General features: G+C 65.6%; 217 protein-coding genes and 1 riboswitch (1 of these 218 only partly in view). Of the genes, 145 read left to right on the forward strand and 72 right to left on the reverse strand.

Annotated elements, in window-relative coordinates; translation table 11 throughout:
* Positions 1 to 187 precede the first annotated feature (187 nt).
* Together QMG72_RS02085 and QMG72_RS02090 are read right to left on the reverse strand one after the other, a co-directional pair.
* Positions 188 to 694: a DUF2004 domain-containing protein gene (locus QMG72_RS02085; RefSeq protein WP_226774557.1), complete on the reverse strand. Its 507-nt coding sequence runs from the start codon at positions 692 to 694 to the stop codon at positions 188 to 190.
* A 63-nt stretch (positions 695 to 757) separates the two neighbouring features.
* Positions 758 to 2,653, reverse strand: coding sequence for a BCCT family transporter (locus tag QMG72_RS02090; RefSeq protein WP_226774556.1), 1,896 nt, complete (start codon positions 2,651 to 2,653; stop codon positions 758 to 760).
* 101 nt (positions 2,654 to 2,754) lie between these two features.
* Here QMG72_RS02090 and QMG72_RS02095 point away from each other — a divergent pair, with 101 nt between their 5' ends.
* Both QMG72_RS02095 and QMG72_RS02100 read left to right on the forward strand, forming a co-directional pair.
* Positions 2,755 to 3,060, forward strand: coding sequence for a hypothetical protein (locus QMG72_RS02095; RefSeq protein ID WP_283479502.1), 306 nt, complete (start codon positions 2,755 to 2,757; stop codon positions 3,058 to 3,060).
* Positions 3,018 to 4,151 (forward strand): aldehyde dehydrogenase family protein, encoded by a 1,134-nt coding sequence (locus QMG72_RS02100; RefSeq protein ID WP_283479504.1) that lies wholly within the window; start codon positions 3,018 to 3,020, stop codon positions 4,149 to 4,151. The genes QMG72_RS02095 and QMG72_RS02100 overlap by 43 nt, the downstream gene beginning before the upstream one ends.
* 1 nt (position 4,152) lies before the next feature.
* Here QMG72_RS02100 and QMG72_RS02105 read toward each other — a convergent pair whose 3' ends face one another.
* Positions 4,153 to 5,085 (reverse strand): LysR family transcriptional regulator, encoded by a 933-nt coding sequence (locus tag QMG72_RS02105; RefSeq protein ID WP_283479505.1) that lies wholly within the window; start codon positions 5,083 to 5,085, stop codon positions 4,153 to 4,155.
* A 183-nt stretch (positions 5,086 to 5,268) separates the two neighbouring features.
* Here QMG72_RS02105 and QMG72_RS02110 point away from each other — a divergent pair, with 183 nt between their 5' ends.
* The 11 genes from QMG72_RS02110 (at position 5,269) to QMG72_RS02160 (ending at position 15,882) form a co-directional block, all read left to right on the forward strand.
* Positions 5,269 to 6,663 carry an NAD(P)/FAD-dependent oxidoreductase gene (locus tag QMG72_RS02110; protein ID WP_283479506.1) on the forward strand — a complete coding sequence of 465 codons (1,395 nt, stop codon included), beginning with the start codon at positions 5,269 to 5,271 and terminating at the stop codon, positions 6,661 to 6,663.
* Positions 6,660 to 7,391 (forward strand): DUF1365 domain-containing protein, encoded by a 732-nt coding sequence (locus tag QMG72_RS02115; protein WP_283479507.1) that lies wholly within the window; start codon positions 6,660 to 6,662, stop codon positions 7,389 to 7,391. Before QMG72_RS02110 ends, QMG72_RS02115 begins: the two co-directional genes overlap by 4 nt.
* A 2-nt stretch (positions 7,392 to 7,393) precedes the next feature.
* On the forward strand, positions 7,394 to 8,761 hold the full coding sequence (locus QMG72_RS02120; protein ID WP_256446784.1) for a class I SAM-dependent methyltransferase: 1,368 nt from the start codon (positions 7,394 to 7,396) through the stop codon (positions 8,759 to 8,761).
* Positions 8,758 to 10,014: an SAM-dependent methyltransferase gene (locus tag QMG72_RS02125; RefSeq protein WP_283479508.1), complete on the forward strand. Its 1,257-nt coding sequence runs from the start codon at positions 8,758 to 8,760 to the stop codon at positions 10,012 to 10,014. Before QMG72_RS02120 ends, QMG72_RS02125 begins: the two co-directional genes overlap by 4 nt.
* A 512-nt stretch (positions 10,015 to 10,526) precedes the next feature.
* Positions 10,527 to 10,772: a glutaredoxin-like protein NrdH gene (nrdH, locus tag QMG72_RS02130; RefSeq protein ID WP_253032606.1), complete on the forward strand. Its 246-nt coding sequence runs from the start codon at positions 10,527 to 10,529 to the stop codon at positions 10,770 to 10,772.
* A gap of 39 nt (positions 10,773 to 10,811) precedes the next feature.
* Positions 10,812 to 11,306: a class Ib ribonucleoside-diphosphate reductase assembly flavoprotein NrdI gene (gene nrdI / locus QMG72_RS02135; RefSeq protein WP_253032607.1), complete on the forward strand. Its 495-nt coding sequence runs from the start codon at positions 10,812 to 10,814 to the stop codon at positions 11,304 to 11,306.
* A gap of 80 nt (positions 11,307 to 11,386) precedes the next feature.
* Positions 11,387 to 13,507: a class 1b ribonucleoside-diphosphate reductase subunit alpha gene (nrdE, locus tag QMG72_RS02140; RefSeq protein WP_283479731.1), complete on the forward strand. Its 2,121-nt coding sequence runs from the start codon at positions 11,387 to 11,389 to the stop codon at positions 13,505 to 13,507.
* Between the two features lie 35 nt (positions 13,508 to 13,542).
* Complete coding sequence (locus tag QMG72_RS02145; protein WP_283479510.1) at positions 13,543 to 14,337, forward strand: NUMOD3 domain-containing DNA-binding protein; 795 nt, start codon at positions 13,543 to 13,545, stop codon at positions 14,335 to 14,337.
* Complete coding sequence (gene nrdF, locus QMG72_RS02150; protein ID WP_226774546.1) at positions 14,334 to 15,308, forward strand: class 1b ribonucleoside-diphosphate reductase subunit beta; 975 nt, start codon at positions 14,334 to 14,336, stop codon at positions 15,306 to 15,308. The genes QMG72_RS02145 and nrdF overlap by 4 nt, the downstream gene beginning before the upstream one ends.
* A 68-nt stretch (positions 15,309 to 15,376) precedes the next feature.
* The gene (locus QMG72_RS02155; RefSeq protein ID WP_142037365.1) at positions 15,377 to 15,625 is read left to right on the forward strand and encodes a type II toxin-antitoxin system Phd/YefM family antitoxin; all 249 of its coding nucleotides are present in this window, start codon (positions 15,377 to 15,379) and stop codon (positions 15,623 to 15,625) included.
* Positions 15,622 to 15,882 carry a type II toxin-antitoxin system RelE family toxin gene (locus QMG72_RS02160; protein ID WP_226774545.1) on the forward strand — a complete coding sequence of 87 codons (261 nt, stop codon included), beginning with the start codon at positions 15,622 to 15,624 and terminating at the stop codon, positions 15,880 to 15,882. The genes QMG72_RS02155 and QMG72_RS02160 overlap by 4 nt, the downstream gene beginning before the upstream one ends.
* A gap of 27 nt (positions 15,883 to 15,909) precedes the next feature.
* On the opposite strand, the gene QMG72_RS02165 is transcribed toward QMG72_RS02160, so the two are convergent.
* The 5 genes from QMG72_RS02165 to QMG72_RS02185 form a co-directional block, all read right to left on the reverse strand.
* On the reverse strand, positions 15,910 to 16,383 hold the full coding sequence (locus QMG72_RS02165) for a hypothetical protein (protein WP_283479515.1): 474 nt from the start codon (positions 16,381 to 16,383) through the stop codon (positions 15,910 to 15,912).
* A 58-nt stretch (positions 16,384 to 16,441) separates the two neighbouring features.
* A complete protein-coding gene (locus QMG72_RS02170) occupies positions 16,442 to 19,648 on the reverse strand; it encodes a type I restriction endonuclease subunit R (RefSeq protein ID WP_283479517.1) in 3,207 nt (1,068 codons plus the stop codon).
* A 279-nt stretch (positions 19,649 to 19,927) separates the two neighbouring features.
* Positions 19,928 to 21,070, reverse strand: coding sequence for a restriction endonuclease subunit S domain-containing protein (locus QMG72_RS02175; RefSeq protein WP_283479518.1), 1,143 nt, complete (start codon positions 21,068 to 21,070; stop codon positions 19,928 to 19,930).
* Positions 21,067 to 22,695 carry a class I SAM-dependent DNA methyltransferase gene (locus QMG72_RS02180; RefSeq protein WP_283479519.1) on the reverse strand — a complete coding sequence of 543 codons (1,629 nt, stop codon included), beginning with the start codon at positions 22,693 to 22,695 and terminating at the stop codon, positions 21,067 to 21,069. The genes QMG72_RS02175 and QMG72_RS02180 overlap by 4 nt, the downstream gene beginning before the upstream one ends.
* A complete protein-coding gene (locus tag QMG72_RS02185; RefSeq protein WP_283479520.1) occupies positions 22,695 to 24,758 on the reverse strand; it encodes a hypothetical protein in 2,064 nt (687 codons plus the stop codon). The genes QMG72_RS02180 and QMG72_RS02185 overlap by 1 nt, the downstream gene beginning before the upstream one ends.
* 235 nt (positions 24,759 to 24,993) lie before the next feature.
* On the opposite strand from QMG72_RS02185, the gene QMG72_RS02190 reads away from it, so the two are divergent.
* From QMG72_RS02190 to QMG72_RS02205, 4 genes are all read left to right on the forward strand, one after another.
* Positions 24,994 to 25,626: an Rv1352/Rv1906c domain-containing protein gene (locus QMG72_RS02190; protein WP_283479521.1), complete on the forward strand. Its 633-nt coding sequence runs from the start codon at positions 24,994 to 24,996 to the stop codon at positions 25,624 to 25,626.
* 45 nt (positions 25,627 to 25,671) lie between these two features.
* Positions 25,672 to 26,337 (forward strand): DUF4352 domain-containing protein, encoded by a 666-nt coding sequence (locus tag QMG72_RS02195; protein ID WP_283479522.1) that lies wholly within the window; start codon positions 25,672 to 25,674, stop codon positions 26,335 to 26,337.
* 131 nt (positions 26,338 to 26,468) lie between these two features.
* Positions 26,469 to 26,828, forward strand: a complete 360-nt coding sequence (locus QMG72_RS02200; RefSeq protein ID WP_282360241.1) for a DUF898 family protein — start codon at positions 26,469 to 26,471, stop codon at positions 26,826 to 26,828.
* 210 nt (positions 26,829 to 27,038) lie between these two features.
* Complete coding sequence (locus QMG72_RS02205; RefSeq protein WP_282360240.1) at positions 27,039 to 27,599, forward strand: hypothetical protein; 561 nt, start codon at positions 27,039 to 27,041, stop codon at positions 27,597 to 27,599.
* 17 nt (positions 27,600 to 27,616) lie between these two features.
* Here the strand turns inward: QMG72_RS02205 and QMG72_RS02210 are convergent, their stop codons facing one another.
* Both QMG72_RS02210 and QMG72_RS02215 read right to left on the reverse strand, forming a co-directional pair.
* Positions 27,617 to 28,051 carry a PDDEXK nuclease domain-containing protein gene (locus tag QMG72_RS02210; protein ID WP_226774534.1) on the reverse strand — a complete coding sequence of 145 codons (435 nt, stop codon included), beginning with the start codon at positions 28,049 to 28,051 and terminating at the stop codon, positions 27,617 to 27,619.
* The gene (locus QMG72_RS02215; RefSeq protein WP_283479524.1) at positions 28,027 to 28,362 is read right to left on the reverse strand and encodes a DUF1016 N-terminal domain-containing protein; all 336 of its coding nucleotides are present in this window, start codon (positions 28,360 to 28,362) and stop codon (positions 28,027 to 28,029) included. The genes QMG72_RS02210 and QMG72_RS02215 overlap by 25 nt, the downstream gene beginning before the upstream one ends.
* A 32-nt stretch (positions 28,363 to 28,394) precedes the next feature.
* Here QMG72_RS02215 and QMG72_RS02220 point away from each other — a divergent pair, with 32 nt between their 5' ends.
* Together QMG72_RS02220 and arr are read left to right on the forward strand one after the other, a co-directional pair.
* Positions 28,395 to 28,613, forward strand: coding sequence for a hypothetical protein (locus QMG72_RS02220; protein ID WP_283479525.1), 219 nt, complete (start codon positions 28,395 to 28,397; stop codon positions 28,611 to 28,613).
* A 320-nt stretch (positions 28,614 to 28,933) separates the two neighbouring features.
* Positions 28,934 to 29,377, forward strand: a complete 444-nt coding sequence (gene arr, locus QMG72_RS02225; RefSeq protein ID WP_502934641.1) for an NAD(+)--rifampin ADP-ribosyltransferase — start codon at positions 28,934 to 28,936, stop codon at positions 29,375 to 29,377.
* 517 nt (positions 29,378 to 29,894) lie between these two features.
* On the opposite strand, the gene QMG72_RS02230 is transcribed toward arr, so the two are convergent.
* Positions 29,895 to 30,722: a putative hydro-lyase gene (locus QMG72_RS02230; RefSeq protein WP_226774531.1), complete on the reverse strand. Its 828-nt coding sequence runs from the start codon at positions 30,720 to 30,722 to the stop codon at positions 29,895 to 29,897.
* Positions 30,719 to 31,945, reverse strand: coding sequence for an NRAMP family divalent metal transporter (locus QMG72_RS02235; protein WP_283479527.1), 1,227 nt, complete (start codon positions 31,943 to 31,945; stop codon positions 30,719 to 30,721). Before QMG72_RS02235 ends, QMG72_RS02230 begins: the two co-directional genes overlap by 4 nt.
* 373 nt (positions 31,946 to 32,318) lie before the next feature.
* Between QMG72_RS02235 and QMG72_RS02240 the strand changes: the two genes are divergently transcribed.
* The 11 genes from QMG72_RS02240 (at position 32,319) to QMG72_RS02290 (ending at position 41,771) form a co-directional block, all read left to right on the forward strand.
* The gene (locus tag QMG72_RS02240) at positions 32,319 to 33,536 is read left to right on the forward strand and encodes a low temperature requirement protein A (protein ID WP_282360234.1); all 1,218 of its coding nucleotides are present in this window, start codon (positions 32,319 to 32,321) and stop codon (positions 33,534 to 33,536) included.
* A gap of 102 nt (positions 33,537 to 33,638) precedes the next feature.
* Positions 33,639 to 34,073: a hypothetical protein gene (locus QMG72_RS02245; protein ID WP_282360233.1), complete on the forward strand. Its 435-nt coding sequence runs from the start codon at positions 33,639 to 33,641 to the stop codon at positions 34,071 to 34,073.
* Positions 34,074 to 34,111: 38 nt separating this feature from the next.
* Positions 34,112 to 34,996, forward strand: a complete 885-nt coding sequence (locus QMG72_RS02250) for a hypothetical protein (protein ID WP_282360232.1) — start codon at positions 34,112 to 34,114, stop codon at positions 34,994 to 34,996.
* Positions 34,983 to 36,308, forward strand: coding sequence for a V-type ATPase 116kDa subunit family protein (locus QMG72_RS02255; protein ID WP_226774527.1), 1,326 nt, complete (start codon positions 34,983 to 34,985; stop codon positions 36,306 to 36,308). Before QMG72_RS02250 ends, QMG72_RS02255 begins: the two co-directional genes overlap by 14 nt.
* The gene (locus QMG72_RS02260) at positions 36,305 to 36,748 is read left to right on the forward strand and encodes an ATP synthase subunit C (RefSeq protein ID WP_253032620.1); all 444 of its coding nucleotides are present in this window, start codon (positions 36,305 to 36,307) and stop codon (positions 36,746 to 36,748) included. Before QMG72_RS02255 ends, QMG72_RS02260 begins: the two co-directional genes overlap by 4 nt.
* 15 nt (positions 36,749 to 36,763) lie before the next feature.
* Positions 36,764 to 36,988, forward strand: coding sequence for a V-type ATP synthase subunit F (locus QMG72_RS02265; RefSeq protein ID WP_226774525.1), 225 nt, complete (start codon positions 36,764 to 36,766; stop codon positions 36,986 to 36,988).
* Complete coding sequence (locus QMG72_RS02270) at positions 36,985 to 37,506, forward strand: F0F1 ATP synthase subunit B family protein (protein ID WP_253032621.1); 522 nt, start codon at positions 36,985 to 36,987, stop codon at positions 37,504 to 37,506. Before QMG72_RS02265 ends, QMG72_RS02270 begins: the two co-directional genes overlap by 4 nt.
* Complete coding sequence (locus tag QMG72_RS02275) at positions 37,494 to 39,242, forward strand: V-type ATP synthase subunit A (protein ID WP_283479529.1); 1,749 nt, start codon at positions 37,494 to 37,496, stop codon at positions 39,240 to 39,242. Before QMG72_RS02270 ends, QMG72_RS02275 begins: the two co-directional genes overlap by 13 nt.
* Positions 39,239 to 40,699 carry a V-type ATP synthase subunit B gene (locus tag QMG72_RS02280; protein ID WP_282360226.1) on the forward strand — a complete coding sequence of 487 codons (1,461 nt, stop codon included), beginning with the start codon at positions 39,239 to 39,241 and terminating at the stop codon, positions 40,697 to 40,699. The genes QMG72_RS02275 and QMG72_RS02280 overlap by 4 nt, the downstream gene beginning before the upstream one ends.
* 5 nt (positions 40,700 to 40,704) lie before the next feature.
* On the forward strand, positions 40,705 to 41,334 hold the full coding sequence (locus QMG72_RS02285) for a V-type ATP synthase subunit D (RefSeq protein ID WP_283479732.1): 630 nt from the start codon (positions 40,705 to 40,707) through the stop codon (positions 41,332 to 41,334).
* Positions 41,331 to 41,771, forward strand: coding sequence for a universal stress protein (locus tag QMG72_RS02290; RefSeq protein ID WP_283479531.1), 441 nt, complete (start codon positions 41,331 to 41,333; stop codon positions 41,769 to 41,771). Before QMG72_RS02285 ends, QMG72_RS02290 begins: the two co-directional genes overlap by 4 nt.
* Positions 41,772 to 41,783: 12 nt before the next feature.
* On the opposite strand, the gene QMG72_RS02295 is transcribed toward QMG72_RS02290, so the two are convergent.
* Positions 41,784 to 43,016, reverse strand: coding sequence for a cation:proton antiporter domain-containing protein (locus QMG72_RS02295; RefSeq protein WP_283479532.1), 1,233 nt, complete (start codon positions 43,014 to 43,016; stop codon positions 41,784 to 41,786).
* A 57-nt stretch (positions 43,017 to 43,073) separates the two neighbouring features.
* Between QMG72_RS02295 and QMG72_RS02300 the strand changes: the two genes are divergently transcribed.
* Positions 43,074 to 44,495, forward strand: coding sequence for a DUF2254 domain-containing protein (locus tag QMG72_RS02300; RefSeq protein WP_283479534.1), 1,422 nt, complete (start codon positions 43,074 to 43,076; stop codon positions 44,493 to 44,495).
* A 38-nt stretch (positions 44,496 to 44,533) separates the two neighbouring features.
* Here QMG72_RS02300 and QMG72_RS02305 read toward each other — a convergent pair whose 3' ends face one another.
* The 4 genes from QMG72_RS02305 to trxA form a co-directional block, all read right to left on the reverse strand.
* Positions 44,534 to 47,176, reverse strand: a complete 2,643-nt coding sequence (locus QMG72_RS02305; RefSeq protein ID WP_283479536.1) for a cation-translocating P-type ATPase — start codon at positions 47,174 to 47,176, stop codon at positions 44,534 to 44,536.
* A gap of 36 nt (positions 47,177 to 47,212) precedes the next feature.
* Entirely contained in the window at positions 47,213 to 48,259 is a 1,047-nt protein-coding gene (locus tag QMG72_RS02310) for a Gfo/Idh/MocA family protein (protein ID WP_283479538.1), read from the reverse strand.
* Between the two features lie 166 nt (positions 48,260 to 48,425).
* The gene (locus QMG72_RS17810; protein WP_502913746.1) at positions 48,426 to 48,542 is read right to left on the reverse strand and encodes a DUF8730 family Cys-rich protein; all 117 of its coding nucleotides are present in this window, start codon (positions 48,540 to 48,542) and stop codon (positions 48,426 to 48,428) included.
* Positions 48,543 to 48,614: 72 nt separating this feature from the next.
* Positions 48,615 to 48,980: a thioredoxin gene (gene trxA / locus QMG72_RS02315; protein ID WP_283479539.1), complete on the reverse strand. Its 366-nt coding sequence runs from the start codon at positions 48,978 to 48,980 to the stop codon at positions 48,615 to 48,617.
* A 189-nt stretch (positions 48,981 to 49,169) separates the two neighbouring features.
* Here trxA and QMG72_RS02320 point away from each other — a divergent pair, with 189 nt between their 5' ends.
* The 8 genes from QMG72_RS02320 to QMG72_RS02355 all read left to right on the forward strand — a co-directional run bounded on the left by QMG72_RS02320 (position 49,170) and on the right by QMG72_RS02355 (position 53,671).
* Positions 49,170 to 49,499: a rhodanese-like domain-containing protein gene (locus QMG72_RS02320; RefSeq protein WP_282360220.1), complete on the forward strand. Its 330-nt coding sequence runs from the start codon at positions 49,170 to 49,172 to the stop codon at positions 49,497 to 49,499.
* Positions 49,500 to 49,501: 2 nt separating this feature from the next.
* Positions 49,502 to 49,828: a metal-sensitive transcriptional regulator gene (locus QMG72_RS02325; RefSeq protein WP_226774514.1), complete on the forward strand. Its 327-nt coding sequence runs from the start codon at positions 49,502 to 49,504 to the stop codon at positions 49,826 to 49,828.
* Positions 49,829 to 49,973: 145 nt separating this feature from the next.
* Positions 49,974 to 50,276: a rhodanese-like domain-containing protein gene (locus QMG72_RS02330; protein ID WP_226774513.1), complete on the forward strand. Its 303-nt coding sequence runs from the start codon at positions 49,974 to 49,976 to the stop codon at positions 50,274 to 50,276.
* Positions 50,277 to 50,382: 106 nt separating this feature from the next.
* Positions 50,383 to 50,991 (forward strand): rhodanese-like domain-containing protein, encoded by a 609-nt coding sequence (locus tag QMG72_RS02335; RefSeq protein WP_283479542.1) that lies wholly within the window; start codon positions 50,383 to 50,385, stop codon positions 50,989 to 50,991.
* Entirely contained in the window at positions 50,991 to 51,752 is a 762-nt protein-coding gene (locus tag QMG72_RS02340; RefSeq protein ID WP_396021264.1) for a sulfite exporter TauE/SafE family protein, read from the forward strand. The genes QMG72_RS02335 and QMG72_RS02340 overlap by 1 nt, the downstream gene beginning before the upstream one ends.
* A 143-nt stretch (positions 51,753 to 51,895) precedes the next feature.
* On the forward strand, positions 51,896 to 52,408 hold the full coding sequence (locus QMG72_RS02345; RefSeq protein ID WP_253032632.1) for a mycothiol transferase: 513 nt from the start codon (positions 51,896 to 51,898) through the stop codon (positions 52,406 to 52,408).
* A 77-nt stretch (positions 52,409 to 52,485) separates the two neighbouring features.
* Positions 52,486 to 52,944 carry a universal stress protein gene (locus QMG72_RS02350; protein ID WP_283479543.1) on the forward strand — a complete coding sequence of 153 codons (459 nt, stop codon included), beginning with the start codon at positions 52,486 to 52,488 and terminating at the stop codon, positions 52,942 to 52,944.
* A gap of 73 nt (positions 52,945 to 53,017) precedes the next feature.
* Positions 53,018 to 53,671 (forward strand): DNA alkylation repair protein, encoded by a 654-nt coding sequence (locus tag QMG72_RS02355; protein WP_253032633.1) that lies wholly within the window; start codon positions 53,018 to 53,020, stop codon positions 53,669 to 53,671.
* A 22-nt stretch (positions 53,672 to 53,693) separates the two neighbouring features.
* On the opposite strand, the gene QMG72_RS02360 is transcribed toward QMG72_RS02355, so the two are convergent.
* Complete coding sequence (locus QMG72_RS02360; protein ID WP_283479545.1) at positions 53,694 to 53,969, reverse strand: hypothetical protein; 276 nt, start codon at positions 53,967 to 53,969, stop codon at positions 53,694 to 53,696.
* Between the two features lie 203 nt (positions 53,970 to 54,172).
* A riboswitch (cyclic di-AMP (ydaO/yuaA leader) is annotated at positions 54,173 to 54,340 on the forward strand.
* Positions 54,341 to 54,344: 4 nt separating this feature from the next.
* On the opposite strand from QMG72_RS02360, the gene QMG72_RS02365 reads away from it, so the two are divergent.
* A complete protein-coding gene (locus QMG72_RS02365; protein WP_282360214.1) occupies positions 54,345 to 55,079 on the forward strand; it encodes an NlpC/P60 family protein in 735 nt (244 codons plus the stop codon).
* Between the two features lie 57 nt (positions 55,080 to 55,136).
* Here the strand turns inward: QMG72_RS02365 and QMG72_RS02370 are convergent, their stop codons facing one another.
* Together QMG72_RS02370 and QMG72_RS02375 are read right to left on the reverse strand one after the other, a co-directional pair.
* Positions 55,137 to 55,724, reverse strand: a complete 588-nt coding sequence (locus tag QMG72_RS02370; protein ID WP_283479547.1) for a dihydrofolate reductase family protein — start codon at positions 55,722 to 55,724, stop codon at positions 55,137 to 55,139.
* A gap of 88 nt (positions 55,725 to 55,812) precedes the next feature.
* Complete coding sequence (locus QMG72_RS02375; RefSeq protein ID WP_283479549.1) at positions 55,813 to 57,267, reverse strand: DUF5129 domain-containing protein; 1,455 nt, start codon at positions 57,265 to 57,267, stop codon at positions 55,813 to 55,815.
* A gap of 12 nt (positions 57,268 to 57,279) precedes the next feature.
* Here QMG72_RS02375 and QMG72_RS02380 point away from each other — a divergent pair, with 12 nt between their 5' ends.
* Together QMG72_RS02380 and QMG72_RS02385 are read left to right on the forward strand one after the other, a co-directional pair.
* Positions 57,280 to 57,933 (forward strand): DedA family protein, encoded by a 654-nt coding sequence (locus QMG72_RS02380; RefSeq protein ID WP_283479550.1) that lies wholly within the window; start codon positions 57,280 to 57,282, stop codon positions 57,931 to 57,933.
* Positions 57,934 to 58,014: 81 nt separating this feature from the next.
* Positions 58,015 to 58,548, forward strand: a complete 534-nt coding sequence (locus tag QMG72_RS02385; protein ID WP_283479552.1) for a hypothetical protein — start codon at positions 58,015 to 58,017, stop codon at positions 58,546 to 58,548.
* Positions 58,549 to 58,557: 9 nt separating this feature from the next.
* On the opposite strand, the gene QMG72_RS02390 is transcribed toward QMG72_RS02385, so the two are convergent.
* Together QMG72_RS02390 and QMG72_RS02395 are read right to left on the reverse strand one after the other, a co-directional pair.
* Positions 58,558 to 60,237, reverse strand: a complete 1,680-nt coding sequence (locus QMG72_RS02390) for a SulP family inorganic anion transporter (RefSeq protein ID WP_283479553.1) — start codon at positions 60,235 to 60,237, stop codon at positions 58,558 to 58,560.
* A 26-nt stretch (positions 60,238 to 60,263) separates the two neighbouring features.
* Entirely contained in the window at positions 60,264 to 60,968 is a 705-nt protein-coding gene (locus tag QMG72_RS02395; protein ID WP_226775183.1) for an endonuclease/exonuclease/phosphatase family protein, read from the reverse strand.
* Positions 60,969 to 61,167: 199 nt separating this feature from the next.
* On the opposite strand from QMG72_RS02395, the gene QMG72_RS02400 reads away from it, so the two are divergent.
* The gene (locus QMG72_RS02400; protein WP_226775069.1) at positions 61,168 to 61,452 is read left to right on the forward strand and encodes a DUF427 domain-containing protein; all 285 of its coding nucleotides are present in this window, start codon (positions 61,168 to 61,170) and stop codon (positions 61,450 to 61,452) included.
* 85 nt (positions 61,453 to 61,537) lie between these two features.
* Positions 61,538 to 62,341 (forward strand): thioesterase family protein, encoded by an 804-nt coding sequence (locus QMG72_RS02405; protein ID WP_226775070.1) that lies wholly within the window; start codon positions 61,538 to 61,540, stop codon positions 62,339 to 62,341.
* 52 nt (positions 62,342 to 62,393) lie between these two features.
* Here the strand turns inward: QMG72_RS02405 and QMG72_RS02410 are convergent, their stop codons facing one another.
* Complete coding sequence (locus tag QMG72_RS02410) at positions 62,394 to 62,777, reverse strand: DUF2177 family protein (RefSeq protein WP_226775071.1); 384 nt, start codon at positions 62,775 to 62,777, stop codon at positions 62,394 to 62,396.
* Between QMG72_RS02410 and QMG72_RS02415 the strand changes: the two genes are divergently transcribed.
* Entirely contained in the window at positions 62,770 to 63,543 is a 774-nt protein-coding gene (locus tag QMG72_RS02415; RefSeq protein WP_396021282.1) for a lipoate--protein ligase family protein, read from the forward strand. The genes QMG72_RS02410 and QMG72_RS02415 overlap by 8 nt on opposite strands.
* Positions 63,544 to 63,640: 97 nt before the next feature.
* Here the strand turns inward: QMG72_RS02415 and QMG72_RS02420 are convergent, their stop codons facing one another.
* Positions 63,641 to 66,052, reverse strand: coding sequence for an alpha/beta fold hydrolase (locus QMG72_RS02420; RefSeq protein ID WP_282360212.1), 2,412 nt, complete (start codon positions 66,050 to 66,052; stop codon positions 63,641 to 63,643).
* A gap of 70 nt (positions 66,053 to 66,122) precedes the next feature.
* On the opposite strand from QMG72_RS02420, the gene QMG72_RS02425 reads away from it, so the two are divergent.
* Positions 66,123 to 66,755 carry a TetR/AcrR family transcriptional regulator gene (locus QMG72_RS02425; RefSeq protein WP_282360211.1) on the forward strand — a complete coding sequence of 211 codons (633 nt, stop codon included), beginning with the start codon at positions 66,123 to 66,125 and terminating at the stop codon, positions 66,753 to 66,755.
* A gap of 26 nt (positions 66,756 to 66,781) precedes the next feature.
* Entirely contained in the window at positions 66,782 to 67,639 is an 858-nt protein-coding gene (locus tag QMG72_RS02430) for a 3-hydroxyacyl-CoA dehydrogenase (protein WP_226775074.1), read from the forward strand.
* 21 nt (positions 67,640 to 67,660) lie between these two features.
* On the opposite strand, the gene QMG72_RS02435 is transcribed toward QMG72_RS02430, so the two are convergent.
* The 7 genes from QMG72_RS02435 to QMG72_RS02465 all read right to left on the reverse strand — a co-directional run bounded on the left by QMG72_RS02435 (position 67,661) and on the right by QMG72_RS02465 (position 73,647).
* Positions 67,661 to 68,038 (reverse strand): VOC family protein, encoded by a 378-nt coding sequence (locus QMG72_RS02435; protein ID WP_282360210.1) that lies wholly within the window; start codon positions 68,036 to 68,038, stop codon positions 67,661 to 67,663.
* A gap of 49 nt (positions 68,039 to 68,087) precedes the next feature.
* Positions 68,088 to 68,525: a universal stress protein gene (locus QMG72_RS02440; protein WP_282360209.1), complete on the reverse strand. Its 438-nt coding sequence runs from the start codon at positions 68,523 to 68,525 to the stop codon at positions 68,088 to 68,090.
* Positions 68,526 to 68,685: 160 nt separating this feature from the next.
* Entirely contained in the window at positions 68,686 to 70,356 is a 1,671-nt protein-coding gene (locus QMG72_RS02445; protein WP_226775077.1) for a phosphodiester glycosidase family protein, read from the reverse strand.
* A 140-nt stretch (positions 70,357 to 70,496) separates the two neighbouring features.
* Entirely contained in the window at positions 70,497 to 71,345 is an 849-nt protein-coding gene (locus tag QMG72_RS02450; protein WP_226775078.1) for an SDR family NAD(P)-dependent oxidoreductase, read from the reverse strand.
* Positions 71,346 to 71,539: 194 nt separating this feature from the next.
* Positions 71,540 to 72,187 carry an MBL fold metallo-hydrolase gene (locus QMG72_RS02455; RefSeq protein WP_282360207.1) on the reverse strand — a complete coding sequence of 216 codons (648 nt, stop codon included), beginning with the start codon at positions 72,185 to 72,187 and terminating at the stop codon, positions 71,540 to 71,542.
* On the reverse strand, positions 72,184 to 73,269 hold the full coding sequence (locus QMG72_RS02460; RefSeq protein WP_226775080.1) for an S-(hydroxymethyl)mycothiol dehydrogenase: 1,086 nt from the start codon (positions 73,267 to 73,269) through the stop codon (positions 72,184 to 72,186). The genes QMG72_RS02455 and QMG72_RS02460 overlap by 4 nt, the downstream gene beginning before the upstream one ends.
* A 120-nt stretch (positions 73,270 to 73,389) precedes the next feature.
* The gene (locus QMG72_RS02465) at positions 73,390 to 73,647 is read right to left on the reverse strand and encodes a mycoredoxin (protein ID WP_024367105.1); all 258 of its coding nucleotides are present in this window, start codon (positions 73,645 to 73,647) and stop codon (positions 73,390 to 73,392) included.
* Between the two features lie 205 nt (positions 73,648 to 73,852).
* Between QMG72_RS02465 and QMG72_RS02470 the strand changes: the two genes are divergently transcribed.
* Together QMG72_RS02470 and QMG72_RS02475 are read left to right on the forward strand one after the other, a co-directional pair.
* Entirely contained in the window at positions 73,853 to 74,782 is a 930-nt protein-coding gene (locus QMG72_RS02470) for an NADP-dependent oxidoreductase (protein ID WP_226775081.1), read from the forward strand.
* Between the two features lie 90 nt (positions 74,783 to 74,872).
* Positions 74,873 to 75,619 (forward strand): SOS response-associated peptidase, encoded by a 747-nt coding sequence (locus tag QMG72_RS02475; RefSeq protein ID WP_226775082.1) that lies wholly within the window; start codon positions 74,873 to 74,875, stop codon positions 75,617 to 75,619.
* A 54-nt stretch (positions 75,620 to 75,673) separates the two neighbouring features.
* Here the strand turns inward: QMG72_RS02475 and QMG72_RS02480 are convergent, their stop codons facing one another.
* The gene (locus QMG72_RS02480) at positions 75,674 to 76,096 is read right to left on the reverse strand and encodes a VOC family protein (protein ID WP_282360201.1); all 423 of its coding nucleotides are present in this window, start codon (positions 76,094 to 76,096) and stop codon (positions 75,674 to 75,676) included.
* Between the two features lie 14 nt (positions 76,097 to 76,110).
* Here QMG72_RS02480 and QMG72_RS02485 point away from each other — a divergent pair, with 14 nt between their 5' ends.
* Positions 76,111 to 76,437 carry a chorismate mutase gene (locus tag QMG72_RS02485; protein WP_226775185.1) on the forward strand — a complete coding sequence of 109 codons (327 nt, stop codon included), beginning with the start codon at positions 76,111 to 76,113 and terminating at the stop codon, positions 76,435 to 76,437.
* Positions 76,438 to 76,445: 8 nt separating this feature from the next.
* Here QMG72_RS02485 and QMG72_RS02490 read toward each other — a convergent pair whose 3' ends face one another.
* Positions 76,446 to 76,832, reverse strand: coding sequence for a hypothetical protein (locus tag QMG72_RS02490; RefSeq protein WP_226775084.1), 387 nt, complete (start codon positions 76,830 to 76,832; stop codon positions 76,446 to 76,448).
* A gap of 157 nt (positions 76,833 to 76,989) precedes the next feature.
* Between QMG72_RS02490 and QMG72_RS02495 the strand changes: the two genes are divergently transcribed.
* From QMG72_RS02495 to pdxS, 6 genes are all read left to right on the forward strand, one after another.
* Positions 76,990 to 77,328 (forward strand): DUF6504 family protein, encoded by a 339-nt coding sequence (locus QMG72_RS02495; RefSeq protein ID WP_226775085.1) that lies wholly within the window; start codon positions 76,990 to 76,992, stop codon positions 77,326 to 77,328.
* Complete coding sequence (locus tag QMG72_RS02500) at positions 77,325 to 80,825, forward strand: DNA polymerase III subunit alpha (RefSeq protein ID WP_226775086.1); 3,501 nt, start codon at positions 77,325 to 77,327, stop codon at positions 80,823 to 80,825. The genes QMG72_RS02495 and QMG72_RS02500 overlap by 4 nt, the downstream gene beginning before the upstream one ends.
* A 106-nt stretch (positions 80,826 to 80,931) precedes the next feature.
* Positions 80,932 to 82,938, forward strand: a complete 2,007-nt coding sequence (gene thrS / locus QMG72_RS02505; protein ID WP_283479560.1) for a threonine--tRNA ligase — start codon at positions 80,932 to 80,934, stop codon at positions 82,936 to 82,938.
* Between the two features lie 16 nt (positions 82,939 to 82,954).
* Positions 82,955 to 83,578, forward strand: coding sequence for an HIT family protein (locus tag QMG72_RS02510; protein WP_226775088.1), 624 nt, complete (start codon positions 82,955 to 82,957; stop codon positions 83,576 to 83,578).
* The gene (pgsA, locus tag QMG72_RS02515; protein WP_226775089.1) at positions 83,568 to 84,206 is read left to right on the forward strand and encodes a phosphatidylinositol phosphate synthase; all 639 of its coding nucleotides are present in this window, start codon (positions 83,568 to 83,570) and stop codon (positions 84,204 to 84,206) included. The genes QMG72_RS02510 and pgsA overlap by 11 nt, the downstream gene beginning before the upstream one ends.
* 170 nt (positions 84,207 to 84,376) lie before the next feature.
* Positions 84,377 to 85,303 carry a pyridoxal 5'-phosphate synthase lyase subunit PdxS gene (gene pdxS / locus QMG72_RS02520; RefSeq protein WP_226775090.1) on the forward strand — a complete coding sequence of 309 codons (927 nt, stop codon included), beginning with the start codon at positions 84,377 to 84,379 and terminating at the stop codon, positions 85,301 to 85,303.
* 100 nt (positions 85,304 to 85,403) lie between these two features.
* Here pdxS and QMG72_RS02525 read toward each other — a convergent pair whose 3' ends face one another.
* Positions 85,404 to 87,416 carry a M3 family metallopeptidase gene (locus tag QMG72_RS02525; RefSeq protein WP_283479561.1) on the reverse strand — a complete coding sequence of 671 codons (2,013 nt, stop codon included), beginning with the start codon at positions 87,414 to 87,416 and terminating at the stop codon, positions 85,404 to 85,406.
* An 80-nt stretch (positions 87,417 to 87,496) separates the two neighbouring features.
* Between QMG72_RS02525 and QMG72_RS02530 the strand changes: the two genes are divergently transcribed.
* Together QMG72_RS02530 and QMG72_RS02535 are read left to right on the forward strand one after the other, a co-directional pair.
* Complete coding sequence (locus QMG72_RS02530) at positions 87,497 to 88,765, forward strand: CapA family protein (protein ID WP_283479563.1); 1,269 nt, start codon at positions 87,497 to 87,499, stop codon at positions 88,763 to 88,765.
* Positions 88,766 to 88,885: 120 nt separating this feature from the next.
* Positions 88,886 to 89,722 (forward strand): alpha/beta fold hydrolase, encoded by an 837-nt coding sequence (locus QMG72_RS02535; protein WP_283479564.1) that lies wholly within the window; start codon positions 88,886 to 88,888, stop codon positions 89,720 to 89,722.
* A gap of 51 nt (positions 89,723 to 89,773) precedes the next feature.
* Here the strand turns inward: QMG72_RS02535 and QMG72_RS02540 are convergent, their stop codons facing one another.
* The 4 genes from QMG72_RS02540 to QMG72_RS02555 form a co-directional block, all read right to left on the reverse strand.
* Entirely contained in the window at positions 89,774 to 90,619 is an 846-nt protein-coding gene (locus tag QMG72_RS02540; RefSeq protein WP_283479565.1) for a class I SAM-dependent methyltransferase, read from the reverse strand.
* Positions 90,616 to 91,716, reverse strand: a complete 1,101-nt coding sequence (locus QMG72_RS02545) for a glycosyltransferase family 4 protein (protein ID WP_283479566.1) — start codon at positions 91,714 to 91,716, stop codon at positions 90,616 to 90,618. The genes QMG72_RS02540 and QMG72_RS02545 overlap by 4 nt, the downstream gene beginning before the upstream one ends.
* A gap of 96 nt (positions 91,717 to 91,812) precedes the next feature.
* Positions 91,813 to 92,535, reverse strand: a complete 723-nt coding sequence (locus tag QMG72_RS02550) for a type 1 glutamine amidotransferase (RefSeq protein WP_283479568.1) — start codon at positions 92,533 to 92,535, stop codon at positions 91,813 to 91,815.
* Entirely contained in the window at positions 92,532 to 93,881 is a 1,350-nt protein-coding gene (locus tag QMG72_RS02555; RefSeq protein WP_282360586.1) for a Mur ligase family protein, read from the reverse strand. Before QMG72_RS02555 ends, QMG72_RS02550 begins: the two co-directional genes overlap by 4 nt.
* 81 nt (positions 93,882 to 93,962) lie before the next feature.
* On the opposite strand from QMG72_RS02555, the gene pdxT reads away from it, so the two are divergent.
* From pdxT to QMG72_RS02600, 9 genes are all read left to right on the forward strand, one after another.
* Positions 93,963 to 94,664, forward strand: coding sequence for a pyridoxal 5'-phosphate synthase glutaminase subunit PdxT (pdxT, locus tag QMG72_RS02560; RefSeq protein WP_253032661.1), 702 nt, complete (start codon positions 93,963 to 93,965; stop codon positions 94,662 to 94,664).
* A gap of 3 nt (positions 94,665 to 94,667) precedes the next feature.
* Entirely contained in the window at positions 94,668 to 95,423 is a 756-nt protein-coding gene (locus QMG72_RS02565; RefSeq protein ID WP_226775099.1) for a YebC/PmpR family DNA-binding transcriptional regulator, read from the forward strand.
* Positions 95,420 to 95,998, forward strand: coding sequence for a crossover junction endodeoxyribonuclease RuvC (ruvC, locus tag QMG72_RS02570; protein WP_282360589.1), 579 nt, complete (start codon positions 95,420 to 95,422; stop codon positions 95,996 to 95,998). Before QMG72_RS02565 ends, ruvC begins: the two co-directional genes overlap by 4 nt.
* A 92-nt stretch (positions 95,999 to 96,090) precedes the next feature.
* The gene (ruvA, locus tag QMG72_RS02575) at positions 96,091 to 96,738 is read left to right on the forward strand and encodes a Holliday junction branch migration protein RuvA (protein ID WP_226775101.1); all 648 of its coding nucleotides are present in this window, start codon (positions 96,091 to 96,093) and stop codon (positions 96,736 to 96,738) included.
* Complete coding sequence (gene ruvB / locus QMG72_RS02580) at positions 96,731 to 97,840, forward strand: Holliday junction branch migration DNA helicase RuvB (RefSeq protein WP_282360590.1); 1,110 nt, start codon at positions 96,731 to 96,733, stop codon at positions 97,838 to 97,840. Before ruvA ends, ruvB begins: the two co-directional genes overlap by 8 nt.
* 190 nt (positions 97,841 to 98,030) lie before the next feature.
* Positions 98,031 to 98,438 (forward strand): preprotein translocase subunit YajC, encoded by a 408-nt coding sequence (yajC, locus tag QMG72_RS02585; RefSeq protein ID WP_226775103.1) that lies wholly within the window; start codon positions 98,031 to 98,033, stop codon positions 98,436 to 98,438.
* A gap of 106 nt (positions 98,439 to 98,544) precedes the next feature.
* Positions 98,545 to 100,305, forward strand: a complete 1,761-nt coding sequence (gene secD, locus QMG72_RS02590) for a protein translocase subunit SecD (protein WP_282360591.1) — start codon at positions 98,545 to 98,547, stop codon at positions 100,303 to 100,305.
* Positions 100,306 to 101,328, forward strand: coding sequence for a protein translocase subunit SecF (gene secF, locus QMG72_RS02595; RefSeq protein ID WP_226775105.1), 1,023 nt, complete (start codon positions 100,306 to 100,308; stop codon positions 101,326 to 101,328).
* Between the two features lie 173 nt (positions 101,329 to 101,501).
* A complete protein-coding gene (locus QMG72_RS02600) occupies positions 101,502 to 103,895 on the forward strand; it encodes a RelA/SpoT family protein (protein WP_502934642.1) in 2,394 nt (797 codons plus the stop codon).
* Positions 103,896 to 103,941: 46 nt separating this feature from the next.
* Here QMG72_RS02600 and QMG72_RS02605 read toward each other — a convergent pair whose 3' ends face one another.
* The 3 genes from QMG72_RS02605 to QMG72_RS02615 all read right to left on the reverse strand — a co-directional run bounded on the left by QMG72_RS02605 (position 103,942) and on the right by QMG72_RS02615 (position 107,211).
* On the reverse strand, positions 103,942 to 104,454 hold the full coding sequence (locus tag QMG72_RS02605; RefSeq protein WP_226775107.1) for a type IV toxin-antitoxin system AbiEi family antitoxin: 513 nt from the start codon (positions 104,452 to 104,454) through the stop codon (positions 103,942 to 103,944).
* A gap of 269 nt (positions 104,455 to 104,723) precedes the next feature.
* Positions 104,724 to 106,349, reverse strand: coding sequence for a DUF349 domain-containing protein (locus tag QMG72_RS02610; RefSeq protein WP_283479575.1), 1,626 nt, complete (start codon positions 106,347 to 106,349; stop codon positions 104,724 to 104,726).
* Positions 106,350 to 106,410: 61 nt separating this feature from the next.
* Positions 106,411 to 107,211: a peptidylprolyl isomerase gene (locus tag QMG72_RS02615; RefSeq protein WP_226775109.1), complete on the reverse strand. Its 801-nt coding sequence runs from the start codon at positions 107,209 to 107,211 to the stop codon at positions 106,411 to 106,413.
* A 258-nt stretch (positions 107,212 to 107,469) separates the two neighbouring features.
* On the opposite strand from QMG72_RS02615, the gene hisS reads away from it, so the two are divergent.
* Positions 107,470 to 108,828, forward strand: coding sequence for a histidine--tRNA ligase (hisS, locus tag QMG72_RS02620; protein ID WP_282360640.1), 1,359 nt, complete (start codon positions 107,470 to 107,472; stop codon positions 108,826 to 108,828).
* Here the strand turns inward: hisS and QMG72_RS02625 are convergent.
* Entirely contained in the window at positions 108,825 to 110,123 is a 1,299-nt protein-coding gene (locus tag QMG72_RS02625; protein WP_226775110.1) for an APC family permease, read from the reverse strand. The two genes, hisS and QMG72_RS02625, sit on opposite strands and share 4 nt — an antisense overlap.
* A gap of 108 nt (positions 110,124 to 110,231) precedes the next feature.
* On the opposite strand from QMG72_RS02625, the gene aspS reads away from it, so the two are divergent.
* From aspS to mmuM, 3 genes are all read left to right on the forward strand, one after another.
* Complete coding sequence (gene aspS / locus QMG72_RS02630) at positions 110,232 to 112,013, forward strand: aspartate--tRNA ligase (protein ID WP_283479577.1); 1,782 nt, start codon at positions 110,232 to 110,234, stop codon at positions 112,011 to 112,013.
* A 40-nt stretch (positions 112,014 to 112,053) separates the two neighbouring features.
* The gene (locus tag QMG72_RS02635; protein ID WP_348774716.1) at positions 112,054 to 112,824 is read left to right on the forward strand and encodes a GNAT family N-acetyltransferase; all 771 of its coding nucleotides are present in this window, start codon (positions 112,054 to 112,056) and stop codon (positions 112,822 to 112,824) included.
* A gap of 115 nt (positions 112,825 to 112,939) precedes the next feature.
* A complete protein-coding gene (mmuM, locus tag QMG72_RS02640) occupies positions 112,940 to 113,923 on the forward strand; it encodes a homocysteine S-methyltransferase (RefSeq protein WP_282360595.1) in 984 nt (327 codons plus the stop codon).
* 294 nt (positions 113,924 to 114,217) lie between these two features.
* Here the strand turns inward: mmuM and QMG72_RS02645 are convergent, their stop codons facing one another.
* Genes QMG72_RS02645 through QMG72_RS02660 form a run of 4 tightly spaced genes read right to left on the reverse strand, consistent with a single transcriptional unit; the run spans position 114,218 to position 117,401 of the window.
* Complete coding sequence (locus QMG72_RS02645; protein WP_282360597.1) at positions 114,218 to 115,213, reverse strand: sensor histidine kinase; 996 nt, start codon at positions 115,211 to 115,213, stop codon at positions 114,218 to 114,220.
* Positions 115,210 to 115,884: a response regulator transcription factor gene (locus QMG72_RS02650; RefSeq protein WP_253032672.1), complete on the reverse strand. Its 675-nt coding sequence runs from the start codon at positions 115,882 to 115,884 to the stop codon at positions 115,210 to 115,212. Before QMG72_RS02650 ends, QMG72_RS02645 begins: the two co-directional genes overlap by 4 nt.
* A gap of 1 nt (position 115,885) precedes the next feature.
* Positions 115,886 to 116,626 (reverse strand): DedA family protein, encoded by a 741-nt coding sequence (locus QMG72_RS02655; RefSeq protein ID WP_226775114.1) that lies wholly within the window; start codon positions 116,624 to 116,626, stop codon positions 115,886 to 115,888.
* A 10-nt stretch (positions 116,627 to 116,636) separates the two neighbouring features.
* Positions 116,637 to 117,401 carry a phosphatase PAP2 family protein gene (locus tag QMG72_RS02660; RefSeq protein ID WP_282360598.1) on the reverse strand — a complete coding sequence of 255 codons (765 nt, stop codon included), beginning with the start codon at positions 117,399 to 117,401 and terminating at the stop codon, positions 116,637 to 116,639.
* A gap of 170 nt (positions 117,402 to 117,571) precedes the next feature.
* Here QMG72_RS02660 and QMG72_RS02665 point away from each other — a divergent pair, with 170 nt between their 5' ends.
* Both QMG72_RS02665 and QMG72_RS02670 read left to right on the forward strand, forming a co-directional pair.
* Positions 117,572 to 119,089, forward strand: coding sequence for a CYTH and CHAD domain-containing protein (locus QMG72_RS02665; protein ID WP_282360599.1), 1,518 nt, complete (start codon positions 117,572 to 117,574; stop codon positions 119,087 to 119,089).
* Between the two features lie 236 nt (positions 119,090 to 119,325).
* Positions 119,326 to 119,547: a hypothetical protein gene (locus tag QMG72_RS02670; RefSeq protein ID WP_226775118.1), complete on the forward strand. Its 222-nt coding sequence runs from the start codon at positions 119,326 to 119,328 to the stop codon at positions 119,545 to 119,547.
* A 129-nt stretch (positions 119,548 to 119,676) separates the two neighbouring features.
* Here QMG72_RS02670 and QMG72_RS02675 read toward each other — a convergent pair whose 3' ends face one another.
* Positions 119,677 to 119,898 carry a three-helix bundle dimerization domain-containing protein gene (locus QMG72_RS02675; RefSeq protein WP_282360600.1) on the reverse strand — a complete coding sequence of 74 codons (222 nt, stop codon included), beginning with the start codon at positions 119,896 to 119,898 and terminating at the stop codon, positions 119,677 to 119,679.
* Between the two features lie 193 nt (positions 119,899 to 120,091).
* Between QMG72_RS02675 and QMG72_RS02680 the strand changes: the two genes are divergently transcribed.
* The 4 genes from QMG72_RS02680 (at position 120,092) to QMG72_RS02695 (ending at position 124,470) form a co-directional block, all read left to right on the forward strand.
* The gene (locus QMG72_RS02680) at positions 120,092 to 122,803 is read left to right on the forward strand and encodes a PLAT/LH2 domain-containing protein (protein ID WP_283479733.1); all 2,712 of its coding nucleotides are present in this window, start codon (positions 120,092 to 120,094) and stop codon (positions 122,801 to 122,803) included.
* 130 nt (positions 122,804 to 122,933) lie between these two features.
* Complete coding sequence (locus tag QMG72_RS02685) at positions 122,934 to 123,296, forward strand: PadR family transcriptional regulator (RefSeq protein WP_226775120.1); 363 nt, start codon at positions 122,934 to 122,936, stop codon at positions 123,294 to 123,296.
* 2 nt (positions 123,297 to 123,298) lie between these two features.
* Entirely contained in the window at positions 123,299 to 123,679 is a 381-nt protein-coding gene (locus QMG72_RS02690; protein ID WP_226775121.1) for a DUF1048 domain-containing protein, read from the forward strand.
* A 203-nt stretch (positions 123,680 to 123,882) separates the two neighbouring features.
* Positions 123,883 to 124,470: a hypothetical protein gene (locus QMG72_RS02695; RefSeq protein ID WP_226775122.1), complete on the forward strand. Its 588-nt coding sequence runs from the start codon at positions 123,883 to 123,885 to the stop codon at positions 124,468 to 124,470.
* Positions 124,471 to 124,591: 121 nt separating this feature from the next.
* Here the strand turns inward: QMG72_RS02695 and QMG72_RS02700 are convergent, their stop codons facing one another.
* Positions 124,592 to 125,239 (reverse strand): acVLRF1 family peptidyl-tRNA hydrolase, encoded by a 648-nt coding sequence (locus QMG72_RS02700; RefSeq protein ID WP_282360601.1) that lies wholly within the window; start codon positions 125,237 to 125,239, stop codon positions 124,592 to 124,594.
* A 60-nt stretch (positions 125,240 to 125,299) separates the two neighbouring features.
* Between QMG72_RS02700 and QMG72_RS02705 the strand changes: the two genes are divergently transcribed.
* The 27 genes from QMG72_RS02705 (at position 125,300) to QMG72_RS02835 (ending at position 154,787) form a co-directional block, all read left to right on the forward strand.
* Entirely contained in the window at positions 125,300 to 126,742 is a 1,443-nt protein-coding gene (locus tag QMG72_RS02705) for a replication-associated recombination protein A (protein ID WP_226775124.1), read from the forward strand.
* Between the two features lie 191 nt (positions 126,743 to 126,933).
* A complete protein-coding gene (gene rpsD, locus QMG72_RS02710; protein ID WP_123254752.1) occupies positions 126,934 to 127,560 on the forward strand; it encodes a 30S ribosomal protein S4 in 627 nt (208 codons plus the stop codon).
* A gap of 145 nt (positions 127,561 to 127,705) precedes the next feature.
* Positions 127,706 to 128,080, forward strand: a complete 375-nt coding sequence (locus QMG72_RS02715; protein WP_226775188.1) for a DUF948 domain-containing protein — start codon at positions 127,706 to 127,708, stop codon at positions 128,078 to 128,080.
* 19 nt (positions 128,081 to 128,099) lie between these two features.
* Positions 128,100 to 128,366 (forward strand): DUF6167 family protein, encoded by a 267-nt coding sequence (locus tag QMG72_RS02720; protein ID WP_226775125.1) that lies wholly within the window; start codon positions 128,100 to 128,102, stop codon positions 128,364 to 128,366.
* Positions 128,367 to 128,516: 150 nt separating this feature from the next.
* Complete coding sequence (alaS, locus tag QMG72_RS02725) at positions 128,517 to 131,195, forward strand: alanine--tRNA ligase (RefSeq protein ID WP_282360606.1); 2,679 nt, start codon at positions 128,517 to 128,519, stop codon at positions 131,193 to 131,195.
* A gap of 10 nt (positions 131,196 to 131,205) precedes the next feature.
* A complete protein-coding gene (gene ruvX / locus QMG72_RS02730) occupies positions 131,206 to 131,820 on the forward strand; it encodes a Holliday junction resolvase RuvX (RefSeq protein WP_282360607.1) in 615 nt (204 codons plus the stop codon).
* Positions 131,801 to 133,492, forward strand: a complete 1,692-nt coding sequence (gene mltG / locus QMG72_RS02735) for an endolytic transglycosylase MltG (protein ID WP_282360608.1) — start codon at positions 131,801 to 131,803, stop codon at positions 133,490 to 133,492. The genes ruvX and mltG overlap by 20 nt, the downstream gene beginning before the upstream one ends.
* Entirely contained in the window at positions 133,489 to 134,403 is a 915-nt protein-coding gene (locus QMG72_RS02740) for a shikimate dehydrogenase family protein (protein ID WP_283479579.1), read from the forward strand. Before mltG ends, QMG72_RS02740 begins: the two co-directional genes overlap by 4 nt.
* A 26-nt stretch (positions 134,404 to 134,429) precedes the next feature.
* On the forward strand, positions 134,430 to 135,629 hold the full coding sequence (aroC, locus tag QMG72_RS02745; RefSeq protein ID WP_226775130.1) for a chorismate synthase: 1,200 nt from the start codon (positions 134,430 to 134,432) through the stop codon (positions 135,627 to 135,629).
* An 11-nt stretch (positions 135,630 to 135,640) separates the two neighbouring features.
* On the forward strand, positions 135,641 to 136,234 hold the full coding sequence (locus tag QMG72_RS02750) for a shikimate kinase (protein WP_283479581.1): 594 nt from the start codon (positions 135,641 to 135,643) through the stop codon (positions 136,232 to 136,234).
* Positions 136,231 to 137,322 (forward strand): 3-dehydroquinate synthase, encoded by a 1,092-nt coding sequence (gene aroB, locus QMG72_RS02755; RefSeq protein ID WP_226775132.1) that lies wholly within the window; start codon positions 136,231 to 136,233, stop codon positions 137,320 to 137,322. The genes QMG72_RS02750 and aroB overlap by 4 nt, the downstream gene beginning before the upstream one ends.
* Complete coding sequence (locus QMG72_RS02760) at positions 137,322 to 137,840, forward strand: tetratricopeptide repeat protein (protein ID WP_226775133.1); 519 nt, start codon at positions 137,322 to 137,324, stop codon at positions 137,838 to 137,840. The genes aroB and QMG72_RS02760 overlap by 1 nt, the downstream gene beginning before the upstream one ends.
* Before the next feature lie 180 nt (positions 137,841 to 138,020).
* A complete protein-coding gene (gene efp / locus QMG72_RS02765; RefSeq protein ID WP_226775134.1) occupies positions 138,021 to 138,584 on the forward strand; it encodes an elongation factor P in 564 nt (187 codons plus the stop codon).
* Positions 138,584 to 138,994, forward strand: coding sequence for a transcription antitermination factor NusB (nusB, locus tag QMG72_RS02770; RefSeq protein WP_024368581.1), 411 nt, complete (start codon positions 138,584 to 138,586; stop codon positions 138,992 to 138,994). Before efp ends, nusB begins: the two co-directional genes overlap by 1 nt.
* Before the next feature lie 429 nt (positions 138,995 to 139,423).
* Complete coding sequence (gene pyrR, locus QMG72_RS02775) at positions 139,424 to 140,023, forward strand: bifunctional pyr operon transcriptional regulator/uracil phosphoribosyltransferase PyrR (protein WP_226775135.1); 600 nt, start codon at positions 139,424 to 139,426, stop codon at positions 140,021 to 140,023.
* On the forward strand, positions 140,020 to 141,057 hold the full coding sequence (locus tag QMG72_RS02780) for an aspartate carbamoyltransferase catalytic subunit (RefSeq protein WP_226775136.1): 1,038 nt from the start codon (positions 140,020 to 140,022) through the stop codon (positions 141,055 to 141,057). Before pyrR ends, QMG72_RS02780 begins: the two co-directional genes overlap by 4 nt.
* Positions 141,057 to 142,424, forward strand: coding sequence for a dihydroorotase (locus QMG72_RS02785; RefSeq protein ID WP_226775137.1), 1,368 nt, complete (start codon positions 141,057 to 141,059; stop codon positions 142,422 to 142,424). Before QMG72_RS02780 ends, QMG72_RS02785 begins: the two co-directional genes overlap by 1 nt.
* Positions 142,424 to 142,942 carry a PH-like domain-containing protein gene (locus QMG72_RS02790; protein ID WP_283479735.1) on the forward strand — a complete coding sequence of 173 codons (519 nt, stop codon included), beginning with the start codon at positions 142,424 to 142,426 and terminating at the stop codon, positions 142,940 to 142,942. Before QMG72_RS02785 ends, QMG72_RS02790 begins: the two co-directional genes overlap by 1 nt.
* Positions 142,923 to 144,188 (forward strand): glutamine-hydrolyzing carbamoyl-phosphate synthase small subunit, encoded by a 1,266-nt coding sequence (gene carA / locus QMG72_RS02795; protein WP_283479583.1) that lies wholly within the window; start codon positions 142,923 to 142,925, stop codon positions 144,186 to 144,188. The genes QMG72_RS02790 and carA overlap by 20 nt, the downstream gene beginning before the upstream one ends.
* Entirely contained in the window at positions 144,188 to 147,514 is a 3,327-nt protein-coding gene (carB, locus tag QMG72_RS02800) for a carbamoyl-phosphate synthase large subunit (RefSeq protein ID WP_283479585.1), read from the forward strand. Before carA ends, carB begins: the two co-directional genes overlap by 1 nt.
* Positions 147,507 to 148,373, forward strand: a complete 867-nt coding sequence (gene pyrF, locus QMG72_RS02805) for an orotidine-5'-phosphate decarboxylase (RefSeq protein ID WP_283479586.1) — start codon at positions 147,507 to 147,509, stop codon at positions 148,371 to 148,373. Before carB ends, pyrF begins: the two co-directional genes overlap by 8 nt.
* A 248-nt stretch (positions 148,374 to 148,621) precedes the next feature.
* Positions 148,622 to 148,957 (forward strand): integration host factor, actinobacterial type, encoded by a 336-nt coding sequence (gene mihF / locus QMG72_RS02810; protein ID WP_283479588.1) that lies wholly within the window; start codon positions 148,622 to 148,624, stop codon positions 148,955 to 148,957.
* Between the two features lie 24 nt (positions 148,958 to 148,981).
* Positions 148,982 to 149,554 carry a guanylate kinase gene (gmk, locus tag QMG72_RS02815; RefSeq protein WP_283479589.1) on the forward strand — a complete coding sequence of 191 codons (573 nt, stop codon included), beginning with the start codon at positions 148,982 to 148,984 and terminating at the stop codon, positions 149,552 to 149,554.
* 39 nt (positions 149,555 to 149,593) lie between these two features.
* Positions 149,594 to 149,854, forward strand: coding sequence for a DNA-directed RNA polymerase subunit omega (gene rpoZ, locus QMG72_RS02820; RefSeq protein ID WP_011692102.1), 261 nt, complete (start codon positions 149,594 to 149,596; stop codon positions 149,852 to 149,854).
* Positions 149,855 to 149,873: 19 nt separating this feature from the next.
* Entirely contained in the window at positions 149,874 to 151,145 is a 1,272-nt protein-coding gene (gene coaBC / locus QMG72_RS02825) for a bifunctional phosphopantothenoylcysteine decarboxylase/phosphopantothenate--cysteine ligase CoaBC (protein WP_283479594.1), read from the forward strand.
* Positions 151,146 to 151,223: 78 nt separating this feature from the next.
* A complete protein-coding gene (gene metK, locus QMG72_RS02830) occupies positions 151,224 to 152,459 on the forward strand; it encodes a methionine adenosyltransferase (protein ID WP_226775144.1) in 1,236 nt (411 codons plus the stop codon).
* 171 nt (positions 152,460 to 152,630) lie between these two features.
* Positions 152,631 to 154,787: a primosomal protein N' gene (locus QMG72_RS02835; RefSeq protein ID WP_283479596.1), complete on the forward strand. Its 2,157-nt coding sequence runs from the start codon at positions 152,631 to 152,633 to the stop codon at positions 154,785 to 154,787.
* Positions 154,788 to 155,069: 282 nt separating this feature from the next.
* Here the strand turns inward: QMG72_RS02835 and QMG72_RS02840 are convergent, their stop codons facing one another.
* From QMG72_RS02840 to QMG72_RS02855, 4 genes are all read right to left on the reverse strand, one after another.
* Complete coding sequence (locus QMG72_RS02840) at positions 155,070 to 156,155, reverse strand: glycosyltransferase family 4 protein (RefSeq protein ID WP_226775146.1); 1,086 nt, start codon at positions 156,153 to 156,155, stop codon at positions 155,070 to 155,072.
* Complete coding sequence (locus tag QMG72_RS02845) at positions 156,152 to 157,072, reverse strand: alpha/beta fold hydrolase (RefSeq protein WP_226775147.1); 921 nt, start codon at positions 157,070 to 157,072, stop codon at positions 156,152 to 156,154. Before QMG72_RS02845 ends, QMG72_RS02840 begins: the two co-directional genes overlap by 4 nt.
* A 19-nt stretch (positions 157,073 to 157,091) precedes the next feature.
* Positions 157,092 to 157,970, reverse strand: coding sequence for an aldo/keto reductase (locus QMG72_RS02850; protein WP_226775148.1), 879 nt, complete (start codon positions 157,968 to 157,970; stop codon positions 157,092 to 157,094).
* Between the two features lie 84 nt (positions 157,971 to 158,054).
* Positions 158,055 to 159,017, reverse strand: a complete 963-nt coding sequence (locus QMG72_RS02855; RefSeq protein ID WP_226775149.1) for a sugar-binding transcriptional regulator — start codon at positions 159,015 to 159,017, stop codon at positions 158,055 to 158,057.
* Positions 159,018 to 159,142: 125 nt separating this feature from the next.
* Here QMG72_RS02855 and QMG72_RS02860 point away from each other — a divergent pair, with 125 nt between their 5' ends.
* From QMG72_RS02860 to holA, 8 genes are all read left to right on the forward strand, one after another.
* Positions 159,143 to 160,936, forward strand: coding sequence for a glycerol-3-phosphate dehydrogenase/oxidase (locus QMG72_RS02860; protein WP_283479600.1), 1,794 nt, complete (start codon positions 159,143 to 159,145; stop codon positions 160,934 to 160,936).
* Positions 160,937 to 161,090: 154 nt separating this feature from the next.
* Positions 161,091 to 161,840 (forward strand): MIP/aquaporin family protein, encoded by a 750-nt coding sequence (locus tag QMG72_RS02865; protein WP_226775151.1) that lies wholly within the window; start codon positions 161,091 to 161,093, stop codon positions 161,838 to 161,840.
* A 50-nt stretch (positions 161,841 to 161,890) separates the two neighbouring features.
* Positions 161,891 to 163,405 (forward strand): glycerol kinase GlpK, encoded by a 1,515-nt coding sequence (glpK, locus tag QMG72_RS02870; RefSeq protein ID WP_226775152.1) that lies wholly within the window; start codon positions 161,891 to 161,893, stop codon positions 163,403 to 163,405.
* 397 nt (positions 163,406 to 163,802) lie between these two features.
* The gene (gene leuS, locus QMG72_RS02875; RefSeq protein WP_226775153.1) at positions 163,803 to 166,328 is read left to right on the forward strand and encodes a leucine--tRNA ligase; all 2,526 of its coding nucleotides are present in this window, start codon (positions 163,803 to 163,805) and stop codon (positions 166,326 to 166,328) included.
* A gap of 96 nt (positions 166,329 to 166,424) precedes the next feature.
* Complete coding sequence (locus QMG72_RS02880; protein WP_226775154.1) at positions 166,425 to 167,432, forward strand: DegV family protein; 1,008 nt, start codon at positions 166,425 to 166,427, stop codon at positions 167,430 to 167,432.
* Between the two features lie 134 nt (positions 167,433 to 167,566).
* On the forward strand, positions 167,567 to 168,481 hold the full coding sequence (locus tag QMG72_RS02885; RefSeq protein ID WP_226775155.1) for a ComEA family DNA-binding protein: 915 nt from the start codon (positions 167,567 to 167,569) through the stop codon (positions 168,479 to 168,481).
* 9 nt (positions 168,482 to 168,490) lie between these two features.
* Positions 168,491 to 170,434: a ComEC/Rec2 family competence protein gene (locus QMG72_RS02890; protein ID WP_256446874.1), complete on the forward strand. Its 1,944-nt coding sequence runs from the start codon at positions 168,491 to 168,493 to the stop codon at positions 170,432 to 170,434.
* Positions 170,368 to 171,381 (forward strand): DNA polymerase III subunit delta, encoded by a 1,014-nt coding sequence (gene holA, locus QMG72_RS02895; RefSeq protein WP_226775156.1) that lies wholly within the window; start codon positions 170,368 to 170,370, stop codon positions 171,379 to 171,381. Before QMG72_RS02890 ends, holA begins: the two co-directional genes overlap by 67 nt.
* 122 nt (positions 171,382 to 171,503) lie before the next feature.
* On the opposite strand, the gene rpsT is transcribed toward holA, so the two are convergent.
* Positions 171,504 to 171,764: a 30S ribosomal protein S20 gene (gene rpsT, locus QMG72_RS02900; protein WP_226775157.1), complete on the reverse strand. Its 261-nt coding sequence runs from the start codon at positions 171,762 to 171,764 to the stop codon at positions 171,504 to 171,506.
* Between the two features lie 174 nt (positions 171,765 to 171,938).
* Complete coding sequence (locus QMG72_RS02905; RefSeq protein ID WP_283479608.1) at positions 171,939 to 172,478, reverse strand: type II toxin-antitoxin system PemK/MazF family toxin; 540 nt, start codon at positions 172,476 to 172,478, stop codon at positions 171,939 to 171,941.
* Positions 172,479 to 172,697: 219 nt separating this feature from the next.
* Here QMG72_RS02905 and lepA point away from each other — a divergent pair, with 219 nt between their 5' ends.
* Positions 172,698 to 174,551, forward strand: coding sequence for a translation elongation factor 4 (lepA, locus tag QMG72_RS02910; RefSeq protein ID WP_226775159.1), 1,854 nt, complete (start codon positions 172,698 to 172,700; stop codon positions 174,549 to 174,551).
* 42 nt (positions 174,552 to 174,593) lie between these two features.
* Complete coding sequence (gene hemW / locus QMG72_RS02915) at positions 174,594 to 175,832, forward strand: radical SAM family heme chaperone HemW (RefSeq protein ID WP_283479609.1); 1,239 nt, start codon at positions 174,594 to 174,596, stop codon at positions 175,830 to 175,832.
* An 18-nt stretch (positions 175,833 to 175,850) separates the two neighbouring features.
* Here hemW and QMG72_RS02920 read toward each other — a convergent pair whose 3' ends face one another.
* The gene (locus tag QMG72_RS02920; protein WP_226775161.1) at positions 175,851 to 176,270 is read right to left on the reverse strand and encodes a DUF4870 domain-containing protein; all 420 of its coding nucleotides are present in this window, start codon (positions 176,268 to 176,270) and stop codon (positions 175,851 to 175,853) included.
* Between the two features lie 143 nt (positions 176,271 to 176,413).
* Positions 176,414 to 177,262, reverse strand: coding sequence for a DUF3097 family protein (locus QMG72_RS02925; RefSeq protein WP_226775162.1), 849 nt, complete (start codon positions 177,260 to 177,262; stop codon positions 176,414 to 176,416).
* A 220-nt stretch (positions 177,263 to 177,482) separates the two neighbouring features.
* On the opposite strand from QMG72_RS02925, the gene hrcA reads away from it, so the two are divergent.
* From hrcA to QMG72_RS02940, 3 genes are all read left to right on the forward strand, one after another.
* Entirely contained in the window at positions 177,483 to 178,496 is a 1,014-nt protein-coding gene (gene hrcA, locus QMG72_RS02930) for a heat-inducible transcriptional repressor HrcA (RefSeq protein WP_226775163.1), read from the forward strand.
* 94 nt (positions 178,497 to 178,590) lie between these two features.
* Positions 178,591 to 179,718 carry a molecular chaperone DnaJ gene (gene dnaJ, locus QMG72_RS02935; protein WP_226775164.1) on the forward strand — a complete coding sequence of 376 codons (1,128 nt, stop codon included), beginning with the start codon at positions 178,591 to 178,593 and terminating at the stop codon, positions 179,716 to 179,718.
* Positions 179,719 to 179,720: 2 nt separating this feature from the next.
* Positions 179,721 to 180,500, forward strand: a complete 780-nt coding sequence (locus QMG72_RS02940; protein WP_283479611.1) for a 16S rRNA (uracil(1498)-N(3))-methyltransferase — start codon at positions 179,721 to 179,723, stop codon at positions 180,498 to 180,500.
* A 42-nt stretch (positions 180,501 to 180,542) separates the two neighbouring features.
* Here QMG72_RS02940 and QMG72_RS02945 read toward each other — a convergent pair whose 3' ends face one another.
* Positions 180,543 to 181,424 carry a GerMN domain-containing protein gene (locus tag QMG72_RS02945; protein WP_226775166.1) on the reverse strand — a complete coding sequence of 294 codons (882 nt, stop codon included), beginning with the start codon at positions 181,422 to 181,424 and terminating at the stop codon, positions 180,543 to 180,545.
* A 427-nt stretch (positions 181,425 to 181,851) separates the two neighbouring features.
* Between QMG72_RS02945 and QMG72_RS02950 the strand changes: the two genes are divergently transcribed.
* The 5 genes from QMG72_RS02950 to QMG72_RS02970 all read left to right on the forward strand — a co-directional run bounded on the left by QMG72_RS02950 (position 181,852) and on the right by QMG72_RS02970 (position 187,365).
* Positions 181,852 to 182,940 (forward strand): PhoH family protein, encoded by a 1,089-nt coding sequence (locus tag QMG72_RS02950; RefSeq protein ID WP_283479612.1) that lies wholly within the window; start codon positions 181,852 to 181,854, stop codon positions 182,938 to 182,940.
* Positions 182,937 to 183,410 carry an rRNA maturation RNase YbeY gene (gene ybeY / locus QMG72_RS02955; RefSeq protein ID WP_226775168.1) on the forward strand — a complete coding sequence of 158 codons (474 nt, stop codon included), beginning with the start codon at positions 182,937 to 182,939 and terminating at the stop codon, positions 183,408 to 183,410. Before QMG72_RS02950 ends, ybeY begins: the two co-directional genes overlap by 4 nt.
* Positions 183,411 to 183,430: 20 nt before the next feature.
* Positions 183,431 to 184,738 carry a hemolysin family protein gene (locus QMG72_RS02960; protein ID WP_256446875.1) on the forward strand — a complete coding sequence of 436 codons (1,308 nt, stop codon included), beginning with the start codon at positions 183,431 to 183,433 and terminating at the stop codon, positions 184,736 to 184,738.
* On the forward strand, positions 184,722 to 185,681 hold the full coding sequence (era, locus tag QMG72_RS02965) for a GTPase Era (RefSeq protein ID WP_226775170.1): 960 nt from the start codon (positions 184,722 to 184,724) through the stop codon (positions 185,679 to 185,681). The genes QMG72_RS02960 and era overlap by 17 nt, the downstream gene beginning before the upstream one ends.
* Before the next feature lie 103 nt (positions 185,682 to 185,784).
* Complete coding sequence (locus QMG72_RS02970) at positions 185,785 to 187,365, forward strand: LCP family protein (protein WP_282360627.1); 1,581 nt, start codon at positions 185,785 to 185,787, stop codon at positions 187,363 to 187,365.
* A gap of 27 nt (positions 187,366 to 187,392) precedes the next feature.
* Here the strand turns inward: QMG72_RS02970 and QMG72_RS02975 are convergent, their stop codons facing one another.
* Entirely contained in the window at positions 187,393 to 189,345 is a 1,953-nt protein-coding gene (locus tag QMG72_RS02975) for a M13 family metallopeptidase (RefSeq protein WP_226775172.1), read from the reverse strand.
* A gap of 251 nt (positions 189,346 to 189,596) precedes the next feature.
* Between QMG72_RS02975 and leuA the strand changes: the two genes are divergently transcribed.
* The 3 genes from leuA (at position 189,597) to QMG72_RS02990 (ending at position 193,036) form a co-directional block, all read left to right on the forward strand.
* Positions 189,597 to 191,336: a 2-isopropylmalate synthase gene (gene leuA, locus QMG72_RS02980; RefSeq protein ID WP_226775173.1), complete on the forward strand. Its 1,740-nt coding sequence runs from the start codon at positions 189,597 to 189,599 to the stop codon at positions 191,334 to 191,336.
* 93 nt (positions 191,337 to 191,429) lie between these two features.
* Positions 191,430 to 192,185 (forward strand): DNA repair protein RecO, encoded by a 756-nt coding sequence (gene recO / locus QMG72_RS02985; RefSeq protein WP_282360630.1) that lies wholly within the window; start codon positions 191,430 to 191,432, stop codon positions 192,183 to 192,185.
* A 71-nt stretch (positions 192,186 to 192,256) separates the two neighbouring features.
* Positions 192,257 to 193,036, forward strand: coding sequence for an isoprenyl transferase (locus QMG72_RS02990; RefSeq protein ID WP_502913745.1), 780 nt, complete (start codon positions 192,257 to 192,259; stop codon positions 193,034 to 193,036).
* A gap of 39 nt (positions 193,037 to 193,075) precedes the next feature.
* Here QMG72_RS02990 and QMG72_RS02995 read toward each other — a convergent pair whose 3' ends face one another.
* The 3 genes from QMG72_RS02995 to QMG72_RS03005 are packed head-to-tail and all read right to left on the reverse strand — an operon-like array spanning position 193,076 to position 196,812.
* Positions 193,076 to 194,113 carry an alpha/beta hydrolase gene (locus QMG72_RS02995; RefSeq protein WP_226775175.1) on the reverse strand — a complete coding sequence of 346 codons (1,038 nt, stop codon included), beginning with the start codon at positions 194,111 to 194,113 and terminating at the stop codon, positions 193,076 to 193,078.
* Positions 194,110 to 195,105 (reverse strand): alpha/beta hydrolase, encoded by a 996-nt coding sequence (locus QMG72_RS03000; protein WP_226775176.1) that lies wholly within the window; start codon positions 195,103 to 195,105, stop codon positions 194,110 to 194,112. The genes QMG72_RS02995 and QMG72_RS03000 overlap by 4 nt, the downstream gene beginning before the upstream one ends.
* 9 nt (positions 195,106 to 195,114) lie before the next feature.
* Positions 195,115 to 196,812 (reverse strand): FAD-binding dehydrogenase, encoded by a 1,698-nt coding sequence (locus QMG72_RS03005; RefSeq protein ID WP_283479614.1) that lies wholly within the window; start codon positions 196,810 to 196,812, stop codon positions 195,115 to 195,117.
* Between the two features lie 67 nt (positions 196,813 to 196,879).
* Here QMG72_RS03005 and QMG72_RS03010 point away from each other — a divergent pair, with 67 nt between their 5' ends.
* Positions 196,880 to 197,953, forward strand: coding sequence for a quinone-dependent dihydroorotate dehydrogenase (locus tag QMG72_RS03010; protein ID WP_283479615.1), 1,074 nt, complete (start codon positions 196,880 to 196,882; stop codon positions 197,951 to 197,953).
* Positions 197,954 to 198,040: 87 nt separating this feature from the next.
* On the opposite strand, the gene QMG72_RS03015 is transcribed toward QMG72_RS03010, so the two are convergent.
* On the reverse strand, positions 198,041 to 198,640 hold the full coding sequence (locus QMG72_RS03015; protein ID WP_226775179.1) for a DUF3043 domain-containing protein: 600 nt from the start codon (positions 198,638 to 198,640) through the stop codon (positions 198,041 to 198,043).
* Positions 198,641 to 198,745: 105 nt separating this feature from the next.
* On the opposite strand from QMG72_RS03015, the gene QMG72_RS03020 reads away from it, so the two are divergent.
* The 5 genes from QMG72_RS03020 to QMG72_RS03040 all read left to right on the forward strand — a co-directional run bounded on the left by QMG72_RS03020 (position 198,746) and on the right by QMG72_RS03040 (position 203,946).
* Entirely contained in the window at positions 198,746 to 200,176 is a 1,431-nt protein-coding gene (locus QMG72_RS03020) for a dipeptidase (protein WP_282360634.1), read from the forward strand.
* 171 nt (positions 200,177 to 200,347) lie between these two features.
* The gene (locus tag QMG72_RS03025) at positions 200,348 to 200,737 is read left to right on the forward strand and encodes a HesB/IscA family protein (protein ID WP_226775181.1); all 390 of its coding nucleotides are present in this window, start codon (positions 200,348 to 200,350) and stop codon (positions 200,735 to 200,737) included.
* A gap of 200 nt (positions 200,738 to 200,937) precedes the next feature.
* Positions 200,938 to 201,810, forward strand: coding sequence for an aa3-type cytochrome oxidase subunit II (gene ctaC, locus QMG72_RS03030; protein ID WP_253032724.1), 873 nt, complete (start codon positions 200,938 to 200,940; stop codon positions 201,808 to 201,810).
* Between the two features lie 10 nt (positions 201,811 to 201,820).
* Positions 201,821 to 203,548 carry an aa3-type cytochrome oxidase subunit I gene (gene ctaD, locus QMG72_RS03035; protein ID WP_253032725.1) on the forward strand — a complete coding sequence of 576 codons (1,728 nt, stop codon included), beginning with the start codon at positions 201,821 to 201,823 and terminating at the stop codon, positions 203,546 to 203,548.
* Complete coding sequence (locus QMG72_RS03040) at positions 203,545 to 203,946, forward strand: cytochrome c oxidase subunit 4 (protein ID WP_226772978.1); 402 nt, start codon at positions 203,545 to 203,547, stop codon at positions 203,944 to 203,946. The genes ctaD and QMG72_RS03040 overlap by 4 nt, the downstream gene beginning before the upstream one ends.
* Positions 203,947 to 204,064: 118 nt before the next feature.
* On the opposite strand, the gene QMG72_RS03045 is transcribed toward QMG72_RS03040, so the two are convergent.
* Complete coding sequence (locus tag QMG72_RS03045) at positions 204,065 to 204,358, reverse strand: HPr family phosphocarrier protein (RefSeq protein ID WP_283479618.1); 294 nt, start codon at positions 204,356 to 204,358, stop codon at positions 204,065 to 204,067.
* A gap of 164 nt (positions 204,359 to 204,522) precedes the next feature.
* Between QMG72_RS03045 and QMG72_RS03050 the strand changes: the two genes are divergently transcribed.
* Entirely contained in the window at positions 204,523 to 205,314 is a 792-nt protein-coding gene (locus QMG72_RS03050; protein WP_226772975.1) for a GntR family transcriptional regulator, read from the forward strand.
* A gap of 314 nt (positions 205,315 to 205,628) precedes the next feature.
* On the opposite strand, the gene qcrB is transcribed toward QMG72_RS03050, so the two are convergent.
* The 4 genes from qcrB to ctaE all read right to left on the reverse strand — a co-directional run bounded on the left by qcrB (position 205,629) and on the right by ctaE (position 209,968).
* On the reverse strand, positions 205,629 to 207,308 hold the full coding sequence (gene qcrB / locus QMG72_RS03055; protein ID WP_282359905.1) for a cytochrome bc1 complex cytochrome b subunit: 1,680 nt from the start codon (positions 207,306 to 207,308) through the stop codon (positions 205,629 to 205,631).
* Positions 207,286 to 208,356, reverse strand: coding sequence for a cytochrome bc1 complex Rieske iron-sulfur subunit (gene qcrA, locus QMG72_RS03060; protein WP_226772972.1), 1,071 nt, complete (start codon positions 208,354 to 208,356; stop codon positions 207,286 to 207,288). The genes qcrB and qcrA overlap by 23 nt, the downstream gene beginning before the upstream one ends.
* Before the next feature lie 101 nt (positions 208,357 to 208,457).
* On the reverse strand, positions 208,458 to 209,243 hold the full coding sequence (qcrC, locus tag QMG72_RS03065; RefSeq protein ID WP_226772971.1) for a cytochrome bc1 complex diheme cytochrome c subunit: 786 nt from the start codon (positions 209,241 to 209,243) through the stop codon (positions 208,458 to 208,460).
* Between the two features lie 86 nt (positions 209,244 to 209,329).
* The gene (ctaE, locus tag QMG72_RS03070; protein ID WP_446698744.1) at positions 209,330 to 209,968 is read right to left on the reverse strand and encodes an aa3-type cytochrome oxidase subunit III; all 639 of its coding nucleotides are present in this window, start codon (positions 209,966 to 209,968) and stop codon (positions 209,330 to 209,332) included.
* Between the two features lie 148 nt (positions 209,969 to 210,116).
* On the opposite strand from ctaE, the gene trpD reads away from it, so the two are divergent.
* Positions 210,117 to 211,175, forward strand: a complete 1,059-nt coding sequence (gene trpD, locus QMG72_RS03075) for an anthranilate phosphoribosyltransferase (RefSeq protein WP_226772969.1) — start codon at positions 210,117 to 210,119, stop codon at positions 211,173 to 211,175.
* A 56-nt stretch (positions 211,176 to 211,231) separates the two neighbouring features.
* On the opposite strand, the gene QMG72_RS03080 is transcribed toward trpD, so the two are convergent.
* Together QMG72_RS03080 and QMG72_RS03085 are read right to left on the reverse strand one after the other, a co-directional pair.
* On the reverse strand, positions 211,232 to 211,513 hold the full coding sequence (locus QMG72_RS03080) for an Lrp/AsnC family transcriptional regulator (protein WP_226772968.1): 282 nt from the start codon (positions 211,511 to 211,513) through the stop codon (positions 211,232 to 211,234).
* 99 nt (positions 211,514 to 211,612) lie between these two features.
* Entirely contained in the window at positions 211,613 to 212,053 is a 441-nt protein-coding gene (locus tag QMG72_RS03085; RefSeq protein WP_226772967.1) for a DUF3054 domain-containing protein, read from the reverse strand.
* A gap of 319 nt (positions 212,054 to 212,372) precedes the next feature.
* Between QMG72_RS03085 and QMG72_RS03090 the strand changes: the two genes are divergently transcribed.
* The 4 genes from QMG72_RS03090 to QMG72_RS03105 all read left to right on the forward strand — a co-directional run bounded on the left by QMG72_RS03090 (position 212,373) and on the right by QMG72_RS03105 (position 214,419).
* On the forward strand, positions 212,373 to 212,675 hold the full coding sequence (locus QMG72_RS03090; protein ID WP_226772966.1) for a DUF4193 domain-containing protein: 303 nt from the start codon (positions 212,373 to 212,375) through the stop codon (positions 212,673 to 212,675).
* Positions 212,676 to 212,871: 196 nt separating this feature from the next.
* Positions 212,872 to 213,108 (forward strand): hypothetical protein, encoded by a 237-nt coding sequence (locus QMG72_RS03095; protein ID WP_226772965.1) that lies wholly within the window; start codon positions 212,872 to 212,874, stop codon positions 213,106 to 213,108.
* A 220-nt stretch (positions 213,109 to 213,328) separates the two neighbouring features.
* Positions 213,329 to 213,505, forward strand: a complete 177-nt coding sequence (locus QMG72_RS03100; protein WP_226772963.1) for a hypothetical protein — start codon at positions 213,329 to 213,331, stop codon at positions 213,503 to 213,505.
* Positions 213,502 to 214,419 (forward strand): cation diffusion facilitator family transporter, encoded by a 918-nt coding sequence (locus QMG72_RS03105; RefSeq protein ID WP_226772961.1) that lies wholly within the window; start codon positions 213,502 to 213,504, stop codon positions 214,417 to 214,419. Before QMG72_RS03100 ends, QMG72_RS03105 begins: the two co-directional genes overlap by 4 nt.
* A 19-nt stretch (positions 214,420 to 214,438) precedes the next feature.
* Here QMG72_RS03105 and QMG72_RS03110 read toward each other — a convergent pair whose 3' ends face one another.
* Positions 214,439 to 216,832: an ATP-binding cassette domain-containing protein gene (locus QMG72_RS03110; RefSeq protein ID WP_226772960.1), complete on the reverse strand. Its 2,394-nt coding sequence runs from the start codon at positions 216,830 to 216,832 to the stop codon at positions 214,439 to 214,441.
* A gap of 131 nt (positions 216,833 to 216,963) precedes the next feature.
* Between QMG72_RS03110 and QMG72_RS03115 the strand changes: the two genes are divergently transcribed.
* Genes QMG72_RS03115 through QMG72_RS03125 form a run of 3 tightly spaced genes read left to right on the forward strand, consistent with a single transcriptional unit; the run spans position 216,964 to position 220,033 of the window.
* Complete coding sequence (locus QMG72_RS03115) at positions 216,964 to 218,199, forward strand: type III polyketide synthase (protein ID WP_226772958.1); 1,236 nt, start codon at positions 216,964 to 216,966, stop codon at positions 218,197 to 218,199.
* 6 nt (positions 218,200 to 218,205) lie between these two features.
* Positions 218,206 to 218,907: a class I SAM-dependent methyltransferase gene (locus tag QMG72_RS03120; protein ID WP_282359908.1), complete on the forward strand. Its 702-nt coding sequence runs from the start codon at positions 218,206 to 218,208 to the stop codon at positions 218,905 to 218,907.
* Positions 218,900 to 220,033, forward strand: coding sequence for an FAD-dependent monooxygenase (locus QMG72_RS03125; RefSeq protein ID WP_282359909.1), 1,134 nt, complete (start codon positions 218,900 to 218,902; stop codon positions 220,031 to 220,033). The genes QMG72_RS03120 and QMG72_RS03125 overlap by 8 nt, the downstream gene beginning before the upstream one ends.
* Positions 220,034 to 220,079: 46 nt before the next feature.
* On the opposite strand, the gene QMG72_RS03130 is transcribed toward QMG72_RS03125, so the two are convergent.
* Positions 220,080 to 220,484, reverse strand: coding sequence for a nuclear transport factor 2 family protein (locus QMG72_RS03130; RefSeq protein ID WP_226775830.1), 405 nt, complete (start codon positions 220,482 to 220,484; stop codon positions 220,080 to 220,082).
* A 71-nt stretch (positions 220,485 to 220,555) separates the two neighbouring features.
* On the opposite strand from QMG72_RS03130, the gene QMG72_RS03135 reads away from it, so the two are divergent.
* Both QMG72_RS03135 and QMG72_RS03140 read left to right on the forward strand, forming a co-directional pair.
* Entirely contained in the window at positions 220,556 to 221,515 is a 960-nt protein-coding gene (locus QMG72_RS03135; RefSeq protein ID WP_282359910.1) for a hypothetical protein, read from the forward strand.
* 9 nt (positions 221,516 to 221,524) lie between these two features.
* Positions 221,525 to 222,196, forward strand: a complete 672-nt coding sequence (locus QMG72_RS03140) for a peptide deformylase (RefSeq protein ID WP_226775832.1) — start codon at positions 221,525 to 221,527, stop codon at positions 222,194 to 222,196.
* Positions 222,197 to 222,246: 50 nt separating this feature from the next.
* On the opposite strand, the gene QMG72_RS03145 is transcribed toward QMG72_RS03140, so the two are convergent.
* Positions 222,247 to 224,340, reverse strand: coding sequence for a S9 family peptidase (locus QMG72_RS03145; protein WP_226775833.1), 2,094 nt, complete (start codon positions 224,338 to 224,340; stop codon positions 222,247 to 222,249).
* A 108-nt stretch (positions 224,341 to 224,448) separates the two neighbouring features.
* On the opposite strand from QMG72_RS03145, the gene QMG72_RS03150 reads away from it, so the two are divergent.
* The 3 genes from QMG72_RS03150 to QMG72_RS03160 all read left to right on the forward strand — a co-directional run.
* Positions 224,449 to 225,360: a methyltransferase domain-containing protein gene (locus QMG72_RS03150; protein WP_226775834.1), complete on the forward strand. Its 912-nt coding sequence runs from the start codon at positions 224,449 to 224,451 to the stop codon at positions 225,358 to 225,360.
* Between the two features lie 96 nt (positions 225,361 to 225,456).
* Positions 225,457 to 225,918 carry an NfeD family protein gene (locus tag QMG72_RS03155; protein WP_226775882.1) on the forward strand — a complete coding sequence of 154 codons (462 nt, stop codon included), beginning with the start codon at positions 225,457 to 225,459 and terminating at the stop codon, positions 225,916 to 225,918.
* Between the two features lie 97 nt (positions 225,919 to 226,015).
* On the forward strand, positions 226,016 to 226,189 hold the start of the coding sequence (locus QMG72_RS03160) for an SPFH domain-containing protein (RefSeq protein ID WP_226775835.1). 831 nt of this gene lie beyond the right edge of the window; only the first 174 of its 1,005 coding nucleotides appear in the window; it begins with the start codon at positions 226,016 to 226,018; the stop codon falls past the right edge of the window.

Below are 226,189 nucleotides of genomic sequence, written 5' to 3' on the forward strand. Positions count from 1 at the left end.
TGCGGCCTGAAAACCCGCGGCTACGCCGAAACCGAAGAATCCCTGCGCAACCTCGTCGCCGCCACCCGCACGGTGCGTGCCGGGCTGCTTGCGGCGGCCAACTAGCCCAGCGCCAGGTACGACGCCGGCCGGTCACCCCGCAAAGGTGACCGGCCGGCGTCGTACGTTTGAAGTTGTGCCCGTGAAGTCAGCTCTCCCAGAGGATCTCATCATCCACGACGCCGTCCTCGTCCGCCGAAGCGACCAGGACTTCGTCGGTGAAATGGTTTCCGAGGGTGAAATCCAGGACGAAGTAGCGCTCCGGCTGGCCGGGGAAAATCCCCACATGGCCCAGTTTCAGGGCCTTGAGGAATACCTCATTGGTCAGCTGGCTCTTGTCCGTGATGCCAAAGACCTTCTGCAGGTGTTCGGCCTTAATCGCGTTGCAGTGAAAATGGCGGTATTCCTGCGGGCTGGTTCCGTCTTCATCGAGTTCCTCGGCGATCATGTCGCGGACCTCGTCCACAAGCTCGGGCAGGAACCGGAGGCGGTAGTCGACCTTGCGCAGGGCCGCTTCATCGAAGTGGTCGTGCGCTTGGACATTTAAGTCAAGCTCCAGGGTTTGACCCGCCAGATCATGCTTGGCGGAGAAATTATGGTCTCTCCCGTGGTTGAGCTCGACTTCTCCGAAATGCTGGCTGGCTACCTTGCTCATACTTTCAACATAGCCCTGAATACCGCTCCGTTCCAGCGTTCGCCCTGCCTTTTTAGCGCAGGATCACCAGCGCGAGGGTTCCTGATCGCCCCGGTCCGGGATGTCCTTGGCATCCCGGGAAACAAACGGATCGTGTTCCACAACGTTGTCAACGTCGGAGATCAGGACGTCATGGGACTCGGCGTTTTCGATCGCCAGGGCCCGTTCCGAGGCGTGCCGTGGCTGCGGCGCCTCGGCCATCAGGGTGTCGACGGCCGCGGTGGATGGCTCGGGGCTTGGCAGGATTTCCGCCGGGACTGCCGTCCCGGCCGGGGCGCCGCGGCGGCGCAGCAGCTGCATCCAGCGCGGTGTATTGCCGAGGATCCCGTTCTCGGCGAGTTCTTCCACTTCCAGGCCGTAGAAGTCACCGATGTGGTCTACCAGTTGGGCGCGGCGGGCCCTGTCGTAGGCCCGGCGCTCACGGCTGAAGGCGATGAACGTGGACCAGCAAATCAGCAGCATCACCACGCTGAAAGGCAGCGCGATGATAATCGCCGCGGTCTGCAGGGCCACCAGCCCGCCGGAGATCAGCAGGGAGATGGCCAGGACCGCGGTGATCAGGACAAAGAAGGTCCTGATGCGTTTCTTCGGGTTGACCTGGCCGCCGGTGGCGATCATGCCCATCACCAGGGCCCCGGAGTCCGAGGAGGTGATAAAGAAAATGGCGATCAGCAGGATGACGCCCACAGTCAGGACCGGAGTGCCGGGGATGAAGTCGAGCATGCTGAACAGGGCGCTGGAGACATTGACACTGCCGTCGGACTCCAGGAGTGTGCCGTTGCCGCCGAGTTCGACAGCGAGGGCTGTGCCGCCAAGGACGCTGAACCAGAGGATGCCGATCAGGGTCGGGACCAGGATGACGCCGGCAACAAACTGGCGGACCGTGCGGCCCTTGGAAATCCGGGCAATGAAAATACCAACAAAGGGGGCCCAGGAAATCCACCAGCCCCAGTAGAACGAGGTCCAGGAGGCTTGCCATGCTTCGCCGGCAGCACCGGTGAAGGCATTGACGTTAAAGGAGAGCGAAACGAAGTTCTGGACGTAGGCGCCCATGGACTGGACAAATTCGCGCAGCAGGAAGGTCGACGGGCCAAAGACCAGCAGGTAGACCACCAGCAGGCCGGCGAGCACGAGGTTGATGCTGGAGAGCCATTTCATGCCCTTGGTCAGTCCGGAGAGGACGGAGAGCAGGACGAAGAAGGAAATGATGATGATAATAACGATTTCGGAGCCACGGCTGGCTTCCACCAGGTTGATGCTTTCCAGCCCGGCGCTGATCTGCAGCACACCCAGGCCCAAGGAGGTCGCCACGCCGAACAGGGTGCCCACCAAGGCGACAACGTCGATGGCGTTTCCCCACGAACCCTGCACCCGCTTGCCCAGCAGCGGTTCAAGGGCCCAGCGGATGGACACGGGCCGTTTGCGGCGGTGGATCGCGTAGGCGAGGGCAAGTCCGATCACCACGTAGATGGACCAGGCGTGGACCCCCCAATGCAGGTACGTCTGGCTGAGCGCTTGCTGGGCCAGTTCCGAGGGGGTACCGCTCACCCCGGGCCGGGGATTGGCGAAGTGGCTCAGCGGTTCGCTGACACCATAAAAAACCAGGCCGATGCCCATGCCGGCTGCGAACAGAAGCGCAAACCAGGCCAGCAGGGAAAACTCGGGTTCGTCGTCGTCGTGGCCGAGCTTGATGTCGCCAAAACGGCTGAAGCCAAGGAAGAGGCTAAAGGCAACAAAGAAGCTGGTAATCAGGACGTAGTACCAGTTGAAGGAGTTCACGATGTTTGACTGGATGGTGCTGAACATTGCTTCGGCGGTCTTGGGAGCCAGCAGTGCAAATGCCGCGAAAACGGTCACCAGCACTGCAGCGGGCCAGAAGACCCACCGTTCTACGATTCGGGGTCTAGTATTTTCGGCCATCCTTCTAGCCTAACTGCCTGAGAGCCGGCTGGGAGCAGGGATTCTTGGCAGCTAGGGTGCGGACACCGTTGCCGGCGGCAACGTCCGGGTACATTTATGACATGCAACCCGCAGCCGCCGCCGTCGCCCGCGCCCGTGAAACTTTTGACAGCGGAGCCACGCGTCCGTTGGCCTGGCGGCTTGAAAGGCTCGCCGGATTGCGCCGGATGCTGGCCGATCACAGCGACGATTTTGCCGAAGCGCTGGGCAGCGATCTGGGCAAACACGCGACCGAGTCGCTGCTGGCGGAGTCGGATTTGTCACAGCAGAAGCCGCGCATCTGGAAAAAAACCTCAAAGGATGGCTGCGGCCGCGTGCCGTCGCCGTGCCGCTTGCGGTCCGGCCCGCCAAAGCCTGGACCGAGCTGACCCCGCTCGGCGTGGTGCTGGTGATCGGGCCCTGGAACTACCCGCTGCAGTTGCTGCTGGCGCCGCTGGCAGGTGCGCTCGCCGCCGGCAACACAGCCGTGCTGAAACCCAGCGAGCACGCGCCAGCGACTTCGGCGGCCCTGGCCCGTTGGATCCCCGAATATTTGGCCGGGGCGGTGCAGGTGGTGGAAGGCGGAATCCCGGAAACCACTGCGCTGTTGGCTGCGCAGGTTGACCATATTTTCTTCACCGGCGGGGAAACGGCCGCCAAAGTGGTGCTGCGCGCGGCGGCGGAGAACCTGACACCGGTAACCCTGGAACTCGGCGGCAAGTCACCGGCCTATGTGGACGCCTCCACGGACCTGGCCGGGGCAGCCAAGCGGATCGCCTGGGGGAAGTTCATAAATGCCGGGCAGACCTGTGTGGCGCCCGACTATGTCCTGGCCACCAAGGACGTGCTGGTGCCGCTGGAGCGAGAGCTGGTTAAGGCAATCGGCGAGCTCTTCGGGCCGGATGCTTCCCGCAGCGACTCCTACGGCCGGATCGTCAACGATCAGCACTTCGCGCGCCTCGCGGCCCTCGCCGACGGCAGCACAGTCGTCCACGGCGGCCAACGGAACGCCGCGACCCGGTACTTCGCCCCGACCCTGCTTCGGCCCGCTCCCGGGGACGCCCTGATGGGGGAGGAGATCTTCGGTCCGCTGCTGCCGCTGGTTCCCGTCGCCGGGCGGGAGGAAGCCATCCGGAGAATCAACGACGGCGCCAAGCCGCTGGCGCTGTACGTGTTCAGCGGCGACGAGGGCACCCGCCGGGCATTCGCGGACCAGACATCGTCGGGAGCGCTGTGCTTCGACGTCCCCGCGGCGCACCTGATGGTTCCGGGGCTGCCGTTCGGCGGCGTCGGCGCCAGCGGGATGGGCGCGTATCACGGGGAGTATTCACTGCGGACCTTTTCACACGAGCGGGCAACCCTGGCCAAGCCGCTGCGGCCGGACACGCTGGAACTGATTTATCCGCCCTACAACAAAACCAAACGCTGGGTCGTCAGCACGCTGGTGGCACCCGTTGGCAAGCGGTTCCGCAAGAACTGACTCACCCGTTGCCGGTGACGGCACGCTGGACGGACGGTGAATTGAACGTTTCGCCCAATAGATCGACAAAAAGCTGCACCTGGGCTGTCTGCTTTTCATTGATCAGCAGGGCAAAAACGTTGCGGGCAAGCCGGATCTCCGGAACGTCCAGCACCACCACACCGGCCGGGCGGTGCAGCAGGGCCAGTTCGGGAACCAGCGCAGCCCCCAGCCCGGCCGCGGCCATCTCCAGGCTGGCATGGAAGTCATCGCTGTACGCCACCACCCGGGGGTGCAGGTTGCAGCTGGCGAAGAGGCGCTCGATCACTGTGGCGTCGGACGTGCCGGGATGATGCACGATCCAGGGCATGTCCGAGAGGTGGTCTGCCGCGATCTTCGAATCCGTGCCGATGCCCCAGGCGGCCGGCAGCACCACCCGGAAGTTGTCATCGCCGATCCACTGCCGGTTGACGGTGTGCGGCCAGGCGAGGCCCGACTGCCCCACCTGGTACACCAAGGCGACGTCGAGTTCGCCGCCGGTGCGCAGGCCCTGGATGGTCTGGGCCGGCTCAGCGACGGAGACCCGCAGGTCGATGCCAAGCTTCTTCCAGGCCGGGTTCGCCAGGATCCGGGGCAGCACATAGGTGGCCAGGCTGGGGAAGATGCCCAGCCGGAGTTCCTGCCGGGTGGTGTCACCGGTGCGGGAGGCCGCCGCCATCAGCGCCTCGATGTCGGTGAGCACCTTGGCCGCGTGCCGGGTCATAACCTGGGCGGCCTCGGTGGGGTGGATGCTGCGGGCCGAGCGCTGGAACAGTTCGACGCCGGTGTCACGCTCCAGGGCGGACATCTGCTGGGAAACGGCCGACGCCGTGTACCCGAGGCGCGTGGCGGCGGCCGCGAAGGACCCGAGCCGGGTCACTTCGACCAGGGTCCGCAGATGGACGGGGTTAATCAAGGGGTGCCCTTCTCGGATTCCGGTGAGGCGGGACCGCAATCCCGCTTCATTCTGGCACATTGGTTTCAAGCAGAAAGCTGGGGAACCGCACACATCCGCGGGCGCCTCGGCGACGAATTGCCCGTAAGAAGTTTAACCAGGACGATCCAGGCAATGGATAGAGCAGCCAACAGGAGCAAATCAGTGTCAGATGCAGCAGGGATTCCGCAAGGCCGGCGGATCGCCGTGATTGGCAGCGGCGTGGCGGGGCTGACCGCCGCGTACGTCCTGAACCGTGAGGACTCTGTCACCGTCTTCGAAGCCGATTCCCGGCTGGGCGGCCACGCCCATACCCACGACGTGCCGCAGGACGGTGGGCCGGTGCTGGGCATCGACACCGGCTTTATCGTTCACAACGAACGCACCTACCCCACGTTGCTCCGGCTTTTCGCGGAGCTGGGCGTTGAAACCCAGGACTCCGAAATGTCCATGTCCGTCCGCTGCGACGGCTGCGGTCTGGAATACGCCGGTGCCCGGGCCAAGGGCCGCGGGATCCTTCCAGGGCCTGCCACCTTGCTGCGCGGACGATACCTGCTGATGCTGCTGGAGGTGATGCGCTTCTACCGGAAGGCCCGCGCCCTGCTCGCCGAGACGGATCCGGCCGGTACCGACATCACGCTGGCGGAGTTCCTGGCCCGGGAGAAGTTCAGCCGCTACTTCATCTCGCACTTTATGACCCCGATCGTGAGCGCCGTCTGGTCCTGCGACCCGGCCACGGCGCTCGCGTACCCGGCCCGCTACCTCTTTACCTTCCTCGGCCACCACGGCCTGCTCGGAGTATCCGGTTCACCGCAGTGGCGCACCGTCACCGGCGGCTCACGCTCCTACGTGGACAAGCTTGCGGCCACGCTGGACGATATCCGGCTCGCCAGCCCGGTCACCGGCGTGCGCCGGCACGCGGACGGCGTGGAACTAACGACCGGAAACGCCGACGCCGGCTTCCGCACCGAAAACTTCGACGCCGTGGTGATCGCCACCCACCCGGCCCAGGCGCTGGGCATGCTCAACGACGCCTCGCCCGCGGAGCAGGCCGCGCTCGGCGGCATGCCGTACTCGGTAAACCACACCGTCTTCCACCGCGATGCCGCCGTGCTGCCCGCCAGTGACAATGCCAAGGCGTCCTGGAACTACCGGCTGCCCGCCTGTGACGCCCGCCCGGACAAGGTCCTGGTCAGCTACGACATGACCCGGCTGCAGCGGCTGGACACCGCCGACGGCGGACGCTACATCGTCAGCCTCGGCGAGTCCGAGCTGATTGCCGACCATACGGTGCTTGACCGGATGGTCTACGAGCACCCGCAGTACACGCCCGAATCGCTCCGGGCCCAGCAGCAGATCCTGGCCCTAGGCGGCGCCCGGCTGGCCTTCGCCGGCGCCTACCACGGCTGGGGATTCCACGAAGACGGCGCCCTTTCCGGGGTCCGGGCCGCGGAACGGCTCGGTCGCAGCTGGGACATCCCCGCCGTGGCCCTGAACGCGGAGTACCGCGCCGTCGCGATCGATCCGGACCTGCAAAGCGCCGCCGCGGAGGGCTCATGAGCGCCGCGGCGGCCATCTACCGCACCTCGATTGCGCATGTTCGGCGCACCCCGCTGAAGAACGCTTTCACGTACCGCAGCTACAGCTGGTATGTCGACGTCGACCGGCTGCCCAGGGTGCCCCGGCTGCTGCGTCCGCTGGCCGATTTTCGTGTCGCGGACCACCTGGGTGACCCGGAGGGCACGCTGCGCGGGAACGTGGAGGCGTTCCTGGCCACCCGCGGGGTCACCCTGGACGGCGGCCGGATCACGATGCTTGCCAGTGCCCGGGTATTCGGGCACGTGTTTAATCCGCTGAGCCTGTTCTGGTGCCACGACGCTGCCGGGGAACTGCGCTGCGTTGTGGCGGAGGTCCATAACACCTACGGTGAACGGCACTGCTACCTGCTGGAGACGGACGACGCCGGCCGGGCCAGCGTGCCGAAGGCCTTTTACGTTTCACCGTTCAACGACGTCGACGGCGAGTACCGGATGAAACTGCCGGAACCCGGCGCACGGCTCGCCGTCTCGATAGTGCTGGAACGCGAAGGGCACCGGCCTTTTATCGCCAGCATGGACGGTGAACGGCACGACGCCACGGTGCGGACTATCCTCGCCACGGCGCTCGCCGTCCCGCTTGCGCCGCTGCGCGTCTCGGCGCAGATCCGCTGGCAGGGAATCAAACTTTGGGCACGCCGGCTGCCCCTGATCAAACGACCGCACCACCCTTCCCAGGAGGCAGTACAGTGACAATGACCGAAGCGACCGGATCGGGCGCGGCGCGCCGCGAGAATGAGGCCGCAGCCCCTTACACCGTTCCGCAGCCTCCGGCGGTGGTTGACGCCGCCATCTGGCCCAGCATCGCCACAGTCCCCTCAAGCCTGAAGGCGCGGCTGGCCGGCCGCGCTGCTGACGCCATCTTCAAAGCCGCGGTCCGCCGGCTCCCGCTGGAGGTCCGCTACCCGGACGGGACCGTCCTGGGCAAGGCAGCCACGCCGGGCCACCGCTACCCGGTTATGACCATGAACCGTCCCCAGGCCTTTGCGGCCCGGCTCGGCGACGGCGGATTGATCGGCCTGGGCGAGTCCTTTATGGCCGGCGATTGGGACGCTGACAATCTGACAGCCGTGATGGAGGTTTTTGCCGCCCGCGTCGGGACCCTCGTGCCGGAGCCGCTGCAGAAACTGCGTGCGTTCTACCTGCCGCGCCAGCCGCGCAAGGAACGCAACACCGAGCAGAACACCCGCTCGAACATCTCCCGGCACTATGACCTTTCCAACGAACTGTTTTCCACGTTCCTGGACGAGACCATGACCTACTCCAGTGCGCTGTTCCCGGAGACCGGCGAGGCCCTCAAAAGCGTGGCCTGGGACGGTTTTGCCGCGGCGCAGCAGGCCAAGATCGACCGCCTGCTGGACAAGGCCGGCGTCGGGGCGGGCACCCGGGTGCTGGAAATCGGCACCGGCTGGGGCGAGCTCGCCCTCCGGGCAGCACAGCGCGGGGCCACCGTTTACTCCGTCACCCTCTCCAGCGAGCAGCAGGAACTTGCCCGCAAGCGGGTCGCCGACGCGGGGTACGCCGACGCCGTCACAATCGAACTGAAGGACTACCGCGCGGTTGAAGGCGAGTACGACGCCGTCGTCTCCGTGGAGATGATCGAAGCCGTGGGCTTCGAATACTGGGCTACGTATTTTCAGACGATCGAGCGTCTCCTGGCCCCGGGCGGAAAGGTCGCCATCCAGGCCATCACCATCGCCCACGACCGGCTGATGGCCACCCGCACCAGCTACACCTGGGTGCACAAGTACATCTTCCCCGGCGGCGTCATTCCCTCGGTGCGCGCCATCGAGGACACCACGGCCAAGCAGACGGGACTGCGCGTGCGCGAACGCCTGGCCATGGGGGAGCACTACGCCCAGTCGCTCAGGCTCTGGGAAGAGCGCTTTATGGCCCGCTCCGCCGAGGTCCGGGCGCTGGGCTTCGATGAGATCTTCCAGCGTATGTGGCTGTTCTACCTCTGCTACTCCCGGGCAGGCTTCGAAACCGGCTACCTCGACGTGCAGCAGATCGTGCTGGACCGTCGGACAGTGGGCGAGTCGAACAACGGATCCGCCGAATGACGGCGCCGCTGGCCACAATGGTCGAGGAGGTCCTGCGGCCGCTTGCCGGCGGGGAGCTCCCCGTCCGGCTCGTCGCCTGGGACGGCAGCGAGGCCGGTCCGGCCGGCGCCCCGGTGGTCCGGCTCAACTCCCCGGATGCCATCCGGCGCCTGCTCTGGGCGCCGGGGGAGCTGGGCGCCGCGCAGGCATATGTCACCGGTGAGCTGGATCTCGACGACGACCTGAACAGCACCCTCGAGCACCTCTGGAAGGTGGTACGGGACCGGGGCCTCGCCGGTATCCGCCCCACGCCGGCGGTGCTGGCCGGCGTCGCACGGATTGCCCGCGCCGCCGGGGCTCTCGGCGCGCCGCCGCCGCCGCCGGCCAGCCAGGCCAGGGTCAAGGGACGGCTGCACAGCCTCCTCCGGGACCGTGCCGCGATCAGCCACCACTACGACCTCAGCAACGATTTCTATGCGCTGATCCTGGACCCGCAGATGGCCTACTCCAGCGGCTACTGGACGGATCGGGCAGCGGACGGCAGTTCGTCCCCGAACTACGGGCTGGAAGACGCCCAGCGGGACAAGCTGGACCTGGTCTGCCGCAAGATCGGGCTCAAGGCGGGGATGCGGATGCTGGACGTCGGCTGCGGCTGGGGCTCGCTGAGCCTGCATGCGGCGCAGTACTACGGCGTCGACGTCGTCGGCGTCACCCTCTCCGTGCAGCAGAAGGCGTTCATCGACGCCCGGATCAAGGAACGCGGCCTTGAGGGGCGCGTTGAGATCCGGGTCCAGGATTACCGGGAAATCCCGGACGGACCGTTCGACGCCGTCGCCTCCCTGGAAATGGGCGAACACGTTGGCCAGCAGAATTACCCCGTCTACGCCGCCGCCCTGTTTAATAACCTCGCCCCTGGTGGCCGGGTGCTGGTCCAGCAAATGTCCCGGCGGGGCAAGCATCCCGGCGGGGGTCCCTTTATCGAGTCCTTTATTGCCCCGGACATGCACATGCGTCCGGTCGGGGACACGCTGGGCTTCCTGGAAGACGCTGGCCTGGAGGTCGAGGGCGTGCAGGGCATGCGCCGTGACTATGTCCGGACCCTCGAGGCCTGGTACGCGCGGTTCGAGGAGAACCACGCGGCCGCCGTCGAAATGATGGGGGCGGAAGTCGCCCGGGTCTGGCGGCTGTACCTGGTCGGCGCACTGCGCAGCTTTGCCGAACGCCGAATGGGCGTGGAGCAGATTCTCTGCAGCAGGCCGGAGACCGGCAAGTAACAGCAACTCTGAGTCGCCGCACGCCGGCGAAGGCGGGCACCCGGTGGGTGTCCGCCTTCTTCGTGTTTCCGGACACCAGGCCGGGTGCTTAACGCCACGCCGGGACCCGGTCGCCGGCTCCCGCGACACGCCGTCCACCCCACGACACGCAGGGAGTTAATTGTGCAAAGGTACTCCACAGCCTGTGGATTTCGTCCGTCAAAATGGCGGAATTCCGGACATTTTGAGCCACCCTGCCTGTGGACTGATGGTGCATTAAATGACATACTTGTAATACATCATCTTGGGGTCCACATCGGGCTCTTGCACAACATGTAGTATCGACATACAGTTCCAGCGGAGCAGCAGTGCTCGCCAGGCAAGACCAGTAACGGATCAGGATTCCTGTCCCGGACCGGCCAGCCCGGACCACTGGCACCAGAGCCTCAGCTCACCAGCAACAGCCTCTGCGCAGCACGCAGTTCGCCGTGGATTACGCAGTACCAAAGACTTCAACAAAGGGGACAGGGACCATGACCGTTACGGTTTACACGAAACCGGCCTGTGTTCAGTGCAACGCGACATACCGCGCGCTGGATAAGAAGGGCATCACCTACCAGAGCGTCGACATCTCCCAGGATGCGGATGCCCTCGAGCGCCTGAAAGGCCTCGGCTACATGCAGGCCCCGGTTGTCGTCACGGACCAGGACCACTGGTCCGGTTTCCGCCCCGACAAGATCGAGGAACTGGCGCAGGCGTACGCCGTCGCCGTCGCCTAAAACGCTTGACACGAAATCACGTTCGATGAGGTGACACCCATGGCACCAGTGGCAACGGCAACGGCCCACACTTCGCCGGCGGCAGACGACCGGAACCCGGCTACGGTCCGGAGCACTGCCAGTCACCTCATCTACTTCTCCTCCAGTTCGGAAAACACCGCACGCTTCGTCGGGAAGCTGGGCATCGACGCCGCCCGGATTCCGCTCCATGCGAGGGAACCGGCGCTGGTGGCCACCGAACCCTTTGTATTGGTGCTCCCGACTTACGGCGGCACCGGGGGAGAAGGTTCCGTTCCGAAGCAGGTCATCCGCTTCCTGAACGATCCGCGCAACCGGGAAGAAATCCGGGGCGTGATCGGGGCAGGCAATACGAACTTTGGGGACAACTACTGCATGGCCGGCGACATTATTGCCGCGAAATGCCAGGTCCCGCACTTATATCGATTTGAACTTATGGGGACGCCGGAAGACGTCAGCCGGGTTCACCAAGGATTGGAAGAATTTTGGACACGACTGTCGCAGACACCGAAGTGACCGGGCCGGGCTCCCTCGGCTCAGCCGATAAGACCAGCTCCGCCGTCGAGAAGCACACCGTTCCCGGCGAGAAGCCGGCCATGCCGGCCGCTTTCCAGGGCCTGGGCTACCACGAGCTCAACGCGATGCTGAACCTCTACGGCCCGAACGGGGAGATCCAGTTCGAGGCCGACCGCGAGGCCGCCCACCAGTACTTCCTGCAGCACGTGAACAACAACACCGTCTTCTTCCACGACCTTGAGGAAAAGCTCGACTACCTCGTGAAGAACGAGTACTACGAGCGCGAAACCCTCGACCAGTACACGATGAACTTCATCCGCGAGCTCTACAACCGCGCGTACAAAAAGAAGTTCCGCTTCGAGACCTTCCTCGGCGCGTTCAAGTTCTACACCTCCTACACGCTCAAGACGTTCGACGGAAAGCGTTTCCTGGAGCGCTACGAGGACCGCGTCTGCATGGTGGCCCTGCACCTGGCCCGGGGCGATGAGCAGCTCGCGCTGCAGATGGTCGACGAAATCATCGAAGGCCGCTTCCAGCCGGCCACCCCCACGTTCCTGAACGCCGGCAAGCGCCAGCGCGGCGAGCTGGTCTCCTGCTTCCTGCTCCGCATCGAAGACAACATGGAGTCGATCGGCCGTTCCATCAACTCCGCCCTGCAGCTGTCCAAGCGCGGCGGCGGCGTGGCGTTCGCGCTGACCAACATCCGCGAGGTCGGCGCGCCGATCAAGCAGATCGAGAACCAGTCCTCCGGCGTCATCCCCGTGATGAAGCTCCTCGAGGACAGCTTCTCCTACGCCAACCAGCTCGGTGCCCGCCAGGGTGCGGGAGCTGTGTACCTGCACGCGCACCACCCGGATATCTACCGTTTCCTGGACACCAAACGGGAGAATGCGGATGAGAAGATCCGCATCAAGACCCTCTCGCTCGGCGTCGTGATCCCGGACATCACCTTCGAGCTGGCCAAGAAGGACGAGGACATGTACTTGTTCTCGCCGTACGACGTCGAAAGGGTCTACGGCATGCCGTTCTCCGACGTCTCGGTCACCGAGAAGTACTACGAGATGGTTGACGATTCCCGGATCAAAAAGACCAAGATCAAGGCGCGCGAGTTCTTCCAGACCCTCGCCGAGATCCAGTTCGAATCCGGTTACCCGTACATCATGTTCGAGGACACCGTGAACCGGGAAAACCCGATTGACGGCAAGATCATCATGTCCAACCTGTGCTCGGAGATCCTCCAGGTCTCCCAGCCCACCACGTACAACGACGACCTGTCCTACGAGACCACCGGCAAGGACATTTCCTGCAACCTGGGTTCGCTGAACATCGCGAAGGCCATGGATTCGCCGGACTTCGGCCTGACCATCGAGACGGCCATCCGGTCCCTCTCGGCCGTCTCGGACATGTCCAACATCACCTCGGTGCCCTCGATCGCCCGCGGCAACGACCAGTCCCACGCAATTGGCCTGGGCCAGATGAACCTGCACGGCTACCTGGCCCGCGAGCGGGTCCACTACGGGTCCGAAGAGGGCATCGACTTCACTAACATCTACTTCTACTCGGTGGTGTTCCACGCGGTCCGCGCCTCCAACCTGCTGGCCATCCAGACCGGCCAGACGTTCGGCGGCTTCGAGAAGTCAAAGTACGCAACAGGTGAGTTCTTCGACAAGTACACGAACCAGGAATGGGTTCCGCAGACGGCGAAGGTGGCTGAGCTGTTCCAGAACATCCACATCCCCACCCAGGATGACTGGCGCGAGCTGAAGGCCTCCGTCATGGAGCACGGCATCTACAACCAGAACCTGCAGGCCGTTCCGCCCACCGGCTCGATCTCCTACATCAACAACTCCACCTCCTCGATCCACCCGGTGGCGTCCAAGATCGAGATCCGCAAGGAAGGCAAGCTGGGCCGCGTGTACTACCCGGCGCCGTACCTGACGAACGACAACCTGGAGTACTACCAGGACGCGTACGAGATCGGCTACGAGAAGGTCATCGACACCTACGCCGCTGCCACGCAGCACGTGGACCAGGGCCTGTCCCTGACGCTGTTCTTCAAGGACACCGCCACCACGCGCGACATCAACCGGGCCCAGATCTACGCCTGGAAGAAGGGCATCAAGACCATCTACTACATCCGTCTCCGCCAGCTCGCGCTGGAAGGGACTGAGGTGGAAAATTGTGTCTCGTGTATGTTGTAATCAACTGAAATAGGTTGATTTGCTTTAGGGATGAAATGATGGAACCGACGACGGCGACGGGCGACTTGGTCTACGGCATCCGGCTTAGGCGGGAGGTCAAGTACCGCTATGTCGGTATCACGACTAAGACGGCCAGTCGTCGTTTCCATCAGCACCTGCGCGTTGCCGCTGAAGGGCGAAAGACGCCCTTCTACGATTGGCTCCGAAAGCATGATCCGGCGGACGTCATCGCGGATGAGCTGGACTGGATTGAAGGTCTGCCCGAGTTGGGGCAGGCCGAGATCGATTGGATCAGCTACCTCCGAGGCGAAGGCGATCGACTGCTGAACCTTTCGGATGGCGGTCTTGGTCCTACGGGAGTTGTGTGGACGGAAGAGATGCGGGAAGCCGCAAGTATCCGTGGCACGGGTCGGAAGGGGCTGAGCCGGCCCGGGCCGGAGAACCCCTTCTACGGTGGCAGGCACAGCCTGGAGCAACGCGGGAAGTGGTCTCAGGACCGCAAGGGAACCTACTCCGGTGCGGACAATCCCAACTTTGGTAAGTTCGGAGCGGAGCACCCGGGCTTTGGCCATACGATGAGTGAGGAATCACGGAGGGCTCTTTCCGACGCCAGGAAGGGGCCGGGGAATCCTAACTTTGGCAAGAAGCTAAGCGCGGAAACCCGGGCGAAGCTGTCAGCCGCTCAAAAAGGCAAGCCCAAGCCTGCCAGCCAGCGCAGCGCACACACCAGACATCACACCAACAAAGGCATCGAGAACGCCGAGTGCAGCTATTGCATCGAGGACTCAGCCAAACCCAGTTTCTCTGCAGAAAGCGAGTCGGAGTCATGACAGCAAAAGTAAAGCTTCTCACCCATGTTGATGCGATCAACTGGAACCGCATCCAAGACGAGAAGGACGTTGACGTCTGGAACCGCCTGGTCAACAACTTCTGGCTTCCGGAGAAGATCCCGCTGTCTAACGACGTGCAGTCGTGGGCGACGCTGACGCCCGACGAGCAGCAGCTCACCATGCGCGTGTTCACCGGCCTGACCCTGCTGGACACCATCCAGGGCACCGTCGGCGCCGTCTCCCTCATCCCGGACGCGATCACCCCGCATGAAGAAGCCGTATACACGAACATCGCGTTCATGGAGTCCGTGCACGCCAAGAGCTACTCCTCCATCTTCTCCACGCTGGCCTCCACCAAAGAGATCGACGAGGCGTTCCGCTGGTCCACCGAAAACGTGAACCTGCAGAAAAAGGCGCAGATCGTTATGGACTACTACCAGGGCGACGATCCGCTGAAGCGCAAGGTGGCCTCCACGCTGCTGGAGAGCTTCCTGTTCTACTCCGGCTTCTACCTGCCGATGTACTGGTCCTCACGGGCCAAGCTGACGAACACGGCCGACCTGATCCGCCTGATCATCCGCGACGAGGCCGTGCACGGCTACTACATCGGCTACAAGTTCCAGAAGGGCCTCGAAGGCGCCTCCGAGGAGCGCAAGCAGGAGATCAAGGACTACACCTTTGAGCTGCTGTTCGAGCTGTACGAGAACGAGGTCCAGTACACGCACGACCTCTACGACTCCGTCGGCCTGGCCGAGGACGTCAAGAAGTTCCTGCACTACAACGCCAACAAGGCCCTGATGAACCTGGGCTACGAGGCCATGTTCCCGGCCTCGGTGACGGACGTGAACCCGGCCATCCTGTCGGCGCTGTCACCGAATGCTGACGAGAACCACGACTTCTTCTCGGGGTCGGGGTCTTCTTACGTCATTGGCAAGGCTGTTAATACTGAGGATGACGACTGGGACTTCTAGTCTTCTTCTCTCCTTCGGCGGGGATGCGGCAGATGTACATCTGATGCTCTCGGATGTACATTTGTTGCATGTCGACCATCAACATCACGGACGCGCGATCACACTTGCCGGAGCTCATCGAGAAGGCCGAGTCTGAGCCGGTATTTATCGAACGCCGCGGACATCGGGCGGCGGTTCTAGTATCGCCTGAGCGATATGAGCAGATGCTTGATGCTTTGGAAGAAGTCGAGGACATTGCGGCGTTTGATGCCGCAATGGCGGAAGAAGGCGAGAACATTCCCTGGGTACAAGTGAAGGCGGATCTGGGCTGGGCATGAGCCCCTACCGGATTGAGCTTAGACCTGCCGCCATCCGCGCACTGAGAAAAATTCATCCCGAGGATAAAGAACGCATTCAAGGTGCGATCGCGCTGCTAGGCCAAGACCCACGGCCGCCCAAAGCAATTGCTTTGAGCGGCCGTCCCGGGTATCGGGTCCGTGTCGGCGACTACCGGATCATCTACACCATCCAGGACGACGTGCTCTTGGTAGTGGTCGTAAACCTCGGGCACCGTCGGGACGTCTACCAGAAGTGACTTCCGGCGACGTGCAGGCGACCTTCGCTACGCGGTAGCTCGGCGGTTGATGCGTGCGCGCTCCGCACCACGGATGATCAGTTCGCCTGCCGCTCCAATCCCCAGCAGCATCAAAAGATTCCCATTCCTGGCGGAACTCGCCGCAATATACGTGTTCTGCGCGGCAGTGACAGCGGCGATGTCATTGGCGTACCAACCGTTGACAACAGTCTGCTGCGGTGCGCCCTTTGTCTCGCCGTTGTTCATGGTGTTCTTAAGATCGGCTGCGCTGAGCCCGGACTTCCAATCGGAAGGGCTGCTGCCACTCTGAAAGGCCGGGTTGTTGACGATCCATGTGATGATCATCAGCAGACCCAGCAGCGCCCCCAAAATGATCCGGGCGCCGTTGGCCGACCGGAGCTTCGCTAACTTCAGCCTCTTGGACTTTAGCTGCGGTTCGTGGTCCGGAGTCGGCGGTACCTCCGGCATCGCGTTTCCAGTGGATGTTTCGTAAGTAGTCATTTCCCCATTTTTTCGTGTTGTTTGTTGCGACCGCCTGACGGCGGAAACTCCGGTGCGGTTAGCCACGGGCCTCAGCGAACCGCGGGGCCATCGACTCCATCTGCTCCATGACCAGCTTGATGGCCTCGGGTTGCTTGTCCGGCGGGTAGCCGAAACGTACCAGAAGCCGCTTGATCGAGGACCGAAGCTTGGCCCGGACATCGTCGCGGACGGTCCAGTCGGTGCGCACATCCCGCCGCATGACCGAAACCAGCTCACGGGCGATGTCCGCCAGAATGCCTTCGCCCTGGACCTCCACCGCCGACTCATTTGAAGCCACGGCATCATAGAAGGCGAGCTCGTCCGAGTTGAGCGGGGGAGTGAAGTGCGCCCCGCGTTTGGCTTCGGCAGCCACTTCGCGGGCCAGTTCCACCAGTTCGGCAATGACCTCGGCTGAGGTCAACTGCTGGTTAGTGTATTTCTTCATGAGCTCGGTGATGCGCTCGGAGAAGGCCCGCTGGCGGATCACGTTGTTCCGGGTGGCCGTAACGGTCTCGTCAGAAATTAACTTGCGCAGCGCCTCGATGGCCAGCTGCGGGTTCCGCGCCTGCTGGGTTTTGGCGATGAACTCCGGTGTCAGGTCATCCAATGACGGCTTCGGCATGCCGGCGGCCTCGTAGATGTCGAGGACCTCGCCGGACGAAGTGGCCGAGGCAATCAGTTCGCCCAGCAGCCGCTGGATGTCCTCAGGCACCGGCTCGCCGGAGGCCTGCCGGTCGGCGGCGTCGTACTTCGCCATCCAGACCCGGATCTCCTCGTAAACCTGGATCTCCGGGCGCAGCTCCGCCAGTGTCTCCGACCCTGAGCACAGAGCCCAGGCCCTGGACAGCTGGCTGGAGAACCTGCGGTACCTGGCGGCGAGCGACTCCTCGCCATCGGCGGGTTGGTTACCGGGCGTGCCCGGGTTGCGCAGATAGCTCACCGCGCCGGTCACGGCATTCAGAAACGCCTTGTTGCCGCCCTTCATCAGCACGGCCTTCCAGTCATGGCCAGCGAGCAGGGCGCGCAGGGAATCCACGAGGGAAACCGTCAGGCCGACGGCCTCATCGACGATCTTGCCAACAGGCTTCTTGTCCTGGTCCGAGCGCGTGTACTCGCCTAGCGCCTTGGCCAGGTTCTCCGCCAGCGGCGCATACGCCACCAGCAGCCCGTCTTCCTTGCCGCGGAAGGTGCGGTTCACCCGGGCCAGGGTCTGCATCAGCAGCGCGCCCTTCAGCGGCCGGTCGAGGTACAGGGTGTGCAGGGGCGGGGAGTCGTAGCCGGTGAGCATCATGTCCTTGACGATCACCAGCTCCAGCTCGTCGTCCACGTCCTTGAGCCGCTCCTTGATCTGCGCGTTCAAGGAGTCGCGGCGCACATGGTCCGAGACCGGCGGCCCATCGGTCGCATTGCCCGAGTACACCACCTTGATCTTGCCCTTGCCCAGGTCATCCGAGTGCCAGTCCGGCCGCAGTTCCACGATCGCCGAGTACAGCTTCGCGCAGATTTCCCGTGTCCCTCCGACAATCATGGCCTTGCCGGGCGCCTCGATGAACTTGTGCATCCGGGCGCTGCGGTTCTCCCAGTGCGCCACCAGGTCCGCGGCCAGCGCGGCAATCCGCTGCGGCGCACCGTAGACGGCGTTCACGACGGCGACACTCGCCTCGATCCGGGCCCGTTCGGTGTCGTCCAGGCCCAGGGTCGCCTCGTCGGCGGCCCGGTCCAGGATTTCCTCCGTAACCTCAGAGGCCAAGCCCACCTTGATCAGCCGCGGCTCGAAGTAGACCGGCACGGTGGCGCCGTCCTCCACGGCGCGGGAGAGGTCGTAGACGTCGATGTAGTCGCCGAAGACGTCCTGGGTGTTGCGGTCATCGAACGAGATCGGGGTGCCGGTGAAGGCAATCAGTGTGGCGTGCGGCAGGGCGTCGCGCAGGTGCCGGGCGTAGCCGTCGAGGTCGTCGTAGTGGCTGCGGTGCGCCTCGTCCACCACCACGATGATGTTCCGCCGGTCGGACAGCAGGGGGTGGTCGGTGCCGGCGTCCTTCTCAGCCTTGCTGCGGCCGAACTTCTGCAAAGTGGTGAAGTAGATACCGCCGGTGGTGCGGTTGGAGAGTTCCTCGCGCAGTTCGGAACGCTTCTTGATCTGCTTAGGCGATTCGGCCAGTAGCAGGCTGCGGGCGAAGCCCTCGAACAGTTGCCCGTCGAGTTCGTTGCGGTCCGTGATGACGACGACGGTGGGGTTCTTCAGCCGGGGGTGCCGGGCCACCAAGTTGGTGTAGAGCTCCATCTCCATCGACTTGCCCGAGCCCTGCGTGTGCCAGACAACGCCGGCCTTGCCGTTGCTCTCCACGGCCTGGACGGTGCTGCCCACGGCCTTGGTGACGGCGAAGTACTGGTGCGGTTTGGCGATGCGTTTGGTGAGCCCGTCGGAGCCGCCGTCGAACGCGGTGAAGCTCTGCAGGAGCTGCAGGAAACGGTCCTGGTTATACAACCCGTGCAGGGCGGTTTCCAGCGCCGTGACGGCTTCGCCGTCTTCCATATAGCCCGGTGCCAGGGGGACGCCGTCGTCGTCGACGTTCCAGGGGGAGAAGTGGTTCAGGGGCGTGAACGGCGTGCCGTACTTGGCGTCGATGCCGTCCGAGGCGAGCGTGAAGACGCAGAAGCGGAACGCCAGGGGGAACTCGCGCAGGTAGGTCTGCAGCTGGGCGTGCGCGCCGGCGACGTCGGCGTGGGAGCTGCCGGCCTTCTTCAGCTCGATGATGCTCACCGGCATGCCGTTGCAGTAGAGCACGAGGTCGAAGCGGCGTTTGTAGTCGCCCTGGATGAGGGTGACCTGGTTGACGGCGAGCCAGTCGTTCTGGTCCGGGTCGGTGCTGAGCAGCCGGATGGTGGGGTTGGCCTCGGTGCCGTCGGAGTCGATGTAGCTGAGCCGGAAGCCGTCCACCAGGTAGCCGTGGATGCGGTGGTTCTCGGCGATGGCGTCGTTGGACTTGGGCGCGGCGATCTCCGCGAGGGCCTGCTGGAGGTACTGCACGGGGACTGCCGGGTTGAACCGCTGCAGGGCCGCGAGCAGCCGGGGCCTAATCAGCAGTTCGTCCCAGGAGTCACGTTCGTTGGTGCCGGGCGCGATGTCCTGGCCGGCTTTGGGCCGCCAGCCCAGCGGCTCAGCCAACCGGTCGAGTGCGACGCCCTCCCAGTCGGCCTCTGAAAAGCCAAGCGCGGGTATCTTCACAGGTGCGGTGCTCACGGTTGTTCCCCCAATGTCGTATTGCTGTTCAGTTTAGCCAAGCGTTTGGCGCCATCCGCCAAGGCCGCGGCTATCCGCAAAGTGTTGCAACAGCCGTTACAAACTTTGAGGACACGCCGTTCCGGCAAAGTTGCAAGGACCACTTGCCAGATTGAGAATCGCTCGTCCAAATTGTGCGACGCGTACCATTATTCCCGCGTCGTCTGGTGTCAGCTGTGGGAGCGGCACCTACACGGGCGGTATCGAGCTTCTTGGCTTGCAGTGCAACGCGTTGCACAATTAGACGCCAGCCTGCACCAACAGTTCCTCAACGTGTTTGACGTGGAGATTGCCGGACATAAGTTGCGGGAGGAGTGCGTCGCGGGTGGAGGTCAGAATCTCATTCTCCCTTTCGACTTGGGCTGACACCTCGAACAACTCCGTGGCCGTCTCTGTGAACTCGTAAAGCGCAGAATCGGGAGGCAGCATGAATTTGGTGGCGTGAGCTTCGTTTCTGTTCAGTCCAGGAACGGCCGAGTCGTTGTTCATCTCATCGAGCCGCAGCGTGCGCAGCAGGAAATAGCAGAATATCTGACTGACAGCTTCGCGCTTTGGAGTGACATAAAATGTGGTGTCGATTGGAAAAAACGACCGATGGGACCAATGAACTGCTCCGGCCGTGCCCTTACGGCCAACGATAACGCCCGGATGAGAGCACAATGCGGCAGCGTGGGTGCCCGTAATGCCGCCGCTCCCGTAGACATCAACGGGTCCAGGGATACGACTGGAGGTGGCAAGAGACTTGCCGTACTCGAGCGAGAGGACATCGCCCAAAGTTGTTGCGTGGGTGCCGTGGCCCATGCTCCTTCTGAAGTAGCTCTCGGCCAAGCTCGTCACGCTCCGGGCCAGCTTGGTGTTGGCGGCGATCTTGTCGTCTAGGGCCCCCAGCACCTCGGAAATGGCTCTTTGTTCTTCGAAAGTGTGTCGCGGCAATCGGAAGTCGATGATTTGGCGCCCACTAATATGCGGTATCGACGTACCCGTCTGCACCGTCACCACGTGTTGCGTGAACTCCTTACTTGCGACAACGCATGCAAGGTATCCCTGATCGTTGCAGTCTTTGGCGCGTAGCCTGGCAACTCGCTGCACAAGGTACGCCGGAAGATCTGGCTGGCGTATACGGGCAAACTTTAGACCGCCTTCGATCCATGGCCTATCCATTGCCAGTACGACATCCCCTTCCCGGAGAGAGTAACGGTCGTTGATGGGGTCGCTCGCGGGCCAGGCTTCTGTCCTGTCCCAGCGAGTGCGCCCCGGGGCGATGTTTTCTCCACGGAGTAAACGAATGCCGGAGGATTCCCTTGTGAACCCCCCGCTCTTGAATGCGAAACCGATTTCCAGGTCGGCGATGTCACCTAGACGGACGTAATCGACATCGTTCACGAGAGCCGCCTCAACTGTTCGCGTACAACAGCCGCCAGCCGCTCGGACTCGTCGAACTGCTCGAACAGTTCCTTCGACAGCCGGGCGATCTTCTCCTCGATCGGCTCGCCGTCGTCCTCGACATCCGCAGCTCCGACGTAGCGGCCGGGCGTCAGCGCGTAGTCTGCTGCCTTGATCTCCGCGAGGCTGGCCGAATAGCAGAAGCCGGGTTCGTCGTCGTACGTCAGGCCTGCCTCAACGGCGGAGGAAGTGCCGCGCCAGGCGTGGTAGGTGCCGGCGATTTTGGCGATGTCCTCTTCCGACAAAGCCCGCTCGGCGCGGTCCACCATGTAGCCCAGGTTGCGGGCGTCGATGAAGAGCACCTGGCCGGTGCGGTCCACGGAGCCCTTGGGGCCGGCCGTCTTGTCCTTGGCAAAAAACCAGGTGCACACCGGAATGCCGGTCGAACGGAACAGCTGGGTGGGCAGCGCCACCATGCAGGAGACGAGGTCCGCTTCCACGAGCTGCGCGCGGATCTCGCCCTCGCCGCCGGAGTTGGAGGACATGGAGCCGTTGGCCATCACCACGCCGGCGGACCCGCCGGGGGCGAGTTTGGAGATGATGTGCTGGATCCAGGCGTAGTTGGCGTTCCCGGCCGGCGGGATGCCGTACTTCCAGCGGGGGTCGGACTCGGAGCGGGCCCAGTCCTTGATATTGAAGGGCGGGTTGGCCATGATGAAGTCGGCGCCGTTGGTCCCGGTCAGCTCGGGGTGCTGGTCCCGGGCGAAGGTGTCGCCCCAGCGGGAGGCGAGGTTGGCGTTGAGGCCGTGGATGGCGAGGTTCATCTTGGCCATCCGCCAGGTGCGCTCGTTAAGCTCCTGGCCGTAGACCGAGATGTCCGAGCCCTCCTTCTGGTGGTGCTCCAGGAACTTCTCGGTCTGGACAAACATGCCGCCCGAGCCGCAGCAGGGATCATAGACCCGCCCGCGGTTGGGTTCCAGCACCTCCACGAGCACCCGGACCACGCCGGCCGGGGTGTAGAACTCGCCGCCGCGCTTGCCCTCGGCCCGGGCGAACTTCTCCAGGAAGTACTCGTAGACCTCGCCGAGCAGGTCGCGGGCCTTGCTGACGCCCTGGCCCGTGAAGCGGGCCGAGTTCAGCAGGTCCAGCAGCTCGCCGAGGCGGCGCTGGTCCACGTTGTCGCGGTTGAAGATGCGGGGAAGCGTGGCCGCCAGCGTGGGGTTGGCGGCCATGATGAGGTCCATGGCCTCGTCGATCAGCTGGCCGATGCTCTTCGGTGCCTCGCCCATCGCGGCGGCGAGGCCCTTGCCGTTCTCCGCGAGGTAGTCCCAGCGGGCACGGGCAGGGACCCAGAAGACGCCGCGGCCGGTGTACTCGTCCACGTCGTCGATCAGCTGGGCGATCTGGTCCTCATTGAGGCCGTCGGCTTCCAGCTCCGTGACGATCTGGGCGCGGCGCTCCTCGAAAGCGTCCGAGACGTATTTCAGGAACACCAGGCCAAGGATGACGTCCTTGTACTGGGAGGCGTCCATGGAACCGCGCAGCTTGTCCGCGGCCTTCCAGAGGGTGTCCTTGAGTTCCTTCATGGTGGACGGGGCGAGGTCCACCTTTAATTTCGGGGGCATTACTGGGTTCCTTCGGTCTGTGGTTCGGCGAGCTTAGTGCTGGGGTGTGTCAGGGTGAGGCTTCCGCCCGCTACGCCGTCCGTAATCAGGGTAGCGAGTTCCTCCAGCCGTTTGAGGCGTTCGCGGGCCAGATGCTGCCCGTGTTGCAGCCGGGCGAGCGTTTCGGCAAGCTTCTCCCGCTGGGCCTCCGGCAGGCGGCGCAGCTGCCAGTGCCGCCAGACCTTGTCCCTGCCGGACAGTGCGTTGATGTCCGCGGCGACGACGTCGGGCAGCAGCCCGCCGGGGTCCCCGGCGTCGATCCGCAGCACCCTCGCGGGGAACACGACGGCGGAGCCGCCGTCAGCGTCAACAGTGGCCGCCGGACGCGGGCTGGTGCAGAACACGACGTCGCCGGGCTCGGTGAGCCGGCCCCCGGGGTTGCTGGCGGCGAACTCCAGCAAGCTGATGTACCGGGCCGGGGCGGTGTGCGGGTGGAGCAGCTCGGCCGGCCCCAGGACCCGTGTGGTGCCGCCCGGCGCCAGGTCCGCATCGACAATCCGGTTCCCCTTGATGTATTTCAGGGTGCCGGCGGCCAGAAGTCCCTGGACTGCGGCGGGCTGGGCCTTCGTGGCTGGACCTCCCGGGAGAACGGCCATGTCAGCTGATGGCTTCGTTCCTCCGGCTCCGACCAGACGCACCAGTTCCTCGACGCGAAGGACAGCCCCCGCGCCGCCGGAACTCGGAGCCGGCCCGGGGTGATGAGCTGCCACGAGGGATGTCCGGGCGGCCAGCAGCAGACGGGTCTGGACCAGTCGGGCAAACCTGAAGGAGTGGGCGCGCACGGTGGCGCGGTTACCCATAGAGGCGACCATGTCGCTCACCAGGTCCTGCCTCACGTCGTCGGTGAGGGCACAGGCGCTGAGGTCCGCCGCCATGGTCCAGCGTTCCGCAATCGGTACTTTTGCGAACGACGGTCCCAGCACCCACAGCGCCTGCGCTTCGCGGGGCTTGGACCGCAGCAGGCCCTGGGGCAGCCGGACAATGGCACGTACCCGGCCGGTGCGCAGCAGCCCCGAACGCAAACCCGCGGCCCCGGCGGCCAGCGGAACATCGCAGAGAACACGTGCCGGGGCAATGATGACCGCCCGCTGCTGGTCGTCCATCTGGAGGACAAGGTGTTCCACCGCGGAGAGAATCTGGGTGGCGTCCATGCCTGGTTGGCCGGGAGATGGGTACTGCGCCACATGGACCACGGCTCCATGCATGGCGAATTCGCCGCTGGTCTCGACACGGATCTGTCCGGAGTCCACACCATGGACGCGCAGGCGGCGACGCACCAGCCGGCCGGCGCCGCCGTCGTCGTCCGCTGTCAGAAAGGTGACGGGCGCACCCTCGCCGGAAGCGTGCACGACGCCCATCAGGAGGTCGCTGCCGCCGCGGGTGGAGTCGGCAAAGACGGGACTCCCGCCCAGCACCGCGGACAGTTCGACCGCCGCGGCGGCGATTAGCTCCACGGCAGATTCCGTAAGGGCGGTATCCGAGTGCTCCCGCAGCCCCGCCCGGAACCGGGCGGCCAGAAGCTGTTCAAAGGCGGCAGGTGCGTTGTAGGCGCTGTCCACCAGCCGGTCCGCGAACGCTGCGGTAGCAGCGAGCGACGGGCCCTGGGCCTCCAGTTCCGAGTAAAGAAACCCGTCATCGGGGTCGCACTCGTCCGCGGCGTCCAGCAGTTCAGCTGTGGTCAGGGTTCCAATCCCGGCTCCTGTCATGGCCTTGAGAGTCAGGAGGGCGGTGAGGGCAGCCAGGGTGTTCCCTTCGACGCCGCCGGCCGCCGTTACGGGTATCCGGGCGAAAGCGGCGGCGTCGTTCACGGCATCAGGGTTGTTGCCGCGTCCGGTAGCGTCCAGCCAGCCGGCGACCTGATCGGCGTCGAACAGTTCACGGCCGCTATCCAGCGCGCTGGGCTCGGGAAACGGGTGAGCTGACCCGGCACTGCGTTTGCGCCAAATGGACACGACGGGCCGCTGGACCTGCGCCAGTGCGGCGACGTCGGAAAGGGTCATACGCAGGGCTTCTGCTTTGGTCATGTGCGCCTCCTTACGACGTCGCCCCAAGCCTAACGGGATGGGGTGACATTCCTGCTGGAGTGCTGATAAGGGGGGTTATCAGTGGTCTTTCGTCGTGCCGGTGCAGGGCCGCCGTAGCTTCGGTTCTGCAGCGCCGAGGGAATCCTCCGATGCTGCGACGGCGGCGGGGAACCACGCATTGGGGGACCGGTATCCCGCCGCCGCTCAGTAGCTACAGCAAAGAGAGGACGAGATCATGTTGAACTCCGTCACGGGCCACGGAACGGACGAGACGCCGTTCCTGGGGAAGTTGAAGCCGGCGCGCAAGAAGCGGGCCCTGCTGGCTGTCGCCGCCATCGCGCTCCTGGCCGGCGGAACGGTGCTCGGCACGACGCTGCCTGACCCGAGGTCCAGCGACGCCTACCTGGCGCTGGCGGGGGAGGAAGCCGCTGCGAAGTCTGAGCGCGACTCGGCTCAGACCGACTACCAGTCGATGAAGTCGAAGTACGACACCCTTCAGAACGGCAATGCCGCCCGCGAAGCGAAGCTCACGGCCAGGGAATTTGAGGTTGGCAAGGCAGATGCGGCCGTCAAAACCGCCGATGCGGCCGTCAAAATACGCGAAGATGCGGTGACCGGCGCCGAGAAGACCAAGGCGGCCAACACCATCGCCGACGGCACCTGGACGGTCGGCAAGGACCTTGAGGCCGGCACTTACCGGGCCACTGCCGACGTCGGCTCCTCCTGCTACTGGGGCATCTACGCGACCGGAAGCAACGGCAGCAACATTATCGACAACGATCTCCCCGGTGGCGGCCGGCCCTCAGTTGCGCTCGCCGGCGGGCAGGACTTCAAGTCCAGCCGCTGCGGCAAGTGGGAAAAGCAGTAACAGTCCCACGCTTCACATCATTCACTCACCTCAGAAAGGCACCACATGTCCCACGAAGTTTCGGAACAGCCCTTGACCGCTGCGATTGCAGCGCCTCAGCCGCGGCCGTTCTTCAAAAAGAAGCGCTTCCTCATCCCTGCAGGTGTCCTGGTGCTTGGTATCGCCCTGGGCTCCTGCTCCGGAGGCTCCAAGCAGGCCAGCGATGCCACCCCGGCGGCCGCGGCCTCGGCTCCAGCGCTGGCAGCAGCACCCGCTTCTTCGGCAGCTGCTGCACCGGCCGCATCGCCGGCTGCCCCCGCTGCTCCGCCGGCGGCGCCGGCCGGACCCGCCGTCGGCGCTCCCTTCAGCGTCAAGATGGGCAACGGCAACGTCGCGAAGATCACTATTGTCTCTGCCGTCCGCACAGACGCTGTCACCACCACGGCTTTTGCCACGGCACCAAAGAGTGGCAGTTACCTGCTCCTGGATGTCCTGTGGGAAACGGAGACGGGCAAAACCAGCTCCAACCCGTTCTACTTCTCGGCCAAGGACTCCAACGGGCGAAAAGCCGATCTGAACCTCTTCGCGGACAACCAGCTTGGTTCCGGCGACGTTCTGCCGGGTGACAAGACCCGGGGATTCATTGCCTTCGACACCGCGGCCGGTGCTTCGACCGTGATGATCTCCACCCCGCTGATGCAGGAAGCCGCACGGATCCAGATCCCGGGGTAGTGCAACTGTGGAGCCGTGTCCGGGGGTGCCCGGCTCCCTCTCGACCCTTACAGTTCAACTGTTCACTTTCGCGTTATCAATTGGGGGATTCCTTGAGCATCAACAAAGAGCACGTTTCGCCATCTGGGCAAATGCCCGCCGCAGACGCCGGAACCATAGTGGCCAGCGGCGCCGGGGCCGTCCCTGTGGCCCAGATCTATCAGTTCCGTGGCGGGGCCGCATCCTGGTTCGGCACCCAGATTCTCGGCGTGCTGATTACGATCTGCACCATTGGAATCTGCTACCCGTTCGCCCTTGTCCTCGTGGAGCGATGGCGGGCCAAGAACACCTATCTTCACGGCCGGCAGCTCCTCTTCGTCGGCACCGGGTGGGGCATCTTCGGACTGTGGATCAAATGGGCGCTCCTGAGCATCATCACGCTGGGCATCTACACCTTCTGGGTCTACCCGCGACTGATGCAGTGGAAGGTCGAAAAGACCGTCTTCGCTTAGTCAGTATGTGTTTCCCGGGGCGCGGCCCCTGCGTGGCTTGACGGTGAAACGGAAGTTGCACCACATTGAGACTGTCTTAGACAAGCTTTCTTGCATTTGTAGCGCAATGCGGAACACAATCGCATCATCAGGAGAAGACCTCCGCACGGCATCGCCGGCGGGGGTCTTCTCGCGTCTCAAGCCACTCCGAACCTATAAAAGGTCAAAACCATGAACATGTACGAAGAGAACCACCTGCACGTTGACGGCAGCTTCGCGATGGAACTCGTCGTCGCCGGAGTAGATGAGCACGGTCTGCCGATGCTGGAGCTGAGTATGTATCCGGTCGTCGTTGCGGGCGTCGATCAGGACGGGCTGACGTATACCGCGGACTGGCGGCACTGCGTTGGGCAGCTCTCCCTTCCTGTGGAGGATTCGGGTCTGAGCCCTTGTGAGGTCGAAGCCCTTCCTCTGAGTGACGGCTGGGCAACTCTGTCCGCGGGTGAGGGACCCGGCCTTGCCGCTGCAAGGATCGAGGCCGAGTTCGGAGCGCAGGCAGCCGTCCTGGTACTCCAGGTGTTGACGGAAGCACTACTCGCAGAATTCATCAATATGGACGTCCACGCGGCGCCGTACCGAAGCCTTGACCCCGGCAGCGACGACCTCCATATGGCGATTCAGGAAATGCATGCCGAACTTGCCCCTCGCGTCGCCGAGAATGTGGAGAATCGTCGTACGCGCGAGGCCTTCGAAACGATTATCGTCGGCGCATTCAGCGAATCGGGCGTCTGAATCACGACGACCAGATCTCAAAAGCAGTTCCATGGGCCGCACACCGGGCAGTTGTTCAAGGCAGGACAAAAAGATGAGCGGCTTGAGTTGAATCCGGTGGGTTTGTCCTCCGCATGGCCCAGCAGATCGTCCACCGCAGACATGTACATATTGATCTGGCCCACATACTCCGGCTTGAACGCCGTTGCCTTCAGTTCGACCACCACAAAGCACCTGAGCTTGAACTTGTAGAAGAGCAGATCGGCAAAGAATTCATCACCGCTGATTATCAATTGCAACTGGCGTCCCACAAAGGCGAAACCCTGGCCAACTTCCAGGAGGAACTTCTCCACGTGGCCAATCAGCTGATCCTCTAACCCACGCTCATTCTGCTGGCCTGTCAGCGACAGGAAGTCAAAGACGTAAGGGTCCTTGAATGCCTGCTGGGCTAGGTCCGACTCAGCTGGCGGCAAAGTCTGCGTAAAGTTGGTGACGGCATTACCCGTGCGCTCGTCGAGTCTGGTCTCAATGTGATGAGACAGAACATTCCGGGAGCACCTTTGTCGACGGCGGACCTTGCGTACCAGAGCCGGGTCTCAGCGTCGCCGAGCTTGTCCACAAGAATGACGTTGTGGCGCCAAGGCAATGTTGCAACAGGCTGATGCAACATTGGGAAGTCCGGCCACTCCTGAGCGAAGGACTTCATGAAGCGGGGGTTCCGTGGCGAGAAGCCCGAGGCGTAGGGAAACGATGCACGGACGTCAGCAGAAAGGCTTGTTACCACCCTGCTAACCGCACACTAAGCCGTTCTTCAAGATGAAGCGCTTCCTCATCCCCGCCGGCGTGCTGCTGCTCGGCAGTGCACTGGGGTCCTGCTCCGGTGGAACCAAGGAAGCCAGCGACGTGACCGCGGCGGAGGCGCCGTCGTTGGCTGCCCCCTCCGCCGCCGCAGTGGCGGTCGCACCTCGCCCCGTCAACATTCCGCTTCGCGTACCTGGAACCGGACGCCAAGGCAGCTCAAACCTGGCTGCATGATGAAGCCGAGGTCATCGACACCCCATGCCGCACGCCGGAACAAGCCACGCAACAGATCTCAGATTCGGTGCTTGTTCGCTGAGATCACCAAACGTCCGGGATCCTTGTGTCCGGTGAGCGATTCCTTACCGAGCGTCCTCGTGCGTGCGTGTCGCCGCGCGGCGCCGATACGGCGTCCTGACCTCGCGCTAAGCAAACCTCTTCTGCGGAGTCGTGCTACTCGCTGCAATGCAGGTTGTACCTCCACTACTCTCAGGATAAAGCGCGGAGGGGGACTTGCGGCAAGGGGCTGCTGACGTGGCATACTCGCGGAGTTGAGTATGCCAACAGAAGGAGTCCAGGTGTCCAGACCGCTCGAAGAGGGCCCTTTTTTCCATGGCACGGTCGCGGATTTGAAGGTGGGCGATTTGCTCACATCGGGCAACCGATCGAACTACCGCCCCGAGATTGTGATGAACCATATCTACTTCACAGCTCTTGCCGACGGAGCCGGCCTCGCAGCGGAAATCGCCGCGGAACTTGCAGAGGGCGCGACGACTCCACGGGTGTATGTGGTCGAGCCCACCGGAGCGTTCGAGGACGACCCCAACGTGACCGACAAGAAGTTCCCTGGTAACCCCACCCTGTCGTACCGGAGCAGAGACCCGTTGAGGATTTGCGGCGAGATCACCGAGTGGGCCAGACTGACACCCGAACAGCTGCAGACGTGGCGGGAACGGCTATCGGTGCTGCTCTCGAGCGAGCGGGGCGAAATCATCAACTGATGCTTCACACTGGCGAGATGCGCGTCATCGTAATCGATAGCACCTTGGATAAGCGCGCCACCTGCGAAGCGTTGCGCGCCCAAAGCGACGACGGTGCCCGCAAGAACCCAAGGCTCCCGGCACGGACACATCGTGGGTCGTGCAGACGAGTGTCGACATTGCGTGCAGACGGCTTCGGATGAACGAGGCGCGGCATCGCGGGCTTCGGCACGGCTCTTCGCCCAGACGTCTACTTCCCAGACGTCTACTTCCCAGACGTAACTTCCCAGGCCAAGGAAACAGGCCACAACCTCCGATCACTGCAAGTTCTGGCACTTCAAGTTCTGGACTAGCAGAACCCGGCGATGACATTGCGCTCGGCGAATCGTAGCTACGCGATCATCAGCGTGAATTGCGGCCAGGCGAGTTTGAACGCTGAGCCCAGCGGCCCTCGGGAGAATTGGGATTCCGGCGGACCGCCGTCAACAGTCCAGCTCGGAGCTCGGAGCTCGGAGCTCGTAGCTCGTAGTCCGCTGGCCTACGGGACCTGGTAGGACGTATCTCGTGCGTCCGTAATGAGCATGTGCCCCGGAGCATGTCCAATGGCCAGTGCAGGTTTTGATTCCATCACGGCTGCCTGCGGAGTTACCCCGCACGCCCAGAATACCGGCACCTGGCCGTCCGGGATGCGGACCGGGTCTCCGAAGTCCGGCCGGCCCAGATCAGCGATGCCAAGTTCTGCGGGGTTGCCGATATGGACCGGGGCGCCGTGCACGGCCGGATAGCGGGAGGTGATACGAACGGCGTCCGCCACCTGGGATGCCGGCATGGGGCGCATGGAGACCACCAACGGCCCGGCCATGGTGCCGGCCGGGTCGCAGCGAACGGACGTCCGGTACATGGGCACGTTCGTGCCCTGGTCGATATGCGCCACCCGGATGCCGTTGTCCTGCAGGGCAGATTCGAAGGTAAAGCTGCACCCCACAATGAACGTAACGAGGTCATCGCGCCAGTGATCCGTGATGTCGGTCGGCTCGTCGACCTTCACGCCGTCCTTGTACACCACGTACTTGGGCACATCGGTGCGGATATCGCCGCCGGCGAGCAGCGCTCCGGAGGTCGTCCCGGCGTCCAGGACGCCCAGGATAGGGCACGGCTTAGGGTTGCGTTGGGCAAACAGCAGCACGTCGAACGCCTGCGCCTTGGGAACAATTATCAGATTGGCCTGCGCGTAGCCGCTGCTCCAGCCGGAGGTGGGAGTCACGAGGCCGGCGCGGAACAGGGACCGTGCCGCCGCCGGGAGCAGGCCAGCCGGGTTTTCAGGAGGGACGACGGCGGACCGCGGATTGACCGGAGTAGAGATCATGGGTTCTCGCCCCACAGCTTCGCCAGGCTGGTCAGCGAGCTATAACCAAGGAACAGGGTCAGCAGCCAGGCCACCACTCCCATAATGAGCAGCCCCTTCGGGTAGACGTAGCCGTGGAGGAGGTCCCGACGCCGCCACGCCACCCACAACAGCACGCCGAAACCAACCGGGAGGATAAGGCCGTTGAAGGCGCCGGCGAAAATCAGGAGCTGCTGCGGGGCCTGGCCGATCAGCAGGTAGGCGACGCTGCAGAAAGCGATGAAGCCGACGGTGATCAGGTTCCGGGTCCGCGCCTTGGTGCTGGACTTCGTCACGAAGGAGACCGAGGTGTACGCCGCACCGATCACGGAGGTGATGGAAGCTGCCCACAGGATGACGCCGAAGACGCGCATGCCGATATCGCCGGCTGCTGCCTGGAATGCCGAAGCTGCCAGGTTGCTGCCGGTCAGCGCCACGCCGCCGGCGACGACGCCGAAGATCGCCAGGAACAGCAGGATGCGCATCACGCAGGTGACCAGGATTCCGACGATCGAGCTCTGCGTGATTTGTTTGACGTTTTCGACGCCGGTGATGCCTGTGTCAAGCATGCGGTGGGCACCCGCGTACGTGATGTAGCCGCCGATGGTGCCGCCGATGAGGGTGGTGATGACCAGGAAGTCGACCTTCTCCGGCATCACGGTGTTCTTGAGCGCCTCACCCAGAGGCGGGGCGGAAACCACCGCAACATACAGCGTCATCAGGATCATCAGGGCCCCGAGGATCACCACGATCCGGTCCAGGGCCACCCCGGCCCTTTTGCTGAGGAAGATCATAATGGCCACGACGGCGGACAGCGCCCCGCCGATTTTGGGATCCACACCCATCATCGCGTTGGTCCCGAGCCCTGTTCCCGCGATGTTGCCAATGTTGAAGACGATGCCACCCAAGAAGACCAGCGCGGCGAGGAACCATCCGACGCCGGGCAGAACCTTGTTGCCGAGCTCCTGGGCCCGCAGGCCCGAGACGCCAATGATCCGCCAGACGTTCGCCTGCACGGCGATGTCAACCAGGATGGAGACCAGGATCGCGAAGGCAAAGGCGGCGCCGAGCTGGACGGTAAAGGCCGTCGTCTGGGTGATGAAGCCCGGGCCGATGGCGCTGGTGGCCATCAGGAACATGGCGCCAAGCAGGGCCGAACGCCGGGCGGCTGGCTTGAGGCCGGCCTTGACGGAGGTGGTTTCCATGGGAGTTCCCAACGATTGGGTGACTGGCGTCACAATTATTGTCTTCCGCCACTCTACAGACTGTTGAACAATCTACGCAAGGAATTGTTGAACAAAAGATCGATTCTCCGACTGCCCGTGGTCAGCAGGGAGCGTCTCAGCGTTCGAGGGACCTGCTGGGACTCGCCGGGCAGTCTGTGTGCGCCGGTGGCGTGGGCAACTCAGCGTGGGAATCTGCCCGCTTGCGCACTTCCCTGCCGGCGTCGGACGGGCGAACCCCGGGGGGTGCGTGGCACACTGTACTCAGCGTTGCCGAGCGGATCCGGGGGTGACCCGCAGGCAGCAATTTCTTGTGCCGGTGTATTCATCCGGCCTGGCCAGGAAAGGCACCCCTGTGCAGCAACCGGACCACCACGCGCACGACGACGGACCCGCCACTGAGGCAGGCGTCGCGGCCGGCATGACGCGGCATCCTGACGACGCTGAGGTCCGTCCACTGGAACTCTTCTTCGACCTGGTCTACGTCTTTGCCCTTAACCAGATCTCCCACCACCTGCTCGAGCACCGTGACTGGGTGGGAGCCGGGCAGACGGCCATCCTATTCCTGGCCGTGTTCAGTGTGTGGTCTTTTACCGCCTGGCTGACGTCCTTGACCAACACGGAAAAGAACCCGGTCCGTTGGATGCTGCTGACCACCATGTTCCTGGGCTTTTTTATGAACAGCACCCTCGGTGAGGCCTTCGGTGAGAGCGGCTGGTTGTTTGTCGCCCTCTACCTGCCGCTGCAGATCGGCCGAAACATCTGGGCCCTCCGGCTGGGGCTTGAGAAGACCATGCACGATCATCACGGCCGCATGCTGGTCTGGATCCTCGGAACCACGTTCCTCTGGATTCCGGGCGCCATGGCCGACGGCGAGCTGCGGCTGGCACTTTGGGGCGCTGCGGCGCTGATCGACCTCCTGGGATTTGTCTCCGGGCACCCGCTGCCGGGACGGCGGACGGATACGCGGCATTTTCCCTTCGTTGGCGAGCATCTGTTCGAGCGGTGCCGGCTCTTCCTGCTGATCGCCTTCGGCGACACCATCCTGGTAACCGGATCAACCGTGGTCGGCGTCAAACTGGATGTACCTACAGGCCTCGTCACCGGCGTGGCGATCATCGGCACGATCGCGTTGTGGTGGAGCTACTTCCGCCGCTCCGAGGGAGTCACGATGGAAACGCTGAAGAATAGCCCGGACCCTGCCCGGCTGAGCCGCAAGGCCATCTACGCGCTGATGGGCATGGTGGCGGGCCTGATCCTTGCATCCGTCGGCGACGAGATCGCAATTGCGCACCCGCTGGAAACGACGGACGTTTTTACCAACCTGATGATTTTCGGCGGCCCGGCCCTGTTTGTCCTCGCCCAGGGGTGGTACCTGTGGCGGGTCGACGGGGACTTGCCGGCGTCCCGCCCCTTAGCGTTCGTGGCGCTTGCCCTCCTCGCCGCGGCGACCCTGCCGCTGCCGAAAGTCGGCGCGGCGGCCATAAGCGTGCTGGTGCTGGTCGCCATGGCCGTCGCCGACAGCATCAAGGCCCACCGCGAAGGCGACCGGGACGAAGTCGCCAACCACTAGGGGCCAACACCGGGCGGGCCGTTGTGCCCTTGTTGCCGTAGGCATCTGCGTGGATGCTGAAAAGATGCTCACGTGTGCCGCCAACGCCCCCGGTTACCGGATATGCCGCGGTTAAGTATCCTGGACCGTTTCCGGCCCGTCGGCGCCCCTGGCCCGGCGGGTCCGGCCGGTGTGCCTGCCGCGGACAACCAGGGTCCCGCCGCTGAACTGGCACCGGTATTCGCAGCACTTGCCGCTGATGTGCTGACGTGTGCGGCCCTGGTGGAGGACGCGCGGGCCGCCGCGGAAAGCGACGTTTCCCAAGCGCGGGTGCAGGCGTCGGCCATCGTCGCCCAGGCGCGGCTGGACGCCGCGGCCGAGCGGGCAAATGCAGCCACGCGGGTGGCCAAGGAAGCAGCGGACCGGGATTCGCAGGCGCTGGAGCAGGCACACCACGAGGCCGCAGCCCTGGAAGAGTCCGGTGCGGCCCGCATCCCCGCCGCCGTCGACAAGGTCATCAACGTGCTCCTGGCCCCGCAGCGCGCCGGGCAACAATGAAAGCGGACTGGGTTGCGGCATCCGTGCGGGCACGGTCCATGGCGCAGCGCCGTGTAGGTGCCGGCGCCAGCCGCACGACGGCGGCCCTGCCGAACCTGGACCGGGCGCTGTCCGCGCTGCAGGAGTCAAGCTACGCGGAACGTCTCGGTGCGGCCGCAGGACTCGCCGCTGCCCAGCGGGCCGTCCAGGAGACCGTCCTGTGGCAGTTGCGGGTGCTTGCCGGGTGGCTCCCGGCATCGGGCACAGCACTCGCCCGGGCGGCAGCGGGGGCTTTTGAGATCGAGAACATCACGGCTTTGGCCCACCAGCTCGGCGGTGGAGCAAAGGCGCCGGAGCCGTATCGGCTTGGTGCACTTGCGACCGCATGGCCCCGTGTGCGGTCCGCGGGATCACCGGAGGATCTCGCCATCACCCTGCGCGCGACGGCCTGGGGCGACGTCGGCGCTGCCGGCCAGGGCCCGCTCCGGGACGCCCTGACCGTCGCCTGGCTGCGGCGGCTGGCCGCTGCCGCACCGCCTGCGCAGCCGTGGTGCGGTGCGGCGTGCGTTCTCATCGCGGCCCGGATCCTCACCGTCGACGCCGAATCCCCGGCGCCGCCGGTGCTGCACCTGCTGCACCCCGTGCTCGGCCGCTCGTGGGAAACCGCCAGGACCATCGCCGAGCTTTCATCCGCGCTTCCGCCGTCGCTGCGGACGGTCCTCGGAGGTATTGCATCACCGAAAGAGCTGTGGCGTGCGGAGGCCCGGGCACGCGCGGGGGTGGAGAAGGACGGATTCCGGTTGTTGCGCGGTTCCATGCCGGGCCCGGATGTGGTGCTGGGCGCCATCGCTGTGCTGTCCGTGGATGCTTGGCGTGTCCGGGCGGCGCTGGCGGCCGCTGCCGCCGGTGCAGGATCAAGCGAGGTGCTCGATGAGGCAGCGTGAATCGCTGGCCCCGGTCCGGATGGAACGGGTGGCCCTGGTGGTGCCCGAGCAGAACCGGCGCCAAATGCTCGTGGACCTGGCGGCCAGTGCCGTCGTCGAGCTTGACCTCCCGTACACACCGGGCAACGACGCAGAAGAACTGGATAAGGCGGCGGCTGCCTTCATCGTCTCCGGGCCTTCGGCGGCGCTCGTAGGCTGGACGCCGCGGCGTGAGATTCCCGCACTGGAAGCCACGCTGGCGCCACTTGGGGCGGCCGTTGTCCCGCTGCCCCGGCCGAGGTGGACACAGCCACCCACGATGCTCGCCGGCGGGGACCGGAGCCGAGTGTCCCGGACCCTCGTGGACACTTACGGGACGGTTCCCTACGCAGATCTGGACCCTTCGCGCCTCGCCGGCATTGCCTACGTGCTTATGTTCGGGATGATGTTTGGCGATGTAGGACACGGGGCGGTCCTGCTCGCCGTCGGACTCCTGTTGCGAAGTGGCCGGATCAAGAAGCTGGCCAAGCTGCAAAGGACCTGGCTGTTCGTGACCGGCGCCGGCCTGGCCGCCATGGTTTTCGGGGCACTCTACGGGGAGGCGTTCGGTCCTACCGGATTGATACCCGTGCTGTGGCTGGAACCCCTAGCGAATCCGGTGCCGCTCCTGGTGGCCGGACTCGGGGTGGGGGCTTTCCTGCTTGCCGGCGCCTATGCCATCGGAACCATCAACCGGGTCAGGGAGGGTGGCTGGGGCTATGCCCTCTATTCCCGCTCCGGCATCGCGGGTTCCCTGTTGTTCGTTGCCGTCGGACTCCTCGTCTGGGGGGTCGGCACCGGCACCGGGATCCTGACGGCGGCCGCCGTCGTTGTCTCGCTCGCTGCGCTGGTCTTTATCTTCATCGGACTCTTCGTTGAGGCCGGGGGAGGAGCCACTGCCGGCTTCCAGGCCGTGATCGAACTGGTGGATACCGTCATCCGGCTCGGCTCGAACCTTGTCTCCTTCGCGCGTCTGGCAGCCTTCGGACTGACGCACGCTGCGCTGTTGATGGTGGTCTGGAACGGGACGACGGCGTTGTGGGCCCCGGACTGGCGTGCTGCGGCCGCCATTGTGCTGTTCATTGTGGGCAATGCGGTCACCTTTGCCCTTGAGGCCCTGGTGGCAGGCATCCAAGCCCTCCGCCTTGAATACTACGAACTGTTTTCACGCATCTTCCAATCCGAGGGGCGCCCCTTCACGCCGTGGTCCCCGGAACTCACCGCCGCTTCCGGTCCTGGCGACGATTCGTCAAGTGCTCCGTCCGGCATACCGGCTGAAAGGCAACTCCTGTGAATCTCTGGTTCGGAACCGTTCCTGTATTTCTCCTCGCGGCCACTGGGGCCATCCTGTGCGTAAGGCGCTGGCGAAAGTCCGCGTTCAAGATCCTCGCCGCACTCAATGTCGTGGTGATGGGAGGATCCCTGGCACTACTGGCCGGCGCGCTGAGCGCTGCGCCCGCAGCCGCGGCAGGCGCAGCGGTCCCGGCCCTCACCGCAGCAGCCGCCGACACCCCGGCAGGTGCCGGCGGATCAGCCCTGATCGCCGCCGCCATCGCCGTGGCCGGATCCTCGATCGGGGCGGCTTTTGCTGTCGCTTACACCGGATCCGCTGCCCTGGCTGCAATGAGTGAACGCCCGGAAATCTTCGGCCGGGCCATGGTTGTGGTGGGGCTGGCGGAAGGGATCGCCATTTACGGCCTCATCATCGCCATCATCCTTATCGGCAAGGCCTGAGGGGGAGCTGGAACCTTGACCGACATTATTGCCGCGATCGGCGAGCCGACGCTGCTGGACGGATTCCGGCTCGCGGGCGTGAGCGTTTTCTCCGCAGCCACTGCTCAGGAGATCCGTCACGCGTGGACGGAGCTGCCCGGGAACACGGCAATCGTTTTCCTCACGCCCCGTTCAGCGCAGGCGCTGCAGCTTCTACTGGCCGATCCCCATTCGCCCATGACAGTGGTGCTGCCCTCATGACCGGGCTCGCAACGGAATCACAGAAGGCGTTGGAACCCGTGCGCCGCGCACTCCGGGCGGCGGCCGAAAAGCAGGCAGCGGAGCTCCGGGACAGTGCCGGCAGGCAAGCAAACGAGCTGCTGGCCAACGCACGGGCCGAAGCCGCGGAAATTCTCGGCGCGGCGGCCAAGGAGGGCGGGGAGTCAGCCCGTTCCGAAGCCGTCCTGCGTTCGGCGAGGGTACGCCGCCAGGCTCATGAACTGGTCCTCGCCCAGCGCAATTCCCTGCGTCTGGAACTCCACCGCGGGCTGCGTGAGGCAGTCCGCGGCCTCACGTCCGACCCCCGGTACACCGGGCTGATGGATCGACTGACGGCCCGGTGCAGGGAGCTGCTGGGCCCGGACGTCGTCGTCTCCACCAGCCCCGACGGGGGCGTCGTTGCCGAAGCGGGCTCGCGCCGACTGGACCTTTCGCTTCCCCTTCTCGCCGAGATGACCCTCGACGCCATGCCTGAGGTGAGTGAGTTGTGGACCAGGTAGCAGCCCGGGCGGAGGGCACGGTGAAGCGTGTCAGCGGTCCGCTGGTGGAGATCGAGGGGGCCGAAGGCCTGTCCATGCTTGAGCTGATCGCCGTCGGGCCCCGGCGCATCAGCGCCGAGACGGTGGCGATAGCCGGGAGCCGGGCAACGCTGCAGGCCTACGAATACACTGGCGGACTCAAAGCCGGCGACGCCGCTGTCCCCACCGGCGGGGAGCTCTCAGGCCTGATGGGTCCGGGCCTGCTCGGCCAGGTGTTTGACGGGTTGATGCGCCCGCTGTCCTCCGCACCGATGTGGCTCACGCCCGAGCGCTCAGGATCCGCTGAAGACCCCACCGTCCTGGCCCGCGAGTGGACCTTCCGGCCGGAGGCGGCTGCCGGGTCGGAAGTCTCTGCCGGCGATGTCCTCGGTACCGTGCCGGAGTCCGGGTCGGTGGTGCACCGTGTGCTGGTTCCGGCCGGAGTCTCCGGGGAGCTCACCTGGCTGGCACCGGAAGGCCAGGTCCACGTGCTGGACAAAGTGGCAGTGATTTCCGGACGCGAGGTAACCCTGTCCGAGCGCTGCGCGGTGCGCCGGCCGCGGCCGTTCCGGTCCCGGCTCACGGCTGCGGTGCCGCTGCATACCGGCCAACGGGTCCTCGACCTGATGTTTCCGGTGGCACGCGGAGCCGCTGCGGCCGTTCCCGGGGGTTTCGGCACGGGCAAGACCATGATGTTGCAGCAGATCGCCAAATGGAGCGATGCCGACGTCATCGTCTACGTGGGCTGTGGGGAGCGCGGCAACGAAATGGCAGACGTCCTCGACGGGCTCTCGCAGCTTGAGGACGGGCGTACCGGGGGGAAACTGATCGACAGGACAGTCATCATTGCAAACACCTCCAATATGCCAATGATGGCGCGGGAGGCCAGTATCTTCACCGGGATCACCGTGGCGGAGTATTACCGCGACATGGGCTACGACGTTGTAGTGATCGCGGATTCGACCTCCCGGTGGGCAGAGGCGCTGCGTGAATTCGCGAACCGCAACGGTGACCTTCCTGCCGAGGAGGGTTACCCGGCCAATCTCGCATCTGAATTAGCGTCCTTCTACGAGCGCGCCGGCCGGGTGACGACACTCGGCGGGAACACGGCATCCGTGACGGTGATCGGCGCCGTTTCGCCGCCGGGCGGCGACATGACGGAACCGGTGACCACGGACTCGCAGCGGTTCGTCCGGTCGCTGTGGATGCTGGACCGTGATCTGGCCTATTCCCGGCACTATCCAGCCGTCAGCTGGACCGGCTCTTTTGCCCGCGACGCGGAAGCCCTCGGCCGCTGGCATGCTGCCAACGGGAGCCCGGGATGGGCCGCCCGCCGGGCCCGGGCTGCAGCGCTGCTGGCCGAGGCGGACCGACTGGCCGAGCTCGCGGAAATCATCGGTGCCTCATCGTTGCCTGGCCATGAACGGATGGTGCTGCTCGGTGGCCGCCTGCTGCGCGACGGCGTCCTGATGCAGAACGCGCTGAGCGCCAACGACGGCTTTTGTTCGGCGGAAAAAGGTGCCGCTTTGCTGGACCTTGTGCTCGTCGTCGTCGACGCCTGCCAGGCACTGGTGGAAAAAGGCGTCGCAGCCACCACCATTGAGGAGGCCGATCTGGGTCCGGTCCTGCGGGCGCGTGAAGAAACGGGGCCCTCGGACGCGGCGGCTGTCAAAGCCCGCAGCGTCGAGGTACTGCAAGCACTGGAGGCCCTGCAGTGACTGACCAGGACGGCCCGATGGCCAACCGCCGGACGGCCGAAGGTGCTGAACCTGTACCGCTCCCGCTATCTTTCGCCGCCCGGATCTCCCACGGGGACGTGCGGGAGCTCCGCGGGCCGCTGCTCGTTGCGGGCGGGATCGAGGGTGTGGGCTGGGACGAATTTGCTACCGTCGACATGGAAGGCGGCGAGCGCCGGCATGGCCTGGTCCTTGAAGTGGATCAGGACCTCGCCACCTTGCAGGTTCTTGAAAGCACCGACGGAATGGCACTGGACGGCATCCGGATCCGCTTTGAGGGCCGTCCGCTGCATATCCAGGTGGGAACGGACTGGCTCGGACGCGTCTGCAACGGACGCGGAGAGCCGCTCGACGGCGGCCCGCCGGTGACGGGCACCGCAACCCTTCCAGTCAGCGGGTGGCCGCTGAACCCGGTCTATCGTGAACCCCCGCAGGAACCGGTGTTGACGGGCATATCGGTCATCGATGGCCTCACGACGCTGGTCAGGGGCCAGAAACTCCCCATCTTCTCCGTCCCGGGCCTGCCACACCTAACGCTGGCGACCCAGATCGCGGCGCAGGCGACCTCCGGCGGGAAGTCGTTCCGGGTGGTGTTCGCCGCCATGGGGCTGACCCATGCGGACATCGCCTATGTCCGGGACCGCCTTGAAGAACGTTCGGCCGGGGGAGAGCTGGTGCTCTTGCTCAACGCCGCGGACGATCCGGTGATCGAACGCATCCTCACTCCGCGGATCGCGTTGACCGTTGCCGAACATCTCGCCTACACCGAGGGCCACGACGTCCTGGTGATCATGTCAGACATGACCAGTTACGCCGAAGCGGTCCGTGAAGTGTCTGCGGCCCGGCGGGAGATCCCGGCACGCCGGGGCTACCCCGGCTACCTCTACAGCGATCTCGCCACCCTGTATGAGCGTTGCGGCCGGGTCAAGGGCCACGACGGTTCGGTGACGATCGTGCCGGTACTGACCATGCCGGCCGGAGACATTACCCACCCCGTGCCGGACCTGACGGGCTATATCACGGAAGGGCAAATTGTCCTTGCCGCCGATATCGCTGCGCGCGGCATCTACCCGCCGGTCGATGTCCTGTCCTCCTTGTCGCGTCTGATGCGCAGCGGGGCGGGCAAGGACCGGACGCGCGAGGACCATCTCGACGTTGCGGCCCAGGTGCTCGCAGCCATGGCCCGGGCCCGGCAGGCCACCGAACTGGCTGAGCTGGTAGGCGCCGCGGCCCTGAGTGAAACCGACCGAAGCTACATCAAGTACCGCACGCTCGTGGAAGAGGGACTCTTCAACCAGGGGCGGGACGAAATCCGCTCCCTGGACGACACCCTCGGCCGGGCGTGGACGGCGCTCGCCGCGCTGCCCGAACAAGAGCTGACCATGGTCTCGACGACGTTCCTGGACCGCTACCTGCCCCGCGGAGACGAACAGCCGTGAGCGGGATGGGGAGGGCCGGCAAGGTCCGGATCGAGCGCCGGTTGGTGACTGCCCGGCACGGCGCGCGCCTGCTGGACCGCAAGCAGCACATCCTCTCCGACGAGCTGGAACGGCTCCAGCTCCGCGCGGAGCTGGCCCGCGGGGAATGGGAACAGCTGGCAACGGAAGCCGCGGCCTGGTTGCGCCGCGCCGCCGCCCTGGACGGAAGCCGTCAACTCGAGGCTGCTGTCCCGTCGGATCCCGCCGAAGTCCGGATGCGGTGGGGCAGTGCGATGGGTGTGATGTATCCGGAAGACCCCCAGTGTTCGCTCCCGGCGGTGGCCCGGTCCGGCGGCAGCTCGGCACTGTCCTACACCGCCGCCGTTCATCGCAGCGCCCTTGAAGCGGGCGTGCGCTACGCCGCGGTCCAACGGGCGGAACTGCTTCTTGCCGCTGAACTTGCCGGTACCCGGACCCGGCAGCGGGCGGTGGAGAACCGCTGGATTCCCCGACTGGAAAATGAGCTGCTGGAAATCCGGCGGCAGCTTGACGCACAGGAGCTGGAAGAAAGCCTCCGCCTGCGCTGGGCCGCTGACCGGGCCTCAAGGAACAGCGGCAGGGCACCGCAGGCTTCGGCCAGGGAGGAGGAACCATGAGCAATGTGATCCTGGTGGCAGTGAATGATTCCCGTGCTGCCTTCCGGGCGGCCGAAGTCGCCGTCGACTACGCGCGCCGGCTCGGCGCAGGCCTGAGCGTGGTCACCGTCCGGGAACCTGGGGCGCTGGACCGGCACCCCGGGAGCATTGATCCGGCGGCCCTGGCCAAACACGCTGACCTGGCAGCCGAAGCGGCGCTCAGCCACGTGGCCGCACTGGCCGCTGCGGCAGAGGTGGCGGTGGCCTTCAAGCAGCGCTCCGGCAAGGTAGCAGCGGAAATCCTGGCCGAGGCCCGGGAGATCGGCGCAGCCTTGATCGTCGTCGCCCTGGTGGACCGTCCCGGAAGCGCAGCCCCCTATATCGGCAGCCACACCCTTCGGCTTCTTGAGTTTTCCCGTGTCCCGGTGCTGGTGGTCCCGCTGCACCGGGGAACCTGATCTTCCGGGAACCTACCCTGGCGTGGGGGGAGCGTTCGGCGTGACCCGTTCGAATTGCTTGGCGACCAGGACGTCGGTCGAGGAATGCGCCAGGATGGACAGGACAATGACGAGCGCCACCAGATGGAATACCTCATCGGCGTATTCCCCGCCGGCTTCGAGGACCAGCAACCCGTACACCACCGAGGCGAAGCCCTTCGGGCCAAACCACATTGCCGAGAGCTGTTCCTTGGCCGGCAGCCCGGTGCCTAGGAACGAGACCAGCAGGGCAAGAGGACGCGCCACGACAATTGCCAGGACCGCGAACATCCACCCGGTCCAGGCGATTTCGCCGAACAGGAATGTTGGGGTGATCAGCGCACCGAAGACCAGGATGGCGGCGAGTTTCAGCAGCTCTGAGACGAGCTCGCCGAACTGCTCAAATTCTGCACGGAAGCCAGGTCCTGCGGTTGCCACGGTGATACCGGCGGAGAAGGCGGCCAGGAAGAGGTTGGCCCCGGACACCAGGCAGATGGCGAGTACGAGCAGTCCGATCGATACCGCTACCAGCGGCTGAAGACCCTTTGTCGCCTTGAGGAAGGGCAGCCGTTCCAGCCGGATGACAATCAGGGGCACCAGGACGCCGACCACCAGTCCCAGGACGATCTCCTCGGCCAGGAGTCCCAGCTCAAGGTCCCCGCCGCCGCCGAGCGCAACGAGCACCAGAACGATCGGCAGGGCCAGGCCGTCATTGAGGCCCGACTCGACATTGAGCAGGTGGCGCAAGCGGCCAGGGACTTCGGCGCGGCCCACAATGGCGGCCGCAAACACCGGATCGGTCGGTGCCAGCACCGCGCCCAGCAGGAAACTTTCCAGCCAGGGGATCCCGGCCACAAAATGGGCCAGCAGGGCCGTAATGAGGAGCGTCAGTGGAAGCCCCAGAAGCAGCGCCCGGCCCGGCAGACGCCACGCAGACCGCAGGTCCGAGAGCCCCACCTTCATGCCGTCGGTAAACAACACAGAAAACAGGGCAAGCTGGGCAAGGACCCCGACGACCGGATCCCCGGGCGCTACCGGAAGGACCCCGAGCATGCCCTCGCCCAAAGCGAACCCGCCCAAAAGAAACAACACCGCCGTGGAAAGAATCGTCCGGCTGGCCCGTTCCGAGATGAGAACCGCCAGGAGCAGGAGAACCGCAAAAACCAGCGTCAGCGTCGCAACCACGGCATTCCCTCCGGCGACGGCCACAGCTCGGCTTGATCGCATATTGTGCTGTCCTTGGGCTTTCATCCTAGGCGCGCGGACGGCCATTAGACTCGCATCATGATGGACACCACGGAGAAACGGCCCCGCAGAGCTGCCGTTTCAAGCGTTCGAGCGCGGATCTACACGATCCGCGCAGCCTTTCGTTCCCGGCTCTGGCCCCTGCCGGTCGTGGCGGTAGCGCTGGCCGTCACGCTGGGCGTCGGACTGCCGATACTCGATGACCTGGTGGATCAGCAGCTGCCCGAAGTGCTGCAGAGGTACCTCTTCAGCGGTGGGCCGGAAGCCGCCCGGGCAGTCCTGCAGTCGATTTCGGGCTCCCTCATCACGGTCACCTCCTTGACCTTTTCCCTCACGGTCGTGACGCTGCAGTTGGCTAGCAGCCAGTTTTCGCCCCGGCTGCTGCGCACGTTCACCAGTGACAGTTTTGTGCACGGGACCCTGGCGTTGTTCCTGGGAACGTTCTCGTATTCGCTGACGGTGCTGCGGACTGTCCGCAGCAGCACCTCCACCGGGAGCGAATTCGTCCCGGATATCGCCGTCACGGTGGCTTTCCTGCTGGCCATCGCGAGCGTTGTGGGTCTAGTGCTGTTCCTCGCGCATCTGACCCGTGAGATCCGCGTCGAGTCGATGATGCGCAATGTCCACACGGCAACCTCGGCCACCATTCGGCGCGTCATTCCGCAGTACCAGGCACCGGGAGCCACGGACGCACCGCCCAGCGTCGGCGCGGCCACCGCCGTTGGCGTAGCGGAAAACCCGCGGGGTCAACGGATTATGTCCTCGTCCTCGGGTTTTCTGTCCGCCGTCGACGCTGCAGGCCTGGCTGCGGCCGCCCGGAAGTCCGGGGCAGTCATCCGGCTCGATCAGCGGCCCGGGGCTTCCCTTATTGCCGGCGTTCCGTTCGCCACGGTCTGGGCTTCGGCCGGTAGGGCGTTTTCGTCCGCGGAGTTGGAGGAGCTCACGGCGAAGATCGGTGCCGAGGTGACGATCGGCTTTGAACGCACCGACGACCAGGATCCCGCCTTTGGTTTCCGCCAGCTGGCCGATGTCGCGGCCCGGGCACTGTCTCCCGGGACCAACGATCCGACGACGGCGGTCCACGTCATCGGACACTTGTCCAGCCTGTTGTGCGAACTGGTGGGGCGCGACCTTAGTGACGAGCGGATTAGAGACTCTGACGGCACGGTCCGGGTCATCCTGGCCCGGCCCCGGTTTTACGAATTTTTGTCCATTGCCGTATCGCAAATCCGCCACTACGGCCTTCAGGACGCTGCGGTTGGAAGCAGGCTCCTGGCACTGTTCGAAGAGGTCGCCTGGTGTGACCGGCGAGGGGCTGCGCTGGAGGCACTGCACAGCGGGCTGGGCGAGGTGCGCGAAAGTATGGAGTTGCACAGCTATACAAGCGCGGAAAAACGCATGCTGGTGGACAAGTATGAGCACGTCAGGACGGCCGTGTCCGGCGGAGACCCGTTGCGCTGATGACGGCCGGCATCGTGCCGCAGGATACCCGGCGGACGTTACGTGGCCGGGGCATCGTGGCGGTGGGCCCAGCGCCGGACCGCCTTTTCTGCTTCGACAATGATCAGCACTGTCGATCCGATGGCCGCGCAAAGGAGCCATTCCCCGGCGCTCAACGCAGTGAGCTCGAGCAGTCCGGCGGTGAGCGGCCAGCTCATGACGGCCCAGTGCAGGCCGAGTGCGGCCACGGAAGTAAAAAGGAGCGGCTTGTTGGCCAGCAGCCTGAGCTGGAAAAGCGACTTGTTCTCGGCCCGGGAACTGAAGACCTGGAAGAAACTGAGCATCACGAACACTGTCAGCGCCAGGGTCCTGGCATGGATTTCGGGGTAACCCGCATGCAGCTCCACGATGAAGCTCAAAAGCACTGCCAGCGCCATCCAGGCACCGGTGATTCCGGCCCGGAACCAGAGGGTGCGTGAAAGGATTCCGTCGGAGGGGGGCCGCGGAGGGCGGCTGAGTTCATCACCTTCCGCCGGTTCGAACGCCAGGGCAATGTCCTGGACCCCGTTGGTCACCACGTTCATCCACAGCATCTGCACGGGAAGGAACAGCAGGGGAGTGCCGGCGAAGACGCTCAACGTCACAGCTACCAACGCTGCGGCCCCGGTGGAGAGCAGGAAATACGTGGTTTTGCGGATGGCGGCGAAAGTGACCCGGCCTTCTTCTACCGCGTGCACAATGGTGACGAAGTTGTCATCGGTCAAAACGACGTCGGCTGCTTCCCGGGCCACGTCCGTGCCGGATTGGCCCATCGCGACGCCAATCGTTGCGGCCCGGAGCGCCGGGGCGTCATTGACGCCGTCGCCGGTGACGGCCACCACGTTGCCGGCGTTCTGGAGGGCGTGGACGATCCTGAGTTTCTCCACCGGGGAGACCCGGGCCGCGACGGAAGTCTGTTGCAGGCGGGCGGCGAGCATGTGATCGTCCAGCTCCGCCATTTCGGAACCGGTCAGGGCAGGTTTGTCCGTCGAGAGCCCGAGCCGCCCGGCGATGGCCGTCGCGGTGACCGGGTGGTCGCCGGTGATCATCATGACTTTGATTCCGGCCAGCCGGCACCGTGCGATCGCGTCAGCCACTCCGGCCCGGGGCGGGTCGGTCATTCCTTCCATGCCAAGGAACATAAGCCCGGACGGGGGCGGCAATACGGCAGGGATTTCCTCGCCGGCGGCCAGGCTGCGGGACCCGGTGGCGATAACGCGCAGGCCATCCCGGCCCATCTCCGCATTGGCCGCATGGATCAATGCCTTGTCCAGCGGGTCCTCGCCGGCCCGGCCCGCCATTGTGCCGGCTGCGTCCATGACCGCTTCCGGGGACCCTTTGACGTACAGCGTCCGCCCGCCTTGGGCGTCGGCGTGGATTGTCTGCGAGTACCGCAGATGCGGTTCATAGGGCTGGTGGCGCAGGGCCTGGGCGGTACGGTCCTGTTCACTGATGGTGCCCCGGGCCACGGCGGTTTTCGCCATGGCAGCATCAACGGCGTCGCCGGAGTACTCCAAGTCCTCGTCCTCGGAGGAGAGCGTTGCCTCGTTGGTCAAGGCACCGGCACGCAGAACAGCCCGGACAAGGGCCGTGTCCGCGCCGCCGTCGTGGTCTCCGGCCGAAATCTCCAGGGGGCCCGCAGTGGTCCAAAGCCTTTCCACCGTCAACCGGTTCTCGGTCAGGGTCCCTGTTTTGTCTGATCCGATGACTGTGGTGGAGCCCAGGGTCTCGACGGCGGGCAGGGTGCGGATGATGGCATTGCGCTTCGCCATCCTTGACACGCCGAGGCTGAGGGCCACGGTGAGCACGATGGGAAGGGACTCCGGGATGGTGGCTACCGCCAGTCCCACGGATATCCGGAACATGGTGGAGACGTCGTTTCCCAGCACCAGCCCGGCGATGAAGATGAAGACAAGTGCCGCAAGGATGATCAGGCCAATTCGTCGTTCCAGGTTCCGGGTGAGCAGCTGCAGCGGTGATTTGCCCGGTGGGCCCTGGACGAGGGCATTGATTTCACCCAGCGCAGTTCCGGCCCCGGTCGCAACAACAATTCCCTTGCCCCTCCCACTGCCCACGAACGTGCCGCTGTAGGCAATATTTGCCCGATCCGCGTCGGAAACATCGGCCGGCAGCTGTTCGGTGCGTTTGGTGGCGGCGAAGGGCTCGCCGGTGAGCATAGACTCGTCCAGCTGCAGGCCGGTGGTTTCGAAGAGCCGGAGATCGGCCGGGACACGTTCACCGCTTTCGAGCAGCACCACATCGCCGGGCACAATCTCAGGCCCGGCAACCACCTGTTCGGTGCCGTCCCGCAAGGCCCTGCATGAGGGCGTGGAGAGCGATTGCAACGCCCGGACGTCAGCCTCAGCCTTGCGCTCCTGGACATACCCGAGGGCGGCATTGATACACAGGATGAGGAAAATCGCGCCGGAATCCACCCAGTGCTGCTGAATGAGGGTGACCACGGCGGCGGTCAACAGGATCCCAATCAACGGGCTGACGAACTGCCGCACCAGCACCCGCCACCAGGGTGTGGCTGCTGCGACGGTCAGTTCGTTGGACCCGGCATCGCCCAGTCGACGGGACGCCTCCGCTGCGGTGAGTCCGGAGGGCCCGGACGTCAGCCTGGCAAAGACGGCTGCCGAGTCCAACGCATGCCACGGCACGGGCTTCGCGTCCTTAGCCGGTGGCACTGGCGGCCGCTACCGCTCGTCGCTGGCGTAAGAAAGCCCGATCTGGCTCCGGACCGCGTCCAGGGCCAGCATGACCTGCACACTCTCGCGGGGCGAAAGGATATCGTTTGCCGTTGCGCCGGCGGCAATGAGCCGCTCGATTTCCCACGCCTGGTACTGCATGCCGCGGCCGGTGACCGGTTCGTCGAACCGCTCGACGACGGTGCCGCCGTCGTCGTACCGGGTGAAGCCGGTGGGGGTGTACCAGACCGGATCGATTTCGATGCGGCCTTCGGTGCCGATGACGGCGGCCCGGTTGGGCCCCGCGGTGTCCAGCGCGCACTGCAGGACGGCCTGCTGTCCATCCGGATAGTCGAAGATCATCGAGCTCTGGCGGTCGACGCCGGTAGCTGTCATGCTGGCGGCTCCCTGGATCCTGGTGGGGTTCCCGAACACATCGAAGGCGAAGGACACCGGGTAAATACCCAGGTCAAGGAGGGCGCCACCGCCGAGGGCGGGATCGTTGAGCCGGTGCTCCGGGTTCTTGGGCAGGTTCTGGTTGTGGTCCGCAATCAGCGTCCGGACGTCGCCGAGGGCCCCTGAACGGATCAACTCACGAATACGGACCATGTGCGGCAGATAGCGCGTCCACATGGCCTCAAGGGCAACCAGTCCGCTCGACTCGGCCAGCTCCATCACGGCCCGGGCCTGCCACGCATTCATGGCAAACGGCTTTTCGACCAGCACGTGCTTTCCGGCGTTGAGGGCCAGCAACGCGTGCTCGTAGTGAAAGGGGTGCGGCGAAGCAATGTACACAACATCGACGTCGGGGTCGTTTACCAGCGCTGCATAGCTGCCATGGGAAGACTCCAGCTGAAATCCGGCGGCAAACTCCCTGGCTCTCGCCGGCTCGCGGGATCCGACCGCCTGAACACTGAAACCGTGCCCGACCAGATCCGAAGTCTGCAGCCCCGCGATGAATCCGGTGCCCAGGATTCCCCACCGGACAGGCTTGACGGAGCCGCCCGGGGAGCCGCTGGAACCTTCAGCGGAGCGGGTTGCGGCGGTGTCTGGCATAGCGGTGGATCCCCTCGGGCAGGCGGTCAAGAGGGCGTCGGGTGCGAAGTGGAGCGAAGCTACGCCGTCTGCTTATGCTAGCCCAGGGCGGTCCCCGGAGCGCTGCAAAGACGGGCCGGAAAGCCTTCCACCAGTTGGTGAAGAAGCTTCCCGGCCCGCCGTCGGATTACTTGCAGGTGCAGCGCTGTTCTGCGGCGACGTCGGCCATAACGGAATCGACATGCTCGCCGCAACCGGCCCAGGTGATCTTGCCACAGCTGTTGCAACGGACGGGACTACACATTGGTTTTCTCCTTGGTTGTGGTGGTGAAGCTGATTCGGCTGGGAGCCCTGTCTTGAGGGCGCTAGTGAGTGGTCAGGACGCGGCTGCGGTGGACATCTTGCTGCGGACGTCCGCCATGTCGAGCCCCTTCACGGCGGTGATGAGCTCCTCAAGGCCGGCGGCGTTCATGGCGCCGGGCTGGGAGAAGACCAGGATGCCCTCGCGGAACACCATCAGGGTGGGGATGGAGGTGATATTGGCGGCCGCGGAGAGGCCTTGTTCGGCTTCGGTGTCGACTTTGGCGAACACGACGTCGGCGTGCACCTCCGAAGCCTTGCTGAAGGTGGGTGCAAACATCCGGCACGGGCCACACCATGATGCCCAGAAGTCCACCAGCACAATGTCATTGCCGGAAATGGTGTCGTTGAAGGTCTTTTCGGAGATGTCGAGGGTTGCCATGCCTCAACTGTATACCCCCGGGGGTATAACTGCAACCGCTCCTTTGTTGGGTTCCGGATATTGTCCGCTCGGGTGGCAGTGCTTGCCTATATACCCCCGGGGGTATCACAATAGAAGAATCCCCAGGGGTATCACAATAGAAGAATTAGGCCCGTGCCCGGAGCCCCGGGAGGTTGGAAGGAAAGCGGTATGAAAAGCATTTCTGTTGATGATCTGGCAGCGCTCGCACCCGAGGTCCCCATTATCGATGTCCGGGAGGCTGAGGAGTATAACGAGGCCAATGTTCCGGGCACCAGGAACCTGCCGCTGTCGCGGCTGAGCCACTCTCTGGGCGACATTCCGATCGGGCGTGCGGTCTACGTTATGTGCGCCTCCGGCGGGCGCAGTGCGCGGGCCACAGCCCACCTGGTGGAGCAGGGCTACGACGCGGTAAACGTCCTGGGCGGCATTACTGAGTGGTACCGCAATGGTCACCCCGTCTCATATGGCCCTGTGTTATATCGCCGCGGAAGTGATTGAGCATGTCCTCGGTAGCCAGCGTTCCGGCGCCAACCCCGGGCAATAATGCCGGCCGGCGCCGGACTGTCAACCGGCTCAAGCGGGCCCACGGGCAGCTCGCAGCCCTGATTGCCGCCGTCGAGTCCGGGCCCGATTGCGGGAGTGTAGTCACCCAGCTCTCGGCTGTCCGCGGCGCCTTGGACAAGGCGGGTTTCGAGCTCATTTCGGCAGCGATGGGCGAGTGCCTCGCCGGGGCGCCGCCTGAACCTGAGGCAACAACTCCCGACGGCGCGGCGGGCCAGCAACTCACACTTGAGGAAATACGAGGATTGTTCCTGCGCCTGGCCTGAGGTGCCGGCGCCTCCCGGGGCGTCGATGCCGAGGGGATCGGCCCGGATCTGGGCCTGAAATTTGAAACCACATACCCCGAGGGGTATGTTGTATAGGGCCGGATTCGCCACGTAGCCGTACCAGCATCCCGAAAGGTGCAACCCCATGGACATGACCTCCCAGCAGCTTAGCGACCACCTCCAGAAGGACAGCGACATCCAGATTGTGGATGTTCGCGAGGCCGATGAAGTTGCATCCGGCATGATCGCCGGAGCCAAGCACATCCCACTGGGTGAATTGCCGGCCCGGCTGGGGGAGTTGGACAAATCCCGCCGTGTGGTTGCTGTCTGCCGCAGTGGCCGGCGTAGCGAAGCCGCCGCCGAGCAGTTGGCAGCGGCCGGCTTTACTTCCTTCACGATGACCGGCGGGATGCTGGACTGGACCGCGGCCGGACTCCCCACAGGCTGACCCCTTACGGGTGTGCCGGGGCATCGTTCCCAGTTTTGAGCTGCCAGGCCACCCTCCGCTTCCGCGCCCAACCGCCGGAACCGCCCAAGCCAGACCGAAAGAGATTATGACTATCACACCCAATACCGCCTCAGCCCGCCCCGCGCCGCAGACCATTGACGCGTCCACCCTGAAGGACTGGGAGGACAACCACGATGACCTGATGGTGATCGATGTTCGCAGCGGCGCCGAGTTTGATTCCTTGCATATCAAGGGCTCTTACCATGTTCCGCTGCCCATGCTCAGTGAACATACTGAGGAGTTTGCCGCCAAGATGGGCACCCGCGTGGTCCTGGTGTGCCAGTCCGGAAGCCGGGCCGAACAGGCCCGAAAGTACCTCGACGCCGTGGGCCTGGGCAGCGCCAGCGTGCTGGCCGGCGGGGTTCCTGCCTTCGCTGCCGCCGGCGGCAACGTAGTCAAGGGCAAAAGCACCTGGGCCATGGAACGCCAGGTCCGGATGACAGCCGGATCCCTGGTCTTGGCCAGTGTGGTGGGCAGCAGGTTCCTCTCGCCGAAACTGGGCCTGCTCGCCGGCGGCATTGGCGCCGGGCTGACGTTCTCGGCTGCGACCAACAGCTGCGCCATGGGCCAGATGCTTTCCAAGATGCCCTGGAACCGTTCGGTCAATGAGCCCACCGCACACCAGGCGCTGCAGAACCTGGGCATCAAGGCGTGATCATCACCGCGGCGGCGTTCGGACTGATCGTCGGCGGCCTGCTGGGCCTGGTTGGCGGCGGCGGGTCCATCCTGGCCGTCCCCGCCCTCGTCTACGGGGTGGGGCTGCCGCTGAGTGCGGCAATCCCGACGTCGCTGGTTGTGGTCGGAGCATCCTCCGCCGTCGCGGTGTTGCCCCGGCTGCGGGGCGGTGTGAACTGGCGGCTGGCTCTTATCATCGGCGCAGCCGGCACGGCTACCGCGTATCTTGGTGCTTTCGTGAACCGGCTCCTCGACCCGAAGGTTTTGCTGCTCGCCTTCGCCGCCATTATGGTCCTCGCCGGGATCCGGATGATGCTTCCGTCCAAGGCGTCCGGCGGTTCCTGCGCCTTGCCCGGCGGAGGCGTCAACTGGCGCAGCTGCCTGCCCAAGGCAATCGCCACCGGTGCCGTCGTGGGGTTCCTGACCGGTCTCCTCGGCGTGGGGGGCGGCTTCCTGATCGTCCCCGCCCTGACCCTTGTCCTGGGCCTGCCGATGGCTGTGACCGTTGGCACCTCACTGGTGATCATCGTGATCAACTCGGTGGCCGGCTTTGCTGCACACCTCGGGGACCTGCAGATCGACTGGGCTGTGACGTCCGCCTTCGCCGGCGCGGCCATGGTCACGTCCCTTCTTGCCGGCAGGCTCGGGACCAGGATCCCGGACAAAGTCCTGAAGCGCAGTTTCGGCGTCCTGGTTCTGCTGGTCGCAAGCTACGTGACGGTGCAGGCGCTGCTCTCCTGAATACGTTCGCACGGCGGCGGTGTGCTGAAGGCGGGACGCGGGATCGAAGATCAAGCTGGACATAGGATCGATTCGGCCCTATCCGGGGGAGTGGTCTCCGTGCAAGCATGGGGCGGAGCGACGCTACTCGATGAGGGGACTCGATGAAATCCAACGAACTGTTGCTGGACGCCTTCGGCCGGCTCCGTGAAACGGTGGCAGACACCCTTGACGGGAGTGACGGTACGGCCCTCCTCCGTCGGCCAGCGGGCACCGGAAACTCGATGGCTTGGCTGATCTGGCATCTCAGCCGGGTGGAGGACGCGCAACTCGCCGCTGCGGCAGGACTGGAACAGGTCTGGATTGCGGAGGGGTTTGCGGATCGTTTTGATCTGCCCCTGGCTGCCAAAGACACCGGATACCGCCATACTTCGGACCAGGTCGACGCGGTGAAAGCCTCCCCGGAGCTCCTGGCGGAATACTATGACGCGGTTCACCGGCAGACCGTGCAGTTCCTGGAATCCCTCGGCGACAAGGACTTCGACCGCATTGTCGATACCCGCTGGGACCCGCCCGTCACCCTTGGGGCGCGGCTGGTCAGCACCCTTGCCGATTGCCTCCAGCACGTGGGCCAGGCAGCTTTTGCGAAGGGGCTGAAACCCGCCGTCGACGTCTAGGCCGCTGGCACCGGTTTTCGCTCCCGCCACGACCGACTCGCCCACCTCGCCCACTGAATCTAGAGAATGGAAAAGACATGACCAGTACAGGCCCGTTTGTCATTGTGGTTGGTTTTGACGGCTCAGAGAATTCGGACAGTGCACTGAACTGGGCCGTGGATGAGGCAAAGCGCCGCAATGGCCGGATTCGCCTCATCACCGCCTGGAGCAAGCCCCCGCTCGCCTGGTACCCCGCACTGTTGGAAACGGCCGCCGGCGAAGTTGTGGCAGAGGACTCCCCCCGACGCGCAGCCGAGACGTTGCAGGCTGCTGCCCTGGAGACTGCTGAAAGCCAGGGCGTTGCAGCCAGTGGAGAGGTCGTTCACGGCGATTCGGCGGCGTCTGCATTGCTCGACGCCGCCAAGGCTGCCGACCTCGTTGTCGTGGGGGCGCGTGGTCACGGCGGATTCCCCGGGCTGCACCTGGGATCGGTGGCAACACAGATCATCAATCACGCGCCCTGCCCTGTGCTCGTTGTCCGGCCCAAGGAGTCCTGAGCAGCGGGGCCCGTTGGCTCGCCCCTTGCGGTCCGGATCATCAACAGCCCAGGGTCTGCGGGAGAATATCCCCATGAGCTATGCGGGTGATGCTATTGACGCGGCCCTCCAGCGCGAGTCCTCGTGGAGCCGAGCCGAGGACGCTGAGGCCAGGCACGGCAGCAATCACCGGTACTACGGTGCATCGGTCGGAGCCGTCCGCGGAGCCGTCCGTGACGCCCTCCGCCGCCATCCAGAACTGACGCATGATGACATCACCGCCCTGGGCTCCGAGCTGTGGGACGTGCCGGTCTTTGAACGCCGCCTCGCCGCCGTTGTGCTGCTGCAGTCAAAAGTGGGCGTGCTGACCAATACGGACCTGACCCGGATCGAGGGATTTGTGCGGAGTGCGCGGCTGGGCGCCTTGGTTGATCCGCTGGCCATCGACGTCGTTGGTCCCCTGATCGCCGGGCTCGACGTCGTCGGCAGGGTGCGCGCCGACAGTGTCCTGGACCGTTGGATTCGGGATCCCGACGGCTGGCTGCGCCGCGCGGCCCTGCTGTCCCCGCTGCGCGCACTCCGCACCGGCGCAGGGGACTGGCCCCGGTTCGTGCGTCACGCCCGATCGGCGCTGGCGTGCCCACCCCGAGCGGAGTCGGGGCAGGACGGCGAGAGTGCGGTCACCGACGTCGCGGTGGCCCTGATGCTCGCCGAGATGGAACGGCACCGGCCGGAGCTGGAGTTCTGACCCGGACGTCCCGGCCGGCAAGCTACCCTGAGTGGCCCGGTCGGCGCTCCACAACGGCGTAGGCCTTTTCGTCGAAGAACTCCCAATCCGTGATCACCATAAAGCCGAGGGTATCCACACGGTCATTCAGGACGCGGACATCGAAGCCGCCGTCGCGTGGCTCGGCGTCCCACGTCGAAACGTGGACTTCCCCGTTTTCCAGGACCAGCAGTTCGGTGTTGACACTGAAGTCCGCCAACGGCTGGTTACTGAGCTGGCAGATTGCCACAGCGGGCCGGGCGACGTGGGGAGTGGTCATTTTCGGGCCTCTGCTTCGGGGGACGGTGTTGGCAACATCCTATGCCTGTGACCGCGTGCGGGAAGGGCCAGCGGGCCCCCGCAGCCCGGTCCGCCGTTACCGCAACGTGACATGTTGTGATCATTCCGTTATCTTTGTTAGGTGCCTGTTGTCTCCGAGACGGGCTCTCCCCAGCCGATTGCCTAACTCTGCCGCGGCGCGGGGATAACTCGCAGCAACGTCCGGCAGAGACGGGGAAACCACTTTTGGCCCGCTGTTCTCCAGGGGTCTTGGGGTGAAGCCGCACGGCCCGACATGATCGGGTCCGCGTGCGGCCGGGTGCCTCCCATCCGAATCCGACAGCTCACCCCGCAGGCATTGGGAGAGGCTCAACTAATGACTTTCAGCAACACTCACGCGCCCAACCGCGACGATCTTCGCAGTACCCGCCGCACCATCGGCCGTCAGGCCGCAGTCTTCGCCGCCGCTTCCGGAATGGTCTTCAGCGGCGCGATGGCCGCCAATGCAGCGGACGTGCCAGCCCAGCGCGACTCCGCACCCGCGAGTTCCGTCGATGTCAAGGGCGTGGTCGCCGCCCCGGTTATGGCGGACTCCGCTGTACAGATCACCTTCGAACGCCCCGTCGTTGAGACTGCCCCGGCGCCCGTGGTCGAGGCACCCCAGCCCGTCGCGGCCCCCGCAGCACCGGCCCGTGCGGCCGCCCCTGCCGCCCCTGCCGCCGCGAAGGCTACTGTCAACGTCCAGGCTGCACCTGCGCCGGCAGCGGCTCCTGTTGCTGCCCCGGCTGCCGGCGGGGTCAATGCCACCCTTCTGGCCGTGGCGTACGGCCAGGTCGGCATCACGCAGGACTGCACCGCGATGGTCGAGAAGGCCCTGAACGCTGCCGGCATCCCGGTTGGTGACATTGGTCCGATGGGCTTTATGAACTACGGGAAGGTAGTCGGCGACCCCCAGCCCGGAGACATCATTGTCCAGTCCGGCCACGTTGCCATCTACGCCGGCAACGGCCAGGCCATCAGCGGCGGCATGAACGGTGTCAACGCCACCATGGCCCACCCGCTGTCCTGGCTGACCGCCACGGGGCCCGTAACGTTCGTCCGCGCCGGCTAGCACAACCGCAGGCACTGTACTGAAGGCCGGTCGATCGGTTGCCTTGGGGGCAGCGGATCACCGGCCTTCGGTCTGCCCGGAGGCAGGCTCCGGGGAATACCGCAGCAACACCACCCCGCTGCCGAAGGTACGGCTCTCCAGCAGCCGGAGCGCCGTGATGTCATCGGCCGCCTGAAACAAAGGCTTGCCCCGGCCAAGCAGGACCGGGTGCACATAGATCCGGTACTCATCGATCAGCCCCAGCCGCCTGAAGGCCGCCGCGAGCTCTGCACCGCCCAGCGCAAGGTCGCCATCCGAGTGTTCCCTGAGCCGCCTCACGTCCCCGGGAACGACCTCGCGCACCACCTGCGTATTCCAGCCGGCCTTCGACAGGGTCCTGGAGTAGACGACCTTGGGCATGTCCCGCCAGATCCCGGCGAACTCGATCTCCGGGGCCGTGCTGGACGGGTCCTGGTCGGCCGTGGGCCAGTACTCGGCCATCATCTGGTACGTCACGCGGCCGTCTAGAAACGCTCCCATGCCGCGGAGCTCTTCGTTAAAATGTTGGTGCAGTTCTTCATCGACCCGATGCCAGCTCAGGTCCTGCCCCGGCCCCTCGATGAATCCGTCCAGGGATACCTGAAACATCAGAATGACTTTGTGCATTGCATCACTCCTTCGCTGCCCGGCACCCCGGGAGTTCGAGCGTACGCCGCAGTTCGGCTCTCCGGTAGGGTCAATGCCGGCCGAACCGTTAGAAGCTGGATGAACTGCCGGACCCGGAGAAGCTTCCGCCGCTTGCGCCGTAGCCGGTGGTGCCGCCGCCGCCGCGGGCGCTTCCGACGCTGCTGACACCGGTGTTGAAACCGGAGTTGAAAGTGGGAACGGAGAAGAAGTAGTAGGCCGGGTATACGGTGCCCAGGATGCTGGGCTCGTAGGTACGCCCGTACTTGGCTTTGCTGCCGGCCTGGGCGCTTTCCATTTCCTTGCGCATCAGGTTGGCTTCCTTTTCGTTTTTGGCGTAGCCGGCGATGACGGTATCCGCGTGGTCCCTGAGCAGCTCGGAGAGCTGGGTGCGTGCGTCCCGCAGCCGGTCCAGGGCCGTCTCAGGGCTGATGGTTCCGTCCGCGAGTTCCGCCGTCCACCCTTCGATATCGCGGTGGCTTGTGTCCCGGAACGAACGCAGGGCCGCCGCGGTCGCCGTGTTGCCCCCGGCGTTGCGCTTGCTGAGCATCTGTTCAATTGCCGCGAGGTCGGCGCGGAACGGAGCGAGCTGCCGGTCCCAGGCAGGCGCCCACACGGAGCCACGATTGAGCAGGGCATTGGTGTCGGCGATAACGTCGTCGAGGGCATCCAATTCGGCGGCGGCGTCGGCGTAGCTGCGGATCAGTTTCAGGTTCGGCCGGCGGCTGAGGTCCCTCGCGGACAAGGAATGGACCTGGTTGGAGAGACCGGTGGCGGTGCGGTACTTCGCCATAAAGGTCCGGTGCTTTTCCAGCACTGTACTGCCGTAGCGGGACGCTTCCGGGATGGTGCCGGCGTTCAGTTCGGTGACCTGGAGGTCCATGCTGACGCTGGCGTAGCTCGCGTCGCCGCGAGCCTGTTCCTTGCGGCTGCTGAGCCGGGTCCGCCACCGCACGATCAGCCAGGTCGCGGCGCCGGCCACGGCGGCAGCCGCGGCACCCCAGGCCGCGACGAGGAAGGCTGTGGACCGGTACCAGGGCTGGTTGATCAGTTCGGCGCCGCGCTGGATGCCGGCGATGGTGCCGGTTGTCCACTGGGCATCGCGAAAGAGCTCCTTGGTAGCGTTCTGGATGTCCTCGCGCTGATCCAGCGAGACCTTCCGGTCCTCGCCCATGTACGTGCCAACATGCCGGCCCGCCGGGTCCAGGGCGAAGATATAGAGCCCGTTCGCCCATTTTTGCCCGTCCTCGCTGATCCATTCCGGATGTTCGGACCGGGCGAAGCGCAGGACTTCCTCGTTGAGGTTATCCGACGCCGCACCACTGTAGGTGTAGACGGCCACCTTGGTGGGCTGATAGAAATCAATCTGCCGGACTGCAGGCAGGAGGGTTTTTTGGTCAAGTACCCCCGCCTTGTCCTCCACAACGATGTCGGAAGCGGTAACGGCCTGTGCCGCCGGTCCGGTCCCCGCCAGCCCGATCAACACGAGAGCGAGGACAGCACGTATTTTCCGAACGATTCCCATTTCCCGAGCGTAGTGCCTGCTGTCGATGGCGTCGACGGGGTGGGTGGCCTGGCCGGTCTAGCCGCGCGCGCAGTTGACGCCCTTGGTGAATGGGGTGTGGGACTCTTTACCCTGGCGGAGACGGTCTTCCCGCCCATTCCCAGCGAGGTCATCCTTCCGCTGGCGGGGTTCCTCACGCGGCAGGGGAGCATGAACATGGCTCTCGTGCTGGGCACCAGTACCCTGGGTGCCTACCTTGGCTCCTTGCTGCTGTATTGGCTGGGGGCGCGGCTGGGGCTGGAGCGGTCCATCCGGTGGTTGTCGAGGGTCCCGCTAATGGACCGGGAAGACTGTGAAAAAGCCGCAGACTGGTTCAGCCGTCATGGAAAGTCCGCGGTCTTCTTCGGCAGGCTGCTGCCGGGCGTTCGAAGCCTGATCTCGTTGCCTGCCGGCGCCGGGCGGATGCACCTCGGCACGTTCAGCGCGTTCACGGTTGCGGGGAGCGGAATCTGGAACGCGCTGCTGATCGGGCTGGGGGCACTGCTCGGGGCGCAGTACCGGCTCATTGACGAGTACTCCCGCTTTTTCAACGTTGCCGTCTACGCTGCCGTGGCTGCCGTCGCCGGCTGCCTTATCCTCAAGGGAATCCGACGGCGAAACAGCAGGTCAGGGCGGGGTGGGGCCTAAAGGCGCCATAACGGCGGGCCCGGCCTGGTGGGAGGCCCGGTCTGGTGGTTCGTGTGGAAACCGCTTGACCGGGAATCCGTGGTGACATCCGGCGCCGCCGGGGATTCCGGGAGTTGGCTAAACGCCCGGTGGCTTTACCTGATGGTGGTGTTCGGGATCAGCGCCGTGGTAGCCGTCATCACCTTGCTGGTCATCGGGTTCCGGCTGTTCGAGTACTACTTGGGCGAGGTCACCGGCGGAAGCCTGGTGGACAGGATCCGGGCCCCGCTAGGCTTGCTCGCGGCCACCTGCCTTGCTGCCGGCTACCACTTCGCGGTGTGGCGCCGCGAGCGTGCCGTGCCCACGGCTGGGGGCCCCGCCCGCACCCACGCCATCGGGCAGGTCGTGCTGGTCACAGGCGGTGACCCCGCCCCGCTGCGCCGGCTGATTGAAGACATCACCGGGGCCGGCGTCACCGTTTGGCGGCGGGCCGGCGCCGGGGCAGCCGTTGCCGCTCCGGCGTCCGCTGCCGACGCGGCCCGGCTGGCCGGTGAACTCCAGGGCGTGAGCGGACGGCGTGTACTCGTGACGGTCAGGCCGGACGGCACGATCGACGTGATCCCGTTGCAGGACTGAGGCCCTGCCCTACTCCAGGCCGAAGGCTGCCTTGTAGCTTCGCACCGCGTTGGAGACGGTGGGGTAGAAGTGTTCCGGGCCAAACCGGCTGCTGGCCCCAAACCGGATCAGCCGGTCCTTGATGGGACCCTTCATCTCGGCGAAGACCAGGCTAATCCCGCCCCTCGCGAGCTCGTCGTCGAGCGCCACAAGGTCATCCAGTGCTGTGGTGTCCAGGCCTGTGATGGCCTCCGACGCGACAATCACCCAGTGCACGGGGTGGGTCGTGCCGGCGACGAGCATCCTGATGTGATCGGTGAAGACGACCCCATTGGCGAAGAACAGCGGCGCATCGAAGCGGACGATGACCAGGCCGGGGACCCGGTGGCCCTCGGGATGCCGGCTCAGGTCGTGGTAGCCGGGAACGTCCGGCACGCTGCCCAGTTCGGTTCGGTAGGGGTCCAGTGCGCGCAGGACAAAGGCGATCAGGGACAGGCCGATGGCGACAACAATCCCTTCCAGCACCCCCACAAAGGCGACGCCCAGGAACGTGGCAACCAGCAGTGCGGCCTCGGTCCGGCTCATCTTGAGCAACCGCAGCAGCGTTCGGACGTCGAAGATCGACGCCGCGGCGACCACAACCACACCTGCCAGCACGGGTGCGGGCAGGTACGATGTGACGCCGGGCGCCAGGACCATAAACAGCGCCACGAGAACGGCGGCAAAGACTCCGCCCAACGGACTCTTGGCGCCGGCTTCGAGGGCGATGGGCGTCCGCGAGGTGCTGCCGCTGATTGGGAATCCGCCGAAGAGGCCGCTGGCCAGATTCGCCATGCCGAGGGCACCCATTTCCTGGTTCCCGCTGACGTGCGCTCCGCTCCGGGCGGCCAGGCTTTTGGAGAGCACCGAGGTATCGGCAAAGGCAATCAGCGCGATGCCTGCCGCCGGGCCGACCAAGGCCAGCACGTCAGCGAAGCTGACTCCGCCGAGGGCCGGGAGCGGCAAGCCGCGGGGCAGGGCTCCGACGGTGGGGAGCGCCGGCGCCAGGTTCAGTGCCGCGGTCAGCAAGGTGGCCGCCACGACGGCGATCAGCACGCCGGGGAGCTTCCAGGGCAGAACACGGCACACCACGATGACGGCGATGGTGCCCGCGCCGAACAAAAACGCGAGGGGTTGAACGGCGCCTCGTGCCACTTCCGTGAAGGTGCCCGTTGCGATGCCAACAAGCGAGCCGCCGGGGGACGGGAAGCCGAGCAGTTTAGGCAACTGGCTGAGCATAATCGCCACGGCGATTCCGTTAAGGTAGCCAACGCGGATGGGTTTGGACAGCAGGTTGGTGACAAAACCGAGCCTGAGGATCCTGCCCGCCAGGAGCAGCCCGCCGATCATCAGCGCCAGGAGACCGGCCAGGGCTACGGCGTGGTCCGGATCCTCGCCGGCGAGCGGCAGGAGGGCTGCGGCGATCATCGGGGCCAGGCTGGAATCCGGTCCGATAATCAAGACCCTGGACGGTCCGAAGACGGCGTAGACGAGCAGCGGGATGATCGAGGCGTAGAGGCCTGTGACTGCCGGCAGCCCGGCGGCCTGGGCGTACGCCATTCCGGTGGGGATGAGGAAGGCACTGAGGGCCGCGCCGGCCATCAGATCCGATTTCAGCCAGATTCGCTTATAGTTGCGCACCGTCAGGAGCCCGGGCGGGGCTTTGGGCACCCAAGCTCCCCGCACGGTGCAACTGCCTACGCAGCTGGGGACGAGGAGGTGCCGGTGGCGTCCTGGCCGTACTCCGCCGAGATAAGGATGGGGAGGTGGTCTGAGGCGCCCCGGGGGAGGGTTTCCACGCTTTCGATATTGAGGCCCTGCGAGGTGGCGAAATCAAAGTGTCCCTTGAACACCTTGTAGCGCGTGTAGGTGCGCCGGTCGCTGAGGGTCAGGTCGTAGCCGGCATCCTTCATTTCCTCCGTGAGGTACTTCGTGAAAAACGGGTAGTTGAAGTCGCCCACCATCAGCGACATGAGGCCACCGCCCATGCTCAGCAATTCCGCATGGGCCGCATGGATCTGGTTCCGCCGCAGTGAGTTCGAAGCGGTCAAAGGAGCCGCGTGGAAGGAAGCGATAACGAGGTTGTGATCCGTTTCGTTGTCCACCACCCGGGTACCGATGAGCCGTTCGTGGGCGGGGGACAGGACCCGGTCATGCAGGGACTTCTTCAGCGCGAAAGTCTTCGTCTCATAGGCGCGGAACCGGTCCCTGCGGTAGTAGATCGCCAGGCCCAGCCGGTTGCCTTTGGTGGAGTCGGCAAGGTGCAGATCACCGATCGTGTCCGGGAGATCGTCAGTGTCGCATTCCTGCAGGCACAAGGCATCAATGCCAAAATTGTGCGCCAGATCAACCAGCTCGCCGCTGGCATGGTGCTTACGCAGGTTGTAGCTGATGACTCGAATCAGGGGGCACCTCTTCAGCGGATAGTCGCGGGAATTCACTTCCGAGTCTACCCAGTCGAGTGAATCGGCGGGGACTTAACGCCGCGGTTCCCGGCCGTTCCAGTGGAATCTTTGGGCGGCCCCCGTCGTTGAACCAATGGCGGGCAGCGGGGCGCGCCCGCCTGAACAGGCGTCCGATCCACCAACGGAAGAGAACATCATGGCAAAGGCAATCTGGAACGGCAAGGTCATCGCGGAGAGCGAAAATACTGTCATGGTGGAGGGAAACCACTACTTCCCGTTGTCCTCGGTGAACTCCGACTACCTTCAGGAGAGCAACTACAGCACCGTCTGCCCCTGGAAAGGCAAGGCCAGCTATTACAGCCTTGTGGTCGGCGGCCAGCGCAACGATGATTCCGCCTGGTATTACGCCGAGCCAAAGGCGGACGCCCGGCAGATCAAGGACCATGTTGCCTTCTGGCGCGGTGTCCGGGTAGAAGACTGAAACCTGCCCGGTTGAGGGCCGGCCTGCCGGCGCAGCGGAAGCGATAGTGTGTTCTGGGATTACCAGCCACGCGAAAGGGCAGACGTTGACTTTTGAACTACCGGTGCTTGCCGAGGGCAATTTCTACTACGAATCGCTGGGCGGCGGGCGTTTTCGCTCCACCATCCACGCCCAGGGAGCCTGGAATGTACACGAACAGCACATGGCACCCGCCTCGGGCATTATGGCCGACTGCCTTGCACGGCATAACCCGCGCAACGATATGCGGATGGCACGGCTGAGCTATGAGATCCTCGGGCTGATTCCGGGCGGCGAATTCGAGGTTGTCACCACGACCCTGCGGCCGGGCCGGACCATCGAACTGCTGCAGGCCGAACTGGTGGCCGGCGGCCGCACCGCGATCCGGGCCACGGCGTGGCGGATGATCACTTCCGACACTTCAGCCGTCGCGGCCTTTGAGGATCCGAAGATCCCCGCACCGGAGGACTGCGAACCGTACGACGCGGCCACCGTCTGGCCGGGCGGGTACATTGCCTCGCTGCAGATGCGGATCGCGGACGGACACCGGGCCGGTTCGGGCACCGTCTGGCTGCACACGGACCATCCGCTGACGGACACAGCGGACAGCAGTGACCTCGCCCGGCTGATCGGGCTGGTGGACACCGCCAACGGCATTGCCGCCCGCGTTCCGCCGGGCACCGGCAGCTACGCCTTTCCCAACCTGGACCTCCAGATCCACATGTACCGGCGCCCCGAAGGGGAGTGGCTGGGACTGGACAACGAAGTCTCGTTCGGTACGGACGGAATTGGCCTGACGTCCACCGTGCTGCACGACCTCAACGGCCCGTTCGGCCGCGCCGAGCAGATCCTGACGCTCCGGAAGTCCTAGCGCGCGGCCGGCCCGTCCGGCGCCATCCGCGCTGGCGCCGGTGGAGCGCCGCCTAGTGGAACACGAGCCAGCCGACGACGGTGGCAAGGCCGGTCAGCACAGCGCCCCAGGCAATGTCCGCCACCACGATGACCAGCGGCCAGTTCTTCAGGGTCGAAGCGTTCGTCAGGTCATAGGTGGCGTAGGCGAAGGTTCCCAGCGCGGCGCCGTAGCCGAGTGCGGTGAGCCAGCTGCCGCCGTCGAGCGCGGGCTGGAGCGCGAAGAAGACGATCCCCGCGATGTACAGCACGTAGAACACAACGGCGTACCCTAGATTGGGTTTGTCTGCCATAAGGTGCCCGAGATGGCTTCGATAGAACTTGCTCATCGACTTGAGCCAGATGGAATCGATGACGGCGAATGCGGCGGCCACGACGAGGAATTGCAAGATGAGCATAAGGGAGCATAACAAGATGCCGGAGGCCGCTGGCGCAGCACGGACGCTGACGATTTTCCGGCAGGAAGAATCGCTGGGGGCAGCCGCGGACCTGGACCTCGCCCTGGAGCTGCTCCGGAAGGTCAAAACCGGCGAAGCGGGGGCCATGCTCCGGCTCTACCGCCCGGCGCCCACGGTGGCCTTCGGGCAGCGGGACACCCACCTGCCGGGCTTCGATGCCGCGGCGCTGGCCTGCCGCGAGCTGGGGTTCGAGCCGCTGATCCGCAAGGCAGGCGGACGCGCCGCCGCCTATCACGAGGGCACGCTGGTGATCGATCACCTGGAACCGGCCACAGACGCGATCGCCGGAGCCAAAGGGCGTTTCTCCTTCTTTGGCGAACTGCTTGCGAGCGCCCTGCGGACCGCCGGCGTCGATGCGGCGGTGGGGGAGATTCCCGGTGAATACTGCCCGGGCGAGTTCAGTGTCCACGGGCAGGATCCGCAGGTGCCCCGGCGCCAGCTCAAACTCGTTGGTACCGCGCAGCGCGTGGTGGCCGGTGGCTGGCTGTTCAGCTCGGTTATCGTCGTGCAGAACTCGGTGCCGATCCGCGCCGTGCTGGAGGCAAGCTACGCGGCCCTGGGCCTGGACTGGGACCCTGCCACCGCGGGCGCCGTCAACGACCTTGTCCCGCACCTGGACGTGGATGCCGTCGAGGCGGCAGTGCTCGACACCTACGCCCGCTACGCAGCCCTGGCCTACGGCGACTTCGGCAGCCTGTTCAGCTGACGGGTGCCGGGAGTGAAGCTGCCGGCACCCGCCAGGGGCTGGTCTCCTTGCTGATGAAAGCGGCCAAAATCCGTCAGGACTGGCCCCGAAGGGCGGATCAGCGGCGTGCCGTCCGGCGGTCTGCGACGCGCCGTGCGAGGAAGTCCTCCACTACCGCTGCAAACTCGTCCGGTGTTTCGATCTGGGGCATGTGACCCGTCTTTGGGAAGACGTGGGACTCGGCGCGTGGCAATGCCGCGGTCGCCGCCTTGAGGTGGCTGAAGGGGAGGACGTGGTCGTGGTCGCCCCAGGCCACGAGCATCGGAATGTCCGACTGCGCCAGGGCCGCCATGAGGTCAGCCCGCCATTCTGCCCTGACGCCGGAGACGGTGCCGAGATCGCGGGCGACCTCGAGCAGGGTCCTGCGGTGCGTCGCCCGTCGCGACAGGGCGTAAGCCTGGCCGACCCGGGCATCGGTCACCAGCGCCTTGTTGTAGAAGATCGACTCCACAGTTCGGCGGGAAGCGGCCTCAGCAGGACGCGTGAGCAGAGCCGCGAGGGGCCTGACCGTGAGCAGGCGCAGGACCAGCGCGACCTCCTGGCCGAACCCGGCGCTGTTGGCAAGTACGAGGGCTGAGACGCGGTCCGGATGGTCCGCCGCCAGTTTCATGGCAACGGCGCCGCCAAGCGAGTTGCCGATCACGGGCAGCGGCTCGTGCACCCCGACGGCGTCGAGGAAGGCAGGCAGAGAGCCGGCAAGCTTGGCCAAAGTCGCGGGTCCGGAGAGACGGTCGGAGTAGGCGAAGCCGGGCAGGTCCACGCTGATGAGGGTGTGCCGCGCCGCGAGCCGTTCGTGCTGCTCGTTCCAGTCCTCCAGGCTCTGGCCGATGCCGTGCAGGAGCAGCATGGGATCCCCGCTGCCGGTCTTCCGGTAGCGAAACCGCGCACCGCCGACGTCGACGTGCCCGGTGCCGGGGAGGTCGAGCGGATCCGGGAGCGCCGCCGCCGTCGTCGTCCGTCCGGATCCGCGCACCTGCTGCCCGCGCCGGCCGAAACGAACGTGGTCCGTGACCCGGCCGGCCCTAAGCAGGGCGAAGTCGCGGAAGTAGTTCTGGTGCAGCCGCCAGGGCGACTCTGCCCCCTGCCGGGGGAGCTTGTCGGCGCCGCGCAGGATGTAGCCGGCCTTCAGGTCAATCAGGGACGTCAGCTCAGCGCCCGCGACCTCGGCGGGTGCTTTGGGTGCCACCCACTGCAGGTTCCGGCGGTCGAGGTGCTTGAGCAGCCTGCAGATGTATCCCGCGACCAGATCGGCTTTGAGCGTCCATGATGCGTTGGTGTAGCCGATAGTGAGCGCAAAGTTGGGCACGCCGTCGAGCATCATGCCTTTGTAGGTCAAAGTTCGGCCCACGTCCACCGGCTCGCCGTCGACGGTGAGGGTCATCCCGCCAATCACAAGCAGGTTCAGTCCTGTTGCCGTGACAATCACGTCCGCCGGGATTGACCTGCCCGAGGCCAGATCAATTCCGTCCGGAGTGATCCGCGAGATCTCGTCGGTCACGATGTCGGCGGTACCGGCGCTGATCGCCCGGTAAAGGTCCCCATTCGGGATGGCGCAGACCCGCTGGTCCCAGGGCTGATACGACGGGGCCAGATGCGTGTCGACGGCGAATCCGGCCGGCAGCTTGGCGACTGCCGATTTGCGTAGAATCGCCTTCATTGTTTCCGGCCGCCGCCGGCTCAACTGGTACGTGAACATCGAAAAGAGGATGTTCTTGGCCCGGACGACGTCGTAAGCCAGTTGAGCGGGCAGCTTTCCGCGGAGGCGGTCGGCCAGGTGGTCCCGGGACGGGACGGGCGCGATGTACGTGGGGGAGCGCTGCAGCATGGTGACCTTGGCGGCAGACTTCGCCATCGACGGCACGAGCGTCACTGCGGTAGCCCCGCTGCCGATGATCACCACCTGCTTGCCCTCGTAATCGAGGTCGGCCGGCCAGTGCTGCGGGTGCACCATCGATCCGGCGAAAGTGTCGGCACCCTCGATGTCCGGGGCGAAGCCTTCGTCATAACGGTAGTAGCCCGAGCAGACGGACAGGAAGGAGCAGGTGAACGTCACTTCCTCGGCGGTCGACGACGGATCGTCCTGTCGGTATTCGCTGCCGGTCGTGCGGGTGGCCGTGACCGTCCACAATGCGGTGTCGCTGGACCACTCGGCCGAGATGACCCGGTGGTTCAGGCGGATCTGCGATCCGAGGCCCTCATCCGAAACCGTCGCCTCGATGTACTCGCGGATCGAGTCGCCGTCGGCGATCGCCTTGGCACCTTCCCAGGGCCGGAACGAGTAGCCGAGGGTATACATGTCGCTGTCGGAGCGGATGCCCGGGTACCTGAAGAGATCCCAGGTGCCGCCCACGGCGCTGCGTGACTCCAGGATTGCGAAGGTCTTCCCGGGTGCCTCGCGTTTCAACCGGCTGGCGAAACCTATGCCGCTCAGCCCGGCTCCAACAATCAAAACATCCACGTGTTCACTCATGTCGCCAAGTTATCGACTTAGCGTTGACAGAGTCAACACCGCGTCGAAAAATTGGATTAGGATGGGCGGCATGGTTCAACGAGGACGACGTACCGCGAGGGTCTCGGGGGATGAACGCCAGGATGCAATCCTTGCTGCCGCCGAGGCGCTCCTCGGCGAGCGGGGCTTCGACGACATTTCAATTGAAGACCTTGCCCGTGGCGCCGGCATCTCCCGTCCCACCTTCTACTTCTACTACTCCTCCAAAGACGAGGTGCTGCTGGCGCTTCTGGACCGCGTGATCACCGAGGTGGAACACCGGGTCGGTGACTTGCCGCGGGATTTCGAAAGCGATCCCGCGGCAGCGTGGACCCGTTCCATCGGCATGTTCGTGGCGGTGTTCGCGTCCCACCGCGGCGTCGCCACGGCGGCGATCACGGCCCGTTCCCGCAACGATGAGGTCCGCAAGCTCTGGTCCAAGTCGATGCAGTCCTGGGCCGACTTCTCGACCGATGTGATCACCTCAGAGCAAGCCAGGGGGGCCGCGCCGCGGGGTATCGATGCCCACGACCTCGCCGTGAGCCTCAACCTGATGAACGAGCGGGTGATCACCGCGGTGCTCAACCAGGAGAGCCCCGCCATCGCCGAGTCACGCGCACTGGACGTGTTATCAACCATCTGGATCCGCAGTATCTACGGGTCCGTCAACCCCGGCCGCCCCTAGCGCCCGGCTCGAAAGGAAAAACTCGAATGCCCGACATCAAAACGCTGACCGTGCTCGGTACCGGAGTGCTCGGATCGCAGATCGCCTACCAGGCCGCCTTCCACGGATTCGAGGTCACGGCCTATGACATCGACGACGCGGCTCTCGAAAAGGCCCGGGCCCGCTTCGATCACCTCGCCGGTATCTACCGGGAACAAACGGTTGCCGGCGCCGTGGCGGGAAAGGCTGAGGCAGCTCTTGGCAACCTCCACCTCACCGCTGACCTCGGGGCCGCCGTCGCGAACGCTGACCTCGTGATTGAAGCGGTACCGGAAATGCTTGAGCTCAAGCGGAACCTTTACCGCAAGCTCGCGGATCTTGCTCCCGCCAAGACCATCTTCGCCACCAACTCCTCAACCCTGCTGCCCAGCGACCTCAAGGATTCCACCGGCCGCCCCGACCGCTTCCTTGCCATCCACTACGCCAACAACATCTGGACGCAGAACATTGCCGAGGTGATGGGCACCGCCGACACGGACCCGGCGGTGTTCGACGCCGTCGTTGGCTTCGCCCGAAACAGCGGACTGGAGCCGATCGAGATCAAGAAGGAGAAAGCGGGGTACGTCCTGAACTCGCTGCTGGTCCCGCTCCTGAATGCGGCCGCCGGCTTGCTGCTCCAGGGCGTCGCCAGCCCCGAAACGATTGACAAAACCTGGCGCATTGCTACCGGAGCACCGAGCGGCCCGTTCCAGATCTACGACGTTGTGGGCCTGGGAACCGCGTACAACATCGCCTCGTCCTCAGCCGACGCCGGGTCGCAGGCGTTCGCCCGGTACCTGAAGGAGAGCTACATCGACAAGGGCAAGCTTGGCGTCGCGACAGGCGAAGGCTTCTACAAATACTGAGTCCGCCGGCGGCTCAACCGCTTAGTCCGGGTCGACGTCCTGGACCGTTCGGGACAGCAAGCAGAACTCGTTGCCCTCGGGATCAGCCAGTACCACCCAACTGGCATTCGGGCCTTGGCCCACATTTGTGCGCTGCGCGCCGAGGGCGAGCAGGCGCTCCAGTTCCTCGGCAGTGGAGAAGCCGTCGGCCCGCAGGTCGAAGTGCAGCCGGTTCTTGATGGTCTTGCCTTCGGGCACCGCAATTACATCGATGGAGGGCCGGGTTTTATCCTGCGGCGCAATGCTGATGACGTCGCTGTCCGCTTCAACAACGTGCCAGCCCAGGACGGCGCACCAGAAATCGGCGACCACTTTTGGCCTGATCGCGTCGATGGCAACAGCAGCTAATTGACTGGGCATGGCCCCACGATAGCCCAAGAGAGATCCAGGGGCACCGCACCATCGGGACCTACTCCGTGCTGCGTTCGCGAAGTACAAGCACCGGGCAATGCGCATGATGAACCGTAGCTGCCGACACGGACCCGAGCATCATGCCGGTGAATCCTCCGTGTCCTCGTGAACCGACGACCACCAGGTCGGCCGCCCGGGAGGCTTCCACGAGCGCTGAGCCGGGATTAGCCTGCACTGCGCGTCCGGTGATGTTCACTCCCTGGTCCGTGACGCGGGCCAGCTCTGCCTTGAGGATGGCCTCGGCATCTGACTGGAAGACGTCGTAGTCCCAGACCTGGCCCAGGGCATCGCCGACATAGGGGAAGTTCCACGCCGCAAGCGCCAGCACCTGGCCGTTGCGGAGCTTGGCTTCTACGATTGCCCAGTCCATGGCGGCCTTGGACTGCGGCGAACCGTCCACCCCCACCACAATCCTGAAACTCCCGCTATCGTCCATGAGTCCTCCACTTCGCTTAGCAATGGGTCCTGGCTTTGTAGTGAGGCCATCTTGGCACTCCGGGAGATTCTCCGGGAGTGCCATTAGCCCCGCGCCGCGGCCCCGGTGGGCGGCCACCTTGACCATCCGTGTCCGCCCAACCGTTTCCGGGCCGGTGGCATCAATTCTTGCGGCGCGGAAGGACCAGCAGTGCGTCGCCCACCGGCCGCTGCCCGGCTGCGTCGGAGGGGGAGTTGACGACCTGGCCGGCTACGACCATGGTGGTGGAGCCACCGCCGTCGAGGTTGATGGCGTCCACCATTCCCAGGGACCGGGCGACGTCGGCGGCTTCTTTGATGCTCAGCCCGAGCGATGTGGTTTGGCGTCCGTCGGCCGTGACCAGGAGGGTGCGCCCTTGGGCGTCGACGCCCGCGATGGTCCTCGGGTTGCGCTTGTGGACCCAGCCGTAATAGAAACTGTTGTTGTCGTCGGCGTGAACCATACCGTCCTTTCGGGCGGTGATGTTCTCGACGCCGCCGGAGACGAGCATCGGCCCGCCGTTGACGACGGAGGTGGCCCCGCCGGTCTTCTCCACCTTGCCGGCTTCATTGCTCAGGTCCGATTCGACATCGAGGCGTTTGCCGAGGATGGCCACATCCTTGAGCTTGGCCACGTCCGCTCCGGTGGCTTGCACTGTGCTGCCGGCGGCCGGGACGGCTGCACCCCGGGCGTTGTTGACCGCTGTTACGGTGCCGTGTTGATCGAGGATTACTTCGAGTCCCGGACCGGACGGTGTGGAGGGACCAAACTCCCCGCTGAAGGCGACGGTCTCGTCGGGGTCCGTGCAAGTGGCGTCGTGCAGGGGCAGGTTGGTGGGAAGATCGCCGGTACCTCCGCAGTTGCGGATCAGCCCCGGTACCCGGTTCAGGCCGTCAAGGGCCAGCGGCGCGCCGTGGCCGGGGGACGAGATGCGACCGCTCCAGGTCAGCCGTTTGATTGATGATTCGTTCTTTTTGCCGTCGATGACCAGAGCCGGCCGGTCCGCGACGGGTTCGCTGAGCAGTTTGCCGCCGACCACTGCGGTTCCGGCCGGGTCGCCTGGTGCACCGGCCCTCGGGTCCAGGACGAAGTAGCCGCCGTTCACCCCGGCCAGGGCAGTTTCGGCTGTCGCGAGCTGGCTTGTGGTTTCCCGGTCCTGCAGGTCCGGGCCGAACCCGGAGGTGAGCTCACCCCGGAAAGTCTTCGGATCAAGAGTGAGGACTTCCAGCTTCCAGGGGCCCCGGGTTGTCCCTGCGGTCCCGGCATCACCGTCCCAGCCGGTGTACAAGGCGGAGGCGGCGTAGCCTGCTGCCTTGAGCTGGCTGATCGTTGCCGTGCCGGCGTCCTTCGATTCAAACGCGCCGGCGCGCACACGGTATCCCAGGTCTCCGCCGGCGTCGGCGAGCTGGGGTGACTGGACGTGCTCAACCCGCGCCTGGACTCCGGCGTCCCGGAGTTTGAGGGCCACCGCCTCGGCTGTCGCTGCATCCGACAATGCGGAAGCCGGAGCGTCGGGATCGGCAGATGTGGACGGGATGGCGACTTCGGCGGTCCAGAACAGCGCGGCGTCCGGAGCGCCGCGGGTGATGGAAGTCCGTGTCAGGCCAGGGGCCAAGGTGGTGACGGTTCGCGTCTCGGGAAGATCCGGGGCGCCGAGTTCGAGTTTGCCGCCGTCCTGCCGTCCGTGTACCTGGGATGCAGGCACCGCGGTGTCTGCGAAGGACACGCCTGTTGGAGCAATGAAGGCTGCAGGAAGTCCAAGGGCAACGGCGGCAATTGCGGCCGCACCTTTTCGCAAAGTGGGAGGTGTCATGGCTCGAAACTACCTTCCCCGCCACCGGCTCCGGCCACCCCCGGGCCCCAGTTCGGAAGGCCTTTGCCGACTGTTCACGCGCTGTTTCGCGGCGCGGACGGCAGCTCGACAACCGCCTCAGTGCGGCCGTAGCGGCGCAGTCAGTCCCGGCCGGCCCCGCCAAGGACTGTGACGTCCAGGGGCATGCGGTTGGCGCGCCGCAGGCGCCCGGCCAGCACGTTGCGCACCCCCCGGGTCACCATTGTTGTCCTGCTCAGATACCGGTACTCGGCGGCATCCGAGGTGACGAGTTCCACGATGGGGCGCGCTGCGTCGTCGGCGGTCTGCCCCCAGAGTCCGACGACGATCTGCAGCCCGCCCAGTCGGTGCCCGTACCCGGGCTGGGAGGTGATGTGCCCCAGCATGTCCGTCATCACCAGTCCGGGGTTCATGCCATGTACCCGCACGCCGCTGCTTTTGGTCTCCCGGCGCAGCGTCTCGGTGAACTGGCGGACCCAGCGCTTGCTCGAGGTATAGGCGTTCTGCAGCGCCACCGGACCCTGGTCGCCTTGGCCGTAGATGTTAACGAGGTCGCCGTGGCCCTGGGCGAGGAACACTGGCAACGCGACCCTGGAGCCGTGGAACGTGCCGAGGATATTCGTGCGCACCACCCGCGTGAAGTCGTCGACCGGGGTAGACGCCGTCGGCCCAAAGACGCCGGCGGCACCTGCGTTGTTTACCCAGATGTCGAGCATCCCGCGGCCGAGGGCCTCCTCGCGCAGGGCCTCGACGTCGGCCAGTTCTCCGGTGTCGCAGTGACGTCCGGACGCCGCTATCCCTTCCGTGCGCAGCCGCTCGACGGCGGCCGCGACGTCGACCTCCGACCTGGACGCCAGCACCACAGTGGCGCCCCTGTGCCCCAGGACCCTGGCCATGGCAAACCCCAAACCACGTGTCGAGCCAGTCACGACGGCCACGCGCCCGCGCAGGAGATCTTGTTGTGAACTCATGGTTCCCTCTTACGCGAACCTGCCGCGGAGGGCAAGAGCCACCGGCGGTGAGACGGTCCCGGATGCCGACCCGCAGTTCGCCCCCGCAGGATAGCTCACCCCGGTTTGGCCTCCGGCCCGCGTGAACGTTCGAACAAACAGGCCGGGCACCAGCGGTGCCCGGCCTGCTTGTTGCCGGTGGTGGTCCCTGGCCCCTAGTGGCCCCGGGCGATCCAGTCCTGCAGCTGCGGCGCTTCGGCACCGACAGTGGTCGGGTCACCGTGCCCGGTCCGGACCACGGTGTCCGCCGGCAGCGTCAGCAGCCGGCCCTTGATGGACTCGATGATGGTGGGGAAATCGCTGTAGGACCGGCCGGTGGCCCCCGGACCGCCCTGGAACAGGGTGTCGCCGCTGAAAACGGTTCCCTCCTCCGCCAGCAGGAAGCACATGGAACCCGGCGAATGTCCGGGCGTGTGCAGGGCCACGAGCCGGGCGCCGGCGACCTCGAAGCTGTCGCCGTCCTCGATCGCGTGGTCCGGTTCGGTTCCCGGGAAGACCCGCTCCCACAGCATCCAGTCGTCCCGGTTCAGATATACCGGCGCGCCGACGCGGCCGCGGAAATCGCCGACGGCGGCGATGTGGTCGTCGTGTCCGTGGGTCAACAGGATCGCCTTCACTCTCCGGCCCGCAACGGCTGCGGCCACGGCACCGGCGTTATGCGCCGGGTCGATCACAACGCACTCCGACTCGTCGCCCACGATCCAGACGTTGTTGTCAACATCCCAGGTGCCGCCGTCGAGCGAGAAGGTACCCGAGGTGACCAGACGGTCGATCCGGAGGCCCTGCGCGGAACCTCCGCTCACAGTTCAACCACCGATCGCAGCACGGAACCGCCGTGCATCTTCTCGAAGGCCTCCTCGATCTGGTCGATCGTGATCCGTTCCGTCACAAAGGCATCCAGGTCCAGCTTGCCCTGCTGGTAGAGGTCGATCAGCATGGGGAAGTCGCGCGAAGGCAGGCAGTCGCCGTACCAGGAGGACTTAAGCGAGCCGCCCCGGCCGAAGAGATCCAGCAGCGGCAATTCCAGGGTCATCTCGGGATTGGGCACACCCACCAGGACGACGGTCCCGGCCAGGTCCCGGGCGTAAAACGCCTGTTTGTAGGTCTCCGGACGTCCGACGGCGTCAATCACCACGTCGGCGCCGAAGCCGCCGGTCAGTGCACGGATTGCCTCCACCGGGTCCGCGGCGGAGGAGTCCACGGTGTGGGTTGCGCCGAGGTCCTTGGCGCGTTCGAGCTTTTTGGGATCAATATCAACGGCGATCACCGTGGTGGCACCGGCGAGCGCGGCACCGGCAACGGCTGCCACGCCGACACCGCCGCAACCGATGACGGCGACGGTATCGCCGCGCTTGACGTTTCCGGTGTTGATGGCCGCGCCGATGCCTGCCATCACTCCGCAGCCGAGCAAGCCGATCGCGGCCGGGTCAGCCTCGGGGTCGACCTTGGTGCACTGCCCGGCGGCGACGAGTGTCTTCTCGGCGAACGCGCCAATGCCCAGCGCCGCGGTGAGCTCGGTGCCGTCCTCGAGTGTCATCTTCTGGGTGGCGTTGTGGGTATTGAAGCAGTACTGCGGCTGGCCGCGCCGGCACGCCCGGCATTCGCCGCAGACGGCGCGCCAGTTCAGCACCACACGGTCGCCGGGGGCAACCTCGGTGACGTCGGGTCCAACGGCGCTGACAACGCCGGTGGCCTCGTGGCCGAGCAGGAATGGGAAGTCATCGTTGATGGCGCCCTGCTTGTAGTGCAGGTCGGTGTGGCAGACACCGCAGGTGAGGATGTCCACAAGGGCCTCCCCGGGTCCGGGATCCGGGACCAGGATGGTTTCCAGGGTGACGGGCGCGCCCTTGGAGCGGGCTATGACGCCTTTGACTTTATGGACCATGGGAATAGCTCCTCTGCTTGTATCGGGGTTTTTGCCGCACAACATTCTTTCGCATAACGAGCGACGGCACGGCCTCCGGGGAGACCCTGCCGTCGCTCGTTACCGGTTCAAGGGTGGGCTTTAAGCCGCAAGGCGGCTTTTGACCTCAGCCGCGGAGGGGTTGGTGGCTGCAGTGCCGTCCGGGAACAGCACAGTGGGGACCGTCCGGTTACCTCCGTTGAGCTTTTCCACGAGATCGGCGGTGCCTTCAACTTCTTCGATGTTGATCTCGGTGTAGCCGATGCCCTGGGCATCCAGCTGCTTCTTCAAGCGGTTGCAGTAGCCGCACCACGTGGTCGAAAACATGGTGATGGTGCCGGATTCGGGGGTAAAGTCCACGAAGTTCTCCTCAAAGCTGGGTGCCGGCGCTGGATGGCAGCGCCCATGCCGGCAAAAGTGGGATGTCACTGGAAATAACCGTAACCTGCGGCGCGCTATTCCCGGGCAATGCCCGCGCCGTGTGCGCTCAGCGCCCGGGAGGTGAGGCCCGACACCCTCCGGCAGGTTGTGGAATAGGGTCCCGGCGGCAGCCGTTGACGCTGGCATGAAGGCAATTACTTATAGCGAATATGGCAATCCGGACGTCCTTGAATTGGCAGAGCTCCCGCTGCCGAAGGTAGGGCCGGGCATGGTCCTGGTAAAGGTCAAGGCGGCGTCGGTGAACCCGGTCGACTGGAAAATAATGGCCGGCTACTTGGACGCGGCGATGGACGTGCAGTTCCCGGCGGTCCCCGGCTGGGATGTGGCCGGCGTTGTCGAGTCGGTGGGGATCGACGCGCCGCATTTCCGGCCCGGCGATGAAGTCATTTCCTATGGCCGCAAGGACTACGTCCACGGCGGTAGCTTTGCTGAGTACATCGCCCTGCCGGAGCGGCTCCTTGCGCGCAAGCCTGCATCCCTGGGGTGGAATGCCTCCGCAGGTCTTCCGCTGGCCGGTTTGACGTCTTATCAGGTACTCACCCGGCTGGGTCTCACGGCGGACGAGACGGTGCTGATCCACGGCGGCGCCGGCGGTGTGGGGTCCCTCGGAATCCAGATCGCCGTGGCGCTCGGCGCCCGTGTAATCGCCACCGCTTCCGAGAAGAACCACGACTTCCTGCGTTCCCTCGGCGCCGAGCCCGTCAGCTATGGCGAAGGACTCGCGGAGCGGGTTCGTGCCCTGCGTCCGGACGGCGTCGACGTTGTCGCAGACTTCGTGGGCGGGAATCTCGAAGCCACCCTCGCTGTCCTGGCCGACGGGGGCCGGCACGCCTCGATTGCCGACAGTGAAGTGGAGCAGCACGGCGGGACCTGGATGTGGGTCAACCCTGTAGGCGCCGAGCTGCAGGAACTTGCCGACCTGGTGGACGAGCACAAAATCCGGGTCGAAATTGCCCGGACTTTCCCGTTGCCGCAGGCGGCAGATGCCTTCCGGTTCAATATGGAAGGGCACACCCGCGGCAAGATAGTCCTCACCGTCGACGACGCGCCCTGATGCGAAGCGGCGGCCGGACGCCGGCCGCCGCGGGCCCGGGTTCGAAGACCGCCGGATGACACCGTTTGGGCGCAGTGGCATGCTGGTGCCATGTGTGGACGCTACGTGATGGCAAGGGCCGTCGGAGACCTGCTGGCCGAGTTCGACGCGGGACTCGAAGAGGAGACCGTGATTCCGCCGTCGTGGAACGTGGCCCCGACCGCGGAGGTGCCGATCCTGCTGGAACGGCTGGTGGACGGCACGCCGGTCCGGCAGTTGCATATCGCCCGCTGGGGCTTGGTGCCGTCCTGGGCCAAGGACCCGGGGATCGGCTCCAAGATGATTAACGCCCGCAGCGAGAGTGTGCTGGAGAAGCCGGCGTTCCGGAAGGCAACCCGGGCCCGGCGGTGTGCGGTTCCCGCTGACGGATACTACGAATGGAAGGGCCAGGGCCGCGGCAAGCAGCCCTACTACGTGCACCCGAAGGACGGCCATCCGATAGTTTTCGCCGGTCTCTACGAATGGTGGAAAGACCCCGCCAAGGCCGACGATGACCCGGAACGCTGGCTGCTCTCGACGTCGATCATGACTACCGACGCGCCGCCGGAGGGTTATGCCGGGGGGATGCTGGCCGAGCTCACGGCCCTGCACGACCGGGTTCCGCTGCCAATGGACCGGACGACGCTGCAGGCGTGGCTGGATCCGCAGGCCGACGATGCCGCAGGGCTGGTCGATCTGGTCCGGGCGGGCGCGCACGACGTTGCGGAGGGCTGGACGATCGACGCCGTGGGTACCGCGGTCGGGAATGTCAAAAATGATTCCCCGGAGCTGATCCGGCCGGTGGGAAGCCTGTTCTAGGGATGCGCACACAGCCGTGCTGCAGTGCTGCGGCGGGCACGCGGGGTGGCCGGTTCAGAGTGTCACCTTCCCGCCGCCGTCGACCGCCCAGCTGGGATTGAAGGCAACTTCCCAGCGGTAGCCGTCGGGGTCGGCGAAGTAGCCGGTATAGCCGCCCCAGGGCTGGGTCTTGGCCGCCGCGATAACGGCCGCTCCGGCGGATTCGGCTTCCGCCATCACCCAGTCCACTTCCGCGGCGCTGGCCAGGTTGTGGCTCAATGTGATGCAGGGAATGCCGGCGGGTGGATCGGTGCCGGCTTCTGCCTGCATCTGGCCGGCGTCCCAGAGCGAGAGGATGAGCCCGTGGTTGGCCTGGATGAACAGAACCTCGCCGCGGACTTCTCGGTGGACGGGCCAACCCAGGCCATCGACGTAGAAACTACGGGAGGCGCCAACGCTGCGGACACCCAGTGAAATTAAATCGACTCGTGGCTGCATCTTTCGATACTGTCATGGACATGTCCACAAATCACGAAAACGATAAAGCTGCCAAAGCCGACCGGGAACAGCTCGCGGCTGTCCGGGTGGCGGTTGACGAGGTGGACGAACAGATCGTGTCCCTGATCGGCCGCCGCGAGCGCCTGATCCGGATCGCCGGAACCCTCAAAGCGGACAGCGCCGAGGTGCGGGCCCCCGGACGCGTGGAGCGGGTGATCGAACACGTCCGCACCACGGCCCAGCAGAAGGACATCGACGTCGACCTCATCGAAAAAACCTACCGGGCCATGGTCGATGCTTTTATCACGCTCGAGCTGGAGGTTTACAAAGCCAGCTCCTGACGGGCGGCTTAGAGGGCTTCCTCTACCGCAACGTTTGACTGGTACTCCCGGCCGTCACAGTCGCTGAATGCCGTCATCAGGTGGCCCTTGGCCAGGCCCATGACAGTGCTGAGCGGGAAATGCCCGGTGATGGTGTTTCCGGAGTGGTCGACACCCTTAAGGTCAAAGTTCTCCTCCGTACCGTCATGGCTGAAGCAGTAGAAGGACACCGCCTCCCCGTTCATAAACTCGATCCCCATCCTTCGCTGGTGGGAATGATCCGGTGTTGCCGCGACGAGCCCCACCACATAAGCGCCCTGGCCGGGGATGTTTCCGTCTATATCGAACTTCGCCACCAGGGACGTGTCCTCGGCGGCGATGCTGACGTGTTTCAGAAGTGCGTTATGGGAGCTCATGGCTCAATCCTGCTACCTGCGCGTACGTCCGTCCACCCCTGACCTAGGTTTTGCCGAAGGACCGTCGTAGACTGGAGTTGTTCGAATATATGTTCGAATAGTTGCCGATCGTTTTTCTACCGGTCGTTTTTTCACATGGTGTGGTCCGGGAGGCGCAGTGGGTATGTTCAGCGAGACCGTGGACGTCGTCTGCACCCCTTCGGGCGAGCCTTTGACGCTCGGCTGGGCCGGCCGCCACTACATCCTTTGTGCGGAACCGGTCCGCTGGTACGAGCGGCGTCAATGGTGGGCTGAGGAACAGCGGGCACCGCTGGGGAGCGGTCCCGGGCTGGTGGATCACGAGATCTGGCGGGTGCAGGTGCGCCCGGCAGATTCCACCGACACCGACACCGACAGCCTCACCCTTGACCTCACCCGGCATGTGGGCAGCGGACGCTGGCGCCTGCTGCGGATCCACGACGCCCTGCGTCCGTTCCTTGCGCCCGAATCAGCATGAGCTTTACGCATCTCCATGTTTCCACCGCCTTCAGCGCCCACTACGGGGTCTCCTGGCCGGATGAGCTGGCCGCCGCCGCTGCCGCGGACGGCGCGACGGCGCTCGCCTGCACGGACCGTGACGGCCTCTATGGAACAGTCAAACACCTCAAGGCCTGCATGGCTGCGGGACTTGATCCGATTGCCGGCGTGGAACTTGCGGTCTTTGACGACGACGGCGACCTCCGCACCGAGGTAGCGGGACGTGTGGTTGTGCTGGCCCACGGGAACAACAGCGGTGCGGGCTACCGTGCGCTGTGCCGGCTGATCTCCGATGCGCATGCCCGCACCACGGGCAAGGCCGGGGGAGCGGTGCCGGTCGCGGTGACCAGGTCCGAGCTGGCCTCCCGGACCCTGCACCCGGAAACGCTCAAGCCGGTGTTGACCGTGCTGATCGGCCCGGACTCCGACGTGGGACGTGCCATGGGCGGGAGGCGCTACCTGCGCCCCCGCACCCTGTTCAAACGCTGGCTCGATGCCATGCCCCCGGGAACAATCGCCGCCGAGGTGGTCAGCCAGCTCAGTCCGCCCGGGGAACCGCTGAGCACCGCCCACGCTGTACGGATGCTCAAGCTTGCCGCTGAGCACGGGGTTCCCGCTGTATTGAGCAACGCCGTGCGTTACGTCGCCGAAGACGGGGCGGCCACCGCGGACGTGCTGGATTCCGCCCGCACGCTGAAATCGTTGCCCGAGCTTTCCGCTGCCCCGTTGCTTCAGCCCAACGGGCAGGGCTGGCTGAAATCCTCGGGCCAGATGCTGCAGTTGGGCAAGGAGATCATGCACGCCGCCGGATACGGCGCTGCCGACCTCAAAAGCCTGATGGCGCAGACCGAGGCGCTCGCGGACCGCTGCAGGATGGACCCGGTAACGGACATGGGCTGGAAACAGCCCGTGGTGCCGGAGGCCACAGTGATCGGAATCGCCGGGGATCCCCTCGCCGAACTCATCCTGCGCTGCGAGGCCGGCATCGGCAGGCGGTTCCCGGGGATCACCGGCAAAGCTGCCGGGGAGCTGCGTTCGCGGCTGGAGCATGAGCTGGGAATCATCGACAACCTGGGCTTCGCCGCGTACTTCCTGACCGTGGCCGAGGTGTCCCGGATGATCCTGGACATGGGGGTACGGGCAGCAGCCCGAGGCTCGGGGGCCTCCAGCCTGGTCAATTATCTGATCGACGTCAGCCAGGTAAACCCGCTCCAGCACGACCTGATCTTCGAACGCTTTCTCTCCCGGGACCGTGCCACCCTGCCGGATATCGACATCGACGTCGAAAGTGCTGAACGGCACAACGTGTACCGGAAGATCTTTGAGCGCTTCGGGTCCGAGCGCGTCACCCTGATGAGTATGCAAAACGGCTACCGCGCTCGCGGTGCCGTGCGCGACGCCGGCCTGGCACTGGGCATGGAGGAAGGCGAGATTGGGGACATCGCCAAGCAGTTGTGGCGATTTTCAGCCCGGAACTTCCGTGAAGCGCTCGTGGAGAAGCCTGAGCTGAAGGAATTCGCCGGCCGGGTGGGACAGCGCGACTTCAGCGGGAACCAGCAGCTGGATCTGCTGGTGGACCTCACCGAACGGCTGGACCGGCTGCCGCGCCATATCTCCATGCACCCTTGCGGGGTGATCCTGGGGGATGCGACCCTGCTGGACCGGACGCCTGTCCAGCCCAGCGGGCTGGGTCTGCCGATGAGCCAGTTCGACAAGCACGACATGGACCCGATGGGCATGCTCAAACTCGACGTCCTGGGTGTCCGGATGCAAAGCGCCATGGCCTTCGCCGTCCGCGAAGTGATCCGGCTCCATCCCTCCAAAGCCGAGGTGGTCGCCGCAGGCGCACATCCGGCAGGGCCTGACGGGACCGGGCCGGACTACATCGCCGAGGACGGCCAGATCGACCTCAACGCCGTGCCGCTCGACGACGAACCCACCTATGAACTGATCCGCAGTACCCATACCCTGGGCTGTTTCCAGATCGAGTCACCCGGTCAGCGGGAGCTGATCGGGAAGCTCGCGCCCAGGGAGTTCAATGACCTGATCATCGATATCTCCCTGTTCCGGCCTGGTCCGATGAAATCGGATATGGTCCGGCCTTTCCTGGAGTACCGGCATGGATTTGCACCCGAGGTCTACCCGCACCCGGACCTTAAACCCGTCCTCAAGGAGACTCACGGCGTCACGGTGTTCCATGAGCAGATCCTCAAGACCTTCGACGTGATGACCGGATGCGGGCTGGCGCGGGCCGACGAATTCCGCCGCGCCCTCGGCAACGATGTACTCGAAGGAAAGGTGGAGGAGTTCTTCCGGAAGGAAGCCCGCGCCCGGGGGTACAGCCCCGCAGTGGTGGACAAGGTCTGGGGAACGCTCAAGGCCTTCGGAAGCTTTGGGTTCTGCAAAGCCCACGGCGCTGCTTTTGCCGTACCCACCTACCAGTCGGCCTGGCTGAAGGCCCACCACCCGGAGGCGTTCCTCGCCGGACTGTGGGAGCACGATCCGGGCATGTATCCCAAGCGGCTCCTGGTGGCCGAGGCCCGGCGGCTGGGAATCCCGATCCTGCCCCTGGACATCAACCGGAGTCACGCCGAGTACCGGGTGGAACGTGTGGATACCGGTCAGGACCGCGGCAGACTGGGTATCCGGCTGAGCCTGAACGGCATCTATGGACTCTCCGGGTCCGAGCTGAAACGGATCGTGGCCGGACAGCCCTATGATTCGCTCGCGGACCTGCGGGCCAGGTCCCGGCTGAGCAGGCCCAGCATCCAGCGGCTGGCGCAGCTCGGTGCTTTCGATTCCCTGCACCGGGCCGCCGGCGGGGCCGCGAACCGGGCGGACTTGGTCCATCACCTGCAGGCCCTGCAAAGCCGGCCGCACCGCAAAGGCATCGACGTGATCGATGGTCAGCTGTCCCTGCCGCTGGGTGATGTCGAGTTGAAAAACCTCAAGGCCGGGCTGCCTGCGCCGACCCTGGTGGACACCGTCAGGGCCGAACTGGACCTGATGGCCGTGGATGTCAGCGACCACTTGATGGCAAGCCACCGGCCGATGCTGGACCGGCTCGGCGTCACCACCGCGGACAAGCTGCTGGGGTTGCGCAACGGCACCGAGGTGCTGGTCGCGGGGGTACGGGTCGCCACCCAGACCCCTCCCATGCGGGGAGGCCGGCGCGTGGTGTTCATCAGCATCGACGACGGCACGGGCTGTGTGGACTCGGTATTCTTCCATGAAGCCCAGGAGCTTACAGGCCCGCTGCTGTTCGGCACCCGGTTGTTGCTGATCAGGGGAACAACCCGGCGGACCGGACCGAGGGGGATCAGTATCAGCGCCAGCATGGCCTGGGACCTGAGCCGCACGCAGACCCTGCCATTCCCGGCCCCGGCGGCCGGGATCCCGGACTACCGGGAAGCTGAGCCGCCGGGCCCGCTGGAGGGCATCAGCCGCCACCTCGCCATTACCGGGCTGGGAGGCTGAGTGGCGCGTTGGTTGGCCTCTGCAGAAACCGATAGCATGGACGGGGCTGGCTGTGGCCCCCGTACGCCACAAGCTACGAAGCCTCAACTTTGAATAGGAGACACCCGTGTCAGATGCCCAGCAGATCACCCTTCTCGTCGATGGCGAAGAGACCAAGGTGGCTACCGGGACCACCGGCGCGGAACTCTTTTTTGAGCGCCGCGACGTCGTTGTGGCCCGCATTAACGGCGAGCTGAAGGACCTGGACCAGCCGCTGCCCGAGGGCGCGGCAGTTGAGGGCGTCACCATCGATTCCCCCGACGGCCTTAACGTCCTGCGGCACTCCGCCGCCCATGTGATGGCCCAGGCCGTCCAGCAGCTGCGCCCCGACGCCAAGCTGGGCATCGGCCCGTACATCACCGACGGCTTCTACTTCGACTTCGACGTTGAGGAGCCGTTCACACCGGAGGACCTGAAGACTCTGGAAAAGATGATGCAGAAGATCATCAACCAGAACCAGAAGTTCGTCCGCCGTGTGGTTACCGAGGACGAAGCGCGTGAGGCGATGAAGGACGAGCCCTACAAGCTTGAACTGATCGGCCTCAAGGGCGCAGGCTCCGACGCCGACGGCTCCAGTGTTGAAGTGGGCGGCGGCGAGCTGAGCATCTACGACAACGTCGAGCGCAAGGAAGGCACAGCCGTCTGGTGTGACCTGTGCCGCGGCCCGCACCTGCCCAACACCAAACTGATCTCCAACGCCTACGCGCTCACCCGCTCCTCAGCGGCGTACTGGCGCGGCAGCGAGAAGAACAAGCAGCTGCAGCGCATTTACGGCACCGCGTGGCCCACCAAGGAAGCACTCAAGGCTTACCAGGAGCGGATGGCCGAGGCCGAGCGTCGCGACCACCGCAAGCTCGGGGCTGAACTGGACCTGTTTTCCTTCCCCGACGAGCTGGGCTCCGGCCTGCCGGTGTTCCACCCCAAGGGCGGCATCATCCGCAAAGCGATGGAAGATTACTCCCGTCAGCGCCATGTCGAGGCCGGCTACGAGTTCGTCTACACCCCGCACATCACTAAAGGCCACCTCTACGAGGTGTCCGGCCACTTGGACTGGTACCGGGACGGCATGTTCCCCCCGATGCACATCGACGCGGAACTCAACGAGGACGGCACCGTCCGCAAGCCCGGCCAGGACTACTACCTGAAGCCGATGAACTGCCCGATGCACAACCTGATCTTCCGCTCCCGCGGCCGGTCCTACCGCGAACTGCCGTTGCGCCTGTTCGAATTCGGTTCCGTCTACCGCTACGAGAAGTCCGGCGTTGTGCATGGCCTCACCCGGGTCCGGGGCATGACCCAGGACGACGCCCACATCTACTGCACCCGCGAGCAGATGAAGGATGAGCTCACCAAGACCCTCAACTTCGTCCTTGCGCTGCTCAAGGACTACGGCCTGAACGACTTTTACCTGGAGCTCTCCACCAAGGACCCGGAGAAGTCCGTGGGTTCGGATGAGATCTGGGAGGAAGCCACCCGGACCCTCGCCGAGGTGGCCGAGGAATCCGGACTCGACCTGGTTCCCGATCCGGGGGGTGCAGCGTTTTACGGCCCCAAGATCTCCGTGCAGGCCCGCGACGCGATCGGCCGCACCTGGCAGATGTCCACCATCCAGCTGGACTTCAACCTGCCCGAGCGGTTCGAACTCGAGTTCCAGGCCGCCGACGGCACCCGCCAGCGCCCCGTGATGATCCACCGCGCGCTGTTCGGATCGATTGAACGCTTTATGGGGGTCCTGACCGAGCACTACGCCGGTGCCTTCCCGGCGTGGCTGGCTCCCGTCCAGGTGGTCGGCATTCCGGTGGCCGAGGCGTTCAACGATTACATGTTCGACGTTGTGGGCCGGCTCAAGGCCGCCGGCATCCGTGCGGAGGTGGACATTTCCTCGGACCGTTTTCCGAAGAAGATCCGCACCGCCAGCAAGGACAAGGTCCCGTTTGTGCTGATCGCCGGGGGCGACGACGCCGAAGCCGGAGCCGTATCCTTCCGCTTCCGTGACGGCAGCCAGGACAACGGTGTGCCGGTTGCTGAAGCCGTCCAGCGGATCGTCGACGCCGTCCGTAACCGGACCAGCTAGCGGACAGGGACCAGCGATGCGGGAATCCACAGGTGCCGCCCCGGACTATCCGGGGGATGCTGGCGTGACGGACGACTTTGCTTTGGCCGGGGTGCCGGACGCCTTCCAGCGTCTGTGGACTCCGCACCGCATGGCTTACATCAAGGGCGGCCAGAACCAGTTCAAGAACGTGGACGACTGCCCGTTCTGCGTGGCGCCGGACCGCGATGACGATGATTCGTTGATCGTCCACCGTGGTAGGACCAGCTATGTGGTGCTCAATCTCTTTCCGTACAACCCGGGCCACCTGCTGGTGTGCCCGTACCGGCACATTCCCGACTATACGGACCTAAACGTGGCGGAAACGGCGGAATTCGCCGAACTGACCCAGACGGCCATGCGTGTGCTGCGCAAGGTCGCCAATCCGACGGGATTCAACCTGGGCATGAACCAGGGGGTAACCGGCGGTGCCGGCATAGCCGGGCACCTGCACCAGCACGTGGTTCCGCGCTGGGGCGGGGACGGAAACTTCTTCCCGATCATCGCCCAGACCAAGGCCATCACGCAGACCCTGGGCGAGGTACGTCAGCAAGTGGCTGACGCGTGGCCGCAGGAGAACGGCGCGGGGCAGGCGACTGTCGGGGCCACGGATGCTCAATAGGCACGCGCGCGGATTCTTCACCGCGCTTTTCTCCCCGCTCGCCCGGTGGCTGTTGCGGATCGGCGTCTCCCCGGACGCCGTGACCATCGTCGGAACCCTAGGCGTGGTGGTCGGGGCGCTGGTTTTCTACCCGCTGGGCCAGCTTTGGTGGGGGACGCTTTTTATCACTGCGTTCATTTTTTCCGACGTCATCGACGGCATTATGGCCCGGATGCACAAGGGCGGGGGACGCTGGGGCAATTTCCTGGACTCCACCCTGGACCGGGTGGCCGACGGGGCACTGTTCGCCGGCGTCGCGGTCTGGTTCTTCACCGGCGGGGCGAACATCGCCATCGCCGTGGCCGCCATCCTCTGCCTGGTCCTGGGAATGGTGGTTTCTTACGCCCGGGCCAAGGCCGAGGCGCTGGGCTTCGAGGCAAACGTGGGCATTGCAGAGCGCGCCGAGCGGCTGGTGTCCGTGCTGGTGGTGACGGGCTTCACCGGCCTGGGCCTGCCGAGCGTGGTGCTTTTTGTGACCTTGATTCTGCTGGCCGCCGCGAGCCTCGTCACCATCGTCCAGCGGATCATCGCAGTGCACCGCCAGTGGATCGAATCAACCGAAGGCACCGCGTCCGAACAGGCGGCCTGAGCGTGCGCCTTCGACGGCGGCCCGGGGTGTAACGGAAATTCAGCGCCGCGCAACGGGGGACTAGTATTAGCTGTGCCGGCCAATGGATCCGGTAACCCGGTGCGTGCGAAGCGGTTCTTGTGCGCCGTCAGCGCTCCGGCGAGGTCAACTATCTACCCATAGGGGTTTTTGTGTCTACACCTGATGTAAGCAGCGAAGCCGGCGCGTCCGCACAGAGCGTTACGGGCAGCAGCCGCGTTAAGCGCGGTATGGCGGAGATGCTCAAGGGCGGCGTCATTATGGACGTCGTTAACGTCGAGCAGGCCCTCATCGCCGAGGATGCCGGAGCCGTGGCAGTGATGGCGCTGGAACGCGTTCCGGCCGACATCCGCGCCCAGGGCGGCGTGTCCCGCATGTCCGATCCGGACATGATTGAGGCGATCATCGCCGCCGTGTCCATTCCGGTCATGGCGAAGGTCCGGATCGGCCACTTCGTCGAAGCCCAGGTCATCCAGACCCTGGGCGTGGATTACATCGACGAGTCCGAGGTCCTGACCCCGGCGGACTACGCGAACCACATCGACAAGTGGAATTTCACGATTCCCTTCGTCTGCGGTGCCACCAACCTCGGTGAGGCGCTGCGCCGGATCAACGAGGGCGCGGCGATGATCCGGTCCAAGGGCGAGGCCGGCACCGGGGATGTCTCCAACGCCACCACGCACATGCGCTCGATCCGTGCGGAGATCAAGCGGCTCGCCGGGATGGCCGAGGACGAGCTCTACGTCGCGGCCAAGGAACTGCAGGCCCCGTATGAACTGGTGAAGGAAGTGGCCGCCACCGGCAAGCTCCCCGTGGTGCTGTTCACCGCCGGCGGCATCGCCACCCCGGCGGATGCGGCGATGATGATGCAGCTCGGCGCCGACGGTGTCTTCGTTGGCTCCGGTATCTTCAAGTCCGGCAACCCGGCCCAGCGGGCGGCCGCCGTCGTGAAGGCCACTACCTTCTTTGATGACCCGGACGAGATCGCCAAGGCCTCCCGCGGCCTGGGCGAGGCCATGGTCGGAATCAACGTCGACGAAATCCCGCAGCCGCACCGCCTCGCTGAGCGCGGCTGGTAACTGCACCAACGCCCAACTGACTCGCAGATATGGTCGTTTTGAGGGCTCAAAACGACCCCACCTGCGAGTCAGTTGGGCTGCGCCGGGTGGATTCCGTGGGCTACTCGAGGCCGCGGCGCTTGAGCAGCGGTTCGAGTCCGGCGTCTCGGCCTCGGACGGCGCGGAAGGAATCCAGCGGATCCCGGCTGTTGCCGCGGGAGAGCAGTTCAGCCCGGAAGAAGTCGCCATTTGCGCGGGTGAGGCCGCCGTTTTCCTTAAACCATTCCACCGTCTCGGCGTCCAGCACCTCGCTCCAAATGTAGGAGTAGTAGCCCGCGGCGTAGCCGGCACCGGCAAAAATGTGCTGGAAGTACCCCGTGCGGTAGCGCGGGGGGATCAGGTGGTGTGCCACGCCGGCCGCTGCCAATGCCCCGGCCTCGAACTCCAGAACGTCCTCGGGCACCTCTGTGCCGTCCAGGACATGCCAGGCCAGGTCAAGCAGGGCAGCGCCCAGGTACTCGGTCGTGCCAAAGCCCTCGCCCCACAGCTGTGCGGCATCGAGCTTGGCCACGATCTCCTGCGGGAGCTTCTCGTTGGTGGCATGGTGGCGTGCGTAGTTCGCCAGAACCTCGGGCCACATGATCCACATTTCGTTGACCTGCGAGGGGTACTCCACAAAGTCCCGCGGCACGGAGGTACCGGAAAAGCGCGGGTACGTGACGGAGGAGAACAGTCCGTGCAGGGCGTGGCCGAACTCGTGGAACGCGGTGCGGAGTTCGTCGAGGGCCAGGAGGGTGGGTTCGCCGGCCGGTGGCTTGGAGATGTTCAGGTTGTTGATCACCACGGGCCGGGCGTTGAGCAGGCCGGACTGTTCCACCAGAGAGTTCATCCATGCTCCGCCGCGCTTGGACTCGCGGGTGTAGTAGTCGCCCAAAAATAGCCCCAGCTCCGTGCCGTCCTGGTTCCGGACTTCCCAGACCCGCACGTCCGGGTGGTAGCCGGAGAGGTCTGCGCGTTCGTGGAAGGTGACACCGTACAGCGCGTTGGCGGCGAAGAACACGCCCTCGTGCAGGACGCGGTCCAGCTCGAAGTAAGGGCGCAGAGCCTGTTCGTCAACTGCATACCGTTCGCGTTTGACCTTGGCGGAGTAGTAGGCCCAGTCCCAGGCTTCGAGCGGGTGCCCGGCGATCTTGGCCAGCGCTTCTGCCTCCGCATTGGCGTTGCGGACGGCGGCCGGTGCGAGCCGGTTCATCATGGCCTGCACGGCGGCGAAGTCCGGGGCGGTCTGTTGATCCACGACCAGCTCGGCGTAGTTGTCGAAGCCCAGCAGCGCAGCCTTCTCGGCCCGGAGCCGGACTGTGTCCTTGACCAGATCCAAAACATCAAAGTTGCCGCCGGCGCTGCCGCGGCCAACGGACGCCTCGTACAGGCGCCGGCGGACGCCCCGGTGGTCCAGCGCGGCGAGGGCGGGCTGGTTGCTGGGCTGGATGAGGGTCAGCAGGTACTTGCCTTCGTGCCCGGCAGTGCGGGCAGCTTCCGCAGCGCTGGCAACATCGTCCGCGGGAAGTCCGGCAAGTTCGGTGGCGTCATCGAGCAGCAGAGCTGCGGACTTCATTGCTTCCTTGACCCGCTGGCCGAATTCCGTGCCCAACCGGGAGAGCTCGGCGTTGACGGCCTTGAGCCGATCCTGGCCCGCGCCGTCGAGCTGGATGCCGGACTGGCGGAATTCCTTGAGGTATTCGTCCACCAGGCGCGAAGACTCGGCGTCGAGCTGGTCGGTGTTAATCGCGGCGAACCGTTCGAACAGGCCACGGTTGAGGTAGACGGCGTCCTGATGGGCCGACAATCGCGGGGATAGGGCGGTCTCCAGCTCGCGGATGGCGTCCGAGGCGTCGGCCGAGACGAGCGTGAAGAAGGAAGCGGCGGCGCGCTGCAGGAGCTGTCCGGACCGCTCCATGGCGAGCGCCGTATTTTCAAACGAGGCGGGTTCCGCGGTGTCCACGATCGCCTTGATCTCCGTGAGATGTGCGGCAAGGCCGGCCTCGACCGCTTCGGAGTAGTGCTCATCGGTGATGTCCGCGAAGGGCGGCAGGCCGAAGGGCAGGTGGCTGGGGCTCATCAATGGGTTGATCATGAAATAACTCTTTCATGTAATGCAGGGAGTCTCAACGGCGGACCGGCGTTTTTTGCCCGGCGTCATCGTAGGATGGCGCCATGCGTACCCTTACCCCGACTCGGCGTGCTCGCCTGATCACCGTTGCCGCAGCCCTGTCCCTCGTAGCCTCTTTGGCTTCCTGCGGGTCCGGCGCCCAACCGGAAAACGGCGGCTCGCGTTCCGCGGCCGCCGGGAGCAGCGAGAGTGGTGCTGCATCGGCGGGGACCCCGGTACCGGGCCCGTCGACGTCACCGGCCCCGATCCCGACGCCGGGGAAGGGCCCGGCCTGCCGGGCCGTCCGTTGCGCCTCGGTGCTGGTGACCGGCGACATGCTGGTTCATGCCCAGCTGTGGGACCAGGCCCGTGCCGACGCCCTCGCCACCGGTGCGAAGGGCCTGGACTTCGGACCGCTGCTGGAAGGCCAGCGCCGATACATCGAGAAGAGTGACCTGGCGATCTGCCACCAGGAAACACCGGTAGCCGGCCCCACCGGCCCCTTCTCCGCCTACCCCTCGTTCAACGTCCCGCCGCAGATTATTACGGCTGCCCAGGGGGTGGGCTACCAGGCCTGTACGACGGCGAGTAACCACACCATCGACCAGGGCACGGCCGGCCTGGTCCGCACGCTGGACGCCATGGACGCCGCCGGACTCCAGCACACCGGCTCGTACCGGAGCGAAGCGGACTCGCAGGGAATTATGGTCCTGCAAACCGCTGCGGCCAAAATCGCCGTCATCGATGCCAGCTATGGGTTGAACGGGCAAGTTCCGGAGGCCGACTGGCAGGTGGACATGCTCGATCCCGGGGTGATGATCGCCAAGGCCAAGAAGGCCCGCGCGTTGGGAGCGGACATCGTCCTCGCTGCCATGCACGCCGGCGACGAGTACTCCAGTGAGCCCAACGCCGAGCAGCAAAGCGTCGCCCACGCTCTCGCGGACAGCGGCCAGTTCACCATGATCTACGGTCACCACACGCACTCGGTTCTCCCGATCGAGCAGTACAAGGGGACGTGGATTGTGTACGGACTGGGCAACGGGATCACCGAACTCTCACCGAGCTACGTGGTCAACAATGAAGGTCTCCTGGTGCGGGCACAGTTCAGCCAGGACGCCGCCGGCAAGTGGACCGCCTCCGATCTGGCCTGGGCGCCGTCGGTAATTGTCCGCAGCCCCTACCGCTGGTGTTCCGTTGCCTCCGACGCACCGCAGGGCCCCTGCGCCGGTGCCGCGGCCGACGCGGCCACCCACATGCGCACCCAGACCGTGGTCGAGTCGATGGGAGCCGCAGCCGCGGGCGCCCACGAACTGCTCATCACGAGGGAGCCGTAGCGCCGGGCGGAACGGCCGCGCCCACTCCGCGGGGTCTTGCCGTGCTTCCGACCGGCGCATACCGTGGTGGTGACGCGAGGGCTGGGGGCAGTTCCTTTCACCACCGGGCAGGAGGCTTTCGTGGGCAGAGTACCGATAGCGGACCGGGAAACCCGGAACGGGACCTTTCCCAACGGCATGGACTACCTGAGCCTGGGCAATGGCGGGAAAAAACTCCTTTTCATCCAGGGTGGCCCGGGGAGCACGGTTCCCCGGGGGCTGCTGCGCCAGATGCTTCGGCGGCAGTTCGCCCCACTTTTCCGGGCCGGGTACTCCGTCTGGATTGTCACCCGGCGCCGCGGAATGCCGCCGGAACACCGGGTAGCCGACATGGCGGACGACTATGCGCGGCTGATAGCCGAGGAATTCGGCGGCCGCGTGGACATTGTCGTGGCTGAATCGTTTGGCGGAATGATCGCCCAGTACCTGGCCGCGCGGCATCCCGAATCCTTCGACCACATGGCCATGGTGGTCACCGCCGCGGAGCTGAGTGACTGGGGCAAGGACGTCGACTCCCGGATGGCGCATGCCATTGCGGACGGGGACCCGGACGGCGCCGGTACGGTTTTCGCCGAGTATCTGATCCCGAACGAGCGGCTGCGGTGGCTTCGGCGGCTGCTCGGACCGGTAATCAGCCGCCTGGTCATCACCGGGGCCGGCTATCCGCTCGCGGACGTCTTGACCGAAGTCGAGGCGGAAGTGAGCTTTGATTCCAGGGCCGTGCTCCCGCACATCCGGCGGCCGGTGCTGCTGCTTTGCGGTGGCTCGGACCAGTTCTTCCCGCAGGACGTTGCGCGCGAGACGGCCGGTCTTATCCCGGACTGCACCCTCATCTGGTACGAGGGCATGGGTCACCTCCGGGCAGCCTCAAGCCGCCGCATAGCCCGGGACGTCCTCGCCTATGTAGGACCTGGCTAAGCGACGGCGCGTTCCGGGAACGCATCGGCACGGTGTACCGGAGGGTCCGGCTCAGTCCAGCCGGGGCGTGGCGAAAACATCGCTGTGGCCGATCGTCGCCTGGCCCGGATCCCGGCGGGCGGCCAGCCAGTCGGCGACTTCCCCCGGGGTGAGCTCCTGCGTCTCCAACGCGGCAGAGCCGATGCCGGTGGCGAGTTCGCGCCGGAGATCCGAATCCTCCGGTCCGAGCAGCCAGGGTGAGTCGGCGGTGTGCACGGCATAACCGTGCACCTTGAGCAGTCCCGCCAGCGCAGCCGTGGCCCGCGGACCGCTGGACGGACCGAAGCCCTTGTCCCACTGCTGATGGCTGTTGAACGCACGAAGCACACGCCCGTCCTGCGGGTGGGCCGGCTGCCATTCCTGCCGGCCGTCGTAGCTCAGGACCGTGTAGAGCGGCAGCCCGGCCGCGCTGAGGGCGGCCGTGAACAGCTCCAGCCAGGGCTCCGAAACCAGGTCAAACAGTGCTGCGGCCGTGACAAGGTCCGGAGCCGGCGTCAGCACCTGCGCCAGGTCACGGGTCAGGTCGGCCTCGGCGAAGCTGACGTCGATGTGTTTGTTCTCTTTGCGCAGCCGAAGGAGGGCGCCCTCGGACCGGCTCTCGTCAGCCCAATCGACCAGGCGGTGCCGGGCCAAGGTCAGCAGCTGCGCGTCATAGTCCGCCAGCCGCCAGGACTGGTGGTCCGGCAGCAACTTCGCGGTGCCCCGCAGATTGGACCCGGAACCGCAGCCCAGATCCACCACGCTGACGTGTGTGTGTGCAGCGAAATAAGCGGACAGCTGCTGGCCTAGCTCCGAATCCCGGGCCCGGTGGTCAGCCGGTTCGCGCAGGTCCAGCCACTCCGGGCTGAAGCCGCTCATGCCGCGCGCTCCGGGAGCAACCGGGCCACGGCCCGCACCGCGCCAGCGACCCGACCGGCAGTCTCAGACCAGGGCGGCAGCGTCCGTCCGGCGGTCCAGGAGCGCTCCCCGAGGTCGGCGAGGCGCTGCGGATTGGTCAAAAGTAGACGGAGGGCATTGCCGAGGGCGGGCGCGTCCCCGGGCGGGACCTTGACGGCAGCGCCGTCCGGCACCGTCTCGGCCGCGGCCCCGCCGGTGGTGCAGATAATCGGCAGGCCGTAGGACATGGCCTCCGCCAACGCCATGCCGTAGCCCTCATAGAGGGACGGCATCACAAAGAGGTCGCTGGAGCGGTAGGCGGCCGCCAGCTCATCCGCCGTCAGGACACCGGTGAAAGTAACCCGGCCGGCAAGGCCGTGGGCCTCGATGGCGGCGGCTACGCGGGCGTGCTCGCCCGGCACCCGGTGGGTTTCACCGGCGATGGTGACATGCCAGTCCAGGTCAGTCAACTGCGAAAGTGCCAGGGCAAGGACGCCATAGGCCTTGCGTGGGGAGACCGACCCGACGCAGAGCAGTTCCGCCCCGCGTGTGCCGTCTGAGCCTTCGGCCCGGTGTGCCGGCGGTGTCCCCGGACAGGCGATCGAGATTTTGCCGGCCGGGACGCCGTAGTCGCGGGTCAGAGTCCGGGCCGTCACCGCGCTGGTGGCAATCACGTGCGTGGCGCGTGCCAGGGCATGGCGCTCGGTTGCCGCGAGCAACCGGCGTTCGTCTTCCGCGATCCCGGCTTCCATTGCCAGTGGATGGTGTACGAGGGCCAGGAGCGGGTGGCCGGTCCCATCTCCCAACATCTCAAGCAGTGTGTCCGGGAACGCGCCGAACGCGAGTCCGTCCACCATAACCGGGGTCCCGCGCCGCAGCGAGGCGAGCACCCGCCTGGTTTGTTCAACGTCAGCGGCCGTCGGAGACGGCCACTGGCCCGGGAGTTGCAGGTGCTGGACCCGGATGCCGCAGCCGGGCAGGTGCGTCAGGAGGCTGCGGTCATAGGCGTAGCCGCCGGTGGGCGTTGAAAGGTCGCCCGGGATGGCGAACACCAGCCCGGGATCTGGATCTCCAACCATGGCGGACTCCATTTCGAGCGACGGTTGAGCGACGGGCCGCAGGTCACGGCACGCGAGACCCATGCTACCCGGATAGCCCGGACGGCGCCGTGGCTGTCAGCGCGGGCGGCGGGCGGCGTGGTCCCGGGCCAGGACGGCGTACGAGTCGTCCGGGGTACCCGGGGAGAAGCTGCCGTATTTGCGCTCGACGGCGGTCCGGATCAGGAAGTCTGCCAGGACCGGGTTCTTGGGCAATAGTGAGCCGTGCAGGTAGCTGGCCACAATGTTGCGGTAGCGGGCCCCTTCCTGGCCGGAACTGCTGTTGTTGCCCGTGCCCTTGGCGGTGGCTCCCAGCGGCGAGACGCCCGGGCCCAAGCTGGTCTGCCCGCTGTGGTTCTCATAACCCAGCACGGTGCCGAACTCGGGGGAGGTCACCGACACGTTGCCGATCAGCCGCTCATCGGTGCCGTGGGTTTCCACGTCCAGGATGCCAATTCCCGGGATGATTGAACCCGTCCGGGTTTTGAAGAACTTCCCGAACAGCTGGTAGAGGCCGCAAATCACCAGCATCGGGGTGCCGTTCTCGGCCAGTTCCTTGAGCGCGGATTCGCGCGAGAGCAGGTCGTCCTGGATTACAAGCTGTCCGCTGTCCTGTCCGCCGCCTCCGACTACCAGGTCGATGTCCGCCGGAAAGGCGTCGCCGACGTTGTACTCAAGCAATACCGGCGTGTAGCCGTGCCAGCGCAGCCGCTGTGCCAACACCAGGGCGTTGCCCCAGTCGCCGTAGATGTTCATGTCCTGCGGGTACAGCTGGAGGACCCGGATGGTTCCTTTGCTCATGAGACCACCTCCACAGTGGTGATTTTGGCCAGCTCGCGGCGGATGGCGAGCATCGCCGTGTAGGTGCAGAAGATTCGTTTGGGCTTGTTTTTGGCCCCGCGGATAAAGGCTGCCAGTGCGGGCGCAATCTCGGTATTCACGGCGCCGATAGAGACGTCGTTATACTGCAGCCGGAGTGCCATGTCGTAAGCGCGGGAGCCGCTCAACTGGTCCACGCCGCCCTCGCTCAGGGTGTCGAATTCCACATCCCAGAGCCAGGACATGTCCCGGCCGTCGGCATAGTTGTCATTGATTGCGATCATCGTGGCGTACCCCGCAGCAGGAAACGACTTCAGCCCGAGGCGGAAGCCGCTGGGGTTCTTCACCAGCACCAGGTCCAGCGGCAGGCCGTCGACGACGAGGCTTTCTCCGCGGCCAAAGGCCGGTGCCACCCGGGACAGGGCCGCCAGCAGGCTCTCGTTGTCCGCGACGGCCGTTTTTCCAGGGACAGGGTCCCCCACCGCAATTGCCCGCGCCAAGGTCAGCGCGGCCGCGGCGTTAAAGATGTTGTAGACACCGCGGAGCTTCATCGCCGTGGTGGCCGTGACGCCGTCGTACTCAAAGTCCGCGTCCGCGGCACCGACCCGGCGAAGCACAACGTCGGCATGCGGCTTGGCGGGAGCCGGCGGCACCGGGCTGCCGGGGGCGGTCCGCATCTCGTCGTCGTTTGGGAAGGTGCTCAGCAGGGAATCATCCAAGCCGAAGTAGAGGACGTCGGGGCCGCTGTGCGTGCCTGTTTTTCCCGTGCCCGTTACGTGCGGTTGCGCGGCGAGAGTTTCCGCGATCCGTGCGACGCGGGGGTCCTCGCGGTTCAGCACGACGGTTCCGGTGGTTTTGGCGGCGATGTGCTGCAGCAGCTGGGCGGTCTTGTCGATCTCGCCAAAACGGTCCAGCTGATCCCGCAGCACGTTGAGCAGGAGGCAGTAGCGCGGCGGCACCTGGTTCACGAAGTGCACCGCGTGCGCCTCGTCCAGTTCCAGCACGGCGACGTCCGCGTCGAGGCGTCCCAGCCAGTCCACCTCGCCGAGCAGCGCAGCGGCCACGCCGCGGGTGAAGTTGCTGCCGGTGCGGTTGGTGAAGACCTTCAGGCCCTGGCTCTCCAGGAGTTCGACCACCATCTTCGTGGTGGTGGTCTTGCCGTTGGTGCCGCTGACGACGGCGACGCCGTGCGGCAGCGTGGACAGCGTCCTGCGCATAAACCCGGGGTCGATTTTTTCGACGACCAGCCCCGGCAGGGCAGAGCCTCCGCCCCTGAGCCGGGACACCCGGCGGACGAGCTTGCCGAGCGGAACGCTGAAGTAAAACATGCTCTGTAATATATCCCAGCGTCGGCATGGAAGCCCGCCGGGCGGCGGCGGCGGGTTCGTTCAGGCCACTATGCTGTTCGGATGACCAACCCCTCTTCTGCCTCCTCTTCCCGCGCGGGTTCGGGCCTGCGGATCGGCGTCCTGGCCCTTCAGGGCGACTTCCGCGAACACCTGCGCGCGGTGGAAGAAGCCGGCGCCACGGGCATCGGCGTCCGCCGGGCGTCCGAACTCGACGGCCTCGATGGCCTCATCATTCCCGGGGGTGAATCGACAACCATCGACAAGCTGTCCCGGGCCTTCGGACTGCGTGATCCGCTGCGCACCCGCATCCGGGCCGGGCTGCCGGTCTACGGTTCCTGCGCCGGGATGATTCTCCTCGCCGAGGAAATCGCCGACCCCGCGAAGGACCTCGCCGGCAACCCCCAGCAGACCTTCGGGGGCCTTGACATCACGGTGCGCCGGAACGCCTTCGGCCGGCAGCGTGAGTCTTTCGAAACGGATCTCGATTTCAAGGGCTTGGGCTTCAGTGCCACCGGCGACGGCGTCGCCCCCGTGCACGCTGTTTTTATCCGCGGACCGTGGGTGGAACGCGTCGGCGACGGCGTGGAGGTCCTCGCCGTAGTGGAGCCGGCCGGCGCCTCCCACCCCGAGGCGCTGGCCGGGGCGGCTAGAATTGTTGCTGTGCGTTCCGGCAAGCTGCTGGCCACCTCCTTCCACCCGGAAGTGACGGGGGAGAAGCGTGTGCATAAATTGTTTATCCGAATGATCAGAGGAGAAGCGTAAAGCATGTCAGGCCACTCCAAATGGGCGACGACCAAGCACAAGAAGGCCATCCTCGACAGCCGCCGGGCAAAGTCGTTCGCCAAGCTGATCAAGAACATCGAAGTCGCCGCACGGATGGGCGGTCCGGACCTCGCCGGCAACCCGGGCCTGGAACTCGCCGTCACCAAGGCAAAAAAGACATCGGTCCCCGCTGACAACATCGACCGTGCCATCAAGCGCGGCGCCGGCCTCACCGGCGAAGTGGTTGACTACACCGAGATCATGTACGAATGCCGCGGGCCGCAGGGCTCGGCGCTGCTGATCGAGTGCCTGACCGACAACAAAAACCGTGCCGCCTCCGAAGTCCGGCTCGCCATTTCCCGCAACGGCGGAACCATCGCCGATCCCGGTTCGGTCAGCTACCTCTTCTCCCGCAAGGGTGTCGTTTCGCTGCCGAAGAACGGCCTCAGCGAGGACGATGTCCTGATGGCCGTCCTGGACGCCGGCGCCGAGGAAGTCAAGGACCACTCGGACAGCTTCGAGATCCATTCCGAGCCGACGGACCTGCAGGCCATCCGCGATGCCCTCAAGGACGCGGGGATCGAATACGATTCCGACGAGGCGGAGTTTGTCCCGTCCATGCAGGTTCCGCTGGACCTCGAAGCCGCCAAAAAGTTCATGAAGCTTGTCGATGCCCTCGAAGAACTCGATGACGTCCAGAACGTCTACAGCAACGCCGACCTCAGCGACGAAGTGCAGGCCGCACTGGAAGCGGAGTGACGCTGCGCGTCCTCGGCGTCGACCCGGGCCTCACCCGCTGCGGGATCGGCGTCGTGGACGTTGAGAAAAACCGCCGGGCCACGATGGTGGCGTTCGGCGTCGTCGGGACCTCGCCGGAGGAAAGCCTGGACCAGCGCCTCCTGGTCATCGCGACCTCCATCGACGAGTGGCTGGACAAGTACACACCGCACGTCCTGGCCGTTGAGCGCGTCTTTTCCCAGCTGAACGTCAGCACCGTGATGGGGGTGGCCCAGGCCTCGGGCGTGGTGATCGCCGCTGCCGCGCGCCGCGGCATCCCGGTAGCGCTGCACACACCGTCCGAGGTCAAAGCCGCCGTGACCGGCAGCGGCACGTCCAACAAGGATGCCGTGACCAAGCTGGTTACCAAGATCCTCCGCCTTGACGCCCCGCCGCGGCCGGCCGACGCAGCCGACGCCCTGGCGTTGGCCATCACCCACGCCTGGCGGGCCGGAAGCGGCGCGGCCGTCAGCACCACCGGGCCCGGCAGCGGCTCCTTGACTCCCGCGCAACGGGCTTGGGCAGACGCGGAAGCCAAAGCGCGCCGCACCCGCTGAATGTCCGGTGCGCTTGCTAGGGTATTCGTAGATATGTTCGGATAGCCGGGTCCTCCCGGTTCATGTATGGCTGAATTTTCAGGAGCCCGGCTTTGATCAGTTTTCTCCGCGGAACCGTAGCGCACGTTGGCCTGTCCTCCGCCGTGATCGACCTCAACGGCGCCGGCATGAGCGTGAACGCCACGCCGCAGACCCTCAGCAGGCTCCGTGCCGGCGAGGAAGGGAAGCTGTTCACCTCCCTGATCGTGCGGGAGGACTCCCTTACCCTGTTTGGATTCGCTTCCGACGACGAACGAGCTGTGTTCGACATCCTGCTCAGCGTCAGCGGCGTCGGGCCCCGGCTGGCTCTCGCAGTCCTGGCCGTGCATGAGCCGGAAACGATCCGCGTCGCCGCACACTCCGGAGACGGCAAGGCCTTCACCAAGGTGCCGGGGATTGGCCCCAAGGTCGCCGGGCGGATTGTGCTGGAACTGGCCGGCAAGCTGGTGCCGCACGGCACCGCGGCCGATGCACCTGCTCCCGCGGCAAGCTCCGAGTCGGTCTGGAAGCCCCAGGTGGTCGCGGCCATGACGAGCCTGGGCTGGTCCGAGAAGGATGCCACCTCCAGCATCGACAAGTCCCTGGCCGATTCACCCGAACTGGCCGACAGGGGCAACGTGGCCGAGATCCTGCGCGCCACCCTCCGCTGGCTGGGCCAGGACGGCGCCCGGGCCGGCAACAGGGCAGGCGCCCGTGGCTGAGCCATCCGTCGTCGCCGGGGGAGAGGAGCCGGAGGAGCGGGTCATCGAAGCCGCCCTCAGGCCCAAAAACCTGCATGACTTCGTGGGCCAGCACCGGGTCCGGAAACAACTGTCACTGGTCCTGGAAGCTTCCCGCATGCGGGGCCGCAGCGCTGACCATGTCCTGCTCTCCGGTCCTCCCGGCCTGGGTAAGACCACGCTGTCCATGATCATTGCGGCCGAGATGAACGCACCGCTGCGAATCAGCAGCGGCCCGGCGATCCAGCACGCAGGCGACCTGGCTGCCATCCTGTCCTCGCTCTCCGAAGGTGAAGTCCTTTTCCTTGATGAAATCCACCGGATGTCCCGGCCGGCCGAGGAAATGCTCTATATGGCCATGGAGGATTTCCGGGTCGACATCGTCGTCGGCAAGGGAGCCGGAGCTACCGCCATCCCGATTGAACTTCCGCCGTTCACCCTGGTGGGTGCGACCACCCGCGCGGGCCTGCTGCCCGGACCGCTCCGGGACCGGTTCGGCTTCACCGGACATCTCGAGTTTTACTCCGTGGCGGAATTGGAACTCGTCCTCCGGCGCTCTGCAGGCCTGCTGGACCTGAAGGTCAACTCCGCCGGGTTCAGCGAAATTGCCGGGCGGTCCCGCGGTACGCCCCGCATCGCAAACCGGCTCCTGCGCCGGGTCCGCGACTGGGCGCTGGTGCACGGGGTCGAGCAGATCGATGCCCGGACCGCGTCCGCGGCGCTGGACATGTACGAAGTCGACAAACGCGGACTTGACCGGCTGGACCGGGCCGTCCTGGAGGCTTTGATCACCAAGTTCGGCGGCGGACCCGTGGGCCTGTCCACCCTGGCTATCGCCGTCGGCGAGGAGACGGAAACGGTGGAAACCGTCGCCGAGCCGTACCTCGTCCGCGAGGGCCTGCTGGGCCGGACCCCCCGGGGCAGGATCGCGCTCGCCCCGGCCTGGACACATCTTGGCTACGCGGTGCCGCCCGGCGTTTTCGCGCAGGACCCGCTGGAACTCTTCCCGGCGGACGGTGACGCCGACTTCGAGGCCGGGCCGGGCCAGGATGCCGATCCGGAATGGATCCGTAACCGTCAATAGCAGCAGCGCGTAGCCTTTCCCTCTAGACTGGTATGACGCTCGGCACGTTCGGGTCTTTGTTTCCGTGCGCGGCCAGTTCCTGGCCGCCGTCGGCTCGGCATAATTTGCCTGCCAGCTATCCCGGAGCGAAACGGACGTTGCTGTACAACCAGCTACGCAAGTACAGAATGGAACTTTTCCCTTGGATCCAATGAACATCCTGCTTTTCGTTATGCTCGGACTCTTCGTCTTTATGATGTTCCGACGCAACAAGAAGACCAAGGAACAGGCAGCCACGCTGCAGTCACAGTTCGCCCCGGGTGTCGAGGTTATGACCAGTTTCGGCCTCTTCGGACGGATCGTCGAGATCGACGACGCAGAGAACAAGGTCCTGCTCGAACTCTCCCCGGGGAACACCGCCACAGTGCACCGCCAGGCAGTTACCAAGATCGTCGAGCCGGTCCTCGCCGCCGAGGAGCCTGCAGTGGTTCCCAACGATGCATCTTCGCTGACCATCGAGAAGTCCGAAAGCATCGCTCCTGTCAACGATGCACCGCGCGATGAGACGCCTGAGGAAACCCTGCGCCGCCTCAGCGACGAAGGCAAAAAAGACAGCTAGTCTGCCTGTTTGAGCTATCCCGCGAAACAACGGCTGCGGGCCACCGCCGGAGCGCGCCCGTGAGGGCCGCACGGCGGTTCCTCCGTAAACAATAGAAAGATCCACAATGGCACGAACTGGCCCCAAAAACACAGCCCTCAGGGTGCTGGTCTGGCTCGGCGTTATCCTCGCCGTCCTGACGGCCGTCCTGGCCGGCGGCACCATGGCCGGCCAGGCGAGCTGGGCACCCAAGCTCGCCCTGGACCTTGAAGGCGGCACCCAGATGATCCTGGCGCCCAAGGTTGAAGGCGGTTCAGGCATCAATGAAGAGCAGCTCAATCAGGCCGTGGCGATCATCCGCCAGCGTGTGGACGGCTCCGGTGTCGCGGAAGCCGAAATCAGCACGCAGTCCGGCCGGAACGTCGTCGTCAGCCTGCCGGGCACACCCGCCAAGGAAACCCGCGCCCTGATCCAGGCGTCCGCCGACATGAATTTCCGCCCCGTCCTCCAAGCCGGTCCGGGCGCAGCCGTCCCCACGGAGTCCTTGACTCCGGAAGACCAGCTGCCCAAGCCCACCGCCGAGCCCACCAACGGCAGCGACATTAACTGGGTTACCCCGGAGGTCTACAAGAAGTTCGAGTTGCTCAACTGCGACAACCCGTCGCAGGACAAGCAGGAACGCTCCGACCCGACCAAACCGCTGGTAACCTGCGAGCCGGCCTCCGCCAGCTCCCCGGCGATCAAGTACATCCTTGGCCCGGTTGAAGTCAAAGGCTCAAACATCGCCGGGTCCTCCTTCCAGCTGCAGCGCGGCGCCCAGGGTGCGGTGACCAACGAGTGGGCAGTCAACATCCAGTTCAACGACGAAGGCACCACCAAGTTCAAGGCAGTCACTGAGCGGCTGTATCAGTTCAACGTCGCCAGCCAGGCCCAGGGCGGCTCGGATCCGAAAGCGCAGTTTGCCATCGTGCTCGATGACCAGGTCATCTCCGCGCCGCGTGCGAATGCGGTCATCACCGATGGACGTCCGCAGATCACCGGCGGGTTCACCGAACAGTCCGCGAAGGCACTCTCGGACCAGCTCCGCTTTGGAGCCTTGCCGATCAGCTTCGAAATCCAGAGCGAACAGCAGATCTCAGCCACCCTGGGTGGTGAGCAGCTGCGGATGGGCATGCTGGCGGGCCTGATCGGCCTGTTGCTGGTGGTCGTCTACTCACTGTTCCAGTACCGGGCCTTGGGCCTGGTCACCGTGGCGTCCCTGGTGGTTGCCGGTGCCCTGACCTACCTGGCCATCGCGATCCTTGGCTGGACGGAAAACTACCGGCTCTCGCTTGCCGGTGTGGCCGGTCTGATTGTGGCAATCGGACAGACAGCTGACTCCTTCATCGTCTACTTCGAACGCATCCGTGACGAGCTCCGGGAAGGCCGAGGACTCGTTTCGGCAGTCCAGAACGGCTGGAAGCGCGCCAAACGCACAGTGCTCGCATCCAAGGCGGTCAACCTGCTGGCCGCACTGGTGCTGTACTTCGTGGCAGTGGGCAACGTCCGCGGCTTCGCGTTTACGCTTGGCCTGACTGCCATCGCGGACCTCATCGTTGTGTTTATGTTCACGCACCCGACGCTTCAGCTGCTCTCGGGCACCAAGTTCTTCGGCGAAGGCCACCGGTTCTCCGGCCTGGACCCGAAGCGGCTCGGGGCCATCCCGCTGTACCGCGGGGCGGGCCGGATCCGCACCCCGGATGATAAGCCCGCCGTTGCGCTTCGCGCCAAGAACACCGGCGCCGCGGCCGAGGCCGAACGCCGGATGACCATTGCGGAACGACGGCTCGCGGAACGCCAGGAACAGCTTGCCGGTTCCTCCAAGAACGCGTCCAAGGAGGGCAACTAAATGGCCACCAGCTTCGCCAATTTCGGCAATGAGCTCTACACGGGCAAGCGCTCGTACGACTTCGTCGATTCCAAGAAAATCTGGTTCCTGATTGCAGCCGTCCTGGTTGCGCTCTCGATCCTGCTGCCGGTCGCCAAGGGTGGCTTCAATCTCGGCATCGAGTTCCGGGGCGGCTCGGAATTCACCGTCTCAAATGTCAAGACCACGGACCCTGCCCTCGGCGAGAAAGCCGTGAAGGACGTTGTCTCTGGAAGCGTCCCGCGCGTCGCCAACGTTGCCGGCACCACGATGCGGATCCAAACGGACAAGCTCACCGACGACGAGACACTGCGGATCAAGGACGGACTCACCACGGCCTACGGCGTCACCGACAATGAGGTCACCTCGACCTTTGTCGGGCCGACGTGGGGTGCCGACGTTACAAAACAGGCCCTTTTGGGCCTGGCGATCTTCGTCGGTCTCGCCGCGGTGCTGATGGCGCTGTACTTCCGGACCTGGAAGATGTCGCTCTCGGCCCTCGTGGGCATGCTGGTGACGATGTTCATCACCGCCGGCGTCTATGCCCTCAGCGATTTCGAGGTCACGCCGTCGGCCATCATTGGGTTCCTCACCGTGCTGAGCTACTCGCTGTACGACACAGTGGTGGTCTTCGACAAGATCCGCGAGAACACCGCGGACCTGCAGGCGTCCACCCGCCGGACGTTCGGCGAGGAGGTCAACCTGGCCGTCAACCAGACCTTGGTGCGCTCCATCAACACCATGATGGTTGCCATCCTTCCTGTGGGTGCGATCCTATTCATCGGCGCTGGCCTGCTCGGCGCCGGAACCTTGCGGGACCTCTCACTGGCTCTTTTTGTCGGCATCCTGATCGGCACGGCGGCCACCATATTTATCGCCGCGCCCCTCTACGCCTGGCTGCGCCAGGGCGAACGGGAGTTGGTCAAGCAGGCCGCACGGGTGCAGCAGCGCCGGGCGCAGGCTGCCGCCAAGGCGGAAACCGCAGAAGCTCCCGCGACGGCCTAGCCGCAGCGGTCCTGCCGGACCCGGTCCGCCGGGGTATTTGCTTCCGCAGACCTTCGGGCCGGAGAACGCCATTCGTGGTGCTCTCCGGCCCGTCGCCGTATCGTCGACGGTTATCGAAGTATCCTGCTGCGGGAATAGACTGGAAGAATTAACGGGTTCGGAGAGGTGCTCCATTGGAAGAACGTTCGACGCCGGTGCCAACAGCGCAGGCGGATGAGGCTGCAGGCCAGGGTTCGCAGACTGGCGTGGTGGCTCCGGGACGCGCTGATCCGCCCGTCCCGGTCGACAGTTCGGGGGCCCGCCCGACCTTCCCCGGCCGCCGTGAGCGCACCCGCTCCCGGCTGGCGCGCCTGACCGGTCGCGGTGCACCTGCCTATTCGCCCATCCTGGAGCCGCTCCTGCGCACCGTGCGGGCCAACAACCCCAAAGAGGACTTTGAGCTGATTCAGCGTGCCTTTGTGGTGGCGGAGAGCTGCCACCGCGGGCAGAAGCGCAAGAGCGGCGACCCGTACATTACCCACCCCGTGGCGGTTGCCACCATCCTGGCCGAACTGGGGCTCAGCGGAACCACCCTGGCGGCGGCTCTCCTGCACGACACGGTCGAGGACACCTCGTACTCCCTGGAGGACCTGAAAGCCGAATTCGGGCCGGAAGTGGCCATGCTGGTCGACGGGGTCACCAAGCTGGACAAGGTCAGCTTCGGCGAGGCCGCCCAGTCTGAAACCGTGCGCAAAATGGTCGTCGCCATGGCCAAGGACATCCGGGTCCTGATGATCAAGCTGGCCGACCGGCTGCACAACGCCAGGACCTGGCGCTTCGTCTCGGCCGAGTCGTCGGCGCGCAAGGCCCGGGAAACACTGGAGATCTTCGCTCCGCTGGCACACCGGCTGGGCATGAATACCATCAAATGGGAACTTGAAGACCTCTCCTTTGCGGCGCTGTATCCGAAGGTCTACGAGGAAATCGTGCGTATGGTGGGGGACCGGACCCCCGAACGCGAAAAGAACCTCTCGGTGATCCGGAACCAGATCACCGAGGACCTGCGCGAAGCGAAAATTAAGGCCACTATCAGCGGCCGGCCCAAGCATTACTACTCGATTTACCAGAAGATGATTGTTCGGGACAAAGATTTCGACGACATCAACGACCTGATGGGCGTCCGGGTGCTGGTCGACTCGGTCCGGGACTGTTACGCGGCCCTCGGCGCCATGCACTCACGCTGGAACCCCCTCCCCGGGCGGTTCAAGGACTATATCGCGATGCCCAAGTTCAACATGTACCAGTCGCTGCACACCACCGTCATCGGCCCCGGCGGCAAACCCGTGGAGATCCAGATCCGCACGCACGAAATGCACCGCCGCGCTGAATACGGCGTTGCGGCACACTGGAAGTATAAGGATCAGCCGAACCGCACCGCTGCCGGGCCGGGAAGCCCCCGCGAGGGTGAGATGGGCTGGCTCCGCTCCCTCGTGGACTGGCAGCAGGAAACCTCCGATCCGGGCGAGTTCCTGGACTCGCTGCGTTTTGAAATCAACGCCCGGGAGGTTTTTGTTTTTACCCCCAAGGGCGAGGTTATGGCCCTACCCGCCGGTTCCACACCCGTGGACTTCGCCTACGCCGTCCACACCGAAGTGGGCCACCGGACCATCGGGGCCCGAGTCAACGGCAAACTGGTCCCGCTGAACAGTGAACTGAACCACGGCGACTGGGTGGAAATCTTCACGTCCAAGGCCGAGGGCGCCGGTCCCAGCCAGGACTGGCAGCATTTCGTCAAGAGCGCCCGGGCCCGCAACAAGATCCGTCAGTGGTTCAGCAAGGAACGCCGCGAAGAGTCGATCGACCGGGGCAAGGAAATGCTGACCAAGGCGATGCGCAAGCAAAACCTGCCGTTGCAGCGCCTGATGACCCATGACGCCCTCGCCGCGATCGCGGAGGACTTAAAGTATGTCGACATCTCCGGTCTGTACGCAGGGGTCGGCGACGGCCACACCTCGGCTCAGTCCGTTATGGAACGCCTCGTGGAAAGCGTCGGCGGCAACGACACTCCCGACGACGCCCTCACCGAGGTTTCCATCCCCTCGCAAGTCAGCAAGGGACGGTACTCCGATTCAGGCGTCGTAGTACGCGGCGTGGACGATGTCTGGGTCAAGCTCGCCCGCTGCTGCACACCTGTTCCGCCGGACCCGATCCTGGGCTTCGTCACCCGCGGTTCCGGCGTTTCAGTGCACCGGACGGACTGCACCAACGTCAGTGGGCTGCTGGAGCAGCCAGACCGGATAGTGGAGGTTGATTGGGCACCCACCCAGTCGAGCGTTTTCCTGGTCGAAATCCAGGTTGAAGCCCTTGACCGCAAGTCGCTGCTCTCGGACGTGACCCGCATCCTGTCGGAGAACCACGTCAACATCCTGGCCGCGAGCGTTCACACATCCACGGACAGGGTAGCCATCTCGAAATTCGCTTTCGAGATGGGCGACCCGAAATACCTCAGCCATGTGCTCAGTGCCGTCCGACGCATCGACGGGGTCTTTGACGTCTACCGGACCACCGGCAGCCGGCGGCGCGGCTGAATCTTGTTTGGCGAGACACCGTAACCGGGCGCCGGGAGGCGCCGGGTTATGGCGCCGGACGGGGCTGCAGCTGTTCGAGTTTCGCCAGCGCTTCCTTTTTGTGCGGCATCCGGGGCGATGCCTCCACGGCCCGCAGCAGCAGCCGGGTCTGCAAACCCAGATCTGGGTTTGCCAGCAGCGCCCGCAGCGCCGGAACGGCCCGCTCCGCGTCCACATGCAGGGCGATGTCCACAGCGGTCCGCAGCGGGCTGGAGACCAGCAGACCACCCAGGCTCACGACGTCGAACGGGCCCAGGCGCACCTCGTGGAGTGTGCACCCGCGGGCCGACCTGAGGCTGGATATCCGTCGCTTGGTGTCGACGAGCAGGGCAAGACGGTCAGGTTCGATGGCGCAGCCGTAAATCCAGGCGGCCGTCATCCGCCCCGCGACAACCCGGGTGCGGATGGCCGGGCTTATCAGGAGGGAGGCCGCACGGGCCCTGAGCCGCGGCGTGGGGCGGGTCCCCGGCGGCAGGTAGCCGCGCTGGTAGAGCTGCGTCAGCACGCCGTCCAACGCCATCGCTTGAAGTTCGGGCCAGGAGAAGAGCGCTCCGGGGGAATACAATTCAGCCGGCGGCGACAGTGCAGCCGTCAGCGGCGCTGACCCTGACCGCAACGTTGACAGTGACGGTAGAAGTGAGCCTGGGGTGGACGTGGCAGCGGGGCCGTGAACGATGACCATTCAGCCATCCTGACCCGTCCCGGAATCAGCGAACAGGCCCCGCACCGGTCATGTGGATAACCGGTGCGGGGCCCGCTTCGTAGGGCTTGGGGTCCGGCGCCTGCGGGCTAGGAGAGTTCGCTCGCTGATTTTTCGAGCTGTTCCAGCCAAGCCTCGCGGGCCTCGAGCGCTTCCTTGGCGGCCTTAATCTTGCGATCGTCGCCGGCCTTCTCCGCCTTGGCCAGGTCCTCCCGCAGCCCTGCAATGGCCGATTCAAGTTGCGTCAGCGCGCTGTTGGTGCGTGCTTTCGTCTCCGGGTTGGACCGCTTCCAGTTCTCGTCCTCGGCGTGGCGGACGCTATCTTCGATCTTCCGCAGCCCGGCTTCGACGCGTGCCATGTCGGCGCGGGGGACTTTGCCGGCCTCTTCCCAACGGTCACGGATGGACTGGAGCGCCTTTTTGGCCGCGGTGAGGTCCTTGATGGGGAGGAGCTCGTTGGCTTCCGTCAGCAGCGCCTCCTTGACCACGAGGTTTGCACCGTATTCCTGGTCGATCTCATCGTTGGCCGCCTGGCGGTGCGTAAAGAAGACGTCCTGGGCGGCACGGAACCGGGCCCACAGCGCGTCGTCGTCTTTGCGGCTGGCACGCGGCGATGCCTTCCAATCATCCATCAGGCGGCGGTATTCGCCGGCGGCAAAGCCCCAGTCGGTCGAGGAGGAGAGCGCTTCCGCCTCGGTGATCAGCTTCTCCTTAGCGGCCTTGGCTGCCGAGTTGGTGCTGTCCAGCTGGGAGAAATACGCACGGCGGTGCCGGTCAAAGACGGTACGGGCGGCGCGGAAGCGCTTCCAGAGGGTGTCCTCATTGCTGCGGCCGAGCCGGACGCCGCTCTTCTGCGCGGTCTTCCAGCCCTCGAACAGTTCGTTCATCCGGGCGCTGGATGTCTTCCACTGGATCTGGGCCGGGTCGTGGCCGGCAATCTCTTCAGCCTCGGCGACGATGGCTTCGCGGGCGGCCAACTCGGCAGCGCGGACGGCATCGTGTTCTGCCTTCTCGGACTTTTCGAGCTCGGAGATCTGCGTGGCCAGGGCGTCCAGACGGGACTCGGCGGAGCGAAGGTCGCCCACCATGTTGCGCCCGGCGAGTTGCTCGCGCAGGTGGGCCACGGTCTTGTGCATGTCCGTGGTGGGTGCCTTGGAGCTGACCCGCTGTTCCAGCAGGACAATCTGCGCGACGACGTCATCGTACTTGCGGGCGAAGTAACCCAGTGCCTCGTCGTCGCTGACGTCCGGGTACTGCCCGACAGGGTGCTCGGCACCGTCGAGGGTCAGGAACACGTGGCCGTCGCCTTCGACCCGGCCCCATCGTGCGGCCTCGGCCAGTGAAGCAGCGGAGGAAACGGTAGCCGGTGCTGCCGGTGCTGCCGGTGCGGGTTTCGCCTTCGGCCGTGCCGCAAACGCTGCCGGTGACGGCGCGGGGCGCGGGGCCGGGGGAGCCGCGGGCTCAAAGGCGGTATCCGCGGCTTCGGCGGCGGCGGGTGCGGCTTCGCCGGCGTGGGTGGAAGCGGGAGCCCCCGTTGCGGCGACAGCCGCGGCGGCCTGCGCCTCTGGTGCCGTCTCCGTCACCGTAGCCGGGGTTGTGGCATCTGCCTGCGCCGTGCCCGGGCCTGTGGCTGGTTCTGCGAACCCAGCTCCGGCCTGCGTTTCGTTGGCAGCTGCTGCTGACACTGTTTCGTCGGATTTCTGACTGTCTGTCACCGCTAGAAGTCTTTCGCTTGGAGGGAAATACCGGGGCCGGTGCCACGAGGGCGACGGCTGGTTACTTCAGAGAGAACGAGTCTATCGTGACTGGTTCCGCCGGGGCGCCGTCTGTGGGGCTGTCACCTGGTTTTAGTCCGGCGGCCGCGATTGTGGTCACAACATCCAGGCCCGAGGTCAGTTTCCCGACCACGGAGTATCCGCCCGCGGCATCGGCGGGAATGACGGTGTCCTTATACACGATGAAAAACTGCGTGCCGTTGCCGTAGGCGTTTCCACCGGTCCTTGCCACGGCAATGGTTCCGGCAGGGTAGGTGTTGTCCTGCGGCGTGTTTTCCAGCGGGCCCCACGTGTAGTTGGCGTCGCCGCTTCCGTCGCCGGCTTTGGACCCGCACTGCAGGACGCCGAACGTTTCGCCAGTGGTGAGCCGGTGGCAGCTCAGCCCGGAATAGAAGTTCTGGTCCGCGAGGGACTTGAAGACGGCGGCTGCCTGGGGCGCCTTGGTGCCGTCCAGCTCGATGCCGAGGGTGCCGCTGTTGAGCTTCAGTTCGCCGGTGAACGTCTGGCCGGCCGCTGTTTCAGGCTTGGGGATGTTGTCGGCATTACCGGCGGAGGCCGACGGCGTGGCGGACGGGGTGGTAAGTCCGGCCTGGGCTGCGGCGTATTCGTCCTCACTGGGATTGGCGGCGAAAACTGTCAGCTGCAGGACCAGTGCAACGACGAGCGCGGCGACTCCGGCGCCGACGGCAAGTACGTTGTCGCGCTTGCGCCGTTTGTCCTGCTCCTTGCGCAGCTCGCGCTTTGCCTCCATCTGCTGGACGCGCCGCTTCGCTTCGCGGGCGCTCCGTGAACTGGCCGCCAAAAGTCCTCCTGGGTTTAGGGCCGAACCTGCGCAGGCGCCGTGGCGCTGCGCGGGTTCAACGGTAAAACTGCAGGCAATCGCGCCGTATACCGCCGCATTAGAAGATGCGGGCGCGGAAAGCATAAACTGACTGCCGCACACAGTTTATGCATGACCGGCCTGTCTGCCGCCCATCTGATCCCCGTTTCGGACGCCCGTTTCAGCCCCACCGCGGCGCAGAACACCTCGGCCGGTTATTACCTGAGGAGAAAATCCACCATGGCACGCACCGCCTCCCTGTCCGGATTCCCCGAGTGGCTTCCCGAGGAGCGGATGGTGGAGCTGCATGTGTTGGACACCCTGCGCAGGGTTTTCGAACTGCATGGTTTTTCCTCCATTGAAACCCGGGCCGTGGAGACTGTGGGGCAGCTGCTGCGAAAGGGTGAGATCGACAAAGAGGTCTATGGGCTGAGCCGTTTGCAGGACGATGAGGGGGCTCCGGCGCCGGACGGTGCCACTTCACACCGAAGCGATCCGCACGCCCTGGCCCTGCACTTTGATCTCACGGTGCCGTTCGCCCGGTACGTCGTCGAAAACGCCGGCTACCTTGCGTTTCCGTTCCGCCGGTACCAGATCCAGAAGGTCTGGCGCGGCGAGCGACCGCAGGAAGGCCGAGCACGGGAATTTACCCAGGCGGATATCGACATCGTGGGCGACGGTAATTTGCCGTTCCGGTACGACGTCGAGATTGCGCTGGTGATCGCGGAGGCCCTCAGTGCCCTGCCGATCCCGGATTTCCTGCTCCGGATCAACAACCGCAAGCTGGCCGAGGGCTTCTACGACGGCATCGGCCTCACCGACACCGCAGGGGTGCTGCGCAGCATCGATAAGCTCGAGAAGATCGGCGCCGCCAAGGTCGCCGAGCTGCTCCGGTCCGAGCTGGGAGCCACCGTGGAGCAGGCCCAGTTAGCGCTCAAGCTGGCTTCGATCCGCACCGGGGACACGTCCTTCGTGGCGCAGGTCCGCGCTCTCGGAGTCAGCAATGAGCTCCTCGAAGAGGGCCTGGCCGAGCTGGAACAGGTCATCGCGGCCGCCGTCCAGCGCGCCCCCGGCAAGGTTGTCGCGGACCTCAGCATCGCCCGCGGCCTGGACTACTACACCGGCACCGTGGTGGAAACTGTCCTGGTGGGCCACGAACAGCTCGGCTCCATCTGCTCCGGCGGGCGCTACGACGCTCTCGCCAGCAAGGGCAACCGGACGTTCCCCGGCGTTGGACTCTCCATCGGCGTAACCCGGCTGGTGTCCCGAATCCTCAGCCAGGATCTCGCCAAAGCCACCCGGTCGGTGCCCACCGCCGTGCTGGTGGCGCTCAGCAGCGATGACAGCTGGGGGGCTGCGCAGGACGTTGCCGCGGAGCTGCGCGGCCGGGGAATCGCCACCGAAGTGGCGGTCAAGGCGGAGAAGTTCGGCAAGCAAATCAAATTTGCAGACCGCCGCGGTATCCCCTTCGTCTGGTTCACCGACGACGAGGGCAAACACCAGGTCAAGGACATCCGCTCCGGTGAGCAGGTCGACGCCGATCCGGCCAGCTGGGCTCCAGCAGCCGAGGACCTGCACGTCCGGATCCTGAAGGCCTAGGCAGCGGCTTTCCGGAGCCGCCGCCGCAGCGCCAGGACGCGCCCGGCAGCACCGGCGCCGAGCACCGCCGCCATCCCCAGCACCGAGGCCGGCGGGAGCGTCACGGCCAGCAGCAGGCAGCCGAGGAAGCCCACGGCATTGAGCCAGCGCGGGGCGTGCCCGGGGCGCTCGGCGAGGGTGAACGCTGCGGCATTCGTCACCGCGTAGTAGACCAGCACTCCGAAGCTCGAGTACCCCACCACCGTGAGCACGTTGGTGGTCAGCAGCAGCACAATGACGGCCGCGGCGACGGCCAGTTCGGCCAGGAACGGGACCGGGTGCGTGCCGCCCACCCGGGCGAGCGGAGCCGGCAGGTCACCTTCCCGGGCCATGGCCATGGTGGTCCGGCCCACCCCCGTGATCAGTGCCAGCAGCGCGCCGAGACAAGCTGCTGCGGCGCCCGCCTGGACGAGCGGGGCGCCGGCGCTGAGCCGGGAGCCGGCCACAGCGTCAAGCAAGGGCGCCGTGGAGCCGGCAAGTTGCCCGTCCGGCAGGTGCCGGGCCAGCAGCAGGGCCAGCCCAAGATAGATGATGAACGCAGCGGCCAGCGCCGCAAAAATGGCCCGCGGAATGGTGCGGGCCGGGTCTTTGACCTCCTCGCCCAGCGTCGCAATCCGGGCATAGCCGGCGAAGGCAAAGAACATCAGCCCGGCCGCCGGCAGCACGCCCCAGCCGCCGCCTGCCGTGGCAGCGCCGGCGGCAGGGTCCGCTGCCGGATGCGGGCCCAGGAGTGCGGCGGCGGCCACAAACGCCAGTGTGGTGAGCACCGCACCCAGCAGGATCCGGGTCAGTAGTGCCGTGCGGGTGATGCCCAGCAGGTTCACCCCCGTCAGGACCGCCACCGCGGCCACCGCCAGCGGCGTCGCGAACTCCGGCGCCGCATAGTGTCCGAACGTCAACGCCATCGCCGCGCAGGACGCCGTCTTGCCGGTCACAAACCCCCAGCCAGCGATGAAGCCCGGCCATTCGCCCAGCCGGTTCCGCCCGTAGACATAGCTTCCGCCGCTGGCCGGGTACACGGCGGCCAATTGCGCCGAGGCCACCGCGTTGCAGTAGGCGATCACACCGGCCAGCGCCACAGCGGCCGCCAGCAGTGGACCGGCCAGCGCAGCCGCCGGTGCAAAAACCACAAAGACGCCGGCGCCCAGCATCGAGCCGAGGCCGATCGCTGTCGAATCGAGCACGCCCAACCGGCGCTGTAGGGGCTGGGGCGTCTGCCGGTCCGGGGACGGCTTCATCTGGCGGCGGCTTGCCATGGCGGGAGGGGCCTTTCCAACGGGTAAACTCGTACGGGATCGTTCCTGTTAGCGATCCTAGTGAACATGATTTTTGATTTCCCTCTGTCTTCTTCAGAAAGGCGTGCTGTGCTGCGCACACATGACCTCGGATCCCTTCGCTCCGAGCACATTGGACAAACCGTAACCCTCGCCGGCTGGGTCGGCCGGCGTCGTGACCACGGTGGTGTTGCCTTCGTTGACCTGCGTGACGCTTCGGGCGTATCCCAGGTGGTTGTTCGTGAAGAGGAAGTCTTCCACGGCCTGCGCAACGAATACGTGCTGCAGGTTACCGGCACTGTCGCCCGGCGCCCCGAGGGCAACGAGAACTCCGCGCTGGCCACCGGCGAGATCGAGGTGATGGCCGAGAAGGTCACCATCCTCAACACTTCCGAGCCGCTGCCGTTCCAGATCGATGAGCATGTTGAAGTCGGCGAGGAAGCCCGCCTCAAGCACCGCTACCTGGATCTGCGCCGCCCCGGCCCCGCACGCAACATGCGCTTGCGCTCGGAGGCGAACCGGGTGGCCCGCGAACTTCTCCACCAGGACGGCTACGTCGAGATCGAAACCCCGACGCTGACACGCTCGACGCCGGAAGGTGCCCGCGACTTTGTGGTCCCCGCTCGCCTGGCACCGGGTTCCTGGTACGCGCTGCCGCAGTCTCCGCAGCTCTTCAAACAGCTCCTGCAGGTGGGCGGTTTTGAGAAGTATTACCAGATCGCCCGTTGCTACCGGGACGAGGACTTCCGCGCGGACCGCCAGCCGGAGTTCACCCAGCTGGACATCGAAGCCAGCTTCGTTGACCAGGACGACATCATTGGCCTCGGCGAAAACATCGTTAGGGCGCTGTGGAAGCTGATCGGCGTCGAGATCCCGACGCCGATCCAGCGCATCACCTACCACGACGCCATGGCCCGCTACGGTTCGGACAAGCCGGATCTGCGTTTTGGCCTGGAGCTTACCGAGCTCACCGAATTCTTCAAGGACACAAACTTCGGCGTCTTCAAGGCGCCCTATGTCGGGGCCGTCGTTATGCCCGGCGGCGCCTCCCAGGCCCGCCGCGCCCTCGATGCCTGGCAGGAATGGGCCAAGCAGCGCGGCGCCAAGGGCCTGGCCTACGTCTTGTTCAAGGAAGACGGCGAACTCGCTGGCCCCGTGGCCAAGAACCTCACCGATACCGAGCGTGCAGGCCTGGCCGCGGCCGTCGGCGCCACACCCGGGGACTGCATCTTCTTCGCCGCCGGTGAGAAGACGCCTTCCCGTGCCCTGCTGGGCGCCGCCCGCGTCGAGATTGGCCACCGCACCGGCCTCATCAACCCGAGCGACTGGGCCTTCTGCTGGGTTGTGGACGCGCCGATGTTCGAGCCCGCCGCGGCGGCCGTCGCGTCCGGTGATGTCGCCGTCGGAGCCGGCCAGTGGACTGCCGTGCACCACGCATTCACCTCGCCCAAGCCCGAATTCATGGACACGTTCGACAAGGATCCAGAGTCCGCGCTCTCTTACGCCTACGACATTGTCTGCAACGGCAACGAAATCGGCGGCGGCTCCATCCGTATCCACCAGAGCGAGGTCCAGGAACGGGTCTTCGAGCTTATGGGCCTGGACAAGGCGGATGCCCAGACTAAATTCGGTTTCCTGCTCGAAGGCTTTAAGTTCGGCGCTCCTCCGCACGGCGGCATTGCGTTCGGCTGGGACCGGGTGGTTGCCCTGCTGGCAGGCGTCGAGTCCATCCGCGACGTCATCGCGTTTCCCAAGTCCGGGGGCGGCTATGACCCGCTGACCCAGGCGCCCGCCCCGATCACGGCCCAGCAGCGCAAGGAAGCCGGCGTGGATTTCAAGCCTGAGGCCAAGAAGGCCGACGGCACCAAGTAATCTGACGCCGGCAGCAGCCAAGGCCATGGAACCGGCAGCGATGACCGGCCTTGACGCGCTGATGGATGCCGCGTGGCCGCCGGTTGAGCGGGAAGAGTCCGGCGGCTGGGTTCTCCGCGCGGCCGCCGGAGTGACGCAACGGGCAAACTCGGTGTGGCCCCGGGAGCCCGGCCCGGACTCCGGGGATCAACTCGCACTGCTCCGGGCGGCACGCCTCTGGTACCGAAACCGCCGGTTGCCGCTGATCTTTCAGGTCTTCGAGGACCCTCGCGTCGAAAGGCTGAGCGCCTTGCTGGACGCCGAAGGCTTTACCCGGCAGTCCGAAACCCTGGTGCTGGTCCGGGACGGTGCAACCGAGTCGCCGGACGATGCCGGCGACGTCGAAATTTCTGCGGTGCCTTCGGCGGAGTGGCTGCGGCTGTGGTGGGGCGTGGACGGCCGCGGCGACGACTCTGCCCTGGCTGTCGCCCGCGGGATCCTCGAGGGCTGTCCCTCGCTGTACGCCCTTGTCCGGGACGACGGCGGCCAACCGGCCGCCGTCGGACGTCTCGCACTTCCCGGTGGTGCCGGCGCGCGGGGCGGGCTGTATTGCATGGCGACGCGTCCGGACGTCCGGCGGCGCGGCTATGCGGCCAGGATCCTGCGGGCGCTGCTGCGCGCCGGTGACGCACGGGCCCTGGCGGGATACTGGCTGCTGGTGACGGTGGCCAACGCCGGGGCCCGCGAATTCTACGCCCGCGAAGGTTTCCGGCCGGCGGGCCGATACCTCTACCGGCAGGAACGGCCAAGGCGGCACTTGACCGGCTGCTGAGTCGGTCCACGAGTCGGCCGTGACTGGGGTTGTGTGTGGCAAGCTTGGAGGGGCGGTTCGGGAGAAACGCCGGAGCTGACTTGCGCGCGAACCGAACCTTTTGGAGCCCTCACCGATGCCCAGTATCACAAAGCTCTCCGGTATCCTCGCGGCCGGAGCAAATCTGACAGTGGACGGCGCCCTCGCTACCGAGCTTGAAGCTCGAGGCTGCCAGCTGCACGATGCGCTGTGGTCCGCCAAAGTCCTGCTGGAGGAACCGGATGTTGTCAGGCGCGTACACCTTGACTATTTTCGCTCCGGAGCCTCGGTCGCGATCACCGCGAGTTACCAGGCCACCCCGCAGGGATTTGCGCAGCGCGGCATCAGCGCGGATACCGCCCTGGAGCTGATTGCCTTGAGCGTGCGCCTGGCTGACGAAGCGCGCCGCGAGTACCTGTCCGAAAGCTCCGTCCCCCGGCCCCTGCTGGTTGCCGGATCGGTCGGACCTTATGGCGCATACCTCGCGGACGGGTCGGAATACCGCGGCGACTACAGCCTCAGCGGAGAAGAGTTTTTGGAGTTTCACCGGCCGCGAATCGCGGCGCTGGTGGACGCCGGAGCGGACGTTCTTGCGTGTGAGACGTTGCCGTCCCTGCCGGAAGCGGCGGCCTTGTTGACACTGATCAAAGAGTACGACGTCGAAGCCTGGCTCTCCTTTACGCTGCGGGACGGTGGGCACATCAGCGACGGTACGCCGCTGGCGCAGGTGGCGGCGCTGGTTGCGGAGCAGCCGCTCGCAGCGGCGATCGGGGTGAACTGTGTGCCCCTTGAGCTGGTCTCCCCGGCCCTGCGTGCCCTGGGTAAAGTCACCGACATGCCGCTGATTGCCTACCCGAATTCGGGCGAACGCTACGACCCGGTCTCCAAAACCTGGGGGCCGGCAGCGGACGGTCCGGCCGGCCCCGGCAGCAAACCACCCGCTGGACTTGCGGGGGGAACACCGATTTGGCGTGAACTTGGTGCCCGGCTCATTGGCGGGTGCTGTCGAACCACCCCGCGGGATATTGCCGCGGTGGCCAAACTCTCACGAAGTGCCCGGACGGAAGCGTCCGGCCGCTAGGAACACCCCTGCCGGTCCGGCACAGCAAACGCAGCCCCGGCCCGCTGCACAGCACAGAAAAACGGCTTCTGCGCTGTGCAGCCCCCAATAAAGCGGTGCCTCGGAGGCACCGGCTTCCATGCATCCCATTGTGTCCCGGATAATTGCCTTGGGCAAGCACTAGGTGCCGGAGCGTGGGAGGGCCGGCACACACGTCAGCTACGGAACGGGCCTAAGGCCGCTGACCGGAAGTCTTTTGCGCGGGCGGGAATGCTCAGCTGCCGGCTCCCGCACTTAGTGCCTGGCCACCCGCACTTACTGCCGGACCAGCGGAAGCAAAAGCTTCATCGTGGTACCTGCCGGTCCGCTCCGGGCAACTTCGACGGTTCCGCCGGCCGCCGCGGCGATTTCGCGGACCAATGCCAGGCCGATGCCGAAGCTTCGCCGGCCCTGGGGCGCAGCCGGGGCGGCGGTCCTGACGAAGCGGTCAAAGATCCTGGCCTGGTCCACGCCCGTGATTCCGGGCCCTGTATCCGCCACGTACACTGCCGCCTGGTTGCGCTCGACGGCTGTGCTGATGGTGATGCTCCCGCCGGGCGGGGTGTGGGCGAGGGCATTTTCCGCGAGCGCAAGCACGGCCCGGCGCAGCGGGCTCGGGTCAATGCGCGCTTCCGGCCGCCCGGAGTCGGAGAATGTGAGCCGGATATCCTGTTGGGCCGCAATGTCCTGCAGGCTCTCAGCAACGGATCCGGCGACGTCGGCCAGATCCGTCGGTTCACCCGTGGGATCCGGTGCTGCTCCGGTTGCAGCCACAAGGAGCTCGTTGACGATGCCCGTCAGCGTTCCCGTGTCGGCACGGATCCGGCCCAGGGCCCGGCCCGTTGTGGAATCCGGCTCAGCATCACGCTGGGCGAGCTGTATCCGCGCGTCCAGGATGGCCAAGGGCGTACGCAGTTCGTGGCTGGCATCCTGGACGAACTGGCGTTGGAGGGCCAGTGCTTCCCCCAAGGGACGGATGGCGCTGCGCGCACTGAGCCACCCGACCACGCCGGCCAGAACAACGCCGGTCACCCCCGCGATGATCATCGCCTCGATGAGGTCCTTGGAATCGAGATAAGTGTAGGCCTTGCCCGCGGGGGAGGTGCCCGGAAGATCCGGGTTGGCCAGCTTATTCATCAGATATACCGTCGCGGCAGCGAGGAGGCACAGGACCAGCACACCGCAGGCGGCGCTGATCCGCACGGCGACCCTCAGCGAAGCCCGGCGAAGGGTGTCCCGGTCCGCTTCGCCGGGGACGGAGCGGCCGTTCATAAGGCATCGCCGATCTGGTAGCCGACGCCGTGGACTGTGCGGACGATCGACCTAGCGACTTTTCGCCGGAGGTGGTGGACGTAGGTGTCGATCACGCCCGGCTGGTCGGTGGGCTGGAAATGCCCGGAAAGCAGTTCGTCCCGCGTGAAGACCCTGTCCGGCTCGACTGCCAGGGCAGCCAGCAACTCAGCTTCCTTTGCCGTCAGGGACACCCGTGTCCCGTACACCGAGCGCACGGAACGCGATGCCGGATCGAGTTCCCAGTTGCCGATGCTTAGCGGCGCCAGGGGTGGCGCGAAAGTGCGCGTTAAGGCCCGCAGGCGCGCCCCGAGTTCACCGGCGTCGAACGGTTTGGTCAGGTAGTCATTGGCTCCCGCGTCCAGGCCCCTGACCTTTTCTTCGGCGGCCCCGAGAGCCGTGAGGATAAGCATCGGCGTCGATACCCCCTTGGCCCGCAGCGCTCCGATCAGGGCGATACCGTCCATCAGCGGCAAGCCGCGGTCGATCACCATCACGTCCCAGTCCTGGGTCAGCCCCTGATGCAGACCCTCCTGGCCGTTGGTGGCCAGCCTGACATGGTAGTCCGGTTCCAGCAGTTCGGCGATGAGCGGTCCCAGCACAATGTCATCCTCCACCAGCAGCAGGGACGGCGGACCGAATGGGGTTCTCATGTCAGCTATTGTCCTGCGAAATACGCTGCGCCGGGGGCCGGTCTGTCTCCAGGCTGCCGGGACCGGGCCGGGTTTCGGCCGCGGGGCCGCGGTTCCGGCGCCGTCGCTTAACGAACTCGACCACCCACGGCAGGACCGAAACGAGGACCATCAGCACTGCAATGACGTCGATGTTCTTGGCGATGACCTCAAAGTGCCCCAGCCATGTTCCCAGCAGCGTGACGGAAGCGGCCCAAGCCAGCGCCCCGGAGATGTTCCAGAGCGTAAAGGACTTGTAGCCGTAACGGGCGATGCCGGCGCTCAGGGGTGCAAACGTCCGGACCATGGGCACAAAGCGGGCCAGCACAACTGCGGCGCCGCCGTGGCGTCGGAAGAAATCCTCGGCGGTGGTCAGGTGCGCTGTCTTAAGGATCCGGGCATCGTCCTTGAACCACCGGCGGCCGAAGGTGCGTCCGATCATGTAGCCAACCTGGTCGCCGGCGATGGCAGCTGCCGTGACAACGCCGATCAGCACCGGCAGCGACAACTGCAATTGCTGGTGCAGGAGGCCGGCCGTGAACAGCAGTGAATCTCCGGGCAAAAACGGGAAAAGCACCCCGGATTCGATGAAGACCAGCAGCGAGATGACGCCGAGCGCCGCCGGACCCAGACCCTGGAGGAGGCTGGCGGGGTCCAGCAGTGAGCGAAGATCAATCGAGGGGGCCACTGTGTGGACAAGCCCGGAGGCGTATATGACGTACATGGTCAGTTCCTTAGGCTTGGGATGATCGGAGTGCGGCGGGGGCCGTCACGCGGTCCAGGAGGGGCACGGCGAAACGGTTCCACAGTCCGGACAGCAGCACCACGGCCGCACTGGCCGCGAGGAATGACGCCACCACGTCGGTGGGGTAGTGGACTCCGATATACAGCCGCGACCACGCCACCACGAGGGCCAGTGCCGCCGCGGCGAAGGCTGTCGCCTTGGCCCAGCGGGTTCCGCGGACCAGGAAGTACACGGCAAATCCCAGCGCCACCGCAAAGGACACGTGCCCGCTCGGGAAACTGTTGGAGCCGGTTTCGGGGGAGAGTGGATCGGCCAGCAGCGCCGGATTGGGACGTTGCCGGGCGATGATGAGCTTAAACAAGCCACTTGCCACCCAACCGGAGGATGCAAAGATGCCGAACGCAATGGCTTTTACCAGGGAACGCCTGATCACCCAAAGGTAGAGTGCAGCGGCGGCAACGAATGCGACTCCGGCCGCCGGGCCGAACACCAGGTTCAGGGTCATAGCGAGGCCGGTCAGGATTGCGGCGTGGTGTTGGCTGAGGTCCTGGTCAACGCCCAGTTCAGCCGCCGTACCACCGGGTAACAGCTGTGCCGTTGCGCCCAGGGCGATGACCGCCGCGGACAGCAGGATGCCCCATAACAGCCAATGACGGGGCTGGGGGATGGCCCAGGTCTGCGGGCCGGCAGCTGCCTTTAGTCCGGCAGAATCACGGGGCGCCGTAACGCTGCCAGCATGGGCGGGTCCAGTCATGGGGTCCTCCGGTCGGGTCGAGGGCGCTGTCCGGCGCACGCTCCAACTTTCCCGCAGGGCCTTTAAGAAACGCTTAAGAAGTGCCGGGGCCTGCGCGGAGCCGTTCCTGCAGGAACACGCTCGGCCGTCGGTTGTGGTGCGAGACCGGGGTGCCGGTCCTAGACTGTGTCATGGCCTCCGAGGACAGCGTTGAAATCGAGCGAAAGTACGACGTCGACGAAAGGGCCGCGCTGCCGCCTCTTGACGAGCTGCCGGGGGTGGCCCGGGCAGAACGGCCCGTTGAGCAGCAGCTGGAGGCCGAGTATTTCGACACGGCGGCCCTGGCCCTGGCGGCGCACGGCATAACCCTGCGCCGGCGGACCGGCGGCGACGATTCCGGATGGCACCTCAAACTCCCCGGCGGCCAGGACACAAGGCTCGAAATGCACGAGCCGCCGGGAAACGACCCGGAATTGGTTCCGCCGAGGTTCCTCCAGCTCGTCCGGGTGCACGTACGGGACCGTCCCCTTGCCGCCGTCGCCCGCGTGAGAACCCGGCGGATGCTACACCGCCTCCGGGACGATCACAACGGGATTCTTGCCGATGTTGCCGATGACCGGGTGCAGGCCGACAGGCTCGGACCGGAACCCCGCAGCCTGACGTGGCGGGAGTGGGAGATAGAACTCGTCCAGGGGTCCCGTGAGCTGCTGGACGCGGCGGAGGCGGTGCTTGCCGCGGCCGGCGGGCGCCCGGCCGCGCATGCCTCGAAGCTGGAACGCACGCTCGGCGATCAGCCGCTGGCCGGTCCGGCTGCACTTCCGCCGCCCGTGCGCCGCAAGGGGCCGGCGACTGCCGTGCTCGTGGCCTATGTGCACGCTCAGGTGCAGGCCATTTCGGAACTGGATCCGCGGGTGCGCCGGGACGCACCGGACGCCGTCCATCAGATGCGGGTGGCGACCAGACGGATGCGTTCGGTATTGGGCACCTACCGCCGGCTGCTGGAACCGGAACAGGTAAACACGCTCCGGGCGGAGCTTAAATGGCTGGCCGGCTGTCTGGGCGAGGCACGGGACGCGGAGGTGATGCGCGAACGGCTCGACGACCTGGTTGCCTGCGAGCCGGCGGATCTGGTGATCGGACCCGTCTCGCGCCGGATGCGGGAAGCGCTGGGCGCCGATTACGGCGCCGCCCGCGCCGCGGTATTGCAGGTGCTCGAGGATAAACTGTATTTCCGCCTCCTCGACAGTCTCGACGACTTCCTTGCCGCCGTGCCGGTGGCCGTTCCTGATCCGCGGCCGGCGCACGCGACCGTGGCCGCCCTGGTCAGGAAAGACTGGAAGCGGTTACGCCGGAATGTTCGGATTGCGGAGGCCACGCCGGACGGCCCGGATCACGACGCCGCCCTGCACGAGGCGCGTAAAAGCGCCAAACGGCTCCGCTACGCAGCCGAATCCGGAATTCCTGTGATCGGCAAGCGCGCTGCCCGGTTGGCCGGCGCCGCCCACGGACTGCAAAAAATACTGGGCGAGCACCAGGACAGCGTTGTCACCCGGGCCCTGCTCCGGCGCCTCGGCGCCCAGGCGCACCTCGCCGGGGAAAATGCCTTCACCTACGGGAGGCTGCACGCGCTTGAACAAGCCATGGCGGCCGACGCCGAATCCCGGTTCAGCAAGGCCTGGAAGCGTTTCCCAAAGGTGCCAAAGGAATGACGGCAGCCGCGCCATCGAGGGACTGCGCGCGGCCATTTCACCCCGGATCCAGAATGCAGCAGCGGCGCGGGCATGATGAGGATTCACATCCCGATATGGATGTTTTGTTAGGGCCGCTGCGATAGCGTAGCCAGAGGCTCGGGGAGTATCCCGGCGTCGGTGCATTCCCGTTCCGGCTTTCGCAGGCAGTCTGCGGCGAGTGTGCTGTTGTTCCGAATCGATCAAAGGACATAACCATGGCTGTATCCGTTGAACTTGGCAAGGCACTCGATAAGGCCTATGAGAACTTGACCCTTGAGGAAGTTCTTGCCGCCCCGCCGTCAGCGCTGGCCGGGCTCACCGAAAAGCACGACGAACTCCTTGCCGGCATGGGAATCAAGACCATCCGCGACCTCGGCAGCAACAAATTCTTCGCCACGGCCGGAGTGCTTGTAGCGCTGTCCGGGAAGGCCGGATAGCAGTCCTCTTGAAGCAGGCGCTGCGCTGAAGCGAAAGGTCCGACCGGCCACACTGGTCGGACCTTTTGCTTCGCCGGGGGCAACGCTGGGACAAGGCCGTCGGTGCGGGACTGCCAGGACTGAACGGCTTCAGCTGCTGTCCACTGTCCCGGAGGAGAACTGCCGCCTGATTCTGTTCCGGGCCCCGTGCTCAACCAGGGTCGGGATGAAGGTCCGGATCCGGCCGGAAGCCAGTTGTTCGTACTCTTCCGTGACGATCCTGGCGATGAGCGTACGGGGCGCCTCGGGATGCCGGACGAATATCCGGTCCGTGACCTTGTTGATGGTGTCCTGTTTGTCCGCGTCGTCCATATACGCAGTTTGACCTCGGGCGACCCCGGTGTCTATCAGCATGCTTACGACGTGGACAGCAGCGTCCAGGACCTGATGGCGCTGCGCCGCCGACAGTGGTCTTCGTACCCTGGAAGCCTGGGATTCCGTGGCGCTGGACGCCAGCTATTGTTCCTCGACCTGGCCGGGCCTACACTCTGGAGCTGTGGCACTTATGCAGCCCGTTATTGTTGGTCCGCTCTCTGAGCTCAGTTCCTCGATCCGTGTCCGGGGGCAACTGCCCGGCGCGGGCGTGACAGTCGAGACCGGTCTTCGCACGGTGGCCAAGGGGACTGCCATCTCAGGTGACCAACGCTTCCCGCTGGAACCGGGGCTGACCCTGTCCCGCTCAGAAACCCTGTTCGCAATCCAGCACCTCGGGGCCGAGCAGAGCGAGGTACCGTCGGGCAACCTGGCGATGCCGGTTGCCGCGGCCCCGACAAGCAGCGCTGAATTTGGCCCGGTCCATGTCGCCACCCAGCTGTTCGCCTGCGGCCAGTACGTGTGGATTGACGGTGCGGTTTCAGGCGCAGACGTTACGCTGCTCGCTAACGGCAGCATCCTCGGCACCGGCCAGGCGCACGAAGGGACCGCGCGCTTCGCCCTCACCAGTGCCATCCCGCCAAACGGGTGGATCACCGCGCACCAGTCGGGACCGGGGCTCGCGCCCGGGCCCGACGTCGGCCGGACCTCAGACCCGCTTCCGGGCGGCTTGGGCCAGCCGCTGCCTGCCCCGGTCATACAGTCCCCGGTCCGCGGCTGTGACCCTTCCGTTATGGTGAGCGGGGTTTTCGATGGGGCCACCGTAACGATAGAGCGGCGTTCCGGGATCGTCGACAGCGCCGGGTTTGATCGTTCATCGCTGCGCTTCCTGCTGTCGAAACCGCTGGCGGAGGACGATGAGATCACCATCCGGCAGGAGGTGGCTAAGCGTTGCGAACGGCCACCGAAGAACTCGGACCCGGTCCTGGTTGGCAAGCTCGAACCCGTGGACCCGCCGGTCGTTGTCTCGCCGCTGTGTGCCGGCGCCACAACCGTCCGGGTGACCGGTTTGCGACCCGGAGCGACAGTCCACCTGGCGGCGAATCAGTTGGTGTTCGACGGCGCAGCACCGGCGGAGCAGACGTGGCTCGACTGCCGCGTGCCGCCGCTGACCACCGATCCGGTAAGCGCAACGCAGGAGTGTTGTGGAATTCTCAGCACGCCCGCGGTACCTGTGACGGTTGACGCGCACCAGGAGGAGGTGCCGGCCGCGCAAATATTCGGCCAACTGTTTTCCTGCACTGGTACGGTCAGCGTCACAAAGGCCCACCGCGGGGCGGTGCTCCAGGTCTTCGTTCGAACGGCCAAGGGGGACGCGGCCATCAGCGACCAGGTGCTGGCCCTCCACACCAATGTCGTCATCGCCGTGACCCCACTGTTGGTCGAAGGCGCAAGTGTCTTCGTCCGACAGTGGGCCTGCAGTGACACCGGTGTCGACTCCGCAGCGGGGCACGTGGCGGCCCATCCCATGCCGGGGCCGGTAGAGGTGCTCGGGCCGCTTAAGGATGCAGACACCGCCGTCGGCGTCCGGGGCGCGGTGCCGGGCGCGGTGATCGAGGTTTACGGCGCCGGCCACGAGTTCCTCGGTTCGGCGACGGCTGACGCGCTGCACCAGGTCGCTCTCGTCACACTGATTCGGCCGCTCCATCTGCGGGATCTTGTGACGGCCCAGCAATGGCTGTGCGGGAGGGCCTCAGAGGTCAAAGCCACAACGGTGGTCGGCTTCGCGGCGGCGTTCGGGCCCCGACCCTTCTACGTTGTTGGCCACAACCCGAACACCGTCGCCGACGCGACCGAGGCCGTCACCAACGGTGCCAACGGCCTCGAGCCGGACGTGCAAGTCTACGAGGACCACCCCGGGCAGCTGTGCATCAGCCACGGGACAGGGGAACCGTCCGCACCCTCGGTAGCGGACTATCTGATCGGCATCCACCAGCTCGCGCAGGCAAACCCCCAACTGTCGTTGCTCGTCTTCGACTGCAAACCGGAAGTCACCTCACCGGATCACGGCTTCGAACTGCTGCTGGCGATCCGCGAGCACCTGACCTTCGACAACGATCTGAACGTTATCCTCTCCATCGGCAACCGGGACGACAACCAAGGTGCCTTCTTCGACCGGATCGTGGACATCCTGGGCCCTCGCGAAGGATTGATGATCGATGCCGAGAACGATGCTGCGGCGGTATCGAACTACTTCACCAGCCGTGGCGTCGGCCACCAGGGCTACGGCAACGGCATCAGCTTCATGAACTTCATCCTCGGCCCGTACTACCGCTATACGCTGGAGGCGGCGTGCGGGATCCGCGCAGCGGCCGCGCGGCCTGCGTTCATTTACGTTTGGACGGTTAACGCGCACGACGAGCTACGGGAGTACATCCGCATCGGAGTCGACGGAGCCATCACCGACGACCCCCGTGACCTGCGCGACATCGCAGCGGAAGGTCAATTCTCGTCGCTGATCCGGTTGGCCACGCGCGCGGACAATCCGTTCAAACCGGCGAATTTCGGCTACGGCCTGCACATCCACACTGCCGACAAATGGATGGCCGGCACGGATGCCAACGTCACCTTCACCCTTACCGGAGCTGCCGGGTCGGCGAGCAAGACCGTGAACACCGAGCTCATTAAGCGAATGGAAAGCGACGACTGGAACTGGGTCACGATCCCAAGCGGGGACCTCGGCGCGCTGCAGACACTAACCGTGCAGCGGGACAACGACGGCAACGCCCCCGACTGGTTCCTGGACCGAATCGAAGTCCACAGCGCCCGGTTCGGCAGCAGTGGCACGGCCATCTTCGATCGCGACATCGATGACACCACACCGTTCACCCAGCCGATCATCTGAGGTGTGCCAAAACTCTCAGAGCGCACGGGCGGTGCTGGATTAAATGCAGCAACTGACCGTCACCACTTCGCTATTCAGTGATACTATCTAGTGGTAGTCAGCAACACTGAGTAGTAAAGAGGAGGCCGTTGTGGCCAACCAGATGACCGAGATGCTCAAGGGAACCCTCGAAGGCATCGTTCTCGCGAACCTGGCCGTTCAGCCGGCCTACGGCTACGAGATCACCGCACGGCTGCGCGAGCAGGGCTTTTCCGACATCGTTGAGGGCACCGTCTACGCCCTCCTGATCAGAATCGAACAGCGTGGCTTCGTCGACGTTGCGAAGGTCCCGTCGGCGAAGGGCCCGCCACGCAAGGTGTACTCGCTGAACGCCGCAGGCGCCGAGTACCTCGACGAGTTCTGGAGGAGCTGGAGCTTCCTCGTAGAGCGGATCGGACAACTCCACCAGCAGATCGAAAACCCGCAGGATCACCCCCAGGAAGACGGAGAGTAGTCATGGCCGCAAAGTGGCTCGAGGCCCTCACCGGGTCGCTGGAACAGAAGAAGCAGTACAAGCAGTCCATGGCCCGCATCGAGGCACTTCCGGAGCCCTACCGCAGTTCGGCGAAGGCGTTCAACCGGTACTTTATGTACTACGGCGGGATCACCGACGGAGACACCCTCACCACGATGATCGGTGACCATGCCGATCTCTGGGAACGCGCCGCTGTCGACGCCACGCCGGTGCGCGCCATCGTAGGCGAGGACCCGGTGGAGTTTGCCGAGACATTCGCCCAGGCCTACTCCGCCACCCGGTGGATCGATAAGGAGCGCGCCCGACTCACGAAGGCGATCGACGCTGCCGCCGGCGGCAAGGGAACGGGCCCGGACGCATGACAACCGGCCGGGCCCTCGAACCCGCGATCCGGGTGCGGGGCCCCGTAGACTCCTTTTATCTACTCGATCGATAATTGGGATTTTTGCTGGTTCGGAGAGTTGCGTCCTCGTCCCGCCCTGACGAGAACGGGCAAACGCCCCCAGGGTCACCGCCCGGCGGAGGCCAGATTCGCAACCGAAATCTAAAGGCACGAGGAAACGGCATGAGTAAGAAAAATCCCGCCACGCAGCCGCGGTCGTCCGCGCCGAACCGGCGGGCCGACAACCAAGTGAGCCGGCCGAACGGAAAATTCCGGTTCAGCGACCGATTCCTTAAAGTGGTCACCACCGCCCTGATCACCGTCATGCTGGTATCGATCGCCGCGGGATTCATCCTCGGACCGCTGAGCGACAACGTGGACGGGAGGGCGGGGGACGTTCTTGGGAACGTGGCCGTCGCCCTTATCATCGGCGGACTGGTGCTGCCTCTCCTGCTGGCCGCCGTTCTCGGCGGCGAAGCGATCCGCGCCGGCGCGGGATTCGTCGGTTTCTTCCTGATTGCGGGCATGCTCGCCGCAGCCGTGGGAACCACTGAGGCGGGCCAGGAGCTGCTCGGGCCGGTCTGGGGTCCATGGGCCGTCTGGGGCGGCGGTGCGCTGATGGTCCTCGCGGTCGGCGGCTTCTGGATCGTCGGTTGGATAGCGCGGGTGCCGATGTGGATTCAGGCTCCCGTCGCGGGTTCGCCCCGAGTTTACGTGCGCGGATCCAGCAAGAACCCTGCCGACCGGGTGCTTCCAAACGACCTGGAATAGGTCCGCCGGCGGCGTACCGCGCTGGTGGTTTTGCCGTGCCCACGGAGGAACCCGGGGGCAGCACCTGCGCGTCTCCTTGCACCATCCGAGCCTGCATTACCCTGCCGTACCCGGCGACTGTTTACAGCGGCGGGTCCGTGACGATGATCCGCACGGCACACAGCTCGGCGGCTGCCTTCTTCAGGACGGCAGCCCGCGGGTCCGGGACGTCCAGGAATGCCAGCCTTGGCCGCGGGGCATACTGCTTCAGCACCGGTTCGGCCAGGACCTGCTCGGCCAGGGTCCGGTCCCCGCCGGGAGCCACGTAATCGATCCGGTGATCCGCAAAAATACGGGCGGCATGGTTTGCCACGGCCTCCACCAGGGCGTCGGCCTGGTTCGCCCGCCGCCGGGCGAAACGCTGCTGGGACCAGCCTCCCGCAGCGGTACGGGACTGGACGTGGCGGGTGCCGGTCTTGGAAGCGAGGACGGCGGCGCCGCTGACCACTGCCACGGAGTAGCCGCCACGGCGGACCAGCACCGCCCCGATGCTGCGCTGCTGCGATGCCAGGGAGGCGAGCCGGGCAACGGCGTCGCCGCCGCTGCCGGGGCGGCCGTCCGCCGGCCATGGCGCCTGCAGCAATGCTACGGCGCCGTCAGCGGCGCGCAGTTGCAGGCCGGCGTCGAGCTCCTCCTCGGCGAGGACGCCATGGCTGGCCGCGAACCGCTCCACCCAGCCCGGCAGCCGATCGCCGGAGACAAACGCCATGCGGGTTTCGGTGCTGGCCATGGCGCGGGTCTCCGTTGTGGGGGTGTCGGTGCGGGCGGGAACTAGAAGTAGCCTATCTATGTGGAAGATCTCTTTGGCGCAGGACGGGACGGCGGCGCCGCTGTCGAGGATGATAACGACGCGGAGGACGCCGTTGACGGTGGTCCGGCCCGTCGCGCTGCCTCCCCGCGCAGCCCGCTGGCCGTCCGAATGCGTCCGCGGACGCTCGATGATGTGGTGGGCCAGCAGCACCTGCTGGGACAGGGTTCGCCGCTGCGCCAGCTGGCCGCCGGAACGGATGCCACCGGCCCCGCGGGTCCCAGTTCCCTGATTCTCTGGGGCCCGCCCGGCACGGGGAAGACCACACTCGCGCACGTCATCGCTAAAGGTCCCGGCCGGAAGTTCGTTGAGCTCTCCGCCATCACCGCCGGGGTCAAGGACGTCCGCCGCGTTATGGAGGAAGCTCTCACCGCCCGGGACCTTTTCAAGACCACCACAGTGCTGTTCCTGGACGAGATCCACCGCTTCAACAAGGCCCAGCAGGATGCCCTGCTGCCCGGCGTCGAGAACCGCTGGGTAGTCCTGGTTGCCGCGACCACCGAAAACCCCTCCTTTTCCGTCGTCTCCCCGTTGCTGTCCCGGTCCCTGCTACTGACACTTAAGCCGCTGACCGACGCCGACGTGGAGGGATTGCTGCTGCGGGCAGCGGCGGACCCCCGTGGACTCGGCGGCAAAGTGGAACTCACCGATGCGGCCCGGGGCCATCTCGTGAGGCTCTCCGGCGGGGACGCCCGCCGGGCACTGACCGCACTGGAGGCGGCGGCCGGCGTCGCATACGGGGATGCTGACGACGCCGACACGATCGCCGGGACGGCCGGGCCGGCCCCGGTGCAGATCGAGCTGAAGCACACGGAACGGGCCCTCGACGTCGCATCCGTACGCTATGACCGGGCCGGCGACCAGCACTACGACGTCGCGAGCGCATTCATCAAGTCCATCCGGGGTTCCGACGTCGACGCCGCCCTGCACTACCTCGCCCGGATGCTCGAGGCGGGGGAGGACCCGCGGTTCGTAGCCCGGCGCATTGTCATCTCCGCAGCCGAAGACGTTGGCATGGCCGACCCGACGGCGCTGCAGACCGCCGTCGCCGCCGCCCAGGCCGTGCAGCTGATCGGCATGCCCGAAGGCCGCATCATCCTCGCCGAAGCCGTGGTCCACCTCGCCACAGCACCGAAATCCAACGCCGCCTATCTGGGAATCAACCAGGCGATCGCCGACGTCCGCGCCGGTCTCGGCAACGGCATCCCGGCGCATCTGCGCGACGCCCACTACCCGGGATCCAAGCAACTGGGCCACGGCCAGGGCTACAAATATGCCCACGATGCCCCGCATTCGGTCGCTACCCAGCAGTACCCGCCGGACGACCTCGTCGGCCGTAACTACTACGAACCGACCGGCAACGGCGCCGAACGGGACATTTCCACCCGGCTTGAGCGGCTCCGCAGGATCATCCGGGGCAAGTGATCGCCGGTCCCGGCGTGGTAAAGTAGGTCGTTGTCTGGCAAGGCACAGACGCACAATCCACTTGATACCGGCATTTTATGCTGTTCAAACGGGTTTGCCCCGTGCCCAGTAGCAAAAGGCAGCGGTTGGCCGATGCTCTCCATCGTGGAGGCCAGTAACACTGACACACCGCAGATATTGGAAGGACACAAGTGGCTAACAACACTCGTGCTCGCCGTACAGCACGCCTCTCGCGTGCACTCGGCATTGCTCTGACCCCCAAGGCCGCCAAGTACATGGAGCGCCGCCCGTACGGCCCCGGTGAGCATGGCCGTGCCCGCAAGAAGCAGGACTCCGACTACGCCGTACGTCTGCGCGAAAAGCAGCGTCTGCGCGCCCAGTACGGCATCCGCGAAGCCCAGATGACCCGCGCCTTCGAAGAAGCCCGCCGGACCAAGGGCCTGACCGGCGAGAACCTGATCGAACTGCTCGAAATGCGTCTTGACGCCCTCGTGCTGCGCGCAGGATTCGCCCGCACCATCGCTTCGGCCCGCCAGCTTGTTGTGCACCGCCACATCATGGTTGACGGCATCCGCGTTGACCGTCCGTCGTTCCGCGTCGGCGAGGGCCAGCTGGTCCACGTCCACAGCCGCAGCGAGACCATGGCTCCGTTCCAGGTTGCAGCAGCCGGTGCGCACCGCGATGTTCTGCCCATGGTTCCTGCCTACCTGGACGTCAAGCTTGACGCCCTGCAGGCACGCCTGGTCCGTCGCCCCAAGCGCTCCGAGGTCCCCGTGACCTGCGAAGAGCAGCTCGTTGTGGAATTCTACGCACGCTAGATTCACCGCGACACCTTACAAAGAAGCCCGTGGCAAGCGCCACGGGCTTTTTTGTATGTAAGGTACTTGGGGGAGTTCTGCGGTTGCCGGCTGTTTGGGCCGGCGGCGCCCGCAGAGACACTACGCAACAAGGAGATGAATGACTATGACTGGTGGCGATATTGCCGGCCTCATCGCGGCCGGAGTGTTTGCACTGCTGGTCCTGCTGCTTGCCGTGCCGATTTTAAAGCTTGGGGGAGTGTTCGATGAGGTGCGGACCTCCATCCGTTCGATCAGCGACGGCGCCACGCCGCTGATGGACGAAGTCACGGCGACTGTTTCCACCACCAACGAACAGCTCAAAAAGGTCGACGGTATCGCGAACAACGTCTCCGACGCTTCGGCGAACATCTCGGCGCTGTCCTCGCTGGTGGCCGCCACCGTCGGTTCGCCGCTGATCAAGGTCGCCTCCTTCAGCTATGGTGTGCGCGCGGCGTTCACCGCCCGCAAAAAGCCCGCCACCGGCCGCCGCAGCCGCTAACCCAGCTGGAGAACCTGACATGAACAGAATCATCTGGATGGGAATCGGCGTCGCCATTGGCGTCATCGCCTTCCGCAAGATCACCGAAGCGCAATCCAACCTGGGCCCCGAAGGACTCAACCGGGCCGTGGGGCGCGTCGCCGACGGTCTGTACGACTTCGCCGATGCCGTCCGCGAGGGCATGAATGAGCGTGAGACCGAACTGCGCCGAGCGCTCGGCATTGACGCGGGCCTGGACCAGACCATTGCCCACGGCGCAGCCGGCCGGGATGCAGTCCGGCGCTAGCCGGGAGAGAATATCAGAACAGCGGCGTCCGGAAAACGGACCGCCGGCACGGCCTATGGCCGGGACCAGACCGTTCCGCGGACCATACGCGGGGACCACAAACGCAGTGACCACAAACGCAGTGAACAGTGAAGGGTACGTAATCAGCTCATGAAGTCGCAGGAGATCACTAAGCGCTGGATCGACTTTTTTGTCAAAAAGGGCCACACCGCGGTGCCCTCCGCTTCCTTGGTCTCCAGCGACCCGTCCCTGCTGTTCACCGTCGCCGGCATGGTCCCGTTTATCCCGTACCTGACGGCCCGGGAGGAAGCGCCGTACGAGCGTGCCACGAGCGTGCAAAAGTGCATCCGGACCGGCGACATCGAGGAAGTCGGCAAGACCGCCCGCCACGGAACGTTCTTCCAGATGTGCGGGAACTTCTCCTTCGGCGACTACTTCAAGGAAGACGCCATCAAGTTCGCCTGGGAACTGCTCACCTCGAGCGTTGACGACGGCGGGTACGGGCTCCCGCCCGAGCGGCTGTGGGTCACTGTCTACGAAGAGGACGATGAGGCCGAGCAGCTCTGGCTCCGGAACACGGGCATGCCTGCCGCGCGGATCCAGCGGATGGGCAAGGCGGACAACTACTGGTCCACCGGCCAGCCCGGTCCCGCCGGCCCCTGCTCCGAGATCTACTATGACCGTGGCCCCTCCTACGGCGTCGAGGGCGGCCCGATCGCGGACGAGAACCGCTACGTTGAAATCTGGAACCTGGTGTTTATGCAGTACCAGATCGACAACGTCCGCTCCAAGGTGGACTTCGATATCACCGGCGAACTCCCGAAAAAGAACATCGACACCGGCCTGGGCATGGAGCGGCTGGCGATGATCCTGCAGGACGTCGAAAACATGTACGAGACGGACCAGGTCCGCCCGGTGATCGACAGGGCCGCGGCCCTCTCCGGCCGGGAATACACCTCCGCCGAGTCCGCGGCCGACCCGCATCACACCGACGACGTCCGGATGCGTGTCGTCGCCGACCACATCCGATCCTCCCTGATGTTGATCGCCGACGGCGTGACCCCCTCCAACGAGGGCCGCGGCTACGTGCTGCGCCGCCTGATCCGGCGGGCCGTGCGCTCGATGCGCCTGCTCGGCGTCGAAAAAGCGTGCCTGCCGGAGCTGCTGCCCGCTTCCCGGGACGCCATGAAGGGCGTCTACCCCATCGTCGAGACGGACTTCGACCGGATCAGCCGGATCGCCTACGCGGAGGAGAAGGCGTTCCTGCGCACCATCGCCTCCGGCACGGCCCGGCTGGAGGACGCCGTCAAGGAGTCACAGGCCGCCGGGCGTCCGCTGTCCGGCCCCGATGCCTTCGCCCTGCATGATACTTACGGTTTCCCGATCGACCTGACCCTTGAGATGGCCGAAGAGGCCGGGCTCAAGGTCGACGAGCCGGAGTTCCGCAAGCTGATGCTCGAACAGCGCCAGCGCGCGCAGGCCGACGCGAAGGGCAAAAAGGGTTCCCACGCTGACCTCAGCGCCTTCCAGGAGCTGCTGTCCGCCGGAGAGACTGTTTTCACCGGCTACACCGAACTCGCGGGGGAATCGAAGGTACGCGGCATCCTTGCCGGCGGCCGCAAGGTTTCCCAAGCCTCCACCGGCGAGGAAATCGAGCTGGTCCTCGCCCAGACCCCGTTCTACGCCGAAGCCGGCGGCCAGGCCGCAGACACCGGACTGATCACCGGGGACGGTTTTGTCGTCGAGGTTCTGGACGTCCAGCGCCCGATCAAGGGGCTGAGTGTGCACAAGGCAATTGTCCGAGAGGGCGAAATTGGAGCGGACTCCCTCGTCCAGGCGGCCGTGGACCGGGAACGCCGGCATGCCGCCGAGCAGGCCCACACCGGAACCCACATCGTGCACGCCGCCCTCCACCAGATCCTCGGCCCGGAAGCACTCCAGCGCGGCTCCTTCAACAAGGCAGGCTACCTGCGCTTCGACTTCGCCTGGGGCGAAGGCCTCAGCCCGGCCACGCGCTCCGAAATTGAAGAAGTTTCCAACATCGCCATCCGCAACAACTACCGGGTGGACACCAAAGTGATGGGACTGGCCGAGGCCAAGGCCCTCGGTGCCATGGCACTCTTCGGCGAAAATTACGGCAACGAGGTCCGTGTTGTGGAGATCGACGGTGCCTGGTCCCGTGAACTCTGTGGCGGCACCCATGTTGCGAACACCTCGCTGATCGGCAGCCTGTCACTGCTCGGGGAACAGTCTGTCGGCTCGGGAAACCGCCGCGTCGAGGCCTTCGTCGGAATGGACGCCTTCCGGCACCTCGCTGCCGAACGCGCGCTGGTCACCGAACTCACCGACATGCTTAAGGTGCCGTCGGGACTGCTCGCGGACCGGATCGCCGCCACCCTGGCCAAACTCAAGACCGCCGAAAAGGAACTCGAGCGGTTGCGCAAGGAGCAGCTCACAGCTGCCGCCGGCCAGCTGGTGGGTACCGCCAGGGATGCCGCCGGCATCAAGGTCATCGCGCACGACGCCGGCCAGGTCAGCGGTGCGGACGACCTCCGCGGCCTGGCCCTGGATTTGCGGACCCGGCTCGGTTCCGATCCGGCCGCCGTCGCGGTTGCCGGTGTCAGTAATGACCGTCCGGTGATCCTGATCGCGACCAACGATGCCGCCCGGGCGGCAGGGGTCAAGGCTGGGGTCCTGGTGCGGCTCGCCGCGGGAATCCTCGGCGGCGGCGGCGGCGGCAAGGACGACGTCGCCCAGGGCGGCGGCACGGACGCCGGCAAGGTCGGCGCGGCCCTCGCCGCCGTCGTGGACGCCATCACCGGACGATAGTGGAAAGGCCGTGAACGAAACTGCTGTGCCCGGCGGCTACCCAATCGGCGTAAAGCTCGGGGTAGACGTCGGGACCGTCCGGGTTGGTGTGGCTGTCTGTGACCGTGACGGCATCCTGGCCACGCCGTTGCGCACCCTGGAACGGAACGCGAAGAAGAATACGGACGTGCGGATCCTGGCGGAACTGGCCCTGGAACTCGCCGTTGTGGAGATCTTTGTCGGCCTGCCGAGGACCATGAAGGGTGAGGAGCACGCCTCCGCCCGGATGGCGACTGACTATGCAAAGCTACTGGCGGGTAAACTGGGGGAGTCAGGTTCCGGGGTGCCGGTTCGGCTGGTGGACGAGCGGCTGAGCACAGTATCTGCGCACCGGCACCTGCACGAAGCTGGCATGAGCAGCCGGGATCACCGTAAGGTAGTTGATCAGGTTGCGGCCGCAGGTATCCTGCAACACGCGATCGATATGCAAAAGGCCAGGGGGACGGAGGTCGGAAGCCGCGTATACGCGGAGTCCGCGCCGGGGCCGACCGGGGATGGTCCACAGGCCAGTCCGGCACAAGACGAGCATTCTGCACTACGCATTCTGCCCAAAATGGAAGGCTACAGTGAGCCCGGTCAACAGTGACGACTCCTCCGGTGCTGCCTTCGGCACCGGCCGACCGCTGACACGCAGGGAGCTGAGGGCCCAGGAGAAGGTCCAGGCGCCCGAGGGGCACAACGTCGTCCCGCCGCAGGCGTTCGAAACCGGCGAGGAAACCCCTGCGGCAGCACCCGGCGCCGACAACCGATCCGTCCCCGAAACCGGCGACGACGCGGTAGGTAATCGCGGGCCGAGCCAGGCGGACGAGGCGCCGGAGCCGCCGGCCGCAGCCCCGACCGTCCACGAACTGCCCGTGGATCCGGAGGTTCCAGAGGTTCCCGTGGACCATGTCCATCCCGTGGATCCAGAGGTTCCAGAGGTTCCCGTGGAGCATGTCCATCCCGTGGATCCGGAGGTTCCAGTACACGAGTACGCCGGGACTGTGGCAGATGCGGACACCGTCTTCCATGATTCCGACCTTCATCCCGGCGACGAACCGCACCCGGACGGGGTGACCCAGGACGGCCACCCCGACGCGTACACGTACAACGACGACCATCACCACGAGGACCATCACCACGAGGACCATCACCACGAGGAAGACGGCCACATTGTGTTGGCCGGAGGAGCCGCCATCCGCACGTCCAAGGGTCCGTCCAAGAAGGTCCGCCGCCGGCGCCGCTTCCTTGCCTTGCTCCTGACCCTGGCTGTTTTTGTGGTGGCGATTGCTGTGGGCGCGCAGTTCCTGAAGCCGCTTCTGGGCGCGGACACCGTGGCTGATTACCCGGGGCCCGGAACCGGTGAGGTCATGATTACCGTGCCGCCGGGCGCCGGACCCAAGTCCGTAGCGACCGAGCTGCAGGACAAGAAGGTCGTGGCGAACGCCGACAGTTTCCTGCGCGACTTTGTGGCCTCCGGCGGTGCGCTGGCCCCGGGCGACTTCAGCATGCGCAACGAAATGAAGAACTCGGACGCCGTCGCTGTCCTGCTGAACAAGGACCAAAGCAAGGTCATGTACTTTGCGCTCAGCGCCGGGCTCCGCATCGGTGACTCCCTCCAAGCCATCTCCGAAGGTACCGGAGTGCCGGTATCCGAGCTCAAGGCACTCAACGCATCGCCAGCCCAGTTCGGGGTGCCGGCCAGGGCTAAGACCCTTGAAGGTTTCCTCGCCCCGGGCGAATACCGGTTCCCGATCGGCACCCCGGCCAAGGATGTGGTGCAAAAGCTCGTGACCACCACCCTGGATGAGCTCACGTCCCAAGGCGTCACCGATCCGGCCAAGCAGTACGACGTTGTGACAGTCGCCAGCATTGTCCAGGCCGAGGGCGGCCAGGCCGAATACGGCGATGTGGCAGGCGCGATCTATAACCGCCTCAAGCCAAATAACACGGAGACTAACGGGCTGATCCAGTCGGACGCCACCGTAACCTACGGCCTCGGCATCAAAAGTTTCCACATCGACGAGGACCAGAAGGCGGACAAGTCCAACCCGTATAACACCTACGCCAACCAGGGCCTGCCGGTCGGACCCATCGGATCGCCGGGCCGAACGGCGATTGACGCTGCGGCAAAGCCCAAGACCAACGATTACCTCTACTGGGTGACCATCAACCTGGACACCAAGGAGACACGCTTCTCCAAGACGCTCGCGGAGCACAACACCTACGTGGCCAAATACAACGCTTGGTGTGAGGCAAACGCCGGACGCTGCGTATGACCGGCAGGGCTGCCGTGCTTGGGCACCCGATCAGCCATTCGAAGTCTCCGGCCCTGCACCGGGCCGCCTACGCCCGCCTGGGTGTGGAGCTGGACTATTCGGCGATCGATGTGACCGAAGCCGGGCTGCCGGCCTTTATGGCCCGGGTCAGGAAGGACGTGCAGCTGGGGCCGAGCTGGCACGGGCTGTCCGTCACCATGCCGCTGAAGTCAGCCATGGTCGGCGAAGTGGATGAGGTTCGAGGCGTGGCCCGCGAGCTCGGGGTGGTGAACACGGTCGCGTTCGAACGGCCGGCCGCGGGAACGGGCGCCGCTCCCGTCCGTTTGGTCGGCTACAACACCGACGTCGCCGGAATCGTAAACGCACTCCGCCATGCAGGTGCCGCCTCGGCGCCCGCTGCCGCCGTCCTGGGCGGCGGTGGAACCGCAGCCGCTGCCATCGCAGCGCTGAAGGAGCTGGACGCGCCAGCAGCCGACATTTTCGTCCGCGACATCACCCGCGCGCGGGAGGCACGCGCGGCAGCTGCGGCACTTGGCCTGCCCGTGCGGGTCCGGCCCCTGGAGGGCGCGTCTGCCGCCCTGGCCCGGGCCGACGTCGTGATTTCCACGCTGCCCCCGCGGGCCGCCGATCCGCTGGCCGAGGAGTTGGCACGGTTGTTCGCGCAAGGGGCCGGAGGGCCGGCCGGAGAGGTCCGCCCGGGTGTGTTGCTGGACGTCGCATATGAACCCTGGCCCAGCCGGATCGCTGCCGCCTGGCTGAAGGCCGGCGGTGTGGTGGTTCCCGGCCTGGAAATGCTGATCTACCAGGCCGTGGAACAGGTCCGGCATTTCACCGGCCTGCACGAGGCAGTCCCGGCGGAAGTCATAGATGTGATGTGTGACGCAGTCGGGGCACCCCGACGGGTGTTCTAACCGCCTTACATGGCAGGATGGATTTTATGTTGCGTTGGTTGACTGCCGGAGAATCCCATGGGCCGGCCCTGGTCGGAATTATTGAAGGCGTACCCGCCGGTGTGGAGCTCACCAGCGAACGGATCGCTGATTCGCTGGCCCGGCGCCGGCTGGGCTACGGCCGTGGCGCACGGATGAAGTTCGAGCAGGACGTTGTGACAATCCTCGGCGGCGTCCGCCATGGCATCACCCAAGGTGGTCCCGTCGCCATCCAGATCGGCAACACCGAGTGGCCCAAATGGGAGCAGATCATGTCTGCTGACCCCGTGGACCCGGAAATCCTGGCCGACCAGGCCCGCAATGCGCCGCTGACCCGTCCGCGGCCCGGGCACGCGGACTTCACCGGTATGCAGAAGTACGGCTTTGACGAGGCGCGGCCCGTGCTGGAGCGCGCCAGTGCCCGCGAAACGGCTACGCGCGTCGCCCTGGGCGCCGTCGCCTCCGGATTCCTCAAGCAGCTCGGCATCGAACTTGTCTCCCACACCGTGTCGATCGCCACGACGGCCGTGCCGGAAGGGCGGCCGCTCCCGGTCCCGGAGAACGTGCTGGCACTCGACGCCGATCCGCTGCGCTGCTTCGACCGCGAAACCTCCGACGCCATGGTCGCCGAGGTCGACATCGCACACAAGGAAGGCGAAACGCTCGGCGGTATCGTCGAGGTCCTCGCTTACGGGCTTCCGCCGGGACTTGGCAGCTACGTCCATTGGGACCGCCGCCTCGATTCACGGCTGGCGGCAGCCCTGATGGGCATCCAGGCCATCAAGGGCGTTGAAGTCGGTGACGGCTTCCTCACCGCGTCACGCCGCGGCTCGGCTGCCCACGACGAGATTGTTAAGGACGCCGACGGCAGGATCGTGCGCACCTCAAACCGCGCCGGCGGCATTGAAGGCGGAATGAGCATCGGCGACGTGCTGCGGGTGCGCGCCGCGATGAAGCCCATCGCCACGGTGCCCCGAGCCCTCAGGACCGTCGATGTGAGTACTGGCGAGGCCGCCAGGGCCCATCACCAGCGCTCCGACGTCTGTGCGGTTCCCGCAGCGGGCGTCGTCGCCGAAGCCATGGTCGCGCTTGTCCTGGCCGAGGCGGTTGTGGAAAAGTTCGGCGGCGACTCCGTGCAGGAAACCGCCCGAAACATCAAGGGTTACCTGGACAACATTCCGGCGTCCCTGGACTCGATCGGCCGATAGTGCCGGCCGAAATGCCGGCATGGCCGGCCAGGAATGCTGCCCGGCCCATCGTCTTGATCGGGCCGATGGCAGTCGGCAAATCAGCCATCGGATACCAGCTCGCCCAGCAGTTGGGGGCCACGTTTGTGGACACTGACGTCACAATCGTTGCCAACCACGGCTCCATCGCAGAGATCTTCGCCAGCCGCGGCGAGCATGTGTTCCGCGAACTGGAAGCCAGGGCCGTCGCCCGGGCCCTGGAAGACGCGCAAGGCAGGAATACGGTAGTCTCGCTTGGCGGCGGGGCAGTCCTGGACTCCGGTACCCAGCAACTGCTGGGGCACTGCACAGTGGTCTACCTCGAGTGTGACGCCGGCACAGTGGTTGACCGGATCGCCAGGAATTCCGGCCGGCCCTTACTGGCCGGAGATGCCATGGAACGCTGGAAGGCATTGTTCGCCACCCGCCGGCCGGTCTACGAACGGCTGGCTGACCTGGTCTTCGATGTGCGCAACGGAACCGTTGCGGACATCGCACACCGGCTTGAAGATGCGCTGCGCGCGTATGGCGCGGCGGGAACCGCTGGTGTACCCGCACCAGCGGCGACAAAGGAAGTTGAAAAGTGAACACCGAATCAACCGTCATCAAGGTCACCGGGCAGACGCCCGGTGAGAACTACGACGTCGTGGTGGGCCGCGGCCTGCTGGCCAGCCTGCCCGGACTGCTGGGGGAACGGGTCAAACGGGTCCTTGTTATCCACCCGCGCGCCCTGCGCCTCACCGGTGACACCGTCAGGGAAGAGCTCTCGTCGGCGGGCTTCACGGCACTCACCGCCGAAATTCCCGATGCTGAAGAAGGCAAACACATCGAGGTGGCCTCTTTCTGCTGGCAGGTGCTGGGCCAGAACGACTTCACCCGATCGGATGCCGTCGTTGCTGTTGGCGGCGGGGCCGTGACCGACCTTGCCGGCTTTGTCGCCGCGACCTGGCTTCGCGGTGTCAAAGTCATCCACATGCCCACGAGCCTGCTCGGTATGGTCGACGCGGCCGTCGGCGGCAAAACCGGCATCAACACCGCCGAAGGCAAGAACCTCGTTGGTGCCTTCCACCCGCCGGCCGCTGTTCTCGCGGATCTCGATACCCTGGACACACTGCCGAAAAACGAGATTATTTCCGGCCTGGCCGAGGTCATCAAATGCGGCTTCATCGCGGACCCGGCCATCCTCGAACTGATCGAGAAAGACCCCGCGGCAGTCACCGAGCCCCGCGGTGACGCGTTGCGGGAACTGATTGAACGCGCCGTCACGGTGAAGGCCACGGTCGTCTCCGCGGACCTCAAAGAAACCGGCCAGCGCGAAATCCTCAACTACGGCCACACCCTGGGCCACGCGATCGAGCTCGCCGAACGCTACTCCTGGCGCCACGGCGCCGCCGTCTCGGTCGGGATGATGTTCGCTGCGGAACTGGCCCGCAGCGTGGGGCGCCTCAGCGACGCCAGCGCCGACCGGCACCGCAGCATCCTGGAAAGCCTCGGTCTGCCCGTGACCTACCGGCGCGACCGCTGGCAGGCGCTGCTCGACGGAATGCGGCGGGACAAAAAGTCCCGCGGTGACCTGCTGCGCTTTGTGGTGCTCGACGGCGTAGCACGCCCCGGTATCCTCGACGTCCCGGACACCTCGCTGCTGTTCGCCGCGTACCAGGAGATTGCCTCCTGATGGCATTCCTCCCAGGCGGTACCAGCGACTGGCCCGCTGCAGGGTTCCCCGGGATCAAGATCAACCCGGACAGCCTGGTCCCGCAAATCGTCAATGAGGATGCCGTCGCCGAAGCGCTTGCAGCATCGACGGACCCGGGGGACCTGATCTTTGTGCGTCTGGTCGAAGGGCACCCGGCCGAGGCTGCAGAGTTGCTCGCCGAAGCCCGCTACAGTGACCCTGGCTCGTTGCGCCTGCGCATCTTCGAAGCCGACGTACTGCGGGTTTCCAACCGGCTTGACCGGGCCGTTGAGCTGTTTGATCAGCTGCTGGCGGAGACCCGCGGCACACCGGACGAGGCGGTCATCCGCCAGCACCTCGGACGGTCCCACTTTGCCAGCGGCAACGTCGGCGCCGCCGTCGAAAGCTTCGCCAAAGCGCTGGACCTGCGTGTGGCCGGGTCTGCCGACGCGGCACTGATCTACGCCTCCACGGTGGCTCTGCAACGCGCCCGGTACGTGCTGGATCTCGACTCTTGACGCGGGTCCGCGCGGGCCTGCGTGCAGCTTCCGGCCGCACCCGTCCGGCAGCGGGCAGACAAAACCGGTAGAATGGTTTTTGGATTTTTGATAAATACGCGCTGGCGGGCCATTTGGCATGCTTGCCTGGCATAACCGGCTGGCAGCTAGAAGCCGTCAGAAGAGAAACCAGAGGATACAGTGGCAACCACTAACGACATCAAGAACGGAACCGTCCTCAAACTTGAGGGCCAGCTCTGGAACATCATCGAGTTCCAGCACGTCAAACCCGGTAAGGGTGGCGCGTTCGTCCGCACAAAGATGCGCAACGTGATGTCCGGCAAGGTCGTGGACAAGACCTTCAACGCCGGACTGAAGATCGAGACCGCAACGGTAGACCGCCGTGACTACCAGTACCTGTACCAGGACGGCGCGGACTTCGTGTTTATGGACACGGCCGATTTCGACCAGCTCACCGTTTCGGGGGCAACCGTCGGGGACGCCACCAACTTTATGCTCGAGAACCAGAAGGTCAGCATTGCCATCCATGAGGGCAACCCGCTGTACATCGAGCTGCCGCCCAGCGTGGTACTGGAAATCACCTACACGGAACCGGGCCTTCAGGGCGACCGCTCCTCGGCCGGCACCAAGCCCGCCACCCTTGAGACCGGCTACGAGATCCAGGTGCCGTTGTTCGTCGAGAACAACACCAAGGTCAAAGTTGATACCCGTGACGGAAACTACCTCGGGCGGGTTAACGACTAGTGAGTGCCCGCGGTAAGGCCCGCAACCGGGCCCTGGATGTGCTCTTTGAGGCGGAACAACGTTCCGTGTCAGCGTTCGATGTGCTGAAGTCCCGGCGGGAGCAGACGGACCAGATCGTTAACCCGTACACCCTCGAAATCGTCGAGGGTGTGGTCTCCCACCAGGCTGCGATCGACGAATTCCTGGAAACCTATTCGCAGGGGTGGACGCTGGAACGTATGCCGTCCGTGGACCGCATCATCCTGCGGATCGGCACCTGGGAGCTGCTGTACAACGACGACGTGCCCGACGGCGTTGCCGTCAGCGAGGCCGTGGCCCTGGCCAAGACCCTCTCCACCGACGAGTCGCCGTCGTTTATCAACGGCCTGCTGGGCCGGCTGCAGCAGCTGAAGCCTTCGCTGCTCGCCTGACCCCGAAGCTCACAATAACCCCGTCCGGATCATCCCGGGCGGGGTTCTTTGGTGTTCTCCAGGCAGCCGGCGACGGCGTCCGGGAGGGGGCAGTCTCGGCGGGTTGATGGTGCCCGTCGAGGTGGTGTACGGGCGCATCGCAGCCCCTGAGGATCCGCTGCCGGGGCCGGCCGGTAATACTCCGGCCGGACATGTCCGAGCCACGTCGGATTGGCCTGCCGGGGCCGCGGCCGCGGACCGCCCGGGAGTCCGCCGGAGCGGTGGTGCTCCGGCGGTGGATCGTTTGTTGTTATGGACTCGAGCCCATGTGCGTGTGAGCTGAATCGCAGGCCCCCGGCGTCGGCGCCGTCGGAGTGCTGTGGTAATTTAGGAGCGCAAACCATCCTTTTTTAATTCCGTCCCGTGAGGCGGGGAAAGGGGAGACGAGCGTTGACTTCTGTTCCAGAAGCACCGGTTCCGGCCAAGGCTGCACTCGCCCGCGTAGTGCTTAGCCAGGCGGATATTGACCGTGCACTCACTCGTATCGCCCATGAAATTCTCGAGTCCAACAAAGGCTCCCAGGATCTGGTCCTGCTGGGCATCCCGCGCCGGGGCTACCCGCTCGCCGTCCGGCTCGCAGCCAAGATTGCCGCAGCAGATCCGACCGTGGACCCCGCGGCGATTGTCGGCCAGCTGGATGTGACAATGTTCCGCGACGATCTCTCCCACCAGGGACTGCGGCCGCCGTACCCCACCCAGCTTCCCCGCACCGGCATCGACAACAAGGTAGTTGTCCTGATCGACGACGTCCTGTACTCCGGCCGGACCATCCGGGCGGCCCTCGACGCGATCATCGACCTGGGCCGGCCGCGGATCGTGCGCCTTGCAGTGCTGATTGACCGCGGCCACCGGGAGTTGCCCATCCGCGCGGACCATGTGGGCAAAAACCTCCCCACGTCCTCTTCCGAAAAGGTCCGGGTCCGGCTGGCGGAGACCGACTCGGTCGACGGCGTACCGGTCAACGAAGTGGTTATCGAGGCCGCCGCATGAAGCACCTGCTCTCCACCGAGGACCTGAGCCTGTCCAACGCGGTCCGGATCCTCGACACCGCCGAGGAAATGGCCGCGGTGGGGGAGCGTGAGGTGAAAAAGCTTCCCACCCTGCGCGGCCGGACCGTCGTGAACCTGTTCTTCGAGGACTCAACGCGCACCCGGATCTCCTTCGAGGCCGCCGCCAAACGGCTCTCCGCCGACGTCATCAACTTCGCTGCGAAGGGTTCCTCCGTCTCCAAAGGCGAATCCCTCAAGGACACCGCCCAGACACTCGCTGCGATGGGCGCCGACGCCGTCGTTATCCGGCACTGGGCCTCCGGTGCCCCGCACCGCCTCGCCGCCACCGACTGGATCGACGCCGCCGTAATCAACGCCGGCGACGGCACCCACGAACACCCCACCCAGGCGCTGCTGGACGCCTTCACCATGCGCCGGCACTGGTCACGGCTGGCCGGAACCCCGTCCGCGGGTGCGGACCTCGCCGGCATGCGGGTAGCGATTGCCGGCGACGTGCTGCACTCCCGGGTGGCGCGTTCCAACGTCTGGTTGCTGCGCACCCTCGGCGCCGAGGTCACCCTGGTTGCCCCGCCGACGCTGCTGCCGATCGGCGTCGAAAAATGGCCCTGCAGCGTCAGCTACGACCTTGACGAGACGCTTGCCGGCGGCGTTGACGCCGTGATGATGCTGCGGGTCCAGGGCGAGCGGATGAACGCGTCGTTCTTCCCGAGCACCCGCGAATATTCGCGGCGCTGGGGCTTTGATGACAACCGCCTCCAGGCCCTCGACCATCTGGGCCTGAAAGACACCATCATCATGCACCCCGGGCCGATGAACCGCGGGCTGGAAATCTCTTCCGCCGCGGCCGACTCGCCCCGCTCCACGGTGCTGGCTCAGGTCCGCAACGGTGTGTCCATCCGCATGGCAGCCCTCTATCTGCTGCTCTCAGGTGACAACCGCGAACCGGCAGGCCACACCAGCACCATCCGCCCCGCAGAGAACACCTCCACCCCCGCCCCCAAGGAGAGCCACTAATGGCAGCACAACCCCAGGACCCCGGAGCGGGCGCCTACCTGATCCGCGGCGCCGCCATCCTCGGCGGAGCCCCCGAAGACCTGCTGATCCGGGACGGAATCATTGCCGCCCGCGGGCACAACCTCCCAGCGGACGGGGCGACCGTCATCAACGCGGCCGGCCTGGTGGCCCTGCCCGGCATGGTGGATATCCACACGCACTTGCGTGAACCCGGCCGCGAAGACGCCGAAACGGTCGAAACCGGCACCCGCGCCGCTGCCTTGGGCGGCTACACGGCGGTGCACGCGATGGCCAACAGCACCCCGGTGGCCGATACTGCCGGCGTCGTCGAACAGGTCCTCACCCTCGGCCGCACCGCCGGCTGGGTGGACGTCCGCCCGGTGGGCGCCGTCACCGTGGGCCTGGCGGGGGAGCAGCTGGCCGAGCTCGGTGCGATGGCGGACTCCCGGGCCCGCGTCCGGGTCTTCTCCGATGACGGCGTGTGTGTCCACGACCCCGTCCTGATGCGCCGTGCGCTGGAATACGTCAAAGCGTTCGACGGCGTCGTGGCCCAGCACGCACAGGAACCCCGTCTCACCGCCGGGGCCCAGATGAACGAAGGGGAGGTCTCCGCCGTCCTCGGCCTCACCGGCTGGCCAGCCGTCGCCGAGGAAAGCATCATTGCCCGCGACGTCCTCCTGGCCCAGCACGTCGGCTCCAGGCTGCACGTCTGCCACGTCTCCACTGCAGGTTCCGTAGAGATCATCCGCTGGGCCAAATCCCGCGGCGTGAACGTCACGGCCGAAGTCACCCCGCACCACCTCTGGCTCACCGATGAGCTAGCGCGCAGCTACGACCCGGTCTACAAGGTCAACCCGCCGCTGCGCACCGGCGCCGATGTCCAGGCCCTGCGCGCCGCTCTCGCCGACGGCACGATCGACGTTGTTGGCACCGACCACGCCCCGCACCCCAGCGAGCACAAGGAGTGTGAATGGGCACAGGCGGCCATGGGCATGACCGGGCTGGAAACCGCGCTGTCCGTTGTCCAGCACACCATGATCGAAACCGGGCTGATGGGCTGGGCCGACTTCGCGCGCGTCACCTCCAGCGCCCCGGCGGCAATTGGACGCCTTGGCGACCAGGGCCGTCCGCTGGAGGCCGGCGAACCCGCCAACGTCACACTCGTGGACCCGGCTGCGCGCTGGACCGTGGACCCTTCTAAGATGGCCACCATGGGCCGTAACTCACCGTTTGCCGGCCGGGAGCTTCCCGGCAAAGTGGTGGCGACGTTCTTCAAGGGCCACCCCACAGTCCTGGACGGCCAGCTCAATACCCCCTACCGGTGGCCGGCAGAGCCCGCTGGCACCGCATCGGCGGGCCGTCCCTGATGGACAGGTTGCTCCCCGGACTTTTGATGCTCGCCCTCGCGGCAGCGGTGCTGGTGCTGATGTGGTTCGGCTGGCGGAACCGGCTGCGCCGCCAGGCCGACGTCGACCCCCTCCCGCCGGTCCCCGCCGGTCTCGGCGCATCGCTGGCCGCCGCCGCCGGTCAGTACGTGACCACCACCACCGCCGGCGACTGGCTGGACCGGATCGCCGTGCATCAGCTGGGGATCCGGACGAACGCCGAACTCAGCGTCCACCCCGAAGGGGTGCTGTTCGACCGCGCCGGCGCCGGCCCGGTTTTTATCCCCGCGGGCAGCCTCACCGGCGTGCGGCAGGAAAGCGGGATGGCCGGAAAATTCGTCGAAAAGGACGGGCTGCTGATAATCAGCTGGATGCTCGGCAGCCGCGAACTCGATTCCGGGTTCCGCACCCGGCGCGCCGACGACAAAAACATCCTCCTCAAAGCACTGCATGATTTGATCCCCGCGGCCCCCCAGGCCAATGCCGATAGTGGAAAGTAACGACGTGACGGAATCCAACGAAGTTTCAGACGTGACAACAACTGCAGCGACAACAACTGCACCCGCCCCCGCCGTGTTCGTCCTGGAGGACGGCCGGATATTCCGCGGTACCAGCTACGGCGCCACCGGAACCGCACTCGGCGAAGCCGTCTTCGCGACCGGTATGACCGGCTACCAGGAGACCATCACGGACCCCTCCTACGCCCGCCAGCTGGTGGTCCAGACCGCCCCGCACATCGGCAACACCGGGGTGAACAAGGAAGACGCAGAGTCATGGCGCATCTGGGTGGCCGGCTACATCGTCCGCGACGCCGCCCGGCGGCCCTCCAACTGGCGCTCCGAACGCAGCCTCGATGCTGAATTGGCCGAACAGGGAATCGTCGGCATCCAGGGCGTGGACACCCGCGCCATCACCCGCCACCTCCGCGAACACAAGACCATGCGGGCCGGAATCTTTTCCGGCGACGCCGCCCGCGCGGCGGACCGGGAGCTGGTCGAGGCGGTCCTGGCCAGTGCCCCGATGGAGGGCTCACGCCTGGCCGAGGAAGTCAGCGTTGATAAGGCCTACACCGTGGAACCCAAGGACTGGGGCTGGGACGGCGAACCCGTCTTCAGCATCGCCGCGATCGACCTCGGCATCAAAAGGATGACTCCCGTCCGCTTCGCCGAACGCGGCGTCCGGGTGCATGTGCTGCCGGCCACCGCCACCCTGGCCGATGTCCAGGCGGTCAACCCCGACGGCTTCTTTATGTCCAACGGACCGGGCGATCCCGCTACCGCCGACAACCAGGTCAAGCTGCTCCGCTCCGTCCTGGACGAGAAGATCCCGTACTTCGGCATCTGCTTTGGCAACCAGATCCTGGGCCGCGCCCTGGGATTCGGCACCTACAAGCTGCGCTACGGCCACCGCGGCATCAACCAGCCGGTCCTGGACCGCCGCACCGGCAAGGTGGAAATCACCTCGCAGAACCACGGCTTCGCCGTCGACGCCCCGCTCGACGGGGCCACGCAGGCCCCGGAGGAGCGCTTTGGCCGGGTCGAAGTCAGCCACATCAGCTTGAATGATGAGGTTGTAGAGGGGCTGTCCTGCCTCGACATCCCGGCCTTCTCGGTCCAGTACCACCCCGAGGCAGCCGCCGGACCGCACGACGCCGCCTACCTCTTTGACCGCTTCATCGAGCTGATGGCGGACACTGCTTCCGCTACAAAGACTGCCACCGACTCCAAGACTGAGGACACGAAGTAATGCCTAAGAGAACTGACCTTAAGAGCGTCCTGGTCATCGGCTCCGGCCCGATCGTGATCGGCCAGGCCGCCGAATTCGACTACTCCGGCACCCAGGCCCTGCGCGTCCTCAAGGAGGAGGGCCTGCGCGTCATCCTCGTCAACTCCAACCCGGCCACCATCATGACCGACCCCGAGTTTGCCGACGCCACGTACATCGAGCCGATCACGCCCGAAGTGGTCGAGAAGATCATCGCCAAGGAACGCCCTGACGCGATCCTGCCCACCCTGGGCGGCCAGACCGCACTGAACACCGCCATCGCGCTGGACAAAAACGGCGTCCTGGAGAAATACAACGTCGAGCTGATCGGCGCCAACATCGCCGCGATCGAGCTCGGCGAGGACCGCGAAAAGTTCAAGGGTGTGGTGGAACGCTGCGGCGCCGAATCGGCCCGCAGCCACATCATCCACTCCCTTGATGAGGCACTGACCGCCGCCGAGGACCTCGGCTACCCGATGGTGGTTCGGCCCTCCTTCACCATGGGCGGCCTCGGCTCCGGCCTGGCCTACGACGAGAAGGACCTCCGCCGGATCGTTGGCCAGGGACTGCAGTACAGCCCCACCAGTGAGGTGCTGCTCGAAGAGAGCATCCTCGGCTGGAAGGAGTACGAGCTTGAGATGATGCGCGACAAGAACGACAACGTTGTGGTCGTCTGCTCGATCGAGAACTTCGACCCTGTCGGGGTACACACCGGGGACTCGATCACCGTCGCCCCCGCGCTGACGCTGACGGACCGCGAATACCAGCGGCTGCGCGACATTTCCATCGCCGTCATCCGCGAAGTCGGCGTCGACACCGGCGGCTGCAACATCCAGTTCGCCGTCGAGCCGGACACCGGCCGCGTCGTCGTGATTGAAATGAACCCGCGGGTCTCCCGGTCCTCCGCCCTGGCCTCGAAGGCCACCGGCTTCGCGATCGCCAAGATCGCCACCAAGCTCTCGCTCGGTTACACCCTGGACGAGATCCCGAACGACATCACACAGAAGACCCCGGCGTCCTTCGAACCGACGCTGGACTACGTCGTCGTGAAGGTCCCGCGCTTTGCTTTTGAGAAGTTCCCGGCCGCTGACCCCACGCTGACCACCACCATGAAATCGGTGGGCGAGGCCATGGCGATGGGCCGCAACTTCACCGAGGCCCTGCAGAAGGCGTTGCGTTCCCTCGAGCAGAAGGGCTCGCAGCTGGACTTCAGCCACGTTCCGGAATGGGAAGTCCCGGAACTGATCGAAAAATCCAAGCGTCCCACCACCGAGCGCCTGCACCAGGTCCAGCGTGCCATGCTCGGCGGGGCCACCGTGGAGCAGCTTTTCGAAGCGACGAAGATCGACCCCTGGTACCTGGACCAGCTCCAGCTGCTGAATGAGATCTCGGTTGAAATCCGCAGGGCCGCCGCACTGACCCCGGAGATGCTGACCCGGGCCAAGCGCCACGGCTTCTCCGACGAACAGATTGGTGCCCTGACGCACAACTCCGAGGACGTCGTCCGCGGCGTCCGCCAGGCCCTCGGCATCCGCCCCGTCTACAAGACCGTGGACACCTGCGCCGCCGAGTTTGCCGCGTACACCCCCTACCATTACTCCTCCTACGACGAGGAGGACGAGATCGCGCTGCACGCCAAGCCGTCCATCATCATCCTCGGCTCCGGGCCGAACCGGATCGGGCAGGGAATTGAGTTTGACTATTCCTGCGTCCATGCCTCCATGGCGCTCCGCAAGGCCGGCTACGAAACAGTGATGGTCAACTGCAACCCCGAGACCGTCTCCACCGACTACGACGTCTCCACCCGGCTGTACTTCGAGCCGCTGACGCTTGAGGACGTCCTGGAAGTCATCGCGGCCGAGGAACGCACCGGCGGCGTGCTGGGCGTGTTCGTCCAGCTCGGCGGACAGACCCCGCTCAAGCTCGCCCAGCAGCTCGCCGATGCCGGCGTGCCGATCCTGGGGACCTCCCCGGAAGCGATCGACCTCGCCGAGCACCGCGGCGCCTTCTCCCGCGTGCTGGACAAGGCCGGACTCATCTCGCCCAAGAACGGCACCGCGGTGTCTTTCGACGACGCCAAAAAGATCGCTGACGAGATCGGCTACCCGGTCCTGGTCCGACCGTCCTACGTACTCGGTGGACGCGGCATGGAGATCGTCTACGACGAGCCCAATCTCTCCCGCTACATCGCCAACGCCACTGAGATCACCCCGGACCACCCGGTGCTGATCGACAGGTTCCTCGAGGACGCCGTCGAAATTGACGTCGACGCCCTCTATGACGGCACCGAGATGTACCTCGGCGGCATCATGGAGCACATTGAGGAAGCCGGCATCCACTCCGGCGACTCCGCCTGCGTGCTGCCGCCGATCACCTTAGGCAACAACGTGCTCGAACGCGTCCGTACCGCCACCCTGGCGATCGCCGAAGGTGTAGGTGTCCGCGGCCTCATCAACATCCAGTTCGCCCTTGCCTCCGACGTGCTCTACGTCCTGGAAGCCAACCCTCGGGCTTCCCGCACCGTCCCGTTCGTCTCCAAGGCCACCGGTGTGCAGATGGCGAAGGCGGCTGCCCTGATCGGCACCGGCGTCACCATCAACCAGCTCCGCACCGCTTACAAAATGCTGCCGGAAACCGGGGACGGCTCCACGCTGCCGCTGGACGCGCCGGTGTCGGTCAAGGAAGCCGTGCTGCCGTTCAGCCGGTTCCGCACCCCGGAGGGGAAGGTAGTGGACTCCCTGCTCGGGCCGGAAATGCGCTCAACCGGTGAGGTGATGGGGATCGACAAGCACTTTGACACCGCCTTCGCCAAGAGCCAGGCAGCCGCCAACAACGCGCTGCCCACCGGGGGCAAGATCTTCGTCTCGGTCGCGAACCGGGACAAGCGCTCCGTCATCATGGGCGTCAAGCGGCTTTCCGACCTTGGCTTCGAGATCGTCTCCACCGGCGGTACCGCTGATGTGCTGCGCCGCAACGGTATCCAGGCCACCCCGGTCCGGAAGGTCGCCGAGGGCTCCAGTGCCGACGGCGAAGGCACCATCGCGGACCTCATCATCGCCGGTGAGATCGACATGGTCTTCAACACCCCCTCCGGCGGCGAAGCCCGCAGCGACGGCTACGAACTGCGCGCCGCCGCGACGTCGATCGGCATCCCGTGCATCACGACGGTGGCGGAGTTCAACGCCGCCGTCCAGGCCATCGAGGCGCTTCGTACCTACGAATGGTCCGTTACGAGCCTGCAGGAGCACGCCGCGGCACTGGCGCTCTCACAGGAGCGGATGTCCCGGGAGGCGAACTCGCATGCCTGAGGCCACCGCTGCTGACCCGGCGGCCCGGGAGTCCTTCGGTTCCCGGTTGGGCCGGGCCATGGCGGAGCGCGGACCATTGTGCGTTGGGATCGATCCGCACCCGGCGCTGCTGCAGCAGTGGGGACTGAACGACGACGCCGCCGGGCTCGAAAGCTTCTCGCTCACCGTCCTGGAGGCCGTGTCTGCCCTCGCTGCCGCGGTTAAACCGCAAGTGGCGCTGTACGAGCGGCACGGCTCGGCCGGCATGGCCGTGCTCGAACGCACTCTCTCCGCTGCGGCGCAGGCCGGGGTGCTGACAATTGCCGACGCGAAACGCGGCGACATCGGCTCCACCATGGCCGCGTACGCGGACGCCTGGCTGCGGGACGGTTCCGCCCTGGCCGCCGATTCGGTCACGCTGAGCCCGTACCTGGGCTTCGAGTCGCTCCGTCCGGCCCTGGAGCTTGCGGCACACACCGGGCGCGGTGTGTTCGTCCTGGCACTGACGTCCAATCCGGAGGGTGCCTCGGTCCAGCACGTGGGGGGCGCCGACTCCGTTGCCCGCCGGATCGTGCGGGCGGCTGCCGCGGAGAACCGTCGGTATCCGGGGGAGTTGGGTTCGGTAGGCCTCGTTGTGGGCGCGACCGTCGGCTCCGCGCTGCTGGACCTGGACCTGGATCTCGCCCTCGTCCGTGGTCCGATCCTGGCCCCGGGATTGGGGGCACAAGGCGCGACGGCGGCGGATTTGCGCCGGACCTTCGGAGGCGCCTACGGCCAGGTCCTGGCTACGTCCAGCCGGGATATTCTCTCCGCCGGCCCGCGGATCAAAGACCTCCAGGCAGCGGTCCGTCGCACCCTCGAGGAGCTGCGCGCAGCCTGAGCGCGACCGCGTGCCCAGCGGACGGAACCGGCCGCTGGGTGGACCGCTCTGCGGGCCGTCTGCGGCACATGCCGGCCGCGGTCCGCTGCGGGCAGCGACACCGGGCAGTGCTGCGAAAGTTGTCCATTGATTTCTGCCTCGCCAAGACGGTAGGTTCAGGGGAAGTTCGCGGCACCGCACGGTGGTGCGTGCGGTCCGTCCGGGCGGGCAGTCGAAGCGGTCCGTCCGACAAGGCAGGGAGGCATTCATTGGGTTTGCGACCTCTCACTGCGCAGGAGCGTGCCGACGCCCTCGGGAAGGCCGCCGCGGCCAGGACAACCCGGGCCGCGGCCAAGGACCGGCTGAAATCGGGACAGCTGACAATCGCGCAATTGCTGGGCGAAGGCGAGAGCAATGACGCGATCGCCAGGATGCGGATCGTCGAGCTGCTTGAAGCCCTCCCCGGCATCGGACCGGTGCGTGCCGCGGCGATTATGGCGCAACTGGGCATCGCGGCATCCCGCCGGGTCCGCGGTTTGGGAAATCACCAGCGCCGGGCGCTGGTAGATTTTATAGACAACAAGCAGCCCGGACCGCCGGGCTGACTCCCAACCGGATCAAAGGAATATGTGAGCAAGAAACCGGGACTGACAGTCCTCGCTGGCCCGACGGCTGTTGGCAAAGGCACCGTGTCCACCTATATCCGGGACAACTATCCCGGCGTCTGGCTTTCCGTTTCGGCGACCACACGTCAGGCGCGGCCCGGCGAAGTCGACGGCGTCCACTACTTCTTCAAATCGGCCGAGGAATTTGACGTCCTGGTCGAGAACGGGGACCTCCTCGAGTGGGCGGTGGTCCATGGGCGGAACCGCTACGGCACCCTGCGCAGCACGGTAGACGCCGCCATCGCCGATGGCCGTTCGGTGCTCCTGGAGATCGACCTGCAGGGTGCGCGCCAGGTCAAACAGGCCGTGCCGGATGCCCAGTTTGTCTTCCTGGCCCCGCCTAGCTGGGATGAAATGGTCCGCCGCCTGGTCGGCCGCGGCACGGAAACGGCGGAGGAACAGCAGCGACGGCTTGAAACCGCTAAACTAGAACTTGCCGCTGAACCGGAGTTTCACCACACCGTCATCAATGATGACGTTCGACGGGCAGCGGACGAGCTTGTTTCACTCATGGGGCTGACCCCGAACCCACGCTAGGCGCCGGGACGTATCGGCCCGTTAGAATTTGGAGAATTCGTGTCCACGAACCTTGAAGGCATCATCAACCCGCCGATCGACGAGCTGCTGAAGGCCGCCGACTCGAAGTATGGACTGGTAATTTTCGGCGCCAAGCGCGCACGCCAGATCAACGCGTACTACGCGCAGCTGCACGAGGGCCTGTTCGAGTACGTCGGCCCGCTGGTCGACACCAAGCTGAACGAGAAGTCGCTTTCCATCGCGCTGCGCGAGATCAATGAAGGCAAGCTCGTCTCCACTCCGATCGAACCTGCAGAGTAATTACGCAGGCGGAGCACACGTGCGCATAGTCCTCGGAGTCGGGGGAGGGATAGCCGCCTACAAGGTGGCGTCCCTCCTTCGGCTTTTTACTGAAGCCGGCCATAACGTTACAGTCGTCCCCACGGAAGCCGCGATCCGCTTTGTTGGTGTCGCCACGTGGGAAGCGCTGTCCGGAAATCCGGTCAGCAACAGCGTCTTCGACGAGGTTCACACCGTCAACCATGTCCGGCTCGGACACGAGGCCGAACTGATCGTAGTGGCCCCCGCCACCGCCGACCTGCTGGCCCGTGCCGCGGCCGGACAGGCCAACGACCTGCTGAGCAACACGCTTCTGATGGCCGGCGGGTCTCCGGTGCTGATGGCGCCCGCCATGCACACCGAGATGTGGCAGCACCCGGCGACCCAGGCGAATGTCGAGACACTCCGCAGCCGGGGCATCACCGTGCTGGAGCCTGCCTCCGGAAGGCTCACCGGATCGGACTCCGGGCCCGGCAGGCTGCCTGAGCCCGAAGCTATTTTCGAGGCGGCACTCGCCCTCGCAGGGGCGCCAGCTCCAGCAGCGGCTCCAGTGGCGGAGGACGCCGATCCTTCGCCGCTGCGGCCACTGGCCGGACTCACTGTTACTGTCAGCGCCGGCGGCACACGGGAACCGCTGGACCCCGTCCGGTTCCTCGGCAATCGGTCCTCCGGCAAACAAGGTGCAGCACTGGCCGTCGCCGCCCGTGAAGCCGGGGCCAAGGTCCGGCTGCTGGCCGCGCACATGGACGTCCCCGCACCGGCCGGAGTAGACGTGATCAGGGTCGGGACTGCCTTGGAGCTCCGCAAGGCGGCTCTGCACGCGGCCGCTGACTCCGACGTCATCATCATGGCGGCCGCCGTGGCGGACTTCCGCCCGGCGGATGTGTCCAACACCAAAATCAAAAAGCGCGACGACGTCGCCGATCCGGTCATTTCGCTGGTCCGCAACCCGGACATCCTGCGCGAACTCGTCGAGGTCCGGGACGCGGCCTTGCGCCACCAACTGATCGTAGGCTTCGCGGCGGAGACCGGTGATGCTGACGGTGACGTGCTGGAATACGCAGCGGCCAAGCTGCGCCGCAAGGCATGCGACCTGCTCGTCGTTAATCAGGTGGGCCAGGACAAAGTCTTCGGCGAAGACACTAACTCCGTAGTCATCCTTTCCCGCTCCGGCTCCGAACACCAAGAGGCGTCGGGTTCGAAGTCCGACGTCGCGGCTGCCGTAATAGAGCGCATCAGCGCCGAGCTCAGCCGGGTTGTTCCGCCCGCTTGAACCCGGTGTCAGCTGCGTCTCCGTCGTACGGGGACACACGCCGCCGGACGTCCGTTTTCCAACCAGTAAGGTAGTTGAGTGACTTTACCGCTGCACATCCCTGATTTCCACGGGCCCACGCCCGCATCACTTCGGCTCTTCACCTCCGAGTCGGTGACCGAAGGGCACCCCGACAAGATCTGCGACCAGATCAGCGATGCGATCCTCGACGCCTTGTTGTCCAAGGACCCCGAGTCCCGGGTTGCCGTGGAGACACTTGCCACTACCGGGCTGGTCCACGTCGCCGGCGAGGTTACCACCGACGCTTATGTCGAAATCCCGCAGATCGTGCGGGAAACCATCCTGGGCATCGGCTACGACTCCTCGGCCAACGGTTTCGACGGTGCCCGCTGCGGTGTGTCCGTCTCGATCGGGCAGCAGTCCAATGACATCGCCGGTGGCGTTTTCAACTCGCTCGAATCGCGCGAAGGACGCCAGGAGGACGACTACGACCTCCAGGGCGCGGGAGACCAAGGCCTGATGTTCGGCTACGCCAGCGACGAGACCCCCTCCTACATGCCGGTCCCGATCTGGCTCGCGCACCGGCTCTCCGAAAAGCTGACCGAGGTCCGCAAGAGCGGCGAGCTCGGCTATCTGCGACCGGACGGCAAGACCCAGGTCACAGTTGGCTACGACGGTGACCGGCCGGTATCGGTAGAGACCGTGGTTATCTCCAGCCAGCACGCTGAAGGCACCAGCCTCGACCAGCTCCGCGCCGATCTCGCGGCCCACGTCGTTGACCCGGTCATGGCACTGTCCAACCTGGACATCTCCCGGGCCAGGAACATCCTGAACCCGGCCGGTGCCTTCGTTATTGGCGGGCCGGTCGGCGACGCCGGACTCACCGGACGAAAGATCATCGTTGACACCTACGGCGGCATGGCACGCCACGGCGGCGGCGCCTTCTCCGGCAAGGACCCGTCCAAGGTAGACCGCTCAGCTGCGTACGCCATGCGCTGGGTCGCCAAGAACGTGGTGGCTGCCGGACTTGCCAAGCGCGCCGAAATCCAGATCGCCTACGCGATCGGGCAGGCCCGCCCGGTAGGGACCTATGTCGAAACCTTCGGCACCGAGACCGTCGATCCGGCCAGGATCAGTGCCGCGATCGCGGAAATCTTTGACCTGCGCCCCCGTGCCATCATCGACGCCCTCGACCTTAAGCGGCCGATCTACGCCAAGACCGCCGCCCACGGCCACTTTGGCCGGGAGGATCCCGACTTCACGTGGGAGCGGCTGGACCGGGTAGACGCGCTGAAGGCGTTCTTCAACGCGTAAGACGCCCGGTTGTGCAGCCTGGTCACCGCAATGGCTGATCGTTTACGGTGATTTAATGTCGCTGCCCCATGATGAGCTGTAGCCAGGCCGCCGAATCCGGCGGCCTGGCTGTTTTGTTTCATGCAGTGCTGGCTGGGCCGGCGCTTAACCGCTGCTGAAGGGAGGAGACGGATGAACGGCCCGATTCAACACGCCACCCCGGATGAACCCCATCAACTCTCATTGCTGCAGGGCTTTCCCACCGTGGCAGCGGCGTCCCCGGGTCCGGAACTTGCCGCCCGGCTTCCGGTGGCGCGGGTGCGGCTTGAATCTTCCCTCCCGCACCTTGACCGGCCCTTCGACTACAGCGTGCCCGCCGCCCTGGACGCCGCGGCGCAACCTGGCGTCCGGGTGAAAGTTAAGTTCAACGGTCAGGAGCTCGCCGGTTACCTGATGGACCGGGCAGCCGAATCCGACGCCGGCCACCCCCTCGTTCCGCTGTACAAAGTGCTCTCGCCGGTGCCGGTGCTAACGGCCGCCGTCGCAGAACTCGCGGGACGTGTTGCGGCCCGCTACGCCGGCAATGTCAGCGACGTACTCCGCGTGGCGGTTCCGCCGCGGATGGCGAAACTGGAGAAGGAGCTCGCCGCCGAGGGGGTCCTGGACCCCTCAGTCTTCGCCGACGAGGCCTCCGGGCGCGGAACGGGCGCGGCACTTCCCGGCGGTCTGGAAGGTTCACGCTGGTCCGGGTACCGCAACGGACCGGCCTTCCTGCAGCACCTGAACGCAGGCGAGTCGCCGCGGGCGGTGCTCAGCGCACTGCAGGGCTACGGTGCCGGCGGCTGGCCCCGGCTGATCGCCGAAGCAGTTGCAGCCGTCCGCCTCTCCGGCCGCGGGGCCATCGTTGTGGTGCCCGACTACCGTGACCTGGACCGGGCGGAAACGGCGCTCCTGCAGCTGCTGCCGGCCGGGGACGTCGCCCGGCTCACGGCGGACGATGGCCAGACGCCCCGCTACCGCAGCTTCCTGCGGATCCTCAGCGGCGCCGCCGGGGTTGCTGTCGGCACCAGGTCCGCCGCCTACGCCCCGGTGCACAACCTGGGTCTCGTTGTCTGCTGGGACGACGGTGACGACCTGCACATCGAGCAGCGCTCACCCTACGCCCATACCCGCGAAGTCCTGCTGCTGCGCGCCGAGCAGGAGGGCGCGGCGTGCCTGCTCGCAGCGCATACCCGGAGTACCGAAACGCAGCGACTCGTCGAGGCAGGATGGGCCCGGTCGGTGGAGGCCGGACGCTCCGTTGTCCGCCGGAGCGTCCCGCGTGTGCTGAACACGGCCGACAGCTACGAACTTGAACACGATCCGCTGGCCCGGATCGCACGGCTGCCCGGCGCGGCCTGGCGTGCTGCCAAGGACGGACTCGAACGCGGCCCGGTCCTGGTCCAGGTCGCGAGGGCCGGTTACGCCCCGTCGCTGGCCTGTGAAAACTGCCGGGAGCCGGCGCGCTGTACGTCCTGCAGCGGGCCGCTGGCCATCGCCGGGGCCAGCGGGAGCTCCGCGGTGCCGCAATGCCGCTGGTGTTCAACGCCGGCGCCTGACTGGCGCTGCGGCACGTGCAATGGTACACGGCTGAGGCGCGGCGCCACGGGGGCCCTGCGGACGGCTGAGGAACTGGGCCGGGCCTTCCCCGGGAAGCCGGTGGTCACCTCATCCGGGGACCGGGTGCTGGCAACCGTTCCTGATTCCAAGGCGCTGGTAGTCGCCACGGTCGGCGCCGAACCCGTCGCGCCCGGAGGCTATGCGGCGGCACTTCTGCTGGACGGCGATTCACTGCTGCGGCGAGAAAACCTGCGGGCCGGGGAAGACGCCGTCAGGCGCTGGTTCAACGCTGCGGCGCTGGTCCGCCCCGCCGGGGAGGGCGGGCTCGTGGTGATCACCGCTGACGACGCCGCCGGTGTGGGCGCGCTGCTGCGCTGGGACCCGGCCGGCTACGCCGAGCGTGAGCTTTCCCTGCGCCAGGAACTGCAGCTGCCCCCTGCTGTTCGGGTCGCGTCGCTGACGGGCGGCCGGACCGCCGTCGGGCACTTCAGCCAGGCCGTCGAGCAACAGCTGGCCGCGCAGGGGATTACCCTTCGGACAGCGGGCCCCGCGCCGCTTGTGATCACCGGCGCACCCGCCCACGGCAGCGTTCGGGGCGCGGCGGGGGATGATGTCCGGACCCTGATGTTCATCCCCTACGGCCAGGCGGCCCACGTCACCATGGCGTTGCGGGCGGTTAAGGCCGCCGCGGCCGCCAAACGCACGGACGACCCGGTGCAGCTGCGGCTGGACGGCGTGGACGTGCTCTAGGGAAGGACCAAGAGGTGCCGGCCGCCTCGGCGCTTGTACAGCGGACTTGCGGAAATGACACCGCGGCCAGCCTCCAGGACGTGACTTCTGCCGCTGCCGGCATCGACGTGTTCCCGGGATTACAAGGAGTGCAGATCTACTCCGATGGCTTTGCTGGCGAGCTGGGATCACTCTGGTTTCATCCCTCAATCAGCGGACGTCCACTCACGTTTTGGCGCCCGATGCGGGCAGTGACCGCAGCACCGTGTATGCCGGGACCTTACCGACCCGGCGGCTGAAGTCCTAGGGCCTGGGCCGTTCGTGCAACTCCTTGGCCTCCGCGGCCGCGTCCAGGAGTCGGCGCGCCGATTCGTCCCAGCTGAAGTCCGCGGCGCGCTCGACCGAGCGGAGCGAACGAGCCTTCCACAGCTCCGCATCCTCCAGTTGCCGCACCGCGGCAGCAAATTCCTGCGGTGAATCCGGGTGGACGTAGCTGACAGCGTCACCACCGACCTCGCGGAAGATCGGGATGTCGCTGGCGATCACCGGTGTGCCGTGGGACATCGCTTCCACCAGGGGCAGCCCGTAACCCTCCGCTTTGGAGAGGCTGATCAAAGCCGTAGTGCGTCCCAGCATGGCCTCATACTCGGCGTCGGTCACGCCGTTGTGGAAGGTGATGCTCGTGCCGGCGGGCGCCAGGGCCTCGAGTTCCGCCCGGCGTTCCGGGGTGATTCGGCTGAGCAGGTGCAAGCTTATATCCGGCAACTCCGCCATGCCCCTGATCATGGTCTCCACGTTTTTGTAAGGCATAAAGGAGCCCATGTACAGGATCGTCTTGTCTGCCCCTGACCCTGGATCCCGCGGCGCGTGGCCGTGCTGCGGGGCGTTGCCCACGATCCGGACCGGACGCCGGGTCAGCTGGTACTTGGAGATCAGTGCCGCCGTCGTGGCGCTGATGGTGGCAACAACGTCGGCACGATTAAGCAGGAAGCGCTGCGGCCAAAAGGCCTTGTGGTAGAGGCGCCAGAGGACCCGGACGGGTGCGGGCAGGAAGCCCGGGGGAGCGGGGTGTTCGTAGTAGATCAGGTCGTGCAGGGTCAGCACCAGCGGGTACTTCCGGCCCCAGCTGCCCATCGTTTGCATCGGGCACACCACCACGTCGGCGTCGAGTGCGTTCACCTTTCGGGCGACGAACAACTCGGCGGGGGAGAGCGGGCTGTTGATCAGGGAATAGGGCACGTCCGGGAGCAGGGCCAGCTGGCGAACGTCGCTGATGAGCATGGAGACCTCGGCGATTTTTGCCGTTGCGGCGATCAGGCTGGCGCCGTAACGGCTGATTCCGTCGTGGTGGTCCAGCCGGGTGAACCGGGCATCAATAATGATTTTCACGCGGAATGGTCCTTCAGGAAGCGTCGGATGAATGCCGCGGCGGGTTCCGGGGTTTCGTAGTGGATCAGGTGCCCGACGCCGGCGATCACGTCCAGGCGGCCGTCCGGCAGCCGTGCCAGCAAGGTGTGCTGGTCCGGTAGCGCCGCAATTTCGTCTTTTTCACCGGCGATCAGCAGCACGGGAAGCGTCAGGCTGGCGGCCACTTCGGCGACATTGCTGCCAACCGATGCCTTAAAAGCTTCCAGCAGGCTCTCACGGTCCGCGAATGCGGAGAAATAGGCGCTGTGCTGGGCGTGGACAAAACGTCGGAGATGTTTCTCGCGCGTTTTCGCCATCGTCTCGCTCATGACCCGGACAATCAGCTGGCTGCGCAGCAGGCCCTGTCCCAGCCGGCGCGGCAGGCGCGCAGCGGTTTCGTAGTAGAGGACGGCGAGTTTGGTCAGCAGGGCCTTGGGCCCCTCAAGGGCCGGGGCGGCGATCGGGTTGATCAGGATCAGCTCCGCCACGGTGCCGGGGTGGCTGGCCACGTAATGGCTCGCGATGATGGAGCCAAAGGAATGTCCCAGCAGGACGGTGTCCGGTCCCAGAGCCAGGGCCGCGATAAAATCGGCGACGAAGCGGCAGTAACGTTCCACGCTGTGCCTGGCATCGGTGAACGCGGCGGAGCTGCCGAATCCGGGGAGGTCCGGCATAATAAGCCGCATCTCGGGGAGCTGGTCGGCAACCCTAAGGAGTCCATGGTGGTCGCCGCGAAAGCCATGGACCACCAGGATGGTGCGGGTCTGCGGGGTCACCGTTACCGGCTCGTAGCTCCAATACGCGACTTTGGTGCCGTTCACTACCACTTCGGCGGGATGGGTGCGCGCCGCAAGCCCGGCGCTGAGCAGGGGAGTGCCGGGGGAAGGCTCGGTGGCCATGTCTACCATTCGATGAGTCCTAATTGACGGAGTCCGGGTGCGAGCCGGTCCGGAAGCCGCGTTCCAGTCCGGCAAGGGTGTCCATGGCGGCGTCGTCCAGGCTGAAGCCAAAGACATTGAGGTTTTCCCTGATGCGGGCGTACGAGCTCGCCTTCGGGATGGCGATATTGCCAAGCTGGACATGCCAGCGGAGGATGATCTGCGCCGGGGTCCTGCCGTGGAGGGCTGCAAGATGAAGGACAGCCGCATCCTGCAGGACCTGGCCGCGGCCCAGAGGGCTCCACGCTTCGGTGGTGATTCCAAGCTCGCGGTGCAGGCTGCGCAGTTCCTCCTGCTGGAGCCAGGGGTGCAGTTCAACCTGGTTGACGGCCGGGACGACTTCCGCCGTCTGCAGGAGGCGGTCCAGGTGGGCCGGCTGAAAGTTCGAGACCCCGATGGCCCGGGCCCGGCCTTCCCGGTACAGCGTCTCCAGGGCGCGGTAGGTCTCCGGATACAGCCCCCGTTCCGCGCACGGCCAGTGGATCAAGTACAGGTCAACGTATTCCAGCCCGAGGTTGGCCATCGACGTGTCGAAGGCACGCAGCGTCGCGTCGTAGCCGTGGTCGTCGTTCCAGACCTTGGTGGTGATAAACAGGTCCTCGCGGGACAAGGAAGGGGAGGCTTCGCCGGAACCGCCGCGGGCGTCATCGCCGCTAACAAAACCGGACAAGGCGCCAACGCCCCGGCCAACGCCGGTCTCGTTGCCGTACATGGCGGCCGTATCGAAGTGCCGGTAGCCGGCTTCGAGCGCCATCGTCACGAGTCCGGGGGCGTCCTCGGGGGGCACCTTATAGAGTCCAAAACCCACCTGGTCGATCAGTACACCGTTGTTGAGGCTGAGCCGGGGTGAGGGTTTCATACCATCGACTTTACCGACTCCGCCGCCTGCACCGCCCACGACGGGCCGGACACGGGAGTCCGGGCGGCCCGGGAAGCGGCAGGATCAGACCAAACCGTCGAATCTGACCAGGTGCCGGGCGCTGGCCTCGTCCAGAATCAGGTCTGTCGCCAGGCCGGCGGCAAGGGCGCCGCGCAGGCCGTTGATCTTGGAAGCCCCCGAGACCACGCAGATCCGCCGGCGGACCTGGCGCAACTGTGCGAGGTCCGGACCGGTGGAACGCTCGTTAAGCATGATCCCGTCCGAGGAGCCGTCTGCGCGGAAGAACACCGTGGCAACATCGCCCACAACGTCTGAGGTGGCCAGGACGTTCAGGTCTTCTTCGTCGAGGTAGCCGCCGGCGTACACGTGGCTGGGATAGTCGGCGTCGACAGAGCCCACGCCGAAAATGGCAATGCTCATGCGGGACTGAAGTTCGAGGATCCGTTGCACGCTTCGTTCATTCCACATAGCCGTTTTGGTCGCGGCGTGGTCGAAGAACGCCGGTACCGGGAACTGCTCCACCCGCGCTCCGTAGGCGCTGCCAAAGCGGCGCATGATGTCGGAGGCATAGGTGATACCAGTGGTTTGCATGTTGCCCGCCCCGTTGAGCTGGACGATCACGCAGTCGTGGGTGATCTTCCGGGTCAGGTGCCGGCTCACAGCGCTCAAGGTCGAGCCCCACGCGACGCCGATAATGGCGTTGGAATCCACCAGCGGCCCGATCGTGCGGGCGGCCTGCATGGCCACGCGGTCCAGCGTTTCCGCCTCATTGAGCGTGTCCACTACCGGAACGACGTGCACATCCACCTTGTATTCGGCGCGGATCATGCTTTCGAGTTCGGGCCCGGTGTCGAGGGGGCTGCGGATCTGGATTTGCACCAGCCCCGATTCCCGGGCTGAGGAAAGCAGCCGCGACACGGTGGACCGGGACGTGCGCAGCTCGCGTGCAATCGCGTCCATGGTCAGGTCCTGAAGGTAATACAACTGGGCGGCGCGGAGGGCGTCGGAGCTTCGTGAGGGTGTCATCCCACTTCCGTTCTGCACGTTTGTGCATAGTGCTTGACTCCATTTTCCATTACTCCAAAGAATAGTGATGAACGGCGCCGCGCCGCACGGCGCGCCGCACAGGACCAAACCCAAAGGAGTAGTTCTTGGGACAGAAGGATTCAGCCCGCAACCAGGCGTCGGCCGGCGAGCGCGCATCGGTGCAGAAGCTGCAGAGGCGGCCGCACGCGCAGGTGCTGATCATCGGCGGTGGCATTAATGGAGTGGGCACGTTCCGGGACCTCGCCCTGCAGGGTGTAGACGTGGCACTTGTGGAGCGCGGTGACTACTGCCAGGGGGCCAGCGGTGCCTCATCGCACATGATCCATGGTGGTATCCGTTACCTGGAGAACGGCGAGTTCCGCCTCGTCCAGGAATCGGTTGTGGAACGCAACCGGCTGCTGCGCATCGCCCCGCACTACGTAAAGCCGCTCCAGACGACCATCCCCATCTTCAGCACGTTTTCCGGCATCCTCGCCGCGCCGCTGCGGTTCCTGACCCACAAGCAGCACGGGGCTCCCACGGAACGCGGGGCCTTCCTGATCAAGCTTGGCCTGAGCATGTACGACTTCTTCTCCCGGGACGGCGGCACCGTCCCCCGACACCAGTTCCGCGGCCGCCGGCGGGCTCTTGCCGAGCTGCCCCGCCTGCACCCGGGAATCAAATATGCGGCGACGTATTTCGACGCCTCCGTGCACAACCCGGAGCGACTCACGCTGGATGTGCTGCAGGACGGCGAGAAGGCCGGCGCCGCGGGGGCCAGCGATGCCCGCGCCAGCAACTACCTCTCGCTGGTGGCGGTCCGCGACGCAGCAGGGACCGGGCGCACCGGAAGCATCGCGGAACTTCGAGACGAACTCACCGGTGAACGGTTTGAGTTCTCCGCCGACGTCATCGTCAACACCACCGGTGCCTGGGTCGACCAGACGAACCAGGCGATGGGGGAGGCGTCGGCCTTTATGGGCGGCACCAAGGGCTCGCACATTGTGCTGGACCACCCGGAACTGCTCGCCGCCTGCAGCGGACGCGAGATCTTCTTCGAACACACCGACGGCCGGATCGTATTGATCTACCCGATGGGCGACCGCGTCCTGGTCGGGACCACGGACATCGACGCGGACATGGCGGAAGACGCTGTATGCACCGCGGAAGAGATCGACTACTTCTTCGACCTGATCGGCCATGTCTTTCCGGACATCACCGTGGGCCGGGATCAGATCGTCTACACGTTTTCCGGAGTCCGTCCGCTGCCCCGGCACGACGCCACCCAGCCGGGCTTTGTCAGCCGCGACTACCGGATCGAACGCCGCGCCGGGGGCGCCGCCGGGACTGAGAGTGCCGGCGCAGTCGTGCTTAGCCTTGTGGGCGGAAAATGGACCACCTTCCGCGCCCTCGCCGAACACCTAAGCGACAAGGTCCTCGCTGAACTCGGAATGCACCGTAAAATCTCGACGGCGAAACTGGCCATCGGCGGCGGTGCCGGTTTCCCCGAGAGCGAGGATGGTGTGCAGCGCTGGATCAAGGCACACATGACGGACAACCGTGATGCCGACCGCACCGCCGGGCTGCTCACCCGCTACGGCACCCGCGCCGGGGAGATCATCAGCTTCCTGGACGCCGCCCCGGACCCGCTCCTGCACTCCACCCGGGAACTCTCCGTCCGTGAACTGGAGTTTATGGCCCGTAACGAGCAGATCGGGCACCTGATCGACGTCTTGATCCGTCGCACGTCCCTCGCCTTCCGCGGCCTGGTGACCGGCGAACTTCTGCACGAGGTTGCCAGCATCCTTGCAGGCCCGCTCGGCTGGGACGCGGCCACCCAAGCCGCCGAGATCAGCCACGCTCAGGAGGTGCTCAAGCGATTCCACGGGGTCCACGTCCACAGCGTGGTCGCCGGATAGAGATCGGCGCCCGGGCGGATGACGTCCGGGTGCACCGGCTGCGGGGTTCAATGGGGGACCCGCGCAGCGGCCGGCCGGCGGAGCCACGGCTCCGCCGGCACACCAGCCCTTCAAACCCGCGAGGGGCTGACAACAGAAAATAGAGGAGTCAAAGATGTCTCTTGGAATAGTTTTCCTTTCCGAAGTCTTCGGTACCGCAATGCTGACCCTGCTGGGCTGTGGCGTTGTGGCAAACGTTGCACTGAAGGGTACAAAAGGAAATAACGGCGGATTCCTGATGGTCACCTGGGGATGGGGCATCGCTGTCTTTGCCGGTGTATTCGTCGCCGTGAAATCAGGTGCGCACCTGAACCCCGCCGTGACATTCGGCCTGCTGATCAATGGCAAAGGCACTTACGCCCCCGGCGTTCCGGTCGACTTTGCCTCGACATTTACCTACTTCGGCGGTGAACTCCTGGGAGCCTTCCTGGGTGCTGTGGTGATGTGGCTGGCCCACAAGCAGCACTTCGATGTCGAGCCCGAGCCCGCCAACAAACTTGGCGTATTCTCCACCGGCCCCGCCATCCGCTCCACCACCTGGAACCTGGTCACCGAAATCATCGGCACCTTTGTCCTGGTCTTCGTCATCCTCACCTTCGGCGGGACACCGTCAGGGCTTGGCCCGCTGGCCGTTGCCTTGCTGGTCGTCGGAATCGGCGTCTCCCTCGGCGGCCCCACCGGCTACGCCATCAACCCCGCCCGTGACCTGGGCCCGCGCATCGCCCACGCCCTGCTGCCGATCAAGGGCAAGGGATCCTCGGATTGGAGCTATTCCTGGATCCCCGTCGTCGGACCGCTCGTCGGCGGCGGCCTCGCCGGCATTGTGGCCGCAGTGGTGCCGATCATTGCCACTGCGGCGGCTTAACCGTCGCGCTGCACACCTCCAACAGCCAACCCCAAGACAAGGACGTCACCATGAACCAGTATGTAATCGCAATCGACCAGGGCACCACCAGCAGCCGAGCCATCATCTTCGACCACAGCGGCAGCATCGTCTCGTCCGGCCAGCTCGAACATGAACAGATCTTCCCGCAGGCCGGCTGGGTGGAACACGATCCCGCGGAGATCTGGAACAACACCCGCGAGGTCATCGGCACCGCGCTGTCCAAGGCAAACCTCACCCGGCACGACATCGCTGCCGTAGGCATCACCAACCAGCGTGAGACCGCCGTCGTCTGGGACAAAACGACCGGCAAAGCCGTTTACAACGCCATCGTCTGGCAGGACACCCGCACCCAGCCCATCGTGGACGAGCTGGCAAAGGACGGCGGTGTGGATCGCTTCAAGGAAAAGGTGGGGCTCCCGCTGGCCACGTACTTCTCCGGCACCAAGATCAAGTGGATCCTGGACAATGTTGAGGGCGCCCGCGAGAAGGCCGAAGCAGGCGACCTCGTGTTCGGCAACACTGACTGCTGGGTGCTGTGGAACCTGACCGGCGGCGTCGACGGGGGCGTCCATGTCACCGATGTGACCAACGCGTCCCGGACCCTGTTTATGGATCTCGAGACCTTGTCCTGGGACCAGGACATTCTGGACGCCTTCGGTGTCCCGGCCTCGATGATGCCGGAGATCAAGTCTTCCTCCGAGGTGTACGGGACGGTGCACACGTCCCAGCTGCTGCGTGAAGTTCCGGTCGCAGGGATCCTCGGCGACCAGCAGGCCGCAACGTTCGGGCAGGCGGCGTTTGAAGCCGGCGAAGCCAAGAACACCTATGGCACCGGCTGCTTCCTGATCTTCAACACCGGTGAGGAGATCGTCCACTCCAAGAACGGGCTGCTGACAACTGTCGGGTACAAGCTCGGCGACGCGGCGCCGCACTACGCGCTGGAGGGTTCGATCGCCGTGACCGGTTCCCTGATCCAGTGGCTGCGTGACAACCTTGGCATGATCAGCAGCGCCCCGGAAGTGGAAACCCTTGCCGCCGCGGTCAAGGACAACGGCGGGGTGTACATTGTGCCGGCATTCTCCGGACTGTTTGCTCCGTATTGGCGCTCCGACGCCCGGGGCGCGATCGTCGGCCTGACCCGCTTTGTGAACAAGAACCACATCGCCCGAGCTGCGCTGGAGGCCACGGCGTTCCAGACCCGGGAGGTCCTCGATGCGGTCAACGCCGATTCGGGCGTGCCGCTGACGGAGCTGAAGGTCGACGGCGGCATGGTGGCCAACGACGCCCTGATGCAGTTTCAGGCCGACATCCTGGGGGTGCCGGTGATCCGGCCCAAAGTCGTCGAGACCACTGCCCTGGGGGCGGCTTACGCCGCCGGCCTTGCCGTGGGGTTCTGGAAGGATCTGGGCGAATGCTCGGCCAACTGGGCCGAGGACAAGCGCTGGGAGCCGCAGATGGATGACGCCGAGCGGGACCGCCAGATGCGCCTCTGGAAGAAGGCCGTCACCAAGTCCATGGACTGGGTCGACGCCGACGTGAAGTAAGTCCCAGCCTCTGTTGAGGGAGGCCGCACCCGCCCTGCCCGTCCCCTGCTGCTCCCTGACACTCGCAAGCTCGTGTCGGGACCCTCGCAGCAGGGGGCCCATCGCGGTGCCCACCACACCCTGGCGGGGTGCGGCCTCCCTCTCGAGTGCGTCCACACTTCAGCCGCTCGTGGCGACTTACCTGTGGGTGGTTTGTGGGTGCGCTAAAGTAGTCCTGTGCGCGCGATCCTCCTGCTTAGCTAGCCGCCCGGCATTCCGTCGAAAACCCGGATTGCCGCGCGGCCGCCCCTCCGTGTCGAGGGGCTTTTGTGTGTCCGGGATGTTTGCCGGCCCGCAGCAGGGGATCAGGCGGGACAGTCCTGATCTGACAAGATCGAAAGAACAGAAGAGGCCAGCAGTGAGCGTTCAGCCGGAGACAGAGACCGGAACACCAGCAGTCGCAGCGGAGACGCCTGACGAGGGTGCCTACAGCTTTGCCGCCATGGAGGCCAAATGGCCGCAGGTCTGGGAGGACCTCAAGGTCTTCACACCCGTCGATGACGGGTCCAAGGAACGGCGGTATGTCCTGGACATGTTCCCGTACCCGTCCGGGGATCTGCACATGGGCCACGCAGAGGCCTTCGCCATGGGCGACGTCGTCGCGCGTTACCTCCGACAGCAGGGCTTCGATGTGCTGCACCCGATTGGCTGGGACTCCTTCGGACTGCCCGCCGAGAACGCGGCGATTAAGCGCAACGCGCACCCCAGCGAGTGGACCTATGCCAACATCGACACCCAGGCTGCCTCGTTCAAGCGCTACGCCATCTCTGCGGACTGGTCCCGTCGGATCCACACCTCCGACCCGGAGTATTACCGCTGGACCCAGTGGCTCTTTAAGCGCTTCTATGAACGCGGCCTGGCCTACCGCAAGAACTCCCCGGTCAACTGGTGCCCCAAGGACCAGACCGTGCTGGCCAACGAACAGGTCGTCAACGGCGCCTGTGAACGGTGCGGCACTCCGGTCACCAAGAAGTCGCTGAACCAGTGGTACTTCAAAATCACCGACTACGCAGACCGGCTCCTTGATGACATGGATGAACTGCGCGGCCACTGGCCCGAGCGTGTCCTGGCCATGCAGAAGAACTGGATCGGCCGATCCGAGGGTGCCCACGTCACCTTCGTGATCGAGGCCGAGGGCGGCAAGGCCGCCCAGGACGTTACGGTCTTCACGACCCGCCCGGACACCCTCTACGGCGCGACGTTCTTCGTCGTCGCCGCCGACGCGCCGATCGCCGTCGAGCTGGTCACCGGGGAACACGCCGCGGCCCTGGACGCGTACCGGGAACAGGTCAAGGCGCTTTCCGAAATCGAGCGACAGTCCACTGAGCGGGAAAAAACCGGAGTTTTCACCGGCCGTTATGCCACCAACCCGCTGAACGGCGAGAAACTGCCCGTCTGGGCGGCCGACTATGTGCTGGCCGACTACGGCACCGGAGCCATTATGGCCGTCCCTGCCCACGACCAGCGCGACCTCGACTTTGCCCGCACCTTCGACCTGCCGGTCCGGGCAGTGCTGGATACGGGGGAAGAAGATCCCGCATCCAGCGGTACTGCCACCACGGGTGAGGGAACCCTGATCAACTCCGGTGCCCTGGATGGACTGCCCAAGGCAGAAGCCATTCCGGCCGCCATCGAGATCCTGCAGCAGCAGGGCACGGGCGAAAAATTCGTGAACTTCCGCCTGCGCGACTGGTTGCTCAGCCGGCAGCGGTTCTGGGGCACCCCGATCCCGATCATCCACTGTCCCTCCTGCGGGGAAGTCCCGGTCCCGGACGAACAGCTCCCGGTTACCCTGCCGGCAGACCTGCGGGGCGAGGACCTCTCCCCGAAGGGCACCTCCCCGCTGGCCGCCGTCGAAAGCTGGGTCAATGTCGACTGCCCCGTTTGCCACGGGCCGGCCAGGCGGGACACTGACACCATGGACACCTTTGTGGACTCGTCCTGGTACTTCCTGCGCTTCGTCTCCCCGGACTACACCGGGGGGCCGTTCGACCCCGCCAAGATCAATGACTGGATGCCGGTGGGCCAGTACGTCGGCGGCGTGGAGCATGCCATTTTGCACTTGCTCTATGCCCGTTTTTTCACCAAGGTCATCCATGACCTTGGCATGATCGACACTGACGAGCCGTTCAGCGCCCTGTTGAACCAAGGCCAGGTACTCAACGGCGGTAAGGCCATGAGCAAGTCCCTGGGCAACGGCGTTGACCTGGGCGAGCAGCTGGACAAATTCGGCGTCGACGCCGTCCGGCTCACCATGATCTTCGCCTCGCCGCCGGAGGACGACGTCGACTGGGCAGACGTGTCGCCGTCGGGCTCCGCCAAGTTCCTCGCCCGCGCCTGGCGGCTGGGACAGGATGTCACCAGCGCACCCGGCGTCAACTTTGCCGCCGGGGACCGGGCCCTGCGTACCGTTACGCACCGCACAATCGCCGACGCCGAAGCCCTGCTTGACCACAACAAGTTCAATGTGGTGGTCGCCAAGCTGATGGAACTGGTCAACGCGACCCGAAAGACGATTGACGCCGGGGCGGGCGGCTCCGACCCGGCGGTCCGCGAAGCCGTTGAGACCGTCGCTGTCATTCTGAGCCTCTTCGCGCCGTACACGGCCGAGGATCTCTGGAACGTGCTGGGACACCCCGCCTCGGTGGCCAACGCAGGCTGGCCGGCACACGACGAGTCCCTCCTGGTGCAGGACACGGTCACCGCCGTCGTCCAGGTCCAGGGCAAGGTTCGCGACCGGCTGGACGTCTCACCGGCGATCGGCGAGGACGAACTGCGCGAATTGGCGCTGGCCTCGGAAAACGTCCAGCGGGCCCTCGACGGCCGCGATATCCGCACGGTAATCGTGCGGGCGCCTAAACTGGTCAACATCGTCCCGGCCTAACCGGGCAGGTCAGTGAACAGGCCGGCCGCCGCGGGAAACGGCGGCCGGCCATCACAGCGGGACCCGACAGCAAGTGCAGACGGCAGGAGGTGCCTGGTGCCCCACCGCGACCCAGCGGGGTGGCCGTGGCTGAAGGAGCGCCTCAACGGGTTGCGCCAGGCCAGGGTCCCCGCAATGGACCCCGGGTCCGGGGCTGCCCCGGATGGAGTCCGGACGGCCGTGGTCACGGACTCTGCCGCAGCACTTCCGGCCGACTGGGTACGCGCGGTATCCGCCGGCGGGGAGCTGACGGTCGTCCCGATGCCTGTGATGGTCGGCACTGAAATCTACGGCGAGGGCGAGGACGACATCGCGGATACCATCGCCGTGGCCCTGGCGAGCGGCAAACCCGTCAAGACCTCCCGACCTTCACCCGGCCAGTTTGAACAGGCTTATGTGGCCGCCCAGCGCAATGGCTTCGAGTCCGTTGTGTCGCTCCACATTTCCGGGGAACTCTCCGGCACGGTGGACTCCGCCCGGCTGGCTGCCGCCAAGGTGAGCATCCCGGTGGACGTCCTGGACTCGCGCACCGTCGGTATGGCTCAGGGAATGGCGGTCCAATGCGCAGTCAGCGCTGCCGCGCAAGGCAAGGCAGCCGCCGCCGTGCGTGAGTGCGCTGAATACGGGCTGGCCCGCTCCAAGGTCTACTTCTACGTACCCAGCCTCGAGCAGCTCCGGCGCGGCGGACGGATCGGAGCCGCGGCTTCTCTCTGGGGGACCATGTTCGCGATCAAGCCAATCCTTGCGGTCGAGGACGGCAGGGTCGTTCCGCTGGAGAAGGTCAGGTCCGCAGCGAAAGCCATCGCACGGCTCCGGGAGATCGCAGTGGCCGACGCCATTAGCCGGCCCCCGGGGCGGGCGCTCCTCGCTGTCCACCACTTTGGTAACCCGGCGGAGGCTAAACAGCTCGCCGCGGAGCTGGCCGCAGCCGTCCCGGGATGTCTGCCCGTCCAGATCAGCGCACTCCCCGCCGTGCTCGCTGCCCACGCCGGGCTCGGAGTGCTGGCGGTTATTGTGGGGGAGAGCGGCACGCCGGCAGCACGGGTGCCGTCTGCCGCCTCCTGACCGGGACGGCTTCCGGCACTTCCTGACCGGCACGCCGTCCGCCGCCACGCCCGGGGACCGGCTATTCCACAGGGGTTTTCCACATGGCACACTCGGCCCGGTGCCTCGTACGCTGCGGTTCGTAGGATGGGCGCATGCCGCGTCACGATCCGGAAAGCCCGCCCAGCCCCGAGGCCGTCCCTTCCGGCCGCAGGTTGTCGGCCGCCGTGACTCCTGCCTTCCGGGGTGCCGAGGACTTTAGGCCTGCCTCCGCCGGTGACAGCCCCGTCTCCGGCCTGCTCAGCGGGCCACCCGGGACCGGGCGCGCCGCGGAACAGCGCGTTCCGGGCCAGGCGGATGCGCCGGCCAGCCGCGGACCCCGGCTCCGATGGCGGACCGGACACCGCGCAGCTACCTTGCTGTGCCTGGTGGCGATGGCGCTCCTTGGCTGCTTCTGGTGGCAGGCATCGAACACCGCAACCCAGGTCAGCCCGCTCGGCGCCGTCAGCACCGCGGAACCCGGCGCGGAACCCGGCGCGGAACCCGCTCCGGAACTTGGGACGGCACCTGCGACGGGACCTGGGACGGGAGCCGTCGCAGCCGACCGGATCACCGTGCACGTGGCGGGCGCGGTGGTCCATGCCGGAATCGTGGAGTTGGCATCGGGGAGCCGCCTGCACGAGGCGATTTCGGCGGCGGGAGGCGGAGCGCCCGATGCGGACCCCGGCCAGCTTAATCTCGCGGCCGTGTTGGAAGACGGACAAAAGGTCGTTGTGCCGCGGCAGGGTGAAAGTACCGGGCCGGCCGGAGCTGCTGCCGCTGGGGCGGCCGGCGCCGCGGACGGGCCGGACTCGGCCGGCGGGCCCCCTCCTCCGGGCGGAAAGATCAACCTGAACACTGCCGGCGTCGACGAACTGGAGACCCTGCCGCGCGTCGGCCCGGTGCTGGCCCGGCGGATTGTCGAGTGGCGGTCCCAGCACGGCCGCTTTGAACGGGTCGAGGAGCTGGATGCCGTGGATGGCGTAGGGGCCAAGATGCTCGCAGCCTTGCTGCCTCTGGTGAGGGTCTGAGGGGCGGACATGGACCACGGCAGCCGCTGGCAGCGGTACGTGGACGCCGCGGCCCGCCGGCCCGCCGCAAACCAGCAGCCGCGGGAGGCGAAGGGGCCGCCGCCACCGGAGTGGTCCGGCCGGCTCCGGATGCTTGGCCCGAGGCTCCGCACCTGGTGTGCGTCATGGGAAGCCCCGGGCGGGCCCGCGCCGGCGCGGGAGGACTTATGGCGCAGGACCGATGTGCGCCTGGTTCCGATGGCGGCAATGGTCTGGGCGACGGCGGCCGCGGCGCAGCAGCTGCCCCCGGCGGTCCTGGCGGCGCTCTGCATGAGCTTCGTGACGGGGTCCGGGCTGCTCCTGGCCGTGGCGGCAGCCGGTTCAGGCAGTGGGCAGCCGGGCCCGCCGGCCCGGCGAAGCTTCCGCGCGACGATGGCCGTGGCACTGCTGCTCGCGGCTGCCGCCGGCGGGCACGCCGCCGCAGATTCTTCCCTCAGGCACGAGGGTGCCGTGTCTGCCGCCGCAGCCGAGGTAACAGCCGTTGCCGCGGAAGTGGAGGTAACGGGGACGCCGCGCCGGCTCAAGTCGCCCGGGCATACCGGGGCGGCGGACCGATGGGCCGTACCGGTCACGCTGATCGACATGACCTTCGACGCGCAGCGGGTACGCGTACCGGCCAGGCTCCTGGTCCTGGGCGGCGCCGGCTGGGAGTACGCCGTCCCCGGCCGGCGGATCCGAACGACCGGTAAACTTGCTCCGCCCACACCGGGCCTGACCGAAGCGGCAGTCCTCCTGGCAAGTTCCGTCCCCACGACGGTCGGGGAGCCCGGCACCTGGCAGCTCGCCCCGGGGGAGCTGCGCAGCCGTTTCACTGCGGCCACCGGGCAGTTCGGCGGCGACGCCCGGGGACTCCTGCCGGGAATGGTCACCGGCGACACGACCCTCCTGGACGAGGAGCTGGACGTGGCGATGAGGTCTGTCGGCATGACCCATCTGACGGCAGTGAGCGGCGCCAACTGCAGCGTCATCCTAGGCGCCCTCCTGCTGGCCGCGCGCAGCCTGCGATTGAGCCGGGTACTCGCTTCGGTCCTCTGCCTGGTTGGCTTGGGCCTGTTCGTCCTGGTGGTGGGCCCGGATGCGAGTGTCCTGCGGGCCGCGGTGATGGGCGCCATCGGTCTTGCGGCCCTTGCCGGCGGCCGGCCAGGACGCGGGCTAAGCCTCCTGTGCGTGGCCGTCACCGGCCTTGTCCTGCTCCAACCGGTGCTGGCCGCCAGCTTCGGATTCCTGCTCTCCGTGCTGGCGACCCTGGGTATTGTGACCACAGGCAGACCGGTCATGAAGTGGTTTCCGGCAGCCGTACCGCGTTGGGCCGCCGCTGCAGTGGCCGTGCCGCTTTCCGCACAGGCATTCTGCGGGCCGGTCATCGTTCTGCTCCAGCCCCAGTTCACTTCCTACGCCCTGCCCGCCAACATGGCCGCCGCTGCCCTGGTTGCCCCGGTCACGCTGCTGGGGACCGCGGCCGTGCCGCTGGTTCCGCTGGCTCCGGGCTTCGCCGCTGTCCCGTTGGGCGTCGCCGCCGCCTTCGCCGCCGGGGTAGGAGGAATTGCCCGGTTCTTCGCGGGCCTGCCCGGCGCGGTGCTGCCGTGGCCGGACGGGGCCTACGGCGCCGCGACCATGGCGCTCTTCTCGGCCGCGGCCTTCGCCGCCTGGTGGCTGGCCTTCCACCCCTTCCGGACGGCCGGGTTGGCCCTGACGGCACATCAGCGAACGGTGGCGTTGCTGAACCGGATACCGATGCGCGGCGATGGCCGGCACTCGGCCCGGGAAGGGAGCTGGCCCGGCTTGGTGCACCGCCCCGGCCGTGGCAGGCTTAGAGTCTGCACACAATCTTCCGGGAGGAAACCTCAGTGGCTGCTGCCCAGACCCCACGCACCCGGCCCGCGGCTTCGAACACGGCCACCTGGCGCGATGTGAGCCCGGCAGCCGTTGTGCTGGTGGGCGGCCCGGAAGACTACCTGGGCTCCCGCGCCATGGACCGGATCCGGGCGCAGGTCCGCGCCGCCGCCCCTGATGTCGAAGTCACCCGGCTCACTGCCGGCAACTACGAGCCCGGTTCCCTCGCCATGAATGTCAGTCCGTCACTTTTCGGCGAACAGAAGCTGATCGAGGTGGAAGGACTGGAGGGCATGAACGACGCGTTCCTCGCTGACGGTCTCAGATACCTCGCCCGGCCCGAGCCCGACGCTGTCCTCGTCCTGCGCCATAGTGGCGGCGTGCGCGGGAAGAAGCTCCTGGACGCCATCAAATCCGGCGGATGGCCGGTGGTGGACTGCCAGCCGCTGAAAAAGGACGCGGACAAGGTCGCGTTTGTGGCAGCCGAGTTTCGGGCAGCTTCCCGCCGCATTGATCCCGATGCCGTGCATGCCCTCGTCAACGCCGTCGGCGCCCAGCTCGCCGAACTGGCCGCCGCCTGCAGCCAATTGATCGCCGATGCGTCCACCAGCGTGGATTCTGCCATGGTGGACCGGTACTACGGGGGCCGGGTGGAAGCCACCGCGTTCAAGGTAGCCGACGCAGCGATGGCAGGGAATGCGCCGCTGGCCCTCTCCACCCTGCGCCACGCCCTCGATACCGGGGCGGACCCGGTTCCCTTGGTGGCCGCGCTGGCCTCGAAGCTCCGGAGCCTCGCCAAGGTGGCCGGCGCCCAGGGGTCCTCGTCGCAGATTGCCAAGCAACTGGGCATGCAACCCTGGCTGGTCGAGCAGGCACAGCGGGAGGTCCGGCGCTGGACCCCCGAAGGGCTTGTCCGGTCCATCCAGGTCACCGCCGAGGCCGACGCCCAGGTGAAGGGCCTGTCCCGGGACCCGGTCTACGCCGTCGAACACGCCGTAACCGTGATCGCTACCTCCGTCCGCCGCTGAGCCAGGACCGGGACCGGTGCCCACGCAGCAGGTGCTGCGCACGGTCGCTCTAGCGCTTAACTGGAAGTGGCCGGCACCCTGGGGTGCCGGCCACAATCGTCAGTTCGAAAGAACTGGAAACCTTAGAGCGCGTTGACCTTCTTGGAGATGGCCGACTTGCGGTTTGCGGCGTTGTTCTTGTGGAGAACGCCCTTGCTGACAGCCTTGTCCAGCTTGCGGCTGGCGGAAAGCAGTGCGGTAGCGGCCGCATCCTTGTCGGTTGACTCAACGGCGGTGTTGACGGCGCGGATGGCCGTCTTCAGCTCTGACTTGACTGCGTTGTTGCGCAGGCGGGCCTTCTCGTTGGTGAGGATGCGCTTCTTCTGGGACTTAATATTAGCCACGTGTGAACTCTCTTTTTCAATGCGGAAAATGGTCTAGAGGGCTTTCAGATTGGCCATTGACTGAGCGGCGTGGGGATACCTATGGCGACCAACCATCTGTGGCCGTCGACCTGCACGGACACACAGCTGTCAATAATAGCAGAGAGACCGGTCTGCTGGCGATTGAGTGCCCGGTCAGCGCCACCCCTGGCGGGTCCTCAGGGCGGCGGCGATGACGTTGAAGCTCTTGCGGTCGAGGATCGCGCCCTCGCGCCGGACATCCCGGGGATTGATCTGCAGGACACGGTCCAGTTTCGCTTCACTCGGACGGCGCTGCCGGTCCCAGGGGCCGGTGCCGATGTCGGCGTAGTCATCGGCCCGGCGAGGGTCCCCGTCGTGGTCCTTGCTGGTCAGCATAAGCCCCAGCAGGTAGGAGCCGTTGCTGCCCACCAGCAGCACCGGCCGGTCCTTGCCCTGCGAATAGTCTTCCTCGTGCGGCACCCAGGTCCAGACAACTTCGCCCGGCTCCGGGCGTCCGTTGGCAGACGGGGCGTAGCTCACCTTGGCCGTGCCGCGGAAATCTCCGGGGTAGGTACCGGTCAGTGAGCCCGGGGCTGGCTGGCTGGCGGGTGTTCTTCCCGGCGGGGAGCTGCCCGGCGCGGAGCGGGGCTGGCCCTCCAGGAATCTCAAGGTCCTGCGGACAGCGTTGCCGATCGAGCGTAAGTTCCAAGCCATGGGGAAACCCTACCGGCACCCAGTACCGGCGCCGGGCACAACTGCGGCGAAGAATCCAGGCGGAACATCGGCGCCGCTGTACGGAGCAGGGATGCACTCCCACGGGCCCGGACGTGGGAGACTATAGGTTCAGCTACGCGGCACGTCGCAGGACGGGAAACCAGAGCCAGCGCCGATCCGTGGAAAAGCCACCCGTAATGCCAACAGTAAGGACCCTGCGTGTCTCCCATGGCCCGCACCGCCCCGGTGCCCGCCGCAACAGATCCGGCCATCCTCCGGAACTTCTGCATCATTGCGCACATTGACCACGGCAAGTCCACACTGGCCGACCGGATGCTCCAGTACACCGGCGTCGTCCAGTCCCGTGACATGAAGGCCCAGTACCTGGACCGCATGGACATTGAGCGCGAACGCGGCATCACCATCAAATCCCAGGCCGTCCGCATGCCTTGGGAGCTCGACGGCGTCAGCTACGCGCTGAACATGATCGACACCCCGGGACACGTCGACTTCACCTACGAGGTCTCCCGCTCGCTCGCGGCGTGTGAAGGCGCGATCCTTCTGGTCGACGCTGCGCAGGGCATCGAGGCCCAGACCCTGGCCAATCTTTACCTGGCGATGGAGAACAACCTTACGATCATTCCGGTCCTGAACAAGATCGACCTTCCCGCAGCCCAGCCCGAGAAGTACGCGGCGGAACTCGCCAACCTGATCGGCGGCGAGCCCGACGATGTGCTCCGGGTGTCCGGCAAGACGGGTATGGGCGTGGAGGTTCTGCTGGATAAGATCGTCCGAGACCTGCCGGCTCCGGTGGGCGATCCCAACGCTCCCGCGCGCGCCATGATCTTCGACTCCGTCTACGACACCTACCGCGGCGTAGTTACCTACGTCCGCGTGGTTGACGGCATGCTGCACCCCCGCGAACGCATCCAGATGATGTCCACCCGTGCCACCCATGAACTCCTCGAGATTGGTGTCAGCTCCCCGGAGCCAACCCCCTCCAAGGGCCTCGGTGTCGGCGAGGTGGGCTACCTCATCACCGGTGTCAAGGACGTCCGCCTGTCCAAGGTCGGCGACACCGTCACCAACCTGGCCAAGCCGGCCAGCGAATCACTTCCCGGCTATGCCGATGCCAAGCCGATGGTCTTCTCCGGCCTGTATCCCCTGGACGGCACGGACTACCCGGTGCTCCGCGATGCGTTGGAGAAGCTGATGCTCAACGATGCCGCCCTGGTCTACGAGCCGGAGACGTCCGCGGCGCTGGGATTCGGGTTCCGAGTCGGCTTCCTGGGGCTGCTGCACCTGGAAATCACCAGGGAGCGTTTGGAACGCGAATACAACCTCGACCTGATCTCCACCGCTCCGAACGTGGAGTACGAGGTAACCCTGGAGGACAAGAAGGTCGTCCACGTCACCAACCCCAGTGAATACCCCAGCGGCAAGATCGCCGAGGTCCGTGAGCCTATGGTCGCCGCCACCATCCTGGCGCCGAACGAGTTTGTCGGGGCCATCATGGAGCTGTGCCAGAGCCGGCGCGGCGTGATGGGCGGCATGGACTACCTCTCCGAGGACCGGGTGGAAATCCGGTACCGTCTGCCGTTGGCCGAGATCGTCTTTGATTTCTTTGACATCCTCAAGTCCAAGACCCGCGGCTACGGGTCGCTGGACTGGAAAGCGGACGGGGACCAGGTCGCTGACCTGGTCAAGGTCGACATTATGCTCCAGGGCGAACAGGTGGATGCTTTCAGCGCCATCACCCACCGGGACAAGGCCTACGCCTACGGCGTGATGATGACCGGCAAGCTGCGCGAACTCATTCCGCGCCAGCAGTTCGAGGTTCCCATCCAGGCCGCCATTGGCTCCCGCATCATTGCCCGGGAAAGCATCCGCGCGATCCGCAAGGACGTGCTCGCCAAGTGCTACGGCGGTGACATCACCCGAAAGCGCAAACTGCTGGAAAAGCAGAAGGAAGGCAAAAAACGCATGAAGATGGTGGGCCGTGTGGAGGTCCCGCAGGAAGCCTTTATCGCCGCCCTCACCACGGATGAGTCCAAGGATAAGGCCAAGAAGTAACGGTGCCAGCAACGACTGTTCCACGGCAGACGGGCCCGGCCCGTGCCTAGCGTCCTTCCGCTGGGCGATCCGGCGCCACCGGACGGGCTGCTGCCCGGCCAGGCACTGGAGGGTGCCGCTTCCCGGGATTTTGGGCTGTACGTGCATATCCCGTTCTGCGCCGTGCGCTGCGGTTACTGCGACTTCAACACCTATACCGCCACGGAGCTCGGTGGCGGCGCCTCGCAGGACGCCTACGCCGGCACGGCGGTGGCAGAAGTTTCCTTTGCGGCGGCGGTCATGGCGGCCAGCGGCCTGCCGCCCCGCCCGCTGAGCACTGTCTTCTTCGGCGGCGGAACGCCGACACTGCTCCCCGCCGGGGACCTGGCCCGAATCCTTGCCGCCGCCATCGGGGCGTGGGGCCTGGCGCCCGGGGCCGAGGTCACCACTGAGGCGAACCCGGACTCGGTCACCCCCGAATCCCTTCAGCTGCTGGCCAACGCCGGATTCACCCGGGTGTCGTTCGGCATGCAGTCTGCGGTGCCGCATGTCCTTAAGGTACTGGACCGCACCCACACTCCCAGCCGGGTTCCCCAGGCCGTTCAATGGGCGCGGGAGGCCGGGCTCGCCGTCAGCCTGGACCTGATCTACGGAACGCCGGGGGAGTCGCTGGCCGACTGGCGCTTCTCGCTGGAGACCGCGTTGTCCTATCAGCCTGACCACATCAGCGCCTACGCACTGATCATCGAGGATGGCACGAAGCTTGCCGCGCAAATCCGCCGTGGCGAGGTAGCGGGAATTGACGACGACGACCATGCGGCAAAGTACGAACTGGCCGACGAACTCATCTCCGCCGCTGGACTGTCCTGGTACGAGGTCAGCAACTGGTCCCGCAGCCCGGAACAGGCCTGCCGGCATAATCTCGCCTATTGGCGGGGCGATGACTGGTGGGGAGTCGGCCCGGGCGCTCACTCGCACGTGGGCGGTGTGCGCTGGTGGAACGTGAAGCACCCCACTGCCTACGCCAATCGGATGGGTTCCGGGCTTTCCCCGGCAGCCGGCCGGGAGACCCTTGATTCTGCGACCCGCAACGTCGAGCGCGTGATGCTCGAAGCGCGGCTGAACTCAGGGCTGGACATTGCCAGTCTGGGCGGACTGGGGGATACCGGGCGGCATGCTGTCGCGGGACTCATCGCCGATGGCCTGGTGGAGCCCGTCGCGGCCTTCCACGGCAGCCTCATCCTCACGCTCAAAGGCCGCCTGCTGGCGGACGCAGTGGTCCGCAGGATCCTGCCGGACTAACCCTGCGTGCCCGGGGCCCTATTTGATAAAGCGGAAGTTGAACTCGTAGCGGTGCGGCTGGCCGCGGTTGACGTGGATTCCGGCTGCGACCGAAAAGCAGGTGACGGCGATCCAGATCAGAGTGGCAAGCACGGCGAAAATGTTGCCCACTACCGGGATAAAGACCAGCAGGTTGCACACCACGGCAGCAATTGTCGGGGGAAGCGTGAAATTGAGGGCTTCTTTGGACTCCTGCGCCGTGAACGGTCCGCGGTCCTTGAAGATCAGGTAGATCAGCAACGAGGGCACGCAACCGAGGATGCCGCCGAAATGAGCCAAGGTGGCCCATTGCCGGTCCTCGCCGGCCGTCAGCGGCAGCGCGTTGGCGGGAACGCCATGGTAAGGGGGCCGGCCATAGCCAGCCTTGTCGCCGTTATGCTCGCGTGCTTCATCTGCCACGGTGTTTTCCTTCGGATTGCGGTGGTGCCTTGGTGCCTGGAAATGCCGCTGCTGCGCCGGAAGCGCAACCGCCATACCAAGAATACGTGCTGGTGCGCGCAATCACGGATCGGCCCGCTGGCAGGAATGTCCGGCGGCGGCGTTCAGGGGACGGTCAGGAAGTCGATGACCTCCTCGACCCGGCCCAGCAGGGAGGGTTCGAGGTCAGCGTAGTTGTGGACCGTGCCGAGGAGTTTCTGCCAGCCCAGGCCAATGTCTTCCTTGGTGCTGTGCGGCCAGCCGAACGCGGTCAGGATACCCGTCTTCCAGTCCACACCGCGGGGGATTACCGGCCACTTCTCGATCCCCAGGACCGCGGGCCGGATGGCCTGCCAGACATCGACGTAGGGGTGGCCAACGATCAGGACGTTTCCGGCCGCCCCGGGGGAGGCCATCACGGCCGCCGCGATCCTGGATTCCTTGGAATCGGGCACCAGGTGGTCCACCAGCACACCGAGGCGGCGTCCGGGGCCGGGCCGGAAGGCAGCCACCGCCCCGCTGAGGTCGTCGATGCCATGCAACGGCTCCACGACGATACCCTCGACCCGAAGATCGTCACCCCAGACCTTTTCGACGAGTTCGGCGTCGTGTTTGCCTTCCACCCAGATCCGGCTGGCTTTGGCGATCTGGGCGCGCTGGCCCGCCACGCGGACGGAACCCGAGGCGGTGCGGGCCCCGGCGGCCGCCGCGCTCCCGCGGGGCGCCGGCGGCATCAGCCGGATCGGCTGGCCTTCCAGCAGAAAACCGAAGCCGAGGCGAAAGGACCGGGACTTCCCCCGGCGGTCTTCCAGGGCGACGACGTGCATCCCGCCGGACTTCTCCACCCGGGTCACGGCGCCGACCCAGCCGGACTGCACATCTTCGAGCACCATTCCGCGCTCGACGGCCACTTCGGGTAGTTGGGTTTTGGCGGGCGCGGACAGGTCCTGGGGCCCCCAGTTCTGGTACGACATCGGTTACACACTGCTTTGCGCTCGGTGGGCTGTGCCCCAAAACACCTGCCCCGGGAAGAACGCCCGAAGCGAATTCAATGCTAACAACGCGGCGACTCATATTAGACTGGTTAGCACTTAGGCATGTCGAGTGCTAGCCACTGTGTGCCCGGACACTGTGTGTCCGGCGCGTGCGGCGGGCGGTGGCATCGAATGCGGGACGGTCGACAGGAGGTGGAGCGTGAGCGAACCACGCAAACTCGAAGTGCTGCGCGCCATCGTGGAAGACTACGTCCATTCACGCGAACCCGTGGGATCCAAAGCCCTCGTGGAGCGGCACCACCTCGGCGTGTCCAGTGCCACGATCCGCAACGACATGGCGGCCCTGGAGGACGAGGGGCTCATTACGGCACCGCACACCAGTGCCGGGCGAATCCCGACGGACAAGGGCTACCGGCTTTTTGTGGACCAGATTTCGGCGGTCAAACGGCTTTCGCCGGCCGAACGCCGGGCCATCCAGGCCCTGCTGGAAGGCTCTGAGGACCTCGACGACGTCCTGGACCGGACCGTGCGGCTGCTCTCGCAGCTGACCAACCAGGTCGCCGTTGTGCAGTACCCCCATCTGAGCCGGGCCAAGGTGCGGCACGTCGAATTTGTCCTGCTGGCGCCCCGTAAAGTACTTGCGGTGCTCATCGCGGACACCGGGAAGGTGGAGCAACGCGTCATTGACGTGGGGCACGATCTTTCGGATGAGGCCTTGTCGGAGCTGCGCACGCGGTTCCTCGGCGGCATCTCAGGGACCCCGCTGAACCTCTTGCCGCAGTCGCTGCACTCGGTGATCGGCAACTGCCCGCCCGCGCGTCGCAGCGCCGCCCAGGCGCTGGCCCGCGGCATTGAGGCTCTGGCCGCCAGCAGCCGCGAGGACCGGATGGTCATGGCCGGAACCGCGAACCTGGCCCGGTCAAACGTGGACTTCCCGCTGAGCATCGGCCCCGTGCTGGAAGCCCTGGAGGAACAGGTGGTGATGCTTCGCCTGCTCGGCGACATGGCAGCTGACCCCCGGGGCGTGACGGTGAGCATCGGCAGAGAAAATCCTTACGACGGACTCGCCGAGGCCTCGGTGGTGGCCACCGGCTACGGCCCGGACGCGACGGCGAAAGTCGGAGTGCTGGGCCCCACCCGGATGGATTACCCGACGACCATGGCCGCCGTCCGGGCGGTCGCACGCTACCTTTCCCGGATTCTCGGTCCCTGACGGACCGCGTCCACCCGCAACCGACCGGCCCGCGGGGCCGGCATCAGACTTCGTGCCCCTTAACAGGCAGTACTACCAGGAAGAGATAACAACTTTGAGCAGCCACTACGACGTTCTTGGAGTCTCCCGCGAAGCCACGGGAGAAGAGATCAAGAAGGCTTACCGCAAGCTGGCGCGGACCCTCCACCCGGACGTGAACCCGGGGGACGACGCCTCTGAGCGGTTCAAGGCGGTCACGCACGCCTACGAGGTACTCTCCGATCCGCAGAAGCGCCGGATCTACGACACCACGGGCAACGAAAACGGCAACGCCAACGGCTCCGGCGGCGGCAGCTACTCCGGCCAGGGCTTCGCTTTCCAGGACATTTTCGAGACGTTCTTCGGTGCCGGCGGCCAGGCCGGACCGGCATCCAGGATCCGCCGCGGCCAGGACGCCCTGATCAGCGTCCGGATCGAGCTCCGCGACGCCGTTTTCGGCGTCAACAAGAAGCTCGAAGTCGACACGGCCGTCACCTGTCCCAGCTGTGAGGGTTCCTGCTGCCGCGAAGGCAGCCACCCGGAACGCTGCGACATCTGCGGCGGCAGCGGCCAGGTGCAGCGCGCTGTCCGTTCCATCCTCGGCCAGGTGATGACCACGGCACCCTGCGGTTCCTGCGAGGGCTTCGGTACGGTCATCAAGGATCCCTGCAACGAATGTGCCGGCCAGGGCCGGATTCGCAGCCGTCGGTCCCTGACCGTGAAGGTCCCCGCCGGCGTCGCCACCGGCACCCGCATCCAGCTCTCCGGCCAGGGCGAGGCCGGACCTGCCGGCGGTCCCGCCGGGGACCTCTACGTCGAGATCCGGGTCAAGGAGGACGCCACCTACATTCGCGACGGCGACGACCTGCACGCGAGCCTGAGCATCCCGATGACGGCGGCCGCACTCGGCACCGAACTGACCCTCGACACCTTCGACGGCCAGCAGGAGATTGACGTCAAGGCCGGCACCCAGTCCGGTGAAGTTATGACACTTAGGGGCCTCGGCGTAACCCACCTGCGCGGCTACGGCCGCGGGGACCTGAAGGTTCATCTTCAGGTCGACACCCCCGCCCGGCTCGACGCCGCCCAGGAGGATTTGCTTCGGCAGTTGGCCAAGTTGCGCGGCGAACAGTTCAGCGAAGGGAAGCTTGCCGCGAGCGGCGGGGTCTTCGCCAAGCTGCGGGACCGGTTCGGTAACCTGTAGGCGTGAGTAACCCGGTCTTTTTTACTGCCCCCGGTACCCTGGACGGGCTGGCCCCGGGATCGCTCTTTGTCCTTGACGGTCCGGAGGCGCGCCATGCGGTGACGGTTAAGCGCCTCGGCATCGGGGAGTCCGTTGACATCGCCGACGGCGCCGGAAAGCGTCTCACCGGCGCCGTGGCGGCTGTCGCAGCCGCCGAACTGACGGTGAAGTGCGCCGTCCTTGCCGATGAACCCCGGCCCGGGACCCGGCTGGTCCTGGTCCAGGCCCTCGCGAAAGGCGACCGGGATGAATTGGCCGCCGAGACCGCCACTGAGCTGGGGATCGACGCCGTGGTGCCCTGGCAGGCTGAACGCTCGATTGTCCGCTGGAAGGCGGACCGTGCGGCCAAGGCCCATGCCAAGTGGCAATCGGTGGTTACCGCCGCGGCCAAGCAGGCGCGCCGTGCTTGGATTCCCGAAGTCCGCCCCGCCGTCGACAGCGCCGCACTGCAGGGGGCCGTGGCGGCCGCCGACCTCGCCATCATCTTGCATGAGGACGCCGTGCGTCCGCTGCGGCAGGTGCTGGAGGCCTGGGAAGGTACCGGGGCCACCGGTGGCAGCGCCGGCAGCTACCGGGAGATACTTTTGATTGTGGGACCGGAAGGTGGCATCAGCCCGCGGGAAGTGACACGGCTCTGCGACGCCGGTGCCGTAACAGCCCTGCTCGGCCGGCATGTACTTCGCTCGTCCACGGCCGGGCCCGCCGCGACTGTCCTGGCCAGCGATATTCTGGGCCGCTGGTAGCGCGGCGACGCTCCGGATTGCTGCCCGGCGCTGCGGTGTTGACTACTTGACCGTGAACCCGCGGGTATCAACGTTCAGGTCCTCGGCCGGGTTACTGTCTTCCAGCTGGGATACCCGAACCTCGTAGCGGCCCGGCCCCAAGTTGACCGACAGGCTGAAGGCGCCCGACTGGTCGGCCTCGGCGGCGGCTGTGAGGGTCCCGTTCAGGTATGTTGTCTCGACGCTGCCGTTGACGCGCAGAATCTCCCAGCGAAGCTTTCCGCCCGGGGCGGTGCTGCGGCCGGAGATCTTTACCGCGCCGTCCGCGGCGGTGGTGCCTTCCTGCGGATCAATGATCCAGACGGGAGCGACCATTCCGACGCTGCGCGAGGTCGGGGAGCCCAACCGGACGTGGTTGAAGGCAACGTAGTCGGTGTGCCCGTCCACCAGCACCACCACCTGGATCTGCTGGCCGGAGTCGACCAGTCCGGCGCTGGCCGCGGCTGCTGTCGCTGTGTAGACGAGCTGCTGGATTGCGCGCTCAGCCATGGCCGGGTCCAGGTTGCTGTTAAACGCGTCGGCGGACATGTCCACGGTGATGACGTTTTTACCCGAGATGGAGCTTGCGAGTTTTTTGGGGTCCTGCCACGGGGTGAAGAAGTCCGGGTCGAGCGGTTTCTGTGAGGTCATAACGCGCAGCGCCCGGGTGACCGGGTTGTCCTGTTCCGTAACGTCACGGAACTCCCGGTACAGGAAGGTGCTGTTGTTGCTTCGGCCGATCCAGTACACCGGCGCCTTGTTGGACGCTTGGGTCGTTTCCAGCGGGGCACTTGTGGTGGGCGGGGATGCCTGGGGCGCGAGGGCTTGCGACGGCGAGGCTGAGTCTGTGATCCCGGCTTGGGGGGTCGCCACGCAGCCGGAGAGGGTGAGCGCGGCGGGCAGCATCAGCAGCAGCGCGGCCCGGCGGGTACGCCTGCCTGCTGTTGCCTGCCCAATCCCGGCTTGCCTGATGGCTGCTGCCCTTTCTGCTCGGTTCCTTCGTGCCCAAGCCTCTGCCCGGCCGGATGAAAATGCCGTGCGAAGGCATTTTCCAGCATTGCATACAGGTCTGGCGCGGAGAGCTGGAATGGGCAGGCGGGCCCGAACTGCAACGGGAACGATATACGGCCGATATATACCTGATACCTAAAGCCCGTTCGCGGCAGGGCGGGGCAGCGCAGAGGCGGACACCCCGGGCGACGTGTCCACGGCGCTGGCGTAAGATGGAGCTACCCGTTGCCCCGGCCGCGGACGGCGAGCATCGCCGTCGGACCGGATCGCGGAACAGACCATTTCCGAACTGGAGGGGACCAGGGGCCCGCGGGCCAAGACCATGACTGAAGCAGCGAACGGCAAGTCCCGGATCAGCGACGCAGAGCGCTCCGCAGGTGAATTTCCCCACTCCCTACCAGGGCTGCGGACGGAGGTAGTCCTGTTCGATAATTCCGATCAGATGGTCCAGTCCCTCGGCAGCCATGATGAAGCCCTTCGCTTCATCGAGACGCAGTTCCCGGCTGTCGATTTCCACGTCCGCGGCAACGAACTTGCGATCAGCGGTTCGGCGGCGGATGTGCCGCGGATCATGCGGCTGCTCAACGAGGTCCGTGGCCTTGTCGCCCGCGGCACAGTCATCACTCCGGCTGTCCTGCAGCAGCTTGTGTCGATGCTCCGAAGCCAGTCGCTGCAGAGCCCGGTCGAGATACTCACGCACAACATTCTCTCCAGCCGCGGGAAGACAATCCGGCCGAAAACGCTGAACCAGAAGAACTACGTAGACGCCATTGACGCCAATACCGTGATCTTCGGCATCGGTCCGGCCGGTACCGGCAAAACGTACCTGGCGATGGCCAAAGCCGTCCAGGCTCTGCAGCAGAAGGAAGTCACGAGAATTATCCTGACCCGGCCCGCCGTCGAGGCGGGGGAGCGCCTCGGCTTCCTGCCGGGCACACTCAGCGACAAGATCGACCCCTACTTGCGTCCGCTCTATGATGCCCTGCACGAAATGATGGACCCCGAATCCATTCCGCGGCTGATAGCGGCCGGCACCATCGAGGTTGCCCCGCTCGCGTACATGCGCGGACGGACGCTCAATGACGCCTTTATTATTCTGGACGAGGCGCAGAACACCACGCCGGAGCAGATGAAGATGTTCCTCACCCGGCTGGGATTCGGCTCCAAAATGGTGGTCACCGGTGACGTTACCCAGGTGGACCTGCCTTTTGGGACCAGGTCCGGCCTCCGGATCGTGGAGGACATCCTGCGGGGCATCGACGACGTCAATTTCACAGTCCTGGACGCCTCCGACGTCGTCCGGCACCGCCTGGTGGGAGACATCGTCAACGCCTACAGTGCGTGGGATGAAATCCAGAGGAACCGGGTCAAGCATTCCGTGGCCCGCGACAAGCGGGGAGAACACTCGTGAGCATCGAGGTCAACAACGAATCCGGCGTCACCGTCGATGAGGCCGAACTTGTACGGCTGTCCCGATTCATCTTCGAACGCCTGTTTATCCACCCGCAGGCCGAGCTGTCGATCTTGCTGGTGGATGAACCGGCGATGGAGAAGCTGCACATAGAACTGATGGACGAGCCGGGCTCCACGGATGTGCTCTCGGTCCCCATGGACGAGTTGACGCCGGGCACACCTGGCAAGCCCACGCCCCAGGGCATGCTTGGGGATATCGCGGTCTGCCCGCAGGTAGCCGAGGTCCAGGCAGTTAATGCCGGGCACTCCACCCAAGATGAAATGCTGCTGTTAACCACCCACGGCATCCTGCATCTGCTCGGCTTTGACCACGCCGAGCCGGAGGAGAAGGAAGAAATGTTCGGCCTCCAGCGCGAACTTCTTTCGGCCTTCACGGGTAAAGACGCGCCGTCAGAGACGATTCAGTGACGCCACTGATCGTTGCCGGCATGGCTCTTGTATTCCTGAGTTTTGCCGCCTTCCTGACCGCGGCCGAATCGGCTTTCAATTATCTTTCCCGGCACGACGCCGAAGCCGCGATCCTGAACAGCCGCGGTTCGGCGTTGAAACGGATCATGGCGCAGCCGGTGGCGCACATGCGGGCACTGCGTTTCTGGCGCATCTGGTTCGATACGGCCTCTGCGGTTGCCGTCACCGTGTTGTTGACCAGTTTGCTCGACAACGTCTGGCTGTCCGGCCTTATCGCCACGGGAGTGATGGCCCTGCTGGGCTTCGTGATTGTTGGTGTGTCCCCGCGTCAGCTCGGCCGGGTGCATTCGGCGGGTCTGGTCCGCTTCAGCGCACCGGTGATCCGCTGGCTGTGCTGGGTGCTGGGACCTATTCCCGGCTGGCTTGTGACCCTCGGCAGTGCGGTGGCCCCGGGAGCCCCCGCCGACAACGAGGCGTTCTTCAGCGAAGAGGAATTCCGTGAGCTGGTGGACCGTGCCACGGAATCGGACGTGATCGAGGACAACGAAGCCGAGCTGATCCAGTCGGTGTTCGACTTCGGCGACACACTGGTCCGCTCAGTGATGGTGCCCCGCACCGACATCCTCAGTATCGATTCCGGCTCGAGCCTGCACCGGGCCATGTCACTGTTCCTGCTCTCGGGCTATTCCAGGATCCCGGTCATCGGGGAGAACACCGACCAGGTGCTGGGCATCGTCTATCTGAAGGATGTTGCCTCGGTCATTCACAATCTCGGGGCCGACGAGGTTCCCCCCGTGGTTGACGAACTTGCCCGGGAAGTGCGCTACGTGCCGGACTCCAAGGCGGTGAGCGAACTGCTGCGCGAACTGCAGAAGGAATCGACGCACGTCGCGATCGTGATCGATGAGTACGGCGGTACCGCCGGGCTCGTTACGCTTGAGGACCTGATCGAGGAAATTGTCGGCGAAATCGTCGACGAATACGACACCGAGAGCGCCGAAGCCGTGGAACTCGGCGACGGAAGCTACCGGGTCAGTGCTCGGATGAGCATTGAAGATCTCGGCGAACTTTTCGACCTGGAGCTTGAGGACGACGAAGTGGACACCGTGGGCGGCCTGCTCGCCAAGGCCCTCGGGCGGGTGCCGATCGTCGGCAGTACCGTCGAAGTCCACGGGCTGAGGCTGCGTGCCGACCGGCTCGAGGGCCGGCGGAACCGCGTCAGCCACATCATTGCGGACGCCGTACCAAAAGTAGAAACTGACCTTGAAGACCTTCTCGACGAGGCCGCACCAATCCAACAGGGAGTCTCACGTGAGCAAGCAGAATAAGTCCGACGTCGAAGCAGCCCACGGCGGCTACCGCGCCGGTTTCGCGGTGCTCGTCGGCCGGCCCAACACCGGCAAATCGACCCTCACCAACGCGTTGGTCGGCCAGAAGGTCGCGATCACCTCGGCCAAGCCGCAGACCACGCGCCACACCATCCGTGGCATCGTGCACCGGGATGACGCGCAACTGATCCTGGTGGACACCCCGGGCCTGCACCGGCCGCGCACCCTGCTGGGGAAGAGGCTGAACGAGCTCGTCGCCGACACCCTCGCCGAGGTCGACGCGATCGGCTTCTGCCTGCCGGCCAACGAGAAGATCGGTCCGGGCGACAAGTTCATCGCGGCCCAGCTTTCGGCCATCGGCAATAAGCCCGTCATCGCCGTCGTTACGAAAGCCGACACGGTGGACCGCCAGGCTCTGACCGAGCAGCTTCTTGCCGTTGCTGCGCTGGGCCGGGAAGTTCTCGGCGAGGACGGCTGGAAGGACATCGTCCCGGTTTCCGCCGCCGACGGGTTCCAGGTCGAGACCCTTGCCGACGTCCTGATCAGCCAGATGCCGGCGTCGCCGCCGCTTTACCCCGACGGGCACCTGACGGACGAACCTGAAGCCGTTATGATTGCCGAACTCATCCGCGAAGCTGCCCTCGAAGGCGTCCGCGACGAGCTGCCGCACTCCCTTGCCGTGGTGGTTGATGAGATTGTCCCGCGTGAAGGACGCCCCGAGGACAGGCCGTTCCTTGATGTCCGGGTCAACCTCTATGTGGAGCGTTCTTCGCAGAAGGCCATCATCATCGGCAAGGGCGGCGCGCGGCTGCGTGACGTCGGCACAACAGCCCGTAAGGCGATCGAGGCGCTGCTCGGCGCCCGGATCTACCTCGATTTGCACGTGAAGGTTGCCAAGGACTGGCAGCGGGATCCGAAGCAGCTGGTGAAGCTCGGCTTCTAGCCGCCCGTCCGCTCTCCGCCGCTCCCAAAGAACCCGCCATCGGGGATTTCCCAGATTCGGACTCTAAAATGGCCTGATCCCTGTTGTGAAAGTAGGCTCCATAGTGTCTCGACCCCGAGAAGACCGCCAGGACGGTACCGGATCCCCGGTCCCGTCCGGGTCTGCTGCCCGGCATACGGTCGATCCCGCAGTGGGACCGGCGCGGCATATGGGTGCGCCCCGGCGATTGCCCGGCTGGCTGAAGATCGGGACTGCAGTGGTCTCCGTCCTGCTGGTCGGCGTTATTGCCTTCGGCGCCTACTGGGCGATTCGTTTGCAGGGCAACATCAGCAAGGCGTCGTTGGGCGCCGGCAGTGATAAAACCGAGCCCGTGGTGGACGACGCGCGGGACCGGATGCAGATCCTCATCCTTGGCTCAGACACACGCGACGGCAAGAACTCCCAGTACGGCGGCCCCGAGGATTCGACCGGTTACGGCAACTCGGACGTTATGATGCTGATGGACATTTCCGCAGACAACAAGCGCGTCAACGTCGTGAGCTTTCCGCGCGACTTGCTCGTGGATACGCCGAAATGCACCGACCAGAAAACGAAGCAGGAGTTCCCGGCCCGGCAAAACGTTATGATCAACTCGGCGATGTCGGAGGCCGGCATCGGTTGCGCCGTCGACACCGTCAACAAGCTCACCGGCCTGGAGATCGACCACTTTATGATGGCGGACTTTGATTCGGTCAAGGAACTCTCCAACACCGTCGGCGGTGTGGATGTCTGCATCAGCGACGCCGTCTTCGACCCCGATTCGGGACTCCGGCTGCCCAAGGGCACCTCGAAGGTCCAGGGCGAACAGGCGCTGGCGTTCCTCCGGGCCCGCCACGCCTTCGCCGACGGCGGCGACCTCGGCCGAATCAAGGGGCAGCAGGGCTTCCTGTCCTCCCTGGTCCGCAAAATCAAGGACGACGGCACGCTCTCCAACCCCGCCCAGATGCTTCAGATCGCAGACGTCGTCACCAAGAACCTCACAATCGATGAGGGCATGGCGTCGGTCCCGACTCTCTTGACGGTCGGAAACCGGCTGAAGAATATCGACGTTGGCAAGATCGCCTTTGTCGCTGTTCCCACCATGCCGGCCGCCAGCGACCCGAACCGGCTGGACCTGGCCGAACCCGCAGCCTCGCAGCTCTTCGCAGCGATGCGCAAGGACATCGATTTGACCGACCCGACGGCGACGCCCACCCCGTCGGGTTCACCGGATGCGAGTGCAACCGCCAGCGCGGCGCCGAGTACCAGCCCACCTGCCCCTGCTTATGACAAGGCGGTCCAGCCCGTTACAGTGGCCAACGGTTCAGGGGTCCCTGCGCGGAGCCAGGAAATCATCAAGTCCCTCACAGCAGGCGGTTTCAGCCAGCTTGCCCAGCTTGCCGCCCCGGCCGTCGTTACGACAGCGGTTTACTACGGCGCGGGATTCGAAGACGTTGCCGCGGACGTGGCCACGCTGCTGGGTGTCCCGGCGGCGCAGGTGCTCCCGGCCGCCGGTGTAAACGGTGTGCAGGTGTATCTGGGCAGCGACCTTGTGGGCGGCGCTGCGGGCGCTGACGCCCCGGTGCAACTACCCGCGGACATCGTGAATCAGACAGCCGGGGACGTCGTCTGCCAGCAGGCCAACCCGTTCCTGGTCACGCGCTAGCACGGTTAGCTCAACCGGGAAGGGCGCCTACCAGATGCTGACGCGTTCGGTGGCCGGCATCCACATACCGTCCTGCTCCGTTGTGCCAAAGGCCTCATGGAAGGCGTCGAGGTTCATGGCGATCTGGTTGGTGCGGAACTCGTTGGGCGAGTGCGGGTCCGTGGCGAGCCGGCGGACCGCTTCCTCGGTCCGGATGGCCTGGCGCCAGCCGGCAGCCCAGGACGCAAAGAAGCGCTGCACGCCGGTCAGGCCGTCCAGCACCGGCGGCTCCTGGCCGTCGAGGCTGATCAGGTACGCCTTGTAAGCAATTGTCAGCCCGCCCAGATCGCCGATATTTTCGCCGAGAGTCAGTTTCCCGTTTACGGTGTGCCCGGGCGCTGCATTGGGGGAGAGCGCATCGAACTGGGCCACCAGCCGGGAAGTCAGCGATTCAAACGCCGTCCGGTCGTCTTCGGTCCACCAGTTGCGCAGCAGGCCGCTTCCGTCGTACTGCGAGCCCTGGTCATCGAAGCCGTGGCCGATCTCGTGGCCGATTACCGCACCGATGCCGCCGTAGTTGACCGCATCGTCGGCGTCAGCGGTGAAGAACGGCGGCTGCAGGATGGCTGCCGGGAACACGATCTCATTGAGCAGCGGGTGGTAGTAGGCGTTTACGGTCTGGGGCGTCATCAGCCATTTGTCCCGGTCCACCGGCTGTCCCACCTCATCGAGGTGCCTGTCGACGTCGGCACTGTGCGCGCGCTCCACATTTCCCAGCAGATCCGACGGATCGATCTGCACTGCGGAATAGTCGATCCACTTGTCGGGGTAGCCGATTTTGGCCCGAAACGAATCGAGTTTCTTCAGCGCCTCCCGTTTGGTTTCTGCACCCATCCAGGACAGGCCGGTAATGGATTCACGGTACGCCTCGATCAGGTTCGATACCAGCGACTCCATCCTCGCCTTGTGGGTTTCCGGGAAGTGCCGGGCAACGTAGATCTGCCCGACCGCCTCGCCCAATGCGGCCTCGACGGCGGCGACCCCCCGCTTCCAGCGGTCCTTATTGCGGGGCGTACCGCTCAGGGTGGTGCCGTAGAAGGAGAAATGCGCATCGACGAAAGCGGCGGAGAGGTAGGGAGCGGCCGAGCTGATGACCCGCAATGCGAGCCACTCCTGCCAGACTGACAGCGGCTCCGAGTCCAGCAGAGACGCTGCGCCGGCAAAGAAGTCAGGGGTGCTCACAACGAGTTCGGTGCGTTTCTCCGGCGCGATTGCGGCGGCGTCGAACCACGTGGCCAGGAGCGGGAAGAGCTGCGACGCCTCATCGGCTGACTTCAGGTTGTAGGTCTTCTGCGGATTCCGCAGCGTGACCTTGTCCCAGTGGTGCGAAGCCAGGGCCGTCTCCAGAGCCACAACCCGGCCGGCCGCGTCCGCCGGTCCGGCGACACCGGCCAGGGCGAAAACGTTTGCCACATGGTCCGTGTATGCCTGGACCACCGGTGCGAACTTCTCGTCGCGGTAATACGACTCATCCGGCAGGCCCAGCCCGCCCTGGCCGGTGTACAGCAGGACCCGGTCCGGGTTTCCGGCGTCGGGAGCGGGATAGATGTAGAACAGGCCGTCCACGTCCGCCCGGAACAGGCGCCCGGCAAGCGCTACGAGTTCGGCGACCGACGGTGTGGCGAACACGTCGGCGAGCCGCTGGCGGATCGGCTCCAGTCCCTTTGATTCCACCGCGTCCTCGTCCATAAAGCTGTTGTAGAGGTCGCCGATCTTCTGCTCGATCCCGGTCGACTCCGCGCCACGGGCGGCCGCGTCCCCGATGATCTCCCGCACCGCCAGTTCCGAGCCGTCCCGCAACGCCGTGAACGTCCCTTCCAGGGACCGGTCATCCGGGATCTGGATGCTCTTGAGCCAGGTGCCGTTAATGTTCTGGTACAAGTCATCCTGAGGCCGGACAGTGGCGTCGATAGTGGACAGGTTGATTCCCGAAAGTGGCACGGATGCTCCTCTGAGAGGCAGCCCGGCGCCGCCTTGCGAAGGAAGCCGGTCTGCATGGTGGACGTTGAGAAGGTATGGCTCCTTCATCTTACGCACCCGTGTTACTGTGACATGGTGCGCGCAGAACTGCTCCTTCTTAGCTGCCGCGGCGAGGCCTCAGACGCGATCTAGCGCAAGGCCCACCCTCGCTGCGGAGTTTGTGTTGCCCGGCCACCCTTTCACCAGGAATCACAGAAAAGGCCCCGATTGTAATGCGAAACGCACAAAAGCCCTCAGGAATGCCAGTTCACCGCTACGTCCCGTTCCAGGACCTGATCACGGTAGAACTGCCGGACCGCACCTGGCCGGACAAGGTCATCACGAAGGCCCCGCGCTGGTGCGCAGTGGACCTGCGTGACGGCAACCAGGCCCTGATCGACCCGATGAGTCCCGCCCGCAAGCTGAAGATGTTCCAACTGCTGGTCCGGATGGGTTACAAGGAAATCGAGGTCGGGTTTCCGTCCGCGTCGCAGACCGACTTCGACTTCGTCCGTCAGCTCATCGAGGGCAACCACATCCCCGAGGACGTCACAATCCAGGTCCTGACCCAGGCCCGGGAGCACCTCATCGAGCGGACGTATGAATCCCTCGCCGGCGCCAGGCAGGCCATCGTGCACCTGTACAACTCGACCTCGGTCCTGCAGCGCCGGGTGGTCTTTAATCAGGACGAAGACGGCATCCTGGACATTGCCCTGCAGGGCGCGCGGCTGTGCAAGAAGTATGAAGAGACCCTGCAGGACACCCACATCACCTACGAGTATTCGCCGGAATCGTTCACCGGAACCGAGCTGGAATACGCCGTCCGGGTGTGCAACGCCATCGCCGATGTCTTCGAGGCCTCCGCCGACAGCCAGGTCATCATCAACCTGCCGGCCACGGTGGAAATGGCCACCCCCAACGTCTACGCCGACTCCATCGAGTGGATGAGCCGCAACCTGCACCCGCGGGAGGGCATCATCTTGTCCCTGCACCCGCACAATGACCGCGGCACCGGCGTCGCCGCGGCGGAGCTGGGCTACCTGGCCGGCGCGGACCGGATCGAAGGCTGCCTGTTCGGGAACGGGGAACGGACCGGAAATGTGGATCTGGTGACCCTGGGCCTGAACATGTTCGTCCAGGGCGTCGACCCGATGATTGATTTCTCCGATATCGACGAGGTGCGCCGCACGGTGGAGTACTGCAACCAACTGCCCGTAGCGGAACGTACGCCTTACGGCGGGGACCTCGTCTTCACAGCATTCTCCGGCTCGCACCAGGACGCAATTAAAAAGGGTCTCGAAGCGCTCGAAAAGGACGCCGCTGCCGCCGGCAAGGACGTGGCCGAGTACCCCTGGCAGGTCCCGTACCTGCCGGTCGACCCGAAGGACCTGGGCCGCAGTTACGAGGCCGTCATCCGGGTCAATTCGCAGTCCGGCAAGGGCGGCGTCGCGTACCTGCTGAAAAACGAGCACAACCTGGACCTGCCACGGCGTGCCCAGATCGAGTTCTCCGGTGTCATTCAGAAACAGACGGATACCGTGGGCGGCGAAGTCAGCGGGGCTCAGCTTTGGCAGGTCTTCCAGGACGAGTACCTGCCCTCCGGCGCGGCCGACGCCCAGTGGGGGCGCTACGCGCTGGGCTCATTCAGCACCGAGACGGACGAAGCCGGCTCCATGACGCTGCACGCCGCGCTCAAGGTCGACGGAACCCCGGTCCACCGCACCGGTACCGGAAACGGCCCGATCGCCGCGCTGCTGAGCATCCTGCGCGAAGACGGCGTCGACGTCCGGGTGCTGGACTACAGCGAACACGCCCTCTCCGAAGGCGGCAGCGCCCTCGCTGCGGCATACGTCGAATGCGCCGTGGGGGAACGGGTGCTGTGGGGCGTTGGGATCGACGCCAACACGTCCACCTCCTCGCTCAAGGCCGTGATCTCGGCCGTGAACCGGGCCGTCCGGGACGCCCGCGCCTAAACGGCGGGCAACTGCGCCGCCGGATCCTCCGGCGGCGCAGTGCTGCTTTCCACAACGGCAGCGATTCCGTCAACGACAGTGCGAAGATTAACCGTGGCCCAACCATCCTCCTTTTCCTCCCGCGCCTACCGTGATGACGGCGTTGTGCTGCGTACCCACAAGCTGGGCGAAGCAGACCGGATCATCACCATCCTGACCAAGCACCACGGCCAGGTCCGTGCGGTGGCCAAGGGAATCCGGCGCACCAGCAGCCGCTTCGGCGCCCGGCTGGAACCCTTTATGGTCGCGGACCTGCAGCTGATTTCCGGTCGCAGCCTCGATATTGTCACCCAAGCCGTGGCCAAGGGCGTCTACGGCGGAAACATCGCCGCGGACTACGGGCGGTACACCGTCGCGGCAGCCATGACCGAGACGGCGGAGAAACTCACCGACGTCGACGGCGAAGCGGGCACGGCCCAATATAACCTCCTGGTCGGTGCCCTGGCATCGCTGAGCCGCGGCGACCACACCCCGGAGCTCATTCTCGATTCCTACCTGCTGCGGGCCCTCGCCACCGGAGGCTGGGCACCGAGTTTTACGGACTGCGCGCGCTGCGGGGCCCGCGGTCCGCACAATGCGTTCTCGGCGCCGCTTGGCGGCATGGTGTGCGCGGATTGCCGGCCGCCGGGATCCCCGGCTCCCGCCGCGGAGACCGTTGTGCTGCTCGGCGCCCTGCTGACGGGGAACTGGACGACGGCGGACGCCTCGTTCTCCGTGCATCGGCGCGAGGCTGCGGGTCTGGTGGCGAGCTACCTGCAGTGGCATCTGGAACGTGTCCTTAAGTCCCTCAAACATGTGGAGCGAACGTAACTGTGGCCTTGGGTAAAAACGCGGCATTTGCTAAAAAGAAGAGTCCGGTCCGGCAGCGGAGCACCCCGGTGGTGAGCCCTTATCCGCACGCCTCCGGGGCCGTCGCCCCGGCCATCCCCGCGGAGTTCATCCCGCGGCACGTCGCCATTGTGATGGACGGCAACGGCCGCTGGGCCAACCAGCGGGGCCTGCCCCGGATCGAAGGACACAAAGCGGGGGAGCCTGCCTTGCTGGATGTGGTGGCCGGGGCCATCGAGCTGGGCATTGAGTACGTCAGCGTGTATGCCTTTTCCACCGAGAACTGGCGCCGCTCGCCCGAAGAAGTGCGCTTCCTGATGGGATTTAACAAGGACGTGCTACGACGCCAGCGCAACCAGCTCGATGACTGGGGTGTCCGCATCCGCTGGTCCGGCCGACGGCCCAGGCTGTGGGGCTCGGTGATCCGCGAGCTGGAGGAGGCGGAGGACTTCACCCGTGGAAACAGCACCTGCACCTTGAACATGTGTGTTAACTACGGCGGCCGTGCCGAGATCGCCGATGCGGTGTCCGCCATCGCGGAAGAGGTGGCGGCCGGGCGGCTCAAGCCGGGCGCCATCACCGAAAAGACGATCCAGAGATTCCTGGACGAGCCCGATTTGCCCGACGTTGACCTGTTCCTGCGCAGCTCCGGGGAGCAGCGGCTCTCGAACTTCATGCTCTGGCAGTCGGCCTACGCGGAGTTCGTCTTTATGGACACACTCTGGCCGGACGTGGACAGGCGTACCCTGTGGGACGCCGTCGAAATCTATGCCCAGCGGGACCGCCGCTACGGCGGCGCAGTGGACGCGGCTGCCCCTGCCGGGCCGGCCTGACCGCGGGTCCGGCAGCCCGCTGCGCGGGTGCAGGGTCAGTCAGCCCGGGTACAGGCTGAGCCAGAGCACCAGATCGTCGTAGGCCTCCCGCCGCACAGCACGGCGGGAAAGGAAGATGTCGTGGATCGCTCCCGGGTAGCGGAAGACGGCCGCCCGGCGGCCCAGGCCGAGCGCCCGGCGCGCCGTTTCCTCCACATCGATGACGGCGTCGACGTCCGTGAGTTCCTCTGACCATTCGGCCTGGATCCGGGTTCGTCCTGACAGCATCACCAGCACCGGCGACGTGATGTCGAGCCGCCGCGCCACGGCCGCGTGGCCTGCCATGACCGCCTTCGTCCAGCCCGGCCTGACGGGGAACGACTCCCTGGGCCGCCACGCGGGATCCACAGCCCATTCGCCGTGCGCCGTGCCGCTCACGCTGTCCCAGTAGCCGGGCATGCTGGGCAGGAGCAGCGGCCGGCGCGGGTCGGTGCGCGCCAACGGTTCCACCAAATGCATCGCGATGTTCCGGATCAGGCTGCTGCCCTGCAGTTCCAGCCAGGGTGCATTGAGGATCAGGGTGCCCAGCTTCCCCGGATTCCGGTCCGCCCACAGCGCCGCCACGAGGCCGCCGAGGGAATGCGCGAGCAGGTGCATCGTCGGGTCTGCGGAGCTGCCGGTGCGGCCGGCGATGTCGGAGCCGATCGCTGCCAGCGCCGCCGCAATGTCCTCGTCGTAGACTGCCAGGTCGGCCGTGTAGCCGGGGGTTTGCCAGTCCCGGAGGCTGCGTCCGAATTTCCGAAGGTCCAGGGCGTAGAAGTGGAAGCCGCTGGCAACGAGGTGATCGGCGAGCTCGGCCTGCAGGAAATAGTCAGCCCAGCCGTGGAGGTAGAGGACCACCTTCTCCGGAGCCCGGATGCCCGGGACATCCGGGCTGTGGACCGCGGTGGGGGCCGCACCTGCGCCCGGGCGGGCATGCCGCACCAGGGTCGCGACAACGGGTCCTTCGTCGTCGGAGGACAAGGGCAGCTCGAGGCTCTCAAAGCGGGCCCCCAGCACGTCCTGCCGCCAAAGCTGGGTCACCAGGGGACGGTTCATCCGGTGCTGCCATTGTCCGGACCGTAGGCCCGGAGCCAGCGGGACAGCCGGGCGTAGGCGTCGGCCCGGACGGGCGGGGCGGAGAGGAACACATCATGCAGCGCGCCGTCGATCCTTTCCAGAGTGATGCTCCGGCCCAGGCTCAAGGCACGCAGGGCGATGGTGTTAACGTCCAGAACGGCGTCGGTGCGGCGCATCGATTCCTTCCAGAACATGCCGTTGGCGCTGGCCCCGGAGATCAGCACGAGGATGGGGGCGGTGATGTTCAGTCCCCGTGCCACCCTCGTTTGGCCGGCAAGGACGGCACTGAGCCAGCCGGCGCGGACGGGGAAGGCCCGGGGCGGGCGGTAACGGTCATCGAGAGCCCATTCGCCCTCGGCCGCGCTGCTGATGCTGCGCCAGTAGAAAGCGCGTTCCGGAAGCCGGATGACGGCTTCCGGCCGGAAACGCGCGAGCGGATCCACCATGGCCCGGGCCGCACGGCGTAGGGCGGGGCTGCCGTGCATTTCCAGCCATGGGCTGTCCAGGACCAACTGAGAGACCACACGCGGGTGCCGGCTTGCCCACAGCGCCGCTATCAGCCCGCCGGTCGAATGGCCCATCAGCGCCAGCGCCGGCGGGCCGTCCGCCCCGGGGTGGAGTGCGGTGATGATCCCGATCGCCGCGGTGATCTCGGCGTCGTAGTCAGCGAGATCGGCCACATAGCCGCCGGGCGCGCCCGCACGCAGGCTCCGTCCGTGATTGTGCATGTCGAGGGCAAAAAATGCGAAACCCCGGCGGGTCCAGAATCGGGCGAGCTCGGCGTTAAAAAAATAGTCGCTCCAACCATGCAGGAAGAGCACGGCCCGGGCCGTGTCCCCTCCAGTCGAACCCGCTCCGGCCCCGGCAACGTGCCGGACCAGTGTGGCGTTCCGTTCGACGCCGTCCGGACCGGCCGCCGGGAACGTGCAGGCTTCGAAATCGCCGCCCAGAATATCGGCCACCCACTCCACGGCCGGCATCTATACCGCCGACGCCGCGGCGCGCCCGGCCGATCGGCCGGAAAAGAGGCAGCCGCCGAGGAAGGTCCCCTCTAGGGCGCGGTAGCCGTGGATGCCGCCGCCGCCGAAGCCGGCAGCTTCCCCGGCGGCGAAAAGTCCGGGGACAGGCTGCCCGGCACCATCGAGGACCCGGGACTGCAGATCTGTGTGGAGCCCGCCCAGACTTTTGCGGGTCAGCACCGAGAGCCGGACCGCCAGCAGCGGCCCGTGCCGGGGGTCCAGCATCCGGTGCGGCGGAGCCACCCGCATGACCTTGTCGGTGGTGAATCGCCGGGCGGCGCGAATGGCAGCGAGTTGCGGGTCTTTGCCCAGTCCGCTGTCGAACTGCCGGTCCCGGGACCGAATCAGCCGGTCCAGCCCGGCCGGGTCAACCAGCGGCAGGCCGGTGAGCGAGTTCATGGCGGCCGCCAGCCCGGCGGGAGTGTCCGCCTGCAGGAAGTCGACCCCGCGGTCCAGGAAGCGCTGCAGTGGGCTGTCGTTCCCGGGCCCGAGCCGGGACGCCAGCAAGCGGAGGTCCTTGCCGGTGAGGTCGGGATTTTGTTCTGAGCCGGAGAGCGCAAACTCCTTGCGGGCGATGGTCCTGTTCAGGACGAACCAGGAATGCTCGTGGCCCGTTCCCAGGATGTGGCGCAGAGCCCCCAGCGAGTCGAACCCCGGAAACAGGGGAGCTGGGAGCATCTGTCCGCTGGCGTCAAGCCACAGCGATGAGGGTCCGGGCAGGATCCGGATTCCGTGCTGTGGCCAGACCGGCGAATGATTCCGGATCCCTTCGGGGTAGTGCCACATCCGGTCCCCATTAATGAGCCGGCCTCCGGCGCGGGCAGCGGCAGCCAGGAACTCGCCATCAACGGACGCCGGCACGCCGCTCAGCATCGTCCCGGGTGCCCGGCCGTCCGGCCACTGCTGCCGGACGGTGGTGTGGTTGCCGCCGATCCCGCCGGTGGTCACCACTATTGCGGCGCCTGATGCTTCAAAGCTGCCGACGGCGACGCGCGAGGAGGCTTCGCCGCGGGCCGCACCGCTGGGTTCCAGGATCTCGCCGTGCACACCAGTGACTCGTCCCGCCACGGTCACCAGGTCGGCGGCGCGGTGGCGGAAGTGGAAGGTGACCCGCCCCGAGGCCTCGCCTTCTCGCAGCTTTGCCAGGAACGGCGCCACCAGGGCCGGCCCGGTGCCCCAAACGACGTGGAAACGCGGCACCGTGTTGCCATGGCCGTCGGGGCCGTACCCGCCGCGTTCGGCCCATTGCACGAGCGGGAACAACTTCACCCCCAGCGAAGCGAGCCAGGCACGTTTTTCCCCTGCGGCGAAGTCCACGTACGCGGCGGCCCAGTCCATGGCCAGGGTATCTTCGCTCCGGTCGAAGGCGGCAGAGGACATCCAGTCGGCCAGTGCAAGGCCGGCGCTGTCCCTGACGCCAAGACGGCGCTGTTCAGGGGAGTCCACGAGGAACAGCCCGCCGAATGACCAGTGTGCCTGGCCGCCGGCGGAGGCCGCGGGTTCCTGGTCGAGCACGGCAACCCGGCGGCCGGCGGCGTAAGCCTGGGCCGCGGCCACGAGGCCCGCAAGGCCTGCACCCACCACGATGACGTCGGCGTCGATCACCGATCCGGCCGCCCGCACAGGGACCGGGGTCGGGGCGCCATTGTCTCTGCTCATGGCTTCATGCTAGCGCCAGGGAGTACACGGGTTTGGTCTGGACCGCCGCAACCGCAAAACTAGAGCCATGCGCGTATATCCGACATTCTTCCGACTGGCCTTTTTATGGATGGACGCCGAACGCGCCCACAAGATTGGCTTCCGGGCTATCCGGCTTGTCCACAGCTGCGGCGCGGGGCGTGTGCTCCAGCGGTTCACAGTGCCGGCAGCGTCACTAAAGACCCAGGCATTTGGCTTGACCTTCCCGTCGCCGTTTGGCCTGGCGGCGGGCTTCGACAAAGAGGGTCACGGAATCGAAGCCCTGACCGAGCTGGGCTTTGGCCATGTTGAGGTTGGCACCATCACCGGCCAGGCCCAGCCTGGGAACCCCGCTCCGCGGCTCTTTCGCTTGGTCGAGGACCGGGCAGTGATCAACCGGATGGGCTTCAACAATGACGGGGCCGCCGCCGTGGCGCCCCGCCTGAAGTCGGCCCGGGCCGCCCTGCAGCGCCGGTACCCGGGGGTCCGCCCCGTCATTGGGGTCAACATCGGCAAGAGCAAGGTGGTGGAACTTTCGGACGCGGCCGCCGACTACCTCATCAGCGCCCGCAGCCTGGCGCCCGCCGCCGATTACCTCGTGGTCAACGTCAGCTCCCCGAACACCCCGGGTCTGCGGTTGCTGCAGGACGTTCAGACGCTGGGCCCGCTGCTGACGGCAGTTGGGGAAGCCGCGGACCACGCTGCAGGGCGCCATGTTCCCTTGCTGGTCAAGATTGCCCCGGACCTCAGCGATGAGGACATCGACGACGTCGCGCGCCTGGCCCTGGACCTGAAACTTGACGGAATTATCGCCACCAACACCACCGTTGCCCGGACCGGGCTGTCCGCGGGTCCGGACAAGGTTGCAGCCTGCGGCGCCGGCGGGCTGTCCGGGGCACCGCTGAAGCAACGGTCGTTGGAAGTGCTGGCCAGGCTCAAGGCGGCAACCGGCGGCAGACTGGCACTCATCTCGGTCGGCGGGGTCGAAACGGCGCAGGACGTGCAGCAGCGGCTCGACGCGGGCGCCACCCTTGTGCAGGGATACACGGCGTTCCTTTACGAAGGACCATTTTGGGCCGCCCGCATCAACCGGCAACTGGCCAAGCACCCCTCCCGGCGTTAAGCGGCCCATTCCCGCCCGGGTGTCCCGGGTCGGGGACGACAGAGCCCCCGGCAGTCCAACTGCCGGGGGCTCTGGTGCGCAGGGGGATCAGGCCGGGTAGTCGCCGCGCTTGACCAGGGGCTTGGGAAGGCGCAGGCGGCGGAACTGCAGCGAGCGCATGGAGCCGTACCATACGGTCCCGCGCTCCACGTCGCCGAACTTCTCCGCCAGGCGCTTCTTGAGCTTCCGGGACAGGATAAAGACGTCGACGAAGACTGCCAGGAACATTACCCAAAACCCGCCCAGGACATAGATCATCTGGGCGCTGGAGGCGGGGACCAGCAACGAGATGACCACAAAGAGGAGCGCACCGAACATCAGGTACTCGCCAAGGCTGAAGCGGGCATCCACATAGTTGCGGGCGAAACGCTTCTGTGGACCTTTGTCCCGCAGCGGCAGGTACTTCTCGTCGCCGGTGTCCATGGCCTGCCGCATTTTCAGCCGCTGCTCCTGGACCGCCGTGCGTTCCGCGGCTTTGGAGGCCTTGCGGTCCTCCGGCACTAGCGGGCGCTTGCGGGCGGCCACCTGCGCGCTGCGCTTGGGCGTGGGCGCGCCCTTGCCGAGGGCGGCGTCCCGGGCATTTGCCCCGGCCGCCTGCTGGTCAACAATGTCCTGCGCCGATGGCGCTTCTTTTTTACGTCCAAACACCACTACAGAATACCCCGGGGCGCAGGGCGCGAGACCCAGCGCACACACGATGCGATAGGCCCTGCCTGGTTTGCAGTGATCGACGGCGCAGGTAGTGTCTTGGCCATGACTTCATCACCCATGGGGAACCCAAAAACCGTGCCTGGCCGTGTCGGAAACGTCGACACTGAAGCCCTCCGGCAAGCCGTTACCGAAACGTTCGACACGACGATCGCCCAGTTGACGGAGCTCGTCGCCATCCCGGGCATCGCCTGGCCCAGCTTTGACCCTGCGCCGTTGAACGCCAGCGCCGAGGCCGTCGCACAGCTGGTCCGTGCCACCGGCTTCGAAGAGGTGCGGACCTTGCGTTGCGACAAGGAGGACGGTACGCCCGGTGGGCCGGCCGTCGTCGCCCGCCGGCCGGCCGCCCCGGGCAAACCGACAATCCTGCTCTACGCCCATCACGATGTGCAGCCCACCGGCGACCTGGCGCTGTGGACGACCGAGCCGTTCACCGCCGTCGAGCGCGACGGGCGCCTCTACGGACGCGGCGCGGCCGACGACAAGGCCGGAATTATGGCCCACATCGCTGCTTACTCGGCCGTGACCCGCGTGCTGGGCGACGAACTTGGCCTCGGCGTGACCTTCTTCTTCGAGGGCGAGGAGGAAGCCGGGTCACCAACGTTCCGGACTTTCCTGGAAACGCATCAGGAGCTGCTGCGCGCAGACGTGATTGTAGTGGCCGACTCCAGCAACTGGAAGGTCGGCATTCCCGCCCTGACCACCAGTCTCCGCGGCCTGGTTGACGGCACTATCGAGGTGAAGGTCCTTGACCACGCCGTCCACTCGGGGATGTTCGGTGGCCCGGTGCTGGACGCTCCGACGCTGCTGTCGCGGCTGATTGCTACTCTGCACGACGACGACGGGAACGTCGCCATCGACGGGCTGGTCAGCCGGGACGAGGTCGCTGTGGACCTTTCCGAAGCCGAATACCGCGCAGACGCTTCGGTGCTCGACGGCGTCCGGCTCGCCGGCACAGGCACGATTGCCTCCCGGATGTGGACCAAACCGGCACTGTCGATCATCGGCTTCGATGCCCCCGCGGTCGACGTTGCCTCCAACACCCTGCTGCCGCGCGCGCGGGCCAAGTTCAGCCTGCGGCTCGCCCCAGGACAGGACCCGGCCGAAGCGATGGACGCCGTCCGCCGGCATGTCGAAGCCAACGCGCCGTTCGGCGCGCACGTGGTCTTCACCCCGGGGGAGAGCGGCAACGCTTTCCTCACGGACACCTCTTCCAAAGCGGCCAGCGTCGCGATGTGGGCGCTCGGCGAGGCCTGGGGCGTCCCTGCGGTGGAGACCGGCATCGGCGGTTCGATACCCTTTATCGCGGATCTGACTGAGCTGTACCCGGATGTACAGATCCTGGTCACTGGCGTTGAGGATCCCGATTCCCGGGCGCACAGTGCGAACGAATCCCTGCACCTGGCCGACTTCCGGAACGCCATCGTTGCGGAGGCCCTGATGCTGGCCCGGCTGAACGCTGACGGGCTGGCCTAGGCGGGCGGGCCGGGTGTCTGTCCAGGGAACATCCGGCCCGCTTGGACGGTTGGCTCAGGAGTTAGAGCTACACGGCTGATCGACGTAGCATGTAGCTATAGCCCGTACCGTATAAGTAGGGGCGGGTGCCGCGGGAGCGGCGCCGCCACCACCGTCGTTAGAAGGTAGGCCATGAGCACTACAACCAATGAAAACAGCACCGACACCACCGCCGAGGCGGGCACGGAACTGGCAGCGCACGAGGTCAAACTGACCGACGTGGCGGCCGGCAAGGTCCGCAGCCTGCTGGAGCAGGAGGGCCGCACCGATCTGCGCCTCCGCGTGGCCGTGCAGCCCGGCGGTTGCTCCGGCCTGATCTACCAGCTTTATTTCGATGAGCGGCTCCTCGACGGCGACGCCGTCCGCGACTACGACGGAGTTGAAGTTGTGGTCGACAAAATGAGTGTGCCGTACCTCAGCGGAGCCAGCATCGACTTCGAAGACACCATCTCTAAGCAGGGCTTTACGATCGACAACCCCAACGCCGGCGGGTCCTGCGCCTGCGGCGATTCTTTCCACTAAAGCCGGCGAATCCGCCCGGGCTTAGTGCCGCAGGATCCACAACGAGCGGGGCCCTTAAAAAGGTCCCGACGCACTGCGCGGACATGTGGGCGAAAACTCGCGGGGAGCGGTAAGCTCTACACCGAGTAGTAAAACTTTTCGGCTGCCCCGTCCGCGATTTTGCGGCCCGGGGCAACAGCAACAAGTAGGAAGGGCCGTCTGTGAGTTCGCAGAACCGAACCGGCAGCCGACGCAAACAGATCACTACGATCACTGGCTTGGCACTCGCCGGCGCGTTGGCTTTGACTGGATGTTCACCAGAGGTACAGAAAGGGTGGTTGCCCACTGAGCGTGGCACCACCAACCACACTGACCGCATCATGGACCTCTGGGTCAACTCATGGATTGCCGCGCTGATTGTAGGCGTCATTACCTGGGGCCTGATGATCTGGTGCATCGTCGCCTACCGGCGCCGTAAAGGCACCGTTGGGTTCCCCCGGCAGAACAGCTTCAATCTGCCCCTTGAGGTTTTCTACCTGACGATCCCGCTGTTTATGGTTCTGGTCTTCTTTTACTTCACTGACAACGACCAGCAGGCCATCGACAACCGGTCGGTACCTGCCGACGTTGTCGTTGACGTCCGCGGCAAGCAGTGGGCCTGGGACTTCAACTACAAAAAGGGCGACGTCATCCAGGAGGATGTCCACGAAGCCGGAGTCCAGGCTCACCTGACGGGCAACGATGTGGACAAGGAAAAGCTGCCCACCCTGTACCTGCCCGTGGACAAGTCCGTTGACCTGGAACTGAACGCCCGCGACGTCATCCACTCTTTCTGGGTTCCCGCCTTCCTGCAGAAGCGCGACATGATTCCCGGGAAGACCAACTACATCAGGTTCACCCCGACTAAAGAGGGAACCTACGACGGCAAGTGCGCCGAACTCTGCGGCGAGTACCACTCCGAAATGCTGTTCCGCGTGAAGGTCGTTTCCGAAGCCGAATTCCAGTCGCACTTGGAGCAGCTGCGCCAGGATGGCAACACGGGCCTCCTCGGCGAAGAGTACGACCGCAACCCGGCCCCGGCCGAGAACAAGTAAGGGGAGCGACGTGGCAACTACCTATTCCCAGCCCACCGGGATCCTTGGGGCTCCCGTAGTACCGAAATCCAAGGGACGCATTGTCGTCAACTGGATCACCTCGACTGACCATAAGACCATCGGGTACATGTACCTGATTGCCTCTTTTGTGTTCTTTTGCTTCGGCGGTGTGATGGCGCTGTTGATCCGTGCCGAGCTGTTCGAACCGGGTATGCAGATCCTGCAGACCAAGGAGCAGTACAACCAGCTCTTCACGATGCATGGCACGGTGATGCTGCTGATGTTCGCGACGCCGCTGTTCGCGGGCTTCGCGAACGTGATTATGCCGCTGCAGATCGGTGCCCCCGACGTCGCCTTCCCGCGGCTGAACGCGCTGGCCTTCTGGTTTTTCCTCTTCGGCTCCACTATCGCCGTGTCCGGGTTCATCACTCCGCAGGGTGCGGCGTCGTTTGGCTGGTTTGCTTATGCGCCGTTGTCCAACACGACGTTCAGCCCCGGTGTGGGCGGGGACTTGTGGGTCTTTGGCCTGGCGCTGTCCGGTTTCGGTACCATCCTTGGCGCGGTGAACTTCATCACCACGGTTATTTGCATGCGTGCCCCGGGTATGACCATGTGGCGGATGCCGATTTTCACCTGGAACATCCTGGTGACGGCGATCCTGGTGCTGATGGCGTTCCCGCCGCTGGCCGCGGCGCTGTTCGCGCTCGGTGCTGACCGCCGCTTCGGGGCGCATATTTTTGATCCGGAGAACGGCGGCGCGGTCCTCTGGCAGCACCTGTTCTGGTTCTTCGGCCACCCCGAGGTTTACATCATTGCCCTGCCGTTCTTCGGCATCGTTTCGGAGATTTTCCCGGTCTTCAGCCGCAAGCCGATCTTCGGCTACAAGGGCCTGGTCTATGCAACGATTTCCATTGCCGCGCTGTCCGTGACCGTGTGGGCGCACCACATGTACGTGACCGGCTCGGTGCTGCTGCCGTTCTTCTCATTTATGACCATGTTGATTGCCGTTCCGACCGGGGTGAAGTTCTTCAACTGGATCGGCACCATGTGGCGGGGATCGATTACCTTTGAGACGCCGATGTTGTGGAGCCTGGGCTTCCTGGCGACCTTCCTGTTCGGCGGCCTGACCGGCATCATCCTGGCTTCGCCGCCGCTGGACTTCCATGTCTCCGATTCCTACTTTGTGGTGGCTCACTTCCACTACGTGGTCTTCGGCACCGTGGTGTTCGCGATGTTCGCCGGGTTCTATTTCTGGTGGCCGAAGTTCACCGGGAAGATGCTCAACGAGCGCCTCGGCAAGATCCATTTTTGGATGCTGTTCCTGGGCTTCCACGGCACCTTCCTGATCCAGCACTGGCTCGGCGTGGAGGGTATGCCGCGCCGCTATGCGGACTACATGCCGCAGGATAACTTCACCTGGATGAACCAGTTCTCCACCTACTCCTCGTTCCTGCTTGGCGCGTCGCTGATCCCGTTCTTCTGGAACGTCTACATCACCTGGCGCAGCAACGAACGCGTCGAAGTGGACGATCCGTGGGGCTTTGGCGCCTCTCTGGAGTGGGCCACCTCCTGCCCGCCGCCGCGGCACAACTTCACCTCGTTGCCGCGGATCCGCTCCGAGCGACCCGCCCTGGACCTCCACCACCCGGAGCTCTCCCAGTCCTACACGGTCGATACCTCCGATTCCCCGGCCGCAGCCGTGCTGGGTAACGCCGACCAGAAGGACAACGCCAAGTGAAGATTGAATCAAGGGTTTTTGGCCTCGGAGTCTTCTTTTTCGTCCCGGTGTCAGTGGTCTACGGGTTTCTGACCGGCTGGACTGAGTACGTTGGGTTCCTCGGAATTATGCTGGTCGCCGGCCTGGCAGGCATGATCGGTGCCTACCTTTCGTTCACGGGCAAGCGGGTCGGGATGCGTCCCGAGGACCGCAGCGACGCCGAAATCCATGAGGGCGCCGGTGAACAGGGTCACTTCAGCCCCTGGAGCTGGTGGCCCCTGGTTCTCGGTACGGCGTGCGCCACCGGCTTCCTTGGGATGGCGGTGGGTTTCTGGATCGTCTACATCGGTGCCGGCCTCGCCGTCGTAGCCCTCGTAGGCTGGGTCTACGAGTACAGCCGCGGAGATCACGCGCACTAAGGTCCGCACGGACGCGAACATGGATTCAACGGCAGCGGGCCCCACCATCGAGGTGGGGCCCGCTGCCGTTAACGCTTCCTGTTGGACGGGGCGGCGGCCGAGTCTCCGGTCGGGGCACCTAGCCGGCCAGGGATGACTCCACCAGGTCCCTGAGACTCTCCAGGGCCTTCTCTACGGCGGCAGGGCTGCGTTGATGCGGGAGGGATTCATCGGCGATGGAGAGCTCTACTGTGCACCCGAAGCGGAAGTCCTCGGTCATCACTTCCAGCAGTGAGCGGGCGTCGACGGCGGGCCTGCCGTCCCTGCTGATGGTGACGGGAAGCCCAGTGGTGAGGACTGCACGCACGAACCGGGCGGCCGGTCTGGCATGCAGTCCAACACGGGCCCTGACGATTGCGGTCCGAACAGGCAATGGTCTTCCTTTATCTCGCAACGGGAATTTCGGCCGGCGGGGGACCAGCGCATTCAAGCCTATCGGCGGGCGGCCCCGCGGGCGAACCTATACTGCTTGGTGGTCTAGACCGGGGTCAGGCATGGCCTAATCTTGAGGTATGGCTCATTCGGGAAGGCAGTGAAATGGCGCCCACTGATGCTTCGCGCATGGACGGTGAAATCGACCGTCACAACGGAACGCCCATTTACGTCCAGCTGAGGGAGATCATCAGGGCGCACATCGTAAGTGTTTGCCCGCCGGGCTCGGCGCTTCCCTCGGAGCGGGATCTCGCATTGCGTTTTGGTCTGGCCCGGATGACGGTACGCCAAGCCATTGATGCCCTCGTCGGCGAGGAAGTCATCGAACGTGTTGTGGGGCTGGGCACTTTTGTCCGAAAGCCGAAACTGGACCTTCAGGTCAAGCTCACTTCCTACAGCGAAGAAATGCAGCGCCGCGGCATGGTTCCCGCGGCTAAGGTGCTTAGCTTTGAGCAGATCGGTGCGAGCGCATTCCTGGCCCGTGAATTGCAGCTCGAGGAGGGGACACCCTTGGTGCGCTTCCGGCGGCTGCTGCTTGCCGATAGCGAGCCCATGAGCGTGGACGAGAATTTCATTCCGGCCCACCGGGTACCGGGCCTGCTCGACGGCGAACCGCCCACCTCGCTCTACAACGTCCTCAGCGAACGGTACGGACTGGTGATGGAGTGGGGAGAAGACATGATCGAGGCCACGGCTGCGTCGCCGTCAACGTCTCGTTTGCTCAACGTGGAGGTTGGGTCTCCGCTGCTGAAAATCCAGCGTCATGCCTTTGTGGCTCGGGCCATGGTTGATTACTCGGTGTCGTACTACCGGGCCGACCGGTACAAGCTGTGGGTGCCGCTGCAGCGGCCCGGTGTCCGCCCGACACGCAACTACGCCTCGGGATACCGCCCCTAGCAGCCCTTGGGCGCGCTGATCCTTCACCGCCCCTCGTGTGGGGCCTTGTGGGCTGTCCTAGGTGTGGCCAGTGGGCATGTCCTGTGGCGGGATCCGGCAGTGGACATATTGGCCTTGTGCGCTGTCCTTGCTGTGACCAGTGGGCATGTCCTGCGGGCCGATGGTCGCCGTCCGGACGGTGGCCCGGACACTTGGGAACAAAACAACTCGGGAACCACAACGAGGCGCCGGTCAAGTGGATGAGGGGCTAAGGCAATACACAAAAAAGGCCCGGTCCTGTAGGACCGGGCCTTTCTGCGGATCACTGCAGCAGGTTAGTGGCTGAGTGTCTTTTGATTATCCGCTGTTTCAATTGCTTCGTGCCCGCCGTGGGCCCCGTGGGCAGCTGCCAGTTCAGCGGGAGTTGCCGGCGCGACGCGGTCCTCAAAGAACAGCTGCGACAGCTTGGCACGGCGCTTTTCCGTTCTGTCGACGACTCCGTGTGCGTTCGGCTCCGCGGGCAACGGAGACGGTGACTCGAAGCCTACGAGCTTGTAGCGCTTGTACTCATCCAGCGGGGCGTGGACCTCGATGAATTCACCGTGCGGGAGCCGCACGATGCGGCCGGTTTCGCGGCCGTGCAAGGCTATCTCGCGGTCCTTGCGCTGCAGGGCCAGAGCAACGCGCTTGGTGACTATAAAGGCGAGGATCGGGCCGATGAAGAACAGCGCGCGCAGCCAGTAGGTGACATCGTTGAGCGACACGTGGAAGTGCGTTGCAATGAGGTCCGAACCGGCGGCCGCCCACATCACGCAGTACCAGACGAACCCGGCCATGCCGATGGCCGTCCGGGTCGGCGCATTGCGGGGACGGTCCAGGACGTGGTGCTCGCGGTTGTCCTTGGTGATCCAGCGTTCAATCCAAGGGTACGTGAACATAAGGGTGAACAAGATGCCGGCCGGGACCAGCGCCGGCAGCAGGACGTTGAACGTAAACACGTGACCGAACCAGATCTGCTCGACATGCCAGTCGCCGAAGGTGCCCGGCATCAGGCGCAGGGCGCCGTCAACAAAACCGATGTACCAGTCGGGCTGGGTGCCGGCGGACACGGGGGAGGGGTCGTACGGGCCGTAGTTCCAGATCGGGTTGATGGTGAAGAAGCCAGCCATCAGCGCAACGACACCAAAGACGATGAAGAAGAAGCCGCCGGCCTTCGCAGCGTAGACCGGGCCAAGCGGGTAGCCCACGACGTTGCCGTCGTTGCGTCCCGGGCCGGGGTACTGGGTGTGCTTGTGCACCACAACCATAAACAGGTGGAGCACGATCATCAGGAGGATGAGCGCCGGAACGAGCAGGATGTGCAGCATGTACAAGCGGCCGATTATGGCCGTGCCCGGAAATTCCCCGCCGAAGAGGAAGAAGGAGATGTACGTGCCGATCACCGGGATTGACTTGATAACGCCGTCGATGATTCGCAGGCCGTTTCCGGACAGCAGATCATCGGGGAGGGAGTAGCCCGTGAAGCCGGCAGCCATTGCGAGGATGAGCAGCACGCTGCCCACCACCCAGTTCATTTCACGCGGTTTGCGGAAGGCGCCGGTAAAGAACACACGGAGCATATGCACCGAGACGGAAGCAACAAACAGCAGCGCGGACCAGTGGTGGACCTGGCGCATAAACAGGCCGCCACGAACGTCGAAGGAGATGTCCAGCGACGAGCTGTACGCGACGGACATTTCGACGTTCTTCAGCGGCGTGTAGGAACCCGAATAGTGGGTCTCTGCCATGGAGGGATCGAAGAAGAACGTCAGGAACGTTCCCGAGAGAAGCAGGATGACGAATGAATAAAGAGCCACTTCGCCGAACATAAACGACCAGTGGTCCGGGAAGACCTTCCGGCCGAATTCTCGAAGCATACCGGAGCCGCCAACACGCTGGTCGACGAAATCGGTAATGCGGCCGCCTTTAGTTGTGGCGACAAAGACCGGTGCCTCAGGCGTTGTTGCTGCGCTCATGCTCATCACGCTCCCAATAGCTAGGTCCAACAGGTTCATGGAAGTCGCTGGTGGCGACAAGGTAGCCCTCGGCGTCGACTGCAATGGGCAGCTGGGGGAGAGGACGGCTGGCCGGGCCAAAGATAACCTTGCATTCCCGGGTGAGGTCGAAGGTTGACTGGTGGCACGGGCACAGCAGGTGGTGCGTCTGCTGCTCGTACAGGGCAACGGGGCAGCCAACGTGAGTGCAGATCTTGGAGTACGCGACGATGCCGTTGTAGCCCCAGTCCTCACGCCCGGCGGACGGGTTCAGCGACTCAGGATTGAGACGCATCAGCAGAACGACGGACTTTGCCTTCTCGTTCAGCTTGCCTTCGCTCAGCTCGTTCAGCCCTTCAGGGATGACGTGGAAGGCCGAGCCGATGGTGACATCCGAGGCCTTGATGGGCGTGCCGTCGGGGTCGCGGGTAAGCCGCTTGAGCTTACCCTCCTCGGGCGCCCACATGGTGTGAGCCAGAGCCTTATCAGGACGGGGACCCAGGTCGCCGAAGACGGCAAGGGCAGGCAGCGGCGCCAGCGCGACGGCGCCCAGCAGGGTGTTGCGGATCAGGGGCCGGCGCTTGATGCCAGTTTCCTCAACGATGTCGTCGACGATGCGGACGGCGGCCTGGCGGTCTTCTTCGGTGCGGATCGCGTGGCGCTCTTCCGACACTTCATGGTCCGGCATAAGGGCCTTGGCCCAGTGCACAATGCCGGTACCGATGCCGAGCATCGCAAAGGCCGTGCCGATGCCGAGTAGCGCGTTCTGCAACCGGATCGTCGCGATCGCGGTGTCATCTCCCAGATCGATGGCGAAGTAAGCCACCAAAAATATCAGGGTGCCAACGACTGAGATACCGAAAAGAAGGGCTACCTGCCGTTCTGCTCGCTTTGCGGCCTTCGGGTCCGTGTCGGCCAGGCGCAAACGGTGCGGAGGAAGTCCAGGGTCCTGGAACTTCTCCACCTCATTTTGACCAGCCGTAGCTACGGTGCCCGAGTGGTTCGGACTGCCGTCACTATGGTTGCCCATAATTCGCCTCATCCCTCTCTCGTCTCGGCGATTGCCGAGTTAGCTTTCAATTCAAACTGCCGACGGGTCAGCAGCAAAACTCTTACAGGTGCAACAGGTGGCTAGGACGTCCGGGACGTCAGCCAGATGGTGAAGGCGATGATAACGCCGAGGCCGGCGATCCAGACAAACAGACCTTCCGACACCGGGCCCAAGGCGCCCAGATCAGCACCGCCGGGAGACCCGTTGGCTTCGATCTGCTTCAGGAAAGTGATGATGTCTCGCTTACCTTCGGGGGAAACGTTGGCATCGCTGAAGACCGGCATGTTCTGCGGGCCGGTGACCATTGCTTCGTAGATGTGCTTGCCGGTGACGTCGGCCAGGGCCGGGGCGAACTTGCCACGGGTCAGGGCCCCTCCGGCAGCTGCGGCGTTGTGGCACATGGCGCAGTTTGTGCGGAACAGCTCGCCACCCTTGGCGGCGTCTCCCTTTTCATCGAGGACACCTGCCTCGGGAATGGACGGGCCGGGGCCGAGCGAGGCAACGTATGCGGAAAGCTGGTGGGTCTGCTCTTCGTTGAACTGGGCCGGCTTCTTGTACGCCTGCGGGCCGTTCATCTGCATGGGCATACGGCCCGTACCGACCTGGAAGTCGACGGCTGCGGCGCCGACGCCTACCAGGGACGGTCCGGACTGGGACCCGCTGGCACCCATGCCGTGGCAGGTGGCGCAGTTGGCGGCGAAGAGCTTGCCGCCCTCCTCTGCGTCGTTGGCGCTGAAGCTGGTGGTGGCCTTGGCCTGGTTGACGGTCGTGGCAACGGCGTACAGCCCACCAGTGACCAGGAGGCCCATCAGCAGCAGTGCAATTGCTGCCAGCGGGTGACGTCGCTTCTGCGAGAGTGCCTTCACGTGGTGGTTCCTTTATTCGATCGTGCGTTGGCTCCGGGAGCCGCTTCTTGAAATTCTACCTCTTGTAGAAAGAGTGGCAAGTGGTGCTACTTGAGGACATAGATGACCAGGAAGAGCCCGATCCAGACGACGTCAACGAAGTGCCAGTAATACGAGGTGACGATCGCTGAGGTCGCTTCGAAGTGGCCGAACTTCTTCGCCGCGAAGGACCGTCCCATTATGAGGAGGAAGGCAACCAGGCCGCCGATAACGTGCAGGCCGTGGAACCCGGTGGTGATGTAGAACGCCGAGCCATAAGCGTTGGAGGAGAGGGAAACATGCTCGGAAACGAGCATGGCGTACTCGGTTGCCTGGCCGGCCACGAAGAAGGAACCCATGATGAAAGTCACGGTGAACCATTCGTTCATTCCCCAGCGGGTGAAGCTGAGGGGGCCGCCGCTTCGGCGCGGCTGAAGCCGCTCAGCGGCGAAGACGCCCATCTGGCAAGTAAAGGAACTGGCCACGAGGACGATCGTGTTGACGAGCGCAAAGGGAAAGTTGAGCTTGGCTGTCTCTTCGGCCCACATTTGTCCGGAAGTCGAACGGAGTGTGAAGTACATGGCGAAGAGACCGGCGAAGAACATCAACTCACTGGACAGCCAGACTACGGTTCCAACAGAAACCATGTTCGGGCGATTCAGCGTCGGGTGCGCCGGGGTACTGGGGGCATGGGTCGCAGATGTCACATAGACATTATGTCTATAAAAGTCCCTGCTGCCCAACGCAAACCGCGTTTTGGGAGGACTTTTTCTACAAAGACGCGAATTCGAGCGGAAAAGTTCCCGGAGCGGTTCACATTGGTCATTGCGGTGCGCACCTCGATAGCATCGGAACGTGACTTCTCAGGCATCTGCACAGGCGGCAGTCAACTCGTGGCCGCGGCTCATCAAGGCACTCATCGACGGTACCGATCTCACGGCCGGCAGCACCGAGTGGGCGATGAACTCGATCATGTCCGGGGAAGCGACGCCCGTCCAGGTTGCAGGCTTCCTCGTGGCCCTGCGTGCCAAGGGCGAGACCGTGGATGAACTCGTGGGCCTGGTGGCGGCCATGATCGCGAACGCGAGTCCCATGGACATCTCCGGGCAGAAGCTGGACATCGTCGGAACCGGCGGTGACCAGCAGAACACCGTCAACATCTCCACCATGGCGGCACTCATTGCCGCCGGCGCCGGTGCCAAGGTGGTCAAGCACGGTAACCGTGCTGCCTCTTCGACCTCCGGGTCCGCGGACGTGCTTGAAGCCCTGGGTGTGCGGCTGGACCTGCCGATCCCGAGGGTGGCCCTTAACGCTGAGGAGGCAGGCATCACCTTCTGCTTCGCCCAGGTGTTCCATCCGTCCATGCGCCACGCGGCCGTTGCCCGCCGTGAACTCGGGGTCCCCACGGCGTTCAACTTCCTGGGTCCGATGACCAACCCCGCTAACGTGCAGGCCTCAGCGGTCGGCGTCGCCAACGTGCGGATGGCTCCGCTGGTGGCGGGGGTGCTGGCCAAGCGCGGGAGCCGGGGCCTGGTGTTCCGCGGGAATGACGGACTGGACGAGCTGACCACTACCGGCCCGTCGCGGGTGTGGGAAATCAGGAACGGCGAGGTGACCGAGGAGATGTTCGACCCGCGCGGGCTGGGCATCCGCCAGGCAACTCTTGAGGAGCTGCGCGGCGGGGACGCCGCGGCCAACGCCGCCGTCGTCCGGTCCGTTCTCTCCGGTGCGCAGGGACCGGCACGGGACGCTGCACTGCTGAACGCTGCCGCCGGACTCGTGGCGTTTGATCTGGACGCGGCCGGCCCGTTCAACGAACGGATGGCCGCGGCCCTCAAGCGCGCGGAAGAGTCTGTCCAGTCTGGTGCTGCTACTGCCGTGCTTGACCGCTGGGTCGCACTTTCCCGTAACTGACCCGCAGGCGTAACTGGCCCGCAGGCCGGCCCGTAAGCGGGCAAGCCTGCGGGAACCTACTCGTCGAAGCCGAGTGCGAAGGCTGCGTCCAGGTCATGCTGTGAATAGGCTCGGAAGGCGATCTGGGTGGTCGTGTGCACCACTCCGGAGACCTTGGAGAGCCTGTCCGCGATAACGTCCGCGAGGTCTTCATGCTTCGGAACCCGTGCGATCGCAATGAGATCCCATTCGCCGGTCACGGAGTAGACCTCGCTGATCCCCTGGATAGCGGAGATTTCTTCCGCGGTTTCCGGGATGCGGGAAGCATCTGTCTTAATCAGGACGAAAGCGGTGACCACGTGTGAGCCTTTCCGGATCTGTTGCGTCGTTGCCGGCCAACTTCAGCGCTCCCGTTGGGTGCTTCGGGGCCCCGGCCGTGTCACTGCCAGCCTAGTCCATCACGCCCGGCGACGGCGTGTGGTGAACCGCCGGACGCCGGCAGCTATCAGGCGGTATCCGAGCAGCAAAAGGCCCAGGCTGAGCAGGGCCACGATGATAAATGGCAGGACTACAGTTTGCCCTGTCACCGCCCGCAGGAGCATACCTACCGTCACCGCGCCGAGCCACACGGCGACGCCTGCGGGTGCCAGGGACAAGGGCGAGCGCCAGAGTCGCAAGACCAGCCAGGCCAGGGCCGCTCCTGCGAGGAAAGGCCAAGCGGTGGCGAACACGCCGGTGACGACGTCCCCGCGCTGATGGGCGTCCCGGCCGATGGCAGCGAAGAGCAGGATCAGAACGGCGTCGGCACCGGCGGCCAACACCGCTGAGCGCCGTGTCCGGGGCAGTAGAGGGCGGCCGGTACCGGAGGTCCGGGGGAGCGGGGACGTTGTGGAAGACATGCTGCCAAGCCTAGCGGCGCTGTCGTTGAAGCCGGTTATCAGCACAGGCTGGTTCAATGCGGCACAGCGGGGCTGCCCCCGGCGGGCTGGCCGGCGCGTGCAGAACGAGGCCGCTGGCTGGCGGAGTGCAGAACCGGGCGCGAATCTTGCCGCATGGCAGGTCGGCCTGGCGCACGCAAACGGCAGTGGAGTCCACCGGCCGCTAGGACCGAAGCGGGGGACGACGGCTTCCGGCTCCCGAAGCAGGGAGGGAATATCAGGGCCATGGTGTAGGTTGCAGTTTCGTTAGTTAAGCACGACAGAAAAGAGAAGGACTCCCGTGGCAACCGATTACGACGAAGTACGTTCCGACGTTAAGGAATCACAGGACCGCTCGTTGGAGGCGCTGCAGTCCGCGAACGCCCCGGATGCCCGCAGCGTTGTCCGCGAGCTGGACGAATCCGATGCACTGGATGAAGGCATTACCCCCGGCGGTGAGTTTGTGGCCGAGGAACTCATTGTGCAGGTGATACCCCAGGCCGAGGATGAATTCACCTGTTACTCGTGTTTTCTGGTCCGGCACCGGTCCCAGCTGGCACGCAAGAAAAACGGCCACTCGTACTGCACGGAGTGCGAAGGATAGGACGGCCGTGTACCCGCTGCCGGGGGAGCGGCCCGCACCTTCGGTAGCGCTCGAAGCGGCCGTCCTTGGCGATATCTGAACCCTGGGTGGTGTGGGGGAGCTGCGGCCCGGAGTGCAGGCCGAACGCGATTGCCGGGTAGCTGGATTTCGCTCCAGCTGTCGGGTAAACGGATTGCCGAAGTGGCAGACTTTGGTTATGAGCATCGAGCAGTGGTGGCCGAAGCTGGCACCCGCAACGCGGGACTGGCTGATTGAGAACAACGGCGGCGCCGTCCCGGCCGAGATGGTTGCCGAGATTACGCAGGCCGGTGGGGTCGTCGATTCCGGAGCGTGGTGGTCTGGTGAGTACCGGGCCGGTGACTTCTATTTCTCCGACGAGGGTGTGGACTGGATCGAGGCCGTCGGCAATGGCGAAGTCCCCGAACCGCGCTGAACGGCAGAACGCAGGAGGATTCGGCAGACACCACATATTACCGGTCCACTTCCCCCGGCAATTTGCGACTACTTGACATAATGTTGATTATCGGCGTTTTCTGCAACGCTGGAAGTGGCCTTGGATCCAGCGTGACTCGCGCAAGTTGCGCGGCTTTGCCTCGCCGGGACGTTGCGCAACCCAAAGCCGCCGGATCCACGACCTTCTGTATCCTTTCAGCATGCGTATTCCGTTCAGCACCGACGTCCCGGCCCGCCTCGGAAAGTCCCTGGCGGCTCCGTGCAGGGCTGCGATCCTGAGCGTTGAATCCCTCGACAGCTGCGCTGAACCACGCCGCCCGCAGGTCCAGTTCGACGCCGGCAGCAACACAGCGTGCACCGTAGGGACACTCGTATGAGCGGGCATGATCACGATCACGGTGCAATCGCTGCCGGGAACCGCGCCAAGCTGATCCTGGTCTTTGCCATCACTTTCACCGTGATGGTCGCTGAAATCATCGGGGCTGTCCTGACGGGAAGCCTGGCGCTTCTGGCTGACGCGGGCCACATGTTCACCGACTCCACCGGACTGCTGATCGCCCTCATCGCGGCCTCCCTGGCGTTAAAACCGGCAACCCTCAAACGCACCTGGGGCTACAAACGCGCCGAAATCATCGCCGCCGCCGGTCAGGCGGCGCTGCTGCTCGGCGTCGGAGGATTCGTCATCGTGGAAGGTATCCGGCGGCTGATCGTGCCTGCCGAAGTCGGCGGCGGCACCATGCTGTGGTTCGGCATCATCGGGCTGGCCGGGAACGCCGTGGGACTGGTTGTCCTCGCGTCCGGGCGGAACCACAACTTCAACATGAAGGCGGCGTTCCTGGAAGTACTCAACGACGCCCTCGGTTCCGTTGCCGTCATTGTTGCGGCCATCATTATCGCCGTCACCGGTTGGGTCCAGGCAGACGCCGTTGTGTCGCTGCTGATTGGGGCGCTTATCATCCCGCGAACCCTGAAACTGCTTCGCGACACCGTTAATGTGCTGATGGAAAACGCCCCGCAGGGCCTGGATATGGCCCAGGTCCGCGAACACATCCTCGCACTCCCCCATGTCATCGACGTCCACGATCTGCATGCCTCACTGGTGGCCTCCGGCACACCCGTCCTCTCGGCGCACGTCACCGTCGAGGACGGGTGTATGACGGACGGCCACGCGGGAACCATTTTGGCGGAGCTGCAGCGCTGCGTCGCCGAACACTTCGACGTCAGTATCGAACACTCCACGTTCCAAATTGAGCCGGCCGCGCACCGCGACCAGGAGAGCATTCCGCACTGACTTGAGGTACCTGGTGCTTTCAGGCGCTGACGTAGGCCGCGAGGTGCTGGCCCGTGAGGGTGGAACGGGCCGCGACGAGGTCCGCCGGTGTGCCCTCGAACACGATCCTGCCGCCGTCGTGTCCGGCGCCGGGTCCGAGGTCGATAATCCAGTCGGCGTGCGCCATCACGGCCTGGTGATGCTCGATGACGATGACTGACTTGCCGGAGTCCACAAGCCGGTCCAGCAGACCGAGCAGCTGCTCGACGTCGGCAAGGTGGAGGCCGGTCGTCGGCTCGTCAAGGACGTAGATGCTGCCCCGCTCGGCCATCTGGGTGGCCAGTTTGAGCCGCTGCCGTTCCCCGCCTGAGAGGGTGGTGAGCGGCTGCCCGAGGCTGATGTATCCCAGCCCGACGTCGGAAAGCCGGGTGAGGATCTTATGGGCCGCCGGGACCGCCGCCTCCGCGGACTCGAAGAACCCGGCCGCTTCGGTCACCGGCATGGCCAGCACCTCGGCAATGTTCCGGCCACCCAGGGTGAAATCCAGCACAGACGCAAGGAACCGCTTGCCCTGGCATTCCTCGCAGCTGGACTCGACAGTCGCCATAACGCCCAGTTCGGTGTAGATCACACCGGCACCGTTGCAGGCGGGGCAGGCGCCCTCGGAGTTGGCGCTGAAGAGTGCCGGCTTAACGCCGTTGGCCTTGGCGAACGCCTTGCGGATCGGCTCGAGCAGTCCGGTGTAAGTCGCCGGGTTGCTCCGGCGTGAACCGCGGATGGCTCCCTGGTCGATCACCACGACGCCGTCCCGGCCGGCAATCGAGCCCTGGACCATCGAGCTCTTGCCGGAACCGGCGACGCCGGTGAGCACACACAGGACGCCGAGCGGAATGTCCACGTCGACGTCCTTGAGGTTGTGCGTCGCCGCGCCGCGGACTTCCATCGCAGCCGGCGATGTACGCACGGACTCCTTCAGCGTGGCCCGGTCGTCGAAATGGCGGCCGGTTGTGGTGTCGCTCCCCCGCAGCCCGTCCACGCTGCCTTCAAACACCACCTCGCCGCCGCCCGTGCCGGCGCCGGGACCAAGGTCGACGACGTGGTCCGCGATCGAGATGGTTTCAGGCTTGTGCTCCACCACAAGCACGGTGTTGCCCTTGTCCCGCAACTGCAGCAGCAGCCGGTTCATCCGTTCGATGTCATGCGGGTGCAGGCCGATCGTCGGTTCGTCGAACACGTATGTAACATCCGTGAGCGAGGAGCCGAGGTGCCGGATCATCTTGGCGCGCTGCGCCTCTCCCCCGGACAGGGTTCCGGCCGGCCGGTCCAGCGAGAGGTAGCCGAGCCCGATCTCCGCGAATGAATCCAGAAGGTGCTGCAGCCCGGTGAGCAGCGGGGCCACTGACGGCTCGTCCAGATCCCGGACCCAGCCGGCGAGGTCGCTAATCTGCAGGGCGCAGACGTCAGCAATGTTCTTGCCGTTGATCTTCGAGGAACGCGCCTCTTTGCTGAGCCGGGTTCCGTCACACTCCGGGCAGGTCGTGAAGGTGACGGCCCGCTCGACGAAGGCGCGGATGTGTGGCTGCATGGCTTCCGGGTCCTTGGCCAGCATGGATTTCTGGATCTTGGGGATCAGCCCCTCGTAGGTCAGGTTGATTCCTTCGACCTTGATCTTGGTCGGCTCTTTGTAGAGCAGATCGTGCAGCTGCTTCTTGGTGAACTTGCCGATCGGCCGGTCCATGTCGAAGAATCCGGAGCCGCCGAAAATGCGGCCGAACCAGCCGTCCATGCTGTAGCCGGGGATGGTCAGTGCACCTTCGTTGAGGGACTTGCTGTCGTCGTACAGCGCCGAGAGATCAAAATCGGTGACCGAGCCCAAGCCCTCGCAGCGCGGACACATGCCGCCCTGGTAGACCACGTCCCGCACCACGTTCCGCTCGACCCTGCCGCCCTTTTCGGTACTCATCACTCCGCTCGCCTTGCGCGTCGGGACGTTAAACGCGAACGCGGTGGGCGAGCCGATGTATGGCTGTCCGAGCCGGCTGAAGAGGATGCGCAGCATCGCGTTGGCGTCGGTGGCGGTACCCACTGTGGAGCGCGGGTTGGCGCCCATCCGCTCCTGGTCGACGATGATCGCTGTGGTGAGGCCCTCCAGGATGTCGACGTCCGGCCGTGCCAGTGAAGGCATAAAGCCCTGCACAAAGGCGCTGTACGTCTCGTTGATCATCCGCTGCGACTCCGCGGCGATAGTCGCGAACACCAGCGAGCTTTTTCCGGAGCCGGAGACCCCGGTGAACACCGTGAGCCGCCGTTTCGGGATCTCCAGGTTAATGTCCTTGAGATTGTTCTCGCGTGCACCTACCACCCGGATCAGATCGTGGCGGTCCGCAACGTGCAGCGCGGGCGACTGGGTATCCGGCGTCGGTGCCGTGCTCATTGTGACTCCATCCCGTGGGGCGCCGCGGCCGCAGTCTCCGCCGGGTCACCTGGCTCAATCTAACCAGCTTCGACAACGCATCGTCAGCTGACATCCATTGTCTTCTGCGCAGGCCTCCCTGAGAATGAACCATGACGGTCTACTTGAGGTCCCTGGAAACTGCTGTCCCGCCAACTGTCTTGATCCAGACGGAAGCACGGGATGTTTTTGCCGCCCAACCGGGACTGACCAGACTCGGTACCCGGCTGGTCAGCACGTGCTTCGATTCCGCCGCAATCGACACCCGCCACACCGCTGTTGATGAACTGACAAAGGACTTCCAAGCGGAGAATCCACGGTTTTTCGACGCCGGCACAGGGCTGCTGTTGAGCCCCAGTACTAAGGTCCGCAACGACATCTTCGCCGCCGAGGCCACCAAACTCTTTATCGAGGCGGCCCGGAAGGCCCTGGACGCCTGCCCCGGAATCTCTCCGGCCGGCATCACACACCTCGTCACGGTGTCTTGCACCGGCTTCTTCAACCCAGGACCGGACTACAAAATCGTCCGTGCCCTCGGCTTGAATCCTGCGGTGCAGCGCTACCACCTGGGATTTATGGGCTGCTACGCGGCGTTTCCCGCATTGCGGGCAGCCAAGTCCTTCTGCGAGGCGGATCCGGACGCCGTCGTCCTGGTCGTCTGCGCCGAACTTTGTTCGCTGCACGTGCGCACCTCTAACGACCCGGACACCATCATGGGTTCGGCGTTGTTCGCCGACGGAGCCGCCGCCGCCATCGTGACTGCCCTTGAGGACCCGGACGAGCCCGCTCTGCTGCAGCTGGACCATTTCGAGACGGTGCTGACGCCGGTCGGGGAGGAATCCATGGCCTGGAATATCGGCGACGAGGGCTTCGAGATGGTCTTGGGAAATTACGTCCCGCACATTATTGATGACCACATCATCGGCGCCCTGGAACCACTGCTCGCCCGGGAAGGAGCCTTGCTGGGCTTGCCCTACCGCGGTATCCGGCACTGGGCTATCCATCCTGGCGGCCGCAGCATCCTGGATAAGGTCCAGTCCAGGCTGGACCTCAGCGATGAGCAGCTGGTCCCGGCACGTGAGACGTTGCGCAACTACGGGAACATGAGCAGCGCCACAGTGCTGTTTGTGCTCCGGCACATCCTGGACCTGCCGCCGGCGGAAGGGGTCGAGGGCGGCAGCGAACGGATCTGTTCGATGGCGTTCGGCCCCGGACTGACGGTTGAATCCGCACTCTTCACGAAGCTCGGCAGTGTCCAGCGCGGTGCTCCCAAGCGCGGCGGGGACCCGGTACAGACCGCGGAATCGGTCGGTGCCGGGTCCCCGCAGCCGGAATCTGCCCTGGCCTGAGTTTCGGTGCTGAGCCTGCGTGCACGGGCGGCACACGCCGTCGAGGAAATGGACCTGCCCGACTGTGACCCTGCCCGGCTGGAGCGCACCTATGCCCAGTTCGCCCTGGTGAACCGCGCCGTCTCCGGCTGGCGCAGCCTCTACCTTCGCCAGCTCCGGCCGCGCCTGCGCCCCGGCGTCCCTGCCACCCTGCTGGACATTGGCTGCGGCGGCGGCGACGTGCCGGTGATGCTTTCCCGCTGGGCGGCCAGAGACGGCCTCCGCCTGGAGATCACTGCTATTGATCCGGATCCCCGCGCCGGCCGCTTCGCCGCGGAACGCCATTCGTCCACTGGCGTGAAGTTCCGCAGCTGCACAGCTGCGGAGCTGGGCTTCGAAGGCCTCAGCTTTGACCTGGTCGTGTCCAACCATGTGCTCCACCACGTGGCCGAGCATGAGCTTCCGGTGTTCCTCGCCGAGTCCGCCGCGCTCAGCCACGGCACCGTCATCCACAACGATCTCCGGCGCAGCGCGGCCGCGTACGGGCTCTTTTTTGCCGGGTCCTGGCCGTTTGCCGGCTCGTACATCAGGCCCGACGGCCTCACCTCCATCCGCCGCAGCTACACCGCAGCAGAATTGCGCAAGGCAGTTCCGCCCGGCTGGACTGTCCTCAGCCGGGCCCCTTTCCGGAACTTGCTGATCCGTGAGGCGGTTCCCGCCGGTGGTTGATGTTCTTGTGGTCGGCGGTGGCCCGGTGGGCCTGTTTATGGCCGCGCTGCTGCTCCAGCGGGGAGCCAGCGTCCGGATCCTGGAACGTCGGGCAGTCCCGGAACCGCACTCCCGGGCGATCGGCATCCATCCCCCCTCGTTGGACGCGCTCGACGGGGTCGGTGTGGCAGCAGTCCTGGCGGCCGAAGGGGTGCCGATCCGGAACGGCGTCGCCCTCGGCGGCGGCCGGACACTCGCACGGATGTCGTTCGCCGGGGTTTCGGACAGCTATCCGTTTGTCCTCTCCCTGCCGCAGGCCAGGACGGAGGCCATCCTGGAACACCGCGTCCGGCAGCTGGACCCCGCAGCCCTCCACCGCGGGGTCCAGCTCACGGGATTGCACGAGGACGGCGGCCTGGTCGCAGCCGACGCCACCGCAGCGGGATCGGTCCGCCGCTACTCGGCGTCCTTTGTTATTGCCGCCGACGGCGTCCGGTCCACAGTCCGTGCGCAGCTCGGCACGGCTGTCCGGGCGAGGGACTATCCGGACAGCTACCTGATGGGCGACTTTGCCGACACCACAGGGTTCGGTGCGGATGCCGCCCTGTTCCTGGAATCCGCGGGAATCGTGGAGTCCTTCCCGCTGCCGGGGTCGTTACGCCGCTGGGTAGTGCGCGTGACGGGCTCCGGGAACGGCACGGACGCCGCCGGGCTGGTGCAGCTGGTCAGGCAGCGGACCGGGATCGACGTCGATCCCTCGGGCCACAGTATGCTGAGCCGATTTGGCGTGCGTACCCGCCTGGTCCGCACCATGGTGGCCGGCCGCACAATCCTGATCGGTGACGCCGCCCACGAGATCAGCCCGATCGGCGGTCAGGGCATGAACCTGGGCTGGCTCGACGCCGCGGCGCTGGCTCCCCTTGTGCTGGCGGCGCTGGCGGGCGCGGACGTGGGTGCGCAGTTGCGGTCCTTCGAGGCCGGACGTATTGCTGCGGCCGCCCGGGCAGCCCGCCAGGCCGAGATCAACATGGCGCTGGGGCGGCCGCTGCCGGCGGTGCCATGGTCTGCGCGGAACCGCGCGATTGCGGCGGCCGCTGCCGTGCCCGCCGTAAAGAACTTTGTGGCCCGCCGGTTCACCATGCAGTGAGGGCCCGCCCGCCGCGACGACCCGGCAGGACGCCGGAGAGCGTAACTCAGGCCGGGGTGAAGTAGCAGTCGTAACTGTCTTGGCTGACAATCGTGCCGTCCCGGACCTCAAAGACGGCAGCGATCCTGGCCCGGATGACCTCGCCGCTGTTCCAGTGCGGCAGGTCCATCAGCAAGGTGGCGCTCCAGTCGGCTTCCAGCACCACCCGGGTCCCTTCGCAGGTTGTGCGGCGAACCAAGAAGCACTGCCCCGAGACGACTTGATGGGCTGCCGCGGCCCCGGCCAAGGCCTCGTCGCGGTTCCTCGCGGCACCTGCCGGTGCCAGCAGATGCGGTGCCTCGCTCAGCGTATAGTCTTCGGCGAGAAGCGGGGCGATCTCCGCCGGGCCGCCGTTGGCCTCAATAGCCCGCAGGAAGTTCAGGACAGATTCCAGGGGGGTCGGTGACGTCATGGCAACGAGACTAGCCGATGACGGCCGCGAGGCGCCGCCGCACCGGCCCGCGGCCGGAATACACTGATTCTATGGGCCGACTTCTTCCGCTCGTGCGGCGCCCTCCCGGCGAAAACCATCGGATTCCGGTGTGTAGGCGTGCCGCGGCCATGGTGTGCCTTGCGCTGACGGCCTCATGCAGCGCGGGCGCCACCCGCCCCGTCGGTCCCGTCAACGCACCACCAACGTCGGCTGCCGCCTTACCCATCACTGTCGAGATCAACCAGCTCCGCGACAACTACAGCCGGCAGATCATTGCCGTGCAACTCACGAACAACACCGACGGTCCGGTGACCGTGCTCAGCGCAGGGGTTGCCAGCCCGCTCTTTTCCGGCACGATCCCGTGGCAGGCAGCCCCCGGCGGAATCGAAATTCCACCGGGCCAGACCAAGATCCTGCCAGCCCAACTGCGTGCCCCGGACTGCGGAATCCGGACCCTGCCGCCGGGCGCGGGACCGGATGTTTCACTGGGCCTGGCCGTTGCCGGCGGAGCAGTTCACACCTCGACGGTCACCGCCGGCGACCCCTACGGCGTGATGGACCGGAACAACGCGGAAATGTGTCTTGCCCAGGCCGCCGGTGCGGTCGCTGACCTCCGGTTGGAAACGGAACTTGAGGTCTCCGCTGACGCCAAGAGCGCCGTCCTGCGCCTTGACGTCACACCGCGCAGCGTCCCGGGCGCCGTGAACCCCGGCTCGCTCGGAAGCCTGACCATCGACCGGATCGACGGGACAACCCTGCTCGACGAGGACCCGAGCCACCCCTGGCCGCGCTCTGTCTCGATCAGCGCCGGTGGTGCCGGCCAGCAATTCCGGCTGGTGATCCGACCCGCACGCTGCGATCCGCACGCCGTCGCTGAAGATAAAGTGGGCACTTTGCTCCCCCTCCGTGTCTCTTCGGGGGGACGGGAGGGAGTCTTGAAAGTTGACGCCGGCGCGCTGCTGCGTGGACGCATCTACGACTTTATTACGGCCGCCTGCGGACGCAAGTAGTCTGTTGGCATGTATTCCGACGCCAAGCCCACTGACTTCAGCGCCGCCCGCATCCATGAAACTGTCCAGCAGCTACTGTCCGCCGGGGTGCTTCCGGGCATTGTCCAGGCCGGGCATCCGGTGCTCAGGCAGCTCGCCGCGCCGTTCAGCGGCCAGGTGAGTGACGCCGAGCTGGGCCAGTTGATCGACCTGATGCGCAGCGTTATGCATAAGGCACCCGGCGTGGGCCTGGCAGCACCACAGCTTGGCGTCCCGCTGCAGCTCGCGGTTCTCGAGGACCAGTTCGACGTCGATCCCGACGTCGCCGCTGTCCGCGGACGGGAGCCGTTGCCCTTTTTTGCCATGCTCAACCCGAGCTACCAGCCACTTGGCGGCACCACAGTGGCCTTTTACGAAGGCTGCCTGTCGCTGCACGGACTTCAGGCCGCAGTCAACCGGCCCGAACGGGTTCGGCTCGACTTCACCGCAGCGGACGGCAGCCGGCAGCAGCGGGAATTCAGTGGCTGGCAGGCACGGATCGTCCAGCACGAAACTGACCACGTGCACGGCATCCTCTACCTTGACCGTGCCGAACTGCGCTCGATCAGCAGCAACGCCGAGTATTCCGCACGCTGGGCGCAGCCCGACATCAGTCTCGCCCGCCGGGAACTCGGCTTCCTTCCGGGCGATAGCGCCGACTGAACTCCGACTGAAGGCCGGCTGGCCGTCAGCCTTGACATGAGCCGGTGCCGTCAGCCTTGACGTCCGCCGGGGCCGTCCGCGGTGCCGTCAGCCTTGACGTCCGCCGGGGCCGGATTGGCCGCCGTGGGGAGGTACCGGGCCCACCACCGCAGGATCTGGTCGAAACGCTGCTTGCGGTGGTGCGGTGTTCCGGTGCGTGAGAGCTCATGGTTCTCCCCCGGGAAGACGAGGAAGGCGGCCTCCACACCGTGCTGTTTGAGCGCCGTGAAGTACCGCTGGCCCTGCTCCACCGGACACCGGAGGTCCTCCTCGCTGTGGATCACAAGCGAGGCGGTGCGCACCCGGTCCACCCGGGACATCGGGCTTTGCGCCGCCATCTGTTCGGCCGCGCGCCCGGTGTACTCCCCGCCGAAGAACCAGCCGATGTCCGAGGAGCCGACGAAGCTCACGGGATCGAGGAATCCACGCTCCACAATGGCGGCTTTGAAGCGGTGGTCGTGGCTGATGGTCCACGCGGTGAGGTAGCCGCCGTAGGACCCGCCCATAATGCCGAGCGCCCCGGCATCGAGCTCCTCGAACGTGCTGAGCGCGCCGTCGAGGAAGGCCAGGACGTCCTGCATGTCAAGGGTTCCCATCTTTTCCTTGATGGCCCGTCCGTGGTCTTGTCCGTAGCCGGCGGAACCGCGGGGGTTGCACATCAGGACCGCGTAGCCCGCCGCGGCGTAGACCTGTGCTTCGTCGAACAGCGCGCCGGTGAACTGGGCGAACGGGCCGCCGTGGATGTTCAGCAGCACCGGGTGCGGTCCGCGCCCCGGCGGCTGCACAAGCCAGCCGTGGACGGGGTAGCCGTCTGCTGAGGGGACTGTGAACTCCAGAGGCTTGATGATTCCGGGGCCGGAACGCAGCGCCGCGGAGAAATCGGTCAGGATCCGGAGCTGTCCGCCCGCAAGCACAGCAGTGTCCCCCGCCGTCGCCGCGTCCGTGAAACTGACCACCAGCGAGCCGCCCGACGCCGCGGCGCCGGTGGCCACCCGTTTTCCGCTAACCAGCACCTGGTGCTTCCCGGAGGCGTGGAACTCGATCACTTCGACCGTTCCGCAGACAGTATTGAGCAGCAGCACCGCGTCAGGGCCGGACAGTTCGATCCTGCCGTTGCAGCTCAGGTCCATCGTCTCGGCGTCGCTCAGCCGGGTGGCGTCGCCGCCGCCGGCCGGCAGCACGTAAAGAGCGGTGTTGCGTGCCACGAAGTCCAGGCCCGAGGCGCCCAATTCCTGGGCGAGGAAAAACAGCCGGTGTCCGTCCGGCGACGCGCGGACGGCGTGCACGTCCTGCCGGCCGGTGTTCTCCGGTACCACGGCCAGCGGCTCGGCTCCCCCGGTGCCGTCGCCGGTGTCCAGGCGGTAGATGCCGCTCGCAAGGTCGGCGTCGCTGCCACGATGCAGGGCCGCGACAAAATAGATTGCCAGCCCGTCGGCGCTGAAACCCGCACCGGTGTGGTCTGTGGCAGCCGTGGTTAGTTGCCGTGCGGCCGGGAGACCAACACCGGGTGTGCCGCCGTCGGCAACTGCGGTGCCGGACTTCAAAGCCCGGCCCGTTGGCACCACCTTGGGTTCAGCGCCAAGATCGGGCACTTCGACCAGGAAGAGCTGCACTGGCTGGTCCGCAGTGTATCCGACGCCGTTCATGCGGTACTTGTAGTCGGTGATCAGCCGGGCGTCCTCGCTGCCGGCGGATACCCCGGGGGTGCTGCCGTAGCGGCCGTTTTCCGGGGTTCTGGCCCCGTAGACAATTTGCCGGGAGTCCGGCGACCAGGCAAACTGGGACACTCCCAGCGGTGCGCCGGTGACTGGCAGCGGTTCCCCGCCGCCGGCCTCGACAATGTGGAGTTGAGGTTTTCCACCGTCCGCGGCGCGCAGGAAGGCCAGCATCTGTCCGTCCGGTGAGAAGTCCGGAGCGGTGTCGCGGAATCCGCGGGTCAGGCGGCGCGGAGCCTGACCCGGTCCCAGCGGCACCGTCCAGAGTTGCCCAACGTAGGCGTCGGCATCGAAATCGGGCCGGATCACGGAGACCACGGCGTGCCCGCCGTCTGGATGCACGGCAGGGGCGGACACGGAATTCAGCAGCGGCAGATGTTCGGATTTCACGTGTGCGAGCCTAGCCCCAGTTTCCCCGGCAGTGAAATAGCTCACGTCGGCGGCGCTGTGCCGTTCTGGAACGCCGCCGCCGCGGACCGGCCACCTAGGATGGACAGTATGCCCCCCGTTTCCCCCGACTTGCTGCTCTGCCCGGTCTGCCGGGCCCGGCTGGCTCCCGGCGGACCTGGCGTGCCGGCCCTGAAGTGTCCTGCCGGGCACAGCTTCGACGCCGCGAAGCAGGGGTACTTCAACTTCCTCGTTGGTAAAGGCACCGTATTCGAAGCCGATTCGGCCGACATGGTGGCGGCGCGCTTCGAATTCCTCGGCGCCGGCCACTACCGTCCGCTCGCGGATGCCGTGGCGGAACTGTCCGCCCGCTTCCTCGCAGGCGTTGACCCGCAAACGCCTCCGGTTGTGCTGGACGCAGGAACGGGCACCGGCCACTATCTCCGGGCTGTGCTGGACCAGGCCGCGCTGGACCGGACGCCCGCCCGGGCGATCGGCCTGGACATCTCTAAGTTCGCCCTCCGCAGGGCCGCGAAACTGAACCCCGAGGCGGTAAACCTCGTCAGCGACGTGTGGCAGCCGCTGCCGCTGGGTGACGGCAGCGTCGATGTCATCACTGTGGTCTTCGCGCCGCGCAACCCAAATGAGTTTGTCCGGGTGCTGCGCCCTGTCGGCCGGTTGATTGTGGTGACTCCGCGGCCGGGACATCTCCAAGAGGTGGCAGGCCAGTCCGGCATGCTTGGGATCGAGCCGACAAAGGACGAACGGCTCGCGGCCTCACTCGAAGGACACTTTTCGACGCTCTCCACCGACGATCTGGATGTGCCGCTGCTGCTCTCCCCGGACGACGTCCTTCGGCTGGCCCTGATGGGCCCCGCCGGGCACCATCTGAACCGGGATGCCCTGCTGGCCTTCGCGGCCGGGCTGCCGCCGCGCACAGCCGTCTCTGCCCGGTTCCGGATCAGTGTCTTTGAGCCGCGCGCCAAAGCCGCAGATAACGACTTGGCCACTTTCGCAAACTGATTTCTGCGGCCCTCCGCACGGCTTGCCTATCGGCTTAGGATGGAATGAGAGTAACTGAGGGTCTGCGCCTGCAGCCCCTGGGGCGAAGGGGGAATGATGCTGGACTGGCTAGCCGAAAACTGGTGGGCGCTGTGGCTCACGGTGTTCCTGGTTTTTGCCGTGGTAGAGATGCTCACTCTGGACCTCTTTTTTATCATGCTTGGCGGTGGCGCTCTGGCCGGACTGGTGGCAGCATTCGCGGGGGCCGACCTGGGCCTGCAAATCGTGGCGTTCTGCGTCGTGTCGCTGCTGATGATCGGCTTCGTCCGGCCCGTCGCGCTCAAGCACCTCCGCAAGGGTCCGGACGACCTTCGGAGCAACGTCGAAAGGCTGATCGGTGAATCCGCGCTGGTCATGGAGCCGGTCAGCGCCAGCGGCGGCCTGGTTAAAATTGGCGGCGACGTCTGGAGCGCCCGCTCCGAGACCGGCATGCTGGCCGCTGGCCAGCACGTAATTGTCAGAGCCATCGACGGCGCTACTGCCGTCGTCGCCCCGCAGCAGGAAACTGCCGTCCAGTAGCCGAAGCAAGAATTCCGGCGGCCGTCACCGGCGCCGGGGACGCGGCGGGACTCCGCCGCACACCATGGCAAGACCAAATCTGGGGAATAGGTGAAGTATGGATATCGCAGTCGCAATCGTGCTGCTGGTGCTCGTTGCGTTCGTAATAATAGTGCTGGTCCGGTCGGTTCGGATTGTCCCGCAGGCACGGGCCGGCGTCGTCGAACGGCTGGGCAAGTACCAGCGGACGCTGAACCCCGGCCTTACGATCCTGATCCCGTTTGTGGACCGG

Source organism: Pseudarthrobacter sp. PH31-O2 (assembly GCF_030063265.1).
Lineage (GTDB): Bacteria > Actinomycetota > Actinomycetes > Actinomycetales > Micrococcaceae > Arthrobacter.

What these genes read in the sequence shown, in the direction of transcription:
- QMG72_RS02155 (WP_142037365.1), top strand. Translation starts at nt 15,377, where the DNA reads ATGTCGACCATCAACATCACGGACGCGCGATCACACTTGCCGGAGCTC.
- QMG72_RS02905 (WP_283479608.1), bottom strand. Translation starts at nt 172,478, where the DNA reads ATGGCTTGGAACTTACGCTCGATCGGCAACGCTGTCCGCAGGACCTTG.
- QMG72_RS02335 (WP_283479542.1), top strand. Translation starts at nt 50,383, where the DNA reads ATGACTATCACACCCAATACCGCCTCAGCCCGCCCCGCGCCGCAGACC.
- QMG72_RS02160 (WP_226774545.1), top strand. Translation starts at nt 15,622, where the DNA reads ATGAGCCCCTACCGGATTGAGCTTAGACCTGCCGCCATCCGCGCACTG.
- QMG72_RS02780 (WP_226775136.1), top strand. Translation starts at nt 140,020, where the DNA reads ATGAAGCACCTGCTCTCCACCGAGGACCTGAGCCTGTCCAACGCGGTC.
- QMG72_RS02660 (WP_282360598.1), bottom strand. Translation starts at nt 117,401, where the DNA reads ATGACTGGACCCGCCCATGCTGGCAGCGTTACGGCGCCCCGTGATTCT.
- QMG72_RS03010 (WP_283479615.1), top strand. Translation starts at nt 196,880, where the DNA reads ATGCGCGTATATCCGACATTCTTCCGACTGGCCTTTTTATGGATGGAC.
- QMG72_RS02720 (WP_226775125.1), top strand. Translation starts at nt 128,100, where the DNA reads ATGAACAGAATCATCTGGATGGGAATCGGCGTCGCCATTGGCGTCATC.
- QMG72_RS02865 (WP_226775151.1), top strand. Translation starts at nt 161,091, where the DNA reads ATGTCTCTTGGAATAGTTTTCCTTTCCGAAGTCTTCGGTACCGCAATG.
- QMG72_RS02845 (WP_226775147.1), bottom strand. Translation starts at nt 157,072, where the DNA reads ATGGCCACCGAGCCTTCCCCCGGCACTCCCCTGCTCAGCGCCGGGCTT.
- QMG72_RS02700 (WP_282360601.1), bottom strand. Translation starts at nt 125,239, where the DNA reads ATGGCCAGCACCGAAACCCGCATGGCGTTTGTCTCCGGCGATCGGCTG.
- QMG72_RS02145 (WP_283479510.1), top strand. Translation starts at nt 13,543, where the DNA reads ATGATGGAACCGACGACGGCGACGGGCGACTTGGTCTACGGCATCCGG.
- QMG72_RS03115 (WP_226772958.1), top strand. Translation starts at nt 216,964, where the DNA reads ATGACGGTCTACTTGAGGTCCCTGGAAACTGCTGTCCCGCCAACTGTC.
- QMG72_RS02790 (WP_283479735.1), top strand. Translation starts at nt 142,424, where the DNA reads ATGGACAGGTTGCTCCCCGGACTTTTGATGCTCGCCCTCGCGGCAGCG.
- QMG72_RS02835 (WP_283479596.1), top strand. Translation starts at nt 152,631, where the DNA reads ATGAACGGCCCGATTCAACACGCCACCCCGGATGAACCCCATCAACTC.
- QMG72_RS02715 (WP_226775188.1), top strand. Translation starts at nt 127,706, where the DNA reads ATGACTGGTGGCGATATTGCCGGCCTCATCGCGGCCGGAGTGTTTGCA.
- QMG72_RS02565 (WP_226775099.1), top strand. Translation starts at nt 94,668, where the DNA reads ATGTCAGGCCACTCCAAATGGGCGACGACCAAGCACAAGAAGGCCATC.
- QMG72_RS02625 (WP_226775110.1), bottom strand. Translation starts at nt 110,123, where the DNA reads ATGGCAAGCCGCCGCCAGATGAAGCCGTCCCCGGACCGGCAGACGCCC.
- carA (WP_283479583.1), top strand. Translation starts at nt 142,923, where the DNA reads ATGCCGATAGTGGAAAGTAACGACGTGACGGAATCCAACGAAGTTTCA.
- QMG72_RS02400 (WP_226775069.1), top strand. Translation starts at nt 61,168, where the DNA reads ATGGCAAAGGCAATCTGGAACGGCAAGGTCATCGCGGAGAGCGAAAAT.
- QMG72_RS02485 (WP_226775185.1), top strand. Translation starts at nt 76,111, where the DNA reads ATGGACATGTCCACAAATCACGAAAACGATAAAGCTGCCAAAGCCGAC.
- QMG72_RS02635 (WP_348774716.1), top strand. Translation starts at nt 112,054, where the DNA reads ATGACCGGCCTTGACGCGCTGATGGATGCCGCGTGGCCGCCGGTTGAG.
- QMG72_RS02165 (WP_283479515.1), bottom strand. Translation starts at nt 16,383, where the DNA reads ATGACTACTTACGAAACATCCACTGGAAACGCGATGCCGGAGGTACCG.
- QMG72_RS02180 (WP_283479519.1), bottom strand. Translation starts at nt 22,695, where the DNA reads ATGCCCCCGAAATTAAAGGTGGACCTCGCCCCGTCCACCATGAAGGAA.
- pgsA (WP_226775089.1), top strand. Translation starts at nt 83,568, where the DNA reads ATGCTCAATAGGCACGCGCGCGGATTCTTCACCGCGCTTTTCTCCCCG.
- hisS (WP_282360640.1), top strand. Translation starts at nt 107,470, where the DNA reads ATGGCACGCACCGCCTCCCTGTCCGGATTCCCCGAGTGGCTTCCCGAG.
- QMG72_RS02375 (WP_283479549.1), bottom strand. Translation starts at nt 57,267, where the DNA reads ATGGGAATCGTTCGGAAAATACGTGCTGTCCTCGCTCTCGTGTTGATC.
- QMG72_RS02785 (WP_226775137.1), top strand. Translation starts at nt 141,057, where the DNA reads ATGGCAGCACAACCCCAGGACCCCGGAGCGGGCGCCTACCTGATCCGC.
- QMG72_RS02195 (WP_283479522.1), top strand. Translation starts at nt 25,672, where the DNA reads ATGTCCCACGAAGTTTCGGAACAGCCCTTGACCGCTGCGATTGCAGCG.
- QMG72_RS03085 (WP_226772967.1), bottom strand. Translation starts at nt 212,053, where the DNA reads ATGTCTTCCACAACGTCCCCGCTCCCCCGGACCTCCGGTACCGGCCGC.
- QMG72_RS02190 (WP_283479521.1), top strand. Translation starts at nt 24,994, where the DNA reads ATGTTGAACTCCGTCACGGGCCACGGAACGGACGAGACGCCGTTCCTG.
- mmuM (WP_282360595.1), top strand. Translation starts at nt 112,940, where the DNA reads ATGCCCAGTATCACAAAGCTCTCCGGTATCCTCGCGGCCGGAGCAAAT.
- arr (WP_502934641.1), top strand. Translation starts at nt 28,934, where the DNA reads ATGCCAACAGAAGGAGTCCAGGTGTCCAGACCGCTCGAAGAGGGCCCT.
- QMG72_RS02740 (WP_283479579.1), top strand. Translation starts at nt 133,489, where the DNA reads ATGACCGGCAGGGCTGCCGTGCTTGGGCACCCGATCAGCCATTCGAAG.
- QMG72_RS02450 (WP_226775078.1), bottom strand. Translation starts at nt 71,345, where the DNA reads ATGAGTTCACAACAAGATCTCCTGCGCGGGCGCGTGGCCGTCGTGACT.
- QMG72_RS02290 (WP_283479531.1), top strand. Translation starts at nt 41,331, where the DNA reads ATGAGCAATGTGATCCTGGTGGCAGTGAATGATTCCCGTGCTGCCTTC.
- qcrA (WP_226772972.1), bottom strand. Translation starts at nt 208,356, where the DNA reads ATGGGCAACCATAGTGACGGCAGTCCGAACCACTCGGGCACCGTAGCT.
- QMG72_RS02650 (WP_253032672.1), bottom strand. Translation starts at nt 115,884, where the DNA reads ATGAGAACCCCATTCGGTCCGCCGTCCCTGCTGCTGGTGGAGGATGAC.
- QMG72_RS02420 (WP_282360212.1), bottom strand. Translation starts at nt 66,052, where the DNA reads ATGAGTGAACACGTGGATGTTTTGATTGTTGGAGCCGGGCTGAGCGGC.
- QMG72_RS02085 (WP_226774557.1), bottom strand. Translation starts at nt 694, where the DNA reads ATGAGCAAGGTAGCCAGCCAGCATTTCGGAGAAGTCGAGCTCAACCAC.
- QMG72_RS02445 (WP_226775077.1), bottom strand. Translation starts at nt 70,356, where the DNA reads ATGACACCTCCCACTTTGCGAAAAGGTGCGGCCGCAATTGCCGCCGTT.
- QMG72_RS02095 (WP_283479502.1), top strand. Translation starts at nt 2,755, where the DNA reads ATGCAACCCGCAGCCGCCGCCGTCGCCCGCGCCCGTGAAACTTTTGAC.
- secF (WP_226775105.1), top strand. Translation starts at nt 100,306, where the DNA reads ATGGCCACCAGCTTCGCCAATTTCGGCAATGAGCTCTACACGGGCAAG.
- carB (WP_283479585.1), top strand. Translation starts at nt 144,188, where the DNA reads ATGCCTAAGAGAACTGACCTTAAGAGCGTCCTGGTCATCGGCTCCGGC.
- QMG72_RS02285 (WP_283479732.1), top strand. Translation starts at nt 40,705, where the DNA reads ATGGGGAGGGCCGGCAAGGTCCGGATCGAGCGCCGGTTGGTGACTGCC.
- QMG72_RS03025 (WP_226775181.1), top strand. Translation starts at nt 200,348, where the DNA reads ATGAGCACTACAACCAATGAAAACAGCACCGACACCACCGCCGAGGCG.
- QMG72_RS02320 (WP_282360220.1), top strand. Translation starts at nt 49,170, where the DNA reads ATGAAAAGCATTTCTGTTGATGATCTGGCAGCGCTCGCACCCGAGGTC.
- QMG72_RS02300 (WP_283479534.1), top strand. Translation starts at nt 43,074, where the DNA reads ATGATGGACACCACGGAGAAACGGCCCCGCAGAGCTGCCGTTTCAAGC.
- QMG72_RS02550 (WP_283479568.1), bottom strand. Translation starts at nt 92,535, where the DNA reads ATGAGCAAAGGAACCATCCGGGTCCTCCAGCTGTACCCGCAGGACATG.
- QMG72_RS02890 (WP_256446874.1), top strand. Translation starts at nt 168,491, where the DNA reads ATGGACCACGGCAGCCGCTGGCAGCGGTACGTGGACGCCGCGGCCCGC.
- leuA (WP_226775173.1), top strand. Translation starts at nt 189,597, where the DNA reads ATGCGAAACGCACAAAAGCCCTCAGGAATGCCAGTTCACCGCTACGTC.
- QMG72_RS02995 (WP_226775175.1), bottom strand. Translation starts at nt 194,113, where the DNA reads ATGAACCGTCCCCTGGTGACCCAGCTTTGGCGGCAGGACGTGCTGGGG.
- pyrF (WP_283479586.1), top strand. Translation starts at nt 147,507, where the DNA reads ATGCCTGAGGCCACCGCTGCTGACCCGGCGGCCCGGGAGTCCTTCGGT.
- QMG72_RS02680 (WP_283479733.1), top strand. Translation starts at nt 120,092, where the DNA reads ATGCAGCCCGTTATTGTTGGTCCGCTCTCTGAGCTCAGTTCCTCGATC.
- QMG72_RS02500 (WP_226775086.1), top strand. Translation starts at nt 77,325, where the DNA reads ATGAGCTTTACGCATCTCCATGTTTCCACCGCCTTCAGCGCCCACTAC.
- QMG72_RS02235 (WP_283479527.1), bottom strand. Translation starts at nt 31,945, where the DNA reads ATGGAAACCACCTCCGTCAAGGCCGGCCTCAAGCCAGCCGCCCGGCGT.
- QMG72_RS03095 (WP_226772965.1), top strand. Translation starts at nt 212,872, where the DNA reads ATGAGCATCGAGCAGTGGTGGCCGAAGCTGGCACCCGCAACGCGGGAC.
- QMG72_RS02960 (WP_256446875.1), top strand. Translation starts at nt 183,431, where the DNA reads ATGGCTCTTGTATTCCTGAGTTTTGCCGCCTTCCTGACCGCGGCCGAA.
- QMG72_RS02365 (WP_282360214.1), top strand. Translation starts at nt 54,345, where the DNA reads ATGACTTTCAGCAACACTCACGCGCCCAACCGCGACGATCTTCGCAGT.
- QMG72_RS02185 (WP_283479520.1), bottom strand. Translation starts at nt 24,758, where the DNA reads ATGACCAAAGCAGAAGCCCTGCGTATGACCCTTTCCGACGTCGCCGCA.
- QMG72_RS02605 (WP_226775107.1), bottom strand. Translation starts at nt 104,454, where the DNA reads ATGGCGTTGGACGGCGTGCTGACGCAGCTCTACCAGCGCGGCTACCTG.
- QMG72_RS02885 (WP_226775155.1), top strand. Translation starts at nt 167,567, where the DNA reads ATGCCGCGTCACGATCCGGAAAGCCCGCCCAGCCCCGAGGCCGTCCCT.
- QMG72_RS02945 (WP_226775166.1), bottom strand. Translation starts at nt 181,424, where the DNA reads ATGCTGCCCGCCGCGCTCACCCTCTCCGGCTGCGTGGCGACCCCCCAA.
- alaS (WP_282360606.1), top strand. Translation starts at nt 128,517, where the DNA reads ATGAAGTCGCAGGAGATCACTAAGCGCTGGATCGACTTTTTTGTCAAA.
- QMG72_RS03100 (WP_226772963.1), top strand. Translation starts at nt 213,329, where the DNA reads ATGCGTATTCCGTTCAGCACCGACGTCCCGGCCCGCCTCGGAAAGTCC.
- QMG72_RS02245 (WP_282360233.1), top strand. Translation starts at nt 33,639, where the DNA reads ATGCCGCGGTTAAGTATCCTGGACCGTTTCCGGCCCGTCGGCGCCCCT.
- nrdH (WP_253032606.1), top strand. Translation starts at nt 10,527, where the DNA reads ATGACCGTTACGGTTTACACGAAACCGGCCTGTGTTCAGTGCAACGCG.
- QMG72_RS02670 (WP_226775118.1), top strand. Translation starts at nt 119,326, where the DNA reads ATGGCTGTATCCGTTGAACTTGGCAAGGCACTCGATAAGGCCTATGAG.
- QMG72_RS02255 (WP_226774527.1), top strand. Translation starts at nt 34,983, where the DNA reads ATGAGGCAGCGTGAATCGCTGGCCCCGGTCCGGATGGAACGGGTGGCC.
- glpK (WP_226775152.1), top strand. Translation starts at nt 161,891, where the DNA reads ATGAACCAGTATGTAATCGCAATCGACCAGGGCACCACCAGCAGCCGA.
- QMG72_RS02205 (WP_282360240.1), top strand. Translation starts at nt 27,039, where the DNA reads ATGAACATGTACGAAGAGAACCACCTGCACGTTGACGGCAGCTTCGCG.
- QMG72_RS02410 (WP_226775071.1), bottom strand. Translation starts at nt 62,777, where the DNA reads ATGCTCATCTTGCAATTCCTCGTCGTGGCCGCCGCATTCGCCGTCATC.
- QMG72_RS02250 (WP_282360232.1), top strand. Translation starts at nt 34,112, where the DNA reads ATGGCGCAGCGCCGTGTAGGTGCCGGCGCCAGCCGCACGACGGCGGCC.
- secD (WP_282360591.1), top strand. Translation starts at nt 98,545, where the DNA reads ATGGCACGAACTGGCCCCAAAAACACAGCCCTCAGGGTGCTGGTCTGG.
- QMG72_RS02270 (WP_253032621.1), top strand. Translation starts at nt 36,985, where the DNA reads ATGACCGGGCTCGCAACGGAATCACAGAAGGCGTTGGAACCCGTGCGC.
- QMG72_RS02490 (WP_226775084.1), bottom strand. Translation starts at nt 76,832, where the DNA reads ATGAGCTCCCATAACGCACTTCTGAAACACGTCAGCATCGCCGCCGAG.
- QMG72_RS03155 (WP_226775882.1), top strand. Translation starts at nt 225,457, where the DNA reads ATGCTGGACTGGCTAGCCGAAAACTGGTGGGCGCTGTGGCTCACGGTG.
- QMG72_RS02850 (WP_226775148.1), bottom strand. Translation starts at nt 157,970, where the DNA reads ATGAAACCCTCACCCCGGCTCAGCCTCAACAACGGTGTACTGATCGAC.
- QMG72_RS03150 (WP_226775834.1), top strand. Translation starts at nt 224,449, where the DNA reads ATGCCCCCCGTTTCCCCCGACTTGCTGCTCTGCCCGGTCTGCCGGGCC.
- QMG72_RS02655 (WP_226775114.1), bottom strand. Translation starts at nt 116,626, where the DNA reads ATGTACGTCATATACGCCTCCGGGCTTGTCCACACAGTGGCCCCCTCG.
- QMG72_RS02330 (WP_226774513.1), top strand. Translation starts at nt 49,974, where the DNA reads ATGGACATGACCTCCCAGCAGCTTAGCGACCACCTCCAGAAGGACAGC.
- QMG72_RS02855 (WP_226775149.1), bottom strand. Translation starts at nt 159,017, where the DNA reads ATGACACCCTCACGAAGCTCCGACGCCCTCCGCGCCGCCCAGTTGTAT.
- QMG72_RS03020 (WP_282360634.1), top strand. Translation starts at nt 198,746, where the DNA reads ATGACTTCATCACCCATGGGGAACCCAAAAACCGTGCCTGGCCGTGTC.
- QMG72_RS02435 (WP_282360210.1), bottom strand. Translation starts at nt 68,038, where the DNA reads ATGCCCAGTCAATTAGCTGCTGTTGCCATCGACGCGATCAGGCCAAAA.
- QMG72_RS03130 (WP_226775830.1), bottom strand. Translation starts at nt 220,484, where the DNA reads ATGACGTCACCGACCCCCCTGGAATCTGTCCTGAACTTCCTGCGGGCT.
- aroC (WP_226775130.1), top strand. Translation starts at nt 134,430, where the DNA reads ATGTTGCGTTGGTTGACTGCCGGAGAATCCCATGGGCCGGCCCTGGTC.
- QMG72_RS17810 (WP_502913746.1), bottom strand. Translation starts at nt 48,542, where the DNA reads ATGTGTAGTCCCGTCCGTTGCAACAGCTGTGGCAAGATCACCTGGGCC.
- QMG72_RS02475 (WP_226775082.1), top strand. Translation starts at nt 74,873, where the DNA reads ATGTGTGGACGCTACGTGATGGCAAGGGCCGTCGGAGACCTGCTGGCC.
- QMG72_RS03105 (WP_226772961.1), top strand. Translation starts at nt 213,502, where the DNA reads ATGAGCGGGCATGATCACGATCACGGTGCAATCGCTGCCGGGAACCGC.
- QMG72_RS02925 (WP_226775162.1), bottom strand. Translation starts at nt 177,262, where the DNA reads ATGTCGTACCAGAACTGGGGGCCCCAGGACCTGTCCGCGCCCGCCAAA.
- QMG72_RS03005 (WP_283479614.1), bottom strand. Translation starts at nt 196,812, where the DNA reads ATGAGCAGAGACAATGGCGCCCCGACCCCGGTCCCTGTGCGGGCGGCC.
- QMG72_RS02525 (WP_283479561.1), bottom strand. Translation starts at nt 87,416, where the DNA reads ATGATCAACCCATTGATGAGCCCCAGCCACCTGCCCTTCGGCCTGCCG.
- QMG72_RS02545 (WP_283479566.1), bottom strand. Translation starts at nt 91,716, where the DNA reads ATGGTTGGAGATCCAGATCCCGGGCTGGTGTTCGCCATCCCGGGCGAC.
- QMG72_RS02125 (WP_283479508.1), top strand. Translation starts at nt 8,758, where the DNA reads ATGACGGCGCCGCTGGCCACAATGGTCGAGGAGGTCCTGCGGCCGCTT.
- QMG72_RS02350 (WP_283479543.1), top strand. Translation starts at nt 52,486, where the DNA reads ATGACCAGTACAGGCCCGTTTGTCATTGTGGTTGGTTTTGACGGCTCA.
- QMG72_RS02415 (WP_396021282.1), top strand. Translation starts at nt 62,770, where the DNA reads ATGAGCATAAGGGAGCATAACAAGATGCCGGAGGCCGCTGGCGCAGCA.
- QMG72_RS02750 (WP_283479581.1), top strand. Translation starts at nt 135,641, where the DNA reads ATGCCGGCATGGCCGGCCAGGAATGCTGCCCGGCCCATCGTCTTGATC.
- QMG72_RS02540 (WP_283479565.1), bottom strand. Translation starts at nt 90,619, where the DNA reads ATGAGCGGCTTCAGCCCGGAGTGGCTGGACCTGCGCGAACCGGCTGAC.
- nrdE (WP_283479731.1), top strand. Translation starts at nt 11,387, where the DNA reads ATGCCGGCCGCTTTCCAGGGCCTGGGCTACCACGAGCTCAACGCGATG.
- pdxT (WP_253032661.1), top strand. Translation starts at nt 93,963, where the DNA reads ATGACCAACCCCTCTTCTGCCTCCTCTTCCCGCGCGGGTTCGGGCCTG.
- QMG72_RS02120 (WP_256446784.1), top strand. Translation starts at nt 7,394, where the DNA reads ATGACCGAAGCGACCGGATCGGGCGCGGCGCGCCGCGAGAATGAGGCC.
- QMG72_RS02115 (WP_283479507.1), top strand. Translation starts at nt 6,660, where the DNA reads ATGAGCGCCGCGGCGGCCATCTACCGCACCTCGATTGCGCATGTTCGG.
- QMG72_RS02360 (WP_283479545.1), bottom strand. Translation starts at nt 53,969, where the DNA reads ATGACCACTCCCCACGTCGCCCGGCCCGCTGTGGCAATCTGCCAGCTC.
- QMG72_RS02555 (WP_282360586.1), bottom strand. Translation starts at nt 93,881, where the DNA reads ATGTTTTACTTCAGCGTTCCGCTCGGCAAGCTCGTCCGCCGGGTGTCC.
- trxA (WP_283479539.1), bottom strand. Translation starts at nt 48,980, where the DNA reads ATGGCAACCCTCGACATCTCCGAAAAGACCTTCAACGACACCATTTCC.
- QMG72_RS02325 (WP_226774514.1), top strand. Translation starts at nt 49,502, where the DNA reads ATGTCCTCGGTAGCCAGCGTTCCGGCGCCAACCCCGGGCAATAATGCC.
- QMG72_RS02510 (WP_226775088.1), top strand. Translation starts at nt 82,955, where the DNA reads ATGCGGGAATCCACAGGTGCCGCCCCGGACTATCCGGGGGATGCTGGC.
- QMG72_RS03140 (WP_226775832.1), top strand. Translation starts at nt 221,525, where the DNA reads ATGTATTCCGACGCCAAGCCCACTGACTTCAGCGCCGCCCGCATCCAT.
- QMG72_RS02530 (WP_283479563.1), top strand. Translation starts at nt 87,497, where the DNA reads ATGCGTACCCTTACCCCGACTCGGCGTGCTCGCCTGATCACCGTTGCC.
- QMG72_RS02200 (WP_282360241.1), top strand. Translation starts at nt 26,469, where the DNA reads ATGCCCGCCGCAGACGCCGGAACCATAGTGGCCAGCGGCGCCGGGGCC.
- QMG72_RS02355 (WP_253032633.1), top strand. Translation starts at nt 53,018, where the DNA reads ATGAGCTATGCGGGTGATGCTATTGACGCGGCCCTCCAGCGCGAGTCC.
- QMG72_RS02690 (WP_226775121.1), top strand. Translation starts at nt 123,299, where the DNA reads ATGGCCGCAAAGTGGCTCGAGGCCCTCACCGGGTCGCTGGAACAGAAG.
- nrdF (WP_226774546.1), top strand. Translation starts at nt 14,334, where the DNA reads ATGACAGCAAAAGTAAAGCTTCTCACCCATGTTGATGCGATCAACTGG.
- QMG72_RS02760 (WP_226775133.1), top strand. Translation starts at nt 137,322, where the DNA reads ATGGCATTCCTCCCAGGCGGTACCAGCGACTGGCCCGCTGCAGGGTTC.
- QMG72_RS02370 (WP_283479547.1), bottom strand. Translation starts at nt 55,724, where the DNA reads ATGCACAAAGTCATTCTGATGTTTCAGGTATCCCTGGACGGATTCATC.
- QMG72_RS02430 (WP_226775074.1), top strand. Translation starts at nt 66,782, where the DNA reads ATGCCCGACATCAAAACGCTGACCGTGCTCGGTACCGGAGTGCTCGGA.
- QMG72_RS02295 (WP_283479532.1), bottom strand. Translation starts at nt 43,016, where the DNA reads ATGCGATCAAGCCGAGCTGTGGCCGTCGCCGGAGGGAATGCCGTGGTT.
- QMG72_RS02480 (WP_282360201.1), bottom strand. Translation starts at nt 76,096, where the DNA reads ATGCAGCCACGAGTCGATTTAATTTCACTGGGTGTCCGCAGCGTTGGC.
- QMG72_RS02695 (WP_226775122.1), top strand. Translation starts at nt 123,883, where the DNA reads ATGAGTAAGAAAAATCCCGCCACGCAGCCGCGGTCGTCCGCGCCGAAC.
- QMG72_RS02345 (WP_253032632.1), top strand. Translation starts at nt 51,896, where the DNA reads ATGAAATCCAACGAACTGTTGCTGGACGCCTTCGGCCGGCTCCGTGAA.
- QMG72_RS02950 (WP_283479612.1), top strand. Translation starts at nt 181,852, where the DNA reads ATGACTGAAGCAGCGAACGGCAAGTCCCGGATCAGCGACGCAGAGCGC.
- QMG72_RS02220 (WP_283479525.1), top strand. Translation starts at nt 28,395, where the DNA reads ATGAAGCGCTTCCTCATCCCCGCCGGCGTGCTGCTGCTCGGCAGTGCA.
- QMG72_RS03110 (WP_226772960.1), bottom strand. Translation starts at nt 216,832, where the DNA reads ATGAGCACGGCACCGACGCCGGATACCCAGTCGCCCGCGCTGCACGTT.
- QMG72_RS02310 (WP_283479538.1), bottom strand. Translation starts at nt 48,259, where the DNA reads ATGCCAGACACCGCCGCAACCCGCTCCGCTGAAGGTTCCAGCGGCTCC.
- QMG72_RS02470 (WP_226775081.1), top strand. Translation starts at nt 73,853, where the DNA reads ATGAAGGCAATTACTTATAGCGAATATGGCAATCCGGACGTCCTTGAA.
- QMG72_RS02645 (WP_282360597.1), bottom strand. Translation starts at nt 115,213, where the DNA reads ATGAACGGCCGCTCCGTCCCCGGCGAAGCGGACCGGGACACCCTTCGC.
- QMG72_RS02665 (WP_282360599.1), top strand. Translation starts at nt 117,572, where the DNA reads ATGGCCTCCGAGGACAGCGTTGAAATCGAGCGAAAGTACGACGTCGAC.
- QMG72_RS02675 (WP_282360600.1), bottom strand. Translation starts at nt 119,898, where the DNA reads ATGGACGACGCGGACAAACAGGACACCATCAACAAGGTCACGGACCGG.
- QMG72_RS02090 (WP_226774556.1), bottom strand. Translation starts at nt 2,653, where the DNA reads ATGGCCGAAAATACTAGACCCCGAATCGTAGAACGGTGGGTCTTCTGG.
- QMG72_RS03135 (WP_282359910.1), top strand. Translation starts at nt 220,556, where the DNA reads ATGGGCCGACTTCTTCCGCTCGTGCGGCGCCCTCCCGGCGAAAACCAT.
- QMG72_RS02440 (WP_282360209.1), bottom strand. Translation starts at nt 68,525, where the DNA reads ATGGACGATAGCGGGAGTTTCAGGATTGTGGTGGGGGTGGACGGTTCG.
- QMG72_RS02230 (WP_226774531.1), bottom strand. Translation starts at nt 30,722, where the DNA reads ATGATCTCTACTCCGGTCAATCCGCGGTCCGCCGTCGTCCCTCCTGAA.
- QMG72_RS03050 (WP_226772975.1), top strand. Translation starts at nt 204,523, where the DNA reads ATGGCGCCCACTGATGCTTCGCGCATGGACGGTGAAATCGACCGTCAC.
- yajC (WP_226775103.1), top strand. Translation starts at nt 98,031, where the DNA reads ATGAACATCCTGCTTTTCGTTATGCTCGGACTCTTCGTCTTTATGATG.
- nrdI (WP_253032607.1), top strand. Translation starts at nt 10,812, where the DNA reads ATGGCACCAGTGGCAACGGCAACGGCCCACACTTCGCCGGCGGCAGAC.
- QMG72_RS02425 (WP_282360211.1), top strand. Translation starts at nt 66,123, where the DNA reads ATGGTTCAACGAGGACGACGTACCGCGAGGGTCTCGGGGGATGAACGC.
- qcrB (WP_282359905.1), bottom strand. Translation starts at nt 207,308, where the DNA reads ATGAGCGCAGCAACAACGCCTGAGGCACCGGTCTTTGTCGCCACAACT.
- QMG72_RS02460 (WP_226775080.1), bottom strand. Translation starts at nt 73,269, where the DNA reads ATGGTCCATAAAGTCAAAGGCGTCATAGCCCGCTCCAAGGGCGCGCCC.